The following is a 230,686-nucleotide window of genomic DNA, read 5'->3' as shown; positions in this document are numbered from 1 at the left end:
GAGGTGCCCAGCGGTTTTTCCATCACCACGCGCGCAGGTTTGGCGTTGAGGTTCGCTTCACCCAGCCCTTTGCAGATGGCGCCGAAGGTGCTTGGCGGCATGGCAAAGTAGTTAATGGTGACGCGATTTTTTTGATCGAGCATTGCGCTCAGGTTGGCAAATGCCGACGTGTCGTTAACGTCGAGGTTGCAGAAATCGAGACGTCCGCTCAGCTTGTCCCACAAACTTTCATCGATTTTCTCTTTCATGAAAGTTTCCAGGGCTTCGCGCACGACTTTGGTATACGCGTCTTTATCCCAGTCCGCACGGCCCACGCCCAGGATGCGGGTCTCCGGGTGGATTTGACCCGCTTTTTCCAGTTGATACAGGGAAGGCAGCAATTTACGGCGTGCAAGATCGCCTTTCGCGCCGAAAATGACCAGGTCACATGCCTGGGCTGTTTGCGTTACCGCCATGTCATTCTCCTCAGTTGGATATCCTGGTGCTTTTGCCAGAATATCGTTGTAATTTTATTACAATGCACTCTACTGCTTTTACGTCATTCCCGAAACCATTTGCGCTTATCCTCCCGTGCGATACGGCGATATTTCGCCCGGAGCGCGCAGCAGCGAAGGTAAGGGCGATGAAACTGGTGAAACTTTGCTCAGTCACGCCGTTGCTAAAATCCGACAGCGATCAAGTAATGAAAAAAAACAACAACATTTTTTCCATGGTTTGTCCTTTTCGGACTATCACAGGCGTATATTCTTGCTAATTCGAATCGCGATTTCACCCATTTATGAAATCGCTTCCACCGATGAGCGCTGTGTTAATAATGAACATGCTGGAAAAAATCCAGTTTCAACTGGAACACCTTAGCAAATCCGAGCGAAAAGTGGCTGAAGTAATTCTCGCCGCGCCCGCTCAGGCCATTCATTCCAGCATTGCCGCCCTGGCACAGGAGTCCGGGGTCAGTGAACCGACCGTCAACCGGTTCTGCCGCAGCATGGAGACGCGCGGATTTCCCGATTTTAAACTGCATCTGGCGCAAAGTCTGGCGAACGGTACGCCCTATGTGAACCGCAATGTCGATGAAGACGACAGCGTGGAAGCCTATACGGGCAAAATTTTCGAATCGGCCATGGCGACGCTGGATCAGGTTCGCCAGTCGCTGGATATGACCTCGGTTAACCGCGCTGTCGATCTGCTGACCCAGGCGAAGAAAATTGCTTTCTTTGGCCTCGGTTCCTCCGCCGCTGTCGCTCACGATGCGATGAATAAATTTTTTCGCTTTAACGTCCCGGTTATCTATTCCGACGACATCGTGCTGCAACGCATGAGCTGTATGAATTGTAACGAAGATGACGTGGTGGTGCTGATATCACATACTGGCCGCACCAAAAGTCTGGTCGAACTGGCCCAGCTGGCGCGTGAAAACGATGCCATGGTGATCGCCCTCACCTCCACCGGGACGCCGCTGGCGCGTGAAGCGACGCTGGCGATCACGCTCGACGTGCCGGAAGACACCGATATCTACATGCCGATGGTGTCCCGTCTGGCGCAGCTCACCGTCATCGATGTGCTGGCGACCGGTTTTACCCTGCGCCGCGGGGCGAAATTCAGAGATAACTTGAAGCGTGTCAAAGAAGCGCTCAAGGAATCGCGTTTTGATAAAGAATTGTTCATCAAGGGTGACATTCCCTGATTTCAATTACAAAGTTGTTACTTTTTTCGGCATTCGGTAAGTTTGCTGTTGCTATTAAAGACGGACAACGTGCCGAATCATCGTTCACGCAACACCAGGTTGTTTTAGACAACGGAGTATTACATGTCCAGAAGGCTTCGCAGAACCAAGATCGTTACCACCTTAGGCCCGGCTACTGACCGCGATAATAACCTTGAGAAAATTATCGCCGCAGGGGCCAACGTCGTGCGTATGAACTTCTCTCACGGTACGCCAGAAGATCATAAATTACGTGCAGACAAGGTCCGTGAGATCGCGGCAAAACTGGGACGTCATGTCGCTATCCTCGGTGATCTGCAGGGTCCAAAAATCCGTGTATCCACCTTCAAAGAAGGCAAAGTTTTCCTCAATATCGGGGATAAGTTCCTGCTGGATGCCAACCTGAGCAAAGGCGAAGGCGATAAAGAGAAAGTGGGCATCGACTACAAGGGCCTGCCCGCTGACGTGGTGCCGGGCGATATCCTGCTGCTGGACGATGGTCGCGTTCAGCTGAAGGTGCTCGAAGTTCAGGGCATGAAGGTCTTCACCGAAGTGACCGTTGGCGGCCCGCTCTCCAACAACAAAGGCATCAACAAGCTGGGCGGCGGTCTCTCTGCTGAAGCCCTGACCGAAAAAGACAAAGCTGACATCATCACCGCCGCGGATATCGGCGTGGATTATCTGGCCGTCTCCTTCCCGCGCTGTGGCGAAGATCTGAACTATGCCCGCCGTCTGGCGCGCGACGCTGGCTGCGATGCCAAAATCGTGGCGAAAGTAGAACGTGCTGAAGCGGTCTGCAGCCAGGATGCTATGGACGATATCATCCTGGCGTCTGATGTGGTGATGGTTGCCCGTGGTGACCTGGGCGTTGAGATTGGCGACCCGGAACTGGTCGGGATCCAGAAAGCGCTGATCCGCCGTGCGCGTCAGCTTAACCGCTCCGTGATCACCGCAACCCAGATGATGGAGTCGATGATCACCAACCCAATGCCGACCCGTGCGGAAGTGATGGACGTGGCGAACGCCGTCCTCGACGGCACCGATGCCGTGATGCTCTCTGCGGAAACCGCTGCCGGCCAGTACCCGGCGGAGACCGTGGCTGCAATGGCGCGCGTCTGCCTGGGTGCAGAGAAGATCCCAAGCATCAACGTTTCTAAACACCGTCTGGACATTCAGTTCGACAACGTCGAAGAAGCGATTGCGATGTCCGCCATGTACGCGGCGAACCACCTGAAGGGCGTGACGGCGATCATCACCATGACCGAATCGGGCCGTACTGCGCTGATGACCTCCCGTATCAGCTCCGGCCTGCCGATCTTCGCCATGTCCCGTCATGAGCGCACCCTGAACCTGACCGCGCTCTATCGCGGCGTGACGCCGGTGTTCTTCGACAGCAATAACGACGGTGTGGCCGCGGCGAACGACGCCGTGAACCTGCTGCGCGACAAAGGCTATCTTGTCTCCGGCGATATCGTTATCGTCACTCAGGGCGATGTGATGAGCACCATCGGCTCGACCAACACCACCCGCGTGATGACCGTCGAATAATCCGACGGTTTCGCCGGGTGGCGCTGCGCTTACCCGGCCTACAGGTCCGTAGGCCCGTGCAAGCGCAGCGCCGCCGGGCAATAAAAAAATCCCCCGTTTCCGGGGGATTTTTTATTTCTTCGGATAGAGCTCTTTACGCTTATAGGGCTCTTTCTCGCCGGGCTTGCGCGTCTTCAGCAGTTTCAGGATCCAGGTGTACTGCTCCGCGTGGGGCCCCACCAGAATCTCCACCTCTTCGTTCATCCGGCGTGCAATAGTGTTGTCGTCCGCGGTGAGCAGATCGTCCATCGGTGGGCGGACTTCAATCGTCAGGCGATGGGTTTTGCCGTCGTAAATGGGGAATAACGGGATCACCCGCGCCTGACACACCTTCATCAAGCGGCCAATGGCGGGTAACGTCGCTTTATAGGTGGCAAAGAAATCGACAAACTCGCTATGTTCCGGCCCGTGATCCTGGTCCGGCAGATAGTAGCCCCAGTAGCCCTGGCGTACGGACTTGATAAAGGGTTTGATCCCGTCGTTACGGGCATGCAGGCGTCCGCCGAAGCGACGACGCACGGTGTTCCAGACATAATCAAAGACCTTATTTCCCTGATTATGGAACATCGCCGCCATTTTTTGCCCTTGCGAGGCCATCAGCATCGCCGGAATATCCACGCCCCAGCCGTGCGGCACCAGGAAGATCACCTTTTCGTCGTTGCGACGCATCTCTTCGACGATCTCCAGCCCCTTCCAGTCGACCCGGCTGGTCACTTTTTCCGGCCCGCGTAAGGCCAGCTCAGCCATCATCGCCATCGCCTGCGGCGCGGTAGTAAACATCTCATCAATGATGGCTTCGCGTTCTGCCTCGCTCTTCTCCGGGAAGCAGTAAAACAGGTTTATCTGGGCGCGACGACGGGCGCTTTTGCCCAGTTTGCCCGCCAGGCGCCCCACTTTGCCGAGCAGCGGATCGCGCAGGGCGGGAGGCAGCATCGCAATACCTGCAAACGCATAGACACCCAGCCAGGCGCCCCAGAAGCGCGGATGACGAAACGATTTCTCAAATTCAGGAATGTATTCACTATTGTTCTTTTTGGTTTCCATGCTTTTTCCAGGGCGGGTGATGCTTTAAAGAGTGATGAGATAGTTTAGCGAGGCCATGTGCAACGCACAAAAGAAAAAGCCGGTGCAGGAGTGCACCGGCTTTTAACGCTGCTGAATTAATTCAGGGTCAGCTGGGGAATAACCTCTTTGACCTGCGCCAGATAATCGGTGCGGTCTTTACCGGTCAGCCCTTCGGTGCGCGGCAGCTTCGCCGTTAACGGGTTGACCGCCTGCTGGTTGATCCACACTTCATAGTGCAGATGCGGGCCGGTAGAACGCCCGGTATTGCCCGACAGCGCAATACGGTCGCCACGTTTCACTTTCTGGCCCGGCTTCACCAGCAGCTTACGCAGGTGCATATAGCGCGTAGTGTAGGTGCGACCGTGACGTATAGCGACATAATAGCCCGCCGCGCCGCTGCGTTTTGCCATTACCACTTCGCCGTCACCGACAGCCAGAACCGGCGTACCCTGCGGCATGGCGAAATCCACCCCACGGTGCGGCGCAACACGGCCAGTGACCGGATTCAGACGACGCGGGTTAAAGTTCGAAGAGACGCGGAACTGTTTCGACGTCGGGAAGCGTAAAAAGCCTTTCGCCAGACCCGTACCGTTACGATCGTAGAATTTACCGTCTTCGGCGCGGATGGCGTAATAATCTTTACCATCCGTGCGTAGACGGACGCCCAGCAGCTGGCTCTGCTCGCGCTTGCCGTCCAGCATTTCGCGGGACATCAGCACCGAAAACGAATCGCCTTTTTTCAGCTTACGGAAGTCCATCTGCCACTGCATGGCTTTGATCACCGAGCTGATTTCACCGCTGGTCAGCCCCGCATCACGGGCGCTGGCAACAAAACTGCCGCCACTTAAGGTACCTTTGATGGCGCTGTTAACCCAGTCACCCTGCTGCATTTCGCTGCTCATCTTGAAACCGTTTTCAGTACGATCGTAAGTACGGGTTTCACGACGGGAGACTTCCCAGGTCAGGCGCTGCAAGTCACCGTTATCGGTGAGGGTCCAGGAGAGCTGTTGACCGATTTTCAGGTTCCGCAGATCTTTATCAGACGCAGCAAGCTGGCTGATTTCACCCATTTCAATGCCGTACTGGTTCAGAACGCTGCTTAATGTATCGCCCGTTGACACGACATATTCGTGTACGCCCACTTCGGCTTCGGTCTTTTCATCAAGCTCATCCTGCGGAATCGCTTCTTCTTCCTGCGGGGCCTGGTCGATAGGTTCACTGGCTTCCGGCAGCAGGGAGCGAATTTCACTCTTTTCCAGCTCAATGGTTCTGATAACTGGCGCGGAATTTGGGTGGTATACAAAGGGCCGCCAGACGGCGACCGCTAAGGTGAGAACTGTAAGCGACCCCAGCATGACGCGGTGGGGCCGGGGCAGATTGTTAAATGCCAGGGCGACAGAGCGGGCTATCTGTTGCACGTAATCACTTCCTCGTTAATCTCCTTTCAGGCAGCTCGCATACTGGTTCGCCAGTTGGCTGAGGAACTGTGAATAGCTCGCTTTGCTCAACTGGATAGAGGTTCCCAGTGGGTCAAGGGTGCCCATACGGACGGACGTTCCCCTTGCCACGGCTTCAACGACCGCTGGCCTGAACTGTGGCTCAGCAAAAACGCAGGTCGCTTTTTGCTCAACCAACTGTGTTCTGATTTCATGTAAACGCTGCGCACCAGGTTGAATTTCTGGATTCACGGTGAAGTGGCCAAGCGGCGTAAGACCGTAGTGTTTTTCGTAGTAGCCATAGGCATCATGAAAAACGAAATATCCCTTACCTTTCAATGGTGCGAGCTCGGTACCCACCTGCTTGTCGGTTGCGGCAAGTTGTGCCTCAAAATCCTTCAGGTTGGCGTCTAGTTTGGCTCGACTTTGCGGCATAAGTTCCACTAATTTTTCATGGATTGCAACCGCTGACAGCCGCGCTATTTCTGGTGAAAGCCAAAGGTGCATGTTGTAGTCACCGTGATGGTGATGCTCGTCACCTTTTTCCTCGGCACCGTGGCCATGATCGTGGTCGTGCTCGTCATCATCCGCCCCTTTCATGAGAAGCGGTTTCACACCTGCAAGGCCAGAGATGTTAACCTGTTTAGCGTCAGGCAACTGACTCGCTGACTTCTGCATGAAGGCTTCCATCTCCGGGCCAATCCATACAACTAAGTCCGCGTTTTGTAAACGTTTTACGTCCGAAGGGCGCAGGGAGTAGTCATGCTCTGACGCGCCATCAGGCAATAAAACCTGGGTTTCGGTGACGCCATCTGCGATAGCGGAAGCGATAAAACCGAGCGGTTTAAGCGAAGCGACAACGGCGGCGTTAACATCTTGTACTGCGGTACCCCAAAGAGCAGCGGATAATGCTGCGAAAAGAAGCGTATTTTTCTGTAACATAATGCGACTAATCATCGTAATGAACATGTGGAATGTGATATTATAACATTCGATGACTTCTGCAAGCATAAATTGATATGACGACTTTGGTTTCTCTCGAAAATATTTCGGTTTCATTTGGCCAGCGCCGCGTCCTCTCTGACGTTTCGCTGGATCTGAAGCCTGGCAAAATTCTGACGTTACTCGGCCCCAACGGCGCGGGTAAATCAACGCTGGTGCGGGTTGTACTCGGCCTGGTAGCACCCGATGCGGGCCTGATCAAGCGTGATCGGCAGCTACGTATTGGCTATGTCCCTCAGAAACTGCATCTGGACGCCACGCTGCCGCTGACGGTCAGCCGTTTCCTGCGTCTGCGTCCCGATACGCGTAAAGAGGATATTCTTCCGGCGCTCAAGCGGGTACAGGCCGGGCATCTTATCGACGCGCCCCTGCAAAAACTCTCCGGCGGCGAAACCCAGCGCGTGCTGCTGGCCCGCGCCCTGCTGAATAAGCCGCAGCTGCTGGTGCTCGACGAGCCGACTCAGGGCGTGGATGTCAACGGTCAGGTTGCCCTGTATGACCTCATCGATCAGCTACGTAAAGAGCTGGACTGCGCTGTGCTGATGGTGTCGCACGACCTGCATCTGGTCATGGCGAAAACGGACGAAGTGCTTTGTCTTAACCATCACATCTGCTGCTCCGGCACGCCGGAAGTGGTCTCCATGCATCCGGAGTTTATCTCGATGTTTGGTCCTCGCGGTGCCGAACAGCTGGGCATTTATCGCCACCATCACAACCACCGCCATGATTTGCAGGGACGCATTGTCCTTCGCCGGGGAAACGGTAACTCATGATTGAACTCTTACTGCCCGGCTGGCTGGCCGGGATGATGCTCGCCTGCGCGGCGGGTCCACTGGGCTCGTTTGTTGTCTGGCGCCGGATGTCCTACTTTGGCGATACGCTGGCGCACGCTTCCCTGCTGGGGGTGGCGTTTGGTTTGCTGCTGGATGTGAATCCATTCTACGCGGTGATTGTGGTTACGCTGCTGCTGGCCGCCGGCCTGGTCTGGCTGGAGAAGCGCCCGCACCTGGCGGTGGATACGCTGCTTGGGATCATGGCCCACAGCGCCCTGTCGCTGGGTCTGGTGGTGGTCAGCCTGATGTCCAATATCCGCGTGGATCTAATGGCCTATCTGTTTGGCGATCTGCTGGCGGTGACACCTGACGATCTGATCGCCATTGCCATCGGGGTGGTGATTGTCCTCGCAATCCTGCTGTGGCAGTGGCGTAACCTGCTGGCTATGACCATCAGCCCGGATTTAGCCTTTGTAGATGGCGTGAAGCTGCAGCGCGTGAAGCTGCTACTGATGCTGGTCACTGCCCTGACCATTGGCGTGGCGATGAAGTTTGTCGGGGCGCTGATCATCACCTCACTGCTGATTATCCCAGCCGCCACCGCCCGTCGTTTTGCCCGTACCCCGGAGCAGATGGCCGGTGTAGCCGTGGGTGTAGGGATGATTGCCGTCACCGGCGGGCTCACCTTCTCGGCGTTTTACGACACCCCTGCCGGACCGTCGGTCGTGCTGTGCGCGGCAGTGCTGTTTATCTTCAGCATGATGAAGAAACCAGCCAGCTAAGGTCATTAATTGCCCGGTGGCGCTACGCTTACCGGGCCTACAGGATCGCGCTTTTGTAGGCCGGATAAGGCGCAGCCGCCATCCGGCAACTTCCGCCGAGGTTACGGCATCTCCGGCGGCGTAATGCCAAAGTGATCCCAGGCCCGCACCGTCGCCATGCGCCCGCGCGGCGTACGCTGCAAAAAGCCCTGCTGGATCAGATAGGGCTCCAGCACATCTTCAATGGTCTCACGCTCTTCGCCAATCGCCGCCGCCAGGTTATCCAGCCCGACCGGCCCGCCAAAGAATTTATCCAGCACCGCCAGCAGCAGCTTGCGATCCATATAGTCGAACCCTTCAGCATCGACGTTCAGCATATCCAGCGCCTGGGCGGCGATCTCATGCGAAATAGTGCCGTCGTGCTTCACCTCGGCAAAATCACGCACCCTGCGCAGCAGCCGGTTGGCGATACGTGGCGTCCCGCGGGAACGCTTCGCCACTTCAAAGGCCCCCTCTTCGCTCATATCCAACCCCATAAAGCGCGCGCTGCGGCTGACGATATGCTGGAGATCGGGCACCTGATAAAACTCAAGACGCTGCACAATGCCGAAACGATCGCGCAGCGGTGACGTTAACGACCCGGCGCGGGTGGTGGCGCCAATCAGCGTGAAAGGCGGCAGATCGATCTTAATCGAACGCGCAGCCGGACCTTCGCCAATCATGATATCCAGCTGGTAATCTTCCATCGCCGGATAGAGCACCTCTTCCACCACCGGTGACAGGCGGTGGATCTCATCGATAAACAGCACGTCGTGGGGTTCAAGGTTGGTCAGCATCGCCGCCAGATCCCCTGCCTTTTCCAGCACCGGGCCGGAGGTGGTGCGCAGGTTAACGCCCATCTCATTGGCGACGATATTTGCGAGGGTCGTTTTCCCGAGCCCCGGCGGGCCGAAAATCAACAGGTGATCGAGGGCATCGCCGCGAAGTTTCGCCGCCTGGATAAAGATCTCCATCTGCGAACGCACCTGTGGCTGGCCAATATACTCATCAAGCAGTTTCGGGCGGATCGCCCTGTCCACCAGATCTTCTGTCTGAACACTGCCTGCCGAGACCAGACGGTCTGCTTCAATCATCCTTTACCTCACAATGCGGCGCGCAGCGCTTCACGAATCAGGGTTTCACTGGTGGCGTCCGGTTTAGCCACTTTGCTAATCATCCGGCTCGCTTCCTGAGGTTTATAGCCCAGCGCCACCAGCGCGGCAACCGCTTCCTGTTCCGCATCGTCTGTTGCCGGGCCAGCCGGTGAGGTCAGCACCAGGTCGGCGGCAGGGGTAAACAGATCGCCATGCAGACCTTTAAAGCGATCTTTCATCTCGACAATCAGGCGCTCGGCCGTTTTCTTACCGATGCCAGGGAGCTTAACCAGAGCAGCGGGATCTTCACGCTCTACGGCGTTAACAAACTGCGGAGCCGACATCCCGGAGAGGATGGCCAGCGCCAGTTTTGGCCCTACGCCGTTGGTTTTAATCAGCTCTTTAAACAGGGTGCGCTCCTGCTTGTTGTTAAAGCCATACAGCAGCTGGGCATCTTCACGCACTACAAAGTGGGTAAAGACGATCGCTTCCTTGCCCGCGTCCGGCAATTCATAGAAACAGGTCATCGGCATATGGACTTCATAGCCCACGCCTCCGGTCTCAAGCAGCACTATCGGGGGTTGTTTTTCTAGAATGATGCCTCTGAGTCTGCCTATCACGTGACGCTCCTGCGTTAAGGGCTAAAAGTTACCGCTGCCATAATAAAAAAAGGCTGGATAAACATCCAGCCTGATTTTTACATTTAGCGCAATCGACCGCGCGCCAGATTGAGCCGCGATTCGCTCATCTGCACCGCATTCTGGCTGATGTGGCAATGGGTAATGGCGATCGCCAGGGCATCGGCAGCATCCGCCTGCGGATTGGCGGGCAGTTTAAGCAGGGTACGCACCATGTGCTGCACCTGGCTTTTTTCCGCACTGCCAATTCCCACCACGGTCTGCTTAACCTGCCGTGCGGCGTATTCAAACACCGGCAGATCCTGATTCACCGCCGCGACAATCGCCACGCCGCGCGCCTGGCCAAGCTTCAGCGCCGAGTCGGCGTTTTTCGCCATAAATACCTGTTCAATGGCAAAATAGTCCGGCTGGAACTGGGTGATGATCTCCGTCACGCCCGCATAGATCAGCTTCAGGCGCGACGGCAGATCGTCCACTTTGGTACGGATACAACCACTGCCCAGGTAGGTCAACTGTCGCCCGACCTGACGGATAACGCCATAACCGGTGATGCGTGAGCCCGGGTCAATACCGAGAATAATTGCCATCACGCCGCTCCGGTTAATGGTTTACGTTGGGCCATTACAGCGTAGCCGCAACCTCGTCGGAGATTTCACCGTTGTGGTAGACTTCCTGCACATCGTCGCAGTCTTCGAGCATATCGATCAGACGCAGCAGTTTTGGTGCGGTTTCCGCATCCATATCCGCTTTGGTGGACGGGATCATGGAGACTTCAGCCGCGTCGGCTTTCAGGCCAGCGGCTTCCAGTGCATCACGCACCGCGCCCATCTCTTCCCATGCGGTATAGACGTCAATCGCGCCGTCGTCATAGGTCACCACATCTTCAGCACCCGCTTCCAGCGCCGCTTCCATGATCACATCTTCGTCGCCTTTCTCGAAGGAGATGACGCCTTTTTTGCTGAACAGGTAGGCAACGGAACCGTCGGTACCCAGGTTGCCACCGGTTTTGCTGAAGGCATGACGCACTTCCGCCACGGTACGGTTACGGTTGTCGGACAGACACTCAACCATGACCGCCGTACCGCCAGGACCGTAACCTTCATAAATGATGGTTTCCATGTTCGCGTCTTCATCGCCGCCTACGCCACGGGCGATAGCACGGTTCAGGGTGTCACGGGTCATGTTGTTGCTCAGCGCTTTATCGATCGCTGCGCGCAGACGCGGGTTGGAACCGGCATCGCCGCCACCCAGACGGGCTGCGGTAACCAGCTCACGAATGATTTTGGTAAAGATCTTACCGCGTTTGGCATCCTGTGCCGCTTTGCGGTGTTTGGTGTTGGCCCACTTACTATGACCTGCCATAAAAATATCCTCAAAGAGCGCGCCCTTTCAGGCGGCGTTAATTACAAATTCTTCAATCGCCTGCCGGTTGCTCCACGACTTGGTTAACGCCGCGGCTTCGGTCGCATTAACCCAGCGGTAGGTCAAATGTTCGGTGAACACGATCTCCCGTTCGTGGGGAAGCGCAAGGCAGAACCAGGATTCTGTATTGCGTTCAGTCCCCGGCGCATAGCGATGACGTAAATGACTAAAAATTTCAAACTCCACCGTGCGCTGACAGTCCTTCAGGGTCAGTTGCTCGCGAGCAACGTCAATGGTGACCTCTTCCTTTACTTCGCGCGCGGCGGCCTGCAACGCGGTTTCTCCCTCCTCCAGGCTGCCGGTTACCGACTGCCAGAAGGCGGGATCGTCGCGTCGCTGCAACATCAGCACCCGCTTCGTGTCTTCTGCATAAATGATCACTAACACGGAAACGGGAAGCTTATATGCCATATCAGTTTTTCTCTTCCTTTTTCACCACTTCGATACCCAGCTCGCTTAAGGAGGCAGGGTTAGCAAAGCTTGGCGCTTCGGTCATCAGACAGGCCGCGGCGGTGGTTTTCGGGAAGGCGATAACATCACGAATGTTGTCGGTACCGGTCAGCAGCATGGTCAGACGATCCAGACCAAACGCCAGGCCCGCGTGCGGTGGAGTACCGTACTTCAGGGCGTCCAGCAGGAAGCCAAACTTCTCGCGCTGCTCTTGTTCGTTAATGCCCAGAATACCAAACACGGTCTGCTGCATTTCACCGCTGTGAATACGCACGGAACCGCCACCCACTTCGTAGCCGTTGATGACCATATCGTAGGCGTTCGCCACGGCCTCTTCCGGCGCCGCTTTCAGCTCTGCCGCGCTCATATCTTTCGGCGAGGTGAACGGGTGGTGCATAGCGGTCAGGCCGCCTTCGCCGTCGTCTTCAAACATTGGGAAGTCGATAACCCACAGCGGCGCCCATTTGGCTTCGTCGGTCAGGTTCAGATCTTTACCCAGCTTCAGACGCAGTGCGCCCAGCGCGTCGGCAACCACTTTCTTGTTGTCTGCGCCGAAGAAGATCATGTCGCCGTCCTGGGCTTCGGTGCGCGCCAGGATGGATTCGACGATCTCAGCATTCAGGAATTTCGCCACCGGGCTGGTGATGCCTTCGATGCCTTTCGCGCGCTCGGTGACTTTGATGTAAGCCAGGCCTTTCGCGCCATAAATCTTGATGAAGTTACCGTAGTCGTCAATCTGCTTACGGCTCAGGCTCGCACCGCCCGGTACGCGCAGGGCAGCCACGCGGCCTTTCGGATCGTTAGCCGGGCCAGAGAAGACCGCAAACTCAACGCCTTTCAGCAGGTCGGCAACGTCCACCAGCTCCATCGGGTTACGCAGGTCTGGCTTGTCGGAACCGTAGCGGCGCTCGGCTTCGGCGAAGGTCATGATCGGGAAGTCGCCCAGATCCACACCCTTCACGTCCAGCCACAGGCTGCGCACCAGCGCTTCCATCACTTCACGCACCTGCCCGGCGGTCATGAAGGAGGTCTCGACGTCTATCTGGGTAAATTCTGGCTGACGGTCAGCACGCAGATCTTCGTCACGGAAGCATTTGACGATCTGATAGTAGCGATCGAAACCGGACATCATCAGCAGCTGTTTGAACAGCTGAGGAGACTGCGGCAGCGCGTAGAATTTGCCTTTATGAACGCGGGATGGCACGAGGTAGTCGCGCGCGCCTTCCGGGGTCGCTTTGGTCAGCATCGGGGTTTCGATATCGAGGAAACCGTGATCGTCCATAAAGCGGCGCACCAGGCTGGTGATTTTTGCACGGGTTTTCAGGCGCTGGGCCATTTCCGGGCGACGCAGATCGAGGTAGCGGAATTTCAGACGCGCTTCTTCGGTATTGATGTGGTTGGAGTCCAGCGGCAGCGATTCTGAACGGTTGATGATGGTCAGATCGGTCGCCAGCACTTCGATTTCGCCGGTCGCCATGTCGCTGTTGATGTTTTTCTCGTCACGCGCACGCACGGTACCGGTCACCTGGATGCAGAACTCGTTACGCAGTTCAGCTGCCAGCTTTAACGCATCGGCGCGGTCTGGATCGAAAAACACCTGCACGATGCCTTCACGGTCGCGCATATCGATAAAGATAAGGCTGCCAAGATCACGACGACGGTTGACCCAACCACACAAGGTCACCTGCTGTCCGACGTGGGACTGACGCAGCTGCCCGCAATATTCTGTACGCATGAGATATCCCTTAACTTAGCCGCAGGCTACTATGTCGCAGCTTTTTGTATGTCAAACTGGATGAAAAAAGGCGGCTATTATACTGGAAATTCCGCCAGACGATAAGAGAGAAGCGCGCCATGCGCGCGTTTGCTGCTCGCATCTTGCATATTCTCACAAAATTTAACAAAAATATCAGACCTGGAACAGGCTGGCTCAGCGTAAGGTATTAGCATGGCTCACTATTTAACAGGAAAAACCATGTTCACACTCGACGCTGCCCGTACCGCCCTTGTGGTGATTGATTTACAGGAAGGGATCCTGCCCTTTGCCGGTGGCCCGCATACCGCTCAGGATGTGGTCAGCCGCAGTGCTCGTCTGGCGGAAAAATGCCGCACCAGCGGTTCGCCGGTGGTGATGGTCCGCGTGGGCTGGTCCGCTGATTTCGCCGAGGCGCTGAAGCAGCCGGTAGATGCACAAGCCCCTGCCCATGCTCTGCCGGAAAACTGGTGGGACTACCCGCTGTCACTGGGTAAGCAAGAGAGCGATATCGAAGTGACCAAGCGCCAGTGGGGCGCGTTTTACGGCACCGATCTTGAGTTACAGCTGCGTCGTCGCGGCATCGATACGATCGTTCTGTGTGGGATCGCCACCAATATTGGCGTCGAATCCACCGCCCGTAACGCCTGGGAGCTGGGCTTTAACCTGGTGATCGCCGAAGATGCCTGCAGCGCAGCTTCGGCCGAGCAGCATCTCGGCAGTATGACCAATATCTTCCCGCGTATTGGCCGGGTACGCAGCACCGAAGAGATTATCAACGCACTATGATCTATCTGGGGTTACCCCAATGGTCGCACCCGAAATGGGTGCGGCTGGGCATAACGGGTCTTGAAGAGTACGCCCGCCACTTTAATTGCGTGGAAGGTAACACCACGCTCTATGCCCTGCCTAAACCTGAAGTGGTGGCGCGCTGGCGGGAGCAGACCGACGACGACTTTCGCTTCTGCTTTAAATTCCCGGCTACCATCTCCCATCAGGCTGCGCTGCGTAACTGTGACGATTTAACCGCAGAATTTTTTACCCGCCTGGCGCCGCTGGCCAACCGTATTGGCCAGTACTGGGTGCAGCTCCCCGCCACCTTTGGCCCACGCGATCTGCCCGCGCTATGGCAGTTTCTCGATGCCCTGCCCCGGGAGTTCACTTATGGCGTTGAGGTTCGTCATCCTGAATTCTTCATGAAAGGCGAGGCGGAGAAAGCGCTTAACCGCGGTCTGCATGAGCGCGGCGTCAATCGCACCGTTCTCGACAGCCGCCCGGTCCACGCCGCCGTGCCGCATAACGAGGCCATCATCGACGCCCAGCGTAAAAAACCGAAGGTGCCGGTACATGCGGTGATGACCGCCAGCAATCCGATGGTGCGTTTTATCGGTAGCGACAACATGCCGCAAAACCAGGCGCTGTTTGCTGTCTGGTTACAGACTCTGGCGAAGTGGGAACAGACCGCCACGCCATATCTTTTTTTGCATACCCCTGATATCGCCCAGGCGCCACAACTGGTCGATGCTCTCTGGCACGCCTTGCAGGCCGTGGCACCGTCCATCGGCGACGCCCCCGCAATTCCGCAGCAATCTTCTCTTTTCTGAGCTCACCCCCTATCATAGAAGTGCCATCTGCCAAAAAACAGGGAGTTTGTATGGTTTGCGCGCTGTATGCGGTACTGGGTGCGTTGCTGTTAATCAAGTTTTCGTTCGATATTGCGCGCCTGCGGATGTTGTACCGCGTCTCTTATGGCGACGGAGGTTTCTCTGAGTTGCAAACCGCAATCCGCATTCATGGCAATGCGGTGGAATATCTCCCGGCGGCACTGATCTTGCTGTTATTTATGGAAATGAATGGCGCAGAGACCTGGATGGTGCACGTCTGCGGCCTGCTGCTGATCCTTGGGCGCCTGATGCACTACTATGGTCTCCATCAGCGTCTGTTCCGCTGGCGCCGCTCCGGCATGAGCGCGACCTGGTGTTCGCTTGTGCTAATGGTGCTGGCTAACCTGTGGTATATGCCCTGGGAGTTGGTTTTCTCCCTGCATTAGCGCACAATACGCCCCTTTATTTATCCCGGATTTTTACGTTATGTCAGATCGCGACACGCTTTTTTCTGCGCCTATCGCCAGTCTGGGCGACTGGACCTTTGATGAACGGGTGGCTGAAGTCTTCCCGGATATGATCCAGCGCTCGGTCCCCGGCTACTCTAATATCATCTCCATGATCGGCATGCTGGCGGAACGTTTTGTTCAGCCGGACACGCAGGTCTACGATCTGGGATGTTCGCTGGGCGCAGCCACGCTGTCGGTTCGTCGTAATATTAAGCACGACGGTTGCAAAATTATCGCCGTCGACAACTCACCGGCCATGGTTGAACGCTGCCGGCGCCATATTGACGCCTGGAAAGCCCCGACGCCGGTAGAAGTGGTCGAAGGCGATATCCGCCATATCGAGATTAAAAACGCCTCGATGGTGGTGCTGAATTTTACCCTGCAATTCCTGGTGCCCGAAGACCGTCAGCTGTTGCTGGACAAAATTTATCAGGGGCTGAACCCTGGCGGCGCCCTGGTGCTGTCGGAAAAATTCAGTTTCGAAGATGCCACCGTCGGCGAACTGCTGTTCAACATGCACCACGATTTCAAACGTGCCAACGGCTACAGCGAGCTGGAGATCAGCCAGAAGCGCAGCATGCTGGAAAATGTGATGCTGACCGATTCGGTTGAAACCCACAAAGCCCGTCTGCACAAGGCGGGTTTCCCGCACAGCGAGCTGTGGTTCCAGTGCTTCAACTTTGGCTCCCTGGTAGCGCTGAAAGGCGGTAACGCATGATTGATTTCGGTAACTTTTATCAGCTGATTGCCAAAAACCACCTCTCCCACTGGCTGGAAACCCTGCCCGCGCAGATTGCCGCCTGGCAGCGTGAATCCCTGCACGGCCAGTTTAAGCAGTGGAAAAATGCGGTGGAATTTCTGCCAGAGATGACGCCCTATAAGCTCGACCTGCTGCACAGCGTTACCGCCGAGAGCGAACAGCCGCTGAGCGAAGGCCAGATGCTGCGTCTCGAAAACCTGATGCGCAACCTGATGCCGTGGCGCAAAGGGCCGTTTTCTCTCTACGGCATGCAGATCGATACCGAATGGCGTTCAGACTGGAAGTGGGAGCGCGTGCTGCCGCACCTCTCTGATTTAACCGGACGCACCATTCTGGATGTCGGCTGCGGCAGCGGCTATCACATGTGGCGTATGATTGGCGCAGGCGCCCATCTGGCGGTAGGCATCGATCCGACCCAGCTGTTCCTCTGCCAGTTCGAAGCGGTGCGCAAACTGCTTGGCAACGACCAGCGCGCGCACCTGTTGCCGCTGGGGATTGAGCAACTCCCGGCGCTGGCCGCGTTCGACACTGTCTTCTCGATGGGCGTGCTTTACCATCGCCGCTCCCCGCTGGAACACCTCTGGCAGCTGAAAGATCAGCTGGTCAACGGCGGTGAGCTGGTGCTGGAGACGCTGGTGGTAGAAGGGGATGAGAACACCGTGCTGGTGCCAGGGGATCGCTATGCCCAGATGCGTAACGTCTACTTTATTCCGTCGGCGCTGGCGCTGAAAAACTGGCTGGCGAAGTGCGGTTTTGTCGATATCCGCATCGCGGATGTCTGCCCTACCACTACCGACGAACAGCGCCGCACCGAGTGGATGACCACCGAATCTCTGGCCGAGTTCCTCGATCCGAATGACAGCAGCAAAACGATTGAGGGTTATCCGGCTCCGGTTCGCGCAGTGTTGATTGCTACCAAGCCGTAATTTATGCCGGGTGGCGGCTGCGCCTTACCCGGCCTACAAAAACGGTGCCGTGTCGCCGGAAAATGCATAAAAAAAGACCCCTGTTGAAATTGCAGGGGCCTGGTACAAACAAGCATCATATTGGGCGACATGATGCGCGGTAAAAACTGTTTTAGCTACAATAGCGTGCAATTATCGCCTTCATCTCTGCAACCGACTCTCCCTCGACGCCGTAGCGGGAATATTCATCCGCGTCGGCATCCGTCGACATCGACAAGCCTGTGTTGCGATAGCGCATGGGTGACGGTAGCCACTTCCCTGCCGAGCTGTGCAACTCTTCCACCCCTGCCCGTAAAAACGTCTCCAGATTGGCGGCGCGAACGCCAGCACCCGCCATTATTATTGGAACACCTGATTGGGCTTTTAGTTCCTTAATTAATGAAATACCTTTTTCGGCGGAGGCGTGTTGACCCGAAGTCAGCACGCGCGCAACCCCCAGTTCCGCGAGATTTTCAAAGGCTTGCCGCGGATTTACACACATATCGAAGGCGCGATGAAAAGTTACCGCCATTCCCTTCGCAGCAGCCATAATCTGGCGCATGCGCGGCATATCGATATGACCATCTTCATTCAGCAGGCCGATGACCAGCCCCGGGAAACCCAGCGCCTTAACGAGGGCGATATCCTCCAGCATGGCGTTAAATTCGCCGCTGCTGTAGCAAAAGTCCCCGCCGCGGGGTCGAATAATCGGGTGAACCGGAATGCTCACCGCCTGACGCACCGATTTCAGCACCCCATAAGAGGGAGTCAGCCCGCCCTCTTTCGGAGCGGCACAGAGTTCAATACGATCGGCGCCATGCGCCTGGGCGGTCACGGCGCACGCCATGCTGTAACAACAGATCTCCAGCAATGCCACGAAATCTCCTTATAACCTGTTGGGTTTTGCATCATGCCATGCCGCTTTCCCCGCGACACGGCGTTACCTCACAACTCTTTCGCTTTATTGTTCGCTGGCGACAATCTCTTCGATTGTCCTGGGGTGAAACTTCACCGTCACGCTGCCGTCGGTAACCGCCAGGGTCGGATTTGGCAGGCGCTCGCGCTCCCCTTTTGGCGAGCTGGTTTTCACAAAAATGCCAGGCTGGCTTAAGCCCTCATCAGAGAGCAGCGCCAGGGCGCGGGCATTCAGGGTATCCGGGTCGCCGGGGAGGACGATCTCAATATGCTCCCAGCCTTCGTGGGGGTAGCGTTTTTCACCCGGCCACGGCAGCTCAACCACCGTAAAGCGCCAGTGGGCGACGCAGACGGGTTCATGCAGCTTAAAGAGGCAGATAGGACGGCCATTGATGATGTTCTCCGAGAGCAGTTCGCCGCACTGCTCAAACCCTCGCCGCCAGCGCTCCGCCGTGGCATTCTGATGGCAGCGCAGGGAGATGTGGTCCGCCGCGAGCGGAGCGATATCCAGACCCAGGCGAGCGGAAAGCGCCGCAAAGGCGTCAGTGAAACGCGGTAAATCGGCTGCAATATCCTGCAGGTCGTCAATAGATTGCCAGTTCGCCATCATCAGTACTCTTATCGTCATGCAAAAGCGTTAATTTACTCTGTTGCTGGCCTGCGACCAACCGCTGTTTTGAGCCAGTGCTGACGGCAACGGGCAATTGCAGTATACTCCCGGCCTAAATTCGTTAACGGGCGCGGCAACGTGATGCGCGCGTCAAAAATGTAAGGTATCCCGGTGAATATTCAGGCTCTTCTCTCAGAAAAAGTCAGTCAGGCACTGATTGCTGCAGGCGCACCTGCAGACTGTGAACCGCAGGTTCGTCAGTCCGCGAAAGTACAGTTTGGCGACTATCAGGCTAATGGCGTGATGGCCGTAGCGAAAAAACTGGGCATGGCGCCACGACAACTCGCAGAGCAGGTTCTGTCCCATCTGGATCTCAGCGGTATTGCCAGCAAAACCGAAATCGCCGGACCGGGCTTTATCAACATTTTCCTCGATCCTGCCTTCCTGGCGCAGAACGTCGATGCCGCGTTGCAGTCCGATCGTCTGGGTGTGGCGCAGCCGCAGCCTCAGACCATCGTCGTTGATTACTCTGCCCCGAACGTGGCGAAAGAGATGCACGTCGGCCATCTGCGCTCCACCATCATCGGTGATGCCGCGGTACGCACCCTGGAGTTCCTCGGCCACAACGTAATCCGCGCGAACCACGTCGGCGACTGGGGCACCCAGTTCGGGATGCTGATCGCCTGGCTGGAAAAGCAGCAGCAGGAAAATGCCGGTGAAATGGCCCTGGCGGACCTCGAAGGCTTCTACCGCGATGCGAAAAAGCACTACGACGAAGATGAAGCCTTTGCCGAGCGCGCCCGTAGCTACGTAGTGAAACTGCAGGGTGGCGATGCGTACTTCCTTGAGATGTGGCGCAAGCTGGTGGACATCACCATGTCCCAGAACCAGATCACCTATGACCGCCTGAACGTCACCCTGACCCGTAAGGACGTGATGGGTGAAAGCCTTTATAACCCAATGCTGGCCGGTATCGTGGCCGATCTGAAGGCCAAAGGCCTGGCGGTCGAAAGCGAAGGCGCGACGGTGGTGTTCCTTGATGAGTACAAAAACAAGGAAGGCGAACCGATGGGCGTCATCATCCAGAAAAAGGATGGCGGCTTCCTCTACACCACCACCGATATCGCCTGCGCGAAATACCGCTACGAAACCCTGCATGCGGATCGCGTCCTCTATTACATCGACTCCCGTCAGCACCAGCACCTGATGCAGGCGTGGACCATCGTGCGTAAAGCGGGCTATGTACCGGACTCCGTACCGCTGGAGCACCACATGTTCGGCATGATGCTGGGTAAAGACGGCAAGCCGTTTAAAACCCGTGCGGGCGGCACCGTGAAGCTGGCGGATCTGCTGGACGAGGCGCTGGAGCGTGCCCGCCGTCTGGTGGGGGAGAAAAACCCGGATATGCCTGCCGATGAGCTGGAAAAACTGGCCAACGCCGTCGGCATCGGTGCGGTGAAATACGCGGATCTCTCCAAGAACCGGACCACCGACTACGTTTTCGACTGGGATAACATGCTGGCGTTCGAAGGTAACACCGCGCCGTACATGCAGTATGCCTACACTCGCGTGCTGTCTGTCTTCCGTAAGGCTGACATCGATGAAAGCGTACTGGCCCGGACGCAGGTGACCATCACCGAAGATCGTGAAGCGCAGCTGGCGGCGCGTCTGCTGCAGTTCGAAGAGACGCTCTCCGTGGTCGCCCGCGACGGCACCCCGCACGTGATGTGTGCCTACCTGTATGACCTGGCGGGCCTGTTCTCCGGCTTCTACGAGCACTGCCCTATCCTCTCTGCCGAGAGCGAAGCGGTACGCAACAGCCGCCTGAAGCTGGCGCAGCTGACGGCGAAGACCCTGAAGCTGGGTCTGGATACCCTGGGTATCGAAACCGTCGAGCGTATGTAACATCGGTGCCTGGTTAACGCCTGATGGCGCTTCAACCGGTTATCGCAATAACACAAAACCCGGCGCAAGCCGGGTTTTGTGTTTGTAGCCCCGGTAAGCGTAGCGCCACCGGGGAGTGCAGTGGTCAAAAATACTTGCGCAGATACTCCGTCAGACAGAGGATTGCCATCGCCTGACCATACGGCATTGAGGTCAACGGGATCTGACGATAGAACGCCAGATCGCTGCCCATGCCGGTACCGAACGAGGTTTGCAGCAGTTCCCCTTCCGGGGAGATGTTCTTCACGATCCCGCGAATGGCTCTCTCCGCCACCTCCGCATATTCGGCTCCCACATAGCGCTTGCGTACCGCTTTCAGGATCCCGTAGCTGAACCCGGCGGTGGCTGAGGCCTCAAGATAGGAGTTGGGATCGTCGAGCAGCGTATGCCACAGGCCGCTCTCATCCTGACACTTCGCCAGTGCAGCAATCTGCGCGTTCAGCACCTGCACCAGATAGCGGCGCACGGCGTTATTTTCTGGCAGATCCACCAGCTCAAGGAAATCAGGAATAACGATCGTCAGCCAGCTGTTGCCGCGCGCCCAGCGGGCGTTGGCAAAGTTGTGGTGGCCATCGTAGTTCCAGCCGTGGAACCAGAGCCCGGTCTCCCGATCCATCAGGTTCTGCACGTGCAGCAGGAACTGATAGACCGCCTCCTCAACATAGTCGGGTTTATTGAGCAGTTTACCAATCTTCGCCAGCGGCAGGACGGTCATCATCAGGGTGTCGTCCCACATCTGCTGGTGGTTCTCCTCCGCCAGGGTGATGTGCTGCATACCGCCGTGATCGGTGCGCGGCATCTCGTTCATCGCCCACTCCGCCCAGCTCTCCAGCCACGGCAGCCAGGCCGGGTTGCGCGTCTCTTCATAGCGATATGCGAGGGTCAAAAACGGCGACATGGTGTTGACGTTTTTGGTGGTGGCCCCTTCGGCAAAACGCTCGGCAAACCAGCTGTCGATGATATCGCGCATCGCTTCATCCCCGGTCTGGCAGTAATACTGCCAGATACCGTAGAGACCAACGCCGTGAGTCCACTCCCAGCCCGCCCAGCCTTTGGTGTCGATTACCCGCCCGTCGTCCAGCCGCAGTAAAAACTCGCCGGTTTTATCGTGAATGTTCACCAGGTTATGCGTCACGTTTTGGATCAGCGTTTTCAGTTCATCTCTGGCGATAAAACGCTCTGGCTGACGCAGTAACGGGCTATGTTTGACAGGCCAAACCTTCATAATCTTAACCTCTGTTGTATGTCGAATTCAGTGGAGCACGTTCTTTCAGGGACGGTGCAGCGGGTTTATTGCGGTTCAGATAGCCGATGTTGTTGTTTCCCCACAGGCAGTCGTAAGGCATACCGGCCAGCATCTCAACCGTGGCGCGGGCCTGCGGCGTGGCGGCCTCCGGCATCGCGCGGCCAGATTCACGCATTTTGGCCGTCTCTTCACGCAGCGTACTGTGCGTCTGTAAATTCAGCTTAAAGCGCAGCGACACCAGGAAGCCGCAGGTCAGCACCAGGATAGTGCCCACGCTCAGGATCATCAGAATGGTGTGGCTTACCCCTTCCGGCTGCACCTTCTGGCCGCTGACAAAGCCAGACATCTGCATGACGATACCCACCAGCATGATGGCTCCCGCCTGGGACGCTTTACGGGTCAGAGTCATGATCCCGGCGAAGATCCCTTCGCGGCGCTGGCCGGTGATGACTTCATCCACGTCAGCGATATAGGTGTAGGTGTTCCACGGCACATAGTTGATCCCACCGCGACCCAGACCCGCCAGGGCAGAGACCAGCAGCAGCAGCGCGTAGATGTCGCTCATACCGGCGTAATACAAACCGGCATAGGAGAGCGACGCCAGACCAAACAGCACCACCACCATGCGGTACGACGGTGCCGGTCCAAAGCGGATGCAGAGCGGGATCATCGCGATAACGGCCAGGAACTGGAAGATAGCCATGGTGCCCAGCAGATTCGAGGCCATAGAAGCTTCCTGCATCAGCACAAAGACCACGTAGTAGGTAAAGACGGCGTTGAACACATCCTGGGCGATGTAGCCCCCAAGGTACATCCCCAGGTGCTGGCGGAAGATTTTGATCCGCAGGGTAGAGCTCAGCTCAACGAACAGACGGTTCAGGCTCTGGCCGAGGGTCAGTTTTTTCTTCTCCTCTTCGGCGCGCAGCGCGGCTTCGCTCCACTCTTCACGCGGACGTTCCCAGGTGAAGAACCAGACGAAGGTCAGCATCAGGGCGCACAGCACCGAGAAGACCAGGCTGGCATAGAAGAAGGAGATGGCGTTGTCTTTACCAAAGTGGGTTAACAGAATACCCGGCAGGAACGAGGCCAGAATCGCCGACATCTGCGCCATAGAGATACGCGCGCCGGAGAACTTGGTTTTCTGCTTGAAATCGTCGGTCATCTCCGGCACCAGCGTTTCGTATGGAACCAGGATCATGGTGTAGACGATATCGAAGATCAGATAGGTCAGCAGGTAGTACCAGAAGCCCATATCGCCGACCCACATCAGCGAGTAGCTGAAGACGCAGGGGATGCCGAGCAGAATAAAGAACTTGCGGCGGCCAAAGCGTTTGCCAAGCCAGGTGGTGCCAAAGTTATCGGTCAGGAAGCCCATCAGCGGACTGACGACGGCATCCAGAACCCTTGCCGCCGCAAAGATGAAGGTAGCCTCAATCGGCGTGAGGCCACAGAAGGTGGTGTAGAAATATAATAGCCAGGCAGCGGTCAGCGCTGTGGTCCCTGCCCCGAGAAAATCACCCGATCCGTAAGCAAGATAGTTCGCGAGTCCAATTTTACGTGTTTTCATTACCGTCGACCCTGTAAGTTTTAGATGACTCCCGGTTAACGCGACGCCAACGGGAGTGACTAGACGGTTACAGTAAGAGTATCGCTTACGGGATACCTTTCTGTTTCTGCCACCGCCAGGCGGCAACTGGCAAAAATGCAAAGAGAATTACTACGCGTGTCACTGTTTTATAAAACAGCGTTTCTTTTGCTTCAAAAGGAGGGGTCAGTTTTGCGAGCCAGTCATCAGAATAGCCTGATAACTGGCGAAAAAGCGATCACTAAACGGTCTGTTCAGAGGGTTGTGTTGGTAAGCAGCAAAGCCAGAGAATAGAGATAGCCGCTAATACATTTAGCGTAATCGTGATGAACGCCGTCACCTGCTCTGCAGAGTGATTATCTACCGGGATAAGCATAACCTGATGAATACCCGTCAGAATGAGCGGCAGGATCAGCAGAATGAAGAGTAGCGCCCCGCCAAACCACCACCCCGATTTTCCTGCATCGTGCATTCGGCGGATACCCAGTGAGACGACTGGTACGAGCAAGATTACCGGGGCAAGCGCCCTGAGCGGAAGCCAGACAAACCAGGCCCACACCAGTATCATTCCCCCGCGGCCGGTACGATCGGCAATCAATGCTATGAGAAAGCAATAACTCAGTGCGGCAATAAAGAGAACAATCGCTATATTAATGACGATAAATAACCAAAACTCTCTTCTTGTCGCTCGCCCCTTATAGACGAACGCCTTTTTCCAGCCGTCGAAATAACAATCCTTAATACTTTTATGCATACCTTCATCCTTTTAAAACACTATCCCTGAGTGATTAAAGCATTACTTATTTAATTTTCCTGAGATGATTACCGAACTGACCTTTAGCGCCTCTGAAACCAGCAATAAAAATAACGCCACCGCGACGTTCCCCGGAGTAATCCATTTCATAATCCAGGGTAAAAAGGTGAGAGACGGCACAACCACCAGCAGGCGCAAGGGGGTCTGCGCAGCTACCAGGTAGCCGACCTTATTCCATGCGGTAAGGAGAAACAGGGCAGAAAAAACAATGGACAGGGTTGTTATCATTGACAAAACAAAGAGAATAAGAAGCCAGTAGCTGCCACCCTGTTCTGAATAAAGCGCGTTAAAATTGATAATATCATCAACGAAAGGAATACGCCCCTGGGTACTACTCTTCCAGACATAGGTTGCCAGATATAAAACATCCATACCCCCCCAAAACATGCATACTTGCCGAAAGCTCAATTTCATACCTGCTCCCTTTTGCATTATTGCGTTCCATCATTGATATGTATATTACATTATCTCAGCGCGTAGAGTATATTCTCCGGATGTTGACTTCCAGAGCTATTCTCTTAATGAAAAGAGTGAGGGAAAAATTAACAGGGCAAGAAGAGCAGGAAAAATAACGAAGCCTGTGGAATGACACCCCCATTCCGTTCGGGCGAACAGAATGGAGTCAGAGGGTTAGCGGTAGTTCACAATCACTTCGTTACGCTGGACCTTCAGGGCCGGGATGAGGCGACCACCGCCGGGGACTTCCCAGATAAAGCGCAGCGGCTCGACGGCGGGCACGTTGTTGAACGCATGGGTCGTGCCGCTGGCCCCATCCAGTTCGGTACAGCGCGTCTGGGAACAGAGCCGCACCCGCAGCCCAGCGGGGGTCGGGCCATTCAGCTCATAGCGCCAGGCCACCAGAGTCATCAGGCCCGATACCGGCTGCTGCGCCGACAGTGGGCGTGACGAAGCCGCCACGCCACGGTGGGCAAGGGTCAGGCCGATACTGCTGGCCTGCCATGCCCCCTCCCCTGCGGCCTGCGCCATCAGCGGCAGGGCCAGTAACCAGAGTAATTTACGCATTACTGGCCTCCGATGGTGGCGGTCATGCGGATATGGCGGTTGTCCGACAGTTCCATATTCGACAGCACGACCAGCTGCGACAGGCTGCGGCGCAGGAAGCGCGAGAGCAGCGGACGCAGGGCGTGATTCACCAGCAGCACCGGTGGCGCCCCCAGCATCTCCTGACGCTGCAACGCCTCCTGGGTTTGCGCCAGCAGACGATCCGCCAGCCCCGGCTCCAGCCCGCCGCCGCCCTGCAACGCCTGCAGCAGCAGACGCTCAAGCGGCGTGTCGAGTCCAATCACCTGCACCTCGCCGGTACCCGGGAACCACTGCTGAGTGATGGCGCGGCCTAACGCCACGCGCACCACCGCCGTCAGCTCGTGCGGATCGTTCTGCAGCGGTGCATGCTCGGCCAGAGTCTCCAGAATGGTGCGCATATCGCGGATCGGCACTTTCTCGTCGAGCAGATTTTGCAGCACCTTGTGCAGCGTGGTCAGGGTCAGGACACCCGGCACCAGATCTTCGGTGAGCTTCGGCATCTCCTGAGTGACGCGATCCAGCAGCTGCTGCGCCTCCTGGCGGCCGAACAGCTCTGCGGAGAACTGACCAATCAGGTGGTTAAGATGAGTTGCCACGACGGTACTGGCTTCCACCACGGTATAGCCCTGGATCTGCGCCTGCTCTTTCAGGGCACTTTCGATCCAGATGGCGGCCAGGCCAAAGGCCGGGTCGATAGTTTGTTCACCCGGCAGCGTACCCGCCGCGGTGCCAGGGTTAATGGCCAGCCAGCGCCCCGGATAGGCATCTCCGCTGCCGATCTCCACCCCTTTCATCAGAATGCGATAGCGCGCAGGAGGCAGATCCATGTTGTCGCGGATATGCACCACCGGCGGCAGGAAGCCCATGTCCTGGGCGAATTTTTTACGAATACTGCGAATACGCCCCAGCAGTTCGCCATCCTGCTGGAAATCGACCATCGGGATCAGGCGGTAGCCCACTTCCATGCCCAGCGAATCTTCCAGCTGGACGTCGTTCCAGGTGGCTTCCACCGCCTGGGTGTTTTCCGGCATTTTCACCGGAGCAGGCTCGCTCTTCGGTTTGGCTTCGCGTCCGCGTAGCCACCAGGCCAGCCCCAGCAGTGCGGCGGTGAACAACAGGAAGACGAAGTTCGGCATTCCCGGCACCATGCCCAGCAGGCCAAGTACCGCGGCAGAGAGCATCAGCACGTTCGGGTTGTTGAACAGCTGCCCGACCATCTGCTCGCCGACGTCCTGATCGGTGGCGACGCGGGTTACGATCACACCGGCTGCGGTGGAGATCACCAGCGCCGGGATCTGGGCGACCAGACCGTCACCAATGGTCAGCAGCGTGTAGCTCTCTGCTGCCTGGCCCATAGCCATTCCGTGTTGCAGCACGCCCACCAGCAGGCCGCCGATCACGTTGATCACCATGATCAGAATACCGGCAATGGCATCGCCGCGAACGAACTTACTCGCACCGTCCATCGAGCCGTAGAAGTCCGCTTCCTGGGTCACTTCGGCACGGCGTTTTTTCGCTTCATCTTCGCCAATCAGACCGGCGTTAAGATCGGCGTCAATCGCCATCTGTTTACCCGGCATCCCGTCCAGGACGAAACGCGCGCCAACTTCTGCGATACGCCCCGCACCTTTGGTGATAACCATGAAGTTGATGATCACGAGGATGATAAACACCACGATCCCGATGGCGAAGTTGCCGCCGACCAGGAAGTGGCCAAAGGCCTCAACCACCTTACCTGCCGCCGCGCCGCCGGTATGCCCTTCCATCAGAATGATACGGGTGGAGGCGACGTTCAGCGCCAGACGCAGCAGCGTGGTGAAGAGCAGGATGGTCGGAAACGCGGCGAACTCCAGGGTGCGCTGGGTGAACATCGCCACCAGCAGCACCATAATGGAGAGCGCAATGTTGAAAGTGAAAAGCAGGTCGAGGATGAATGCCGGCAGCGGCAACACCATCATCGACAGGATTAGCAGGATGAGGATCGGCCCGGCAAGGATCTGCCATTGAGTCGATTTCAGGTTGCCGGGGAGGCGCAACATTGCCACCAGATTAGCCATCAGAGTCCTTCTCGTTCATAAAATCCAGCGCGGCAGGCACCGGGAGATTCTCAGGTTTGACAGGCCGTTGACCACCGGCAAGACGCCAGCGTTTCAACTGCCATACCCACGCCAGCACTTCCGCGACTGCGGCATAGAGCTGGCCCGGGATCTGTTGTCCTATTTCCGCATGCCGGTAGAGCGCACGCGCCAGTGGCGGCGCTTCCAGCATCGGGATACGGTTTTCATTACCAATTTCGCGGATGCGCAGCGCGATAAGCCCCGCCCCTTTCGCCACCACTTTAGGCGCGCTCATTTTGTTTTCGTCATATTGCAGCGCAACGGAGTAGTGGGTTGGGTTGGTGACAATCACATCCGCTTTCGGTACATCTTCCATCATCCGGCGACGTGCGGCGGCACGCTGCATCTGGCGAATACGCCCTTTGACGTGCGGGTCACCTTCCATCTGCTTATGTTCATCCCGGATGTCCTGGCGGGACATGCGCAGTTTTTTAATGTGGCTGTAGATCTGGAAGAAGACGTCAAATCCGACCATCGGGATAATCGAGAGCACCACCAGCAGCGAACAGAGCCCCACCAGATTGAGCGCGTTGCGCATGGCGGTGAACGGCGACTCGCTGATCAGGCGCATCATCTCCGGCCAGTTATGCCAGATAAAAAATCCCGCCACGCTGCCCATCAGCGTCGCTTTCATCAACGCCTTTAGCAGTTCGGCGGCGGTCTGCGCGGAGAACATTCTCGCGATACCAGGCAAGGGGTTCAGCTTGGAGAATTTAAACTGCAGCGATTTCCCGCTGAACACCAGCCCGCCCAGCATCACCGGCGATACGATAGCCACCAGCACTACGCCGGTGATTAACGGCAGCAGCGCGACCATCGCGCTTTTGATCAGCAAGATAATCTGGCTGAGGATCAGGTTAGGGTCGTTGACCATGCTGTGATCGAAGCGCAACCCGGCCGAGAGCATGCCGGCCAGTCTGCGGGCAAGGGACTCCCCGCATATCCAGATAATGCACACGCCAACCAATAAAATCAGCAGCGAGGTGAGTTCTCGGGATCGGGGTATTTGCCCGTCCTCACGCGCTTTTTCAAGTCGGTGGGGTGTGGGGGCTTCTGTTTTGTCGTCGCTGTCTTCTGCCACGGCAAGCATCTCGCAGGTAGAGGTCTGGACGATATGATGCCAAAGCCGCGCCTGACCAATGCGTTAATTAGGGGCGTGAAAAGGGCTGATTTAGGGCTTTCACCTGTGACAGGGAAAATGGAAGAACAAAACGCCACCTTTACAGGTAGCGTTTTTGCCTGGCGGCGCTTCGCTTGCACAGGCCTACCGGAACCGCGCAATATGATGATATTGCAGGTTTTGTAGGCCGGGTAAGCGCAGCGCCACCCGGCAATGCCAGCAAAACGCAGGTTATCAGAACCCTAAGCTGTCCAGCAGGTCGTCCACCTGGTCCTGGCTTGCCACGACACCGGCTTTGGTGGTGTCGAGCTGGGGGCCATTCAGCAGGCTTTCGTTTTCGCGTTGTGGACGTGCGGAAGGTTCCGGCATGTTCTCCAGCAGCACCATTAACAGCTGACGCTCAATCTCCTGGATCACGTCCATCATGCGCTTGATCACTTGACCCGTAAGGTCCTGGAAATCCTGCGCCATCATGATGTCCAGCAGTTGGGCATTAGTGAAGCTGGTATGGTCCGGCACCGCTTTCAGGTAGTGACGAGTATCGGTCACCAGTTCGCGGGCGTCGGAGAGTTCGATCGGATTTTCGAACCATTCGTCCCAGCGTTTGGTCAGCGCTTTTGCGCCCTTTTCCATCTCGTCCTGATGCGGCTGTGACGCTTCAACACTGTTCAGCGCACGCTCTGCCGCCTGGGCAGTCATCTGTACAACATAATCCAGACGGTCGCGGGCATCGGGAATCGCTTCCGCCGCTTCCGCAATCGCCTGATCCAGGCCCAGCTCACGCAGGCTGTCGCGCAACATACGCGTCAGGCTGCCGATGCGGGCAATTATGTCGCCGGGTGAATGCTCATCCGTAGGTTTAATCGAAGGCTGCATCATCTCCCGTACCTCACATGCCGAGTTTCTCGAAGATCTTACCGAGTTTTTCTTCCAGGGTTGCCGCGGTGAATGGTTTCACCACATATCCGCTTGCGCCAGCCTGTGCCGCAGCAATGATGTTCTCTTTCTTCGCTTCAGCCGTCACCATCAACACAGGCATAGAGGCCATCGCGGCATTCGCACGAATGGTTTTCAGCAGTTCCAGACCATCCATGTTCGGCATGTTCCAGTCGGAAATAACAAAACCAAAGCCGCCGGCATTCAGTTTGTTCAGCGCATCAACGCCGTCTTCTGCTTCTTCTACGTTATTAAAACCCAGCTCTTTAAGCAGGTTGCGCACGATGCGACGCATGGTGGAAAAGTCATCCACAACCAAAAACTTGAGCTCTTTGTCCGCCATAAAACTACACTCCTCGTTAAATACGTATTGCCTGTCCGGCACTGATTTTCGCCAGCATCTGCTGACTAACCTGACTAAGATCGACCACTTCGCTGACGCCACCCATATTGATGGCCTCGCGCGGCATGCCGAACACCACACAACTTGCTTCATTCTGCGCGATGGTCCAGGCGCCAGCCTGGTGCATCGCCAGCATTCCGGCGGCGCCATCGTTGCCCATCCCCGTCAGGATCACCCCAACGGCGTTGCGCCCCGCGTGTTTCGCCACCGAATGAAACAGCACATCCACCGACGGACGGTGCCGGTTAACCGGCGGCCCGTCATGAATTTTGATTTGATAGTTAGCGCCGCTGCGCGCCAGCTCCATATGCTTATCGCCCGGGGCGATATAGGCATGCCCCGGCAGAACGCGTTCGCCATCCTCCGCCTCTTTCACGCTAATCTGACACAGCTTGTTCAGACGCTCCGCAAACGAGCGGGTAAAGCCTGGCGGCATATGTTGAGTGATCAGAATACCTGGGCTTGAAAGCGGCAATGGCTGGAGTACATGACGAATTGCCTCTGTTCCGCCGGTAGAGGCGCCGATAACCAGCAGCTTTTCCGAGCTCAGCAGCGGACCGGCTTTCAGGGTGGCCGGGGCCGCCAGCGGCTTATGCGTAGCAACCCGCGCCCTTGCCGCGGTACGAATTTTTTCCGCGATCATCTCGCTATACGCCAGCATCCCCTCGCGAATGCCAAGCTGCGGTTTGGTGACGAAATCCACCGCCCCCAGCTCCAGCGCCCGCAGGGTAATTTCGGACCCTTTTCCGGTCAGTGAAGAGACCATCACCACCGGCATCGGCCGCAGACGCATTAACTTCTCGAGGAAGTCGATGCCGTCCATGCGCGGCATTTCGACATCCAGGGTCAGCACGTCGGGGTTATATTTTTTGATTAAATCCCGGGCTACCAACGGATCGGGGGCCGTCGCCACCATCTCCATGTCGCTGTGGCTGTTGATAATCTCAGTCATGATCTGGCGCATTAACGCTGAATCATCAACTGACAAGACCCTGATTTTACTCATGCTTTATCCTTACTCAGCGCATATACCGTCTGGCCACGCAGGCTAAACTCGCGCACAAGATTGCTGAAGTTCTCCGAGTGCCCGGCAAACAGTAAACCGTCAGGTTTGAGCAACGGCACAAAGCGGCGCAGGATCTCCTGCTGCGTCGTTTTGTCGAAATAGATCATCACGTTACGACAGAAAATGGCGTCAAAAGGCCCCGCCACGTTGTACTGCTTCTCCAGCAGGTTGACCATGGAGAACTCCACCGCATTTGCCAGTTCGCTACGCACCCGCACCAGCCCTTCGTGCGGACCGGTGCCACGCATGAAGTAGCGCTGAAGCTGCTGGGGTGACAGCGTTTTTAGCTCCTCCTGGCGATAGATCCCGCTCTGTGCTTTTTGCAGCACCTCGGTATCTATATCGCTGGCGATCACCTTCCAGCGGCCCGGGGCGGTACCCAGCGTGTCGGCCAGGGTGATGGCGAGCGAGTAAGGCTCTTCCCCGGTCGACGCCGCCGCGCTCCAGACGCGATATTCGCCGCCGCTGCGGCGGCGGGCATGCTCCGCCAGCACCGGGAAGTGGTGTGCTTCCCGGAAAAAGGCGGTCAGGTTGGTGGTCAGGGAGTTGATAAACGCCTGCCATTCCGCGCTGTTTGGATTTGCTTCCAGCATCCCCAGATAGCGACCAAAATCATCCAGTCCGAGCGTGCGCAGGCGACGCACAAGGCGGTTGTAGACCATGTCCCGCTTGTGATCGGCCAGCACAATCCCCGCGCGCTGGTAGATTAACTGACATATCCGACGGAAATGCGCGTCGGACAGCGCGAGGCGCTGTGTCATCTGTAACAATAATGACGATTGCCCTGAGGGCAGTGGTGATGTCATAGCGCCTTCTTACTTAATCACGTTCAGGTTCCGACTGGTACGGCCTGCGACCGCCCGACTTCTGTAACTGTTTCAACACGTTCATTCACATTAAATACTGCCACCAGCGAGGTAAGGTGATCCGCCTGGCCGGCTAACTGATCGGTGGCTGCCGCGGCCTCTTCCACCAGCGCGGCGTTCTGCTGAGTCACCTGATCCATCTGACTTACCGCCTGCGCCACCTGCTCAATACCGCGGCGCTGTTCATCGGATGCGGAGGCGATTTCGCCCATAATGTCGTTAACCCGGGTGACCGAGCTGACGATCTCGGTCATGGTTTTCGCCGCCGTATCCACCAGCGCCGAACCCTGCTGAACGCGGGACACCGACTCTTCAATCAGCACCTTAATCTCTTTCGCCGCGTTGGCGCTGCGGCTCGCCAGGTTACGGACCTCGCCGGCCACCACCGCAAAGCCACGCCCTTGCTCGCCCGCGCGGGCGGCTTCGACCGCGGCGTTCAGCGCCAGAATATTGGTCTGGAACGCGATGCCATCGATCACGCTGATGATGTCGCCAATCTTTTGCGAACTGGCGGCGATCTCATTCATGGTGTTCGCCACGTGGGATGCCTGTTCGCCCCCCTTCTTCGCCGTCTGCGCCGCGCTCTTTGCCAAACCAGAGGCCTGGCGGGCGTTGTCGGCGTTCTGCCCGACGGTGGCGGTTAACTGCTCCATGCTGGCTGCCGTTTGCGCCAGCGATGCCGCCTGCTGCTCGGTGCGCGAAGAGAGATCGTTATTGCCCTCGGCAATTTCGGCGATCCCGGTGTGCATGGCGTAACTGCCCTGACGCACCTCCGATACCGTTTCACGCAGCGAGCCCTGCATCGCCTTCAGGCTGGCGAAAATGGCCGAAATTTCATTTTTGCCGTATACCGCCACCGGCCGCGCCAGATCGCCTTTGGCAATGCTGTCGAAATGGCTGCTGATAATTGCCAGCGGCTGGACAATCATCTTGCGCGACCAGAACAGCGCGGCGCTGGTCAGCAACACCGCCAGCACAATCATGGTGGCGAAAATCACGCCGGACATGTGGTAGCTGTTGCGGCTGTCATTCCCCGCCGCCTGCACAAAGTTATTGATCTCCTGCTGCCAGGCGTCGGTGCTGGCGTCAAATGCCGCCTGCGATTCCTGCACTGGCGCGGTCAGAAAATCTGACAGCTGGTTGTTCTCAAGCCACGTCGCCTGATGCTCCAGATCGCCATACCACTGGCTGAACGCACCCTGCATCGCTTTTTTCAGCTCTGCGTCCTTCGCGCTAATCGCCGCCTGGCCGCTAAAGGTTTTGAACAGGCCTTCAGCCTGCTTCAGGCTACCGCGCGCGGTCACCATTAGCGCCTTAATGTCATCGGGCGGATAGCTCAGGGCGGTTAAGGTGCCCGCTTTATTCAGCGCCGTGCTGGCCTGCAACAAGACTGCCCGACTCTGGGTAAGCAGCTCACGCTGCTGATTACTGCCCTGCATCTCCTGTAAATTTTGATAACCATCGCGAAAAGCCCAAAATGACAAGCCGTTACTGCCAACCTGCAACACCCCACAGAGAATCAAAATCAAAAACAGGGTGGTCGAGATACGAATACGATTCAACATCCACGCTCCCATTTAGCGGCCAGCAGCCGCGATTTAACGTACAATCAAAATGTTTCCCAATTCTCATCTTTCCCGGTTGCCACTGCGCGTACGTAAGCCGGTGCGTTAACCGGCGCGGCCGGTTGCGGGCTGACGCGCGATGAAACCGTGCTTGCAGGTTCAGAGTTAAGACGAAACGCCGAGACGGCCATCTTCAGACGGCTCGCCTGCTCTTCCAGTTGCGCCGCAGCGGCTGCGGACTCCTGAACCAGCGAGGCGTTTTGTTGTGTGACGCGATCCATTTCCGATACCGCCAGGGCCACCTGGTCGATACCACGGCTCTGCTCATCGGAAGCGGAGGCAATTTCCCCCATAATGTCCGTGACGCGGGTAACGGCATTCACGATGTCATTCATGGTTTCGCCCGCGCTCTCCACCAGCACCGAGCCGGTGTCGACGCGCGCGACAGAGTCTTCAATCAGAGCTTTGATCTCTTTCGCCGCGTTGGCGCTGCGGCTGGCAAGGTTACGCACTTCACCGGCGACCACCGCAAAGCCGCGCCCCTGCTCACCGGCACGCGCCGCTTCTACCGCGGCGTTCAGCGCCAGGATATTGGTCTGGAAGGCGATACCGTCGATCACGCTGATAATGTCAGCGATCTTCTTCGAGCTTCCGGCGATGTCGTGCATGGTTTTCACCACGCCATCCACCACCTTGCCGCCGCGCTGTGCGGTTTCGGAGGCGCTGTTCGCCAGCTGTGAGGCCTGGCGGGCGTTATCCGCATTCTGTTTCACGGTGGCGGTGAGCTGCTCCATGCTGGCCGCGGTCTCTTCCAGCGCCGACGCCTGTTGCTCGGTACGGGAGGAGAGGTCGTTGTTACCCATTGCGATTTCGCTGGTGCCGGTATAGATGGCCTCCGAGCCCTGACGCACGTTCGCCACCGTCTCGCTCAGCGAGCGCTGCATGTGGTCAACGCTGATGGCCAGCTGGGTGATTTCGCTGCGCCCGGTGATGGTCAGGGACTGGGTCAGATCGCCGCTGGCAATGTGACGGATATGGTCGATGACACGGTTTAACGGGTTAAGCAGGGTATGGCGAATGCCGTACCAGACCCCCACCAGTACGATCGCCAGCGCCAGGGCCAGGATCCCCATCTGCCATTTGGCAAAGGTGTAATCCTTTACGCTGGCATTAAACGCCGCCTGGTTACGCGCGTCGGACGCGGAAACGTAATCCCGCAGAGCGGTCCCCAGCGCGTTCTGTTTTGACTGGGTTGCCTGGGCGAAATAGGCCTCCATGTTGCCGTTATCAAGGAACTGGATCAGTTCAGTGAGCGCCGCTGCATAGTCCCGGTATGCCTCATTGATGGTCTGGCTCACCTGCTCCATCGAAGGCTGTGGAGGGATGGCGCTGTAAGCTTTGAAGTGTTTATCCGCTTCCGCCAGCGTAGTGCGGGCGCTGTTCATCAGTTCCGTTTGCGGCTTAGCGGGATCGGTCACCATACGTGCGGAGGCGCGGCTCAGGTTGATGCGCGTTTGCAGCAGGTAATCCCAGGTGGAGGTGATTTCACTTTGTTGAACCCGGAACGCGTTAGAAACCGCGAAACTGTCCTGGTTGGCTTTAATGGAAGAGAAAAAGAGACTGCCGGAAACGAGCTGCAGCAGAGCGAAGACAGCCAGCACCAACATCAGCATTGTCACAACGCGCATACGGTTCAACATACAACACCTTCTCATTGTTTTGTTCTCGGTGTTATCGGCACAACTGAGAGGAACTTTACATTTGCGAAAGGGAAAAGCGCGGTTCAGAACGCGACGTCTACCACGAGGGTATCGCTGTAGTTGCCGGCAGGGGGCGTGGTCTGGTTGGGGAGGATGCGGGCAGTGTAGTTATAGGTGCGCAGCAGGCCGTCGGTACTCACCTGGGATGAGGCTCCGCTCGACCAGCGCTCGGTGCCGCTTACGCCCCAGCGGTTGGCGGTGGCCTCTTTATAGATCTCATAGCTCATGCGGTTGTTGCCGCTGGCCATGCGCCGGACATTATTCAGGGCGTTGAGGCCGTTATTGATGCCGATGGTATAGGCGCTGCCCTTGGTGCAGGTGACGGCGATGGACTGGGAGATGGTGGGGAAATTCTGTACCAGCGGCGCGCTGTTAAAGTTGATGTTCGGGGTGGTCATGGCGCTGCAATCATTGGTGACGTTCATATTGAGGGTGATGCTGGTCACCGCCGTACCGGTCTGGGGGGTCAGGCAGAGCCCCACGGCCCCTACCTGGCAGACGTTGTAATTAACGCTGAAGTTAAGCGTCACCTGATAGGGCCCGGCGCTGACGTTCTGCCCGGCGACGGTGCGGAAATAGAGCGGAATATTGTACTGTCTGGAACCGAGCAGCCCCAGCAGCGTGCTACCGCTCCAGGTGTAGGAGCGGGCGATCTGCACTTCGCTGGTGCCGGTGCAGCCCGACGCACCGCACAGTCGGGTGGGAATAACATCGGTGATGGTGGCGTTATCGGTGCGTTTCAGGGTGGCGCGGCTGGCGGCGCTTACGGTAGCCCCGGTGTAGTTGAGGGTGATGGAGTCGTTGGTCAGCAGGTTAAGCACCGCATCGCAGCTTACCACCAGGGTGCCGGTGGTCTGTACCTCGTTGCCCCCACTCAGGGCGAAAGAGGTCACGCTGCCAAAGCTGGCGTTGACGGTACTGACGGTACAGGCCCCCCAGCCGGTACCGGAGACCAACAGCAGCAGTAACAGCAGCAGGCGCCTCATGGTGCCAGCCTGCAGGTCAGCGGGCCGTAAGTTTGCAGCTTATGGTCCGGGTTAGGAGCAAGGGTCAGGGTCACCTGGCAATATTTGCCCTCCGGGGTGCGCACCTCCAGTGGGTTAACGTCATTCAGGTTCTCCAGCCAGGCGATGCCATCATAGCCCACGGTGGCCGGGGCGCGTGAGGCGCGTCGCACCTGGCTGCCGAGCGGAATATCCTGGCCCTCGCCGTCGTGCAGGATCACGCTGGCCACCCGCTCCTCCTCCATCGGGAAATCCACCAGATACCCGCTGTTGCGGCGCAGCGCCACCCGCCGCTCGGTCTCTTTTAGCCGGGTATCGGCGGGCAGGTTCAGGGTGTTGATGCTGTAGCTCGCCGGATAGTAGGCGGATACGCCGCTCACCAGCAGGTAGCCATTTTGGTTGGTTTTTCCCACCGGCTGGTTTTCGTAGCTTACCGGCACGTCGGGCTTGCCGTCGGTGCTGATGACCACGAAGGCGTCGTTGATCTTATTGGCGGCAAAGAGTTCGCCGTCCATCAGCACCAGCGAGCCCAGCGCCTCGCCCCACCAGGTCATCATGTCGCGCTCGCCGTAGGTGCCGCCCTGCACTTCAATATTGTTGTTACGCCAGCCCAGCGAGGCCTGCTGGTAGCTGCGGGATCGGGACTGGTTCGCCAGGGCCATGTTCCAGCTAAAGCCGCCGTCGGTGGGCATGGCGTGGTTGTAGTTGATGCGCTGGGTGCTGCCCGCGTCCGGGGTGTTTTCCAGGGTGACGGCGGCGCTGTCGCGTTCGCCGAGCGGAATTTGCAGCGACAGGGCGACCGTCCAGTCGCCCCGCTGCTGGTCCCGGCTGGCGGCAAGATAGATACTGCTGCTGCGCCACAGGTTGCGGCTCCAGGAGAGGTTGAGCAGCTCGGTTTTCTCGCTGTCGAAACTCTCCACCCCAATCCAGGCGGCGCCGATATTGCCATAATCACCCAGATTAAGGCTCAGGGAGTACTGGTCCGTATTGCGGCTAAGGCTGGCGATGGGCTGGTTGAATTCGTCGTATACCGTCGGCTGGTCGTAGAGGGCCAGATTGCCAAAGCCGCGATCCCGGCGGCTGTGCTGGGTAGCAATGCTGAATTCGCTGGTGCTGTACTGGTAGCCCCAGTTAATCTGCCCCCCCTCTTCACCATACATCCGGCTGCGGGTATATGCGGTATTGACCACGCCGAAACGCCCCATTTTTACCACCGTACCCACACCGCCCAGCGCCAGCTCTTCGGCCCCTTCGCCATGTCCTTCGAGGGTCAGCCAGTCGGTCAGCCCATAGCGGTAAGAGCCGCTCCCCGCCGCCGGGCCGTAATCAAAGCTTTCAATACCGTAGTTGCGGCGCAGGCTGCCGAGGGTCACCGCCCCGTCGCTCAGCCCCGCCTTCAGCAGTTCGCTGGTGACGTAAAACGGCAGCGTGGTGCTCACCTGGCGGCCCAACGCATCGGTGGTGACCAGCACCGCATCTCCGGCGCCGTTGATATAGGGTAGATTGGTGAGGGTGAACGGCCCCGGCTGCAGGCGGGTGGAGCCGGCGCGATAGCCGTTAACGAACAGGTCTACCGAGGTGGGCACCGCCGCTTCCCCGGAGAACTCCGGCAGCGGCCAGGTGACCAGATCCGGGCGGAGCGAAAAGTCGCGGCCATAGCTGATGCCCCCCATGCGCACGCTGCTGCTCCAGCTGACGGCATCGCTGATGACATCCCCGGCGGTCCAGGTGGTGGCATTATCTTCATTGGTGACCAGCAGCGTGGTGTCGTAACGCACGTATCCCTCCTGCATGCTGCCGCCGGAGAGGTTTTTGCGCACAAAGCCGGTGGAGGAGAGAGAACCCCGCTCGTCAAAGTAGCGGAACTCATGCCAGAGCGAGGCTTGCCCGCCCGCATGATCGGTCTTGCTGGTATAGAAGTCATAGTTGAGCAGCGCCCCTCTGCCGTAGTGGGGAGTGCTCTGGGTCAGCTCGCCGCCAAAGGGGGTGACCCGGGCGGAGATCCACTCCCGGGGCACGCTCAACAGCAGGCGCTGCCCGGCGCTGTCATACTCGCTGCGCACATCGGCGAGGGTCGTCAGATTAACCTCCCCCGGCGGGACATTTTCCGGCGGCAGGCCTGCGCGCAGCAGGTCAGCGCTGGAGACCAGATAATCGCCGTTGCGCCGGGTGACAGGCACCACCAGCCCGGTATCGTAGTGGTTGACGATCAGCGCCAGCTGAAAGACCGCTTCGTCGTTCAGGGACTGGGGCGCGGGCGGCGGCGGTAGCGCATCGTCGCCGGTGTTGGCCCAGCCTGCCGTGGAGACGCAAAGCAGGATCATCATCGTGGGTTTCAGTTGACGGGGGCCGACTGCCATTCGGTATCCCTGGCATTAATTTGCGCACTCATCTGGCCCGGCTGGGTGATGCCTGAGGGGAGAGGCCAGCTGCGTTCGCTGCCCGGCAAAACATACCCCAGCAGACCGTCCGCCATGGTCCTTTTCTGTCCGCCCTGAGTCAGGGAAACCTGACTGAGCCGAACGTGGACATCACCCCGGTTACGTACCTGCAGCGCGGGCTGGCCGTTTTCGCGGATAACCCGCCAGCTCAGGTTGCGCGGCTCGGCAAGGGCATGATGCTCCCCCTCTTTGATGGTTTCGATCCCCTGGCCGTAAACAAACAGCGGAATGGAGTAGCGCATCTGCAGCTTAAGGCCGTTCTGCGGCGTGGTGTTGTCCTGAGGCCGGGGAATTTCGTCGACGATGATGCGGTAGGCCTGCTCAACCCCCATCGGCACCTCGCCCTGTTTTATCAGGCGAATAAGCTGCTTGCTGCCTTTGGCAATAGTGACAATCGGCGGGCTGGCTACCACCTCCTGCTGGGCGGTGTAGCGCTCAAGGCCGCCCTCCTGGCGCCAGCGCACAATGCGCACCTGCATGGTGGTGGCGCTGTTGCCCTGGTTTTGCACCCACAGCTCGGTCGCTTTGGTATCGGCCGATAGCCAGGGATCGATGGGCCACAGCAGAATGGATGCCGCGCCCTGGGCGACGTGCGCCGTTATCCCCAGCGCCACCAGCAGCGCCAGCGGGCCGCTTGCAAATGCCTTCATGGTCGTTCTCCCTGTATCACCAGGACAAGGTCACGGTGAGTTGATCTGAATAGTTCCCGGCCGGGCTAAAGCCCGTCAGAAGCGCCACGCCAAACAGCGGCAGGGCGATGTTATTGCTATTGGTATAGGTTACGGGTATGGCCTGGTTAACGCCGATTTCGCTGTTTGCCCCCAGCGAACTGCTGCTGTAGAGCCGGTAGGCGACCCGTTGGGTGCCGCCGGCGCGCTGCATATTGCGCACCGAGGCGTAATACTGTCCGCCGTCGATGCTCATGCTCAGCGCCACCCCCGGCGTGCAGGCGATACTCAGCGAACCATTAGGCACAAAGCTGGTGCTGACCTGGCCGCTCTGCACCCCGCTGTAGCTGCCAAAATTGAGCGCCCCCAGGACTCCGCCGGTGCCGGAAGTCACCGAGCAGCCGGGAGTAATGGTGGCATTCACCTGAAACGACTGGCTGGTCACCGCCCGGGCACTGGTCGTCGTCAGCATCAGGGCGACCAGGCAAAAAATGGCATGCAGCCTCCCCTCACTCCACGACAGGAGTGATATGGTCACGCGCTTCATCAATCGCGCGGCTAGTAAGTGACGCTGACGTTTATGGTGTCGGTGTAGGTGCCAGGGACCACGGTGACGCTGTTGCCGCCGCCGGTAATACGGCCATAGAGCGTGTAGCTATTAACCCCGCCTGCGGTAGAGGCCACCGGGATCGGCGCGTTATTGGCGATCACGTTGTTAAAGCTGCTGTCGCTGAACAGGCTATATGCCACACCCTGAGCGGTATTCGCGGTGTTGACCAGATAGCGCGCTGGCGTGCCGGGCGTACCCACAACCGTTCCCGGCGAGGTGGAATTGGTATTGCCGGTAATGGCGACCGTGTAGCTGTCGGTGGTGCACTGGATGGTAAAGGTATTGCCCCCATTGGCTCCGGTGAGCTGGGTGGTGAGCGTGGAGAAGGTTGCCGGATGGGTACCGAAATCGAGGGTACCGAAGTTAATGCCGTTCTGGTTTGGCGATCCGTTGATCAGGCAGCCGTTGGTCAAGGTCAGGGTTGCGCCAATGGTCCCGCTGCTGGTTACCGCCTGTGCCGGAACTGCCGCCATCGCCAGGGCCGATCCCGCCAATAACACCAAAATTTTTCTGTTCATTTTCCACCCTCCAGAAAATGTCGCCGTCGTTATCCTCTATTTTTGATAACGCTCAAATTGTTAGCACCCATTACTATTGTTAATAGGTGGTTAAAATCAATTTAGATTAAGGCACCGCGAACAACCACTTTAGCCAGACGGCTAAGACAAACGGCGTATTGACAAAAATTATCTTTTAATAACAACAGGATAAATTTTTAAAACTCCTGAACATCGAAGCCAGACGAGATAAAAAATAGGAATAATGTGATACAGATCACAATATATCTTCTTGTTTTCATTGGTTATTTTAATAGCGGTTAAATAAGAGTTAAGCCAGAGAAACTATTACCTGGATTCGGATGATGAATATATTCACAATTTGAATAAATGACGGGCAGAAAATAAGAGCAGGTCGGTACATAACGGGAAAAATAAATAAGGGGACCAGCATGGTCCCCTTGAAGTGTTGTCCTGGCCGCCGCAGCGGTGATGGCGTCAGGCTACGTGGCTTGCCGCCACGTCCAGCAGCGCCATCTCATCACTGTTCAGCAGCTTCTCGATATTCACCAGAATCAGCATACGGTCACCGAGCGCCCCCAGACCGGTCAGGTATTCGGTGGACAGCGTAACCGCGAATTCCGGCGCCGGGCGGATCTGCTCGGCGGTCAGGGAGAGGACATCGGAAACCCCATCAACCACAATCCCGACCACGCGCTGGCCCAGATTGAGCACGATCACGACCGTATTGTCATCATACTCGACATCGCCCTGGCTGAACTTCACGCGCAGGTCGACGATTGGCACGATAACGCCACGCAGGTTGGTCACGCCTTTAATGAAATCTGGCGTGTTGGCGATGCGGGTCACCTGATCATAGCCACGGATCTCCTGCACCTTCAGAATATCGATACCGTACTCTTCGTCACCTAAGGTGAAAACCAGGAATTCCTGCCCTGATGGCTCGCCGGCCAGCTTGGTTACATTACTCATACCGGTCATTTTTTTACCTTCTTAACTGAATCAGGCGGCTGTGTGCGCCATACGTTGTTCACGATTTAATCCCTGAAGCGCCGAAACATCGACGATCAGCGCCACGCTGCCATCGCCGAGGATGGTGGCGGCTGAAATGCCAGGTACTTTGCGGTAGTTGCTCTCGAGGTTCTTCACCACCACCTGATGCTGACCAATCAGCTGATCGACCAGCAGAGCGTAACGGCGGCCTGCGCTTTGCAGAATAACCACAATCCCCTGCGTGGCTTCTGTTTTGGCGCCGTCCACGTCGAACACTTTCCACAGTTCCACCAGCGGCAGGTATTCGCCACGCACTTCCAGCACGCGCTCACCGCCTGCCAGCGGGTGCAGATCTTCTTCACGCGGCTGCAGCGATTCCATCACCGCGTTCAGCGGCAGGATGAACACTTCGTCCGCCACTTTGACCGACATGCCGTCGAGGATCGCCAGCGTCAGCGGCAGCAGAATGCGGATAGTGGTGCCTGAGCCCTGCTTCGACTTGATCTCAACGTGGCCGCCCATCTCCTGGATGTTACGTTTCACCACGTCCATACCCACGCCGCGCCCGGAGACGTCTGTGACCTGCTCCGCGGTGGAGAAGCCTGGGGCAAAGATCAGCATGCCCACCTCTTCGTCGGTCATGTTTTCGCTGACCGCCATCCCCTGCGACATCGCTTTCGCCAGGATACGCTCGCGATTCAGGCCTGCGCCGTCATCGGTCACTTCGATGCAGATGTTCCCGCCCTGGTGTTCCGCAGACAAAATCAGGTTACCCACCGGGGATTTCCCTGCGGCAACACGGTTTTCCGGCAGTTCGATCCCGTGGTCAAGGCTGTTACGCACCAGGTGCGTTAACGGGTCGATAATGCGCTCAATCAGGCTTTTATCCAGCTCGGTGGAGCTGCCCATCAGCGTCAGTTCGATTTGCTTATTGAGCTTGCCCGCCAGGTCGCGCACCAGACGCGGGAAGCGGCTGAAGACATACTCCATCGGCATCATACGGATGGACATCACCGATTCCTGCAGATCGCGGGCGTTACGTTGTAACTGGCCCATGCTGGTGATGAGATCGCCGTGGTTGACCGGGTCCAGCTCGTTGGAGCGCTGGGCCAGCATCGACTGGGTGATCACCAGTTCGCCCACCAGGTTAATCAGCTGATCCACTTTTTCCACAGCGACACGAATACTGGTCGATTCGCTGGAGCGGGCGGCCGGTTTTTCACGCTCGCCGCGGTTTGGCGCAGCGGATTCGCCCGGAACGGCTTTCAGCGCAGGCGCGGCAGGTGCCACGGCCGGTACCGCCGGTGCAGCCGCGACTTCGGCCACTTCCGCCGTTTCTGCAGCCGGTGCATCGGTCACGGCCTCAAAGTCAATCTGCTCAGGTTCAATGACAAAACAGAGCACGGCGATCACGTCATCTTTGCTGATGCCGCCATCGAGGTTAGCTGCCAGCGTGTCCTTGCCCTTCACCACGTTGCTCAGGGTGGCGAGATTGCTCAGCTCTTCTTCCAGAAGGTTAACTTCGCTCTCTTTCAGGCGGGACAGCACCACGCGCAGACGGTTGTCAGCGGCAGGCGCGGCCGCCGGAGCGGGCTCAACAACGCTCAGTTTTGCCGGGCTGACGGCAACGGCTGCCGTCTCGCCTTTGGCTTCCAGCGCTAACTGACGCAGCGCGTTGCAGATATATTCAAAGCTGGCAGCGTCCGGCTCTTCCGAGCTTTTATAGGCATCGAGCTGTTCCTGCATAATGTCTTTCGTTTCCAAAAACAGGTTAATAATGTCGGTATTGAGCTGCATCTCACCGCGTCGGGCCTCATCGAGCAGGTTCTCCATCAGATGAGTGGTTTCCTGCAAAATGGTAAAGCCAAACGTACCGGCGCCTCCTTTAATGGAGTGAGCTGCGCGAAATATGGCGTTGAGCTGCTCTGAATCCGGCGCCTCGGGCACCAGGTCCAGCAGGTGTTGCTCCATATCCGCCAACAACTCGTCGGCTTCATCAAAAAACGTCTGGTAAAAATCGCTAATATCCATGCTCACGCTATCACCTCGGATTGGCTGGTGGCGATGTTGGAACGGCAGCCGAAGGCGCAGGGCCTGGCTGTTTTAAATCATCCAGTGACTCATTCTGACTTTCGGCATTTTCGTGCAGGATGGCCTGCTCTGCCTGTTTGTTGAGCACTAAGAGACTAATACGGCGGTTGATGGCGTCATCCGGGCCGCGGTCGGTCACGCGCATGGTGGCGGCCATGCCGACGACGCGCAGCACTTTGCCATCGTCCAGCCCGCCGATCACCAGCTCACGACGGGATGCGTTTGCACGATCTGCCGAGAGCTCCCAGTTGCTGTACCCTTTTTCGCCACCGGCGTAAGGGAAGTCATCGGTGTGACCGGAAAGACTGATTCGGTTAGGGATTCCGTTCAGCACTGGCGCAATGGCGCGCAGGATGTCGCGCATATAGGGCTCCACATCGGCGCTGCCGGTTTTAAACATGGGACGGTTCTGGCTGTCGATAATCTGAATGCGCAGCCCCTCCTGAACGAGATCGATCTTCAGGTGCGGACGCAGGGCGCGCAGCTTCGGATCCGCTTCGATCAGCTGATCCAGATCGCCGCGCAGTTTTTTCAGGCGGCTCTGCTCCATGCGTCTTTTCAGCTCGTCGATGTTCGGCTCGCGCTTCACCTCACCCTGCTTTTGCGTGTAGTCATCTCCACCGCCCGGGATCGGGCTGTCGCTGTTGGAGATACGCGGCCCCCCCGACACCGCCGTTGCCAGCGGGGTACGGAAATACTCTGCGATCTGAATCAGCTCTTTCGGGCTGGAGATAGAGATCAGCCACATCACCAGGAAAAACGCCATCATCGCGGTCATGAAATCGGCGTAGGCGATTTTCCACGAGCCACCATGATGGCCTCCATGCCCTTTATGCTTGCGCTTTTTGACTATGACGATGGGATGGGACTGGTTTTTCATGCGTCCTCAGTGCTCGTCTGCTGGTTTGGGTTCTTCACAGCGCGCACGTGCTCTTCAAGCTCAATAAACGACGGACGCTCGCTGGAGTACAGGGTTTTACGGCCAAACTCTACCGCGATCGGCGGGGCATAACCGTTAAGATTCGAGAGCAGCGTGATTTTGACGCACTGCATCATTTTGGTGGTTTCAGCGCTCTTCTGACGCAATACGGTCGCCAGCGGAGAGATAAATCCGTACGCCAGCAGGATGCCGAGGAAGGTTCCCACCATGGCGTGCGCGATCAAGGCGCCCAGTTCAGCCGCCGGACGATCCGCCGAGGCCAGGGCGTGAACGACCCCCATGACCGCCGCAACGATACCGAATGCAGGCAGGGAGTCACCCACCATCGCCAGGCTGTTGGCCGGGACTTCAGCTTCGCTTTCATGCGTCTCAATCTCTTCATCCATCAACGCTTCGATTTCGAAGGTGTTCATGTTGCCGCTGATGATCAGACGCAGATAGTCGACGATAAACTCAAGCATCATCTTATCGGCGATAATGCGCGGGTAGCTGGCAAAGATCTCGCTCTCTTTCGGATTCTCAATATCGCGCTCCAGGGAGAACATCCCCTGTTGACGCGACTTGGCCATCAGGCGATAGAGCAGCGCCAGAAGGTCCATATACATACTTTTGGTGTATTTCGAACGACGGAACAGTAACGGCAACGCTTTTAACGTTCCCTTGATCGCCTTGCCGTTGTTGCCAACGATAAACGCCCCCACCCCTGCACCACCGATAATAATCAGTTCGGCCGGTTGATAGAGTGCCCCAAGGTGCCCGCCGGTCATCATGTAACCGCCGAAAACTGTACCGAGAACTACCAGGTAACCTAATACGATAAGCACGACATCATCCTTCCGCTAGTGACTGTAGCCAGGATGCGCAGGTCGGGGTTTATCCTTCTGCGTGGCAAAAAAAAGCAGCGGTAATCTCTTACCGCTGCTGGATCCTTGCCCACACGTTAGGGTTAAACAGCCTGTTCGATCTGTTCATCCAGCAGTTGTGGATTACTATCGGCAGCATCCCGGGAAAGTTTACGTCTTTTTACCGCACGAGACGGTGGTTGGCACAAACTGCAGGCGAAGCTGCCCGCGGGCTGATGTGCATGGGTGATAAAGTTGCCGCTGCAGCAGTTGCAGCGGGAGAGTTCCAGCAATCCGCTCTCAACAAAACGCACCAATGTCCATGCGCGGGTCAGGGCCAGCAAAGGGCCTTCTTCAGGCTGCGGGCACTGCTCGAGGTAAAGTTTGTACGCTTTAATGACCGCATCAACGCCGCTGCATAAGCCGGTCTTGAGCAGGTACTGCCAGGCATTACAGAACATGGAAGCATGAATATTCTGCTCCCAGGTCATAAACCAGTCGGTAGAGAATGGCAGCATCCCTTTTGGGGGTGGGCTGCCACGTAATTCTTTATACAACTTGATAAGACGGCCACGGCTCAGCTGGGTTTCGCTTTCCAGCATTTGCAAACGAGCACCTAGCGTAATCAGTTCCATGGCCAGTTGAATATCACGCGCTTCCTGAACAATGCTCTTCTCACTCATTTTTAGGCCCTTTTCTTACGGGCTACGTCATCAGGCTGGCTGATTTCGTTAAGCAAACGGGTAGAAAGCAGAATGCCGGTGTGAACCTGTTGCAGATCATCCACGCGGGATTCCTGCGTCAGCTGCGTGACGGTCTGGTGATTATCAAAGCGGAACTGGCAAACCAGTTGGTTTGTCTCGGCCAGTTTAACCATTTGCGGCAACGTTAAACCGCCAAGCGTGGTGGCCATTTCTTCCTGAATACCCAGACGAAACATTGCAGAGGCTTTATCCTGGCTAATCAAACGTTGTGCAAGTAATAAATATGACAGGTTGATGTCATAGATGTGTTTTAGCAATTCGGATGTGTTCATTTATTCCTTCCCGAATAACACTTTAATTTCTTGTGCGGTCAACCCGCACCCCGTGATGTCGCCGGGAAAACCCCGGTAAAAAAAAGAAAAGGCTAAAACGCATAGTTGAATTAAGTTTTGTATCGATGAATCACGTTAAGAAAAACAAAATCTGTCTCTTACACATTTATCGCTTCTTACAATTAACTAAGACTTTTCCTAATTCGCGGCAACTTTACCCGTCCGATGTACCACATACAATGTGGCTTCACCTGAAATTTAAAAAAAATGTGACGCAGATCACATAATATAAGTGAATTTTACCCAAAAATCCATCAGCACTCCTTCTAATTTGTTTGTTTTATGAGCAATTAAGCGCAGAATATATTCTTTCCGGGCGAATATTCATGCAGAAGTATGAACAAAGAGGGCATGTTAATTGCCTGTCGTTGTCATAGCGTAAACTGGCAACAAACCAGTCCATATCTATCACAGAAACACTTTGTTAATATGTTTTTAAAACAAAGGCTTACATGAAAAAGTGACAAAAATTATTACCTGGCGTTATCATTTTTAGTTGAAGCATTTAGGTGGATTTTTTGCGATTACAGCGGGCTCAAAGCGCATGATTTACGTTTAGGAAGCGGATTTTTGCCCTTTCGTCCAGTCCCCCTGCAATTCATTGCATAAGAATAATTAATGAATAATTATGACAACTGTCACACTAATGCCATCTTTGGCTATTGCGCAAAAAAAGCATTCGCGCTAATGCTGAAGTATGTGCAATAACCACACAATGAAGGTGGGTAAAATGAGCTATTCCCATATCCTTGTTTCTGTTTCAGTTTCTCCTGAAAGTCATCAATTGATCGCCAAAGCGGTTGCTATCGCCAGGCCAACGCAGGCGCGTATTACGGTGGTCACGTTAATGGCCGAACCAGAGATGTATAATCAACTGGCAGCACCGATGCTGGAAGATATTCGTGGTGTTCTTCAGGAGGAAACCAGGCAATTTCTTGACGAGCTCATTGCCCGCGCAGAATATCCCATCGCGCAAACTTTGTGCGCGACAGGAGAATTAAGTGAGCAGATAAGTGATATATGTCAAAAGCAAAAGGTAGACCTGGTGATATGCGGAAATCACAACCACAGCTTTTTTTCACGCGCAGCATGTTCTGCTAAAACAATCGTCAGCAACAGTCAGGTTGATGTGCTTTTAATTCCACTCGGCGCAGAATAAAACGCCGAGTGGAATATAATCAGGCTAATTTAGGAAAGGTTGCGACCTTTTTTTGCAGATTGCTCTCCACGCTGCGGGGAGTGATCTGGTTCAGGTCCTCAATGAAGCGCGCCTGCCAGCGGTCTATGTCATTTTCGCGGATCACTTTCATCATGTCGGCATGACGTGAAATACGCTCCGTGAGGGGCATATTCAGCGCACGGTGCAGAGCATTGGCCACATCGTCGCGATCGTACGGGTTAACGATCAGCGCCGAGGTGAGCTCGTTAGCGGCACCGGCAAACTGCGACAGCACCAGCACGCCCGGATCGGCCGGATCCTGCGCGGCGACATACTCCTTCGCCACCAGGTTCATCCCGTCACGCAGCGGCGTGACCAGGCCGACATCGGCATAGCGGAACACCTTCATCAGGATCTTGCGCTCAAAGTGCTGGTTGAGATAGAACAGCGGCGTCCAGCCCAACTGGCCGTAACGGCCGTTAATGCGACCGGCTTCGTTCTCAAGCTGATGTCGGATGTCCTGATAGGCCTGCACCTCGCCGCGCGAGGTCGGTGCGATTTGGGTATAGCGGATCTTACCGTGGTGCTCAGGATAATTCTCCAGCAGGGTCTCGTAAGCCTGGAAGCGTTCCGGCAGCCCTTTGGAGTAATCGAGACGCTCAACGGAAAAGATGTTTTTTACGTGCTTCAGCTCTTCTTTCAGCTGCGCCAGCTTAGGCGGTAGTGGCCCGGAGGCCTGCTCGATAATCTCGTCCGGCTCAATACCAATCGGATAGACCTCAGTGCGGAAGCGCTTGCCCCAGGCGGAGTGCGAGTCATCGTCATGCGCCGTCAGGCGCGTTTTGCTGGCCACGCTGTCAAGGAAGGCCAGGCGGTCATTTTCGGTCTGGAAGCCCAGCAGGTCGTAATCACAAAGCTCTTCAAGCAGCTCGTCGCTCGGCGGCAGCGCGTTGAAGATCTCCGGGGTCGGGAACGGAATATGCAGGAAGAAGCCAATCCGGTTGTTTACGCCGCGCTTGCGCAGCTCGCCGGCAAACGGCAGCAGATGATAATCGTGGATCCATAGCACGTCGTCCTGCTGGACTAACGGCAGCAGCTTATCGGCCAGCAGGCTATTGACCCGCGTGTACCCTTCCCAGGCCTCGCGCTTAAACTTTACCAGGTCGAGGCGATAGTGGAACGCAGGCCACAGCACGGCGTTGGAGAACTGGCTGTAATACTCATCGTAATTCTGTTCACTGAGATTAAATGAAGCCCAGGTGATATTCCCGCGCGTCACCTTTTTTAGCGGTTTGTCCTCATTACCAATCTCTCCACTCCAGCCAAACCAGAGCCCCCCCGTATTTTTTAACGCCCCCAGCACCCCAACAGCCAGGCCACCTGCGCTGGCTTTTTTATCATCCGGGGGAGCGATGCGATTAGAAACTACGATCAAGCGACCCATAAGGTTTTCTCCTGTTAATTTGCGCTATTTCTTGTTCTTGTTGATGGTTAGCGGCTTTAATTACCCATTGCCAGACATCAGGTACCGTAGCCAGCCGCCAGCTGGCTTTGGTCTCACCTGCGCCGACTTTCACTGATACCCCTTTAAGCTGATTCACCACTTCAAAGCCATGCTCATCGGTGAGGTCATCACCAAAGAAAACCGGCGTTCTGCCGAGGAAAGGCGCTTCATGCATAAAGGCTGAGATAGCCTCGCCTTTGTGGATCCCTCTCGGTTTGATTTCGACCACGCATTTACCAGGCTGGAGTGACAGCTGCGGATTGTCGTGCACGATCTGTTCCGCCAGGGCGAAAATATTCTTCTCATATTCCTGAGCCTGACGGTAGTGGATTGCAAATGCCATCCCTTTGGCTTCAAGTTCGGTGCCAGGCAGATATAAAAGCGCCGTTGTAAGCTGCGCATGCAGCGTCTGGATCAGATCCGGGGGAAGGGAAACGGATTGCGAATGACCATGGATGTCGCGGCGCTCCGCCCCGTGTACACCGGCAAGCGGGAAACGGTAGGGTCTGGCGAGCTGGTCCAGCTCGGCCATTGAACGCCCTGATATCAATGCCAGTGCCCCCTCATTCAGCTGTGCCAGCTGATTCAGTGCCTGTAATACTTCTGCGGGAACAACTACCTCATCGGGGTGTGGCTTGATGGTAGCAAGGGTCCCGTCGAGGTCGAAAAAGTACGCAAAGTTTTCTGATAGTAAAGGCGGTGAAGTTAACGTATCGGCCACCCTGATCCTCCTTACAGTTGGCGAGATGAAAAACGGCAAACATCTCAGTAGCCATGTAAGTATAGACAGTGTGACGGGGCTCGCCATTTGACATCCCCCTTCCCGCTGCGGCTGGGAAGGGGGGCTACACTTAAAAGTTAAGTCGGGAGGGGGTGGAAAAAAGGGTTAAACGGTGCGCTTTGCTTTTTGCTTGTAACGGTCGAAAATCACCGCCGCAAGCAGGATCAGGCCACGTACCACATACTGCGAGAACGGGGAGATGTTCAGCAGATTCATGGCGTTCTCAACCGTGCCAAGAATCAGTATCCCGGCCACCACATATGAGATTTTTCCGATGCCGCCCTTCAGCGATACGCCACCTAAAACGCAGGCTGAGATGACGATCAGCTCATAGCCGATAGAGGTCATTGGCTGGCCGCTGGTCATACGTGAAGCCAGAATAATCCCCGCCGCCGCCGACACCAGACCGGAAAGCACGAAGATGATGATCTTGGTCCGTACCACCGGCACACCCGCCAGACGCGCCGCCTCTTCATTACCACCAATCGCCAGGGTATTGCGGCCAAAAGTGGTTCTGTTGAGCAGGAAACCAAAGATGATCAGGCAGCCGACGGTCAGCCATATAGGGGCTGGCAGACCGAGCCAGTTGGCGTAGCCGAGAGTAAAGAAGCGCTCATCTTCAATCCCCACCGCTTTACCGTCAGAGATGATATAGGCCAGCCCGCGCACAATCTGCATGGTGGCGAGCGTGGTGATCAGGGCATTGATTTTCAGGCGCGCAATCACGAAGCCGTTCACCAGCCCGCTGAGCACACCGAGCAGCAGCCCGGCCGCCACACCAATCCACAGGCTTTCGGTCATGTTAATGACCACTGCAGTGGTGACACCCGCACAGGCGATAACCGAGGCGACCGACAGGTCGAAGTCGCCGGATGCCAGACAGAACAGCATCCCGCAGGCCACCATGCCCGACATGGAGATGGCGAGCCCCAGCCCTTTCATGTTAATGAAGGTGGCGAAGTTAGGCACAAAGATGGCGCAGCCGAGGAACAGTACGGCAAACACGACCAGCATGCCGTATTGATCCCAGATCCGCCCAAAGCTGAAGGCCGATTTTGGCGCTCCGGATGTAGTGACAGAGGACATCTTATTCTCCTTACTCAGGCGACAGCCTGGCTGACTTTAGGCATGGCGAGGCTTAACGCCTGCTGTTCATTCGCCTGTTCATGTAGCAATTCACCGGCAATGGCCCCTTCACGCATCACCACGATACGGTCGGCCACGCCCAGTACTTCCGGCAGATCGCTGGAGGCGAAGAGCACCGCCACGCCACGTTTTGCCAGGGCATAAATGACGTTATAGATTTCGTGCTTGGCGCCCACGTCGATACCGCGCGTCGGTTCATCCAGCAGGATCACCTTCATCTCTTCCGACAGCCAGCGGCCCAGAATGGCCTTTTGCTGGTTGCCACCGGAGAGGTTCATGATCAGCTGTTCCGCGCCCGGGGTTTTGATGTTAAGCGAACGAATGTGGTGATCGGCGTTGCTAACCTCCCAGGTGTCGTTAATCAGGCATCCGGCACGGATGGTCTTCCGGCGGGCCGAGATATTGATGTTATCCCGTACCGAGTGCACCGGGATGATCCCGTCGGCCTTGCGGTCTTCCGGGCAGAGCATCATCCCTGCGCGAATGGCATGGGCCGGTTTCTGAATATCGACAGGCTGGCCGTCGATAAACACCTGCCCTGCGGTGATGCGGGTGCCGCCAAACAACCCTTTCATCAGCTCGCTGCGCCCTGCCCCTACCAGCCCGAAGAGGCCAACAATTTCACCGCTGCGCACCGTCAGGCTTATCGGGGTGCGTACGCCCGGGGCTTTAACCTCTTCGAGGCGCAGCAGTTCGCCGCCATACTGGCGCGGTTCCCAGTGATAGATATCACCCAGTTCGCGCCCCACCATCGCCTGCACCAGCAGGTCGTGGTTGACCTGCTGCATGTCGCTGAAGGTGCGGACATAGCGACCATCTTTAAACACGGTAATAGCGTCGCTGAGGGCGAAGATCTCTTCCATACGGTGCGACACATACAGAATGATGCGCCCCTCTTTGCGCAGCTCGCGGATCACCCGGAACAGGTTCTCGATTTCACGCGCCGACAGCGAGCTGGTGGGTTCGTCAAAAGCGATAATTTTGGCATTGCGCGCCAGCGCCTTGGCAATCTCCACCATCTGCCACTGGCCGATGGAGAGATACTTCAGTGGGGTCTGGGGATCAATATCCAGCCCAAGGTGCTTCAGCTGCAGACCGGCCTCATAGTTGAGCAGCGAACGGTTAACAAAACCGCCCTTATGCGGAAGCTGCCCAAGATAGATGTTCTCCGCCACGGTCATCTCCGGCACCAGATGCAGTTCCTGGTAGATGATGGCGACACCGGCATTCAGCGCGGCGGTGGTGTCCGCGAAGGCGACCTCTTTGCCCTGGATGGCGAGGGTGCCTGTCGTGGGGGTGTAGTTACCGCTGAGGATCTTCAACAGCGTGGATTTTCCGGCGCCGTTCTCACCCATCAGGGCATGAACCTGACCCGCATAGCAGTCAAAGCTGATGTCGGTCAGCGCGTTGACACCGGGAAAGGTTTTGCCGATGCCGCGAAAAGAGAGATACGGTTCAGACTGTTGCATAACGTCTCCGAGGATCGAGTAGTGAACGTCTGGCCCCCCGATGCCCGGGGGGCGCAATCACAGTGGAATTACTTACCGCCCAGTCCCTTTTTCTCCAGCTCTGCTTTGAAGTTGTCACGGGTGATCAACACCACGTCGGTAACTTCAGTGAATTTCGCTGGCTCGGCACCTTTGGTGACCCAGTTGTAGAGCATTTCGCTGGATTTATAGCCATGTACGTCCGGGCTTGGCAGCAGAGAACCGTAGAAGCCGGTGGCCTGCGCTTTAGAGAGCTCGCTCACCGCATCAACGCCGTTGATGCCGATGCCGATAACATCTGCCGCTTTGAAGCCCTGGCCTTCGGTGGCGCGCACGCCGCCCAGGACGGTGTTGTCATTCATCCCCACCACCAGCCAGTGTTTCACTTCAGAATGCTGCACCAGCATGGAGTTGGCCGCATCGAAAGCGCCCGGGATGTCGTTGGATTTGGTTGGCACTTTGTAGATCTGTTTTTCCGGGAAGCCGGCCGCTTTCAGGGCTTCCATCGAACCGGAGGTGCGACGGCGTGCGGTATCCAGTTCATCGGCGGTGATCGCCATAACCGCGGTGTCCTTCACGTCCCAGCCGCGTTTTTGCATCTCTTTATAGAGTTCCTGGCCCTGGCGCTCGCCGATTTTGGTCGCCGCCATCATCACCAGCGGCACGGTATCCATCGGCTTGCCCTTGGCGTTCACGAACTGATCGTCCACGGCGATGACTTTCATGTCGTAGCCACGCGCTTTCGCCACGATAGCCGAGCCCAGTTTTGGATCCGGAGTACAGATGACAAACCCTTTCGCGCCGCTGGCTGCCAGGCTGTCGATGGCGTTCAGCGTTTTTTCACCATCAGGCACAGCAATTTTAATGACTTCAAAACCCAAATCTTTCCCGGCTTTATCGGCAAATTTCCACTCTGTCTGGAACCATGGCTCTTCCGGTTGCTTCACCAGGAAACCGAGCTTCAGGTTCTCCGCCATAGCGGATTGTGACATAACGGCAGCCAGACCGATGGCCGCCAGCGCTTTAGTAAATTTGTGCATGGTTAACTCCAGCTTTAGCGTTTTAATTTGTAGGGGAATAACAACTAAAATGTTTTTAATCGGACTTAAAACAAGGCATTAGCGCCAGGCGTGTATGAAGCACATTTGCTTGAGATAGTTTTAGCGGGAAATTAATCATCCATAAGAGAGCGCCATCACACCGCAGAATTACAGTAATTGCGTACATAGATTCAGCGGAAAAAGACATAAATATGCAGGTATTTGTCTGACAAATAGAAAGGGGTAAAGCAGATTAGTCCATAAGATTAGCTAAGATATCCTTGTGATCCGGGCGCGCGGGCGCCCGGCATAATATTACCAGGGATAGTAGATATGCTCGGCGTGATCGCGTACCGGTGCTTCCTCACCCAGCAGACGTGCTGAGAGCGTCAGCGCAAAGTCAAAGGCATGGCCCAGTCCCTTGCCGCTGATGAGGTTGCCATCTTCCACCACTGGCGCATCGACATATTCGCCGTCCTGAATCTCCTGCCAGAGCTCCCCCGAGCAGACATAGCGACGCCCTTTTAACAGGCCATTGCCGCCCAGCACACGCGCCGCAGCCGAACAAATTGGAGCGATAAATTTACCCGCTTCGTCATGCGCGGCGACAAAACGCACCACATCGGCACTGGCCGCCAGATTCACGCTGCCCTGCGGGCCGCCGGGTAATACGACCGCATCGTAGTAACTGTCGATTTTTTCGCTGAGGGTGCTGTCCGCCACCATCGGGATATTATGGTAGCTCACAACCGCCCGCGACTCGGCGCAGGCCAGGGTATCTACCTCAATGTTGAGACGGCGCAGGATATCAATAGTGATAATCGCCTCCGCCTCTTCAAATCCGGGTGCCAGCAGCACCGCTACTTTTGCCATAATGAACTCCGTTAGGGAATATAAAACAATGTTTCATTTTCGCAGCGTGTGTAGCGGAAAACTTCCAGCGGGATCACATATCGCACTATTTCCAGCAAAAATGATCTGACGCAATTTTAGCCAGGTGTAAAAATCCATTAATTACCAGAATTATCTGTATTCCACCTGACAGGAATAATTATCTTTTTTTTCGCTAAGCGCCTATTTCACCGCTCCTGAGAAAAACATAAAGTAATTTCACTTTTCGGATAGCATTAAATTTATACAAATCATTATAATACAATCTCTTAATCATCTTCAACCTCGACCCTCCCCTCTCGAAATCCTCCATTTTTTTTAATTCCTGATGGGGGGTAAGGTTTAGTAAGAATATATTTATAAGGATTTTCTTATAATGGATTCGCTGTTATGATGAATTTTACCTGATGCCTGAAACGAATTTGGGATCACATACAGGGAAAACAGAATGCTTTTATTCTGTAGTGAACTATCGTTAATGATGATTATTTTTTGGTTACATAAACGAAGAAAAGGGAATGGATATGGCTGTCTCGGATATGATCACCAGGCTCAACACGCAGATGAACCTCGAGTTTCATGCGTCTAATCTCTCTTTGCACCTCAGCGAGTGGTGTTCAGAACATCAGCTAACCGGTTCCGCGACTTTCCTGCGCCTCCAGGCGCAGAGCAACGTTACGCAAATGATGCGCGTTTTCGATTTTTTAAAAGCATCAGGCGCTATGCCGGTTTTGAAACCCGTGGATATGACTGACGAAGAGTGCAATTGCCTGGAAGCAGTTTTCCAGCGCACGCTGGAAGAGTATGAGCAGCGCTGTCAGACGCTGAATCAATTAACGGATGAAGCGCGGAAAATGAAAGACACTTCTACGCTTAACTTCCTGCATGATATTGAGAAAGAACAGCAGCAGGATGGGGTATTACTCAAAACCATCCTTGATGAAGTTCGCAAGGCACGTCTCACCGGCATGGGTCTGGAACAGACCGATCGCCAGCTGCTTAACGTCGTCAGCCGTCAGCACCACTGATTCTGCGCGTTAACTGAATTACCCGGCCTGTGCCGGGTAATTTTTTGCAAAAGAGTCACTACCCTACTGGTGCAGAGCTTCATGTAACTCACATTTCGGGCGACCCTGGGTCGCCCGTTCACATTATTCTCACAAAACCGTTTATAAATCAAAACACCGGTTTATTTTAGTGAGACTCACCCTGCGGTGTGAATTTCAGCTCGATCAGCGCAATGGCTTTCTGCACGGCGCGCAGCGTAACAGGGTCGGCCGACGCAGGATTGCTGGCGAAATCGATGTTTTTCAGCTGACTGGACATTTTCTCGCGCACTTCTGCGGGAGCAATGATTTCAATCACATCAAGAATTTGTTTGATGACCAGCTGGCATGCAACGACGTCAGAGATCAGTTCCTGATCGGCACTCAGGTTTTGAGACATAGGCTTCTCCTGTTTGAAAGGCCGTCATAGTAGCAAAACGTCAGCCCTGATGCGGCGTACAGGCACAAAAAAACCTGCCGGAGCAGGTTTTTCTTATCAGAACATCGCGCCTGGCGGTACGTCCTTAAAGGTCTTGCAGTAGGATTCGAACATGCTTTTCAGGATTTTGCGCAATTTCATCGGTATGCTCCGGCTAAGTGTTATGCAGGTGTTAATGTTGATGCGGCTATAATATGACCTTCATCACAGAAATCAATGTTTTTGTGATATTCATCACGCCAGTTTATTTAAAACAAAACACCGTTCCGATTAAAATCTAATATTAATCAGCAAATTATCGCACCGCGGGTTACCGTAAATTTTTAAAAAAAATTTTAAGTGGCAGAGAAAAAATGACTGAAAATCACTCCGCTAAAGCGGCCAGCGGGATCTCTCCCGCCGCGCTGCTGGTGGCCGGCGCGTTCTTTATGGAGTTTCTGGACGGTACGGTGATCGCCACGGCATTACCCGATATGGCGAAAAGCTTTGGCGTACAGGCGGTCGATCTTAATCTCGGGATCAGCGCCTATCTGATCACCCTGGCGGTACTTATTCCGGCCAGCGGCTGGATCGCCGATCGCTTTGGCGCGCGTAAGGTGTTTACCCTTGCCCTGGCGATCTTCACTCTCGCCTCGGTGCTGTGCGGTCTCGCCACCAGCGTGGATCAGTTCATCGCCATGCGCGTACTGCAGGGAATGGGCGGTGCATTAATGGTGCCGGTAGGCCGCCTTGCCGTATTGCGCACCACGCCCAAGCACCTGTTGATTACCGCCATCGCCACCCTCACCTGGCCCGCGCTGGTGGCACCCATCATCGGCCCGCCGCTGGGGGGCTTTATTACCAGCTATGCCAACTGGCGCTGGATATTCTTTATTAACGTGCCGTTAGGGCTAATAGCTATCGTGCTGGCACTGCGCATTATTCCCGATATCTATGAAGAGACCCGTCGCCCGTTCGATACGCCGGGCTTTATCGCCACCTCGGTGGCGATGGTGAGCCTGGTCTATGCCATGGAGATGATGGGGGCGCAGGAGGTGAATACAGGCGTGACCCTTGCACTACTGGCAACAGGGATGGTGACCATGATTTATGCCCTGCGTCATTTCCGGCGCACCGAGTGGCCAATGATCCGTCTTGATGCCCTGCAGGTGCCCACGTTTCGCGTAACGATGTTTGGCGGCTCGCTGTTTCGCGCCTCCATCAGCGCCGTGCCGTTTTTGCTGCCGCTGCTTTTTCAGGTGGGCTTTGGCATGGATGCCTTCCACTCCGGTTTGCTGGTGCTGGCGGTATTCGTCGGTAACCTGACCATCAAACCCGCCACCACGCCACTGCTGCGCGGGCTGGGTTTTAAAAAGTTGCTGCTGATCAACGGCGCGCTGAACGTGCTGGCCCTGCTGGCCTGCGCTTTCCTGACCCCGCAAACCCCGGTGTGGGTTATCATGCTGGTGCTCTATCTCGGCGGCGTGTTCCGTTCCATTCAGTTTACCGCCATCAGCACCCTTGCCTTTGCGGATGTGCCTTCGCCGCAAATGAGCTATGCCAACACCCTATTTTCCACCGCCACCCAGCTGGCAGTGGGGCTGGGGATCACCCTCGGCGCCATCGGGATCCGCATCGGCGAACTGTGTAGCGAATGGCTGGGGATGGCGTCGCTACCGGGCATCAGCTTCCGGCTGGCGTTTGTGGCGATTGCGCTGGTCTGTCTGCTGGGGATGGTCGATACCCTGCGGCTGGTAAAAGATGCCGGCAGTGCGGTATCCAGAAAAGAGGCATAAAAAAAGCCAGCGCAAGCTGGCTTTTTATCGGTGTTAGCAACTTAGCCGATAATACCGCGGACAAAGGCTTCGATCTCTTTATCCTGGCAGTTCTCGAAGAAGCACTGCTGGAAACGCTGACCGGTAACCGCAGTTTTAACCAGCTCCGGATCGATGGCGCGCAGGGTGTCGAGATAGTTCTCTTTCACCACAGCCGCTTTCACCTGATTCAGGATGCCCGCGTTGCGAACCTGAGGCTCTTTACGCTCTGGCGGATAACCTTCGCCTTTACGGCCAGTGAAGGCTTTTTCAAAGATAAAGCGCACGTTCAGCTCTGCACCCCAGCCGAAGCCTTTGGCAAATGGCAGGGCGAGTGCGTTACCGTTGTTGATCTGTGCAAACAGGAAGGCGTCAGCAGGATCGATGCAGTAGCCACACACCACGCCCGGGTGGATGTTCAGGGACATCAGCGCACCCTGGCCGGTACCGCAACCGGTCACCACGAAATCAACCGCTTTAGAGTTCAGCAGAATGCTCGCCATGATCCCCAGATGAATATAGGTCAGGTGGTGATCGTTTTCGTCGCTCATCCCAACGTTATAAACCGGGAAACCTTTCTCTTCAGCAACGGCGTTCAATTCCTTGAGGATGATGGCGTTTTTTTGCGCCTGGCTGTTTTCCATCATCAGTGCAATTTTCATACTTCGTCTCCTGAATGCGATGCGGGGCACCCCGCTGTGAATAGCTTACTCAATTCACCTTACTACTAAGCAAACGCACTTTCAAATTAAGTGAAAAATAGTTTCAAAAAACAAAGATGCGCTCACAATTTTGATGGAGAGGGATGTGAGCACCGGTTCGCAAAAGGATGGCTTATGATTGAAGGAGCCGGATGGTCGTGGCGAAGAGAAAAGAGAGAACAGGGGGGTTATTCCTGGCATTGCGCTTTACGTCTGGCGTTAGTATAGGTTATTTCAACGCATTCAGAGTGTTCTATGAAGAGATTATGCACGGTCGGTCTGGTGCTGTTACTGGCAGGTTGCGGTATTACCCGCAAAGCTGAAGTGAGCAGCGTCGATGTCACCTCGGGGGTCGTCAGGCTTGATTATGGTCAGCCACTATTCCAGACCTCTTATGATGATGCTTATGTAACAAGTGGCACTGCCACCCGCGAATGTCAGGCCATGGGATACAGTACGGCCCAGGCCTACGGTCAGCCGATCGAAACCTGTAGCGTGATCAGCGGCTCGTTGTGTCTGAACAAAACCGTCACTATCCAGTACCAGTGCCACGGTTACGCCCCCGCCCCTGCCGTCACGACCTCGGCTTATTACTAATTTCGTTGCCAGCTTTAGAGCTGGCAATAAAATTCTGAACACGAAACAGAATAATTCTCATTAATATATTTGAGTTGCGCGCAATGCGTTTTATTCCCATTCGTATTATGATTGCTTAAATATTTATTTTACTTTTTGCAAATAAATAAATAACAAATTATAGTGACGCTCACGTTGACCAGTTAATAATAAAACGGAGCCACACCATGCTTAAAAGTGAAATGATCGACAAGCTCAATGAGCAAATGAATCTGGAGCTTTACTCCTCCCTGCTCTATCAACAGATGAGTGCCTGGTGTAGCTATCACAGTTTTGAAGGCGCGGCGGCGTTTATGCGTCGTCACGCCCAGGAAGAGATGACACACATGCAGCGTCTCTTTGATTATCTTACGGATACCGGCAGCCTGCCGCGCATTAACCCGGTAGCATCGCCATTTGCAGAATATGCCTCATTAGATGAACTGTTCCGCGCTACCTACGAGCATGAACAGCTGATCACACAAAAAATTAACGAACTGGTACACGCGGCTATGACCAGCCAGGATTATCCCACCTTTAATTTCCTGCAGTGGTATGTGGCAGAACAGCACGAAGAAGAGAAGCTGTTTAAATCGGTTATCGATAAACTCACCCTGGCCGGAAAATCGGGTGAAGGTCTGTACTTTATTGATAAAGAGCTGTCGACGCTCGATGCCCAAAATTAATATTCATGCGGCGCTATCTGGCGCCGCGTTATTATTAATGGCCGCAGATTTTACTTTCATGAGTTGAAAAACCCGACGCCTGCGAAATGAATTTACCGCGCGCCGCCAGAAATGCCACCAGCTCTGCTGCCGTCATGTCCGCGGCTGAACAGGTGTGAAAACGCGCCTCGTCACCAAAACGCGCCGTAATCGCGGCAATCAGACTCTCTTCGCTGTATTGCTCGCCGGACTCGATCATCATCGTCAGCACATCGTGCCCATGAATGGATGCCATAAACCCTCCAGAAGAAAAGGCGCAGCCTAACCCTTTCCTCCCCACAACGCTTTGCGCTGGCGCAGGTTTACATGCAACCCGCACAGCTGGTGCAGCGCCAGTCCTGTTTATTGACCGCCTGATAAAACTGGCGATAGCTGGCCGTCTCCAGCGGAACGCCGTGGTCGAAAAAGAGATCGGTCAGCCATTCGACGTTTTCAATGATCCACTCATCTTCCTGCAACCCCTGGGCAAAGGTCTCATCTTCGGGATCGATAATCGAATAGATGGCCCAGGTACCCATATCCTTTTCCCGCCTTGCCTCCGGTAAGGTTAGCGCCTGGCCCTGCCAGCTAATTATCCAGTGCCCGTGACACAATAAATTGCCTGAACGACTCCATTTCGCACAGAAGGGATTACTGGCCGTCATCGCCGTCTCACTTTTTTTGAATATTTATAAGAAACGTTTACGTTACGCCTGATTATCGGGCGAAAACATTGCTCTTATGAAGTAGGCAAACCTCCTCATTTTTACGGGCATATGACCAGAGCGACGCTTAAGTTAAATAACGTAAAGATTACATTACACTCGTTGTAACGCCGGTTTGACGAGTCCGTTCTTTTCCCTTACTCTGCGCCGCAGATTTTGTCGTCGTGTCGTAGGGTTTTAGAGGAAAACGTGAAGAACAGAACGCTGGGTAGTATTTTTATCGTCGCCGGAACGACGATTGGCGCCGGGATGCTGGCGATGCCGCTGGCGGCGGCAGGTGTCGGTTTTGGCGTTACGCTGGTGTTACTGGGCGTACTGTGGGCACTGATGTGTTACACCGCCCTGCTGCTGCTCGAAGTGTATCAACACGTTCCAGCCGATACCGGGCTGGGATCGCTGGCCGGGCGTTATCTGGGGCGATTCGGCCAGTGGATCGCCGGCTTTAGCATGATGTTCCTGATGTATGCCCTGACGGCAGCCTACATCAGCGGCGCCGGGGAGTTAATCGCCTCCAGCGTCAATGACGGGTTCAACGCTGATATCTCTCCCGCCACAGGGGTGATCTTATTTACCCTGATTGGTGGGGGCGTGGTCTGCGTGGGCACGTCGCTGGTCGATCTGTTCAACCGCCTCCTGTTCTCGGCAAAAATAGTCTTCCTGGTGGTGATGCTGGCCCTGCTGGTCCCGCACATTCATAAGGTCAACTTACTGACGCTGCCGCTGGAGAAAGGGCTGGCACTGTCGGCTATACCGGTCATTTTTACTTCGTTTGGTTTTCACGGCAGCGTGCCGAGCATTGTCAGCTATATGAATGGCAACGTGCGCAAGCTGCGCTGGATCTTTATCACTGGCAGCGCCATTCCGCTGGTGGCTTACATCTTCTGGCAGCTGGTCACCCTCGGCAGTATCAACTCGTCGAGCTTCATGGGAATGCTGGCAAACCATAGTGAGCTGAACGGGCTGTTGCAGGCCGTACGCGAAGTGGTTGCCTCGCCGCACGTTGAGCTGGCGGTGCATCTCTTTGCCGACCTCGCCCTGGCGACCTCGTTCCTGGGAGTGGCGCTGGGTCTGTTCGACTACCTCGCCGACCTGTTCCAGCGCAGCCGCACGTTCAGCGGACGTATCCAGACCGGGGCGATCACCTTTCTGCCGCCGCTGGCCTTCGCCCTGTTCTACCCACGGGGTTTTGTGATGGCGCTGGGATACGCGGGCGTGGCGCTGGCGGTGCTGGCGCTGCTGCTGCCCTCTCTGCTGGTCTGGCAAAGCCGTAAGCATCATCCTGAAGGGAACTACCGGGTACCAGGCGGTAAGCCTGTGCTCTGTCTGGTCTTCGCCTGCGGGATCGCGATAATCCTGGTGCAGTTCGGGATTACGGCGGGGTTGCTGCCAGAGGTGGGATAGCGTGCAATGATCCCGGGTGGCGCTGCGCTTACCCGGCCTACGAATAGTGTAGGCCCGCGCAAGCGAAACGCCGCCGGGCGCTGTTAATGCAGACAGCAGTTCTTGAATTTCTTGCCGCTGCCGCACGGACAGGGATCGTTGCGTCCCACTTTGGTGCCGTTGATCACCGGCTGCTGAGTAACCGGCTCTTGCGGGTTGGCAATCCAGTAGTTATACAGACGCAGCGCTGCCGGACGAATCCCCTCGATGCTCTGCTGGAACTCCTCTTCACTGAAGGAATCCAGGCGCTCAAAGTTCTCTTCGGAGCCGTGCAGGGCAATTAAATCCAGATCGGCACGCAGTGACTCCGGCAGGGATGACCAGTCGGTCAGCGCCACGCCGCGCATATAGCCGAAGCACCACTCTTCCACCACGGTATAGGTTTCACCGTCGACATCGTTCATGCCGAACATCGGTTCAAACTGATCCGGGTAGTCGCTCAGGCGTTCGGCGATATCGTTCATATGCTTGAAGCAGAGATCGATAAAGCGGTTCATCTCGCGCTCGTTCTTCCAGCGCGGAATGTTCTTTTCACCGCCCCACACCGCCACCAGCCAGCGGTCCGGCTCCACCACCACGGGGCCGGAAAGCACCGCGGTCAACATACCGTCGAGTTCTGAGACATCCATAACGGACTCGTCATCATGACCGTAGGTCATTAAGGTCTCTTCCAGCCACTCCATTTCGGTTTCGTTTAACGGACCTTCAGTCATGGGTCAATCTCCTGCAGAATAGAATGGCGTGCAGGGTAACACAGAAACGGTTCTCTTCCCTGTTTATCCGCGGTCTTAGCTGGTGCAAAAAAGGTTAAATCATGACCGTTGCACCGGGTATCTGTTTTGCTGTTAATGAGATGGACGGAGCGTAACCGGCGCCCCCTACGGGTGGAAATCGTCCGGCAACTGCGCGAAATCTACTTTCTGCATCTTAAAGTTGGTCACCCAGGCGCTGCCCGCCTCCTGTTCCGAGACAAATGCGTATTTCGGCGTCAGCTCCTTCGCCTGAATGCCGGTCCATACCGAGAAGAAATCGAGAAAATCATTGGCGGAACGCCGGGCTTTGATCAGGCGGTGCTCTTTATCGTCACTCGATACGATCATAAACGGCACCTGGTAGTTTTGCTGCCAGGCATCACCGTGAGCCATATATTGCCCGCCGGTCAGACGGGCTTTATAGGTCAGACCGTGATCGGAAAAGTAGACCATCGAGAAACTGTCGCCAGTGTTCTGCAATTGCTGATAAAGCTGTTTTAACAGGGTATCGGTCTGGGTGATGCTGTAGATATAACAGGAGGTCTCTTTCGACTGCACAAACTCGGCGTATTTCCCCTGGGTGCGTTCGCAGGCCTGCGGATGGGAACCCATCAGGTGCAGGACAATCAGTCGCGTTTGTATACGCGGGGTTGAGAGCACCTGCTGGGTCATCTGCAGTAAGGCTTCGTCCCGAGGATTACTCTCGTCTTCGTAATACCCCTTTCTGAGAAACTGCACCTCATCGGCCCGCTTCGCAATACTGGCAATGGCGGTATCGTACTCGCCAATCTGCCCCTGATTGGAGAACCACCAGGTCTGAAATCCGGCGCGATTCGCCAGCGTGACAACGTTATTTTGATACTCCGGCGTATCACCACTCACCCGGCTCAGGGAGTACCCCAGCGAGGTTTGGGTGGAGGCGCTGGCGGCAATGTAATCGGTAAACAGGATTCCCTTCACCGAGCTGGCGAACGGCGTATTATTCCACTGCCCGCCAAAGGCACCCAGCGCATCCCGGCGTGCGCTTTCACCGATCACCATCACGTAGTTATGGTAGCGGGGCTTCACCGCCAGAACGGTCCAGTTGTCCTTCACTTTGGCCAGCTCCAGCATGCGGGCTTTCTCCGTAACCACTTCCCGATTGTTGATCACCACATCTTTTACAAAGCGGAACACCGGATACCCCACGTCCATCAGGGTAAAGTGCCCCCAGTAAACCAGGTTTTTCAGGGGGGTTAAAAAGAAACAGAGGACGCTAAAGGCCAGACAGAGCATATCGAAACGGCGCCAGCCCTGTTTGGGCATAATCTTACGCCGGAGTGCAATGAGGCCTAATGTCAGAATAATGAATGACACCAGGTAGCTGTGCCACGGAAATATCGTCAGGATCTCGACGGACTCATTAAAATTGGTGGAATGTAATGCTAACAGCGTATTGAAATTTGGCGCGCCATACGCTTGCTGAAAAGGAAAGTAGATCGCAGCCAGCAGACTGCACAGGATAATAACGCCTTTTTGCAGGCGAGGGGTGATTCGCCAGAGCACTAACAGCACGCAGCAAAATGCCACCGTATAGATTGCGCTGAATGAGTAGCCGAAAGAGTAATTTATTAGTACCGACTGAAGAAAATAAAAGGCGATCCAGGGATTGAGCGTAATATCGCGGATCCAGAGGGTATATTTGCTGGCTGTTATATTCATATTTACCATCACCCAAAATATAGTGTAAAAACGCTGAGAGCAAGGAGCGCTCCACCGCCGATAAAGAAAAGGCATGGATAAAAAGGATCGTTTTATGGAGAAACTTATCAAAAGATAGAGCGGACGAACGGGAAGATCAACGTTTCGTAACAATATATTTATAAAACTGAAGGCGTATCATCATTAATTATTCATAATTGTCTGAAATAACGCCTTTCCCTCATCCAGGGAAAGGCAAAAATACATTAAACAACAATTAATCCATCATGAGTTCGTATTATATTTACAGCTTTTCAATATGATTGAGCGTCGCCGTATAACCTGTTTTCGCCACCGCCTGTAATAATGTCTCGACAGGAAAACCTTCCGCGACGATAACGTCGGTTTGTCGGGTCTTTAATGACGCTTTCGCTTTCACTACCCCTTCGGTTTCCCGCAGCGCCTGGTTAACCGAAATGACGCACAGCGAACAGGTCATGCCCTGAACATCCAGCACCACTTTTTGATTCGCCGCCTGGGCAAACAGCGGAAGCAGCAGACACGCGCTTATTAACAGTCGTTTCATTCCATCACCTCATAAACCCAGGTCACCACCGTGGGGTAGAACAGCACCAGCAGCAGCACCGGCAGCGTGAGCCAGAACAGCAGACGCATCTGCCCCAGGGTTAAACGCCCGGTACACCACAGCCTTTTTGAAAAATAGAGCCGCCAGAACACCCGCAGCATCAGCCCGAGGGAGAGCACAATCATCGGCAGGCGCAGGAACTCAAGCTGGCTGAGCCCGGCAAACCCCGCCGCCGAGATGCCAAAGAGCAGGTAGAGCAGCGGACCGACGCAGCAGAGCCCGGCGGTAACGGCAGCCGCGGCTGCCGTCAGCAGGGTAAGGCCTGCCCCCTTAGCGTTGTTCGGTTGAGACATAGTGGTAAGTGAACACCTTTGGATCGTAGAAATTGAGTGGATCGCCGTCCACCTCGGCATAGGGGTAGCCAAAGTTATTTACCGCCCCCTGCTCCGTCGCCGGATAGAGCTCAAAATCGCGCCCATAGTTGAAGCCCACCCAGTTCATCTCCCAGTTGCCAAAGAGGTAAGCATTCACCGCCTGCACATCGGGATCCTGATGGGCTTTTTTCTCCGCCAGACGCATTTTGGTGACGTCCGCCGGGTCACACGGCAGCCAGCCGTAACCGGCCAGATAAAACTCCGCGCGGCAGTGCTGTCCGCCGCTGACATCGGCCACGCCCGCGCTATCGGCTTTGCCGAAGGCGCTGGCGGAGTAGCGCTCCAGTTTGTTGGCTCTGCCCAGACGGATGCCGAACAGTTCCCGCGCCGGGATCCCGCTGGCGCGCGCCAGCGCCACAAACACCGAGCTGATGTCGGTGCATTTGCCACTGAGCTTGCCGCTTTGCAGAATGGTCGCCACGTCGCCGGTGCCACAGCCAATGACGTCGTTATCGCGTTCCATATGGCTGCTGACCCATTCGTAAATGAGGCGCGCTTTCTTCAGTGGATCGGTTTCGCCGCCGGTAATTTTTTGCGCCGTTTCGCGCACCAGGCCATCAACCGGTGTGTGCGTTGTTGGCAGCAGGTATGGCTTCACCGCCAGCGGATAAACAATCTGTTCCGGTGCCTGCCAGTTTTTCAGCGCGTCATGTTTCAGCGGCTCCCAGTCCGCCGTTTCGATCTCAAGATCGAGCTGAAGCAGCAAATCGCCTTCACTTTTTGGCCAGGTTGCGAACAGGGTTTTCGCGCCATAAGCGTTGTTGGTGGTGACATAGGCCTGCTGATAGTTGCCGGTAAACGCCATGCCGGTCATCTGCTGAAAGGCAGTATCCACCGGAAGCGGGATCCACAGCTTCACGACGCCGCTGGAGCCCTGCGGCGGCACCAGTTTATAGGTTTGCGACAAGACAAAGCGGCGGCGCATCACCGGCGCTATGGGCGCCAGGCTGGTTTTTACCGTCTCGCTGGCCAGAGCCGGGCCTACTAAACCTGCGGCAGAAAGAAGAACGCTATTTTTAAGAAATTGTCGACGCTGCATGGCTATCTGTCCCTTGAAAATGAGTCTGGCGACGGCAAAACGGGCCGACAGCACAGAGGTTCATCACAGCAGACAGGCGCTGGCGCGAAGCGATGGGATTTATTCATCAATAACAGACCTGTTAACTGTGAATGATAAAAATTTTGGAGACGGTATTAGGCGCTTTTCAGCGCCGGTTGTACAGGCTTGAAGTCAAAAAAAGCGGCAGTTTCTCTCAAACGCGCCAGACGGTTGCTTCAGCCCGGCGGATGGCGCAGTAAGCCGAATAAGTGATGGAAATCCCAAAACGGAGTATTGGCAAAATAGTCCATGCGATAAGCCAGTAGTTCCATAACATCATAAATATGAAAACCCTACTGTTAATTCTTTTAAACCAGCGGAGCTAACTTGCTATTTCCCCTGGCTTTATCCGGGATAAAGTCTGCGAGGAAAGGATTATTATCACCTAATATTAAAACGCACACGGGTAGGTCAAACAGCGAAACAACGTTATCACTATCATTTATTTTCACCACCATTCAGAGGTATGAGATGAGTAAAATGTGCTTAACAAAATTACTGTCGGCTAGTTTGCTCGGATTGATGGTCTTTTCCACTTCCGCAATGGCGAAAGAAATTGAAGTGGTAAATATTTCAAAAATAGATGGCATGCCCTGGTTTAATCGTATGGGGGAAGGTGTCACCAAAGCCGGCAGCGACCTCGGTATTAAAGCCTCTCAGGTAGGCCCTTCCAGCACTGATGCCCCGCAGCAGGTAAAAATTATTGAGGACTTAATCGCGAAAAAAGTATCGGCGATCGGGATTGTTCCCAATGATGCCGATGTGCTCGAGCCGGTATTTAAAAAGGCGCGGGATGCTGGCATCGTGGTATTAACCAACGAATCTCCCGGACAACCGAGCGCCAACTGGGACGTTGAAATTATTGATAACAAAAAATTTGCCGCCGATAACGTTGAAGAGATGGCCAAAGCCATGGGCGGTAAAGGAGGCTATGTTATTTATGTCGGCAGTCTGACCGTGCCGCAACATAACCTGTGGGCGGACTTGTTCGTTAAATATCAGAAAGAGCACTACCCGGATATGCATGAAGTCACCAGCCGTATGCCGGTGGCCGAGAATATCGACGATGCCCGCCGGACGACCATCGACCTGATGAAAGCTCACCCCGACCTGAAAGGGATTGTCTCCTTTGGCTCTCAGGGACCCATTGGCGCGGGCCGCGCGGTGAAAGAGAAACGGGCGAAAGGCAAAGTGTTCGTTTACGGCATGATGATCCCCTCTCAGGCCGCTTCCCTGATTAAGAGCGGTGATATCGCCATGGGCATCACCTACGACCCTGCCTCTGCGGGTTACGCCATTACCGCCGTGGCCGACAAGGTTCTGAAGGGAGAAGAGATTACTCAGGGTCTTGAGATCCCCAATCTCGGTAAAGCGGATGTGGATACCGAAAAACGCATCATCAAATTCCACAAAGTCCTGCGCGTGACGAAAGAAAATATCGACAGTCTGTATTAACCCGTTGGTTCTGCACGCCCTGCTGCGATCGTCGCAATACGGGCGTGCTGTGTGAGCCCCTGAGAGGTAATAATGGAGCCGTTTATTTCACTGGGTCATATCAGCAAAACGTTCTACGGTGTGAAAGCGCTGGATAACATCGCCCTGACGCTATTTCCCGGGGAGGTTCACTGTCTGGCCGGGCAGAACGGATGCGGTAAATCGACGCTGATTAAAATTATTTCTGGCGTCTATAAACCCGATCCCGGCTTTCAGATCGTCATTGACGGTAAGCCCCGCTCCCACCTCTCCCCCATCGACTCGGTGAAAGCCGGAATACAGGTTATTTATCAGGATCTCTCCCTGTTCCCGAACCTCACCGTGGCGGAAAACATCGCGATCCACCAGCATCACCATAATCTGCTGGTGAATAAGAGCGAGATCCATCGCATCGCCGCGCGCACCGTGAAAAGCATTGAGGCGGAGCTGGATCTGGATGCCAATGTAGAATCCCTGCCCATTGCCCAGCGTCAGATTGTGGCGATCTGCCGGGCGCTGGCCCAGGAAGCCAGGCTGATTATTATGGATGAGCCCACCGCCTCTCTCACCATGCAGGAGGTAAAAGGACTGCTGCGGGTGATTGGCGATTTAAAGAAAAGAAACATTTGCGTCGTGTTTGTCAGCCACCGTCTGGATGAAGTGCTCTCTATTTCCGACCGTATCAGCGTGCTCAAAAATGGCACCCTGGTTGGCACCTGGCCTGCCAGCGACATCAATAATAAAAAACTCGCTTTCCTGATGACCGGTAAAGAGTTTTCGTATGCGTTATTACCGCCGATAGAAAAACTTGGCGACGTAGCGCTGAGCGTTAAGAACCTCACTAAGCATCACCAATACAAGAACATCTCATTTCAGGTGCATCAGGGTGAGATCCTCGCCATTACCGGATTACTCGGTGCGGGCAGAACAGAGCTTTGCCTGAGCCTGTTTGGGCTCACGCAGCCTGACTCCGGGGAGATAGTGCTGGCAGGCAAAGCGGTGCGCTTCGCCAGCAACCGGGATGCGATCAATGCCGGGATTGGCTATGTCTCTGAAGACCGGATGAGTACCGGCCTGGTGATGGAACAGTCCATCAACGACAACATTATCTCTACCGTGCTTCGACGGCTGAAAACCCCCTTTAAATTGTTAGACAGAGCCAAAGCGGACCGCGTTGTCGCCGATTTAGTCGGGCAGCTGAGCATTAAAATTGGCAGCGTCAATCTGCCGGTCAATACCCTCTCCGGGGGCAACGCCCAGCGTGTGGCGATAGCCAAATGGCTGGCGATCAATCCCAGGGTGCTGATCCTCGACTCCCCCACCGTCGGGGTGGACATTGCCAATAAAGCGGGGATCTATCAAATCATCTCTGCCCTGTCGCGCCAGGGGATCGCGGTGCTGATGATCACCGATGAGATCGATGAAGCCTACTTTAACAGTCATCGCATTTTAGTCATGCGCAAGGGTGAGATCGTCGCGGAACTCCTCCCGGAAAAGACCTCGGAAGCCGCGCTGGCGGAGGTGGTCAATGGTTAATAAATTCGGGATCAAAACCCACGAGCTGTTTTTAGGCCTGACCATTCTGGTGATTGGCGGCTATCTGTCGTTTGCCAGCAGCGATTTCCTGACGCTCGGCAATATCTACGATCTAATCAATAACTACGCCATGCTCACCATTCTGGCCTGCGGCTTGTTTATTGTGCTGATTTCCGGCGGGATCGATATCTCCTTTCCCGCCATGACCATCATTTCACAGTACGTGATGGTGACGCTGATTCAGGGTACCACCGGAAACTTTGCCCTCGCGTTTGCGCTGGCCGGGGGGCTGGGATTGCTGCTCGGGTTGATCAACGCCACGCTGGTCAACCGGCTCAACGTGCCTTCCATCATTATCACCATCTCAACCCTGAATATTTTTTACGGCCTGCTGCTCTACCTGACCAAAGGCGTCTGGCTCTACAGCTATCCTGAGTGGTTTGAAGAGGGGATGATGCTATTCAAATTCACCGCCGCAGATGGCTACGATTATGGCTTAAGCCTGCCGATCCTCACCCTGCTGGCGGTGGTGGCGTTAACCGGCTTCATCATGAATAAAACCAGCGTCGGGCGGATGATTTATGCCATGGGCGGCAACCGGGAGGCGGCCTCCCGCATGGGATTTGGCATCTTTAAAATGCAGCTGTTTGTCTATGGCTACATGGGGCTGATGTCCGGGGTGGCAGGCGTAGTGCAATCCGCGACCGTCTTAACCGTCGCGCCCGACTCCCTGCTGGGCTACGAACTGACGGTACTCGCCGCCGTGGTGTTAGGCGGAACCAGTATCGTCGGCGGGCGCGGCACCTTACTCGGCACCCTGTTAGGGGTGATTTTACTCGCCGTGTTGCAGAACGGTCTTAACCTGTTAGGGATCTCTTCGTACTGGCATACGGTCGTTACCGGGGTGGTGATCGTCACCAGTATCAGTATGACGGCATGGAGTCAGCGTAAAGGTCAGGGAGTCATAGTATGAGCGCCAACAAAACCCAGGATCGCGTCGAGATTTACCTGAGCGTGTTAATCGCGGTGGTGGTGATCGCGTTCAGCTTCCTGATACCCTCGGTCTTCTGGTCAGCCGCTAACTTCCAGTCCATTGCCTCGCAAATGCCGATCCTCGGCGTGCTGGCCCTCGCGATGGCGGTGACGATCCTCACCGGGGGGATCAACCTGTCCATCATCGCCACCATGAACGCCTGCGGGCTGGTGATGGCCTGGGTCGCTACCCATTATCCTCCAACCTTCAGCAGCATGCTGCTGGTGATTGCCGCCGGGTTAGTCATGGCCCTGGCGATCGGTTCGGTGATTGGATTTTTGGTTGCCGTGGTGCGGGTCTCGCCGATTTTAGCCACCCTTGGGATCATGACCCTGCTGAAAGGCATTAATATCCTCATCTCCAAAGGTTCGGCGATCTCTAACTTCCCGGACTATATTCTGGTGATTAACAGCACCAACATCCTCGGCATCCCGCTGCCGCTGCTGGTCTTTCTGGCGGTGGTGGTCGTACTGTGGGTGATCCTCGAAAAATCCGCCTTCGGGCGCACCCTCTACCTGATCGGCTCTAACGAGCAGGCGACCCACTACTCCGGGATTAACACCCGTAAAACCCTCATCTGGGTCTATGTGCTCTCCTCGGTGCTGTGCGTGATCGCCGCCCTGCTGATGATGTCGAAACTCAATTCAGCCAAGGCCTCTTACGGTGAATCTTATCTGCTGGTGTCGATTCTGGCGGCTGTACTGGGCGGGGTAAATCCGGATGGAGGCTTCGGTAAAGTCTTTGGCATGGTGATGGCGCTGATCCTGCTCCAGATGCTGGAGAGCGGCCTCAATATTCTGGGCGTGAGCAGCTACATCACCATGGCTCTGTGGGGCGGTTTGCTGTTAGCGTTTATTTTCCTGAAAGGGGCGCAGATCTCGCGTCTGTTTGGTAAACCCTGATTGCCGCTAATTGTGCTCGCTGCGCCGGTTGGTGTGGTCGTCACTGCGCTGTTTGCCCTGATCATCATCCTGCTTATCATGGCGGATGGGATGGCCGTGGCTGTCATAGATGATATCGTCATCGCCCGCAGCCCAGGCGCATGATGCAGCGAATGTCACTAACGCGGTAATCAAGGTCAGTTTGTTCATTTTGAACCTCTCGCGAAATGGTCGTTATTAGCGAGTACTACCTTTTTACAGAATAGTTATCCGTAACGCGAAGCTGGTCGTAAAGAAAGGTGATTAATTCCGGTGAATACGAGGAAAGTTTGAGAGGGCGATGAAATTTCAGGCACAAAAAAACCACCTTTCGGTGGTTTCACGACACTGCTTATTGCTTTGATTATTCTTGTCTTTCCCATGGTAGCCGGAGTGGGACTTGAACCCACACAGCGCGAACGCCGAGGGATTTTAAATCCCTTGTGTCTACCGATTCCACCATCCGGCCTCGGGAAGAAAGTGGAGGCGCGTTCCGGAGTCGAACCGGACTAGACGGATTTGCAATCCGCTACATAACCGCTTTGCTAACGCGCCTTAAATCTTTTGTCTTACGACTGACACCCGCTATTGCGCATGTCTTAAATTTGGAGCGGGAAACGAGACTCGAACTCGCGACCCCGACCTTGGCAAGGTCGTGCTCTACCAACTGAGCTATTCCCGCATTTATCAAGTCATTATGCTAATCACTTGATTTTGCTATCGACTAACGGGCCGTGCCGTCGTTCGATGCGTTGCATTCTACTTACCTGACGTTTTGAGTCAACGTTAATTTTCGCAAGGATAGATCGTTTGCTGAAAATTGCGCCGAAACGATCACTGATCAAGCAAATCCCCACGCGCGGCGTTCAAATATTGCAACATTGACCACAGCGTCAGCACCGCCGCGACCATAAACAGGCCAATACCCGCCCACTCTACCCACTCGTTTGGACGCCACAGCATCCATACCAGCGCCGCCATCTGCGCGGTGGTTTTGACCTTACCGATCCAGGAGACGGCCACGCTGCTGCGTTTACCCAGCTCCGCCATCCACTCGCGCAGGGCAGAGATAATAATCTCACGGGCAATCATGGTTGCCGCAGGCAGTGTGACCCACCAGCTGTGATAGTGCTCAACCACCAGCACCATGGCGATGGCCACCATCACCTTGTCAGCCACCGGGTCGAGAAACGCGCCGAAACGGGTGCTTTGATTCCAGCGACGCGCCAGGTAGCCGTCGAACCAGTCAGTGACTGCCGCAACAAAAAAGATAAGTGCACATGCGAAAGGCGCCCAGACAAATGGCAGATAAAACGCCAGTACGAAGAAAGGAATGAGAACGACGCGGAAAAGCGTCAGCAATGTAGGGATATTTAATCGCATAGTGACGGTAACTGTTTGTTGTCAGTAATTATTAGCCCTATGTTGCTACAGAGCCCTCAATGTTTCAACGAGTAGTAGATCTTTTCTGCCAGCCCTTGCGAAATACCTGGCACTTTTGCAATTTCCTCTACGCTGGCGTTGAGTAATCCTTGCAAACCGCCCATATATTTCAGCAACATCTGGCGACGTTTTGGCCCGACCCCTTCGATCGTTTCCAGAGTGCTGGTATTTTTCACCTTTGCCCGTTTTTTACGGTGACCGCTAATGGCGTGATCGTGCGACTCATCGCGAATATGCTGGATCACATGGAGCGCAGGCGAGTCCGGCGGCAGGCTAAAGCCCTCCCCTTCCGGCTCAAGGAACAGCGTCTCCAGCCCGGCTTTACGATCGGTGCCTTTCGCCACGCCCAGCAGCAGCGGATGATGCTTATCCCAGCTTACGTCCAGTTCAGCAAAAACGGATTTTGCCTGGGCGAGCTGGCCTTTACCACCATCAATCAGGATAAGGTCCGGGATCTTACTCTCTTCAATAGCTTTACCATAGCGACGGCGCAGCACCTGGTTCATGGCTGCGTAATCGTCACCGGGAGTGATATCCGTAATGTTGTAGCGCCGGTACTCCGCCCGCAGCGGTCCGTTAGCATCGAATACCACACAGGAGGCCACCGTCTGCTCCCCCATCGTGTGGCTGATGTCGAAACACTCCATCCGTTTCACTTCCGGCAGCTTAAGCACGGTTGCCAGCGCGATAAGACGCTGATGGACAGTCGACTGCTGCGACAGTTTAGTAGTCAATGCCGTTGCCGCATTGGTGCGCGCCAGCTTGAGGTAGCGGGCACGATCGCCGCGCGGTTTAGTCTGGACGTTAACCCGGCGTCCCGCCAGCTCCGACAGCGAATCTGACAGCAGCGTTTTATCGCTGAGATTAAAATCGAGCAAAATTTCCGACGGCAGGGTTCGCATCTGGCTGCCCTGCAAATAGAACTGGCCGACAAAGGTCTCGACGACTTCACCCAGTTCGGTACCGCCCGGCACTTTCGGGAAATAGCTGCGGCTGCCCAGCACCTTACCCTGGCGGATAAAGAGCACATGCACGCAGGCCATGCCCGCATCAAACGACACGCCAATCACGTCCAGGTCATCGCCGGTATTAGAGACAAACTGTTTTTCCGTGACCCGTCGTACCGCCTGGATCTGATCGCGGATCCGCGCCGCCTCTTCAAAGTTCAGCGCCTGGCTGGCCTTCTCCATACGGGCGATAAGCTGGTTCAGCACCTGATCGTCTTTACCGGCCAGGAACAGGCGCACATATTCTACCTGCTGTGCGTACTCCTCTTCGCTGACCAGCCCTTCCACACAGGGCCCGAGGCAACGACCAATCTGATACTGCAGACAAGGGCGAGAGCGGTTGCGATAGACGCTGTTTTCGCACTGGCGAATCGGGAATATCTTCTGCAGCAGCGCCAGCGTTTCCCGCACGGCGTAGCCGTTAGGGAACGGGCCGAAATACTCACCTTTCGCATGTTTGGCACCGCGATGGGTAGCCAGACGTGGATGGGTATCGCTGCTGAGAAAAATAAACGGGTAGGATTTGTCATCGCGCAGCAGCACGTTATAACGCGGCTGGTAGAGCTTGATGTAGTTATGCTCCAGCAACAGCGCTTCGGTCTCTGTGTGGGTCACAGTGACGTCGATCTGCTGGATCTGAGCGACCAGCGCTTCAGTTTTGCGGGAGGCAAGATTGCTGCGGAAATAGCTGGAAAGACGCTTCTTAAGATCTTTCGCTTTACCGACGTAGATAACCGTCCCGCCTGCGTCATACATCCGGTAGACGCCTGGCTGGCTGGTGACGGTTTTCAGGAAAGCACTGGAATCAAACACTTCACTCACTGACTAATTAGGGTCTCGGCATTGCACAGACCATGACGGATGGCCAGGTGAGTGAGTTCGACATCGCCATGAATGTTCAGCTTACTGAACATACGGTAGCGGTAGCTGTTCACCGTTTTTGGGCTGAGATTAAGCTGCTCAGAGATCTCATTCACCTTCTGGCCTTTGGTAATCATCAGCATAATCTGCAATTCGCGCTCAGACAAACTGGCAAACGGTGATTCGGTCTTTTCTGGTTCAATCTGGCTGAGCGCCATTTGCTGCGCGATATCAGAAGCGATATAGCGCTGCCCGGAATAGACAGAACGGATAGCATTAACCACTTCCTGAGGGGCTGCGCCCTTGCTCAGGTAGCCCGCGGCGCCCGCCTGCATCACTTTTGCAGGAAGAGGATTTTCAGTGTGAACCGTCAGCATGATCACTTTGGTATCAACCCAGGCGCGCGCGATTTTACGCGTTGCTTCAAGGCCGCCAATACCGGGCATGTTCATGTCCATCAGGACAACATCAGCACTATTCGTCCGGCACCATTTGACGGCATCTTCACCGCAGCAGGCCTCGCCAGCAACTTTTATACCTTTAATATCTTCAAGAATGCGTCGTATCCCTGCGCGCACCAGTTCGTGGTCATCAACAAGAAGGACGTTGATCAAAGGAAATTCTCCAGAATAGGGATAACGCTACAGACAGTTAATTCGGCTCATATTAACGTTTTTTATCGCAAACTGAAAACGTTAAAAAATGCAGGCCTTCGTTATAACTCTCTTTTTTGGAAATTAACTTGTACATCAACTGGAAACGGAAGCCTTGCGCCATGCGGCTTAGGCAACATTTTTTAGGCTAATGTTTTCAAAAATTTACAGATTTTAGAGGCTATTTTTTTATTGTTAAAATACCACACGTAATTTTGTAACAATAATTAACCTGTTAACTACCTTAGTTAAACAATTACCCTGCGCTTAACGCCTTAAAAGTGTAGGGCGAACGGTCATTCAATTAAATAACCAAACCGGCTAAAAGTACAAAAAACAAGCACTGCGTTTTTTTTTAAGGCTTGTGGTATACTCCGCCGCCTTGAACTTTGAACTATGCGCTCAAGCGCCGTTTTTATCATGAGGAAAATAAATGAGCACACCTGATTTTGCCACTGCTGAGAATAATCAAGAACTGGCACAGGAAGTCTCCTGTCTGAAATCTCTGTTGACCCTGATGCTGCAGGCAATGGGCCAGGCGGATGCCGGTCGTGTGATCATTAAGATGGAACGCCAGATTGCGCAGATGGAAGACCAGGCTCAGGCTGAGGTATTTTCCAGCACCGTTAAGCAAATCAAGCAAGCTTACCGTCAATAAAACAAAAACGGCTGAAAGCAGTGCATTCAGCCGTTTACTCGTCTGCCACGCAGAACTGAAGTGTAGTCAGATAATGCCCGTCGCTGCCGCATAGCAGGCTATTTGCGTTTTATTCGGCGCATTGAATTTCTTCTGCATATTCTTCTGGTGGAAGTTCACCGTGTTTTCAGAGATAGAGAGAATAATCGCTATTTCTGCTGAGGTTTTGCCTTCCGCTGTCCATTTCAGGATCTCCTTTTCGCGCTTGCTGAATTTCATCTCGGGTGGCATCACCATTTCATGCTCCAGGCGTAGCAGCGTGGTCAAGGCCATGTGCACCAGCATTTGCAGACGCAACTCAACCACTTCATTCGCCATCATATTAACCGACAGGCTGGTGCTGGAGACCGACAGGAACCCCATCGCATGATTAGGCAGCATCAGACACTGGGTGATCCCTTTGCGCAGGCCGTGGTCGCGCGCGCCGTCCCATAAGGATTGCGCTTCGGCGAATAAGGCATCGTTCCAGGGTAAGTGCCCGTGGACGAAATTCTCGGGTTTAAGCACAGGATCGATGGTGAAATAATTTTCCGCCAGATAGTGCGCCATCCACTGTTGCGGATAGGTTGAATGCACCGAGACTTTCGGTCGGGTAAACGGTACCGGATGACGGACGCAGAGAGCAAAATACTCATAACCCAGGTTCTGAGTTTGACGCTGAAGTTCGGGATATACCTCGCTGGCGGATGTCATCTCCTGAAAACGGAGATAGCACTCCCGTCGCCATGTAAAAAAGTCTAAATCCTTCATACCAAGTGAATGAAGCCCCTGTAAAGATAATCATTATTATGATTTCTTAAATTAACACATAAATCTTATTTATATGTATAAAATATCGACCCTGAGGTAATTATCTACAGATTTTATGCACTTAGGGGGTTTGTGGCGGGATAAAATCGCGGGACCATTCATTTCAGGGATGAATATTTTGCTCCGGAGATTAATTCCGGAGCAATTAAAAGCAAATATGCTATTGCATCAGGAATTTCTCAAGGAATTGCCGGGTACGGGGCTGCTGAGGATCGGCAAACAGCGCTTTCGCCGGCCCCTGCTCCACAATACGTCCCTGATCCATAAAAATCGCCCTGTCTGCCACATCCCGGGCAAAGCTCATCTCATGGGTGACAATGACCATAGTACGTTTCTCCTGTGCCAGCTGGCGAATGGCATTCAGCACCTCCCCCACCAGCTCCGGATCCAGGGCTGAGGTCGGTTCATCAAACAGGATCACATCAGGACGCATTGCCAGCGCGCGGGCAATCGCCACACGCTGCTGCTGTCCACCGGAGAGACGGCGCGGGTAACTGCCCTCTTTCCCGGAAAGCCCCACTTTTGCCAGTAACTCCCGGGCACGGGCTGTGGCCTCCTCTTTGGGTTCGCCTTTGACAATTACCGGCCCTTCAATAATGTTTTCCAGCACCGTGCGATGGGGAAACAGATTGAAGCTCTGGAAGACAAAGCCGACGTGCTGACGCAGACGACGAATCAGCCCCTTTTGCTGACCCAGCGACTTACCGGTATCAATGGTGATATCACCCACGCGAATGGTGCCGGCTTCCGGATGCTCCAGCAGGTTGATACTGCGCAGCAGCGTGGTTTTACCGGACCCGCTGGGCCCGATAATCGCCACCACTTCGCCCTCCTGCACTTCCAGGTCGATACCGTGCAGCACCGTCTGGCCGTGAAATTTCTTCACCAGGTTTTTAACGTCGATAGCACTCATTTCGGATCACGCTCCTGGCGGTTAAGCTGGTTTTCAAAATAGTTTTGCAGCGCGGACAGCACGGTTGCCATGATCCAGTAGATCAGCGAGGCAGCCAGATACATGGTAAAGACCTCCAGCGTGCGCGAGGTGATCAGCTGCGCCTGGCGGAACAGCTCCGGCACCTGAATGGTGGCCGCCAGCGAGGTGTCTTTTACCAGACTGATAAAGCTGTTGCTGAGCGGTGGCAGGGCCACGCGCGCGGCCTGCGGCAGGATGGCCCGGCGCAGGGTCTGCCACGGCGTCATCCCGATACTGGCTGCAGCTTCCCACTGGCCTTTGTCGATGGAGGAGATGGCTGCACGCAGGGTTTCCGCCGCATAGGCAGCAGTATTAAGCGACAGGCCGATCATTGCCGCCGGGATGGGATCCAGCTCAATACCAAATTGCGGCAGGCCGTAGTAAATCATGAACAGCTGGGCAATTAGCGGCGTGCCGCGGAAGATGGAAATATAAAAACGCGCCAGCCAGCGCACGGGCAGCAGAGGCGACATGCGCATCAACGCCAGCACAAAGCCCAGCACCAGACCGAAAAACATCCCGCCAATACTCAGCTGCAGCGTAAATACGGCGCCTTTCAGCAGGAAGGGCAACGAATCAATCACCAGTTGGATACTTTCTTGCATTATGATTTTTCTGCCTGTGATTTACACATGAGGATGGTAGGCAAAGAGAGCGGGCGCCCCGCCAGTATGAATAAACAGAATCGGGCCTTCATCTTTAAAGCGTTTCCGTTCGATTCCGTCAATAAGCCCGGCCATAGCTTTGCCGGTATAGACCGGATCCAGCAAAATCCCTTCAAGACGCGCCAGCAGTTTCACCGCCTCGGTCCCCTCATCATTAGGCGTGCCGTAGCCCGGCGCGAAATAGTCATCCCACAGCACGATATCCGCCTTTGCGCTCACCTCCAGCTGCTGTGCCACCGCCTGTTGCAACGACACTACCTTCGGTTTTTGATCGGCTACGCTGCGCGATACGGTGACGCCAATCAGTTCAACCTCCGGCATCAGCTGCTCAAGCCCGACCGCCAGCCCGGCATGGGTGCCTGCACTGCCGGAGGCCACCACCACCGAGGAGAGACCGACCGTGCCCTCACACTGCTGGGCAATCTCCAGGGCGCTTTCGACGTAGCCCAGCGCACCCAGCGCATTCGAACCGCCAACCGGGATCACATACGGGCGAAAACCCTGGGCTTCAACGCGGGTCGCCAGCGCATTCAGCTGCGCCACGGGATCGGTCAGCGCATCGCACATCTCTATCTGTACATTGAACAGATCCAGCAGTAGACGGTTACCGTTGCTGAGATAATTTTCCGCCTTTGTGCCAATCGGGTTTTCCAGCAGGGCGATACAGTGCAGCCCCAGCTTTGCCGCGACGGCAGCGGTCTGGCGAACATGGTTCGACTGGATAGCGCCTGCGGTGATCAGCGTGTCGGCCCCTTCACGCAGCGCATCCGCCGCGAGGAACTCCAGCTTGCGCAGTTTGTTGCCCCCCATTGCTATGGGCGTCACGTCATCACGTTTGATAAGGATGTCGCGCCCCAGGTAATCCGATAAGCGCGGCAAATACTCCAGCGGCGTCGGCGCGCCGATAAACTCCAGGCGCGGAAAACGCGTCAGGTTCTGTAATGACATGAAAACCTCCATAACCCTGTCTAAGTCTGATTTTTTTATTATGCACGTTGATGGCGAGGAAATAAAAAAGGCGCTTATCAAAGCGCCTTTTTTTCAGTCAACTGCTTACTTTGTGACGTCTGCCCCGAACCATTTTTCGGAGAGCGCCTTCAGGCTGCCGTCTTTCTGCATCTCGGCAATGGCACCGTCAACAGCTTTGACCAGATCCTCGTTGCCTTTGCGGATCGCAACGCCCGCTTCCTGACGGGAGAAGGCATCACCGGCTACGGCCAAAGTGTTGTTGGTCTTATTCACCAGATCCAGCGCCGCCAGGCGGTCAACCAGAATGGCATCAATACGGCCTACGCGCAGATCCTGGTATTTGGTCGGGTCGTCGTCATAGGTGCGGATATCAACGCCCTGCACGTTCTGGCGCAGCCACTCTTCGTAGTTGGTCCCCAGACCGACGCCCACTTTTTTATCTTTCAGGTCGGCAGCAGATTTAATGGAGCCTTCGTTACCTTTTTTCACCAGCGCCTGGATACCGGAGACGGTATACGGGGTGGAGAAGTCATACTTTTTCTTACGTTCGTCAGAGATGGTGACCTGGTTAATCACCACATCAATACGTTTTGAGTCCAGCGAGGCCAGCATGCCGTCCCATTTGGTCGGCTTCAGCGACGCTTTAACACCGAGGTGTTTTGCCAGCTCTTCAGCAAACTCCACCTCAAAACCGGTCAGTTTACCGTCGTCACCCTGGAAGCTGAACGGAGGGTAGGTTCCTTCCAGCCCAACCAGCAGCGTGCCGCGCTCTTTAACTTTGTTTAAAAGACCCTCTGCAGCGAAGGTCTTGACGCTCATACCCGCAACCAGCGCAACGGCCATTACACCCATCAGCGCCTGACGACCCAGAAGTGCAAATTTCATACATACCCCGATATGATTGGAATTTTGGTTGTAGTGTAGGGCGTTCGGCCGCAAGGTCAAACACGACTGCGCTACATGTTATTCATTTTTAATATATATCAGAAGTTGTTTCGCGGTGGACTTTCTGCTTCACCGCCATCGGCATTTGCGACCTGTATTGCGCATATTTGCGCAGCGCGATCCGGTAGTTGTTGGTGCTGGTCGCAGGCAGCCACGGTTCAAGATTTTCATCCAGATAACCGTTGGTCAGAAGCTCACGGGAAATATTCAGCGAGGTCAGATGCTGGCCAAGACGACGCAGACGCACAACATACTCGCGCACCGTTCCGTGACTCATCTCTGTCTGTTCAAACAGGAACTGCTTGAAGCCAATAATATCGAAAAAGTCGCTCTGCTCTTTACAGTGCAGGTCGCCACAAAAACGACATAACGCCACCCACTCCTGCTGCTCTTGCTGCCAGCCGGCTTCATCCAGCAGGGTATCGAGACGGGAGATCGCGATTTTATTGACGATCTCTCCACGACGGACCAGCGTGATGCGGTCAAGCAATTTATGGCAATGGGCGCAATGCGTCTGGCTGTGTTTAAAGTCTTTCAGGTAGCGGCTTAATGGCCGTCTTTTAGATTGCTGCACCGTCATGATAACTCCTGGTTGTCAATACGTTGTGCGGCACTTAACGGGTGACAAGGATCACCTATAACTTACCCAGCTTGGTACGTAAGCGTTTAATGGCCTGGCTGTGCAGCTGGCTAACCCGCGACTCCCCCACTTCCAGCACGGCACCAATCTCCTTGAGATTGAGCTCTTCCTGGTAATAAAGGGTCAGCACCAGTTGTTCGCGTTCTGGTAAAGCTTCAATAGCTTCCATTACGCGCTGGCGTACGTTGCCTTCCATTAACTGGTGCAACGGGTTTTCCTGCTGATGATCGTCCGTCACCAGTTCAATGCTATCGCCATGCTCTTCGCGCCACTCATCATAAGAGAAGAGCTGGCTGTTGTTGGTATCGAGCAACATCTGACGGTAGTCGGCAGTAGTGATCCCCAGACGATCCGCAACTTCGGTTTCCGTCGCGTTACGTCCAAGCTCCTGTTCCAGCTGCCCCATCGCTTGCGCTACTTCGCGTGCATTGCGGCGAACGCTGCGCGGCACCCAATCCCGGCTGCGCAGTTCATCCAGCATCGCACCACGAATACGCTGTACTGCGTAAGTCGTAAATGCCGTTCCTTGCAGAGCGTCGTATCGGTCAACTGCATTCAGTAACCCGATCCCGCCCGCTTGTAGCAGATCGTCCAGTTCCACACTCGCTGGCAGACGTACCTGAAGCCGCAATGCTTCATGACGCACCAGCGGAACATAACGCTGCCACAGCGAGTGTTTATCCATTACACCTTCAGCGGTATAGAGTGAATTCACGATAAACAGCCCTGCGTTAGTTGAGTTATCGGCATGATTATCCGATTCTGGAGGGGTTTTAATCGTGTGAATAGGGGGGGGAATGGGGGGTTATTTGACTTTTGTAAGCTATAAATGCCTTGTCATGATGCTAATATTTTTTATTTTTACTTTATTATCAATAATTTAAATAAGTGACGGCAAAGTGTACTTTTTGCCGTCCGGAAGATTACGCCAGAAGGTGAATCATGGAAATATCATCCCCTAACCTCACGCTCTCGATGTGGCGATAAAAGGCATCTGTCACCGCTTTATTATGCTGACTAAGAGAGTGGAAACTGTAAACAATATTTGTAAGATCTTCGATGTCTGCATGCCCACGTTCCTGAACGCAAGCAGACATAAGCATTTTGATAAAATAATATTCTGCCACAATCATATAGAGTGCGCGCAAAGGTGGAACGTTAGTTTGGTTAGGGAAATTATTTTGCCATAATTTGTATAAAATAAAATTCTTGATTGCGAATTCACTGCCCTTCATTGTAGGGATAACTTGTTTTTGCCATATTTTTTCAAGCCCGCTTATTTTTTCTTCAACACTATAATCTTGGTCCGAAAATATTTGACGCAATAAACATTCAATAAAGGAAGTTATAACTGAACTTCCTCGTGCTTTAGGAACATTACAAAGATAGTCCTGCATTAACATCAATAATGATGATTTAATCCTAACATCAGGTTTTATAGATGCCAGCTCTGCACGCATTTCACCGGTTTGTAGTTTTTCTGACAAGGATGTGTAAATCCTCTCAATTTCTGGCAGATTATCGTCATTGATGTCTTCATAGTTTTCGATAAAAACCAAGAAATTAATAATAGCATAAAGCGCTGATTCAACATCTGAATCCACGCTATCCGCCAAGTTCAAGCAGATGACACTGAGCAACTTGCTTTGCGATGTAAAAACAGGAGCATTGTTAAAATTTCTCTGCATTTTAATTTTCTCATTTAAGCGCATTGCATCAGCGTTTTTAAAAATGAGAGAGGCAACCTCGGGACATGAAATATTTAGAGAATTATGTTCTTCAGTTCTATACAACCGGTTGATGCGCGGAAAAACTGAGCAAGTATGACTCAATGCTTGAGAGCCTAGATACTTTTGTACCGTGCATAGCTTCGCTTTATCTAAATAAGGGCAATTTCCTGTCTGCTGTTCAAATTTTATGATTCCCCATGCCTTAGGGCTATGCTTAACAAGTTGAATGCTCTCTTCAGCAATAGTGCGGATCTTAATATCTTTACTAGCTATGTATTTTTTAACCGTATGTTTATCAAGCCAAATATTCCAGTCTTTACAACAATGATCCCTGCATGCCCCCGCTGAGCATTTAAACTCTTGAAAAAAAGCAGGTTCACTAATTCTTATTTCTCTCATTTGATACACTCCAGTCGAAAAAAGGCAGCTTTCGCTGCCTTGATTATCGTGTAATCGCTGAGAATCAATCCTTCGATTAACGCAGCAGAGACAGCACGTTCTGAGTGGTTTGGTTGGCCTGAGCCAGAACAGAAGTACCGGCCTGCTGCAGAATCTGCGCACGGGACATATTGGAAACTTCAGTTGCGTAATCAGCATCTTCAATACGGCTACGTGCGGAAGACAGATTATTTACGGTGTTACCGAGGTTTGTGATAGCAGAATCAAAACGGTTCTGCACCGCACCCAGAGAACTGCGCAGTTTGTCAACTTTAGCCAGAGCTTCATCCAGCTTAGCCAACGGGTTAGTGGTTGCTAATGCTTTCAGATCAGTTGCGCTGATTTCAGTGCCTTTAGTCGCAGTGGTCCCAGTGATGGTCGCACCGTAGATTTTATCATCTTCACGCATGATGGCCTGAGCGGTACCATCGCTCTTAACAGCATATTCCACCGCTTTACCATTCGGATCTGTGATTACAGCAGTATTGCCGGTAGCGGTATCAACATTGACTGCCAAATAGGTACCATCGGAGTTTTTAGCTGCAAAGGCACCCGCAACAGCAGCACCGTTAGCATCTAGAACTTGATGCACATCCAGGTTCTTACCACCGAAGTAAACAGACATAGGTGAATCGTTATATGCCAACGCCTTACCTGTTTTGCCAGCAGCCAAATCGACAGATTTAGCAACGCCGCCATCGTCAACAAATGCGGTTACACGACCACCAAAGTTAGCCAATTGTACATCGTTGCCATCAACTTGTACTTTGTCATAGCCAGTGCCATTTTGTTTCAGGAGGGTAAATTCGCCACCTGCTGCGTTACCATCTTGACCAACAAAATAAGTCTGACCTTCTACCTGAACTTGGTATACTTTAGTCGCAGTTGTACCAGTTACATCAGTAGTATCACCTGTGTCTGTCGCGTTTGCACCGAAGTATGCAGCAGCAGTTGCACTAGTATAGTTAGCACCAAATGCATCCACAGCGCCAACTTTACCATCAGCGGCGTTTACCTGAGTCAGTGCAGGTGCAGCTTCGCTTTTCAAGGCTACAGAGGTAGACACAGGTACTTTGCCTGGCGCTACGCTGAAGCTATCCAGTCCTAAAGTTTTTGCATCAATTTTGTCCAGTTTGATTTCGATGGTTTCGCCATCATTAGCACCAACCTGAATTTTCATTGTCTGATCAGAAGCCAGAACTTTCACACCGTTGAACTGAGTCTGACCAGAAACGCGGTCAATTTCGCTCAGACGCTGAGTGATTTCGTCTTGAATGGAGTTCAGGTCAGAATCAGAGTTAGTACCGTTGGTAGCCTGAACGGCCAGTTCACGAACACGCTGCAGGTTGTTGTTAATTTCAGACAACGCACCTTCTGTAGTTTGTGCAACAGAAATACCGTCGTTGGCGTTACGGGAAGCCTGAGTCAGGCCCTTGATATTAGACGTGAAGCGGTTAGCAATCGCCTGGCCAGCAGCATCGTCTTTCGCGCTGTTGATACGAAGACCAGAGGACAGACGCTCGATAGCAGAGCTCAGGGAAGACTGAGATTTGTTCAGGTTGTTTTGGGTCAACAGCGACAGGCTGTTAGTATTGATGACTTGTGCCATGATCTTTTCCTTATCAATTTACATCTTGATGTTGATGGGCTGCTGCCCGCGGTTTCTCACCGTAAACCATGTATCGGCACCTTAATTTCGAACTTTAGATTTTTTTAATCTTCCGCCCGTATTTTTTTAGCCCGTGAATTACCCCCTTTATTAGGTACTATTCCGGTCATCATTTTTTCTATCTCATCATTAAACTTTATCTCTACATTGCCGATAACGTGGCTAACCACTGTTTGCAATTGAAGGGATTACGCATGGCATCTTTTACTTCATTGGGCGTAGGTTCCAACCTGCCTCTGGATACATTACTGGCGAATCTGACTACTGCTGAAAAGGGACGTCTGACCCCTATCACGCAACAGCAGAGTAGTTTCTCCGCCAGACTGACAGCATTTGGCACCTTAAAAAGTTCTCTGGAAAAATTCCAGACGGCTAACACCGCCCTGAATGACGCCACTCTGTTTAAAAGCACTACTGCGGTCAGTAATTCTACGGATCTTACGGTAAGCACGACGGCTGGCGCTGCTGCAGGCACCTATAAAGTAAATGTTACTCAGCTGGCGCAAGCTCAATCAATTCGTACCACCAGTAAGGTGACGGACAGTAAAGCCGCACAAGGTAACGATAACGCTGTACGTACGCTGGTTATCAAGCAGGATGGCAAAGATAAACCGGTCGAGATCAAGCTGACAAAAGAGCAAACGTCTCTGGAAGGTATGCGGGATGCCATTAACAACGCCAACGGCGGGGTTTCTGCCAGCATAGTGAAGGTGAAAGACAATGATTATCAGCTGGTACTGACCTCATCGGAAACCGGTCTTGCAAACAAGATGAGCATATCTGTTTCCGGTGATGAAACGCTTAACCAGTTTATTAGCTTTAATAACCCGGATGTAACGGGCAATAAGGTTGAACAGATCGTTGAAGCCAAAGATGCTGAGCTGACGGTCAATGGCATCAACATTGTCCGCAGCAGTAATACCATTACCGATGCTCCACAGGGCGTCACCCTGAACCTGACAAAAGCGGTTAACGATGTCACGATAACGGTAAGCAAAAGTAACGATAAATCCACAGCTGCAATTAAAAGCTGGGTAGATGCCTATAACTCGTTAGTAGACACGATCGGCTCCCTGACTAAATACACCGCCGTCGATGCGGGTGCCGATGCACAAAGTACCAGTAACGGTGCCCTGCTTGGCGACAGTGCAGTAAGAATTATTCAGACGGGTATCCGTGCTCAATTCTCTGCGGGTGGCAATGACGGCAAGTTCCAGACCTTAACCCAGATGGGGATCACGCAGGACGGTACCACCGGCAAACTGAAAATCGATAATGACAAACTGAGCAAAGCATTAAGTGACAACTCGGTTGATGTACAACAGCTGCTGGTAGGCGATGGTAAAGAAAGCGGGATCACCACCAAAATTGCTTCTCAGGTGAAGGGTTTTCTGGCTGACGATGGTGTTATTGATAGCGCGCAGGACAGCATTAACAGCACGCTTAAAAAACTCACTAAACAGTATCTTGCCGTCAGCAGCAGTATCGATGACACCATCGCACGGTATCAGGCCCAGTTTACGCAACTGGATACCATGATGAGTAAATTAAATAATACAAGCACGTATTTGAGCAACCAGTTCACCGCCATGAGCAGCTCTTCATAACACGAGGTAAATATGTACACCGCGAGTGGTACCAAAGCTTATGCAAAAATCGGTGTGGAAAGCGCAGTGATGAGCGCCAGTCCGCACCAATTGATTGAAATGTTATTTGATGGCGCAAATAGCGCACTGGTGCGTGCTCGTCTGTTCATGCAGCAGGGTGAAATAGTCGCCAAAGGTGAGGCGCTCAGTAAGGCCATTAATATTATCGATAATGGTCTCAAAGCCGGACTGGATCACGATCATGGCAGTGAGGTCGCAACTAACCTTTCATCATTGTATGAGTATATGATCCGCCGCCTATTGCACGCTAATTTGCGTAATGACATTCAGGCCATCGAAGAAGTGGAAGGGTTACTAAGCAATATTGCCGATGCCTGGAAACAGATCTCACCGAAAGCAGCTTCCCAGGAGTCTCGTGCATGACCTCAGCCGTGGAGTTTCTCAACCGTTGGCAGCGCATCGCGTTGTTGAGCCATTCTTTGCTGGAGCTTGCGCAGCGAGGAGAATGGGACCTATTACTGGAACAGGAAGTTATCTATCTGCAAAGTATCGAAACGGTCGCAGAGGCGCAAACTCCACCGGGCCTGACACGAAATATTCAGGATATGGTTGCAGCTTATATCAAACAGACACTCGATAACGAGCAACAGCTGAAATTATTGCTAAAAAATCGGTTGGATGAACTAAGTGGATTGATCGGCCAAACATCGCGCCAACAGTCACTGAACCATGCTTACGGACGTCTGTCCGGTATGCTGCTAGTACCTAACTCACCAGCCCCACCCCAATAATTTCCTAAAAATCATCCATACTCCAGAAGTCAGCCGAAACGGCTTCTGGAGCACGGAAGATGAAAAACCCCACCCTTTTGCAGTTCTTCCATTGGTATTACCCTGAAGGCAGTCAACTCTGGCCGGAAGTGGCCGAGCGCGCCGATGGCTTAAATGATATCGGTATCAACATGGTCTGGCTGCCCCCGGCGTATAAAGGCGCGACCGGCGGCTACTCTGTCGGCTATGACTGCTACGATCTCTTCGATCTCGGCGAGTTCGATCAAAAAGGATCTATTCCCACCAAATACGGTGACAAAACCCAGCTGTTGGCCGCTATCGACGCGCTGAAACGCAACAATATCGCAGTGCTGATGGACGTGGTGGTTAACCACAAGATGGGTGCCGACGAGAAAGAGGCCATCCGCGTTCAGCGGGTGAACGCCGACGATCGCAACCAGATCGATGACGAGATTATCGAGTGTGAAGCCTGGACCCGCTACACCTTCCCGGTTCGCGCCGGAAAGTATTCAAAATTCATCTGGGACTACAAATGTTTCAGCGGCATAGATCATATCGAAAACCCTGATGAAAACGGCATCTTCAAGATCGTCAATGATTACACCGGCGAAGGCTGGAACGATCAGGTCGATAACGAGATGGGAAATTTTGACTACCTCATGGGCGAAAACATCGATTTTCGCAACCGTGCGGTAACCGAGGAGATCAAATACTGGGCGCGCTGGCTGATGGAGCAAACCCAGTGTGACGGCTTCCGTCTGGATGCGGTAAAACATATTCCGGCCTGGTTCTATAAAGAGTGGATCGAACATGTCCAGGAGGTAGCGCCGAAACCGCTGTTTATCGTGGCGGAATACTGGTCGCCAGATGTTGATAAACTGCGACAATATATCGATCAGGTGGAGGGGAAAACCATGCTGTTTGACGCCCCGCTGCACATGAAGTTTCACGAAGCTTCTCTGCAGGGGCGTGATTACGACATGAGCCAGATCTTTACCGGCACGCTGGTAGAGGCAGCCCCCTTCCACGCGGTGACCCTGGTCGCTAACCATGACACCCAGCCGCTACAGGCGCTGGAGGCACCGGTTGAAGCCTGGTTTAAGCCGTTGGCCTATGCCCTGATTTTACTGCGCGAAAATGGCGTTCCCAGCGTCTTCTACCCCGATTTGTACGGCGCCAGCTATGACGATACCGGTGGTGACGGCGAGATGTACCACATCGATATGCCGGTGATTGAGCAGCTCGATCAGCTGATCCTCGCCCGCCAGCGCTTTGCTCACGGCATTCAGACTCTGTGGTTCGATCACCCTAACTGCATCGCCTTCAGCCGCAGCGGCACCGACGATAATCCCGGCTGCGTGGTGGTGCTCTCTAACGGTGACGAAGGCGAAAAAACCATTACGCTTGGGGAAAACTACGGCCATAAAACCTGGAAAGATTTTCTCGGTAACCGCGAGGAAGTGGTAATGACCGACGAAACCGGTACCGGTGTCTTCACCTGCAACGGCGGCAGCGTCAGCGTGTGGGTTATAGAAGCGGAATAGTAAGGCGTTGATAGCCGGGCGGCGTTGCCCCTGCCCGGCCTGCAAATCCCTTAAGGCAGCTTGCTCTCAAGCGGATTTTTACTCAGGTAATTTGCACACTCGACGGTAGGTTTGTCGACGCGCTGCAGGATCATGCCATCGTACTCAATGGCGGAGCCTTCCCGCTCCAGCGGGTAGATATCCAGCTTGCGGGTGACGTTGTAATAATCGTCAGAACGCAGCATGATTTTCCCCGGCACGGCCACCACGCGCTGCCACTGCCGGCAATCGAGGGTATCCCCCTCCTGCGTCACGACCAGCGTCGCGATCGCTTCCGGGCTGACCATGCTGCTCTGCGGCCCTTTCGACTGCCAGTAACCCGCCAGTTCAGCCGGGACAGGATGTTTGATCACGTCCTGATATCTGTCGACCTGTACACAGCCGGTTAAGGCCAGCAGCCCCGCTATAATTGCTATTTTTTTCATCATTGTTCCGTCTAGGAAGAAAATAAAGAGTGTGGCATCAAAGCGGTCTGGTCGCCAGCAACATTGATGCTAGAGCGGAGCAAGAATCATGTGTTGAAGCATTTTAGTGAAAAGAAAAAATATATCTAAAGATTAAGAGATCATATCTTGACCATACCTCATATCCCGTGCCCGCCTAAATTTTCCTTAGTTAGAGTGTTGTTTGGTGAGATCATAAACTCTTTTGTGTTTTTTCCTCTCACCCTCGAGTACAGAAAGTAACCAGTCACGTAAGAAAGTATAGAATATGTTACAACACCCATCATTTTAACCGCTTCGTAACATGAAAGTTAACAACTAATGAAAATGACTACTCCTTGAGAAGGTCCCATTAGCAACAATCAATTCCTGTAGTCGCTCAAATCTGAAAATGATGTTAAACTTCTGACCTTTCAGAATTTACTGATTTTTTATTATGCTGAAGTTATTTGCGAAGTATACATCTATCGGTGTGATCAATACACTAGTGCATTGGCTTGTTTTTGCCAGCTGTATTTATTTTTTACAGACTACGCAGGCTATCGCTAACCTGTTTGGATTCCTTGTAGCAGTATCGTTTAGTTTTTTTGCTAATGCGAGGTTCACATTCAATGCTTCTCCATCGAAACTACGTTATATAACGTACGTCGGATTTATGGGCATTTTAAGTGCGGTTGTTGGCTGGACTGCAGATAAGGCAGGCATGCAGCCGATTATCACTCTTATTGTTTTCTCTACTATTAGCCTATTATGCGGATTCATATATTCAAAGTTAATTGTTTTTAGGGATGAAAAATGAAAATTTCTCTTGTAATTCCAGTATTTAATGAAGAGGACACGATACCAATTTTTTATAAAACGGTAAGGGAATATGATGAGTTAAAGAAATTTGAAATAGAATTAGTCTTTGTCAACGACGGAAGTAAAGACGCAACAGAATCTATTATCAATGCTCTGGCGGTGTCTGACCCACTTGTTATCCCCCTGTCATTCACACGCAACTTCGGGAAAGAACCCGCTTTGTTTGCCGGTCTGGAACATGCTACAGGGCAAGCTATTATACCAATTGACGTTGATCTACAGGACCCCATAGAGGTTATCCCGCACCTTATTAATAAATGGCAGAATGGCGCTGATATGGTTCTTGCAAAACGTTCAGATAGGTCAACTGATGGACGACTAAAGCGCAAAACTGCAGAATGGTTCTATAAACTTCATAACAAAATCAGCAATCCACAGATTGAAGAAAATGTTGGCGATTTTCGTCTCATGTCTCGTGAAATTGTTGAAAATATTAAACTTATGCCTGAATGCAACTTATTTATGAAAGGTATCCTTTCATGGGTTGGTGGTCGTACTGATGTCGTTGAGTATGTTCGAGCGGGAAGAGTAGCTGGCGATTCCAAGTTCAATGGTTGGAAATTATGGAATCTCGCATTGGAAGGAATAACAAGCTTCTCAACTTTTCCCTTAAGAATGTGGACATACATCGGCTTGCTTGTCGCAGGTTTAGCATTCATCTATGGTGCGTATATGATTATCGGCACCTTAATCCTCGGTAACCCTGTACGAGGATATCCATCCATATTAGTCTCAATATTATTCTTGGGTGGCGTTCAACTAATTGGAGTAGGCGTTCTTGGCGAATATATAGGAAGAATATACTTTGAAACGAAAAAACGTCCAAAATACATACTAAAGGGTAAGAAATGAGCAGATCAAACTATGGTATTTTTGCCTGTTGCTTCATTTTTGCAATAGCTCTATTACATATCAACCAATACTCACTGATATCTGATGATTTATGGTTTTCTGAAAGATCGTTTTCAGAGCCAGATCACATAAAATGGGTTATTAGTAGATATTTTTCTTGGTCCTCACGCACGCCAATTGAATACGCTCTTATTAGCCTGATAAACAAGTTTAATATCTGGGCAATAATAAACTCATTCATGTTTTCGCTGTTGGTTATTGGTATATACTCAATAAATGGTAGCCTTAATGATAAAGGTTGGAAAATAGCTCCAGCAATTGCCACATCTTTGCTTATTTTTAGCATTCCAAGAGACATATTTTTTAATGGGACTATATGGATTACTGGATCATTTAATTATTTATGGCCCTCTGCTCTTGCTTTTTATGGATACTCACTACTTATTGGAAAAATAATGCATCAGGAAAAGGGAAAATGGCGTGCCGGATTATGCTATATTTCTATTTTTCTCTCATCTTTCAATGAGCAATTAGCTATTGTTAACTTGTTAGTTATGCTATCATTAATCATATATAGTAAGTTCCATGGTAAAAAAATATCGTCAACAATGATAGCCCTCGGTATTATATTATTAGTGATAGTTTATATAGCAACATGCCCCGGAAATAAAGCAAGGTATTATAGTGAGATTGCAACATGGTATAAAGAGTATGGTAGCTTCAATGTACTGCAGAAAGCCATGCTTGGAATTAATTTATATGCTGATATGTTGATTGCTGAAAAGTCAATTGTTCCTTCTGTGATGGCGTTTTCCATGGCAATAATTTGCGATAAAAAGACCAGAGCGCTTCCCATTTCCGCAGGCTTAATCCTGCTATTTTTATGTGTAATACCTTCTACGCCGGTAGCATTGTCAAAAATCAAACTTTCTGGAGATACTATATTTTCTGCATTGTCGATTTGTCGCGTATTATTTGCATTAACCGTCACCATTTTAATATTGGTACCTGTAATCATATCTCAAACAACAAGTTTGTTATCGTTTCTGATACTGGCCATGATAGGTGGAGCAATAGCATCAGCTTCAATGTTAGGATATTCCCCTACGGTATATGCGTCAGGTAATAGGATACTCTATATTCCATACCTATTGTTCATTACTGCCTCTATTGCGGCTATTACAATACTCATCAATGATGAGAGAGGAAAGCTACTTGCATTCAGGAATGTTCAGTAATTAATTCTGTATATGGTGGGGCATTCCCACCATATAATCAAATTTAAAATAATGAATCTAATTATAGATAAAGGCGTTGACATATAAATCATAACTATTGCACTGTTAGGTATAATAATAAATAGCTAAGGTTAAACATTATTAATTTGAAATGACTCAATCAATCTATCAAAGATCTGCCTTGAGGGATTTAATGTAAATACAATAATCATTTTACGAAGTCCCCACTGACAGTACTTGCTGGCGTCAGGATTCTTATCAACAAACAATATCTCATGTAGTTATATTCAATCAATAGTATTGTTCTGGCTGAGGTACTATTGCAATTTTGTCTTCAGGCGTGGCATCCCTTCTTGACTCTTTGATAGTGGAAGAATCCGGCTCGTAATTCATTATCCTGTTATAAAAAGTGTAGACGGTGATATCGAGACAAGTACAACGCTGGAAATAAAGTAACCACAATTCACAATTTATTTGAATGATTCAATTTAAAGCTATTCGGGATAATGTGCACCGCTCTTGGGCAACTATTTATAAGCCATCATATATGACTCTGAGTTGTCTGTTTAACCCTTGGCGATTCAGTGCTCCCTGGTAATTACCAGTCCAGGATTCGTAATCATGTGTCATGGAAAGGAAACAACAGGCTGGCATTTTTCGTTACCTTGGAAGACCTACCGTTTATAAGACAGAGTTTGCTGTCGGGTAAACACATTCTTAAGAAAGGGCATCAACCGCCAGTAAAAGAAAGGATGAATCCGACTGTTAGCAATAATATAGAGATTATGGCCATTTTATTCCATTTCGCCGCTGACAGTGTTTATATAAAGGTGACCCGTATTCTGGTATTTAGCTACTAAAATAGTTCCGAATCCAAACAGCCATTTTTATTCGTGAGGGGGTCATAAGGATGATTGATGCCTGTCGGCATCAGCAGCCTGAAAATACGAAGCCTCATGCTGTTTATAGCGGCGTACGGCATGGAAAGTTAGTGGCTAGATATCGATTTCGAATCTGGAGTTATAAACATACGCCGCAACCACACACTTACACATACTGATCATTAACTGCATGGGCCACCCCCAATGTTATAGCCAGGCAAATGGGTCACTCAGATGCGCGGGTTTATTGTGTCCAGGGTTCCTGGATGGCCGAAAACAACCAGGAACAGGTGAGCATTTAAAACCAGAATTAGTTAGCTTGACCCCATCAGCATCCCGCGCAAAAGGCTCTGATGTTAAAGACGGTATATCGCTTAGATTAAAACACCTAAACCTGCATCGACATAACGTCCTGATACGCCTGCATCAACTTATTACGCACCTGAATGCCCATCTGCATCGATACCGATGCTTTTTGCATATCGGCCATCACATCGTTCAGACCAATGCCCGGTACGCCGAGGGTGAATTTTTCGCCCTGCACGCGCGCCGCGGTTTGCGTGTCGCTGATCCGGTCCAGCGCCGCATGCAGCTGGCCCGCGAAGCTGACCGTCGACTGCACATCTGCCACGTTCTGATTACGCGCGGTCATCGCCGTTGCCTGGAGCTGGCTGATGACGCTTTCAATGCCCTGTATTGCCATGACTTTCCCCTGATGGTTTTCTACGCGCTCAAGAGTAGCAGTCTGTCAATGAGATAAAGGCGCTAAATAGCGTTAAAAAACCAGGTTATTTGACGCATAGAAATTCCCGTTTCAACAAATAATGGCACAGCCATGATTATGGAATTTTTTGTGTGTTTGCCGACCCGGGAGTCTGTTTTGTTTCTCCACACTAATAATGAAATCCACGATGAGTCGCGAGGTGCGCTATGAGTGCGTCAGCAACAACAAGCCCTCAAACTAAATCTCTCGAATGGATGAGCCGCTTGCGCGCGAACCCTAAAGTGCCGTTGATCGTGGCAGGCGCTGCCGCCATCGCGATTGTTGTCGCTATGGTCTTATGGGCCAAACAACCAGACTACCGCACGCTCTTCAGCAACCTTTCCGATCAGGATGGCGGCGCTATCGTCACCCAGCTCACCCAGATGAACGTCCCTTACCGCTTCGCGGATAACGGCGGCGCGCTGGAAGTCCCCGCCGATAAAGTTCATGAACTCCGCTTACGTCTTGCCCAGCAAGGCCTGCCGAAAGGCGGGGCAGTAGGCTTTGAACTGCTGGATCAGGAAAAATTTGGCATCAGCCAGTTCAGCGAGCAGGTGAACTATCAGCGCGCGCTGGAAGGCGAACTGGCCCGTACCATCGAAACACTGGGTCCGCTGAAAAGCGCCCGCGTGCACCTGGCCATGCCGAAACCGACCCTGTTTGTCCGGGAACAAAAAGCCCCTTCGGCATCCGTCACCGTTAATCTGCAGCCTGGCCGCGCGCTGGACGAAGGGCAAATCAGCGCGGTGGTGCATCTGGTCTCCAGCGCCGTGGCGGGTTTACCGCCGGGTAATGTGACCCTGGTGGACCAGACGGGTCGCCTGTTAACCAAATCCAACACCGGCGATCGCGACCTCAATGACGCGCAGCTGAAATATGCCACTGATGTGGAAAATCGCATTCAGAGCCGCATCGAAGCCATTCTCGGGCCGATTGTTGGGACAACCAACGTTCATGCCCAGGTTACCGCGCAGATCGATTTCTCCGATAAAGAGCAGACCGAAGAGCAGTATCGTCCGAACGGCGATGCCGCCCAGGCGGTGATGCGTTCGCGTCAGGTAAATGAAAATCTGCAGGTGGGCGGCCCATTCCCGGGGGGCGTACCGGGTGCGCTCTCTAACCAACCAGCCCCGGCCAACACTGCGCCGATTAATGCGCCAGCGCAGAACCCGCAGAACGGTCAGCAGGCGAATCAGCAGCAAACGGCGGCTGCGGCCAATTCCGGCCCGCGCACCAGCAGCCGCAACGAAACCACTAACTACGAAGTCGATCGCACCATTCGCCACACCAAAATGAACACGGGTGATGTGCAGCGTCTCTCCGTGGCGGTGGTCGTCAACTACAAAACTCTGCCGGACGGTAAGCCGCTGCCGCTGACCGCCGAGCAGATGAAACAGATTGAAAACCTGACCCGTGAAGCGATGGGTTACTCAGAGACGCGTGGCGATACCTTAAACGTCGTGAACTCGCCGTTCAGTGCGGTTGACGATAACAGCGGCGAGCTGCCGTTCTGGAAAACTCAGTCCTTTATCGCCCAGATGATGGATGCCGGTCGCTGGCTGCTGGTGGTGATTGTCGCCTGGCTGCTGTGGCGTAAAGCGGTACGTCCGCAGCTGGTACGCCGCGCCGAAGAGGCGAAGGCGCTGAAAGAGCAAACCATGCTGCGTCAGGAAACAGAAGAAGCGGTGGAAGTCCGTCTCAGCAAAGACGAACAGCTACAGCAGCGCCGTGCTAACCAGCGCATGGGCGCTGAGGTGATGAGCCAGCGTATTCGCGAAATGTCAGATAACGATCCGCGCGTCGTGGCGCTGGTCATTCGCCAGTGGATGAGTAACGAAAATGAGTAACCTTACCGGAACGGATAAAAGCGTCATCCTGCTGATGACCATTGGCGAGGACCGGGCGGCGGAGGTGTTCAAACACCTCTCCCAGCGCGAAGTGCAGATTCTCAGTGCGGCAATGGCCAACGTGCGTCAGATCTCCAACAAACAGCTGACCGACGTGCTGTCGGAGTTTGAGCAGGAAGCGGAACAGTTTGCGGCGCTCAACGTCAATGCCAACGAATACCTGCGTTCGGTGTTGGTCAAAGCCCTCGGCGAAGAGCGTGCCGCCAGCCTGCTGGAGGATATTCTCGAAACCCGCGATACCGCCAGCGGCATCGAAACGCTCAACTTTATGGAGCCGCAGACCGCAGCCGATCTTATTCGCGACGAACATCCGCAGATCATCGCCACCATCCTGGTTCACCTTAAGCGTGGTCAGGCGGCCGATATTCTGGCGCTGTTCGACGAGCGCCTGCGTCACGATGTGATGCTGCGTATCGCCACCTTCGGCGGCGTCCAGCCGGCGGCGCTGGCGGAACTGACCGAGGTACTGAATGGCCTGCTCGATGGCCAGAACCTTAAGCGCAGCAAAATGGGCGGCGTGAGAACGGCGGCCGAAATTATCAACCTGATGAAAACGCAGCAGGAAGAGGCGGTTATTACCGCAGTGCGCGAATTCGACGGCGAACTGGCGCAGAAAATTATCGACGAAATGTTCCTGTTCGAAAACCTGGTCGACGTGGACGACCGCAGTATCCAGCGCCTGCTGCAGGAAGTGGACTCCGAATCGCTGCTTATCGCCCTCAAAGGCGCCGAACAGCCGCTGCGCGAGAAGTTCCTGCGCAACATGTCCCAGCGTGCGGCGGATATCCTGCGCGACGACCTTGCCAACCGTGGCCCGGTCCGTCTGTCTCAGGTGGAAAACGAACAGAAAGCGATCCTGCTTATTGTGCGTCGTCTGGCAGAAACCGGCGAGATGGTGGTAGGCAGCGGCGAGGATACCTATGTCTGATGAACTGCCGTGGAAAGTCTGGACCCCGGACGATCTCTCCCCTCCCCGCGCGGAATTTGTGCCTGCGGCCGTCGCTTCTGCCGATCTGGGCGAGGAAGAGGACGCGCCAGAGCTGAGCGAAGAGGAGCAGCGCGCGCAGCAGCTGGCGCAGATCCAGATGCAGGCGCACGATCAAGGCTACGCGGCCGGTCTGAACGAAGGCAGGCAGAAAGGCCAGGAGCAGGGCTATCAGGAAGGTCTGACTCAGGGGCTGGCCCAGGGGTTAGAACAGGCGCGTTCGCAGCAGGCGCCGATCCATGCCCGGATGCAGCAGCTGGTGAGCGAGTTCCAGAATACCCTGGACGCGCTGGACAGCGTGATCGCCTCGCGCCTGATGCAGATGGCGCTTGAGGCGGCACGCCAGGTGATTGGCCATACGCCGCCAGTGGATAACTCTTCGCTTATCAAACAGATCCAGGGGTTGCTGCAGCAGGAGCCCTTGTTCAGCGGCAAACCGCAGCTGCGCGTCCACCCAGACGATCTGCAGCGCGTGGAAGAGATGCTCGGCGCGACCCTGAGCCTGCACGGCTGGCGTCTGCGCGGCGATCCGACCCTGCATCACGGCGGCTGCAAAGTCTCTGCCGATGAAGGGGATCTGGATGCCAGCGTGGCAACCCGCTGGCAGGAACTGTGCCGCCTGGCGGCACCGGGAGTCATCTGATGACCGCTCGCCTCACCCGTTGGCTCACCACCCTCGACAACTTTGAAGCGAAGATGGCGCAACTGCCCCCCGTTCGTCGCTATGGCCGCTTAACCCGCGCCACCGGTCTGGTACTGGAGGCGACGGGCCTGCAACTGCCGCTGGGGGCCACCTGCATTATCGAACGGCAGGACGGTAACGAGATCCACGAAGTCGAGAGCGAAGTGGTCGGCTTTAACGGCCAGCGTCTGTTCCTGATGCCGCTGGAAGAGGTCGAAGGCGTGCTGCCCGGCGCGCGGGTCTATGCCAAAAATTTCTCCAGCGACGGACTGCACAGCGGCAAGCAACTGCCGCTCGGCCCGGCGCTGCTCGGACGGGTGCTGGACGGCGCCGGTAAGCCGCTGGATGGCCTGCCCGCGCCCGACACCACCGAAACCGGGGCGCTGGTCACACCGCCCTTCAACCCGTTACAACGCACCCCAATCGAACACGTACTGGATACCGGCGTGCGCCCGATCAACGCCCTGCTGACCGTCGGTCGCGGCCAGCGTATGGGCCTTTTTGCCGGCTCCGGCGTCGGAAAATCGGTGCTGCTCGGCATGATGGCCCGCTACACCCAGGCCGACGTTATCGTGGTGGGGCTGATTGGCGAGCGTGGCCGTGAAGTTAAAGATTTTATCGAGAACATCCTCGGTGCGGAGGGGCGTGCCCGCTCGGTCGTGATTGCCGCCCCGGCGGATGTCTCTCCCCTGCTGCGCATGCAGGGGGCTGCCTATGCCACCCGTATCGCCGAAGATTTTCGCGACCGCGGCCAGCACGTGCTGCTGATCATGGACTCCCTGACCCGTTATGCGATGGCCCAGCGTGAGATCGCTCTGGCGATTGGCGAGCCACCGGCTACCAAAGGCTACCCGCCTTCGGTGTTTGCCAAACTCCCGGCGTTGGTGGAGCGCGCCGGGAACGGCATCAATGGCGGGGGCTCCATTACCGCCTTTTACACGGTGCTGACCGAAGGCGATGACCAGCAGGACCCGATTGCCGACTCGGCACGCGCGATCCTCGACGGCCATATCGTCCTGTCGCGCCGCCTGGCCGAAGCGGGCCACTATCCGGCTATCGATATCGAAGCCTCTATCAGCCGTGCGATGACGGCGCTGATTACCGAGAAGCATTACGCCCGGGTGCGTAACTTCAAACAGCTACTCTCCAGCTTCCAGCGCAACCGCGATCTGATCAGCGTCGGGGCGTATGCCAAAGGCAGCGACCCGATGCTCGACAAGGCGATTGCCCTGTGGCCGCATCTGGAGGCGTATCTGCAGCAGGGTATTTTTGAGAAGGCCGACTGGGAAAGCTCAATCCAGGCTCTGGAGATGATCTTCCCGCAGGTGTAACAAGGTAGAGGGCGAATGTCATGGCACAACACGGCGCATTAACCACGCTGAAAGATCTGGCCGAGCAGGATGTTGATCATGCCGCGCAGCACCTTGGGGTGATGCGCCGCGGACAGCAACAGGCGGAAGAGCAGCTGAAGATGTTGATTGACTACCAGCATGAGTATCGCACCAACCTCAATACCGATATGACGCAGGGCATCGGCAGCCAGCGCTGGATCAACTATCAACAGTTCATCCAGACGCTGGAGAAAGCGATCGAACAGCATCGCCAGCAGGTGGTTCAGTGGAGCAATAAAGTCGACCTTGCGTTAACAGCCTGGCGAGAGAAGAAACAGCGCTTACAGGCCTGGCAGACACTGCAGGATCGCCAGCTTGCCGCCGCAACCCTGGCGGAAAGCCGTCTCGATCAGAAAAAAATGGATGAATTTGCCCAGCGGGCATCAATGAGGACCCCGGAATGATCACCCTTCAACAACTGCTTTCGAGCGACAGCGATCTTACGGCTGGCGCGCGGGGCGGAAAAGCGGCCGACGGCGCGCAGGATTTTCTTGCCCTGCTGGCGGGCGCGTTAAGCGATGCCAAAGGTCAGGGCAAAGATGTCGGCCTGACGCTGAACGATCTCCACTCATCGGGCGGCAAGTTCGCCCAGGCGGCGCTGCAAACCGGTGCCGCCGATAGCGACGTTGACGCCGATGCCGGCAAGCTTGCCGAGCTGCTGGCGCGTCAGGATCTGACGCTATCCGATGAAGATGCCAGCCAGCCGGGGCTGGCACACGGCCTGTTGCCGGTCGCCAAAAGCGAGGTGCTGAAATCGCTGGCCCAGGCCGCTAAAGAGGCTGACAGCAAAACGGAGCTTAGCGAGGAAGAGCTGGCGGGATTAAGCGCCCTCATGGCGATGCTTCCCCACCAGCAGACCGCAACCGCGGCCGCGCCTCAGCCAGTGAGCGCCGGAAGCCTGGATGTGAAGGCGACGCTGAATGGCGATCGTGGTCATCAGCCAGCGCTGGATACCGATGCGCTGCGCACCGCAAAAAACGTGGCTCAGGATAAAGGTGCGGCCTTAGCTTCTGACACCCAACTGACGCCAGCCGTCGCCGCGGCAACGACCAGACAGGCGGCTGAGAGCACACCATCCCCGACCGGGCCGACCATCACGATGGGGCCGATTGTCAGCAATCTTACCTCTGCTCAGCCGACGATGGCCGCCGCACCGGTGGTCAGCGCCCAGCTGGGCAGCAATGAGTGGCAGCAGACCATCAGCCAGCACATCACGCTGTTCACCCGTCAGGGCCAGCAGAGCGCCGAGCTGCGTCTGCACCCGGAAGATCTGGGCCAGGTGCAAATTACGCTTAAGCTGGATGATAACCAGGCGCAGCTGCAGATGGTGTCAGGCCACAGCCACGTTCGCGCGGCGCTGGAAGCGGCACTGCCGGTGCTGCGTACTCAGCTGGCGGAAAACGGTATTCAGCTTACGCAAAGCAGCATCAGCAGTGAAAACTTTAACGGTCAACAGCAGGCCTCCTCTCAGCATCAGCAGCAGGCATCCCGCTCCGGCAATAACGGCGGATTTGATGAAGAGAGCGATGAGCTGCTGGCGGCACCGGCCTCGCTGCAGTCTGCAGCCCGTGGAAACAGTGCCGTCGATATCTTCGCCTAAACCTAAACGCCAGAGGTAGCGTGATTATCCCCGTCTTTTCGACCCTTTGACGGCGACAGGACACGGGATAATCACCACATTAGCAGTCCCGAAACAGGAAGCACGCAACAGATGACTGACTCCGCCATCACCAAAAAAAGTAAGCGTTCCATCTGGATCCCGCTGTTGGTGTTAATTACGCTCGCCGCCTGCGCCACCGCAGGTTACAGCTACTGGCGTATGAATAAAGCCCCTTCAGCCGAAGCCAAAGTGGAGCCACCACCGCCGGCGGCACCTGTCTTTTTTGCGCTGGATACGTTCACCGTTAACCTGGGCGACGCCGATCACGTCTTTTACGTGGGCATTACGCTGCGTCTGAAAGACGAAGCTACCCGCGCGCGTCTGAGTGAATACCTGCCGGAAGTGCGCAGCCGTCTGCTGCTGCTGTTTTCTCGTCAGGATGCCACCCAGCTCTCTACCGATGAAGGTAAGCAGAAGCTGGTGGAAGCCATTAAGCAAACGCTGGCCGCGCCTCTGATCAGCGGTCAACCTAAGCAGGAAGTCACCGACGTTCTGTATACAGCTTTCATTCTGCGGTAACGACATGGGCGACAGTATTCTTTCTCAGGCGGAAATCGATGCGCTGCTCAACGGCGACAGCGATAAAGCCGACGAACCAAAAGCGGGCCTGGCGGGCGAAAGTGATATTCGCCCCTACGATCCCAATACCCAGCGTCGCGTGGTGCGCGAGCGTCTGCAGGCGCTGGAGATCATCAACGAACGTTTTGCCCGTCAGTTCCGTATGGGGCTGTTTAACCTGCTGCGCCGTAGCCCGGATATTACCGTCGGTGCGATCCGCATTCAGCCGTATCATGAGTTCGCCCGTAACCTGCCGGTGCCGACGAACCTCAACCTAATCCATCTGAAACCGCTGCGTGGCACGGGTCTGTTCGTCTTCTCGCCAAGCCTGGTGTTTATCGCCGTAGATAACCTCTTCGGCGGCGACGGACGTTTCCCGACTAAAGTGGAAGGCCGCGAGTTCACCCACACCGAACAGCGCGTTATCAACCGCATGCTGAAGCTGGCCCTTGAGGGGTACAGCGACGCATGGAAGGCGATCCACCCGCTCGACGTGGAGTATGTGCGTTCCGAGATGCAGGTGAAGTTCACCAACATTACCACCTCGCCAAACGACATCGTGGTCAACACCCCGTTCCACGTGGAGATCGGCAACCTGACCGGCGAATTCAATATCTGCCTGCCGTTCAGCATGATTGAGCCGCTGCGCGAAGTGCTGGTGAACCCGCCGCTGGAGAACTCCCGCCATGAAGATCAGAACTGGCGTGAGAACCTGGTACGCCAGGTTCAGCACTCCCAGTTAGAACTGGTGGCCAATTTTGCCGACGTGCCGCTGCGTTTGTCGCAGATCTTAAAATTAAAACCCGGCGATGTTCTGCCGATAGAAAAACCCGACCGCATCATTGCGCATGTGGATGGCGTGCCCGTGCTGACCAGCCAGTATGGCACCGTGAATAATCAGTACGCGTTACGCGTTGAGCACCTGATCAACCCGATTTTGAATTCTCTGAATGAGGAACAGCCCAAATGAGTGATATGAACAATCCGTCCGATGACAACACCGGAGCACTGGACGATCTGTGGGCTGAGGCGTTAAACGAACAAAAAGCACCGGCCAGCAAAAGCGTTGCCGATTCGGTATTCCAGCAGCTGGGCGGCGGCGACGTCAGCGGTACGCTGCAGGATATCGATCTGATTATGGATATCCCGGTCAAGCTGACCGTGGAGCTGGGCCGTACCCGCATGACCATTAAAGAGCTGCTGCGCCTGACGCAGGGTTCGGTCGTGGCGCTGGATGGCCTGGCCGGTGAGCCGCTGGATATTCTGATCAACGGCTACCTGATTGCCCAGGGTGAAGTTGTGGTTGTCGCCGATAAGTACGGCGTGCGTATCACCGACATCATTACCCCGTCTGAACGTATGCGTCGTCTGAGCCGTTAAGCATGAAGACCCAGGCAGTCGTCTCTCAGCCCTCTGCGGTGCCAGGTTCGCCGCTGCTTCAGGTCAGCGGCGCGCTGCTGGGTATTATTGCCTTTATTCTCGTTGCCGCCTGGCTGGCTAAACGCGTGGGACTGGCGGGCAAAACCGCCGGTGCCCGCGGGCTGAAGCTCGCTGCCAGCACTTCGCTGGGCCCGCGTGAGCGCGTGGTGATCGTTGAAGTGGAAGACGCCCGGCTGGTGCTGGGTGTGACCGCCTCAAACATTAATATTCTGCATAAATTACCGCCTGCGCCGGTCTCTGAGGAGAGTCGCACAGAGGTTCCACAGGATTTTCAGTCCGTGATGAAGAGTTTGCTTAAGCGTTCCGGGAGATCGTGATGCGCCGTTTGTTATCCCTTACGCTTGCCGGGGTTGGCCTGTTTGCTCCCGCCGTGTATGCCCAGTTGCCCGGCCTGATCTCGACGCCGATGGCCAATGGCGGTCAGAGCTGGTCTCTGCCTGTTCAGACGCTGGTGTTTATCACCTCGCTGACCTTTATCCCGGCTATTCTGCTGATGATGACCAGCTTTACCCGCATCATTATCGTCTTCGGTCTGCTGCGAAACGCCCTGGGTACCCCGTCCGCGCCGCCTAACCAGGTGCTGCTCGGTCTCTCCCTGTTTTTGACCTTTTTCATTATGTCGCCGGTGATCGACAAGATTTACACCGACGCCTATCAGCCCTTCAGCGAAGAGAAGATCTCCATGCAGGAGGCGCTGGAAAAAGGGGCGCAACCGCTGCGGGAATTTATGCTACGTCAAACCCGCGAAGCTGACCTTGCGCTCTTTGCCCGTCTGGCGAACGCCGGGCCGATCCAGGGGCCTGAGGCGGTGCCGATGCGCATTCTGCTGCCCGCTTACGTCACCAGCGAGTTGAAAACCGCCTTTCAGATTGGTTTTACGATCTTCATTCCGTTTTTGATTATCGACCTTGTTATCGCCAGCGTCCTGATGGCGTTGGGGATGATGATGGTGCCGCCGGCAACCATCGCCCTGCCCTTCAAGCTGATGCTCTTTGTCCTGGTGGACGGCTGGCAGCTGCTGGTGGGGTCGCTGGCACAAAGTTTCTACAGTTAAGGAGCGCCCGGTGACGCCAGAATCGGTCATGATGATGGGCACGGAAGCGATGAAGGTCGCCATCTCCGTTGCCGCTCCCCTGCTGCTGGTGGCGCTGGTCACCGGTCTGATCATCAGTATCCTGCAGGCCGCCACGCAGATTAACGAGATGACGCTGTCGTTTATCCCGAAAATCATCGCCGTGTTTGTGGCGATCATTATCGCCGGGCCGTGGATGCTCAACCTGCTGCTGGATTACATGCGCAATCTGTTCACTAACCTGCCCTATATCATCGGCTAGGTATGCTGCAAGTTACCAGCATCCAGTGGCTTGAGTGGCTGGGCCTCTACTTCTGGCCGCTCTTGCGCATCCTGGCCCTGATCTCCACCGCGCCGATCCTGAGCGAGCGGGCGATACCCAAGCGGGTCAAGCTGGGCCTGGCTATTCTCATTACCATCATCGTTGCCCCAACGCTGCCGCCGGTAAATGTGCCAATTTTCTCCGCGCCAGCCCTGTGGGTTGGGCTACAGCAGATCCTGATTGGCGTGGCCATCGGCTTTACGATGCAGTTTGCCTTTGCCGCCGTGCGCACCGCCGGGGAGCTGATTGGTCTGCAGATGGGTCTCTCCTTCGCCACCTTCTTTGACCCTGGCAGTCGGCTTAACATGCCGATCATTGCTCGTATCATCGACCTGCTGGCGATGCTGCTGTTTATGTCCTTTGACGGGCATCTGTGGCTGATTTCGATGCTGGTGGATACCTTCCACACCCTGCCGATTGGCGGGGAGCCGGTAAACAGCAACGCTTTTATGGCGCTGACCCGTGCGGCCGGGCTGATTTTCCTTAACGGCCTGATGCTGGCGCTGCCGCTGATTACCCTGCTGCTGATCGTCAACCTGGCGCTGGGTTTACTTAACCGTATGGCGCCACAGCTGTCGGTGTTTGTCATTGGTTTCCCTATCACCCTGACTATCGGCCTTGTGCTTATCGGCCTCTTAATGCCGCTTATTGCGCCATTCTGCGAACATCTATTTAGTGAAATATTTAATTTATTGGCCAATATCGTGCGCGAGCTTTCCGTGAAACAATAAACCCTCTTTTTTATATTGTCTTTCTGAGGATATTCCTAAAATAGAAAATGAGAAACATCTGCCAGGATATATCTGGAGCGGGTTTAATGCTTTTATACTCCTCACATAATTCAACATTTACTTTACTTTAAGAAGTTTCCTGGCAAATTATACGTAACTTTACGGGATAGTGAGTTCGCCTGAAAGTCCTTGTAATGCTCACAGGTAATTTATTTTTCCATCCCGTTTGGCTGTTAAAGAGCTCTCAGGCAGGTGGTGAATTATCGTTATGCATTGAGTGAGGGTATGCCATGTCAACGATCATTATGGATTTATGCAGTTACACCCGGCTAGGGTTAACCGGGTATCTGGCCAGCAGAGGGGTAAAGAAAAAAGAGATCAACGATGTACATACGGTTGACGAACTTGCCGCCGCATGTGACGCCCTTACGCCAGGTGTGGTGTTTATTAATGAGGACTGTTTCATTCACGATCCCGCCAACAGTCAGCAAATAAAGCAGATCATTAATCAGCATCCCGGCACCCTGTTTATTGTTTTTATGGCTATAGCCAATATCCATTTCGATGAATATTTGCGGGTGCGTCAGAATCTTCTGATTAGTTCGAAATCTATTAAGCCGGAATCGCTGGATGAACTGATCGGGGATTATTTAAACAAAGAGATAAAGAGTGTAGCGAAATTTAATTTTCCCACTTTATCATTAAGCCGAACTGAATCCAGCATGCTGCGAATGTGGATGGCTGGACAGGGAACGATTCAGATTTCAGACCAGATGAATATCAAGGCGAAAACCGTATCGTCACATAAAGGAAATATTAAAAGGAAGATTAAAACGCATAATAAGCAAGTGATCTATCATGTCGTTCGCCTGACCGACAATGTGACCAACGGAATTTACGTTAATCTGCGTTAACCCCTTCCCTTTTTGCCACGTAAACCGATCTCTGGCTATGCCAGAGATTTTTCATTTCGGCCGCGCCAGCCCGCGTCAGCCGACACGCATGTTACTCCACGCTCTCAACAAAAATCCCGTCAGGGTGGCCAAGCTCGTTAAAGAACCAGATCCCGAGCGGGTAGTCCTCCAGCGAGACCAGATACATCGTGCCTTCATTAAACTGCTCAACTGCCAGTACCACACCCGGGCGACGCGGCCCGCCGTCGGTTTTGACGGTTACCCGATCGTTGACGTTCATAAAATCCTCCTCTGGTTTTGAGCCAGTGTAGAACAAAACGTGAAAACTGGCAGCGTGTTGCTGCGCGATTGCCGCTTTTATCGGCGGTCTATACTTAAAGCTGTAAAGGGTAAACGAGGAGTACGCAATGAAGACCGAAAAAGAGTACAGCGAAACGGCTAAACGGGAAGTGAATGTTGATGTGGATGCCTTGCTCGCCGCGATCAATGAAATCAGCGAGAGCGAAGTACAGCGCATAGAGGATGACCCTACCCGGGTACGGGTTAACGATCGGGATTACCATACCTGGCGCGAGCTGGCTGAAGCCTTTGAGCTGGATATCCATGATTTCAGCGTCACAGAGGTGAATCGCTGAGGCGAAAAAAATCCCGATCATGGGGTGACCGGGATCAAACTTGCTCATGCAAGAAGCACTTGTAAATTCGTTACACCAGGAAATCTGATGTCGCGTAAACATTATCTGCAATTTTTTTGCAAGACAAGGAAATATTCTTCATATTTATAGTTTCCCTGTGCAATTAAAATGTTGATTATAGTTGCCCAACAGGCGTCAGCCGTGGGGTGCGCGGGATCGGTTCCATAAGATAACCGTTTTGCAGAATTTTATTTTAAGAAAATTCTTATAAAAGACCTTCATCTGTTAGGGGAGATGCTATGCCTTCACTCGACGATCCGCTGCTTATCTATAGCGATCTGGACGGCACATTGCTGGATATTCACACCTATGACTGGCAGCCCGCTCTTGGCTGGCTGGATACCTTACAGGACCATCAGATCCCGGTGATCCTCTGCAGCAGCAAAACCGCGGCGGAGATGCTGGAGATCCAGAGCGATCTGGGGCTGGAGGGCTTGCCCTTTATTGCCGAAAATGGCGCGGTGATCCAGCTGGATGTCCGCTGGGATGACCATCCCAACGCCCCACGGTTAATCAATGGCGCTCCCCATGCCGATATCGTTAACATCATCAATCAATTGCGCGCCCGGGAGGGTTACAAATTCACCACCTTCGATGACGTGGACGAGCGGGTTATTAGTGAGTGGACCGGTCTTAATTATGCCCGTGCGAGGCTGGCGAAACTGCATGAAGCCTCGGTGACGCTCATCTGGCGCGACAGCGATGAGAGAATGGCTGCGTTTGAAGATGCGCTGACCGCGCTGGGGTTGAAGTATGTTCAGGGCGCACGGTTCTGGCACATTCTTGATGAGCGCGGCGGTAAGGATCAGGCGATTAACTGGCTCAACGAGCAATACCTGCAGCGCGAAGGCGCGCTTCCCACTACTCTCGGTCTGGGTGACGGGCCAAACGACGCGCCGCTGCTGGATAGTGTCGATTTCGCGGTGGTGGTTAAAGGCATCAATCGCCAGGGAATTACGCTCAAAAACGACGATCCGGCGCGGGTTTACCACACCCACCAGCCTGGTCCTGCTGGCTGGCGTGAAGCGCTGGATCACTTCTTCTCGTCCTGACCCACCACCTGGTTGCGTCCTCGCTGCTTCGCCTGGTAAAGCCGGGCGTCGGCGATGGACTGTAGCTGTTCAAAATCGTAGTTACCGCTCTCCTCTGCGCTGCTGACGCCAATCGACACGCTGACGCGCGTCGTCTGGCTTTTTTTCACCAGGATTTCCCGACGATTGATGCGCTCGCGGATCCGCTCGGCAATTGCCATCGCCTGTTCCGGCCCGGTGTCCGGTAACACTACACAGAACTCTTCTCCGCCGACACGTCCGGCAACATCGGTGTCCCTTATCGTGCGGATAATTAAGCCAGCCGCATGCGTCAGCACTTTATCCCCCGCCTGGTGACCAAACCTGTCGTTAACCCGTTTGAAATGGTCAAGATCCATCTGCATCACCGAGTAGGGCTGATTTTGCTGTTCACACCGCTTCGCCAGCGCTTTTGCCCGCTCAAACAGCGCGCCACGGTTATTTATCCGGGTCAGCGGATCGTGCCAGGCCTGCCACTGCAGCGAGTGTTGCAGGCGGTACATATTGCTGACCATCCGGCGGATCACAAACCATGAGCCCACCAGCATCGCGGTAAAGAGCAGCCACAGCAGCGCCAGCGCGATAGTAATGCTGCCGAAATCACCGTTCGCCCCTTCCCTCAGGGTGTGGATGCGCAGCACAAGACCATTAAAATGATCCAGATGATGCCAGTTGACGTAGCGGCTCCCCAGACGGATATCCCCTTCGGTATCTTTTTCCAGAGCAGCGGCAATTTGCGCCCGCTCGCGCTCGTCAAAATGATTCACGTTGTCCGCAATATTCTCCGACGTGGCGAGCAGATTAAAGCCTTTATCATAGAGCTGGAACTCACCTTCACCATTGCCGTCTACTGCATCCTGCAGCAGTTTCTTCAGCCCCGGGAGCGTAAACTCTAACGCCAGCGCGCCGTACCAGTAGCGTTGGTAATCGACCGGTACGCTGACGGTAACGGTGCGATCGTCTGCCCCATGCGTAAACCAGCGCACGCTTCGGGCCCGGTTCTCACGCTCCGACTGGCCGGTGTACCACGGACGTGTGACCAAATGATAGTAGCGGGAGATAATGTCACCTCCCCAGTCGGTGGGATCGGTTGAGACGTAAAACCCGGCGTGGGAAACATAGACCACGCGCCTGGCGTGTGCTGCCGGAGAGTCGATGCGCAGCAAATAGCCCATTTCAAACGCGGCGCTCAACTCTCTTTCAATCCGTTCATCATCACGTGACAGGCTGGTGGTTTGCCGTACAAAGGCATCAGAAACACCGTTCAAGGGTAAGGTGCGACGCACATCGAAGGTCAGCTGCCAGGAGGGCTTGCCCTGCAGATCGTTAAAGTGGTCGACAGTATTACGCAGCAGTGGGGATGCGAGGGGCGTTTCAAGGGCGTCGCGCATGCCGTTGCGAAAGAACAGCAGCTTTTCCACGCTGAACTCAAGCTGGCGATCCAGTGAATTGGCCACCGTCTCCAGATGATTTTTCTGGCTGGCCGCGTACGCATCCTCCAGCACCACGGCTTCACGCCAGGTCAACAGCGTGGAGAAGATGAGGACGACAATAAAGCAGATGTTAACAACCCGGCCCGGATGAAAGCGATGTCGTGCCGTAAAAGCGTCTTTTCCTGAAACGATGTCGTGCTCCACACCTACTCCGTGAAGGCCACCTTCGCCATCTGCATGACGTCAAAGCCTGGCTGATTTTGCAATGCTACTGCGGTTGGCGCGATTATAACGTACAAAAACGCCCGGCAGTGCCGGGCGTAGCGTGACTTAAGCCTTGTCCTGTCGCCGGGTGCCATCACCATGCTGAAGCTCATCTTCACGAAACGCTTCCTGCTTGATGCCGTAACCGTCGTACCAGCGACATTCCACCATTCCGCTTGCATAGCCGGTGACGACCATACGTGGGCCGCCATTTTTAGGCTTAACTTCATCGCTGACCAGAAAGACCATAACCGCCTCCTTTATCAGTGTGAAACTGTATCAATTTAGTCGAGGAATAACAGTTATGCCTGGTATAGCTTCAACCTATTAATGTGAGTGCCCTCGCATTTTTTCCACAACTTTCACGACTGCCACAACGATAAGGCCAATGATAAAGCCGAGCACCAGGTTGAGTAAGGTTGGCAAAATGGCTGCAATAACAGATGCTTGCGCTTCTGCAAAGTGTTCAATGGCATGATGCAGCGGCGCAATACCGTGCACCACAATCCCGCCGCCGACCAGGAACATCGCCAGGGTGCCAATCACCGATAACGACTTCATTAGCCAGGGCGCAATCACCAGCAGCGCTTTGCCTGTGGCCTTCGCCAGCGCATTGCGCTTTTCGTTTAGCCAGTAGCCGATATCGTCCAGTTTGACGATGAGCCCTACCAGACCGTAAACCCCAATGGTCACCAGAACGGCGATCCCCGAGAGCACCAGCACCTGATTCAGCAGCGGCGCATCCGCCACGATACCCAGAGTGATGGCGACAATTTCCGCCGACAGAATAAAGTCGGTGCGAACAGCCCCCTTCACCTTATCGCGCTCGAACGCGACAGGATCCTTTGCTGCCAGCGCTTCCAGACGCTGTTGCCGCGCGGCCGGAGACTCCTTCTCCTTATCTTTACGTGATGCCAGGGAGTGGAGGATTTTCTCCGCCCCTTCAAAACAGAGAAACGCCCCGCCGATCATCAGCAACGGCGTAATGGCCCACGGAATAAAGGCGCTGATCAATAGCGCCAGCGGCACGAGGATCACTTTATTGAGCAACGATCCCTTCGCCACGGCCCAGACCACGGGCAGTTCCCGGTTGGCACGCACGCCCGTCACCTGTTGGGCGTTTAGCGACAAATCGTCACCCAGCACGCCTGCGGTCTTTTTCGCCGCCAGTTTTCCCATCAGTGAAATATCGTCCAGCAGCGTGGCGATATCATCCAGCAGAGTTAATAAGCTACTTCCCGCCAAAATAAGGTTCCTTCTTTTTGTTAATTACCACAACAGTATGGAGTAAAACCGCAAACCTCGAAACCACCCCGTATATGTCAACAAATTATTCACATCAACGACACAATTAAAGGACTCGCCAGCGTGATAGTTTTCACGTTAACTATATGCGACCTTTTTAATTCGCCGTGAGGGAGTATGCGTTTCAGGCAAGTCTTACCATTAGCGGGCGCCCTGTTTGCGCTCTATATCATCTGGGGCTCCACCTACTTCGTGATCCGCATTGGGGTGGAAAGCTGGCCCCCTCTGCTGATGGCGGGGGTGCGGTTCCTCTCGGCGGGTACGCTGCTGCTGGCGTTTCTGCTCCTGCGCGGCCATAGGCTGCCGCCGCTGCGTCCGTTGCTCAATGCCGCCCTGATTGGCGTCCTGCTGCTGGCGGTGGGCAATGGCTTTGTCACCGTCGCCGAGCATCAGAATGTGCCGTCCGGTATCGCCGCGGTGGTGGTGGCCACCGTTCCGCTGTTCACCCTCTGCTTCAGCCGTCTTTTTGGCATCAAAACGCGCAAGCTGGAGTGGCTGGGGATCGCCATCGGGATGGTGGGCATTATTCTGCTTAACAGCGGTGGTAACCTCAGCGGTAATCCGTGGGGAGCGGTGTTGATCCTGATTGGCTCGATGAGCTGGGCGTTTGGTTCGGTTTACGGCTCGCGCATTGAATTGCCCTCCGGCATGATGGCCGGCGCCATTGAGATGGTCACCGCCGGGATCGTACTGCTGGCAGCGTCCCTGCTGTCGGGGGAGAAAATGACCGCCCTACCCGACCTCTCAGGGTGGCTGGCGGTGGGCTATCTGGCGATTTTCGGTTCGGTGATCGCGATTAACGCCTATATGTTTCTGATCCGCAATGTCTCACCGGCGGTCGCCACCAGCTATGCCTATGTCAATCCAGTAGTGGCCGTCCTGTTGGGCACGGGTCTTGGCGGGGAATCGCTCTCGGCGACAGAGTGGCTGGCGCTGGGGATTATTATTATGGCGGTGGTGCTGGTGACGCTCGGCAAGTACCTGCTGCCGGCAAAACCGGTGGTTACCTCTTGTCAGGCTGAGAAACCGTAAGCGGGCGAATGCCCTGCGTGTCGATCTGCGCGGCGTTACCGCCGCTGCAGATCCACTCTTCCAGCCGCTCCGTGAGCGCCCTGTCATCGAGCTTCATTTTGCCGCGCAGCGCACACTCCCACACCACCAGCACCCGCCAGCCCTGCTCCTGCAACACAGCGATATCTCGTGCATCACGCGCGACATTCTTGCCAATTTTTTCCAGCCAGAAATCGGTTCTGGTCGCCGGGACTTTAAACAGATAGCAGTCGTGACGATGCCAGAAACAGCCGTGGGTAAAGATCACACACGTATGGCTGTCGATGACAAAATCAGGCCGTCCGGCAAGGGCGGCATCCTGCACACGAAACTCAAAACCGACCTCCGTAAGCAGGCCGGCCAGCCGTTTTTCGATAGCCGTATCCCGCGTGCCGATGGCGCGCATGTTTTTACTGCGGGTGGCTTTATTATGAACGTCCGCCATTCGCGGCCTCAGCCTTGCGTTTCTCAACTGCCTGCAAAATGCGCGACTCCAGCAACCGGGCGACAGCTGCAAAAGCTGGCACGACCACCGAATTACCAAACTGGCGATAGGCCTGAGTATCTGATACCGGAATGCGGAAGCCGTAGCCCTGAGGGGTTTCAAATCCCATCAATCGCGCGCACTCCCGCGGCGTCAAACGGCGCGGACGGTGGCGCTGGTTTTCGGCATCATCGAAATCGCGCTCGCCAAGGGCTTTATCCCAGCCTCTGTCGATGAGGATCTCGGCGCCATCTTTGTAATAGCGTGCCGACAGCGTGCGGGCGACGCTGTGTGGGTTGGTAGGATCGACCATGCCGAAACCAAAACCGTTGCCCTTCGCCTGATGCTTTTTGGCATAGCGATAAAGATATTTCCACAGCACCGGGGTGAGAATGAATTTGGCGTCCACCACGGGCTCAAGCAGATCGGCAATGGTCGGGCGTCGGGTCGGCCACAGCCCCGGGAGATCCCGCAGCGTAAAATTACCACACAGGTTGAGATCGCGACGAAAGCCTACCAGCACAATGCGCTCGCGGTGCTGCGGCAGAAAATGTTTACCGTCAACGATCTTAGGATCGTCCGGGCCGCTGTCAGCGGCATCCGCCACGTCATATCCCAGTTCATCCAGGGTCTGCATGATGATGCGGAACGTTTTGCCCCCGTCGTGGCTCTTCAGGTTTTTGACGTTTTCAAGGACGAAGATGGCCGGGCGGCGGGCATCAATAATGCGCGCCACATCGAAGAAGAGGGTTCCCTGGGTATCGCAGGCAAAGCCGTGCGCGCGGCCCAGCGCGTTCTTTTTTGATACCCCCGCCAGGGAAAACGGCTGGCACGGGAAGCCCGCGAGCAGGACGTCATGGGCAGGAATGTTGTCACGAATGTGCTGCGCCGCCTCTTCGTCCGTCACACCGCTCTGGTGGCTGAGCGTCACTTCGCGAATGTCCTCGTTGAACTGATGCGCGTCAGGATCGCAATACCAGTTGGCTTTATAGGTACGCACCGCGTGTTTATTCCATTCGCTGGTAAACACGCACTGCCCGCCAATCGCCTCAAAGCCGTGGCGGATGCCGCCGATCCCGGCGAAGAGATCGACAAAACGGAAAGCATAGTGAGGATGACAGGCTGGCGGACGAGGCAGCAGATTTTGCAAGACGCTATATTCGCCGTCGCTGAGACGACGCCCTGCCCGCTCACTGGTCACCAGCCGCTTAATGATTGCCGGGCTCCAGTGGCTTTCGCCCTGAGCATTCAGCAGATGCGCCAGCGTTCTGGCATCGTAAATTTCCAGCAGTTGGCACAATAACGCCTGCACTGACGCCGTTGATTTTTCTGCCAGCAAAAACGCGGACTCCGTCACTGATACATTTTCCTGCATACATTTAACCGGACCAAAAGGGGTTAAAAGAGAGTAACACAGAAAGCCTTTACAGACTTTCCCGGAAACGCTGTAACACCGCACTGTCGGTGCCTTCGTAATCACCGCGTAGTTCGGCACTCAGCCGGGCCATAAACTGGATTAAAAAATCAGCGCTCTGACGCGCCAGCTCACGCCCGGCGGCGGTTTGCATCGTCTGCGGCAGGCGCAGCAATTTGGTCTGAAAATGGTCAAGCGCAAAGGCGCGGTCGTTCAGCTCGCGCTCATCGGCAAAGGGATCTTCCGGGTCGAAAAGCGGCACACCCAGCGCGCCAGAGACGGCAAACACGCGTGCCAGACCAATAGCACCCAGGGCTTCCAGTCTGTCAGCATCCTGCACGATTTTCGCTTCCAGCGTGCGCGGCGGGATCCCGGCACTGAAACTGTGCGCTTCAATCGCATGCTGAACGGCGGGGTAGCGTGGGGGCGGGAAATCAGCAAAGTCCTCGCGCAGGATCGCGATCGTTTTTTCCGCTGCCAGCTGCGACGAGCGGCCTCGCTGCGGATGATTTTTTGGCAGACTGACAATATAGTGAAAATAACAGGCGGCCAGGATCGCCAGCGCATCGACCGGCTGGTCAGCCATCAGGCGTTTAGCGGTGTTCCAGACACGACGGAAATGGGAGATATCATGGGCGGTATCCTCGCTGGCGTAATGCGCCGTCAGCCAGTTTTCAAAGCGTTGCTGCCACTGCACAAGTTCCATAGCGCTTTCCATAAAGTGAAAAGCTGTACAATAGCAACTATTTACCGATCTGACATATCACGCGGCCGGGTATACCAGGCAATGCCGCCGAGGATCGCCCCCACAACACTCAATACCAGAAAGCCGCACAGGGCGCCCAGCCACTTGCCGGCTGTCGAGCCGGGATCGCTTTGAATCAGCGAACCTGATACCGAGCTGACTTTACTGATGACCCATACATAGCGCGCCATCGCCCAGAGAAAGTAGCCGCAAAAGGCGTAAAATACCCACAATGCCAGTTTGCCGCCCAAGCTGCGTTCGTTTTTCTTTGCCATGTTCTCCTCTCAGCGCAGCAGCACCACTACATTCACATCAATAATATAAAATGTGAAATAAATCACATTATTCTATTTAATGCACTCTCCTGAGCAGATTTTATGCTGCCGATTTGCGTTAAGTTGATCTTAAGCAATTTTTAAGCGTGCCTGTTTATTACGCGGCTTCGCTTACGCGCTAATGAGAGGTCAGCAGGAGATCAATTATATTGCGGCATTATTTTGCTCTCAGCATTCCGATAAACCTGTTTTCTAAAGCTTATAATTATGTAATGATAAAGAGGTTATGAGCTTTTTTGTCGTTTCATGATTAAACACCCTTAAATTACCCTTATCTTCGCCCGATAATATTATCGGGCTTTTTTATTACTTTTTCCCGTCCTGAAAACATAAAGCAACCTAATAAATCCAAACCATCAATAACTAACTGATATAAAAATCAATAATCACCGTATATGCTTGTCTTAAACGTATAAAATAAACATATAAAGACACTTATATTAATATTTTGAAATACTCTAAATAATTTTGTTACATTTATTTTTAAACAGAAAAAACCTGCACTGAAATAGTATTACCTCCGTAACCCGGAGGGGCTTACGTATATTCATGAAGAAAATACATACAAAGGAATATATAATGAAAAGAAAAGTTCTGGCAGTTCTTGTCCCTGTTTTATTATGCGCTGGCGCGGCTAATGCGGCGGAGATTTTCAACAAGGACGGCAATAAATTCGATCTGTACGGAAAAATGGTCGGTGAGCGTATCTGGGACAAGACCGATGATAGCAACAGCGAGAATGCCGATACCTCCTATGCCCGTTTCGGTATCAAAGGCGAAACGCAGATCAACGACCAGTTGACCGGTTATGGCCAGTTTGAATACAACCTGAACGCCAGCACTCCGGAAGGCGAGCAGGATGAGAGCACCCGTCTGGCGTTCGCAGGCCTGAAATTCGGTGACTATGGTTCGTTCGACTATGGCCGTAACTACGGCGTGGCGTACGATGCAGGTGCATACACCGATATGCTGGTGGAATGGGGTGGCGACTCCTGGGTTCACACCGATAACTTCATGACTGGCCGCACAACCGGCGTGGCGACCTATCGCAACAGCGACTTCTTTGGTGCCGTTGAGGGTCTGGATTTTGCCCTCCAGTACCAGGGTAAAAACAACGATCGTCAGATGAAAAAAGCCAACGGTGACGGCTACAGCACTTCTCTGGCCTACAACTTTGATGGCTTCGGCTTCGTGGGTGTATACGGTAAGTCTGACCGTACCAACAAGCAGACTGCTGACGGCTACGGCGATACCGCAGAAATCTGGTCACTGGCAGCGAAGTATGATGCCAACAACCTCTATGCTGCGGTGATGTACGGTGAAACCCGTAACATGACCTGGGCGGGAGATGCGGGTTTCGCTAACAAAACCCGCAACGTCGAAGCCGTGGTCCAGTACCAGTTCGATTTCGGCCTGCGTCCTTCTCTGGGCTACGTCTACTCCCAGGGCAAAGACCTGTATGCACGTAACGGTCATGGCGGCGTTGATGCCGATCTGGTGAACTATGTTGAACTGGGTACCTGGTACTACTTCAACAAAAACATGAACGTTTATACCGCCTATAAATTCAACCTGCTGGATGAAGACGAAGCGGGTATTACTGGCGCGCATGCTGATGACCAGTTCGCGATGGGTATCGTTTACCAGTTCTGATTGAGATCGCCAAACGCTCTTAAGCCCGCTGCAAAGCGGGCTTTTTACTTTCTGTCGCCACCAGTTTTACATCGCTTTTACAAATCCCGCCCATCAGCGATAATGCCCCCCTTTCCCTCTTGACCGGAGTTTCAATGCGCGATTTGCCGCCCCTTCCCCCCACGCACAAGCGCCCAATGAAACTGAACACGCTGGTCACGCTGATGGTGTACGGTGTAACGGGCGCAATATTACTGGTGATTTTTGTTCTCTACTTTGCCCAAATCACCCGCGCCACCCGTGATGGTGTGCGGGATACCGCTCTCGCCGTCGCCAGAACCCTGGCCGACAGCCCGGAGGTGATCCGCGGCTTATCCTTCCCGCCGGACAGCAACATTATTCAGCCTGTCGCTATGGCAGTGATGCAGCGTAATAATCTGCTGTTTGCCGTTGTCACCAATATGCAGGGGATCCGCTATTCCCATCCTAACAGCGCCCTGCTCGGCAAAGCTTTTATTGGGGCCGATCTGCGGCCTGCGCTGGAGGATAAAGAGAATGTCGCCATCAATCACGGCGTACTCGACGAGGCGCTGCGCGTGTTCACTCCGGTGTATAACGCGCACCACCAGCAAATTGGTGTCGTTGCCGTGGGGATCTCACTGAATAAAGTAGAGCAGCAGATCGCCCGCAATCGCTGGGACGCCATCTGGCTGGTGCTGTTCAGCGCGCTGCTGGGCGCGCTCGGCGCCTGGGGACTGGTGCGGATGCTGAAGCGCATTCTGTTTGGGCTGGAGCCTTATCAAATCTCAGCCCTGCTCGAACAACGTCAGGCGATGCTGCACTCCCTGCGCGAAGGGGTGATCGCCGTGGATCAGCAGGGGCGTGTAACGATGGTCAACCACGCCGCCCGCCAGATCCTGAATATCAGCGCCAGCAGCAAGGCCCTGCACGAGGAACCGCTGCTGGCGAATCTGCGCGAGGTGCTGCGTAGCGGCATGGCTCGCCAGGACCAGGAGCTCAACTGCCACGGCAGGTTGTTGCTCTGCAATACCTTGCCCGTCAGGAGCGATAATCAGCTGATGGGCGCCATCACGACGTTTCGTGATAAGACGGAGATTAGCCAGCTCCTGCAACGGCTGGACGGTATGGTGAACTATCTGGATGCGCTGCGCAGCCACTCCCATGAGTTTATGAACAAGCTGCATGTGATACTTGGGCTGCTGCATATGAAGCACTATGCCAGACTGGAAGAGTATGTTCTGTCGACCGCCAACGCCTGGCAGACCGATGTCGGCACGCTACAGCGCAACATCAAATCGCCGGTGGTCGCAGGATTTCTGCTGGGTAAAATCAATCGCGCCAGAGAGACAGGGTTTCGCCTGACGCTCTCCGATGCCAGTCAGGTGCCGGATAATCCCAATGCGCAGCAGGTCGCCGGGCTGATTACCGTGCTGGGTAATCTGATTGAAAATGCGCTTGATGCTATGACTGGGCAGCCCGAGGGCGAAATCGGTCTGCTGCTGCACTATCAGCAGGGCTGGCTTAGCGCCGAGGTGAGCGACGATGGTCCGGGCATCGCCCCGGAACATCTGCACGCCATTTTTAGCAAAGGGTTTTCTACCAAAGGGGAGAACCGGGGGGTGGGATTATACCTGGCCCGTCAGCAGATCGAGGATCTGGGCGGAGAGATCGTCGTTGAATCGGAACCGGGCGTGTTTACCCAGTTTTTTGTGCAACTCCCCTGGGAGAGTGAAAGGAATAGCGCGTGATACATGTTTTAATTGTTGATGACGATGCCATGGTGGCCGATCTTAACCGCCAGTACGTCAATCGGGTTGAGGGTTTTTGCTGCTGCGGCGTAGCCACTTCCCTGGCAGAAGCCGGGGCCATACTTCACTCCCCTGCCCGGCAGGTTGACCTGATCCTGCTGGATGTCTATATGCAGCGCGATAATGGCCTGAGCCTGCTGCCGGTTATCCGGGCATCCGGGCGCAAAACAGACGTCATTATGATTACCTCGGCCTCTGATGGTGCCACTATTCAGGTCGCCATGCACTATGGTGTGGTGGACTATCTGATCAAACCGTTTCAGTTCCCGCGTTTCGAAGAGGCACTAAAGGGCTGGCGCGAAAAAAAGCAGCTGATGGAAGCGCATCAGTATTATGACCAGGCTGATGTTGACCGGCTTCTGCGTGGCGGTGCGCCGGCGCTGGCAGACAGCCGCCGTCTGCCAAAAGGGTTAACCCCGCAGACGCTGCGAACGCTATGCCTGTGGATTGATGCGCATCCGGAAACGGAGTTCTCCACCGACGAACTGGCTGGCGCAGTTAATATCTCGCGGGTATACTGCCGCAAATACCTGATTTGGCTGGCGCAGGTCAACATTTTGCACACCAGCATTCACTACGGCGCGACCGGCCGACCGGTCTATCGCTATCGCCTGCGGCCCGAGCAGATTGCCCTGCTCAGACAGTATTGCCACCAGGAGTAATGAATGCACTTCAACCTCTTCCGATAAACATCCTGATTTAGCTCACATATATTGTCTTGAGGCAGTAAAGGGCTATTACTCCACATAAGTGGAATGATAAGGTAGCCAGCGTAAAAGATCTCTGACGAGAAAACGTGCGGAAAGGGTGACGGAAGAGAGCGTGGCGGAGAGAGGGGGATTTGAACCCCCGGTAGAGTTGCCCCTACTCCGGTTTTCGAGACCGGTCCGTTCAGCCGCTCCGGCATCTCTCCGTTTTGATGTTGCCATCATGCCGGGTAATTTGGCATTTTAACAGACCATAACCGTTCAATTTTGTTCAAGTGACGAGTTTGCGAGCAAAGCGATGATTAAGTGGCCCTGGAAATCGAATGAATCCGCCCGAAGCGCGGCGCTGCCGTGGGAAGAGGCCCTGGCGATCCCCGTCCTGTCCACCTTATCGGATGAGGATAAATCGCGTCTGGTACAGCTTGCCATACGGTTCTTACAGCAAAAACGCCTGGTTCCATTGCAGGGTTTTGAGCTCGACGATCGCAAAAGCACCCGCATAGCGCTGCTCTTTTGCCTGCCGGTACTGCAGCTGGGGATCGAGTGGCTGGACGGTTTTCATGAAGTTCTTATCTATCCGGCACCTTTTGTAGTGGATGACGAATGGGAGGATGAGATCGGGCTGGTGCACAATCAGCGGATGGTGCAGTCCGGTCAGAGCTGGCAGCAAGGGCCGATTATCCTCAACTGGCTGGATATTCAGGACTCGTTCGATGCGTCAGGTTTCAACCTCATCATTCACGAAGTGGCCCACAAACTGGATACCCGTAACGGCGATCGCGCCAGCGGCGTTCCCTTTATTCCCCTGCGTGAAGTGGCAGGCTGGGAACACGATCTGCACGCCGCCATGAACAATATTCAGGATGAGATCGATCTGGTGGGCGAAAGCGCGGCCAGTATCGACGCCTATGCTGCCACCGATCCCGCCGAGTGCTTTGCGGTATTGTCGGAATATTTCTTCAGTGCACCCGAACTTTTCGCTCCGCGCTTCCCGGCCCTGTGGCAGCGTTTTTGCCACTTTTACCAGCAGGACCCGCTACAGCGTTTACGTGAAAATGAAGGACCTGGCGAAGATTCCGCCGCGCAAGTACACTAAAACAGCAGCCTGTGTCATAATTAATCAATTGAATCAGTGTGTTGAATTTAGTGTTGACACAAAATGGCAAGGCCATTAATATGCGCCTCGTTCACACGATTCCTCTGTAGTTCAGTCGGTAGAACGGCGGACTGTTAATCCGTATGTCACTGGTTCGAGTCCAGTCAGAGGAGCCAAATTTAAGAAGCCCGCTTAAGGAAACTTAAGCGGGCTTTTTGCTATTTCTCACCGTTAAAACCCCGCATCGCGGGGTTAATCTGGCTATATCTGGTAGTCAATCGCCACCTCTTCCGGCTCCATAACCTGACGCTTGATCTCCTCTACCGACAGTCCGGCGTTGCAGAGTTCGATAAAGCGCCAGACATAGTTGCGCTGCAACTGCCCTCGCTTAAGGCCGAGCCACACGGTGTTGGCATCGAAAAGATGACGGGTATCAAGACGCACCAGGCTCCCCTGCTCGTGCTCGCCGCCGGACTGTTCCGCCACCAGCCCGATACCCAGCCCGAGCTCGACGTAGGTTTTAATCACGTCGGAGTCCTGGGCGCTGAGCACCACATCCGGCGTCAGCCCTTTGCGGTTGAAGGCCTCATCAATGCGTGACCGCCCGGTGATACCTTGCCGATAGGTGATTAAGGGCCATTTTGCGATAGCCTCGAGCGTCAACGGAGAGACCTGCGTCAGCGGATGGTCTGGGGGCAGCAGCAGGCTGTGATGCCAGCGAAACCACGGGAACGCCGCCAGCAGCGGATCGTTGCTTAAGCGCTCGCTGGCAATGCCAATATCCGCCCCACCGTTTTGCAACAGCATCTCTATCTCCTGGGGCGTACCCTGGATGAGCTCCAGGCGCACATCCGGGAACAGCTCCCGAAAGGCCTTGATCACCGGGGGCAGGCTGTAGCGGGCCTGAGTATGGGTGGTCGCGATAGTTAACACGCCGGTGGCGTCGTTGGTAAAGAGATCTGCCAGACGGCGCACGTTGCTGGCTTCATTGAGAATACGTTCGGCGATGGTCAACAGTGCTTTGCCGGGCTCGGTCATTCCCAGCAGACGTTTGCCGCGACGAATGAAGATCTCAATGCCCAGCTCCTCTTCCAGCTCGCGGATATGGCGACTGACGCCCGACTGAGAGGTATAGAGCATGTTGGCGACCTCGGTCAGGTTGTAATCCCGACGGGCCGCCTCACGGATAATTTTAAGCTGCTGGAAATTCACGGTTCACTCCGGCGAAACTGACATGACGCTATTGTTAAAGTGCGTCCGCCGTGTAAACAAATAATAAAAATCCGCAACTTATGCTTTTATGGAATATTAGCTGACCAGCTGCAGCTCGCGGTTCTCCAGCGACGGGCGGCTCACCAGCGACATCAGGATCTCTTTCACCGCCTGCGCCTGCGGTGACAGCGAGCCGCGGGCCGAGACGTTAAGCGATAACGGCAGGCTCATGGACGGCGAGCTAATTCTCGCCATCCAGCCGTTAGCGGCACTGGAGAGCGATCGCGCAGCCGATTCAGGCAGCACCGTCACCCCCATTCCGCTGGCAATGGCAGCGGTCAGGGTAGAGATGGAGTCGATCTCGCCAATGATTTTCGCCGTCAGACGGCGCAGCGAGAAGGCTTCATCGACGCGCAAACGCACGGCGCTATAATCACGCGGTAAGAACAGATTCATCTCGGCCACCGCCGTTAAATCGACGCTCTGACCCGGGCAATCCCGCGTCCCTACCAGATAGAGATCTTCTTTTAGTACTGGCTGGCTGGTGATCCCCGCCACGGGGGAGCGATCGTAAAGCACCGCCATATCCAGCTGTCCGCTGAGTAATTTGTCGTTCAGCGCCGCGCCGCTGTTTTCATGCAGGTAGACCAGTACCTCCGGCAGCTCTGCGCGCACCGCCTGCAATAACGGCATAGTCACAGACGAGGCCGCCGTACCCGGTGCCAGGCCAATCGAAACCTGGCCGGTCAGCGTCTGCCCGACATTGCCCACCGCCAGCTGCGCCTGTTCACACTGGCGCAAAATAGTGCGTGCATGGGTATAAAGGATCTTGCCTGCTTCGGTCGGGGTCACGCCGCGTTTCGTGCGGATCAAGAGTTGCTGATCGAGTTCACCTTCCAGAGTGGCCACCTGCTGGCTCAGTGCCGGCTGCGCGATATGTAACACTTCAGCGGCCTGGGTCAGGCTGCCGATATCGACGATTTTTACGAAGTATTTCAGTCGTCTTAAGTTCATGTTGCCCCCTGTACGAAATGCGTTGCCGGTTCCGGCGCGAATGTACAGAGGGTTTTGCAAGATGCTTGCCAGTTTTTAAAAGAGGTCCGATATGTCCGCTAAGCGGCTGAAAATAAGGAAATCCAATCACTGTCGTCGCATTTTAAAGTGAAACAGCGGTTTATGATCTGCCCCATTCGGGGTATATCCGCACCAAAAACGTGCAATCCGCTGGGGAAAGCATCACTTTGCTGATTTTGTCAGCAAACGCGTCAAACAGAGGAGATCACCCTTTGACAACGGCGACCCACGTCGATAATATGCGCCCCGTTCACACGATTCCTCTGTAGTTCAGTCGGTAGAACGGCGGACTGTTAATCCGTATGTCACTGGTTCGAGTCCAGTCAGAGGAGCCAAATTTAAGAAGCCTGCTTAAGGAAACTTATGCGGGCTTTTTGTTTTTGTGCACGGGTGCCGACAGCGTCGGCACCACCGGGTTTACTGGTATTCGAAAGAGGCCACGATGGCTGAAGAAACGTCCCCTGGCATAACGGTTCCCGCTTTCGAATAAACGCGCGCCTGAAGTTTGAAAGTGGTACTCCCCCCTTCCACAGCACCGATTAATGAGCTGTTATTGCTCAAAATGGTTCCCGTGGTTTGCTGAGATAACTCAACGGCAGTATTGGCTGCAGGTTGCGCCGCGTTGTTTGCCCATCGCGTGGCATCTGTCTGGTCAGGGGTACCCGTAAAAGTCACTTTTACATTAGTGGTGCTGGCCGGGCAGTCGGTCACAGGTAAATCAAACATGGTTATGGGTGACCCCGAACCTGCCGCCTCTAAGGACGTGGCCGCGATGGATTGTCCCAGGTCCACGTTCAATGTACTGGAGCCACCATTAAGTGTTTTACAGGGAGTAGCAATCACTTTTCCTGTGACATTGATACCCACCGTATCTGCCGCGTAAATATTGCCAGCAAAAAGAACAGCGGAAATGGATGCGGTCAAATAGCATAAACATTTTTTCATTTTAGCCCACCTTGGCATGATATTAAGATATGACAAACGTCATTGATATGTCAGTGTCAGCGTAGCAGTTGAATTCGCTTCACCGACAGTGACATGATTTTTTGTCTGATAATAACGGGCAGTAACAGGAAATAACTCTTTCCCGCCGCTGGATGTTTTTAACGCCAGCCTGCTGTTAATAATAAGAGGTTTACCATCATATAATAACTGCACCCCAACGCCTTGCGCGGTATTAGCGCCACCTTGATTATTTAATGCCATTACACTGGGATCGCTGACATCCGGGTTTTGCTGTCCGTTCAACGTGACATAGATATTGGCAGCTCGATCGCAATCCAGGCCAAGATTCTGCGTGCTGGTTTTTCCAGGGGTAAAGCCTGGCGTTGTGCCAAAATCCGCTTTTGAAACATTGCCTATCGGAAACGTTAAATTAGGTGTAGTGATCGAACAGGCCACCTGGGTAATGCCTCCCCCGTTCAAATGAACAATAACGGGTGTGATTCCTGATACCGACCAGGTGCCAAGTTGTCCGATAGTGAATGCACCGGACTGAATAACGCCCGTTTTATACAATGTATAGCTAATCGGGGGGAGGTTCACTGAACCTGAAACTGTATTATCGGTGGAGGGCGGGTTGTCCAGATATGCCCACGAAAAGTTTACTTCAATAGCCACACCGGGAATATTGGTCGCATAGGCATGGGTAATCGATGTCGCTACGCCACCCAGATAAGTCATTTTATAATAGTTAGTATTTGTGTCACCCTTGCATTCCAGCAGTTTCTGGCCTACTCCGGTCGAACTTGAATAGATTACGGAGCCAACGGGTACATCTCTTTGCACTATCACGTTATTGGGCGAAAAGCTCAGGATTTGTTGTCCCTGGCCCTCAGCAAATACACAATCGGCAAACACATCAAAGCTGGAAAACCAGCATACCATTATGAGTAATACGCCAGGGATCTTAGCGCCCATAATTTTATTTGCATATTTCATTGCTTAATACCACTCCGGAATTAATTGCAGATTCATGAAGCACATAATTAACGCGGCATTGTTCATCCGCTGCCTGGCCCCAGCGTGCAATGAGCTCTCCGCTGTTTTCGAGTCCGGTGAGGTAAACCTGGCCCTGATCCCCAACAATAAATCCGCGAGAATTTTTGTCTCGGGCAAGGGTCACCGTAGTTCCGAAGGGAACGGGCAGCCCATTTCCCCGTGTCAGGGTCATTAATACACGGATCCCCACGTTAGCGATATATTTCGCGCTGACCACCGCACCGCGAGTAGGAATAACGGTCTGAGTCGTTAATTGCAGTTCAACATCATCAGGTAGCGTTTCCGTCTCCAGGCTCAGGCTATTTTTGCGATATGGCGAGACATTGCTGGCGACAGTATAACCGCGAAAATCCGTTCTCACGCCGGTCTGGCCAGAGACGCCCACGCCCGACGCGCCCGGGGCTTTAATCAACGCGATGGTTTCGCCAAAAGGCTGAGCCAGCGTCATCCCGTTGGCATGAACCAAAATCCCCCCATTCAGGCCGTAGTTGACGCGCTGCATATTTTCGTCAGTGCTATAACCGCCGGTCACTTCGCCGTAGGTTCCGTGATAGTCAGCGCTAAGATTACCGGTACGACCTGCTGCGTTGTTGCTATACCCTCGCTGCATACTCCAGTCCAGGGCGTTTTCTTCCAGCGCCGTGCCACTCAGACTCACCGTCTGGGTTGTGTTTCCTTTTTTACTGGTATTCAGACTGTAGCTGGCCCAGGTATGACTCAGGAAACGATCCAACGGAATGCTGATATTTAATGCCAGGATCCGATCTTTATCGTACGTTTTCCCCCCGCCGCTGCCCGCTGCGCTCGCATTATTGCTGTAGCTATAACTCAGCCCCCAGGTAATGCCGTTCCATGCGTTGTTATAGCTGACGCTGTATGAGCTCATCGTCTTGTCAGCATTCCAGTAATCCTCACGGATTGCGCTGCCGGTGAGGGAGCCGAAGGCGGGCCCCAGCGTCTGACTTAACGTCATTTCAGCACGGTTACGCCGACGATCCTGCAACGAATCACTCTCGCCGTCGGCATCCAGCACCTCCTGCATTGCGTAATAGCCTGCCGTAGAGTAGCGATAGCTGGTCGCCGAAAAATTGGTTCCGGTATCGGTGAAATTTTTACTGAAGCGTACGCGCCAGGCTTGCCCGCTTGATTTGCTCATCGAGGCAGGGTTCGACCACGCCTGGGTGACATCCACTGACAAGGCGCCAATCGTTCCCATATTTTTACCGATGCCAAGGGCCCAGGCGTGATATGGGCGAGATACCTGTATGCCGCCATAGAGTGTTAAGCCCTGAGGCAGACCATAAATGGCGGTGCCCTGCATCAGCGGACGCTTTTCAACCTCGCTGTCACTGGGACGATACTGACCGCCCGTCAGGCTGTACTTCAACCGCCCCTCTCGCTGCAGAACAGGCACAGAGGCATAGGGCACCACAAAATCATGTTCGCTGCCGTCCGCTTCTTTAACGGAAACCGTTAAATCACCGGCGCCACCGGTGGGATACATATCGGTAATTTCAAATGCGCCCGGGGCAACATAACTCTGATAAATGATGTAGCCATCCTGGCGGATAACTACCTGGGCATTCGTGCGCGCAATGCCGCGAACCACGGGCGCGTACCCTTTCTGACTGTCCGGCAGCATCTCATCATCAGAGGCCAGCTGACCGCCGCGAAAAGGGATACTGTCGAAAACGTCGGAAGGCGATGAACTGTCGCCGAGCGTCAGCTGGCTTTTCAGGGGGATAATGTTGCGCTGGGCATAGGTGTAAACCGAATCCCACTGCGCTTTGCCGTCGTTATCCCGGCGCCAGGTTGTATAATTTCGCAGACGCCAGGGCCCCATATTGATACCCGGGCGCAGGTTGGCATACTCGCTATGGCTGTTATTCGTCGTGCTGTTTCTGCCCCAGGTATTATCGCCGCTGAGACTGTAATTCAGCAGCAAGGCGTTAATCCCCTCGTCCCACATTTCCGGCGCAACATAGCCGCGCGCCTGGGAAGTGAGTGCGGCCTGCGGAAAACTCAACAACAGTTTTTGCGCACCAAAGATAAAGTCGGCAGACGCCTGAGGAATGGCGGCGAGTTCTACGCATTCGCTTTCGGTATCGAGCCCGGGGAAGCGATCGGTTTTGACGCCATAACTTTGTAGCAAACCTGGCGACAGGCAAGGCTGCAGACGATTATCACCCCGGGTCGTGGCAACCGATCTGAATGCAATTTCGCGTGTATCCACCGTCTGACCGTTAACAACCACCTCAACGCGATATTTCCCTGGCACCTGCGCACCACGCGCAAAGGATGAGAGATCAACGCCTTTCATGGAGGGATTATCGACTTCCAGCAGTGCCGGATTAAAATACTCCTCTGCACAGGCGCTCTGCATCACACCGGGTAAAGCCAGTATAATTAATAAGGCGAGCCGGGTCGGTGGAAACCAGCAACATAATATCGTGCGCATAATGAGTTTTTATTAACCATCCCTTGGTTATCAACGCCTTAAATAGCGGCATGATGTGTCGCTCCGACACCACCATAGTCATTAATCAATTTAAATGTGACAGGCCCGGAACTGACCCCTGCCGGAAGTAAAAACGACGCCGATGCGCCTGGTGCGACAAAAGTCGGTTCAGGCACGTTTTTTCCCGCAACGGTAATTTCATTAAAATTCATATAATAATTACCCGGATTACGCACCGAAACGTGATTCGCAGAAATTTTCCAAATCAATTTTTCAGCAAAATCCTCAGGCACCTTTCCTTTTAATGACGAAGGGCGATAAATTAATTTGATGCGTGTTTTTACTGCAATCTGAAGCGAGTTCGCTTTTTTTTCCGCCGCAGGAATGGCCTTGATATTTAACCAGTACATCGATTCTTTATTGTCCGGTAAATTCCCGGCGCGGACGATCCTCATCACATTCTCCTGACCGCGATCCAGTCGGTACAGAGGAGGCGTAATAATAAAGGGGATCCTTCCGGTGCTATTATCCTGATTATCAAACCATGACTGAATAAGGTAAGGCACGGTATCGGGATTGGAAACGCTAATGGCTGCTTCCTTTTTTCCGCCGTCGTAAATCACTCGCGTTCCGCCTATATTAACGCCCGCATAGGCTGACGATGCGCCAGAGAGTGCCAGCAAAACGGTAAAAAGGATATTTCTGAAACGTTTCATAAAATCTGGGTTTTAAATAAGCTGGTAAATATTTCACCAGAGTATTTATCTTTTCATTTAAGCCAACAATGAAAACCCAGCGTAATTTTACTCTGACAGACGCTTTACCTGCATTAAAGTAAAAGCCCGCTTAAGGAGACTTAAGCGGGCTTTTATTCTTACGGCCAGGCTTACTGGCTGGACGTCATGACCAGCGGCGTGCTCTGTGCGCCGATACCGACATTCACCGGCATCCCCGACCGGCGCTCCAGCGCCCCGCTAGCCTTCACGGCATCCACATCCGCGCCGTTGAGCTGGGCGCGTAACCCTGCGGTCATCGGTAGCGGCACCTTATTTGTCGATTCAAACTCCGCACGATTACGGGACAGCGGCTCATGCACTTCGACCCAACGACTGCCGTCCGGCTCGGTGGTGACTTTAATCGGCTGATCGATAAGCTGCACGCGCGTCCCGACCGGAACATTATCGAAGAGGTATTTGATATCGTCGTTGCGCAGACGAATGCAGCCCTGGCTCACGCGCAGCCCGATCCCAAAGTTTGAATTGGTGCCATGAATTGCGTAAAGCCTGCCGATATAGAGCGCATACAGCCCCATCGGGTTGTCCGGCCCCGCAGGTACAAACGCGGGCAGAGTCTTGCCCTCTTTGGCGTAAGCCCGACGGGTGTTTGGGGTTGGCGTCCAGGTGGGCCCGTCCTGCTTGCGCTCGACGGCGGTTACCCAGTTACGCGGCGTCTCGCGCCCGGCTTCACCGATACCGATGGGGAAGATCTCAACGGTGCTACCCCCTGGCGGGTAATAATAGAGGCGCATCTCCGCCACGTTGACCACAATCCCCTCACGCACGGTTGCGGGGAGGATGAGCTGTTGCGGCACTACCAGCTGTGTACCGGGTTGAGGCAAAAACGGATCAACGCCCGGGTTCGCCTCCAGCATATTACTGAGCCCCTGCCCGTACTGGGCCGCAAACGCCTCCAGCGGCAGTTTGTTGTCCTGCGGAACGGTGATCACCTGCGAGGCTCCCACCAGACGACTCCCTTCAGGCGGCAACGGATAACTCACCGCCAGCGCATGCTGACTGACCAATAAAGCAGCGATAAAGCCCAACTTCATTATACGACGCATTATTCCCTTCCTCTGTCGCTCCGCGTATCTGACAAGCATAGCCCTGTTGCTGTGTTTATCGCCAGTTAACAAACCATCATTTCAATGAATATCACCCGTTTACCTCACGCGGGGATAAAATCGTTTTCACCCGTCCGCTGTCGCGGTAGTCTCATACCCGTCGCCGTTTCAGGGCGACCGCAACGTGAGCGATATTCTTTCTAATACCTATAAAAAATAACGTCAGACAGGATCACTATGGATACCACCCTCGCCTCCTCGTCCCCCGACGGGGCTATACCATCGCTGCATCGCGCGCGCCGCGCGGCCCTCGGCAGTTTTGCCGGTGCGGTAGTCGACTGGTACGATTTTTTGCTCTACGGCATTACCGCCGCGCTGGTTTTTAACCGTGAGTTTTTCCCGCAGATCGATCCGGCGATGGGCACCCTCGCCGCCTTTGCCACCTTTGGCGTCGGTTTTTTGTTCCGCCCGCTGGGCGGGGTGATTTTCGGCCATTTCGGCGACAAGCTGGGCCGCAAGCGAATGCTGATGCTGACGGTCTGGATGATGGGCATCGCCACAGCGCTGATTGGTCTCCTCCCCTCTTTTGCCGTTATTGGCTGGTGGGCACCGGTTCTGCTGGTGACCCTGCGGGCCGTGCAGGGTTTTGCCGTCGGCGGCGAATGGGGTGGCGCCGCGCTGCTGTCCGTTGAAAGCGCCCCGGCACGGAAAAAAGCCTTCTATAGCAGCGGCGTACAGGTGGGCTATGGCGTAGGTCTGTTGCTTTCTACCGGGCTGGTGTCGCTGATCAGCACGCTGACCACCGATAAACAGTTCCTGAGCTGGGGCTGGCGCATCCCGTTCCTTTTCAGCATTGTGCTGGTGCTGGGGGCACTGTGGGTGCGTAACAGGATGGATGAGTCTGCCGAGTTCGAGCAGCAGCGGCAACAACCCGCAGAGAAGCGTCGCCTGCCGGTGATGGACGCGCTGATCCGTCATCCGGCCGCGTTTTTGAAAATTATCGCCCTGCGCCTGTGCGAGCTGCTGACCATGTATATCGTCACGGCTTTTGCGCTGAGCTACTCCACCCAGAATCTCGGCCTGCCCCGGGAGCTGTTTTTGAATATCGGCCTGCTGGTGGGGGGCATCAGTTGTCTCACTATTCCCTGTTTTGCCTGGCTGGCGGACCGGTTTGGCCGCCGTCGGGTCTATATCACCGGGGCGTTAACGGGCGCATTGAGTACCTTCCCGTTCTTTATGGCCCTCGAAGCCCAGTCCGTTATCTGGATTGTGGTGTTTGCCATTTTGCTGGCGAATATCGCCCATGACATGGTGGTGTGTGTCCAGCAGCCGATGTTCACTGAGATGTTTGGCGCAAGTTACCGCTACAGTGGCGCCGGGGTTGGCTATCAGGTGGCGAGCGTAGTAGGCGGCGGTTTTACGCCGTTTATTGCCGCCGCGCTGGTGACCTTCTCCGGCGGTGACTGGCACAGCGTGGCGATCTACCTGCTGGCCGGGTGCCTGCTCTCCGCCGCCACCTGCCTGGTGATGAAACCGGCCGCTACCTGATCTCACTTTTGTTTCACATACAGGTGACATACTATCGGGTAACGCCGTACACCTGTGGAACAAGGAGACAGAGATGAATAATAAGGACTCCAGCCTGACCCCGGCTCAGGCACTGGACATGCTGGATGCGCTGTACGATCAGGCGGTTAACGCCCTGCGCAGCGCCATCGGCGACTATATCAAAGACGGAACGCTCCCCGATGCCGAGGCCAGAATGAATGGCCTCTTTGTTTATCCGTCACTCTCCGTGACCTGGGATGGCAGCGCCACCAATACGCCGAAGACCCGCGCCTATGCGCGATTCACCCACGCTGGCTGCTACTCCACCACGGTCACCCGTCCGACGCTGTTCCGCCCTTACCTGGAGGAGCAACTGACGCTGCTGTATCAGGATTACGGTGCCCATATCACCGTGGAGCCCTCGCGCCATGAGATCCCCTACCCGTACGTTATCGATGGCTCAGAGCTGACCCTGGACCGCTCCATGAGCGCGGGCTTAACGCGCCATTTCCCGACCACTGAGCTTTCGCAGATCGGCGATGAGACCGCAGACGGGATCTACCATCCGGCGGAGTTTTCCCCGCTGTCGCACTTTGATGCCCGCCGGGTCGATTTTTCGCTGGCGCGCCTGCGACACTACACTGGCACCCCCGCCGAACACTTTCAGCCATTTGTGCTGTTCACCAACTACACCCGTTACGTGGATGAGTTTGTCCGCTGGGGCTGTAGCCAGATCCTCGATCCCAACAGCCCCTATATTGCTCTCTCCTGCGCGGGCGGGATCTGGATCACCGCCGAAACCGAAGCGCCGGAGCAGGCCATTTCTGACCTGGCGTGGAAAAAACACCAGATGCCCGCCTGGCACCTGGTCACCGCCGACGGTCAGGGCATCACCCTGATTAACATTGGCGTGGGCCCGTCGAACGCCAAAACCATCTGCGACCACCTCGCCGTGCTACGCCCGGACGTCTGGCTGATGATTGGTCACTGCGGCGGCCTGCGTGAGAGCCAGTTGATTGGCGATTACGTGCTCGCCCACGCCTATCTGCGTGACGACCATGTGCTGGATGCGGTGTTGCCGCCGGACATTCCGATCCCAAGCATCGCCGAAGTGCAGCGGGCGCTGTACGACGCCACCAAAGAGGTGAGCGGCATGCCGGGAGAAGAAGTTAAGCAACGGTTGCGCACCGGCACGGTTGTTACCACTGACGACCGTAACTGGGAGCTGCGCTACTCGGCCTCGGCGCTGCGCTTTAACCTGAGCCGCGCGGTGGCGATTGATATGGAGAGCGCCACCATCGCCGCTCAGGGTTACCGCTTCCGCGTACCCTACGGCACTCTGCTCTGCGTCTCCGACAAGCCGCTGCACGGGGAAATTAAACTTCCCGGCCAGGCAAACCGTTTTTACGAGGGGGCGATCTCCGAGCATCTGCAGATTGGCATTCGCGCTATCGATCTGCTGCGCGCCGAAGGGGATAAATTGCACTCGCGTAAACTGCGTACCTTTAACGAGCCGCCGTTCCGCTGATCATAAAAAAGGAAAGTTATGCAAACCACCTCACCCCTATCCACCCTGCGCCAGTGGCTGGAGACCCAGGCGCTGGATGGCATTATCGTCCCCCGCGCCGATGCCTTTCAGAGCGAATATTGCCACCCTCATGACGATATTCTCGCCTGGCTGACCGGCTTTGACGGCTCGGCGGGACACGCCCTGATCCTGCGCGATCGCGCCCTGCTGTTTGTTGATGGACGCTATCAGGTTCAGGCCCGGGAACAGGTTAATCTGGCCGAGATTGAGATCCTGCATCTGCACAACGATCCGCTGGCAGACTGGTTACAGCAGAACATGAAGCCCGGGGCGCGTATCGCCTTTGAAGCGATGCTGATGACCCATACCCAGTATGAAGCACTCAATGCCAGTCACTGTGAGCTTGTCGCCCTGAATGCATCGCCGTTTGATACCCTCTGGCAGGATCGTCCGGCCCCGCCTGCGGGTGCCATCCGCGAAATGCCGGTGGAGATCAGCGGTGAAAGCAGTACCGACAAGCGCCAGCGCGTTGCTGCCATTCTGGCAGAACAGCACGCCGATTATCTGGCCATCACCCAGCCGGATAACATCGCCTGGCTGTTGAACGTACGCGGCAGCGATATTCCGACGAGCCCGGTACCGAACTCGTTTGCCCTGCTGAGCCGCGACGGCGCGGTGACGTGGTTTGTCACGCCTGAAAAAACCCGCGCGCTTCCGCCCGCGCTGCTGGAGAGCCTGACGCTGGCGCCTGAATCCGATTTTCTGTCGCAAAGCCAGCAGCTGTGCGCCGGTAAGCGCGTGATGGTGGATGCTGATTCCGCCCCTGTCGCCCTGCGCTTTGCCGTAGAGCCGCAGGGGGAGATTCTCTGGCACGCTGACCCGATCACCGCGATAAAAGCGTACAAAAACCCGATTGAGCTGGCGGGCTACCGCGACAGCCACCATCAGGATGGCGTGGCATGGGTCAATTTCCTGGCCTGGCTGGCGCACGAGGTGCCGCGTCGCGAAGCCTCTGGTCAACCCATTACCGAGCTGGAAGCCCAGGCGCAGCAGCTTCTCTTCCGTCAGCAGCGACCGGGCTTTATCGAGCAGAGTTTTGCCACTATCTCCGCCTCTGGCAGCAATGCGGCGATGTGCCATTACCACGCCAGCGAGCAGACTAATGCGGCTATCACCCGCAATCATTTTTACCTCAATGATTCCGGCGGGCAGTATCACAACGGCACGACCGACGCCACGCGCACGCTGGCTTTCGGGCCGCTGAGCGACCAGTGCCGTCTGCATTACACCGCCGTGCTAAAAGGCTTTCTCTCGCTTATTTCCCTGCAATTCCCGTCCGGAACCTGCGGGCATCAGATCGATGCGTTCGCGCGGCGTGAGCTGTGGGGGCTGGGGCTCGATTTTGATCACGGCACCGGACACGGCGTGGGTCATCAGCTGCTGATCCATGAAAATCCGCAGCGTATCGCGAAGAAGGTTAACCCCTGGCCACTGGTGGCGGGAAATATCATCACCATCGAGCCGGGCTATTACCTGGCCGATGCATATGGCATTCGCATTGAAAATCAGGTAGAGGTGGTGGAGAGCGTACCGGGCTTCTGCCGCTTTGCGTCGCTGACGCTGGTCCCCATCGACCTGAGTCAGGTGGATCTGCATCTGCTGAGCGAAAAAGAGATTAAATGGCTGGATGATTATCATCACCAGGTGCGTGAGGCACTCTCGCCGCACGTTAACAGTGAGGCGCGCCCATGGCTGATCGCGGCCACGGCGCCTGTTCGCGTACACGGTTAAAGCACAAAGACCAGAAACGGTAACCTTCGGGTTACCGTTTTCGGTTTACCGACCCATTTTCAGGGAAGCGGAAAGATGTTAATCACGCATATATTGGTACATTTCTGAAGCCGTCAGATTCCAGTGGCTTCCATCAAATAGTGGCATATAGCTGCCATCATCCACACCGAGTTCATCCGCGATCAGCTGATTTAATTTGTCGTTCATTTTTATGATCAGATCGCGATAGCGTTCCGGCTCTGTAGCCAGATTATGGTTTTCATCGGGATCGTTGACGATATCGAAGAGTTCAACATCGTTATTATCCAGCAATGCTTCCAGTGTCACTGGAGTATTATGCTGTTTCAGGGAGAAGTAGCGAGCAAATTTATACTGACCATCATTAATCATTCGGATAGCGGAGCGGTGCTTAAAATCAGGCGCTATTTTAGATATCTCTTTTTTGAACTCCTCATGGGGAAGCTTTTGGGCTGCAAGCGCTCTGAATTGTGCAGTATATTTCGCATCCATATATAAGATCATCCCATAGCAATAAAGTGAGCCAGAGCGAAGGGTATGTACACCTGCTCTTTCTGGCTGACTAAGCAGTACGCTCATATCGCGGCCTTTCCTGCCAGCCAGAACTTTACTGCGTTTTTCTATATCACATCCGGTCAGACCCACCAGCGTCGGCACTAAATCCAGATGGTTGGTTAAACTATTACAACGTTTGTTTCCCGGATAAGCGGGGTGGCGGATAATCATCGGGGTGTGAATCTGCTCTTTGTAAACTGATGAACCTTTGCCATGCATCTGATGTGCCCCGCCTAATTCCCCATGGTCTGCGGTAAAAACGATGATGGTCTTATCGGTCAGGAGCAGATTATCCAGTTCGTTGAGAATAGCCTCAAGATGCCGGTCATTGTCGCGAATACAGTTGAAATAATAATCCAGCAATTTGCGCCAGCGGCGATCTTCGTCTGGAAACTGCCCCTCCATGACGGCCCGGGCATTCTGATACTCTTTATGTGCGGCAGGTCTTCCGGGTTCGTCAAATGCCTGGTGGCGGTTGGCCGGAAGAGGATAATCAGGCCAGCTCTGCTGATAAATTTTATTATGCGGCGGCTGTGTCGGGAGCAATGTATGATTTTCTTTATCCATTGGGCCTTTCCATTGCACTTTTTCACCCGCTTCATCAGTATCGATAAACATCACATCATGTGGATTAACCAGATTAACGGCGGCAAACCAGGGTTTGTTCTCATCATTCAGCGGGCGCCCGGTATTACGTAACCAGCTTATCGTTTGCCCTGTGGTCACCGAGTCAAAGAAATAGCCGCCTTTACTTTTACCAATAAGATCGCCAATACCGTGATAGTCAGAAAAACCATACTCTTCCATAATCTGGTTCAGGCGAGGCGTTGGGATTTCTGCAATATCAATATCTTCTACCGATTTCCCAGCAACAGGCTGATCGATTTCCCGTGTTAAGTGCCATTTTCCTTTGTAAGCGGAGTAGTAGCCCAGTTCACGCATCATATGACCGACGGTGCGGAGCTCAGGATCAAGATCGTAATTCATCCATGGAAAGCCAAGGTTATCAAACATGCGGGTTTGCGGCATATGTAACCCGGTATACATCACTGACCGTGAAGGTGTACAAACGTTGGCCGTATTCTGGTGATTGGTAAAAGTCACCCCTGTTTTCATCAACCGCTCACGTCCAGGCACAGGAAAGGGATAACGATCGAAAAAACGTTCCTGATCGCAGGTTATCAATAAAATGTTATAGCCTTCAGGGAGGGTTTCCGGAATTTTACCTGTAAACGGCCTATCCCAGGCAGGTTTAGTTTCAGCACAGCTCTGCGCTGCATTTCCGGTTTCTGGCAACAGACTGGCAACAACGGCAATCCCCAGGCCTTTTAATAAATCACGACGATTTTCATTTATTATATTCTTTTCTTTCATTCTCCAGACTCCGTTAATTTTACTACCTGCGCCCGGATTTCCGGGGCAATTTTCATCACCAATGCGGGCGGCTGGTGATTTAATAGAAGCGTTCTCATGACGTTCATATAGGGTGTGATATGGCGGAAAAAAGCTAAATAGCCTTCGCAGAGGTAATTCTGTGCCTCGTTGCCCTCGGCGATAATACGGTGTTTAGGGCATCCGCCATGGCAGGCAAAGCGCCAGTGACAGTTCATACAGCGTGAGGAAAGCCGGGCCTTTTCTTGCCCAAACTGCCGTTGAAACGGCGAACTGGCCAGAACGGCCATTGAGTCCTGTTTAAGATTGCCCAGCTTATATTCCGGTGAGACAAAGTGATCGCAGCTGTAGACATCGCCATTTTTTTCAACCAGTAAGCTCTGTCCGCAGGTCGGTTGCATTGTACAAAGTGTTGCGGGCTGCCCTGTCCATACGCCAAGCAGGTTGTCAAAAAACTGGATAAACACCTCTCCGACATCCTGTTCCAGCCATTCATTGAAAATAGCGCACAAAAATTCCCCCCAGCCCTCTGGCGTCACTGACCAGGGAAACGCAGGTTCAACGAGAGGAATGAACTGAATATGGCGGAGGTCCAGTTTCCGGGTCAGACAACGGTAGAGGGTCTGTCCCTGAGTCTCAGACTGATGGCTGACCACCACCATGGCGTTAACCGGGACATCGTGCTGCTGAAGGCAGCGAATTGCCTGTACGACTTTTTTCCAGGAGGGCTTTCCCGCACGCGTTTTACGCCATGCGTCGTGAAGTGAAGCGGGCCCATCAATTGATAACCCCACCAGAAAATCGTTCTCTTTCAGAAAACGGGCCCACTTATCATCAAGCAGAATGCCGTTGGTTTGCAGGCTGTTGTGAATGGTTTTGTTACCACGGTAACGCTGTTGCAGCGCAACCACCTGTTCAAAGAACGCCAGCCCACATAATGTGGGTTCACCACCTTGCCAACAAAACTCCACGCTCATAGAGGGTGTCGACGCAATGGTATTCTGGATATAGGCTCCCAGCGTTTCGTCATCCATTACGGTACAGGCAGGACGGGACACATTATTTTTAAGATAGAAACAATAATCACATGCCAGATTACAAAGATTGCCCCCTGGTTTGGCGACGGTGTTAAAATTATTACTCATTACTGCTTATGCTCGTTGGTATTAATTGCAGTGATGATAAAATCATTTGTATTAATAAGATCGTTGCCATTGTTACTAATAGTTCTGTAATTATATTATTCTTGTTTTATCTTTATTTATGTCAGCTACAAAAGCGAAGATGTTATTATCCGTTATAATTGGTGTAATTTAATAACGCCTTAATCATCTGGAAATAGAAATTTCTGGGTCGTGATGACTGTTTCTTTAAGGTGATCTATCAGGAAGCTATAAAAGCTTTCGAGGATTAAGCATTCGAAGAAAATATCAGTAAGGGTTGGAACTGACTGCGCGGGTGCTTGCCGGATGTGAAGGATTTATCTACGAGGCTGAGCTTGCGAATAGCGGTATCAGTGAAGGAGACCATGGGGGATCAGAAACGGCCAACGGAGCGTGAAGTTCCCGACCAGGCCGCAAAAGCGACAGAGATCAAAAAACCCGGCCATCTTACTCAGATGGCCGGGTTAATCTGGCTTTAAAGCATCCTAAGAGTCACTGCGCTCTCTTAAGATTAAAATTTGGCTCCTCTGACTGGACTCGAACCAGTGACATACGGATTAACAGTCCGCCGTTCTACCGACTGAACTACAGAGGAATCGTGTGAACGGGGCGAATATTAACGATGCCACCTGGCGTTGTCAAAGGCAGAATGCAGATTTTGCATCGTTTGCCGATTTATTCCCCACTTTGCGCATTCACTATCCGTTCTGCGGGGATCGCCGCCACATTTTCACGCACAGGCCGCGGATATTTCCATAACCAGCGCCCGCTGACCATTCGCCAGTAGAACAGCGCGCCGCGAACCGTCCAGTCGAGGAACATCCCCAGCCAGACACCCACCACCCCCATACCCAGCATGATCCCCAGGGTGTAACCTGCTACTACGCGGCAGCCCCACATCCCGAGCATCGAAACCCACATGGCAAAACGGGCGTCCCGCGCCCCTTTAAGCCCGGCAGGCAGCACCCACGACGCCGCCCAGATGGGCATAAAGGCGGCATTCAGCCAGATTAAGATAACCACCACGTCTTTTACATCCTGCTCATGGGTGTAGAACGACGCCATCAGGCTGGCAAACGGCGCGGTGCCCCAGGCAATGGCCGTGAGCCCGATTGTCGAAAGCCAGAAGACATGGCGCAGCTGGCGCTCCGCCTGGCCTATCTGCCCTTTCCCGAGCCGTTTACCGGTAATGATAGTGGAGGCGGAACCCAGCGCGTTACCCGGCAGGTTGATCAACGCGGCAATGGAGAAGGCGATAAAGTTACCGGCAATCACGTCAGTACCCATTCCCGCCACGAACATCTGGGTCAACAGCTTGCCGCCGTTGAACAGCACCGACTCAATGCTGGCGGGGACGCCGATCCCCATCACTTCCCAGATAATGGCGAAGTTGAGCGGCTTGAAATAACTTTTGAGGCTGATGCGCAGTGACGGGTTAAAACCAACCGCCAGCACCACAATAATGGCGATGGCGCCAATGTAGCGGGAGATAGTCAGACCCAGACCGGCCCCGATAAAACCGAGCCCGTCCCAGGAAAAAAGCCCGTAAATCAGCACGCTACTGATTAGAATGTTGAGGATGTTCATCCCACCGTTTATCAACAGCGGAATTTTGGTGTTCCCTGCCCCACGCAGCGCCCCGCTGCCAATCAGCGCAATCGCCGCGGCCGGATAGCTGAGCACCGTCATTTCGAGATACGACAGCGCCAGAGCTTTTACTTCTCCGGTCGCTTCCCCAGCCACCACATCGATAATCTCTTCGCCAAAATAGTGGATCACCGCCGCCAGTACAATGGAGAACAGCGTCATGATCACCAGCGATTGCCTCGCAGCAGCCCTGGCCCGGCGCGGATCGCGCTTGCCCAGGCTAAAGGCCACCACCACCGTGGTACCGAGGTCTATCGCCGCGAAGAAGGAGATAATGACCATATTGAAGCTGTCGGCCAGCCCGACACCCGCCATCGCCTCTTTACCGAGCCAGCTGACCAGGAAAGTGCTAAGCACACCCATCAGCAGTACACAGGTATTTTCCAGAAAGATAGGCACGGCAAGGGGGGTGATTTCGCGCCAGAAGAGAACTTTGTAGCTCTTGCGTTTGCTATACCAGCGCGTGCGCATCACGGCCTGGCGTAAAGCGGAGGTGACGTTCAAAGTGGACCTTAAAGAGAAAGTTGAAACTACATTTCAAATAATGAGGGAGAAATGCAGATCCTGCAAAGTATTTCCCACAAAAATATGTAGGGAATTACGACAAACTGGTGACAGAATCGGCAGTTGGTCGAATCGGACTAAGATCAGGTTTGACAAAAGTTTTTTCGCCGCTAAGATAACGCTCCACAACGATTCCTCTGTAGTTCAGTCGGTAGAACGGCGGACTGTTAATCCGTATGTCACTGGTTCGAGTCCAGTCAGAGGAGCCACATTTAAAAAGCCTGCTTTCGAGCAGGCTTTTTGCTTTTCTGATGACGGTAGACCGGCGCCCAAAAAAAAGCCCCCCGACAGGTCGGAGGGCTTTGCTTTTTGGCGGTGATTACTCGCCTTTGGCTTCCGCGTGCTTCATCTCGCCCATAACTTTCAGTTTCTTGGAGATCTCGCGACGCTCTTTAGAGATCTCGGCGTTTTTGATGATGTAGTCGTCTACGCGGTCTTCGTAGTCGCTTTTCATGCTGGCAATGATGCCCTGGATTGCTTCAACGCTCATGCCTGGCTTGATGTAATCGCTCAGGTTGTCCAGCAGCAGAACACGCTTCTGGTTGTCACGGATCTTCTTCTCAACGTCCTGGATTTCACGTTGCAGTTTGTTCTTGCGGCGGAACAGGCGGACGAACTCCAGAACATCCTGGAACGAAGGCTTAGTTGTTTCCATTTTTACACCCCTGATAATGTGAGATTCGGATTCGTTTAAACAACCGCGATAGCATTAACCTTACTGACAGCGATTGCTGATGACAATAATTTTCCGTTGTCCCTATCATAACCTCAATTTCTGCTGAATCGAAGCAGCAGACAACACAACCCTGCATAGCCGCTTTTTATTTGCGCAATGCCCGGCAGATTAGATGCGACAATAATTCCAGCTGGCGAGCAAGTTCCATGCTCAACCATACATAGCCGTGTATGGGCGTTTCCGCCACGTTTTCATTGTGATGATCGTTGATCAGCTGACGCAGCTCGGCAACGATTTCGTTCAGCCGCTCGGTGTTCGCCAGTATGGGCTGCGGATTGCCTTCATAAAGCGCATGGGCAATGGTGAGCAGCGTTTGCTGTGTCATCTGCTGCGTCTCTTTTAAGGTCCGGGCATTCAGCATCACAAAATGGCTGGCCCGGGAGGACCAGTGGGCGTTGATCTGTAGCTCGAGCATGCAGACAAGATTGCGGCTCACGGTCTGGATCGCTTCAAAGATCGCTTTCTGGATATGGGTCTCTTTGCTGGCCGGGGTAATCAGACCGCGCATTTTGACCACATCGTTGAGGATGGTTTGCAGGTGTTTTTCCAGCCGTGGTCGTTCCACCAGGTTGGGGGAAAAGCCCGCCTGATAGACCCGGTTAAAGGCGGTGACGTAGTTCGCCATCTGAATACGCCAGTGCAAAAAGGCCCGCTGCGGCCAGATGCCAGTAAAGAGCATCGCCAGCAATGACCCCAGGATAACATCACCGCTTCGCCAAAGCGCAGTTTGCATATCCCCGGTCGGCGCACCAATCACCACCGCAAGGGTGATACCGATAAGCAGCGCCTGATAGGGTCGTTTGCCCAGTGCCAGCCAGCCGCAGAGAAACATGGCCGCCGCGCACCACAGCAGCATCAACGGCAGAGAGATAAGCTCCAGTTTCAGGGCAATTAACCCCATTGCCGAGCCCAGAATGGTGCCGCCAATGCGCTCATACGCGCGCGGAACGACGTTCCCCCAAAAGGAGATCGGCCCCATGATGACCACCAGGGTGATCAGCGGCCATGTCCCTTCCGGCACGGCCAGCAGACGCACCAGTAAAAAAGTGAGGATAAACGCCAGCGCGATACGGCATCCATGTACGATGCGGTAATGACGATACAGTCGAATTTCAAAAGGCGTTAGAGATTTGTCGGGGCGCACACGCTCTCCAGCTTTACGGCAAACCCTGATTGTACTGCGTTTTCTGCCGGAGTTGTGCTCCCCGGCAGAAAAACCCTGTTAAGTGTGGGCATTAAGGAACCGTTATGCCATGCGGCTCTGTACCGGAATAAACATCTCAATATCCCAGTAGCCGTCGACATTCCCATCATTCAGATAACGTTCAAAACAGGCTTTTGGCGCGATCTGGTAATCGACATCCTCAAGCAGACTGTCGAAAAACCGATTCCACGGCGTGGCGAAATCATGGTTCTCAACGCGGGCCGTCGCCACCGCGTAGTCGCCTGCCGCCACTTCGGTCAGGATCACCCCTTCACTGTTGGGAGGAATAACAAAATCGTCCGGCACGGTGACAACCGTGTCGCAGCGTAGTTTTTCGGCAGGCACTTCGTCAGGGTTATCATAATAGACCGCCACCCACTCCAGCGGCTGGATCTGACGCCCCTCTACCCACATCATCAGTTGTTCAAAACCCTGCTTAACGGTTTGCTCCCACGGGCCAACCATATGAAAACCGGCAATTTTGCGTTTATTCTGGTGCGTGATGCTGTAGTCCATGCTGCCTCCGATTGTTTACTGTATATACATACACTGTAATGCAGAAAAAAGCGGTTTAACAATAATGACCTGTCTATTATGGGAGCAGGCTCGCACTGTCGCCAGCCTGCTCCTCCAGGCGCTACGCCTTATGGTGCAGATAGTCGCTCAGCCGCGAGAACATCCCGCCTTTACCCACATTCTCCAGCGTCACCAGCGGCCAGTGGGCTACCACTTTATCGCGATCGTACAGTTCGATCTCCCCGACCCGCTGATGGGCGGCAATCGGTGCTTCGAGCTCTTTCTTATCCAGGACATACTTCGCCTTGATGTTCGGCAGCTCCGCCTTTGGCAGTGCCAGCCAGAAGTCCCGATCGGTACCTAACGAGATACGCTCTTTATCGCCGTACCAGATGCGCTCGTTGCCCACCTGCTTACCGTTACGCAGGATCTGCACGGTATCGAAATTCTGCTGGCCCCAGTGGAGCAGTTTGCGCGCCTGATCCTCGCGGCCTTTTGGGCTTTCAGCCCCCATGACGACAGCAATCAGACGGCGCTCACCGTCAACAGCAGAGGCGATCAGGTTAAAGCCGGCGCCAGAGGTGTGTCCGGTTTTCAGGCCATCCACGCTGAGCGACTTGTCCCACAGCAGACCGTTCCGGTTCTGCTGGGTGATACCGTTCCAGGTCAGGCTCTTTTCACTGTACATATGGTAAAACGCCGGCTCGCCGTGGATGATGGCGCGGGAGAGCACCGCCAGATCGTAAGCGGAGCTGTGCTGGCCCGGCGCATCGAGACCATGTACCGTTTCAAAGTGGGTGTCGCGCAAATTCAGCTTTTTAACGTAATCATTCATCATATTGACGAACTGCGGCTGTCCGCCCGCCACGTAATCGGCCAGCGCCACGCAGGCGTCATTCCCGGAATCGACAATCAGTCCGCGGCTGAGGTCGCGCACGGAGACCCGTTCACCCGCTTTCAAAAACATTAGCGAGGAGCCGTTAAAAACCGGGTTCCCTTTGGCCCACGCGTCCTGGCCTACGGTCACCATATCGTCCGGCGTAATGCGATGGCTGTCGATCGCGCGGTCAACCACATAGCCGGTCATCAGCTTGGTCAGGCTGGCCGGATTGCGCTGCTGATGTTCGTTGCCCGCCGTTAAAATTTGTCCCGTCGTATAGTCCATCAGCACCCAGGAACCCGCCTGGATAGCTGGCGGCTGCGGCGCATAATTAATCGGGTCGGCAGCCAGCGCGGATGAAATGCTCAAAGTGAGTAAAGAAACAGCAATAAACAGACGGCGTTTCAACGGTATATCCTCAGGTCATTTAAAATCGTTGCCCTTTTTACGGAAGTTTCCCGCTGGATACCTGGAATAATTGCAAAAAAATGTGACAGCACGCATGTTTTTCCCGGATACCAGGTCGCAAATTTGCAGGTGGACAGCGCTTTTTCTTCGGCGTGCCTGGCCGGATGGTTTACCATAGCAGTGTCACTCATAAACAGGATGGTATTACTGGTGTCTGACTCCGCCGCGCGCCCGACTTTTTTATTCCACGATTACGAAACCTTCGGCACCAGCCCTTCGCTGGATCGCCCTGCCCAGTTTGCTGCCATCCGCACCGATGCGGATTTCAACGTTATTGGCGAGCCGGAGGTATTCTATTGCAAACCGGCCGATGACTATTTACCCCAGCCGGGGGCAGTGATGGTGACCGGTATTACGCCGCAGGAGGCCCGCGAGAAAGGGGTGAATGAGGCGGAGTTTGCCCGTCGCATTCACGACCTGTTCACCGTGCCCAACACCTGCGTGGTGGGCTACAACAACGTGCGCTTCGATGATGAAGTAACCCGCCATATTTTTTACCGTAACTTCTACGATCCCTACGCCTGGAGCTGGCAAAACCGTAATTCGCGCTGGGATCTGCTCGACGTGATGCGCGCCTGCTACGCCCTGCGTCCGGAGGGGATTAACTGGCCGGAAAACGACGACGGGCTGCCCAGCTTCCGTCTGGAGCATCTGACCCGCGCGAACGGCATTGAACACAGTAATGCCCATGATGCCATGGCGGATGTGTATGCCACCATTGCGATGGCGAAGCTGGTTAAGACCCGACAGCCGAAGCTGTTTGAATATCTGCTAAGCCATCGCAGCAAGCAAAAATTAACCACTCTGATTGATGTGCCGCAGATGAAACCGCTGATGCACATCTCCGGGATGTTTGGCGCCTGGCGAGGCAACACCAGCTGGGTCGCCCCGCTGGCCTGGCATCCGGACAACCGCAACGCGGTGATTATGGTGGATCTGGCTGGCGATATTACCCCGCTGCTGACGCTCGACAGCGACCAGCTTCGCGAGCGTTTGTATACGCCGAAAGAGGCGCTGGGTGACGATGCCGCCGTACCGGTGAAGCTGGTGCATATCAATAAGTGTCCGGTGCTGGCGCCAGCCAACACCCTGCGCCCGATCGATGCCGAGCGGTTGGGCATCGATCGTCAACGCTGCCTGGCTAACCTGAAGCTGCTGCGGGAAAACCCGCAGGTGCGGGAAAAAGCGGTGGCGATCTTCGCTGAAGCGGAACCATTTATTCCTTCTGAGAATGTCGATGCCCAGCTCTATAACGGCTTTTTCAGCGATGCGGACCGCAATGCCATGAACATCGTTTTGCAGACCGATCCCCGCAACCTGCCCGCACTGGACATTACCTTTGTGGATGAGCGTATCAGGAAGCTGATGTTTAACTACCGCGCGCGAAATTTCCCCGGCACGCTGGATGAGGCCGAGCAGGAGCGCTGGTTGCAGCATCGCCGTAACGTCTTTACGCCGGAGTATTTACAGGCTTATGCCCAGGAGCTGGAGATGCTCTACGGTGAGTATGAAGGCAATGCGGAGAAGCAGGCACTGCTGAAAGCGCTGTATCAGTATGCGCAGGAGATTGTGTGACCTGAGAAAGCAAAAAAGCCGGAGGCGATGTCTCCGGCTTTTTTTTGCCCGTCGGCACTACGCTGGCGCGGGCCTACGGGTTTTGTGGTCTATTAATCAGGCGACGTCTTCGTACTGCGGTACCGGGTTGCGGAAGCTTTTAGTCACACATGCCAGGTAAACCAGACCAATACCACCCCAGATCAGACCCAGAACCATGGAGCTCTCTTCCAGGTTGATCCACAGCGCACCCACGGTCAGCGCGCCACAGACCGGCAGAAGCAGATAGTTGAAGTGGTCTTTCAGCGTTTTGTTGCGCTTCTCACGGATCCAGAACTGCGAGATCACGGAGAGGTTAACAAAGGTAAAGGCAACCAGCGCACCGAAGTTAATCAGGGCGGTAGCGGTAACCAGGTCAAAGTTAATCGCCAGCAGCGCAATCGCACCGACCAGCAGCACGTTCCATGCTGGGGTACGCCATTTCGGATGAACATAACCGAAGAAGCGCGTCGGGAATACGCCGTCGCGGCCCATGACATACATCAGACGAGAAACGCCCGCGTGCGCCGCCATGCCGGATGCCAGTACGGTAACGCTGGAGAAGATCAGCACGCCCCACTGGAAGGTTTTACCCGCAACATAGAGCATGATTTCTGGCTGTGACGCGTCCGGATCTTTGAAGCGAGAGATATCCGGGAAGTAGAGCTGCAGGAAGTAAGACGCACCGATAAAGATGATGCCGCCCAGCAGCGCCGTCAGGAAGATAGCGCGCGGGATGACACGCTCTGCGTCTTTCGTCTCTTCAGACAGAGAAGAGATACCATCGAAGCCCAGGAACGAGAAGCAGAGGATCGTCGCACCGGTGATCATTGGCACAACGTGCGCATCTTCAGACCAGAACGGACGTGAGCTTACCAGCGTACCCGCACCTTCACCGTGAGAAACGCCGTAGATGATCAGACCGACAATGACCGTCACAATCGCCATCTGCAGGATAACGATCAGGGTATTGAAGTTGGCAACGGTCTTGATGCTGCGCAGGTTAGAGATGGTCATAAAGGCCACCAGCGCCACAACGAAGATCCACGACGGCACGGAAGGCACCAGCGCTTCGAAGTAAATTTTTGCCAGCAGAATGTTGATCATCGGCATGAACAGGTAGTCCAGCAGTGATGACCAGCCCACCATAAAGCCAACAGCCGGGCTAATGGACTTCTGAGCATAGGTGTACGCAGAGCCTGCGGACGGGAAGCGGCGAACCAGCTTGCCGTAGCTCAGCGCAGTAAAGAGGATCGCGACCAGCGCAAAGGCATACGCCGTTGCAACGTGACCGTCAGTGAGGCCTGATACGATACCGAATGTATCAAACAGCGTCATCGGCTGCATATAGGCAAGGCCCATCATAACAACCGGAATCAACGTAAGCGTTTTACGTAATTCCACGCGAGAGGTTTTTGGAGTTGCGTTATGCGACATAGTTATTCTCCTTTACGGTGAATACCGCCACGTAAGCGAATGATTGCCCCATTTCTTTCTTCCTCAGCGACAACAACTGTCGGATTTTAGTAAATATCTATCCGGTACGAAGCCCGGCCTCTTGGATTTAAATGATTTTCTTACATGCAAAAAAAAATAACCGACGCCTTTTATATCGTCGATTATTTATATGTTTGCAGCGGCGCATTTTGCCCTGGTTTGAGGCGAAAAGGCAAGGGTGCGACGGCAATTTGAAACAATAATTCATACTAATTGCTTGATTTTCCGGCTTCGCTTTGGGCATAAACAGCAGCAATAGCACTATTTGCTAAAATTTCCTGCCGCCACCAGGCACTGGCGAGGCCGGCAGTATGTTCATTCCAGCCTATCCATACTGAATCATAACTGGATTGCGCCATCACCTGCTTCTCAATTAACGCCCCACTTTCGATAAAACGCTGAGCTAAATAACGCGGAAGGTAACCGCAGCCTAAGCCGCTTATTTGCAGTTCCAGTTTGGTTTTAAAATCGAAAACGGTAATGGCTTCCTGATCGTCGAGCAGCTGCGATGACGCGGTGCAGCCAGGCAAAGCGCTGTCGCCCACCACGATGGCACGGTAGCTTTTAATGACCCGACGGTTAATTGGCTCTGGCTCCTGGGCTAAAGGATGGTGCGGGGCAATGACGAAGACCTGTTCGAGCTGCCCGAGACAGGCAAAACCAAATTCACTGAGCTGGGGCGGCTCGTGTAATGCGCCGACGACGATATCTGCCCGCCCCTGCACCAGCGCTTCCCACGAGCCTGCCAGGACGCCGTTGATAAACTTAAGCCGGGTAACGCTGTGTCGCTGATAGAAGGCTTCAATCAGCGGCGAGAGCAGTGAAAAGGGAAAGGTGTCGTCTACGCCGATTACCAGCTCATTTTCCCAGCCCTGATGCAGTTTGACGGCCTGCTTTTCCAGCTCGCGTACTGAATGCAGCACTTCCCGCCCTTTTTCCAGCAGCATTTTTCCGGTGCGGGTAAAGCGCGCCCGGTGGCCGGTACGGTCGAGGATCTGAATGTTGAGGTCGCTTTCAAGCTTATGAACGGTATAACTGAGGGCGGAGGGCGTTTTAAAGAGCTTCGCCGACGCCGCAGCAAAGCTCCCCTCTTTTTCCAGGGCATCGAGGATGATTAGGACATCCAGCAGCGGTTTCATGCTCACCCCCTTGTGGTGCGCTTACGCTCCGCCAGCGGCGTTACTCCATAGGCATAACCAGCGGATCGGGAAAGAGATACTCAAATCCCAGTTCATGACAGATGCGGTTCCCATCAATCAATTTGCCCTTCCCCTCTCCAGGGGCATCGTGAAAGTGCGGTGGTGCCAGGCCAAGCTGACGAGCCATCACCGGATAGAATGTACTGCGTGTCGGATGAGAGGGCGCACATATATTATAGATGTGCCCGCCCTTTGGAGCCTGTAATAGCAGAGTAATCGCACCAATAACATCTTCAAGGTGTACCAGATTGACGCCATGTTGTCCGTCAGGCGCTGATTTTCCGGCAAAAAAGCGCCCCGGATGACGGCCAGGCCCAACCAGCCCCGCAAGCCGTAATATATCCACCTGGGTGCCGGGTAAATTATGCAGCCAGTCCTCCAGCTCTTTTAAAACACGCCCGCTGGAGGTTACCGGCTGGCGCGGCATATTTTCTTTGACGGCACCTTCGACATCGCCATATACCGAGGTTGAGCTGGTGAAAATAATGCGCGGAATATGGTGTGCCAGCGCGCTGTCGACAATTTCCTGCACCGCCTGCAAATAATAGGTTTCGCCCGGACCGGTGCGACGTGCCGGCAGCGTTAATACCAGCGCATCCACATTCATCAGAGCGTCCAGGTCATCGGCGTCGCATACCAGTTCCGGCTCAAGGCGCAACTCAACGCTCTCAATACCGCACATCCGCGCCGCCTCGACGCCATCTGCGGTGGTTTTGCTGCCAGTGACGTGCCAGCCCCGCGCCTGTAACGACATAGCCAGCGGCATTCCAAGCCATCCCAGACCGACAATTGCGACCTTTTTCATGCGTTTTCTCCTGACTATTACGCCTCTGCTGTAAGGCTACGCCAGCCACGCTGAACTGACAATTGATAGCGCTAATATGAAATCATTTAATGATTAAAAAAAGCCCTTGCTTTATATAGCGCAAGTGGTTTAGGTTAAACGACATCACATGAATAAGCATTCATCGAGAATTTTATGACACGCGTTCAATTTAAACACCACCATCATCACCATCATCCTGACTAGTCTTTCAGGCGATGTGTGCTGGAAGACAGTTAGATCTTCCAGTGGTGCATGAACGCAAGAAAAAGCCCCCGGAAGATCATCTTCCGGGGGCTTTTTTTTGGACCGTGTTCAGGCAAGTTACAACAGGATCATGAGGAACCGACAATGTTAGATAATTCACGTTTACGCATAGCTATGCAGAAATCAGGTCGTCTTAGCGACGATTCACGCGAACTGCTGGCGCGCTGTGGCATAAAAATTAACCTGCACACGCAGCGTCTGATTGCGCTGGCAGAGAATATGCCGATTGATATTCTGCGCGTGCGTGACGATGACATTCCGGGCCTGGTGATGGACGGCGTGGTGGATCTGGGCATCATTGGCGAAAACGTGCTGGAAGAAGAGCTGCTGACCCGCCGCGCCCAGGGCGAAGATCCGCGCTACTTCACGCTGCGCCGTCTGGATTTTGGCGGCTGCCGCCTGTCGCTGGCCACCGCGGCTGACGAACCGTGGGACGGCCCGGCTTCCCTGAACGGCAAGCGAATTGCCACCTCCTACCCTCACCTGCTGAAGCGCTACCTCGATCAGAAGGGCGTGCAGTTTAAATCCTGTCTGCTGAATGGTTCTGTTGAAGTTGCGCCGCGTGCCGGTCTGGCTGATGCAATTTGCGATCTGGTTTCCACGGGCGCCACGCTTGAAGCGAACGGCCTGCGCGAAGTGGAAGTGATCTACCGCTCCAAAGCCTGTCTGATCCAGCGCGACGGCGAAATGCCGGAAGCCAAGCAGCAGCTGATTGACCGTCTGCTGACCCGTATTCAGGGTGTGATCCAGGCCCGTGAATCTAAGTACATCATGATGCATGCGCCTACCGAACGCCTGGATGAAGTGATTGCCCTGCTGCCGGGCGCTGAACGCCCTACTATTCTGCCGCTGGCAGGGGATCAGCAGCGCGTGGCGATGCACATGGTCAGCAGCGAAACCCTGTTCTGGGAAACTATGGAAAAACTGAAAGCGCTGGGGGCCAGCTCTATCCTGGTGTTGCCGATTGAGAAGATGATGGAGTAACAACCATGAGCTTTAACACCGTGATCGACTGGAACACCTGTAGCGCGGAACAGCAGCGCGCCCTGCTGATGCGCCCGGCTATCTCCGCGTCACAGAGCATTACCCGCACCGTGGCGGAGATTCTGGAAAATGTGAAAACCCGAGGCGACGACGCCCTGCGGGAGTACAGCGCTAAGTTTGATAAAACCGACGTCGCGGCGCTGAAGGTCAGCGAGCAGGAGATTACCGAGGCCGCAGCGCGTCTGAGCGATGAGTTAAAGCAGGCGATGGCCGTCGCAGTGCAGAATATTGATACCTTCCACACTGCGCAAAAGCTACAAACTGTCGATGTGGAAACCCTGCCCGGCGTACGCTGCCAGCAGGTGACCCGTCCGGTCGACTCGGTGGGCTTGTATATTCCGGGTGGCTCCGCTCCGCTCTTCTCTACCGTGTTGATGCTGGCGACCCCTGCCCGTATCGCCGGTTGCCGTAAAGTGGTGCTCTGCTCTCCGCCACCGATTGCCGATGAAATCCTCTATGCCGCGCAGCTGTGCGGGGTACAGGAGATCTTCAACGTCGGCGGGGCGCAGGCTATTGCGGCGCTGGCGCTGGGGACGGAGTCCGTTCCGCGCGTGGATAAAATCTTCGGCCCGGGCAACGCCTTCGTCACCGAAGCCAAGCGCCAGGTCAGCCAGCGGCTGGACGGTGCGGCCATCGATATGCCAGCCGGTCCGTCGGAGGTACTGGTGATTGCAGACAGCGGCGCGACCCCGGATTTTGTCGCTTCCGATCTGCTCTCCCAGGCCGAGCACGGCCCGGATTCACAGGTTATCCTGCTGACACCGGATGCAGATATGGCAAAACGAGTGGGTGAAGCCGTAGAACGTCAGCTCGCGGATCTGCCCCGGGCAGAGACTGCCCGTCAGGCGCTCTCTGCCAGCCGCCTGATTGTCGCCCGGGATCTGGACCAGTGCATCGCCATTTCTAATCTCTATGGCCCGGAGCACCTGATCATTCAGACCCGCAACGCCCGTGAGCTGGTCGACAGCATCACCAGCGCCGGTTCGGTATTCCTTGGGGACTGGTCCCCGGAATCCGCAGGGGATTACGCTTCCGGAACGAACCACGTGCTGCCGACATACGGTTATACCGCCACCTGCTCCAGCCTGGGGCTGGCGGATTTCCAGAAGCGCATGACTGTGCAGGAGCTTAGCCGCGAGGGCTTTGCCTCTCTTGCCGCGACGATTGAAACCCTGGCCGCCGCTGAACGGTTGACCGCCCACAAAAATGCCGTGACGCTGCGCGTTGCCGCCCTGAAGGAGCAAGCATGAGTATTGAAGAGTTAGCCCGCGACAACGTTCGCGCCCTGACCCCGTATCAGTCTGCCCGCCGCCTGGGGGGCAATGGCGATGTCTGGCTGAATGCCAATGAATTTCCGACGCCTGTCGCCTTTGAGCTGACCCAGCAGACGCTGAACCGCTACCCGGAGTGTCAGCCGAAAGCGGTGATTGAAAACTATGCGGCCTACGCTGGTGTAAAACCGGAGCAGGTGCTGGTGAGCCGCGGTGCGGATGAAGGCATCGAACTGCTGATCCGCGCCTTCTGCGAGCCGGGTAAAGACGCAGTGCTCTACTGCCCGCCGACCTACGGCATGTACAGCGTCAGCGCCGAAACCTTCAACGTTGAGCTACGTAAAGTGCCAACTCTGGAAAATTGGCAGCTTGATTTACAGGGTATTGCCGATAATCTCGACGGCGTGAAGGTGGTCTTTGTCTGCAGCCCGAATAACCCCACCGGCCAGCTGATTAATCCGCAGGATATTCGCGCCCTGCTGGAGATGACCCGCGGCAAAGCGCTGGTGGTCGCCGATGAAGCCTATATTGAGTTTTGCCCCCAGGCGACGCTGGCCGGCTGGCTGGCAGAGTATCCGCACCTGGTGATCCTGCGGACCCTGTCAAAAGCGTTTGCCCTGGCCGGGCTGCGCTGCGGCTTTACCCTGGCGAATAAAGAGGTGATCGATCTGCTGATGAAGGTGATTGCGCCTTATCCGCTCTCGACGCCAGTGGCGGATATCGCCGCGCAGGCGCTGTCGGCAGACGGCATTACGGCCATGCGCAGCCGCGTGGCGCAGATCGTTGACGAGCGTCAGTATCTGGTCAGCGCACTTAAAACCATTGCCTGCGTTGAACAGGTTTTCGACTCAGAAACCAACTATATTCTGGCGCGTTTTACCGCCTCGAGTGCAGTATTTAAATCTTTGTGGGATCAGGGCATTATCCTTAGAGACCAGAACAAACAACCCTCTTTGAGTGGCTGCTTACGCATTACCGTAGGCACCCGGGAAGAGAGCCAGCGCGTTATCGGCGCCCTGAATGCGGAGAAAGTATGAGCCAGAAGTACCTCTTTATCGATCGTGACGGCACCATTATTTCGGAACCACCCTCGGATTTTCAGGTCGATCGTTTCGACAAGCTGGCGTTTGAAGCCGATGTCATTCCGGTGCTGCTTAAGCTGCAAAAAGCCGGTTTTAAGCTGGTAATGATCACCAACCAGGACGGTCTGGGCACCGACAGCTTCCCGCAGGCCGATTTTGACGGCCCGCACGATCTGATGATGCAGATCCTGACCTCACAGGGCGTCGCCTTTGATGAAGTGTTGATTTGCCCGCATTTACCCGCTGATAATTGCGACTGCCGTAAGCCGAAAGTGAAGCTGGTCGAGCAGTATCTGGCCGAAGCGGCGCTGGATAAAGCCAACAGCTACGTGATTGGCGATCGCGCTACCGACATAGAACTGGCCGCTAATATGGGAATTACGGGCCTGCGCTATCACCGTGACGCCCTGAACTGGGCGATGATTGGCGAGCAGCTGACCAAACGCGATCGTTTCTCCCACGTGGAGCGTAATACCAAAGAGACGCAGATCGACGTTAAGGTCTGGCTGGATCGCGAAGGCGGCAGCAAAATCCACACCGGCGTGGGCTTTTTCGATCATATGCTGGATCAGATCGCTACCCACGGCGGATTCCGTATGGAGATCGGCGTGAAAGGCGATCTCTACATTGACGATCACCACACCGTGGAAGATACCGGCCTGGCGCTGGGCGAAGCGCTGAAGCTCGCGCTGGGTGACAAGCGCGGGATTAACCGCTTTGGCTTTGTGCTGCCGATGGATGAGTGCCTGGCGCGCTGCGCGCTGGATATCTCTGGCCGTCCGCACCTGGAATATAAAGCTGACTTTACCTACCAGCGCGTAGGCGACCTGAGCACCGAGATGGTTGAGCACTTCTTCCGCTCCCTCTCCTACGCCATGGGCCTGACGCTGCACCTGAAAACCAAAGGTAAGAACGATCACCACCGCGTGGAGAGCCTCTTTAAGGCCTTTGGCCGCACCCTGCGCCAGGCCATTCGCGTGGAAGGCGATACGCTGCCGTCGTCGAAAGGAGTGCTGTAATGAACGTGGTGATCCTCGATACCGGCTGTGCCAACCTTAACTCCGTAAAATCAGCCATTGCCCGCCACGGCTACGAGCCGCTGGTTAGCCGCGATCCGGATGTGGTGCTGCGCGCCAGTAAACTCTTTTTACCGGGCGTCGGTACGGCACAGGCGGCGATGGATCAGATCCACCAGCGTGAACTGGTTGAACTGATCAAAGCCTGTACCCAGCCGGTGCTGGGAATTTGTCTGGGCATGCAGCTGCTGGGCCGCCGCAGTGAAGAGTCCAACGGCGTGGACCTGCTGGGCATTATTGATGAAGACGTGCCGAAAATGACCGATCACGGTTTACCTCTGCCGCACATGGGCTGGAACCGCGTCTACCCGAAAGCGGGCGATCGCCTGTTCCGTGGTATTGAGGACGGGGCGTACTTCTATTTCGTGCACAGCTACGCAATGCCGGTGAACACACACACTATCGCTCAGTGTCATTACGGCGAGCCTTTCACCGCCGCGGTGCAGAAAGATAACTTCTACGGCGTGCAGTTTCACCCAGAGCGCTCCGGTGCCGCAGGCGCGCAGCTGCTGAAAAACTTCCTGGAGATGTGATGATTATTCCTGCTTTAGATTTAATTGACGGCACGGTTGTCCGTCTGCACCAGGGCGATTACGGCCAGCAACGCGACTATGGCAACGATCCGCTGCCCCGACTGCAGGACTATGCCGCCCAGGGCGCCGAGGTGCTGCACCTGGTTGATCTCACCGGGGCGAAAGAACCGGCCAGACGCCAGATCCCACTGCTGAAAAAACTGGTCGCGGGCGTTAATGTTCCGGTGCAGGTTGGCGGCGGCGTGCGTACCGAAGAAGATGTGGCGGCGCTGCTCGACGCGGGCGTGGCGCGCGTGGTGGTCGGCTCCACCGCGGTGAACGATCCCGAGACGGTAAAAGGCTGGTTCAGACGCTTTGGCGCCGACGCCCTGGTGCTGGCGCTGGATGTGCGTATTGATGAACAGGGTCAGAAACAGGTGGCGGTCAGCGGCTGGCAGGAGAACTCTGGCGTGACGCTGGAGGCGCTGGTCGATCTCTATCTGCCGGTGGGCCTGAAGCATGTTCTTTGCACCGATATCTCCCGCGACGGCACCCTGGCCGGTTCCAACGTGTCGCTGTATGAAGAGGTGTGCGCCCGTTATCCGCAGGTGGCGTTCCAGTCCTCAGGCGGCATTGGTGATTTAAATGATATCGCGGCCCTGCGCGGGACGGGCGTTCGTGGGGTTATCGTTGGTCGCGCCCTGCTGGAAGAAAAATTTACTGTGACGGAGGCGATTCAATGCTGGCAAAACGGATAATTCCTTGTCTCGACGTGCGGGATGGTCAGGTTGTGAAGGGCGTGCAGTTCCGCAACCATGAAATCATCGGTGATATCGTTCCCCTGGCAAAACGCTATGCGGAAGAAGGGGCTGACGAGCTGGTCTTTTATGATATCACCGCCTCCAGCGATGGACGCGTGGTGGATAAAAGCTGGGTGGCGCGCGTGGCGGAAGTGATCGACATTCCTTTCTGCGTGGCGGGTGGGATTAAATCGGCGGACGATGCGGCCAAAATTCTCTCCTTTGGCGCCGATAAGATCTCCATCAACTCCCCTGCCCTGGCCGATCCCGAACTGATTACCCGTCTGGCGGATCGCTTTGGCGTACAGTGCATTGTGGTCGGCATCGACACCTGGTTTGATGAAGCCACCGGCAAATACCACGTTAACCAGTACACCGGCGATGAGAGCCGTACCCGCGTGACTCAGTGGGAGACACTGGAGTGGGTACAGGAAGTGCAGAAGCGCGGTGCGGGGGAGATTGTCCTGAATATGATGAACCAGGACGGCGTGCGCAACGGTTATGACCTCGAGCAGCTGAAAAAGATGCGCGCCGTCTGCCATGTGCCGCTGATTGCCTCGGGTGGCGCAGGCACGATGGAGCACTTCCTGGAAGCTTTCCGTGATGCCGATGTTGACGGCGCGCTGGCGGCCTCGGTATTCCACAAGCAGATTATCAATATTGGTGAGTTAAAAACGTTCCTGGCGAATCAGGGCGTGGAGATTAGGGTATGTTAACAGAGCAACAACGTGCGCAGCTGGACTGGGAAAAAACCGACGGCCTGATGCCGGTGGTGGTGCAGCACGCGGTGTCCGGTGAAGTACTGATGCTGGGCTATATGAATCAGGACGCCCTGGCGAAGACCGTCGATAGCGGCAAAGTGACTTTCTTCTCACGCACCAAACAGCGCCTGTGGACCAAGGGCGAAACCTCAGGTCATTTCCTGAATGTGGTCAGTATCACCCCTGACTGCGATAACGATACGCTGCTGGTGCTGGTTAACCCTATCGGGCCTACGTGCCACCTGGGCACCAGCAGCTGCTTTGGCGACGCCAGCCACCAGTGGCTATTCCTCTATCAGCTGGAGCTGCTGCTGGCTGAACGTAAAACGGCCGATCCACAAAGTTCCTATACCGCGAAACTCTATGCCAGCGGCACCAAGCGCATCGCGCAGAAAGTGGGTGAAGAAGGCGTTGAGACAGCCCTGGCCGCCACCGTGAACGACCGGGCTGAACTAACCAATGAAGCCTCTGACCTGATGTATCACCTGCTGGTGCTGCTCCAGGATCAAGATCTGGACTTAACGACGGTGATTGAAAATCTGCGCCAGCGGCACAAATAAAAAAACCGGGGAAACCCGGTTTTTTTTAGCTGTTGAATCTGTATCAGGCTCTGGCGTTATAGTTACGCAGCGCGTTGCGGCCTAAGACAACGCCGGAGCCAATAATCCCGCCCAGCAGCACCGCAAGAACCAGTACGATTGAACGTTTCGGGCTATCGCGACGAATCGGCAGATCCGGCTTCATCACGTAACGATAGGCATGGATGGTTTCCGGATCGATTTTCAGCTTCTGAATATCGAGCAGTTTCTGTTTGTTCTGATAATAACTTTCAGAGAATGTTAACGGACGTGAAGTCTCACGCGCGATCATTTCTTGCAACGCTTCGGTACCTAACAGAAACATGGTTTCCTGAGTAACATCCTGAGTCTGTTGAATTTTAGGAGTGGTAATATTTGCCGCCTCGGCGTACTTGAGCGCTTCTGAAATCTGTTTGATGCGCAGGTCTTTTTGTTCCTGAGCAATAGTTTCCTGATTACTCAACACGTCTTTCAGGGTGGCAACCTGCTGTTTAATGTTGTCATTGAGGTCAACTTCAAGCTCTTTTTGAATCTGCTCATCAATTTGCTGGATATACTTCGCCACCTGTTTTTGCGCCGACTCGGCTGAACTATTCACATAGTTAATGCTTAATGGGAAGTTTTGGCCTTTAACAGTAGGCTCGATTGTCAGCTTTTCCGGTTCGACCTGGTTCTCAAGAGATTGGGACAACGCCGAGAACGAGGCGTTATAGCGGGTAATTACAGTCTCCTGAATATCTGATAATTTTGGTGCCGCGGTACCAAAAAGAATGTTCAGTGCAGTACTGTAGTTCCCTATTTGGGCAGCGTCTGGTTCAGTAATGATTGCTGTAGAAGTCCACTTCTCTTTAGCAAAAGCCAGGTACACGCCTGCAAGAATCAATGCGATGGCGATAAAAGCAGCAATGACCCATTTTCCCCGCCACAGCTGGACGACAAGATCAATCAGATCAATCTGCTCAGGGTCACTGCTTCGCGTGACCACGTTATTGTTGTGAGTCATATAGTCCTTGGAATGCAAATAAGCGCAAAGTATAAAGTCTGGGATATAGTTTATCGATTGTTTTCGGATTATCTATAGGAATCCGATGAGGCATATCGAAAATATGATGTTTGGTAACCCTGCGCATCGCGTTATCATACGCTAAATTCGGTACTTAACGCACCGGACATGATAAGTCATAGATGAGGACAGTTATGAAATTTCTGGTCACTGGCGCAGCAGGCTTTATCGGCGCACATGTCAGCAAGCGGCTTCTGGATGCGGGTCATCAGGTTGTGGGTATCGACAACCTCAATGACTATTACGATGTGAACCTGAAGCAGGCGCGTCTTGATCTTTTGACGTCCGCTAACTTCACCTTCCAAAAACTCGATCTGGCTGACCGCGAAGGTATGGCCACCCTGTTCGCTGAAGAAAAATTCGATCGCGTCATTCATCTCGCCGCGCAGGCAGGCGTACGCTACTCCCTGGACAATCCGCACGCCTATGCAGAAGCTAACCTGGTTGGTCATCTGAACATACTGGAAGGCTGCCGTCACAATAAAGTACAGCACCTGCTGTACGCCTCTTCCAGCTCTGTTTACGGACTAAACCGTAAAATGCCTTTTTCAACCGACGATTCCGTTGACCACCCGGTATCGCTCTACGCCGCGACCAAAAAAGCCAACGAATTAATGTCGCACACCTACTCACATCTTTACGGACTGCCAACGACCGGTCTGCGCTTCTTTACCGTTTACGGCCCCTGGGGTCGTCCGGACATGGCGCTGTTTAAGTTCACTAAAGCCATGGTGGAAGGTAAGAGCATCGATGTTTATAACTTTGGCAAGATGAAGCGTGACTTCACCTATATCGATGATATTGCTGAAGCCATTGTTCGCCTGCAGGATGTGATCCCTCAGGCAGACAGTGAATGGACGGTTGAGTCTGGCACTCCGGCCACCAGTTCCGCGCCGTATCGCGTTTATAATATCGGTAACAGCTCCCCCGTGGAGCTGATGGACTACATCACGGCGCTGGAGGAGGCGTTAGGCATTGAAGCGGACAAAAACATGATGCCGATTCAGCCTGGCGACGTGCTGGAGACCAGCGCGGATACCTCCGCCCTGTATGAGGTCATCGGCTTTAAACCGCAGACTTCGGTGAAGGATGGCGTGAAAAACTTCGTTGACTGGTACCGCGGATTTTACAAGGTATAAGAAAAAGCCCGGCGATAATGCCGGGCTTTTTTAACTGCTGTATCAGTCGCTACCAAACAGATCGCGGGTATAGACCTTATCCGCCACGTCAGAGAGCTCTTCCGCCATCCGGTTGGAGATGATCACATCCGCCTCTTTTTTGAAGGCCTCCAGATCGCGAACCACACGTGAATGGAAGAATTCATCTTCTTTCATCACCGGTTCATAAATAATAACCTGTACGCCCTTCGCCTTAATACGCTTCATGATCCCCTGAATGGAGGAGGCTCGGAAGTTATCCGAGCCGCTCTTCATGATCAGACGGTACACGCCCACCACTTTCGGGTGACGCGCCAGAATGGAGTCAGCGATGAAGTCTTTACGCGTCCGGTTGGCATCCACAATGGCAGAGATTAGATTGTTCGGCACGGATTGATAGTTAGCCAGCAGCTGCTTGGTATCTTTCGGCAGGCAATAGCCGCCATAACCAAAGGACGGGTTGTTATAATGGTTGCCGATACGCGGGTCGAGGCACACACCTTCGATGATCTGACGGGTGTTCAGCCCGAGGCTCTCTGCGTAGCTGTCCAGCTCGTTAAAATAGGCAACACGCATTGCCAGATAGGTATTAGCAAAGAGTTTAATGGCTTCCGCTTCTGTCGCGTCCGTGAACAGCACGTCAATGTTCTTTTTGATTGCGCCTTCCTGCAGCAGCGCAGCAAAACGTTCCGCACGCACTGAGCGCTCGCCAATGACAATACGGGACGGGTGCAGGTTATCGTACAATGCCCTGCCCTCACGCAGAAACTCTGGTGAGAAAATGACATTATCGATACCCAGCTCTTCTTTGATCGACTGAGTGAAGCCAACAGGAATGGTCGATTTGATGATCATCACCGCATTCGGGTTAATTGCCGTCACATCCTTGATCACCGCTTCAACGCTTGAAGTATTGAAGTAGTTCGTTTTCGGATCGTAGTCAGTTGGGGTTGCGATGATGACAAAATCGGCCCCGCTGTAGGCATCAACTTTGTCTGTAGTGGCCCGGAAATTCAACGGCTTGTTTGTCAGGTACTCCTGGATCTCTTTATCCACGATAGGAGAGATCTTCTGGTTCAGCATATCAACTTTGGCCTGCACGATATCCAGTGCGACCACTTCATGGTGTTGCGCGATCAGGATCCCGTTTGAGAGACCCACATAACCTGTTCCGGAGATTGTTATTTTCATCGAGTTAACTTCTTTAGATTAAGTGTCCGGGAGCGACTACCGCCCCACCGCAATAAGCAACTTTTGGGGGTTTTACCTCGTATGCCGAGTTGATGTCAAGGCGTATGGCTGGCTACAGAAAGGCATAAATACAGTGGTTTATGCTGCGCTCTAGCGTGTCGGTTGAATCAGCCGAGGTAATGCAGGGTATTACACATAAAAAAAGCCCGGTGATGTTCACCGGGCTTCGCTACATGACTGAGTTAAATCAGATTAATCCAGCCACTCGGTGTGGAATACACCTTCTTTATCAGTGCGTTTATAGGTATGTGCACCGAAGTAGTCACGCTGCGCCTGAATCAGGTTGGCAGGCAGCACGGCGGCACGATAGCTATCGTAATAAGCAACGGCTGCAGAGAAGGTTGGAACCGGAATACCGTTCTGTACCGCATAAGCGACGACATCACGCAGCGCCTGCTGGTAATCATCGGCAATCTGCTTGAAGTATGGTGCCAGCAGCAGGTTTGCGATGTCCGCGTTTTCAGCATAGGCATCGGTGATTTTTTGCAGGAACTGAGCGCGTATGATGCAACCGGCACGGAAGATCTTCGCGATTTCACCGTAGTTCAGATCCCAGTTGTTTTCGTCAGACGCGGCGCGCAGCTGAGAGAAGCCCTGAGCGTAAGAGACGATTTTGCCCAGGTACAGTGCACGGCGAACTTTCTCGATAAATTCCGCTTTATCACCGGCCAGTTTCGGCTGCGGACCGCTCAGCACTTTAGAAGCCGCGACACGCTGCTCTTTCAGGGAAGAGATATAACGTGCAAAGACCGATTCAGTGATCAGGGACAGGGGCTCGCCCAGATCCAGGGAGCTCTGGCTGGTCCATTTACCGGTACCTTTGTTTGCCGCTTCATCAAGGATCACATCGACGAGGTATTTACCGTCTTCATCTTTCTTGGTGAAAATGTCTTTGGTGATGTCGATCAGGTAGCTGCTCAGTTCACCGTTGTTCCAGTCGGTGAAGGTTTGCGCCAGCTCGTCGTTAGTGAGATTCAGGCCGCCTTTCAGCAGTGAATAGGCTTCAGCAATCAGCTGCATATCGCCATATTCAATACCGTTGTGAACCATTTTTACGTAATGACCCGCACCATCCGGACCGATATAGGTCACACACGGCTCACCATCTTCGGCAACAGCAGCAATCTTAGTCAGGATTGGCGCAACCAGCTCGTATGCATCTTTCTGGCCGCCAGGCATGATAGATGGGCCCTTCAGCGCGCCCTCTTCACCGCCGGATACACCGGTACCGATAAAGTTGAAGCCTTCAGCAGAGAGCTCACGGTTACGACGAATGGTGTCGTGGAAGAAGGTGTTGCCGCCATCAATGATGATGTCGCCTTTTTCCAGATACGGCTTCAGGGAGTCGATGGCAGCATCAGTGCCAGCGCCAGCTTTCACCATTAACAGGATACGACGAGGCGTTTCCAGGGATTCAACAAACTCCTGAACCGTATAGAACGGAACGAGTTTTTTGCCTGGGTTCTCGGCAATCACTTCTTCAGTTTTATCACGGGAGCGGTTGAAAACGGAGACGGTATAACCACGGCTTTCGATGTTCAGCGCCAGGTTGCGCCCCATCACTGCCATACCGACGACGCCGATCTGTTGTTTGGACATTATTTACTCCTATAATATTGAATATTGTGCGACGAGTTATTATTATCAAATTTTTAATACAAAACAATGAAAAAGCCAAGCATTATTTGCATACGTTGGCATTGTATTAGTGGGGTTATAAATTTAATTTAATTTAATTTTAATGGAATGATTTATTAATCATTGGATATTTTTGATTTTACATCACCATTTTTCGTCCACACCTCAAACGGCTAAATACCGTCAAAAATATTATTTGCAGAACACAAGAACTGAATGTAAGCATATTATTAAATGATAAAAATATAGCTATCGTTGTCAATGTTGCTGCGGTGGACAGCAGATAGGTATTTTTATTAAGCCATATAAAAAGAACATTGAAAATCAAAAACCATATAAAATACAATATTAACCCAGAGATACCAAGTGTAATAAGAGGCATGCAAAATGCAGTCCCAACATTTAGCTCAGGTGTGATTTTTATAAGTGAAAATCTTTCATCCAGATTAGGGTTGGTATATTTAGAAATAAAGTCCGGATAGATAGAGGTTGCCATAAAATCACCTATATCACCCTGATTCAAGTTGCCTTGATTTGCTTGCAGCATTAAGTTCGCGAAAGGGGAAGTGGAATATAAGTACACCCAAAAGAAGCCAGTAGGTAAATTTTCAAAAACGGGGCTGGCCTCACCTATTTTTAAAATCGCGTCAGAATCCTGGTAACCAGATGACATTAATCGTTTATCACCCAAAATACCGAAACCGACAATAACTATAATCAGCATAACACTTATGAAACTAAAGTGTTTGATCTTTATTTTAACTCTTAATGAAGCTATATACATTAATGCAATAGGGAACAATATCAAAAGAAGAGCACCACGATTCAAGATAAGTATAGTAATAATTATTGCTAATAATGGCGCGGTTAAATAGTACTTACTCTTTGTCAAAAGATAGCGTTCAAAATTAATTACAGCAGAAGCCGATAGATAACCCATATAAAAAACATGGAAAGTCTTAATACCAAATTGTGTATAATCATAAATTGCACCTTTAAGCACTAAAAATAATGGAACCCCTCCATTATTGGCGCACTCAAGAATAAAACCTACAATAAGTATAAAATTGGATAACGTTCTTTGTGATATTAATTTCGACGTATGAAACAAATTTTTATTTAATGATAAAAGGGTTAAATGATATATCCCTCCCAGGAATAGACATATGATAATAAAACAAGCAAAGATAAGATTAAGTGAATAATCATTGCTTTTTAAATAAAGATCTGACAAACCAATATTAAAAAAAATAAACACATATAAAAAGGTTAATCCAAACATTAGAAAGGGGTTAATTAATATCTTTCTCATTAGAAAATAACCTATTAAACTATGTTTAAAATAAAGAGAACCATCAACGTAAGTTTATCTCGTAAACGACGTCTAAATTTACATACCTGAAATGCAAGGCACATACGACCAAAATAACCATTATTCATTTTGTTGAATATTTTTTTTGTATCATTGTTACCTAATAGTATTATTAATTTATTAATTTCATTCCTATACCACTTATTTTTTACTAAACTAATTCTTTTTTTCCATGCGGCAAATGAATTGTTGGCACCAACTTGATTTGAATCATGTTGACGGTAAAGCATAGATGGGTTTGAATCAATAAACCATGCATGATTATTCTGTCTTGAATAGGCATATAAAAGCCAATCATGCAATTCAACATTCTGTGCTTCATTATTATTACGTAGGAAATTAATGAATTGACTTGCTAAATTAGCCGTAAATACATAAGTACATCCGGGTCCTGCAGCTTCAAAAAAATGATCGTATTTAACTTGTGGCTGTGCTTTATGTACTAATGTTTTAGTATTATGCTTATCAAAAGCAATGACATTACTCGAGTAAGCTTCATAATTATTACCTTTCAAAATAATGACAGCGCTTGCTAATTTATCAACATTCCAAATATCATCCTGATCTGAAAATGAAATATAACTGTACTTGTCACAAGGTACATTTAATAAAAGATAATAAAAATTCTTTCCTGCTGAGCCATATCTTTTGCCATAAGGTAAAAAATAAACATTAGGCAATGAGCTATACTTACCCACCAGATAATCAAATGAATTATCAGTGGACAGATCAACATTTATATATAAGTCAAGAGAAACATCGCTTTGCTTTAATATACTTTCAATTTGTTCATCCACCCAATTTCGTCCATTGTATACAGCAAGCAATACAGCTATTTTTTCCATCATTTAAATCTCAATAGATTGCTTAAAAACTCATTTTATAACATTATTTATTTAAAGAACGTGGATTTTCACCCTTCACATTACGTAGACCATCGAGCAAACCATAGATAAATGTCGACGTATATTCTTTTTTATTCTTTTGAGTCAAAATAAGAAGGAATGAATGTATTATTGAAAATAGTACTTCCCGAGCAGCTAAAAGCTTTGGAACATGGGGATATCTTACTAAATGAATCGAATTTCTAACCCGATAATAACGTCGATTTGCGCTATGAACAGGCACACAGAATCCCATGAAATTAAAACTATTATCACCAATAGAATGGAGCATTTTAGCTTTAGGGATTACATGGACTTTTATTCCCTGCGAAAAACATCTCAAACACCATTCTGTATCCACGTAATCAATAAATAAAGCAGAGTCCATAACGCCAATTTTATTGAAAATATCACTACAGGCAATTGTACCTGAAGAAATTACAGTTGAGGTGGTGAAAATATCACTTTTGCCATGCGAGTAATGCTTAATACGTCGTCCATTCTCTTTTATATCGGTAATAGCGTACTCAAAGCCTTTTTTTTCATCATAAAATACAGGTGCGCAAATCTCATACTGATTTTTTTCCATTGGTTCTTTTAAAGAAGCAATAAAATCATTCTCTATCTTACTGTCCTGATCAAAGAAAATAATATATCTATAAGAATTTTTAAGACATTCAAAGATTCCGATATTTTGAGCCTCAGCGATTCCTTTATTACCGCCTAAAGAAATATAAGAGCAACCTTGTTTGGCTTGAAGAATTTCATTGTTATAGGTACTATTATCAATAACAATAGCATCACAAAATTGATGGTTTAATCTATTGATTAATGATATGACATGGTCAACATTGGGATTATACGTCACTATAACAGCACATATATCATTTTTATTCAGGCTCATTACTTAAACCAATATCTCAAATAAGAAGGGTGCGTTGATCGCTACACATTAAATGAAGTGATTTGTAACTATGATAATTGACTAATTTTTATTTTTAATAACAATATCTTTAATAGCTTCAAGATAAGCATAACCATGTTTTTCGTCTGGTTCCAGATATGTGCCTTCAGCCCATTCATTCCATGCGTTAATGAATAAGTAAGGTGTATTCGCGGACTTAGACTTATCATATAGCTTTTGAAGATTTTGTTTGAAAACTTCAGGGCTGCTACCGCGCATAACTAAATACTTATTTTTCTTACGCGCCGTATTGTCCCAATCAACGAATGCTCCAGGATAAACAGTACTGGAAAATTCTTTTTCTAAAATTTTATTCCATACGGCCTGGTAAGATAATACCTGTTCAGCAAATTTAGTTTGTAATTTTTCATTCGATAACTGTTTAATACGGGTAAAAATTTTTCTTGGTAAAGCACTTATTCCGCCCATACTATGCCCAAAAGTACACATTGGCTCAAAGTTGACAGCGGCATCAAAATCGAGTTTCCGCTCATCACGAGAGAAGCTTGTTAGCATAGTTACAAAATGAATGTCGCTAAACGAGGTTTTGCTGGCAAGTTCACGCCAGTAATTAATCCAATCAGCGCAACGATCAAAACTTGCTGAACGGTAAAGTAAAAATATCGGCTTACCGTTATGCCTCATATACCGCTCATCTTCAAAGAATGGTTTCAAATAATTGAAATGTTCTAACCAATCCTCTTCATTACCATAGTCCTGAGGCATAATGACATCACGATGACTGCCATCCCAGCTTCTTGTCCAAGGTTCATTTGCCCATGCAAACATAAATGGCAGATTAATGTTTTTATTTTCTAGCAGTAGCTCAGCAGGTTTATCCAGCAATCTTTTTCCGTTAAACCAGTAGTGATAAAAACAAAAACCATCCACGTGATATTTTTCAGCTAGAGATGCCTGCCATTCCAAAGTCTCTTTATTGAGAAGGTTATAATAATTAGCATTCATTGGCACTCTGGGCTGGTAATGATTTTTAAATAATGGTGTTGCTTTTTTCACATTAGTCCATTCGGTAAAACCTTTCCCCCACCATTTATTATTCTCTTCTATTTCATGAAATTGTGGAAGATAAAAAGCTAAAACTTTCATCAGTATTTCCTTTATATTAACTACTCAAACCTAATGACACTAAAAACAATTTATTAAACTTTAATGCTAATATTTATAACACCAATTACCCAGCATTACTGTCTAACTATGATATATTATCATTTTGTTTAGCCATACGATAACAATAGCGAATAAATAAACAAGAAATGATTATCTCAGTCAGTAAAACGCTAATAGTCACACCATACACAGGTGCGTAATGAATAAGAGCAATCGCCATAATAATATGTAAAACACTAATTCTTATATATGTATTTCTTACAACTGCAGTATGGTCATTGGTAATCAACCACCATTGACCAAAAACTATACCAATAGAAACGATAAACGGTAGAGGGGACATCAAAAGTAGTATAGATGATGCAACCCGATACTCCTCGCTAAAATAAAATAACGAGACTGGATATCCCACTACAGCAATGGAAACAGAGACGAACAACCCAAACAGAATAAATTTTTTACCATATAAGCTCAAAATCTCTTTAAAATCAGATCCTTTACTTATCAACGAACTCACTCTTGGGAACAGGGCCTGCTGTACTGGTGTGAGCAGGCCTTGGGCAGCAACCCTAAGTTTATCTGCAGCTGAGAAGTAGCCTGCATACACGGGCCCCACAAAATAACCAATGATAATGACATTCAAGGTGGTATAAAAACTGATCGTGATATTCGATATAAATAAATCAAACCCACCTTTTAACGAAGCCAAGACATCTGACAACCCGCATTTCGTAAAAGCCACCATTTTATTTTTACGTATATATACCATAGCGATAATCCCTGAAAAAAACATTCCAAGTGATTGACTGAAAATCGCAAGGTCAATATCATTCGAATCTCTTACTAGTAAGAATACCGCAATCAAAGAAAAACATTTTGCGATAGTGGTGCTTACAACAATCCCTTGCATTTTTTCCAGCCCTTGGAATAACCAGATCGGGAAAAATACAGTACCGAGAACAGCAAACATTCCACAGAAAAATAATTTGGCGTAAATATCCAGCCCAAATACTAGTGAATATACAACTGCAGTGAGTAAAAATAGTATAAACAGTAAAAACTTAGAAATAGTCGTTACTGTATATATTTTATTGAGCAAATGTTGATTCTCTTTATTCCTCGCAATCAGTAAGGTTGCGCTGAAGTTAAATCCATAATCCACAAAAATTATAGTATATTGAATCCATGCCTGCACCATTGACATAACGCCGAAATATTCAGCGCCAAGAACCCTCATTAAATATGGCAACGTCAACAATGGAAAAAGATAATTAGACGCCTGAACAAAATACAGGAAGAATATGTTTTTTTTCACGTATTAATATTCTCATTTTTAACTTAGACTGAAAGCCTGAATCATTTTTATAATACAAGCTTTCAGTTAATTAAAAACTCTGTGCTTCATTAAACGATGTGTCTGGAACACCCTTTCTGATGCTTTTGCATCATCTAAAAATTAAATGTCCCCATCTACACACTAAATCAGTAGCCTTCAAGCATTTTCAACAAATACTGTCCGTAGGCATTCTTCGATAAAGGTTTGGCAAGTAATTTGACCTGTTCCGCGTCAATAAACCCTTTGCGATAAGCTATCTCTTCCGGGCACGCAACTTTCAGTCCCTGACGCTCTTCTATGGTCGCAATAAAGTTACTGGCTTCAATCAGGCTCTGATGTGTACCGGTATCCAGCCAGGCAAAACCACGTCCCATCATGGCAACGGACAGACGGCCCTGCTCCATATACAGACGGTTGATGTCAGTGATTTCCAGTTCACCACGTGGCGACGGTTTAAGGCTCTTCGCCATTTCAACCACGCTGTTGTCATAGAAATAAAGACCCGTCACGGCGTAGTTACTTTTTGGTTCAGCTGGTTTTTCTTCCAGGCTAACGGCCGTGCCCTGTTTATCAAACTCAACAACACCATAGCGCTCCGGATCGTTCACATGATAAGCAAAGACTGTAGCTCCGCTCTCTTTGTTCACAGCGGAGTCCATCAACTTCGGCAGGTCATGGCCGTAGAAGATGTTGTCACCTAACACCAGGGCACAATCGTCATCACCAATGAACGCTTCGCCAAGTATAAATGCCTGAGCCAGGCCATCAGGGCTCGGCTGCACTTTGTACTGCAGGTTAAGGCCCCATTGGCTGCCATCACCGAGCAGTTGCTCAAAACGAGGGGTATCCTGAGGGGTACTGATAATCAGGATGTCACGAATACCCGCCAGCATGAGCGTGGAGAGCGGGTAGTAGATCATTGGTTTGTCATAGATGGGCAGCAGCTGCTTGCTGACCGCCATCGTCACCGGGTACAGACGTGTTCCCGAGCCACCGGCTAAAATAATCCCTTTACGCGTTTTCATTTCATCATCTCTTTAATGTGCAAAATGCCCGTAAACGGGCATTTAATTAAAAGTCAGACCGCAGTGGTCGTAAATAGCTCAGCCAGCATTCGTTTCACACCGGTTTCCCATGCAGGTAATACCAGGTCGAAGTTCTGCTGGAATTTCTCAGTATTCAGACGGGAGTTATTCGGACGACGCGCAGGGGTAGGATAAGCGCTCGTAGGCACCGCGTTAAGCTTTGTAATCGCCAGTTCAATACCTGCTTCACGCGCTTCGTCGAATACCAGGGCGGCGTAGTCATGCCAGGTGGTCACGCCACCCGCAACCAGATGATAGAGTCCTGCAACTTCAGGTTGTTTCATCGCCACACGAATCGCATGCGCTGTACAGTCTGCCAGCAACTCAGCTCCTGTTGGCGCGCCAAACTGATCGTTGATGACCGACATCTCCGTACGCTCTTTGGCGAAACGAAGCATGGTTTTCGCAAAGTTATTGCCTTTACCCGCGTAAACCCAACTGGTGCGAAAAATTAAGTGGCGGGCGCAATTTTCCTGCAAAGCTTTCTCACCAGCCAGTTTGGTTTCGCCATAGACATTCAGCGGTGCGGTGGCATCTGTTTCCAGCCATGGCTTCTCCCCATTGCCAGGAAAAACGTAATCTGTGGAATAGTGAACAACCCAGGCACCGATTTTTTCCGCTTCTTTAGCGATAGCTTCTACGCTTGTGGCATTGAGCAGTCGGGCAAATTCCGGCTCTGACTCCGCTTTATCTACAGCAGTATGTGCCGCCGCGTTGACGATGACATCTGGCTTAATGCGACGTACGGTTTCAGCAACGCCTTCCGGATTGCTGAAATCACCGCAATACTCACTGGAGTGCACATCCAGGGCAATAAGATTACCTAACGGCGCAAGAGAACGCTGTAGCTCCCAGCCCACCTGCCCTGTTTTGCCGAACAGAAGGATATTCATCACCCACGAGCTCCGTAGTTCTGTTCAATCCAGGTTTGATAGTTGCCGCTTTTCACGTTCTCGACCCACTGGGTGTTGGCCAGATACCACTGCACCGTTTTGCGGATGCCGCTCTCAAAAGTCTCCTGCGGCTTCCAGCCCAGCGTCTGGCTAATCTTATCGGCATCGATGGCGTAACGACGGTCATGACCCGGACGGTCAGTCACGTAGGTGATCTGATCGCGATAAGAGCCCTCTTTAGGCACGATCTCATCCAGCAAATCGCAGATGGTATGCACCACATCCAGGTTCTGCTTCTCATTATGACCGCCGATGTTGTAGGTTTCGCCTGGTTTACCCTGGGTCACTACGGTATAGAGCGCGCGAGCGTGATCCTCAACATAGAGCCAGTCGCGAATCTGATCGCCCTTGCCATAAATCGGCAGCGCTTTCCCCTCCAGCGCGTTGAGGATCACCAGCGGGATCAGTTTTTCGGGGAAGTGATAAGGGCCGTAGTTATTCGAGCAGTTAGTCACAATAGTCGGGAATCCGTAGGTGCGTAACCATGCGCGAACGAGGTGATCGCTGGATGCTTTAGAAGCCGAATAGGGGCTGCTCGGTGCGTATGCCGTCGTTTCAGTGAATAGCGGCAGTGCTGTCGAGGCAGGATGCTCGTCCGGGTGCGGCAGATCGCCGTAAACTTCATCCGTGGAGATATGATGGAAGCGGAAGGCTTTTTTCGCCTCTTCGCCAAGCGTAGACCAGTAAGCACGGGCCGCCTCCAGCAGCACGTAGGTACCGACGATATTGGTCTCGATAAACGCAGCCGGGCCGGTAATGGAGCGGTCAACGTGGCTCTCCGCCGCCAGATGCATTACCGCATCAGGCTTGTGCTCGGCAAAAATACGCTCCATCGCCGCTTTGTCGCAAATGTCCGCATGTTCAAAAACGTAACGCTGACTGTCGCTCACGTCAGCCAGAGATTCCAGGTTACCGGCGTAGGTCAATTTATCGACATTAACCACTGAATCCTGGGTGTTCTGAATAATATGTCTGACAACCGCGGAGCCGATAAAACCGGCACCACCAGTAACAAGAATTTTCACGCGTTAATTTCCGTTAAATGATTCATTGAGTTATTGGGTTTCTGAAAATTTTCATAGTAGAAATTCAGAAAAAAGACACGCTACCGCCCCTGGCTTAACAGCTACCAGTGCACTGAACGTGGTCATAATAGAGGTTTTTTGCCGCCAGAGCCCAGCATAATGGCAACAGGGTAGCGTTCAAATCAATTAATAATTGTCGTCTTAAATGCTGGCAGAAACAAGGGAAAAATAGGGCTAATGAAACAAAAAGGCAGCAGTTAACTTGCTGAAAATTAGGAATTTATTTAAAAAAGAAACGGCAGTGTCATTCACATGGCCTATGAAAGCCCGGAATGATCCACTGCCGTTTAGTCAACGACCAACCAACCGTTAGTCGTTGGTTAAGAGTTTCTTCATGCTTTCCCGGAACTTCTGTCCCTCTTTCAGGTTACGCAGGCCATACTGTACAAAGGCTTGCATGTAACCCATCTTTTTACCGCAGTCGTAGCTGTCGCCGGTCATCAGCATAGCGTCTACAGACTGCTTCTTCGCCAGTTCAGCGATAGCATCCGTCAGCTGGATACGATCCCAGGCGCCTGGCTCGGTACGTTCCAGTTCAGCCCAGATTTCCGCGTTCAGCACATAGCGGCCGACGGCCATCAGATCGGAATCCAGCGTCTGAGGTTGATCCGGCTTCTCGATAAATTCAACAATACGGCTGACTTTACCCTCGGTATCCAGCGGCTCTTTGGTCTGAATAACGGAGTATTCAGACAGATCGCCTTTCATGCGCTTCGCCAGCACCTGGCTACGGCCCGTCTCGTTGAAACGCGCCACCATGGCCGCCAGGTTATAGCGCAGCGGATCGGCAGAAGCGTTATCCAGAATGATGTCCGGCAGCACGACCACAAATGGATTGTCGCCAACCACAGGACGCGCGCACAGGATAGAGTGACCAAGCCCCAGCGGTTGCGCCTGGCGAACGTTCATAATGGTCACGCCCGGAGGGCAGATGGACTGCACCTCTGCCAGCAGCTGACGCTTCACGCGCTGCTCCAGAAGGGCTTCCAGCTCGTAGGAGGTGTCGAAGTGGTTTTCTACCGCATTCTTCGAGGAATGGGTCACCAGAACGATTTCTTTGATCCCTGCAGCAACAATCTCGTCGACGATGTACTGAATCATCGGCTTGTCAACGATCGGCAGCATCTCTTTAGGAATGGCTTTTGTGGCCGGGAGCATATGCATGCCCAGACCGGCTACCGGAATGACTGCTTTCAAATTAATCATATTTCTTCCACCTTAAAATGGTTGCCGAATTATAGCCCTTTAGCCTGGTTTCGCCAGCACGAATTGCTACAAATCTGGAGACGATGTTACGCAATTACAGCGTAAATTTCAGCGGATGCAATCCGAATAGTCGCGCTTTAATTCCAGGAATCCTCGCAAAATGCCGGCTGGTTAATATTTAGCGCTTCGGCAGGTTAAAATTCAGCCGTTCCGTATTGAGCGTATGATGGTCAATTCGGTCGATATCGACCGAACTTTGCCCCTTTTCATTAACCGCGTTAATGTTCGCCAGCGAGAGCAGCGTTTCGTCCCGCGCCATAAACTTCCCGCGCACATCTTTGCGCAGATCAAAATTCAGCTTCAGGGCTGGGCCCCTGTCTGCATCCTGCATCACGTTGATATTACGAATAAAAAGATGCTGAGGTTTATTATGGAACTCCAGAGAGGCGCGCTTCATCTCAAGGTTGGTGAGGGCCACGAACGAGGTTTTATTGCCGGAAGAAATCTGTATTCCGCGCAATTTTCGTGCAAGTTTCTGGTTATCCAGATGAATATTGTTGAGGCGGAAATTCTGCGGTATCGACAAATAGTCGCCTTTAATCACGCCGTAACCAATTAACATCCCGGCGCTGTCGGTCATCTCAACATTATCGATGACAAAATTATCGCAGCCATATATCGCGACCGTTGCGTTATCAATACCCGCTTTCTTACTAAAGTCCGGGGTGATATTGCGGGCCTTAACATTACGTATGATAAAGTGTTTGCCGTTTTCAACGTGCACCAGCTGACGGCAATTGCTCCCGGTAATATTGGCCACCACGAAGTTCTTTACCGTCTGGTCTTCAGGGTAGTTATTGTCGTAGGTGCTGCCCGCCAGACCGATGCCGATACCCCAGTTAATTTTCCCGTTAGTGCAGTCGATATGGTCGATCACGTGGTCTGAGATGAGGATGTTTTTGTCATTAATCGCCACGTTCCATTCGATGGCGTCACCCTGCAGGTAGCTGAAATGACAGTTGGTAATCTTTACGCCATCCATCTGGTTATGAAACCCCTGGCGCAGGATTGCATAGTTGGCTTTAGTGACCCGCAGGTTGTCGATCAGCAGATTACGCATCACCCGCTTTTGTTTACCGCCAATGTAGATCTGGGTCACCGGGCCATAGCCGCTCATCGCCAGGCCCTGGATCACGCAGTCAGAACCGCGCACGTCGAGGGTGATGTTTTCGCTGCGCCCCTTCCCTTCCCCGATTACCTTGCTGCCATCCTGCAATACCAGCCGCCCGCGGCCATTGCCGGTCATCGCACCGAGAATGCGCAGGGTTTTGCCCTCGGGAATAAAAATGGCGGCGTTGATGTTCTCGCAGGTGACGTCCGCAGGTACCACGACGGTATCACCCTCGTTAAAGGCCTTCTTAAATGCGGCAATTCCGTCACGAAGGTCATACCGGCTGATCTCCACCGTGGCAGCGTTTTTGGCGGCCCGAACGCCGACCAGCGGCGCGGCCGCCAGCACGGAACAGGTGGTGACAAACGCGCGTCGCGTCATCTCTTTCGGCATATCGCCTCCGTTTAAAGCGTGTGTAGCAGAGTGGCTAACTGTCGGTTGATAAGGTGTTGATTGAAATCGGTCTCCACCTTTTTGCGCGCATTGTGCAGCACAGGCGAGAGCTCCTGATGGGCAATCGCGGCAAACTGTTCAAGCTGGTTAGCCAGCGCCTCCGGATTGTTCTCCTCCACCAGCCAGCCGGAATGGCCTGGTTCGATCAGTTCAGGAATACCGCTATGCACCGTGGACAGGACCGGTATGCCCACCGCCATGGCTTCCATCAGCGCAACCGGGATCCCCTCCATATCACCGTCTGCGCCGGTAACGGAGGGAAGTAAAAAGATATCGGCGGCATCGAGCATGGCTTTGACCTCATGGCTGGGCTTGAACCCTGGCATCTCGACATGCGCCTCCAGCTCATACTGTTCGATCAGGGTGCGCAGCCGGCGCTCCCAGGGGCCAATGCCCAGAATACGGTAGCGAAAATCCACCCCACGCGCTTTCAGCTGGCGGCAGGCTTCGATTGCCACGTGTAGCCCTTTTTTCTCCGTCAGACGTGCAACAGAGATGATTTGCAGTGGGCTTCCCGGCGTTTTAACCGGCCGCTGGGTAAAGCGCTGCATATCCACGCCCATGCGCGAAACGGTGATTTTCTCCGGCGGACAGCCCATGGTTTTGAGCCGCCCGGCCCACAGTTCGCTGATGGGCAGCATCATGTCGCCGCGCTGAAAGAGCCGCTGGTATTCAGGTGTATAGTGGTTCAGCACCTCACGGCTGGAGATATCAATGCCGTGAAAGACGGTGGCGATTTTCCCCTCAATAACGCCCAGCTCGCGCAGCTTGGCCGCCGTCACGCCTGCCGGACCGAAGTGGGCGATAAACACATCCGCACGCCAGGGACGCTGCGTCTGGCCGCAAATGGCGGAGAGGATCAGATTGCGCGACTCGGCGCCATAGCGGGAGATATTCAGCGCCTTCCAGGTGCCAGGGCGGTGCAGCCCGCGCAGGGTCTGGCGGGCGCGGTAACGCAGTTTCGCAAGCCGGCCCTGGGGCTCATCCTGCAGCCAGCGGGTTTTGCTGGCGAGGTCATACTGCGTCCATGCGGCGTGGGTATTTTGCGTATCGCCCTTTTGCAGGGCGATAATCTCCACGTCATATCCCATATCGATAAAGGCGGTGATCTGATTAAGCACAAACGTTTCGGAGGAGAGCGGGAATTTCAGTAAGAAGAAACCAACCTTCATTTGCCCTCCCCGACCCGATCCAGTACCGATTTCACCATTTTGATGCCGTTTTCACGTTCGGCTTTCACCGCTACCGCCAGGCGTTCGTTGATGGCTGACAGCTGGCCGAGGGTATCGCCGACCATTGCCCCCAGGGAGCCGTCCAGCAGATGACGAATATCCACCGCCATCTCCGGCATACCCAGCTGCTGCATGATCCCGGCAGACTTGTGTTCGTAGTTAATCGCGATGGCCGGGGTGCCGAAGTTCATGGAGATAATGGCCGAATGCAGACGGGTGCCTACGGTCAGATCGCACGCCCCCAGCAGCTTGCCCATCTCCAGATCGTTAAGTTCGTCCATCACCACATGGTAGCGGGACGGATCGCTGACGTGCTGGCGCAGATTCAGCGCCACCATCCGGTCATCTTTGTTGTAGCTGTCGATGCCGGTACAGGTAGAGAGCGCCAGCACCTGATAGCCGCTGTCCAGCACCCGGTTGACCACCTCAGCAAAGGCTTTCTCATAGGCCGCCTGGGTGGTGCCAAGACGCTTATCAAACGGCGCCAGCTCGCGCAGGGTAATGGCGACGGTCTTCTGCTGCGCCGCCACGTTCAGCCAGTGCTGCACGGCATAGCTGGGGGTAAAATTCGCCTCCTGATGATCCACCAGCCAGGCGGTATCCACTCCCTGCTCGACCTTGCTTGTGTCGATCTCGCTACGCTGCATCAGATTCAGGCTCACCGACTCGCGCAGGATTAGCGCGTCACAGTGACCAAACACGTAGTTTGCCAGCTGATTGAACTGGGGATCCTGGAACGGACCGACGCTGTGACCGACCATAAACAGCGGCTTTTTCGCCATAAAGGTGCAGAGCGCATGCTCAAACTGCGGCACGCCGTAAAGGTCGACAAAAAAGGATCCGCCCACCTGAATAATGGCGTCGTAGCCGGAGAGCAGACGGACAAAATCGGTAAAGCCCTGGGCAATGGCAATATTACGCAGCTTGCCGGTGTCGGTCACACGTGACAGCAGCACCTGGTGCTGATAGCGGCGGCGCAGCACCTTTTTCACCCGGCCCATCACGCCCGCGGCGCTGTTATGCTGCTTCATCTGGCTGTAGAGCGGATCGCCCATCACCGGGCGGTTCAGTAGCCAGGAGGAGCTGACCGGATAACGGCTCATCACATCCACTTCTGTCTCAGGGGAGAGGGTGTAAATCGCATCCAGCAGGCCGCGCAGAATGGCGCTGTCACCGCGGTTGCCACAGGTATGGTTGCCCAGAATCAATAATTTCATAATAACCTCTTAAAAAATTCCCCTCCCCAGCGGAGAGGGGGAGGAAATAATTAACCTGCGCGAAGCAGCGTTTTCATCTTTTCGTTGCGGCAGAACTGGCGCTTGATCTCCACCACCAGCGCGTTCCGCGACAGCACAATCATCACCGCGAAGGCCAGGGCGCCCGCGGCGACCTGCACCGCCAGCAGCGCCGCCAGCGGCAGATGGCCTTGCAGGGCCAGCCCTAAGCCATAGCTCACGGCAAGGGTTGGCAGTGAGAGGTAAAACGGCAGCCAGAGGCTCAGGATGTACTGGCGGTAGCTGGAGCCCAGCACCGGCTTAATCATTACGAAGTAGCTCAGGATGGTGTTGACGATCTGCACCAGCAGGAAGCCCAGCGTGACGCCCATCGCGCCTGCCAGATGGCCGCCGATAACGATCGCCGGAATAAACAGAAAGGTTTTGAAGACGTTGAATTTAAAGCTGATATCGACGCGGGCTTTTGCCATCAGCAGCGATCCGATCGGGTTGCCGACGGAGCGCAACAGCCCCACCACGCACAACAGTTGCAGGATCGGTACAATGCTCAGCCACTTCTCACCGAATACCAGCGGCACCAGATTGCCGGAGACCACCATCAGCCCCAGCAGGGTCGGGAAGTTAATGATCCCCACCACCGACAGCAGCTTGTAGAAGTTGAGCCTGAGCTTGTCGGTGTCGTCCTGAATTTTAGCGAACGCCGGAAACAGCACCCGGGTGATGATCGGGTTGAGCTTCATTGGCGGAACGACCGCCACGTTGTACGCCAGGTTATAGCCCCCGGCGACGCTGGCACCGAGAATACGCGCCAGCACCAGGGTAGAGAGGTTGGTATTCACATAGTTGATGATGCTGTCGGCGGTCAGCCAGGCGCCGAAGCGCAGGTTGGAGGACACCGATGCGAGCGAGAAGTGGAAGCCCGGACGGTAGATTTTGCGCCCGAAGTAGCCGAACAGCAGCGTGCGCACGACAGAGTTGACCAGGTAGCCGAGGATGGCGGTTAACGCCAGCGGCCAGAAGTGGGCGCTGATCACGGTAAAAGTAAATCCGGCCAGCACCGAGCTGGTCTCGATCATGCCGATCTTGCTGAACTCAAGCTCCTTTTGCATCAGCGCGCGGAACTGCTGTCCGTGGGGGATCACCACAAACGCGAACGACAGCGCGCGCATCAGGGGCGCCAGCTCAGGGTTATTCAATACCCGGGCAATAAGATCGCTCAGCAGGAACAGCGACACGAACACGAGAATACCGAGGCCGACATTAAGCCAGTAGAGGGTGGTTAGCTCCAGCTGGCTAATCTCTTTGCGCTGAATAATCGAGTTGGCGATGCCGAAATCAGACAGTGTATCGGCGAGGGCGATGATCACCAGCGAGACGGTCAACAGGCCAAACTGGTGGCTATCGATAATGCGCGCCAGCACCGTCATCTGCACCAGCCCAAGGCCGATGATGATCACCGTCGCGATAGCCGACCACTTTGCCCCGCTGAGGGTTTTTTCACGTAAGCTCATGTCAGTACGCCGCTTTGTTCACAAAGCCCTTGAAGATGGTCAGAAAGACGATCTTGATATCGAACCAGAGGCTCCACTCGCGGATGTACTCGAGGTCGAACTCAATGCGTTTTTCCATTTTCTCCAGGGTGTCAGTTTCGCCGCGCCAGCCGTTGATCTGCGCCCAGCCGGTGATACCCGGCTTCACCTTGTGGCGCAGCATGTAACCTTCGATAAGCTGACGATACTGCTCGTTATGCGCTACCGCGTGCGGGCGTGGGCCGACAATGGACATCCCACCGGTAAACACATTGATAAACTGCGGCAGTTCATCAAGCGAGGTACGGCGCAGGAAGTTACCCACGCGGGTGACGCGCGGATCGTTTTGCGTCGCCTGGGTCACCACGTTGTCGTTTTCCATCACCTTCATGGAGCGGAATTTCCACACCATGATCGGCTTACCATCCATACCGTAACGGGTCTGGCGGAAGATCACCGGCCCCTTTGAGGTGAGCTTCACCGCCAGCGCAATGGCGCACAGCACCGGGGAGATCAGCAGCAGGATCAGGGATGACAGCACGATGTCCTCCACGCGCTTCAGCACCCGGTTGAGGCCAGAGAGCGGCGTGTCATACAGGGGCACTACCGGTACGCCGTTCACCTCTTCGATACGGGAATGCAGAATGTTAAAGGTGAACACGTCCGGGATGAGGATCACCGAGCAGGTGGTGTCTGCCAGCTTACGCATCAGGGTTTTGATACGGGCCTCGTCGCTCATCGGCATGGCAATGTAGACGTTATGGATCTTGCCCGCTTTGGCATCGTCAATCAGCTGCGAATAGTTACCGGCCCAGTCCGAAGAGACGCCACCCGGCTGCGCGTCGTGATAAACGCCCACCACGTCAAAGCCCAGCCACGGCTCTTTGCGAAAACCGTCAAGCAGCGCCAGTCCGGCCGGCAGGCTCCCGGCTACCGCCACCCGGCGGGTGTTGTAACCCCGGTTACGCAGCCAGCCCGCGCCAAAGCGGATCAGAGAGCGACAGACCACCATCCCCACGCTGGTTAGCAGATACCAGGCAAAATAGGTAGCAAAGCGATTATCGAAGTCGTTGTTGAAGGCCACCAGCCCGAAGCTGAAGACCAGGCTTAAGGTCCAGTTCTGCAACAGCAGTTGCAGCTCGGTGGTGATTTTGACGCCCCGCCATGAACGGTAGAAGTCGGTCATGCCGCCGATCATCTGGAAGACGACCAGCGCGATCAGCGCCATCAGCAGATGCATGTAGAGGAACGGCAGCCCGCTGATTTTACACACCATCCACAACCCACCGAACATGATGGTGATATCAGAAAAACGCTGCACCATAGAGATTAACGATGCATTCGTTTTGGCTCGCTCGCGCTTTTTTAGATTTGTCATCGTTGTTCCTGTTTCAGGGCCCCCTCCCCCAACGGGAGAGGGGGAAAGGTTACTGATTCAACAGCGCCATAATGTCCTGTGTTCGCGCCGCCATCAGCGCCGCATCGGCACGGGATTCTACGTTCAGGCGCACCACCGGCTCGGTGTTGGACGAGCGCAGGTTGAAGCGCCACTGCGGGAAGGTCATGCTGATACCGTCTGTACGGTCGATCTCCAGCGCGTGCAGGGCAAAGTGATGCTCCACCCGGGCAATCGCCTCGGCAGGTGCCGCCAGCGTGCTGTTGATCTCGCCGCTCGCCGGGAAGGCCGCCATGCGGTCGCGCACCAGTTCACCCAGCGACTGGCCCTTCAGGCACAGCAGCTCGGTCACCAGCAGCCACGGGATCATCCCGCTGTCGCAGTAGGCAAAATCGCGGAAGTAGTGATGGGCGCTCATCTCGCCGCCGTAAATCGCATCCTCTTCACGCATCCGCTCTTTGATAAAGGCGTGACCGGTTTTGGACATCACCGGCGTGCCGCCTGCCGCGGAGACCACATCCACCGTATTCCAGGAGAGGCGCGGGTCATGAATGATGCGCGAGCCTGGGTTTTTCTCGAGGAAGGCTTCCGCCAGCAGGCCGACGATATAGTAGCCCTCGATAAACTGCCCTTTTTCGTCGAACAGGAAGCAGCGGTCGAAGTCGCCGTCAAAGGCGATGCCCATATCCGCGCCATGTTCAATCACTGCATTGCGGGTATCGTCGCGGCACTCCGGCAGCAGCGGGTTTGGAATACCGTTCGGGAAGGTGCCGTCCGGGGTGTTGTGCACTTTGACGAAGGTGACCGGCACGTTAAGCGCCTTAAAGCGCGCTTCCAGGGCATCCACCACCGGGCCTGCTGCGCCGTTGCCGGAGTTGATGACCAGCTTCAGCGGTTTGAGGTTCGCCACATTGATGTAGCCCAGCAGGTGATCGATGTAAGCATCACGCAGATCGATTTTCTTATAGCTGCCGCGCGTTGACTCGTTCACCGGTGGGAAGTCGTTGGCTTCCGCCAGACGCTGTACGTCGCGCAGGCCGGTATCGCCGCTGATCGGGCGCGCACCCTCGCGCACCAACTTCATGCCGTTATAGTCCATCGGATTATGACTGGCGGTCACTTCGATCCCGCCGTCCACGCCTAAATGGAAGGTGGCAAAATAGATCTCTTCGGTACCGGAAAGGCCGATATCCAGCACATCCACGCCCGCGTCCTGCAACCCTTTAGCCAGCGCCAGTTTTAACGCTTCGCTGGTCAAACGGACGTCGCCGCCCAGCACGATGGTTTTCGGCTTTAAATATTCGCCGTACGCGCGGCCAATGCGCCACGCAATGTCCTCATTCAGCTCTTCACCGAGCTTGCCGCGAATGTCGTAGGCTTTAAAACAGGTTAACTTTTGCATCATTACCCCTTTTTCAGGCAACAGTTGGCCCGCCCGATATACAGGCCAATTTGATTTTTTTGTTTTCGTAGGCCCGATAAGCGCAGCGCCACCGGGCAAAATGCGTGAGTGCTACACCCTGCCGTATCTGTCCTCAAATCGGACGATATCGTCCTCTTCCAGATAGGAGCCGGAGCGCACTTCAATCAGATCGAGAGGGATTTTCCCAGGGTTTTCCAGGCAGTGCGTCGCCCCCAGCGGGATATAAATCGATTCGTTTTCACCGAGCAGGGTTTCAACATTGTCGATAGTGACTTTGGCGGTACCTGCCACCACTACCCAGTGTTCCGCCCGGTGATGATGCATCTGCACCGACAGCCCCTCGCCCGGTTTAACGGTGATGCGTTTCACCTGATAACGGTCACCTTCGTCGATGGAGTCATATTTGCCCCACGGACGATAGACTTCGCGGTGAATGTGGTGCTCATGGCGGCCATCGGCCTTGATCTGCTCCACCACTTTTTTGACGTCCTGCACCGCGTTGCGATCGGCAATCAGCACCGCGTCTTTGGTCTGTACTACAACCAGATCTTTAACGCCGACGGTGGTGACCAGGCCCGATTCGGCATAGACATAGCTGTTCTCGGTTTTATGGCTGATCACATCCCCGTGATGGACGTTACCTTCCGGCGTGTGCGCGCTGATCTCCCACAGGGATGACCAGGAGCCGACGTCGCTCCAGCCCGCATCCATCGGCACCACCACCGCATCGGCGGTACGTTCCATTACCGCGTAATCCACCGACTCCTCCGGGCAGGCAAGGAACGCGGCTTCGTCCACGCGGATAAAGTCCAGATCCGGGTCGACGGAGGCCATTGCGAGTTCGCAGGCTTCCAGGATGTCCGGGCGATACTTTTGCAGCTCTTCCAGATAGCGTCCGGCGCGGAACAGGAACATACCGCTGTTCCAGTAGTACTCGCCGCTGGCGACGTAGGCCTGCGCGGTTTCCAGATTCGGTTTCTCAACGAACTGCGCGACGTCAAAGGCCAGGCTGTCGCCCTCCCCCGGCGTGACGTTACCGCGACGGATATAGCCATAGCCGGTCTCCGGCAGGTCCGGCACGATGCCGAAGGTGACCAGCTTGCCGCTTTCAGCATAAGGGATGGCGGCACGCACCGCATCGCGGAACGCCTCTTCCTGCTGGATGACGTGATCCGCCGCCAGCACCAGCATCAGCGGATCGCAATCCGGGCTGCTGCGCTTCGCCGCCAGCGCGGCGAGAGCGATGGCCGGGGCGGTATTGCGTCCGGCCGGTTCAAGAATGATATTTTCGGTGAGCTTGTTCAGCTGTCGCAGCTGCTCGGCGACGATAAAGCGGTGCTGTTCATTACAGATCACCACCGGGCTTTCGCAATCCACGCCATTAAGACGGTTTACCGTGGTCTGCAGCATGGTGAGCTCCCCTTTCAGGCAGAGGAACTGTTTCGGATAGAGCACGCGGGAGAGTGGCCATAACCGGCTACCTGAGCCACCCGCCATCACAACCGGGTACAACGTATTCTTATTCATGATTTATCCCCGAATATCTGCAATAAACTGGTTCAGCACGTTCTCTTTCTCGAGCGTGCGTTCGGCATAGTCACGCGCGATGGCGTTCTCTTTGGGCATATTCAGCGCCTGTTCGATCCCGCCCACCAGGGCGGATACCGACTCCGGCTCGACGCACACCGCGATCCCCGGCAGGGTGTCGCACAGCTGGCCCAGCTCGGTATGGGCCTCGGCGGTGATCACCGCGTTGCCGCCCACCGCCAGAATGTTGGTCAGCTTGGAGGGCAGAACGGCATCCGCCGCGCCGCGCTTTTGCACAACCAGATGGCAATCGGCCATCTTCAGCAGCGCCGGTAAGGCCTCGTAGGGCTGCAGCGGCAGGAAAGTGATGTTCTGCAGGCCACGTTCCTGGGCCATCTTTTGCAGCCGCGCTTTGCCACCCCCCTGGCCGACAATCACAAACTGCCAGGGCTGGTCGCGGAGCTGCTCAGCGGCATCAATAACGTTCTCAAGCCCCTGCTTCTCACCGATGTTGCCCGAATAGAGAATGATTTTTTTGGCTTCTGGCAGACCCAGCTGCTCGCGCAGGGCCGCCGCCTCAACAGCAGTCACATCGCGAAAACGGGCCACTTCCGACCAGTTTGGAAAGAAGATCACCTTCTCCGCTGCCACGCCCTTCTCCTGCGCTTTGTTCATCATCGAGCGGGAGATGGTCGAGACGTAATCGACGTTATGCAGGCTGCTGCGCTCGAAGGCGCTGGCCAGTTTCGCCACTTTGCCGCCCTTGCCTTTCCCGGCCATTCCCAGGCCCAGCATGGCGTCCACTTCGTAATCCTGAATGTGCAGCAGGGTGCGGGCGCCTGAGAGCTTGCCCAGCAGGCGCATACCTGGGGTGCAAAACAGGGTCGGCACCACGCCGATAATGCGATCCGGCTTCCAGCGACGTTGCGCCATCAGCGGGAAGAAACTGCTCAGGGCAAAGCTGCCCAGATGAATCAACCGCTTTAAGGTCGAGGGCTGCTTTGGCACGTAAAGCGGACAGCGCCAGACGGTCGCGGCCCCCTCTTCGCGGCGGTAGCGCCAGCTGGAATAGTGCTCGTCCACCTGCCACTCCGGGTAATAAGGTGGTGCGGTAATGACCCGCACCTCATGACCCTGGCGGGCCATCCACTCCACCATCTCGCCGGTGTACTTACCGATCCCGGTCAGCTCCGGCGAGTAGTTAATGCCGTATACGAGAATTTTCATAAACCCGGCACTCCGGCCTGCTTCAGAAAATAGGCCCGGCTGTTGTCATGGACGTTATCGCTGGCCAGCAGCGCGTCGGGCGTCAGCCAGCGATAGTCGTCATGCTGCGCATCAGGCAGATGCAGCTCTGCCTGATTGACCTTCAGGCGAAAACCGAGCACCACATAGTGGGTGGTGAAATCGGTGCCGGAAAAGTTGTCGTCATAGAAGTGCTGCCAGACCCCGTAGAACTGCCCTGCCGTCATCGGCAGACGGAGCCCCAGCTCCACCTGCGTCAGACGCGCAAAGGCATTTTCCAGCGTCTCATCTTTCTGCACCCGCCCACCTGGCACGAACCAGTAGCCCTGTGCCGGACGATTGGTGCGCTGTCCGAGCAGGAACTCGCCACGCTCGTTCTCCACAATCAGATCGATGGAGATCAGCGGCGTGGAACGCACTACCGTGGCAAAATCTTCCTGACTTAAAAACATAGTTACCCCCGGAAGCGGTGCTGATTTTCCAGGAACCACTGATAGGTGCTGGCCAGCCCCTGGGCCAGCGTCACCTCGTGGAACCAGCCCAGCTGGTGCAGACGGGTCACGTCCAGCAGCTTGCGCGGGGTGCCGTCGGGTTTAGTGGCATCGAAGGCCACGCGGCCCTTGTACCCCACCACCTCAGCGATGGTTTCAGCCAGTTCGCGGATAGTGCAGTCCACCCCGGTGCCAACGTTGATATGCGACAGCATCGGCTCGGTATTCTCCTGCCACACCTCGCGGGCCAGCTCCATCACATGAATGCTGGCGGCAGCCATATCATCCACGTGCAGGAATTCGCGCATCGGCGTACCGCTGCCCCACACCACCACTTCCGGTGCGTTGCTGACGGTGGCTTCATGGAACCGGCGCAGCAGCGCCGGGATCACATGGGAGTTGCTCGGGTGGAAGTTATCGTTCGGGCCGTACAGGTTGGTCGGCATCACCGAACGATAGTCGCGGCCATACTGGCGGTTGTAGGACTCGCACAGCTTGATCCCGGCAATCTTGGCAATCGCGTAGGGCTCGTTGGTTGCCTCAAGCGTGCCCTGCAGCAGCTCGCTCTCGGCAATAGGCTGCTTCGCCATCTTCGGGTAGATACAGGATGAGCCGAGGAACAGCAGCTTGTTCACGTTGTGCAGGTGCGCCGCGTGAATGATATTGCTCTCGATCATCATGTTCTCGTAGATGAAATCCGCCGGGTAGGTATTGTTGGCGACAATCCCACCCACTTTTGCCGCCGCCAGATAGACCTGGTCGATGCGCTGTTCAGCAAAGAAAGCCTCGACTGCTTGCGCATCCAGCAGGTTAAGCTCGTCACGGGTGCGCAGCACCAGCTCGACGTTGCCACGCTGCTCCAGCTGGCGAACAATCGCCGAACCCACCATCCCGCGATGTCCGGCAACAAAAATACGTTGTTTGGTCATTCTCAGGACTCCAGCGCGATGGCAACCTCGTAGCCGTGGGATTTAAGCAAGGAGTGTTTTTTCGCCGCTTCGAGATCTTTTGCCACCATCTCGGAGACCATCTCCTGCAGCGTGGTTTCTGGTTTCCAGCCCAGTTTTTCGTGCGCCTTGGTCGGGTCGCCCAGCAGGGTTTCTACCTCGGCAGGACGGAAGTAGCGCGGGTCAACTTCCACAATCACGTCGCCCGGCTGTACGCCCGGTGCGTCGTGGCCGGTGACGGAGACCACAATGCCTTTCTCGTCCACGCCGGTGCCTTCGAAGCGCAGCTTGATGCCCAGCTGAGCAGCGGCCATCTCAACGAACTGACGCACGGAGTACTGCACGCCGGTGGCGATAACGAAGTCTTCCGGTTTTTCCTGCTGCAGCATCATCCACTGCATTTTTACGTAGTCTTTGGCATGGCCCCAGTCACGCAGGGAGTCCATATTGCCAAGGTGGAGCTTCTTCTCCAGGCCCTGGGCGATGTTGGCGATCGCGCGGGTGATCTTACGGGTCACGAAGGTCTCGCCACGGCGCGGAGACTCGTGGTTGAACAGGATGCCGTTGCAGGCGTACATGCCGTAGGATTCACGGTAGTTAACGGTGATCCAGTAGGCGTACATTTTTGCCACTGCATACGGGGAGCGCGGGTAGAACGGCGTCGTCTCTTTCTGTGGGATCTCCTGCACCAGGCCGTAGAGCTCGGAGGTGGAGGCCTGATAGAAACGGGTCTTCTTCTCAAGACCGAGGAAACGAATCGCTTCCAGCAGACGCAGGGTGCCGATGGCATCCACGTCAGCGGTATATTCCGGGGATTCGAAGGAGACGGCCACGTGGCTCATCGCGCCCAGGTTATAGACTTCATCCGGCTGGACTTCCTGCAGAATACGGGTCAGGTTGGAGGTATCGGTCAGATCGCCGTAGTGCAGATGGAATTTCGGGTTCGCCGCGTGCGGATCCTGATAGATATGATCCACGCGCTCGGTGTTAAAAGAGGAGGCACGACGTTTGATTCCGTGCACTTCGTAGCCTTTTTCCAGCAGGAGTTCCGCCAGATAAGAACCATCCTGTCCGGTTACGCCGGTGATGAGAGCGACTTTAGACATGTTTATTTTCTCCAGACTTATCAGAAGTTATTCAGTTTCAACGCGTTCGCGTATCACCACTGCGGGATTGCCACGGCAAAGTTTGTTTGCCGGTAGCGACTTAAAAACACTGCTGCGCGCACCAATAACGGTGCCATTGCCAATGGAGACGCCGGGGGCGACAAATACGTCGGTCGCCAGCCAGCATTTCTCGCCAATGGTGATTGGCTGCGCGTTAATATCAAAATGTTGACTCATATAATCGTGGCTGCCGGTACAGAGGTAGCATTTCTGAGATACCACTGCATTCGCGCCAATCGAAATTTCACCCAGCGTATATAACACCGCGTCGTCACCAACCCAGGCGTTATCCCCAAGGGTTAATTTCCATGGGTAAGTAATTTTTACCGACGGGCGAATCACTACGTTTTTTCCGATTTTTGCACCGAAGCTGCGTAATAAAAATGCGCGCCAGCGATACATAATTTGTGGGGACCAGGCAAATAATGTCGCCTGTACCGCCCACCATAACTGCACCTTAATCCCCCCTGCGCCACGGAATCCTTTTGGCACAGAGAAGCCGCTTAATTCCTGCATACTTTTTCCTTATATTCAGACTTTGTTATATAAGGCTTTGGTTTTACCCGTGGTTTTAAGGCGCAATAAATAAGATAATTCCGCCCATACGCCCGGCACGCGTAATATGTCGCGCTGCACCTTGCGGGCATCCTGGCATAATTCCAGATTATTCGACGTTGACACGCCGCCCATCGAAAATTCAGAAACCAGACCTGGCAGACGTTTAAAAGGATATCCGGCTTTATACAGCCGAGCGGCCAGTGCGTAATCCGATGAAACGCGGTACTGCAGATCGTACGGGTACGTTTTTAACCCGCTCAGCGGGAAGAAAATCGCCTGATGGCTGGCCGGCAGGCTGTGATAAATATACCAGCCCGGTTTCGCCGTACGGCGTACTTTATTTCCATCACCGAAATCAAGTAACGCATCGCCCATGTACATGGCGTTATCCTGAACTCGAACGAGTTGACGAACAAACTGCGCTACGTCGTCATGAAAAATATCGCCAGAATTAAGGAAGATGGCATAGCGCCCCTGCGCCATGTCGATACCTTTATTCATGGCATCGTAGATACCGCGATCTTTCTCGCTGATGTAGCGTAAGTTATATTCACCATTCAGTTTTTCGAGGAATTCTGCGGTGCCGTCGTTCGAACCACCATCCACCACAATCCATTCAAAGTTGAGGCTGGGATCGCCTGCCAGATTACGCAGCGACCGCCAGGTTTTTACCACGCCCTCGTAGTTACGAAAGGCGACAGTAATAACGCTTAGTAACATAAACCACCTCGTTATGAATGCGTAATATTAAGCGCCTTGCGCAAAATAAACGGGCATACAATCAAAAATGCATACTCTGGGCTAAATATTGACCCGGTAAAAAACAGCGATACTGGCGTAAAGAGGTAAAGCTGTACGCGAAAATTCTGATTATCACCAAAGGCGCTGATCATCATTTTGAAAACTTTAAACAGATACCACGCCGTTAATAATACTGCGAACCATGAAAAATAAATAATCAGCAGATACAAGCCATTGTCTATTGTTTTTCCGACGTCCGCACCGTTAAAGATTCCGAATGATGCGACATATTCATAAAGTGAGCCAAATCTGACTACACCGTCAATATGGGTTAAAGAGTACCCCACCATCACCAGCGGACCGATAATACGGTAATAAGAGGATGATCCTTCGGTGCCCAAATCACCCAGACGCTCGGAAATATACGGAAAGGCAAATACCACCCCGACTAAAAAGACGGACAATGAAATGATCGCTAAAGGTAACTTTTTCCTGATCGCCTCTTTATTCAGATACTGGAACGCCCACTCCAGAAGGTAAAACAGAATAAACGTCATAACCCCGGAGAACGATCCTGACAGAACGATTCCTGTAAGAATCATAGCATCGCTCTTGGGCGTTTTGATACCAAACTGTTTGATGCTGAGCCAAATTGAGATTAACGCCAGAGCGAAGAATGCCGGTTCAAAATAGAGCGCTGTGGTACGTTTGCCGCCAAATTTAATGAAATTCAGTACATAGCTATTACTGTAAATAAGATATTTCGAAATTATTTCCATCAGGCTACTGCCACCGGTCAGAATAATTTGCGCCATCTCCAGTGCGGCGAGGGTGACAATGATTCCAATGACCAGATAAAAGAACCTGAGGATCTTCCGATAATTGTGCGGCGAGACGGTTTTAAAGCGGATACTCCACACCATGCCGATAATGATGACGATATAAACAAACAGCATGGTGGAAGTAACGTATTTACTGGCATCCAGCGACTGACCAAAAATGTAGTTGAAGGCCGTCAGCCCCGCCCCCAGCCCCAGCGCTATCATCAGCTTTTTCACGCTGATTTTGTCGACAAACAGCAACAGCAGCAGCGGTAAAAAGGTCACGATAGTGATGGGGAAGCTCTCTCCCAGCTGGGCAATCTTGACGTTGACCAGCAGGTAGATGAGCGGCAGCAGCAGATAGCTACAGATTCTGATAGAACGAGACATACTCCTCCAGCATCTGTTGTCCACTGTAGGCCTGGCGGCTGCGGGTGCGGAATGCCTCAAGGGAGGTGCCAAATACCGCCTGGGCGATATCCGCTTTCGCCAGCTGCACCAGAGGCAGCACTTCCTCTTCGCTGAAGGTTTTGCCCCCCGATTTTTCCAGTACTTCCCGCGCGGCGTCGCTGTGGGTGGCGATCACCGGTACTCCGATGGAGAGCGCTTCGCACAGGATCAGCGGGTAGTTATCCACCCTGGAGCTGAACACCAGCGCATCCATCCCGTTCAGGGCGCTCATCAGTTTGCGTTTGTCGGTTTCGAAGCCGTGGTTCACCACGTTCGGCCCTTCAAACGGCGAGAATTTGCCGAAGGTGTGCAGCTCGATCTTGCCGCCAAGCGCCATCATATCCCGCACCAGCTGCTGGTTGGTTTTGCCGTCGTAGCGCAGATCGTGAGCGACGACGGCAATTTTCGGCTTGCCGGCGGTAACGGCGACCGGGGTCAGCTCTGCCAGAATCGCCTCTGTCGCCACGTCGATACCGTTATTGATGATCCGGCAGCGCCCTGCCCCGTACAGGCTGTTAAAAGCGTCGGCCACATGCTGGCTGGGGGAGATGAACTGGCAGCCCAGCGCCAGCATGTCACGGAACAGCTGACGCTTGCCATCTACCAGCTTATGGGCGCGATCCACCTTCACCGGCGGATAGTTGCTGAGCGTCGGGCACTTCTGGCAGTTCGTTTTCCAGCCTTCGCAGCCGTCGGTAAAGGCGCAGCGGCCAGTGACGCTCCAGTGATCGTGCAGGGTCCAGACGAACGTGGTGTCGGGTTTGTGCGCCTGCACCTTCTGGCAAAACGCAACGACCTCTTCCAGTTTCAGCCAGTAGCTGTGCAGGACGTGAAAATGGAGCACTACCGGGCCCGGCGTGCGGGTAACGGTGCGATAGAGGCGGTTAAGATTGCCAAAGAGATCGCGGTTAAACAGACGGAACAGGGCAATATTGGCCACCGAGGTCAGGCGCGGGGTATGTTTCACCACCTGCGGGTAGCGATCGTGGCTGACGCTTTTTTTACCGCCCTTGCCGTAGCCGTAGATAAAGCGCGACTGAAGTCCTTTTTGCAGCGCGCGCTGGTGCAGATCCAGCGCCACACCTGCCGCCCCGCCCTCGGCGAGACGGACATTAAATTGCAGAATGTTCATTTGATCACCTTCACGCGGGCCTTCTCGCCCACCACCAGCGCGTTGTCGGGGATGCTGTCCAGCACTACGCTTCCTGCCCCCACGGTGACGTTATTACCGACGGTGATATCACCGATCATCACCACGTTGGCACCCAGCTCAACGTTATTGCCGATGACCGGACAGGCCAGGCTGTCCGGGCCGCGGTTACCGAGGGTCACCCCGTGGCGGATGGTAAAATCATCCCCGGCGACCACGAATTTATTGATCACCACGGCATAGCCGTGGTGAATGGTGAAGCGGCGGCCGATGGTGGCCGCAGCCTGGATTTCGTAGCCGAAAATGCACTCGGTGATGAGGCGGTAAAGCACCAGAACCGGCGCCGCCCAGAGATTGTTAAGGACGTTTTTTTTGCGCCACACCGAGCAAAAATGGGCCACCCGGTAGGCCAGCACCATGCAGCAGGGGCGCAGGCTCCAGCTGTTTGCGCGACAATCTTCCAGCACCATTATTTCCCCCGCAGTCCGTCGGCCAGACGCTTACCGTTACGGACCGAAATCAGCGTCAACAGGGTGCGCCAGTTCATCCGCTTATTGCGGATCTGATACAGCGTAAAGAGCTGATACTTGCGGCTGGCGCGGTCGAACTTATCCCGGTGCTTGCGGTAGAAGTGGAAGTAGCCGGAAAACTTCTTCGGCGACGAGGTGATCTGCATTTCACCATGATTGATGTGCAGGATCTGGGTGGCTTCTTCTACCTTCCACGGCTCGCCATACTCCACCACCATCCGCAGGAAGATGTCGTAATCCTGGGCGGCGGCCAGTGACGTATCGAACAGGCACTCCTTGAAGCGCCACGCCCAGGTAAAGACCTGATTGCCGATAATGTTGCGCTTGTAGAACAGGCGGCGGGAGTACGGCGATTTTGGGTACAACGGCAGGCTGGCGGGCTGAGAGTAGACCTCCCCCTCGCAAACATAGTCGTTGGCGTACAAAAAGGCGTGGGTAACCAGGTGATGCTGATGCGCCAGGAAGGTAGACAGCCGGTTTGGCGTCCACTCGTCGTCATCGTCAATACCGGTCAGATACTGGCCAGAGGCCTGCAAAATAGCCTGATTGCGGACCGCGCAGGCGCCGGAGTTAATGGCGTTATGGGTGTAGATCACCCGCGGGTCGTCCAGGTCAGCGACAAACTTCTGGAGCTGCTCGTACGAGGAGGAGCAGTCATCGACGATGATCAATTCCCAGTGGTCATAATCCTGGCGTAATACCGATTTTATCGCACGGATCGCCAGCTGCTGACGGTTCCATGTCGGCATATAAATGGAAATCAAAGGACGTGGTGTCATGGTGTTCCCCGAATGGCTCATTACTTGCTGTCCGACTTATATTCGTACTCGTAATACCCGTAATCCTGATACCCGGTGGCGCGGCGGAAGATGGAGTTGAGGATCACCCCTTTCACCGCAATGCCGTTCTGTTCGAAGCGGCTGAGGCTGGTTTCGACCTCTTTCAGGGTGTTCACCGCGTAGCGCGCCACCATCAGCGTGGTGCCCGCATGGCGACCGACAATTGCCGCATCCGTTACCGCGAGGATTGGCGGGGTGTCGATCAGCACCAGGTCATAGTTTTCACTGGCCCACTTCACCAGCTGGGTAAAGCGTTCGCTCATCAGCAGTTCCGATGGGTTCGGCGGCACCTGTCCGCGCGTGACCAGGTCAAAGTTAGGGATGGAGGTCGGCTTCGCGCACTGGCTGATATCGCCCTTGCCCAGCAGGATGTCCGACAGACCGTTTACGTTGTTCGTGCCGAGCAGCTCGTGGGTATAGCCCTTACGCATATCGCAGTCGATCAGCAGCACGCGCTTGTTGGTCTGGCTGACTACCGCCGCCAGGTTGGCGCAGACAAAGGTCTTGCCGATGGAGGGGCTGACCCCGCTGAGCATCAATACGTTGTTGCTGGCCTGCATCATGGCGAAGTGCAGGCTGGTGCGCAGGCTGCGGATAGCCTCGATAGCCAGATCCGTCGGATTGCCGACTGCCAGCAGCTGGCTCTGCTTGTAACGTTTGATGCCATTGGACGTTTTGACGCTGTCACGCGATTTCTGCCACTCCGACAGCGGGATGCTGGCGTAGACGTTGATGCCGTGCTCCTCCAGAACCTGCGGGCTTTCGATCCCACGGTTAAACAGGGAGCGCAGCAGTACGCCGACGATGGAGAGCATCAGACCGAGAATAATGCTGCCGAGAATAATCAGCGCCTTCTTCGGCTTCAGCACGCCCGGCTGGGTGATGGCCGGGTCGACAATACGCACATCGCCAACGGTGCTCGCCTCGGTGATCTTCAGCTCCTGCTGTTTGTTCAGCAGCTGCATATAGACCTGCTGGCCAGACTCCACGTCGCGGGTCAGACGCAGGATCTCCTGCTGAGTCTTTGGCATCGCGGTGACGCGGTTATTGAGTTTGGCTTTTTCCTCTTCCAGCGTCTGGCGTTTTTCCAGCAGCGTACGGTAGGCCGGATGGCGTTTGGTGTAGAGTTTGGAAATTTCCGCCTCTTTAAAGGTCAGCTCGTTGATCTGGGCGTCGATATTGACCATCGAATCCAGCACCGACTTCGCTTCGAGCGGCAGGTCGACGGAGTCTTTATCCTGACGGAAAGCGTTGAGCTTGTTCTCGGCCTGATCCAGATGGGCGCGCACTTCCGGGAGCTGTTTCGCGAGGAAGTCGAGGCTTTTTGACGCCTCTTCCGACTTACGCTTCACGTTCTGCGCCTGGTAGTTGCGGGTAATGCTGTTGAGAATGTCGCGGATCTTGTCCTTATCCTCGCCGGTAAAGGTCAGTCTCAGCACCCCGGTATCCTTTCCGGTTTCGGTGACCGACAGGTTGCCCTGCAGATTATTGATCATCCCGAGCATTGAGAATTTGCTGACGGTGAACTCGCTGCCGCTCTGGGCATGGATGTTGCTGACCATCATGCTGACGCCATCTTTATTCAGCATCTCCCCCACCTTGCCGCGGGCGCTAAACCCGGCGTCGCTGGTAAGCTGATACTGATCTTTCCCCAGCACTTCAAGGGTAAACTCCTGGCTGGCGCCCCCGGCAGGAAGCTGGAAGGTGGTCACTTTAACCGTATCATTCTGACGGCCCATCAACCGGTCCCAGCCCGCACCAAACACCGGGAAGGTGTTTTTAGTGACGCCGATGTCGAGATCCAGATCGTCCACGGTTTTTCCCAGCACCAGGCGGGACTGGATCAGCTCAATTTCCGCCTGTGAGGCGGGCGGCTTGTTTGCCAGCGCCGAACCGATGTCCTGCACCAGCGAATTGCCGGTGTTTTGCTCTATTTGTACCAGCGCGTCGGCGCTGTAGATCGGGGTGGCAAAAAAGGTGTAAATCACCGCCGCAACGGCAAAGAGCGCGGTGATGCCAATCACCCACCAGCGCGCCTCGACCACGGTTCCGATCAGACGACCAATATCAATTTCATCACTGCCCGCACTCGGGGCGGCAGAAGGTTTTACGTTTGCTGTCATTATTATCCCTGCTGAACGTTCAGTGCCTCTGCCCACTGGCGGGCAGACTGGTCGAGTAAGGTGTAAACCGCCTCAAACGCTTCATGGCTTTTGCGGTACGGGTCGGGGATCTCACGCTCGTTGTCCCAGTGACCAAACAGCATCACTTTGCCGCGCATCTCCGGTGCGATATCGCACAGGGCATGAATGTGGCGTTTTTCCATCGCGAGGATCAGGTCGTAGTCCCGGCACAGGCTGGCCGTCACCTGACGGGCGCAATGCCCGTCGAGTGAAAGCTGATGCTCTGCCGCAACCTGACTTGCACGCTCATCGGCCCCTTTGCCCACCAGCGCGCCCAACCCGGCTGACGCCACGGTGAGCTGCGGTTGGTACTGCTTAAGTAGCCGCTCAGCGGTAGGGGAACGGCAGATATTCCCCACACAAACCACCAGAATTTTGTTAAACATCGTTATCACCAGTTGTGGTACTGATGTACCGTGTCGGTCATGGTATGGATATTGTTGATGGTCGGCATCAGCTGGTTCATCACACGGTTCCAGCGCGTTATCGGCGCGGTGGTGACATAGACCACGTCATACGGCTGGAGGCGGAAGCCGGTCGCCATCACCAGTGAGGTGGCATCAGACATATCCAGCTGGTAGACGTTGGCAATCTTGCCCTTCGCATTGTTTCCTGTAATCGGACGGATCACGAAGATACCGCTGGCGTCGGAGGTGCTCATATCCAGCCCTTCCGCGTTGCCCAGCGCTTCGGTCAGGGTCATACCGCTCAGGTCCATCTTGAGGGTGCTCTGTTTCTTCACTTCACCCATCACGAACACTTTCAGGTCGTCATTGCGCGGCACGAACAGGATGTCGCCCGGATAGAGCAGACGGTTCTGGCTCAGATCGCCGTTCTGCATCAGCGCCTGCAGGGAGATACGCTCCTCTTTGCCTTTATGGGTCAGCACCACATTGCGCCAGTCGGCGCCATCAGTGAGCCCGCCCGCGGAGTTGATGGCGTCAAGCACCGTCAGCGGCACGTTGGTGATCGGCTGTTGGCCGGATTTATTCACCTGGCCGGAGACATAGACTTTCTGCGAACGGAATGCGGCGATATTAACGTCCACCTGCGGGTCAGCGATGTACTGCGCTAAACGGCCGGTAATATCACTACGGATCTGTGCGAGCGTTTTGCCCGCCACGCGAAGTTTGCCGACATAGGGATAGAACATGGTGCCATCTGCCTGAACCCAGTTACCGGTATCGCTGGAGCTACGATACTGCCCCGCCGGGGTGGTCAGCTCCGGGTGATCCCAGACGGTGACGTTAATCACGTCCCCGGGCCCGACGCGGTACTGGTAGTTGGCGATCTCCTGGTCGAGATCGACATTCGGCCGTGCGACAATCGGGCGAGGGCGTAATTGTTCAACCAGCTGCGGGGTCATGGGATAAACGTTAACCATGCGGTTGATGTCAAAATCAGCATCCTGCTGTTTAATCACATCCTTACCGGAAGTTGAGATATTGCTGCCGGGGAAGATCGTACAACCACTCATCAAGGTCACAGAGACCAATAATGGCATCAATTTCATTTTGGATTTCATCATTGATTATTTATCACTATGGCAGAGTAATTATCCTGTGCATTTAAATAAGTGCGAAGGCGTATTACTTTTAGCATGCAGTCAATAAAAGAGAAATATAACTGGCATCAGTCCTAAAAGAAGCTTATTCGCTCTCAGGCTATTGACAGAATAATCGAGGCTGATTAACACGCTTTCAGGCACGCTACCGCCCTTGGCTTTCAGTTACCAATCTACTGTTTAAACAGCTAGTTAGGGGCAAGCACCCTCTTTGACAGGGTTTAATGAGAAAATATAACGGGCAGGATTAATCCGAACACGATATACATTTTTCAGGTCATTAAACCGACACAGAAATAGCACCAAAAACGACCGCTATTTGATGCTGAAAGAATTGTTGCAGCTATCTGAAAAGCAGGCAAGGAATCATCAACGAAGGCGTGGCTTTTAAGAATAATATTAACGGTCGCATTTCCGTGTTTTTAGGAATAGCTTTATATTGACATTATTAAATAACACCATTGACCCTGCGATATTTCTTATTTTTATTGATTCGGAGTTATTCCGATATTAACGCACAGAATGCAGGGTTTATTACCGGCCAGATAAGGAAAATCTATGCAGATAAATGCCTGGCCGGCATTGCATTTTTCTGGCGCAGTATCCATGATCGAAATGTGACAATTGTCATATAACGAAAGGTATTACGCTCACTATGGAATGGATAGCAGATCCATCAATATGGGCCGGTCTGGTCACCCTGGTGGTGCTGGAACTTGTGCTCGGTATCGATAACCTGGTCTTTATCGCCATTCTCGCCGAAAAACTGCCCCCTGCTCAGCGCGACCGCGCCCGCATCACCGGTCTGTTAATGGCGATGGTCATGCGCCTGCTGCTGTTGGCCTCTATCTCCTGGCTGGTGACCCTCACACGCCCGCTGTTTACCGTCCACGGCTTTGGCTTCAGCGCCCGCGATCTGATCATGCTGTTTGGGGGATTTTTCCTGATCTTCAAAGCCACTGTCGAACTCAACGAAAGGCTGGAAGGCAAGGACAGCGAGAACCCCACCCAACGCCGTGGGGCGAAGTTCTGGGCGGTGGTGGCGCAAATCGTGGTGCTGGACGCCGTCTTCTCGCTGGATTCAGTCATCACCGCCGTGGGGATGGTCGATCATCTGCCCGTCATGATGGCCGCCGTCATTATTGCCATTGCGCTGATGGTGATGGCCAGCAAGGCGCTGACGCGCTTCGTTAACGACCACCCGACCATTGTCATTCTCTGCCTGAGCTTCCTGCTGATGATTGGCTTTAGTCTCGTGGCGGACGGTTTTGGTTTCCATATTCCGAAGGGGTATCTCTACGCCGCGATCGGCTTCTCGGTGATAATCGAGGCGCTGAACCAGCTGGCGATTTTCAACCGCCGTCGCTTTCTCTCCGCCAATCAGACGCTGCGCCAGCGCACCGCCGAGACGGTGATTCGTCTGCTGAGCGGTAAAAAGGAGGATGCCGAGCTGGATGCGCAGTCCGCCTCCCTGCTGGCCGACCATGACAACAGCCCGATCTTCGCTCCTCAGGAGCGGCGGATGATTGAGCGGGTGCTCCACCTGAACCAGCGCTCCGTCAGCAGCATCATGACCTCGCGCCATGATATCGAGCATATCGACCTCAATGCCCCGGAGGCGACCATCCGTGCGCTGCTGGATAAAAACCAGCACACCCGCATTGTGGTCACCGGTAGCGACCGGGAAGAGGAGCTGCTGGGGGTGGTTCATGTGATTGATCTGCTCAATCAGCAACTGCGCGGCGAGCCGTTAAACCTGCGGGTGCTGATCCGTCAGCCGCTGGTCTTCCCGGAGGTGCTGCCGCTGCTGCAGGCCCTGGAGCAGTTCCGCAACGCGCGCACCCACTTTGCTTTTGTGGTGGATGAGTTTGGTTCCGTGGAGGGGATTGTCACCCTTAGCGACGTGATGGAGACCATCGCGGGTAACCTGCCAAACGAAGTGGAAGAGATCGACGCCCGGCATGATATCCAGAAGAACGCCGACGGAAGCTGGACCGCGAACGGCCATATGCCGCTGGAAGATCTGGTGCAGTATGTGCCGTTGCCGCTGGATGATAAGCGCGAATATCATACCATCGCCGGGCTGCTGATGGAGAACCTGCAGCGAATCCCCCAGCCGGGGGAAGAGGTGCAGGTGGGTGATTACGCGCTGAAAACGCTGGAGGTGGAGAACCACCGGGTGCAGAAGGTACAACTAATCCCGCTGATCACGGAGGATGATGTGGATTACGAGGTGTGATGCGGTTCCCCTCACCCTCTCGGGTGAGGGGAGATAGCGCTACTGAAGCTTATCCAGCAACTTCTTCACATCTTTCCCGTTCTTCGACTCTTTATTCTTCTCTGCCCAGTCGCTCAGACGACGTTTCGCTTCATCCTGGAGATGCTTACGCAGCAGCTGATCCACCTGCAGGGTGTAGTTCAGCGCCTGCCATTTGCCGTAGACATTCAGCGGGATCGGCGTCGTTTTCAGGAAATCGACCAGCTTACCTTCGCCAAGCCAGCCCTCCAGCACCCGAACTTTGAAGCGGGTGTCGGCGGTCTCCTTAACCAGATCCAGCGTGCCGTTGCCTTCGAGCATCAACATTGGTGATTCGCCCTGCATCCCCTCCAGCGTCACCTGCCCCTTATTGAGGGTCAGATCGGTGACAAAGCTGTCCAGACGGGTCGCATTGTCAAAGTTGTCTTTGACCTTCACGTTACTGCTGCGCTCCACCGCCTGCTGCACCAGTTGCTGGAAGTTAAGCCCTTCCATGCGGGTATTGTGCATTTCCAGATGCGCCTTACCCTGCCAGTTGTGGCGGAAGGCTTCCGCGTCAATCTTGCTGCCGGAGAAGTCCCCGGCCAGGTTCAGGCTGCCGGTCAGCGCAATCGGATAATTAAAGGCCTTCAGGATGGTGCCGATCTCAATGTTATCGAGACGCGGCTGGAAGGTGGTCTGGGCGGTGGCTTTACGCACGTCGAGCGTACCGGGCAAGGAGAGCTGCCCTTCCCCCAATTTACCGCTCAGTTCCGCAATGGTCAGAAGCCCGTTCTCGTTGCTCATCTGGCTGCTGACCTGGGTGAAGTCCATCCCACGCCAACGTACGCTGTTGGCTTTGAGTTGGATATCGGCACTGAAGCCACGCAGACCGTTGTAATCAGGCTGGTCCAGACTGGAGGCGATAACCGGGCGCTGGGCTCTGGCCTGATTTTGCCCCTGCTGTACCGCCTGATTGTTTGCCGCTGCGGTCGCCTGCGCCGGGAGCAGATTTTCCAGATTAAGCCTGTCGAACTGCAGATTCATGTTCCACTGCGGGTCGGTACCCAGGATCACGCTGGCCTGTCCGGTGAGGGCACTGTCATTAGCCTGCAAATTGAGTTGATTGAGCGCGAGCTGTTTCTGCTCCTCGCGCCACTGAACCTGTAAGGTGCCCTGCCCGCTGATGCCCTGCGCCGGCAGATCGACGCCGGTCAGTTGCCAGGTGAGCTGCTCAATGTCGGCGCTCAGCAGATGCGGATAGTCAGAGGCGTTGACGTTAGCGCTAAATGCGAGGTTCAGATCGCGCTGATTGCGGTTCACGCGGGCGCTAAAATCGATTTTGCCTTTGTGGTGTTCATCCTGTTCCATCTGCAGGTTGAGATTGCGAACCGTGACCTGCTCGTCCCCCTCGTGCTGGAACACCAGCAGGCTGTCAGCCACCTTCAGACGGCCAATATCGAATGACCAGCCGGTATCCTCGGCTTTATCCGGCAGCGTGTTTTCACGCGGGGCCACCGGCGCATCGGCATTACGTACCGCTTCAGACTGCGGGGTCAGCTGGATCACCGCCCCTTTGAGCATCACCTCATTGACCTGCAACTGATGCGACAGCAGCGGCATTAACGCCACGTCAAGGCGCATATTGTCGGCAGTCACCATCGGCACCGACGCCCCCGGCGCGGTGAGGGACATGCGTCCGGAAAGGATGCTAAGCTGCGGCCAGACGTGCCAGCGCAGCGGGCCATCCAGCTTCAGGACATAGCCGCTGCGCGCCTCCACCTGACGCACCATGTAGGTGCGAAAGTCATTGGGATTGACCAACAGAACCAACGCTGACAGGCCTGCAATCAGCACCACCAGCAAAATCATCAGCGTTGTCAGAACTCTTCTCATGGCTTCCTCAATGGACCGGATTTAAGCTCAATCTTTATCAATACGACTGGCGACAGCACCCTGCTGATCGCGATATTTAGCATCCTGGCGGCGGTTGTACGGACGTGCCGCCGGGCCGGTTAACGGCTCGAAACTCAACGCGCCAATCATCATGCCCGGACGCAGCGCCAGGGGCAGTTTACCGGCGTTGAAGAACTCCAGCACGATACGCCCTGACCAGCCCGGATCGATACGGTGCGCAGTCACGTGTACCATCAGCCCCAGACGCGCCAGCGACGAACGTCCGTCGAGCCAGCCAACCAGATCCGCAGGCAGGGTGATGGATTCAAAGGTGACGGCCAGCGCCAGTTCACCCGGATGTAAATAGAACGCCTCGCCGTCGTCCAGCACGATTTCGTCGCTCATCACCCGATCGAGTGCGGCGCTGACTTCATCTTTCGGCCCACTGAGGTCGATAAAGGGCGCGGTATGGCCGCTAAAGGTACGAAACTTATTCCCCAGACGGACATCGACAGTCACGCCGTTAATGCGCTCGACCGGCGGGCGGGGGGTAATGCTCAGACGTCCTTCGTCCAGCCAGGCTTCAATATCTCGGTCACAAAGACGCATCACTTTCTCCTTTCGTGCAGCGCGCCCTCAGGCCACCAGAGCCGGAGGGCGAACCCGGTTATCTTTGAACGGTACACAATTCGCGCGTGTTATTCAAAAAACTGGCTGATTTTCGCTTTCAGAATATCAATAGCGATGCGGTTTTTACCCCCGCGCGGCACGATGATATCGGCGTACTGTTTGGACGGTTCAATAAACTGCAGGAACATTGGGCGGACCGTTTTCTGGTATTGCGCCATCACCGAATCCATTGAGCGGCCGCGTTCGTTCACGTCGCGTTTGATGCGGCGCATCAGGCAGATATCCAGCGGGGTGTCGACAAAAATCGAGAAGTTCATGGATTCGCGCAGACGGGCGTCGGTGAGCAGCAGGATCCCTTCGAGGATAATGACCTTTTTCGGCGCAATGCGCACGGTTTCCTGCAGACGGGTGTGTTCAACATAGCTATAGACGGGCAGCTCAATGGCAGTGCCGTTCTTCAGGGCCTGAAGATGCTGGAATAACAAGCTGTGGTCCATCGCGCTGGGATGGTCATAGTTGGTCTTGACACGCTCTTCCATCGACAGATGGCTTTGATCTTTGTAATAGCTGTCTTCTGGAATAACGCCGATGTGCTCATCACCGACCTGTTCACGTAATTCACGGTAAAGCGTACTGGCAATGAGACTTTTACCTGAAGCCGATGCGCCGGCGATGCCTATAATGACGCACTGATGAGACTTATCAGTCATAAATTTTGCGACCTGAGTAACCTGGATGTAAGGAAGGACGACGCCTGAGCGTCAAACGCGGCAATTATAGGGATTTCATCGGCCTGATACCAGCCGAATAGAAATGTTATGCGAGACACGTTCAAAGTCCGTGCAGATTACTCCTGATACAAATTTTTTCGGCTACTTTTCCAGCGCCAAAGATGAATTTTTTGCAGGATAAGTATTTAATAATGCTGTGATGTCAATTTATGAGCGCATACCATATAAATTGTAAATTGTTTGTACTAGCATGATCAAAATTAAAAAATGAACTCGTCTGGAGAAGACTCCTGGCGGCATGGCGTCTTCGGATAGAGCGGTAATGAATAAAAAATACCAGCGCGTTTTGGTCACTACGCCACATCCTTTACTACGGCTTGTCAGTCTTGGACTGGTTACCTTTATATTCACACTTTTCTCGCTCGAATTAACGCGTTTAGGCACTTTTTTAGCACCTTTATGGTTCCCGACCTCAATTATGATGGTGGCGTTTTACCGCCACGCCGGAAAGATGTGGCCCGGGATCGCCCTCGCCTGTAGCGTCGGGAATATCTTCGCCACCTGGCTTATCTTCTCCTGGGACACCGTGAACCTGTGGTACACGGGCATCAACGTTGTGGAGGCCTTTGCCGGTGCTTTACTGCTGCGCAAACTGCTCCCCGCCTACAACCCCTTACAGAATCTCGGAGACTGGATCCGTCTGGCGATCGGCAGCGCGCTTATCCCGCCCCTGCTGGGCGGCGTACTGGTCTGGCTGCTGGTCCCAAGCGACGAGCCGCTGCGCACCTTTATGGTCTGGGTGCTGTCAGAATCTGTCGGCTCGCTGGCGCTGGTGCCATTAGGCCTGCTGTTTAAGCCGCACTATCTGCTGCGCCATCGCAACCCGCGCCTGCTGTTTGAAACCCTGCTGACCATGGCAGTGACGCTGCTTCTGAGCTGGATCGCTCTGCATTTTTTGCCCTGGCCCTTTACGGCCATCATTGTTCTGCTGATGTGGAGCGCCGTGCGTCTGCCGCGTCTTGAAGCCTTCCTGGTCTTCCTGGTGACGGTAATGATGGTGTCGTTGATGATTGCCAAAAATCCGGTTCCGCTGACCACGCAAAATTTTGGCGCGATGACCAACGCCCCATGGTTGCCCTTCCTGATGATGCTGCTGCCCGCCAACGTAATGACGATGGTGATGTACGCATTTCGCGCCGAGCGTAAGCACATTACCGAGAGCGAAGAGCGTTTTCGCAATGCGATGGAGTATTCCGTTATCGGTATGGCGCTGGTCAGCACCGACGGGCAGTGGCTGCAGGCGAACAAAGCGCTGTGTCAGTTCCTCGGCTACTCCCAGTCCGAGCTGCGTTCCCTTAGCTTCCAGCAACTTACCTGGCCGGAAGATTTAGAGAGCGATCTGGAGCAACTGGATCAACTGCTGCAAGGCAAAATCAACAGTTACTCGCTGGAAAAGCGTTACTACACCCGTAGCGGCGAGGTGGTCTGGGCTCTGCTCGCGGTCTCCCTGGTACGTCACGCCGATGGTACCCCGCTCTACTTTATTGCCCAGATTGAAGATATTAACGACCTCAAGCATACCGAGTGGGTGAACAAGCGACTGATGGAACGTATTACGCTTGCCAACGAGGCTGGCGGAATTGGTATCTGGGAGTGGGACGTCAAACCCAACGTTATCAGCTGGGATAAGCGCATGTTCGAGCTGTATGAAGTGCCTGCCCATGTTAAACCCACCTGGCAGCTCTGGCATGAGTGCATGCTGCCGGAAGATCGTGCCATGGCGGAACAGGTGGTACGGGATTCGCTGGCGGCCCGCGTTCCGTTCAAGCTGGAGTTCCGTATCCGGGTGAAAGACGGTATCCGCCATATTCGCGCCCTGGCGAACCGGGTGCTGAATAAGCAGGGTGAAGTGGAACGCCTGCTTGGTATCAATATGGATATGACCGAGGTGAAAGAGCTGAACGAGGCGCTGTTCCAGGAAAAAGAGCGCCTGCATATTACCCTCGACTCCATCGGCGAAGCGGTGCTCTGTACCGATATCAATATGAACGTCACCTTTATGAACCCGGTGGCGGAGAAGATGAGCGGCTGGCTGCAGGAAGAGGCGCTGTCGCAGCCGATCCTCTCGGTCCTGCATATCACCTTCGGCGATAACGGCCCGCTGATGGAGAACATCCACAGCGGAGATATGTCCCGTAGCGATATCGAACAGGATGTGGTGCTGCACAGCCGCAACGGCGGCAGCTACGATATTCACTACAGCATTACCCCGCTAAGCACCCTCGACGGGCAGAACATCGGCTCGGTGCTGGTTATTCAGGACGTTACCGAATCGCGTAAAATGCTGCGCGAGCTGAGCTATAACGCTTCTCATGATGCCCTTACCCACCTGGCGAACCGCGTCAGTTTTGAGGCTTCCCTTAAGCGGATGTTGCACACCGTGCAGGAGACGCGCCAGCGTCACGCGCTGGTGTTTATCGATCTGGACCGCTTTAAAGCCGTCAACGACACCGCAGGCCACGCGGCGGGGGATGCGCTGCTGCGGGAGCTCTCCTCCCTGATGCTGAGCATGCTGCGTTCTACCGATATGCTGGCCCGTCTGGGCGGGGATGAGTTTGGCCTGCTGCTGCCGGACTGCAACACCGAAAGCGCGCGCTATATTGCCGGTCGTATCATCGACGCCATCAATGGGTATCACTTTATGTGGGAGGGCCGCCTGCACCGCATCGGCGCCAGCGCCGGGATCACCCAGATCGACGAGCGCAATAACCAGGCCTCAGAGGTGATGTCCCAGGCCGATATCGCCTGCTACTCGTCGAAGAACAGTGGCCGTGGCGTGGTGACGGTGTATGAACCGCAACAGGAGCGAATGCTGAACGCGCCGGGCACCATCTCGCTGGACGAGCAGTGGCACATGATCAAAGACAATCATCTGCTGATGATTGCCCGCAGCGTCGCCTCGCCGCGTATCCCTGAAAGCAGCACCTTCTGGATGCTTGCCCTGCGCCTGTGGACCAACGACGGCGAGATGCTCGAAGAGCAGGCTTTCAGGGCGGGGCTGGCGGAGCCGGAGTTAATCCACGCCCTGGACAGACGTATTTTGCAGGAGTTTTTCCGCAACTTCGCCACCCCATTGACCAACAAAGGCACCGGGGTCGCCCTGCCGCTCTCCATGGCCGGTCTTGCCAGCGCCACGCTGGTGGATGAACTGCTGGAGATGCTGCGCGCCTGTCCGCTGCAGCCGCGACTGCTGCATCTGATCGTTAACGTCAGCGTCCTGACGCAGGAGGATGACAATACCCACCACAATCTGCAGAAGCTGCGTGAAGCCGGATGCCGTATCATCCTGAGCCATGTGGGCCGCGATATGGAGGTGTTCAACCACCTGAGTGCGCAGATGGCCGATTATCTGCTCCTCGATCCCGAGCTGGTGGCGAACGTTCATGGAAATCTGATGGATGAGATGCTGGTGACCATTATCCAGGGCCACGCCCAGCGGCTGGGCATCAAAACAATCGCCGGGCCGAGCAATCAACCGATCATGATGGATACCCTCTCCGGCATTGGCATCGACTATATCTACGGCAATACCATTGGCGAGCCGCAGCCGCTGGAGCTGCTACTGAATACCAGCTATTTCGGCATCAACTGACGGCGACCAGCCGTCGGTATACCAGATATGCAGCAGGGCGTACGAGCGCCACGGCTGCCAGCGTTCAGCATAGCGGCGGATTTGCGCCGGCGTCATGCCGGCAAAGCGCTGCTTAATCAGATAATCGTCCGCCAGAAAGACATCTTTTGCCTGCCAGCCGCGCAGGGCAAAGTAGTTTGCCGTCCAGCGGCCAATTCCGGGCCGGGTCTGTAACCCTTTAATCGCGCTTTCAATATCGGCCGGGGTCTCTGTCGGGAAATCCCCTGCCATGACCGACCGGGCCAGATGGATCAGCGACTCTGCGCGTTTCAGCGGCATGCCCAGCGCTTTCAGTGCCAGCGGATCGGTTTGTGCTACCGCGGCAGGCGTCGGGAAACAGCAATAGCCCGGCGCCTCCGGCAGGGGGTCACCACATAGCGCCACCAGCTTCGCAGTGAGTTTCGCGGCCATGGCCACGCTGACCAGCTGCCCGAGGATGGCGCGCACGCCCTGCTCCCAGGTATCCATCGAGCCCGGCAGGCGCAGGCCAGGCCGCGCGGCGCCGAGCGAGCCCAGCGCCTGAGCGATCTGCTGCGGATCGCAGTGCAAATCGAACAGGCGGGTAAGCCGTGCCAGGCACAGTTCAGCGATGGGCAGCAGGCCCTCGCTGAGCACTACTTCCAGCGTGCCCCCGGGCTGTGGCGTAACGCGGATCAGCCCCCGGTGTCCCTGGCAGGCAAAGCTGCGGGTGTAGTCGGTGGGGGTCACGGTTTCAATCCCGGCGACCGCGCGATCGCCGAGAAATTTCAACATCCATTGCCAGTCATAGGGCGGCTGCCAGGTGAGGGTAAACATCGTCGCTCCTTATTTTGTCCTGCCACAGCATAAACGGAGATTGCCACCTGCGCCTTGCTTTCATATTCCTGTTGTCGCCAGCCAGACATTTCGCTACAGTCTCGCCCCTTCTCAATGGCATGGGGACGCTGAAGTGTTTATCGGATTTGACTATGGCACCGCCAACTGTTCAGTTGCGGTGATGCAAAACGGGCAGCCGCAGCTGCTGAAAATGGAAAATAACAGCACGCTGTTGCCGTCGATGCTCTGCGCGCCGACCCGCGAGGCGGTGAGCGAGTGGCTGTACCGCCATCATCAGGTACCGGCTACCGGCACGGAAACCCAGGCGCTGCTGCGTCGGGCTGTGAGCTTTAACCGCGAAGAAGATATCGACGTCACCCCGGCCAGCGTACAGTTTGGCCTCTCTTCCCTGGGTCACTACATTGAGGATCCGGAAGAGGTCTACTTTGTGAAGTCGCCAAAATCTTTCCTCGGCGCCAGCGGCCTGAAGCCGCAGCAGGTGGCGCTGTTTGAAGATCTGGTCTGCGCCATGATGCTGCATATTCGCCAGCAGGCCCAGACTCAGCTGACGGATACGATCACCCAGGCGGTGATTGGCCGGCCGATTAACTTCCAGGGGCTGGGCGGCGATGACGCGAATCAGCAGGCGCAGGGGATTCTGGAACGCGCCGCGCAGCGTGCCGGTTTCCGCGATGTGGTATTCCAGTATGAGCCAGTCGCTGCCGGTCTCGATTTTGAGGCGACGCTTGAGAGCGAAAAACGGGTACTTGTCGTGGATATCGGCGGCGGAACCACCGACTGCTCGCTGCTGCTGATGGGCCCGCAGTGGCATCAGCGCCGGGATCGCGAGAACAGCCTGCTGGGGCACAGCGGCTGTCGTATTGGCGGTAATGACCTGGACATCGCCCTGGCCTTTAAGAGCCTGATGCCGCTGCTCGGCATGGGCGGGCAGACAGAAAAAGGCACCGCGCTTCCGATCCTGCCGTGGTGGAACGCCGTGGCGATCAACGATGTGCCGGCGCAAAGCGAATTCTACAGTGTCGCCAATGGCCGTTTTCTTAACGATCTGATCCGCGACGCTCAGGATGGCGACAAAGTGGCGCTGTTGCATAAAGTGTGGCGTCAACGTCTGAGCTACCGGGTGGTACGCAGCGCGGAAGAGAGCAAAATTGCCCTCTCCGAGGCCGCAGAACACGCCGTAACGCTGCCGTTCATCAGCGATGAGCTGGCGACGGCCATCAGCCAGCAGGGGCTGGAGGCGGCGCTGGCGCATCCGTTACAGCGCATCCTCGAGCAGGTGCAGTTGGCGCTGGATAACGGCAATGAGAAGCCGGACGTGATCTACCTGACCGGCGGCAGCGCCCGTTCGCCGCTGATCAAAAAAGCCCTGGCGCAGCAGTTGCCGGGCATCCCGATTGCCGGGGGTGATGATTTTGGCTCTGTCACCGCCGGGCTGGCGCGCTGGGCGCAGGTGGTCTTCAGCTAGGCTGGAAATGCCGGGCGGCTACGCCTTACCCGGCACGCAGACCGCATCCAACCCGTAGGCCGGGTAAGGCGCAGCCACCACCCGGCATGCAGACCGCACCGGCCTTGCCCCGCGCCATTCGGACAATTCCCGACAGTCTTTCATATTTCCTCCATTTTTCCGCTCAATTGCCTCACTAAACTAGTATTATTTTCCGCACTGTTTCAGGACGAGAACATATAACGATGAAAGGCCGCAATAAATCCCGCTGGGTAATCGCCGCTGGCATCATTGTGGTGGCCCTTGCCGCCGCGTGGTACTGGCATCAACACGCTTCGGCTCCTGCCGGTGCATCCAGCCAGGCGCAGCGCCCGGCAGGCGGTGGACGTCACGGCATGCGCGGCGGCGCTCTGGCGCCGGTTCAGGCCGCCACCGCAGTCAGTAAATCCGTGCCGCGTTATCTCTCCGGGCTCGGCACCATTACCGCCGCCAACACCGTCACCGTGCGCAGCCGCGTCGACGGGCAACTTATCGCCCTGCACTTCCAGGAAGGACAACAGGTGAAGGCTGGCGATCTGCTGGCCGAAGTCGATCCCAGCCAGTTCAAGGTTGCGCTGGCCCAGGCCCAGGGACAGCTGGCCAAAGATCAGGCCACCCTCGCTAATGCCCGCCGGGATCTGGCCCGTTATCAGCAGCTGGTGAAAACCAACCTCGTCTCCCGCCAGGAGCTCGACGCCCAGCAGGCGCTGGTGAGCGAAAGCATGGGGACCATTAAGGCAGACCAGGCCGCCGTCGCCAGCGCGCAGCTCCAGCTCGACTGGAGCCGCATCACCGCCCCTATCGACGGACGCGTGGGATTAAAACAGGTGGATATCGGCAACCAGATCTCCAGCGGCGATACCACCGGGATCGTGGTGCTCACCCAGACCCACCCTATCGATCTGGTGTTTACCCTGCCGGAGAGCGATATCGCCACCATTATCCAGGCGCAGAAAGCTGGTAAAAGCTTAACCGTGGAGGCCTGGGATCGCGCCAACAAGCAGAAGCTCAGCGACGGCACCCTGCTGAGCCTCGATAACCAGATCGACACCACCACCGGCACCATCAAGCTGAAAGCACGGTTTAACAATCAGGACGACGCCCTGTTCCCGAACCAGTTTGTTAACGCCCGCATGCTGGTCGCTACCGAAGAGAATGCGGTGGTGATCCCAACGGCAGCGTTGCAGATGGGTAACGAAGGCAACTTCGTCTGGGTGCTGAACAGCGACAACAAGGTCAGCAAGCACCTGGTGAAACCGGGCATTCAGGACAGCCAGAGCGTGGTCATTGCCGCCGGGCTGTCGGCAGGCGACCGCGTGGTGACCGACGGCATCGACCGTCTGACCGAAGGGGCAAAAGTGGAGGTAGTGGAAGCTCACGCCGACACCCCTGCCGATCCTGGCAAACGCGAAGCTAAAAAACAGGGAGAGAACGCCTGATGCAGGTGATGCCCCCGAGCGCTACAGGCGGGCCGTCGCGTCTGTTTATCCTGCGCCCTGTCGCCACCACCCTGCTGATGGTGGCGATCCTGCTGGCGGGGATTATTGGCTACCGCTTCCTGCCGGTCTCCGCCCTGCCGGAAGTGGATTACCCCACCATTCAGGTGGTGACGCTCTACCCCGGCGCCAGCCCGGATGTCGTCACTTCCGCCATCACCGCCCCGCTGGAGCGCCAGTTTGGGCAGATGTCGGGCCTGAAGCAGATGTCCTCCCAAAGCTCCGGCGGCGCGTCGGTGGTGACGTTACAGTTCCAGCTCAGCCTGTCGCTGGATGTCGCCGAGCAGGAGGTGCAGGCCGCCATCAACGCTGCCACCAACCTGCTGCCGTCCGACCTGCCTAACCCGCCGGTCTACAGCAAGGTGAACCCGGCGGATCCGCCGATCATGACCCTCGCCGTCACCTCCTCTGCCATGCCGATGACCCAGGTGGAGGATATGGTGGAAACCCGCGTGGCGCAGAAGATCTCCCAGGTCTCCGGCGTCGGGCTGGTGACCCTCTCCGGCGGCCAGCGTCCGGCGGTTCGCGTGAAGCTCAACGCCCAGGCGATCGCCTCCCTGGGGTTGACCAGCGAAACCATCCGCACCGCCATCACTAACGCCAACGTTAACTCGGCGAAAGGCTCGCTCGATGGTCCAACCCGGGCGGTGACCCTCTCCGCCAACGACCAAATGCAGTCCGCGGATGAGTATCGCCAGCTGATTGTCGCCTACCAGAACGGGGCGGCGATCCGGCTTGGCGACGTGGCGACCGTCGAGCAGGGGGCAGAAAACAGCTGGCTCGGGGCGTGGGCCAACAAACAGCAGGCGATTGTGATGAACGTCCAGCGCCAGCCGGGGGCGAATATCATCGATACCGCCGACAGCATTCGTGCGATGCTGCCCACCCTTATCGATAGTCTGCCAAAATCGGTGAGCGTTAAGGTGCTGTCGGATCGCACCACCAACATTCGCGCGTCGGTGAGCGATACCCAGTTTGAACTGATGCTGGCGATTGCGCTGGTGGTGATGATCATCTACCTGTTCCTGCGCAACGTTCCGGCGACCATTATTCCGGCGGTGGCGGTGCCCCTGTCACTGGTGGGCACTTTCGCCGTTATGGTGTTCCTCGACTTCTCGATCAATAACCTGACGCTGATGGCCCTGACCATCGCCACCGGCTTTGTGGTGGATGACGCTATCGTGGTAATCGAGAACATCTCCCGCTATATCGAAAAAGGCGAAAAACCGCTGGCGGCGGCGCTGAAGGGGGCCGGTGAGATCGGCTTCACCATTATCTCCCTCACCTTCTCGTTAATTGCGGTGCTGATCCCGCTGCTGTTTATGGGCGATATCGTCGGGCGTCTGTTCCGGGAGTTTGCGGTGACGCTGGCGGTGGCGATTTTAATCTCAGCGGTGGTGTCGCTCACCCTGACGCCGATGATGTGCGCCCGCATGCTGAGCCATGAATCTCTGCGTAAGCAGAACCGTTTCTCCCGCGCCTCGGAGCGGATGTTCGAGCGGATTATTGCCGCTTACGGACGCCTGCTGGCCAAAGTGCTGAACCATCCGTGGGCGACCCTCGGCGTGGCGCTCGGCACCCTGGCCCTGAGCGTGCTGCTGTGGGTGATGATCCCGAAAGGCTTCTTCCCGATCCAGGATAACGGCATTATTCAGGGCACGTTGCAGGCCCCGCAGTCGGTGTCGTTCGCCAGCATGGCCCAGCGCCAGCAGGCGGTCTCAGAAGCGATCATGAAAGATCCGGCGGTAGAGAGCCTGACCGCTTTTGTCGGCGTCGATGGCACCAACCCGTCCCTCAACAGCGCCCGCCTGCAGATCAACCTCAAGCCGCTGGACGATCGTGATGACCGGGTGAACACCGTGATCGACCGACTGCAAAATGCAGTGGCGAAGGTGCCTGGCGTGGAACTCTACCTGCAGCCGACTCAGGATCTGACCATTGACACCACGGTGAGCCGCACCCAGTACCAGTTCACCCTGCAGGCCACCAGCCTTGATGCGCTCAGCACCTGGGTGCCACAGCTGGTGGATGAGCTCCAGCAGCTGCCGCAGCTCTCGGACGTCAGCAGCGACTGGCAAGACAAAGGCCTGGCGGCCTATATCAACGTCGATCGCGACAGCGCCAGCCGGCTGGGCATTAGCATGGCGGATGTGGATAACGCCCTGTACAACGCCTTCGGCCAGCGCCTGATCTCCACCATCTATACCCAGGCTAACCAGTACCGGGTGGTGCTGGAGCACGATACCCGGCAGACGCCGGGGCTGGCAGGACTGGATTCGGTGCGCCTGACCAGCAAAGAGGGCGGGATTGTGCCCCTGAATGCAATTGCCAAAGTGGAAGAGCGCTTTACGCCGCTGGCGGTGAACCATCTGGATCAGTTCCCCTCCACCACCATCTCGTTTAACGTGCCGGACGACTACTCGCTGGGCGAAGCGATTCAGGCCATTACCGATACGGAAAAACGTCTCAGCTTCCCGACCGATATCCAGACCCACTTCCAGGGCAGTACGCTGGCGTTCCAGGCGGCGCTCGGGAGCACCATCTGGCTGATCGTGGCCGCGGTAGTGGCGATGTACATCGTGCTGGGGGTGCTCTATGAGAGCTTTATTCATCCCATCACCATCCTCTCGACCCTGCCCACCGCGGGTGTGGGTGCGTTGCTGGCGCTGATGCTGGCGGGCAACGAGCTGGATGTGATTGCCATCATCGGCATTATCCTGCTGATCGGCATCGTCAAGAAGAACGCCATCATGATGATCGACTTTGCCCTCGCCGCCGAGCGCGAGCAGGGCATGCCGCCGCGGGAGGCGATCTATCAGGCCTGCCTGCTGCGTTTCCGTCCGATCCTGATGACCACCCTCGCGGCGCTGCTCGGTGCCCTGCCGCTGATGCTCAGCACCGGGGTCGGGGCCGAACTGCGCCGTCCGTTGGGGATTGGCATGGTGGGCGGTCTGCTGGTGAGCCAGGTATTAACCCTGTTTACCACGCCGGTGATCTACCTGCTCTTTGACCGCCTGGCCCTGTGGAGCAAAAGCCGCTTCCCGAAACGTGAAGAAGAGGAGGCGTAAGTGAAGTTTTTCGCCCTCTTCATTTACCGCCCGGTGGCGACGATTTTAATCTCCCTCGCCATCACCCTCTGCGGTGTGCTCGGCTTCCGGCTACTGCCGGTGGCCCCGCTGCCGCAGGTGGATTTCCCGGTGATCATGGTCAGCGCCTCGCTCCCCGGCGCCTCCCCGGAAACGATGGCCTCGTCGGTGGCAACGCCGCTGGAGCGCTCGCTCGGGCGCATCGCCGGGGTCAACGAGATGACCTCCAGCAGCTCGCTCGGCAGTACGCGCATCATTCTGGAGTTTAACTTTAACCGCGACATCAACGGCGCGGCGCGCGATGTGCAGGCGGCGATCAACGCCGCGCAAAGCCTGCTCCCGAGCGGCATGCCGAGCCGTCCGACCTACCGCAAAGCCAATCCGTCCGATGCGCCGATTATGATCCTGACGCTCACCTCGGACACCTACTCCCAGGGGCAGCTGTACGACTTCGCCTCCACCCAGCTGGCGCAGACCATCGCCCAGATCGAGGGCGTGGGCGATGTGGACGTCGGCGGTAGCTCCCTGCCCGCGGTGCGCGTGGGGCTGAACCCGCAGGCGCTCTTTAACCAGGGCGTCTCGCTGGATGACGTGCGCAGCGCCATCAGCAACGCCAACGTGCGCAGGCCGCAAGGGTCGGTGGAGGATGGCAGCCGCCGCTGGCAGATCCAGACCAACGACGAGCTGAAGACCGCGGAGGAATATCAGCCCTTAATCATCCACTACAATAACGGCGCGGCGGTGCGCTTAAGCGACGTGGCAAGCGTCACCGACTCGGTGCAGGACGTGCGCAACGCCGGGATGACCAACGCTAAGCCCGCCATTTTGCTGATGATCCGCAAACTGCCGGAAGCCAACATTATTGAGACGGTGAACAGCATCCGCGCCCGTCTGCCGGAGCTGCAGGAGACCATTCCGGCGGCCATCGATCTGCAGATTGCCCAGGATCGCTCCCCCACCATTCGTGCCTCGCTCGAAGAGGTAGAGCAAACGCTGATTATCTCGGTGGCGCTGGTGATCCTGGTGGTATTTCTCTTCCTGCGCTCCGGGCGGGCGACGCTGATCCCGGCGGTGGCGGTCCCGGTGTCGCTGATTGGCACCTTCGCCGCCATGTACCTGTGCGGCTTTAGCCTCAACAATTTGTCTCTGATGGCCCTGACCATCGCCACCGGCTTTGTGGTGGATGACGCCATCGTGGTGCTGGAGAACATCTCCCGCCACCTCGAAGCGGGGATGAAACCGCTGCAGGCGGCGTTGCAAGGCTCGCGTGAGGTGGGCTTTACGGTGCTCTCCATGAGTCTCTCCCTGGTGGCGGTGTTCCTGCCCCTGCTGCTGATGGACGGACTGCCGGGGCGTCTGCTGCGTGAGTTTGCGGTCACGCTGTCGGTGGCGATCGGTATATCGCTGCTGGTGTCGCTGACGCTCACGCCGATGATGTGCGGCTGGATGCTGAAACGCAGCCCGCCGACGTCGCAGCCGCGCAATCGGGGCTTTGGTCGGATGCTGATGGCGTTGCAGTCAGGCTACGGTAAATCGCTGAAGTGGGTGCTGAACCACACCCGGATCGTCGGGCTGGTGCTGATCGGCACTATCGCCCTCAACGTCTGGATGTATATCACCATTCCAAAAACTTTCTTCCCGGAGCAGGACACGGGGGTGCTGATGGGGGGAATTCAGGCCGACCAGAGCATCTCCTTCCAGGCGATGCGCGGCAAATTGCAGGATTTCATGAAGATCATCCGCGAAGACAAAGCCGTGGATAACGTCACCGGCTTTACCGGCGGCTCGCGGGTCAACAGCGGGATGATGTTTATCACCCTCAAGCCCCGTGACGAGCGTAACGAAACTGCGCAGCAGGTGATCGACCGCCTCAGGGGCGCGCTTTCGAAAGAGCCGGGAGCAAATATGTTCCTGGTGGCGGTGCAGGATATCCGCGTGGGCGGGCGCCAGTCGAATGCCAGCTACCAGTACACCCTGCTGTCAGACGATCTTGCCGCCCTCAGAGAGTGGGAGCCGAAGATCCGCAAAGCGCTGGCAGCGCTGCCGGAGCTGGCGGACGTTAACTCCGACCAGCAGGACAACGGCGCGGAGATGGCCCTGACCTACGATCGCGAAACCATGTCGCGGCTGGGGATTGACGTCAGCGCCGCCAACAGCCTGCTGAACAACGCCTTTGGCCAGCGGCAGATCTCCACCATCTATCAGCCGATGAACCAGTACAAGGTGGTGATGGAGGTCGATCCCCGCTATACGCAGGATATCAGCGCTCTGGATAAGATGTTTGTGATTAATAACGACGGTAAGGCGATCCCGCTCTCCTATTTCGCCCGCTGGCAGCCCGCTAATGCGCCGCTGTCGGTCAACCATCAGGGGCTGTCGGCGGCCTCGACCGTGTCGTTTAACCTGCCGACCGGGAAATCCCTCTCGGAAGCGAGCGACGCCATCAACCGCGCCATGACCCAGCTTGGGGTACCGTCCACCGTGCGTGGCAGCTTTGCCGGTACCGCCCAGGTGTTCCAGGAGACCATGAACTCACAGGTGATCCTGATTCTGGCGGCGATCGCCACGGTCTATATCGTGCTTGGGGTGCTGTATGAGAGCTATATTCATCCGCTGACGATCCTCTCCACCCTGCCCTCGGCGGGCGTGGGCGCATTGCTGGCGCTGGAGCTGTTTGGCGCCCCGTTCAGCCTGATCGCGTTGATCGGTATTATGCTGTTAATCGGCATCGTGAAGAAAAACGCCATCATGATGGTCGACTTTGCCCTGGAGGCACAGCGCAACGGCAACATGACGCCGCAGGAGGCGATCTTCCAGGCCTGTCTGCTGCGTTTTCGCCCGATTATGATGACCACCCTGGCGGCGCTGTTCGGCGCTCTGCCGCTGGTAATTTCCAGCGGGGATGGCGCGGAGCTGCGCCAGCCGCTGGGGATCACCATTGTTGGCGGGCTGGTGATGAGCCAGCTGCTGACGCTCTATACCACCCCGGTGGTCTATCTGTTCTTTGATCGCTTACGGGTGCGTTTTTCACGTAAACAGAAAGAGACGGTAACAGGCTAATGACGGATCTCCCCGCGAACGTTCGCTGGCAGCTGTGGATTGTCGCCTTCGGCTTCTTTATGCAGTCGCTGGATACGACTATCGTCAACACCGCCCTCCCCTCAATGGCGAAAAGCCTTGGGGAGAGCCCGCTGCATATGCATATGGTGATTGTCGCCTATGTGCTGACGGTGGCGGTGATGCTCCCCGCCAGCGGCTGGCTGGCGGACAAAGTGGGGGTGCGCAATATCTTCTTTACCGCCATCGTGCTTTTTACCGCAGGCTCCCTGTTCTGCGCCCGGGCGGAGACGCTCAACGAGCTGGTGATGGCCCGGGTGTTGCAGGGCGTCGGCGGCGCGATGATGGTGCCGGTAGGCAGGCTGACGGTGATGAAGATCGTCCCGCGCGAGCAGTACATGGCGGCGATGACCTTCGTGACCCTCCCCGGCCAGGTGGGGCCGTTGCTGGGCCCGGCGCTGGGCGGTGTTCTGGTGGAGTACGCCTCCTGGCACTGGATCTTCCTGATTAACCTGCCGGTGGGGATTATCGGGGCGATTTCCACCCTGATGTTGATGCCGAACTACAAAATGCAGACCCGGCGTTTCGATCTGGGTGGCTTTTTCCTGCTGGCGGCGGGGATGGCGACCCTGACCCTGGCGCTGGATGGGCAAAAGGGGCTCGGGATCTCCTCCCTGGCCCTCGCCGGACTGGTGGCCATCGGCGTGGTGTCGATTCTCTGGTATCTGTGGCACGCCCGGGGCAATGACCGGGCGCTGTTCAGCCTGACGCTGTTTAAGAACACCACCTACCGGCTGGGGCTGCTCGGCAGCCTGGCCGGACGCATCGGCAGCGGCATGCTGCCGTTTATGACCCCGGTCTTTTTGCAGATTGGCCTCGGCTTTTCGCCGTTTCACGCCGGGCTGATGATGATCCCGATGGTGCTCGGCAGCATGGGGATGAAGCGCATTGTCGTGCAGGTGGTGAACTACTTCGGTTATCGCCGGGTGCTGGTCGCCTCCACCCTGGGGCTGGCGCTGGTGAGCCTGCTGTTTATGGGCGTTGCGCTGCTGGGCTGGTACTACGTTCTGCCGCTGGTGCTGTTCTGCCAGGGGATGATCAACTCCATCCGCTTCTCCTCCATGAATACCCTGACGCTGAAAGATCTGCCCGATGAGCAGGCGAGCAGCGGCAACAGCCTGCTGTCGATGATCATGCAGCTGTCGATGAGCGTGGGCGTGACGATTGCCGGGCTGCTGCTGGGCTTGTACGGGCAGCATCAGCTCACCGCCGACAGTGCCGTCGTCCATCAGGTATTCCTCTACACCTACCTGAGCATGGCGCTGATTATCGCCCTGCCAGCCTTTATTTTCGCCCGGGTTCCGGATGATACCAGCAAGAATGTCGTCATCAGGCGGCGCAAAAGGAGTGAAAGATGAAGTTCTGGCGACCGGGTATCACCGGCAAGCTGTTTCTGGCCATTTTCGCCACCTGTATGGTCCTGCTGATCACCATGCACTGGGCGGTGCGGGTCAGCTTTGAGCGCGGCTTTATTGACTACATCAAACACGGTAACGAGCAGCGTCTGCAGGGCCTGAGCGATGCCCTGGCCGAGCAGTACGCTCTCCACGGCAACTGGCGCTTTTTACGCAACAACGACCGCTTTGTCTTTCAGATCCTGCGCTCGCTGGAGCACGACACCGACAGCGATCGTCCCGGACCCGGCATGCCGCCCCACGGCTGGCGCACCCAGTTCTGGGTGATCGACCAGGAGATGCGCGTGCTGGTCGGCCCGCGGGCTCCGGTGCCGCCGGACGGCACGAAGCGGGCCATCACCGTCAACGGCGCGGCCGTGGGCTGGGTGATCGCCTCCCCGGTCGAGCGGCTGACGCGCAATACCGACATCAATTTTGATCGACAGCAGCGCCAGACCAGCTGGCTGATAGTGGCGCTCTCCACCCTGCTGGCGGCGCTGGCGACCTTTCCGCTGGCGCGCGGCCTGCTGGCCCCGGTTAAACGGCTGGTGGACGGCACCCACCAGCTGGCTGCGGGGAATTTTTCCACCCGCGTCGATACCCGCAGCCAGGACGAACTGGGCAAGCTGGCGCAGGACTTCAACCAGCTCGCCAGTACCCTGGAGAAAAACCAGCAGATGCGCCGGGATTTTATGGCGGATATTTCCCACGAGCTACGCACCCCGCTGGCGGTGCTGCGCGGCGAACTGGAGGCGATCCAGGATGGCGTGCGTAAGTTCACCCCAGAATCGGTCGCCTCTTTACAGGCGGAAGTGGGCACCCTCACTAAACTGGTAGAGGATCTGCATCAGCTGTCGATGTCCGACGAAGGGGCGCTGGCCTACCAGAAAGCGCCGGTGGATGTGATCAACATTCTGGAAGTCGCCAGCGGCGCCTTTCGGGAACGCTTTGCCAGCCGCGACCTGCGCATTGAGCTCTCGCTACCGGAAAACGCCGTAGTGTTTGGCGATCGCGACCGGCTGATGCAGCTGTTTAACAACCTGCTGGAAAACAGCCTGCGCTATACCGACGCGGGCGGCGCGCTGCGGATCGCCGGCAAGTGCGAAGAGCAGCGCTTTACGCTGACCTTCGCCGATACCGCCCCTGGCGTCACGGACGACCAGCTCAACAAGCTGTTTGAGCGTTTTTACCGCACCGAAGGCTCCCGCAATCGTGCCAGCGGCGGCTCCGGCCTGGGACTGGCGATCTGCGTCAACATCGTTGAAGCCCACGGCGGCACCCTCCGCGCCGCCCATTCGCCTTTTGGCGGGGTTAGCATTACAGTAGAGCTACCGCTGGAACGCGATTTATCGAGAGAAGCATGACTGAGTTACCCATTGACGAAAACACACCCCGCATTCTGATTGTGGAGGACGAGCCTAAGCTTGGGCAGTTATTAATCGACTATCTGCGGGCGGCGAGCTACGCTCCGTCGCTTATCAGCCACGGCGATCAGGTCCTGCCATATGTACGCCAGACCCCGCCGGATCTGATCCTGCTTGACCTGATGCTGCCGGGCACCGACGGCCTGACCCTGTGCCGCGAAATCCGCCGCTTCTCTGAAGTGCCGATTGTGATGGTCACCGCCAAAATTGAAGAGATTGACCGCCTGTTAGGTCTTGAGATCGGTGCCGACGATTACATCTGCAAACCCTACAGCCCGCGCGAAGTGGTGGCCCGGGTGAAAACCATTCTGCGCCGCTGTAAACCGCAGCGTGAGTTGCAGGTGCTGGATGCCGAAAGCCCACTCATCATTGATGAAGGTCGTTTTCAGGCAAGCTGGCGCAGTAAGTTACTGGATCTCACCCCGGCGGAATTTCGTCTGCTGAAAACCCTCTCCCATGAGCCGGGGAAGGTGTTCTCCCGCGAGCAGCTGCTGAACCACCTGTATGACGATTACCGGGTGGTGACGGACCGCACCATCGACAGCCATATCAAAAATCTGCGCCGCAAGCTTGAAGCGCTGGATGCCGACCAGTCGTTTATTCGCGCAGTGTATGGCGTGGGGTATCGCTGGGAAGCGGATGCGTGCCGGATTGGCGGGTGATAAGAGAGAACGTTACCCGCTGCGGCGGGTAATGGCATCAGACGGCGTCAGCCGCCCCGTGTGCCGTAATGACATACCCCTGATTTTGCCAGTGCTCCAGCTGCTGGCGCTGTTCGTCTGATAATGTCTCGCCTGCCCAGACGAGAATATGTTGGCCCGGGAAGAACTCCGGATGGGGTAACGCCAGAGGTTCAGCAAATACGTTGATGCGCCAGCCCCGATGCGAAAGGCGCCACGCTTCCAGCCACAGGCGGGTTCGGTCCTCAATACCCCAGCCTATCAGTAACGCATCCCTGCCTGCTTTCGCACGCGACTCCGTCAGGCTGGTGACCGCCTGCTCGATCAGAATACCGTCCAGCAGGCTGCCCATCGCCCGCGCGGTGGCGTGATCGAGACGGAGAGTGGCCCGCACGGGAATAAATACATGGTCTACCAGCGCATCCACGGAGTGGTGCTGACAGAAAATCGCGATCTGCGCGCGGGATTTTGCCGGGTTGACCTGCCTCAGGGTGGCAATCATCTCTTCCCGCAGCACGCGCCAGTCTCCCTGCTCGGGGGCTTTATCCCCGTCAAGCAGGGCTTTTACCTTACCAACCGGTACGCCACGCTCAATCCAGCGCTTGATCTCCTCAATGCGCTGGAGGTCGTCATCATCAAATTGTCGATGTCCGCCTTCACTGCGCTGCGGTTTTAGCAGGCCATACCGACGCTGCCATGCACGCAGGGTGACGGGGTTGATGCCGCAACGTTCTGCCACATCGCCAATACTGTAAAAGGCCATCGATTCCTCATGACTGATCGATATATTCATTGTTCAAGGTAACGAATCTCGCCGGGCTGTACAACTCGTTATATTGTACAACAGAATTGTAACACTGCCCGGCGAAGGTTAGCGCACGACTTCCTCGCGCGGCTCAGGCCACGAAACTGGCGGGATGCCGGCCAGTTCAGGGTGGGCAAACAGGTGCCCCTGGAACTGCGAAACGCCGGCAGATTCGAGCCACATCCACTCTTCTGGCTGCTCAATGCCCACCGCGGAGATCAATATTTCCAAAGCTGTACAACATTTGATGATGGCGAGCACAATCGCCTGCCTTGGACCACTCTTGTGCACGTCGCGGATCAGGTCCCGGTTGATCTTAATTCTGTCTGGCTGGAACTGCGCCAGCAGCAATAAGCCGGCAAACCCGCCACCGAAGTGATCGATCGCCACGCCGATACCTGCGGCTTTTAGCTCACGTACCGCGCCGGTGAACTCGTCCAGACGGGAGATAACCTCGTGCTCGGTAAACTCTACCACAATCTGCTCGGCTACCAGCCCGTTGGCTTCTATCTCCTGGAGCAGATAGTTGACCGCATTGGGAACATTGACCAGCGTCATCGGTAAAAGGTTCACTGACAGGCTCTGTTCCCCCAGCCCCAACTCGCTTGCCATCGCGAAAGCAACGCTCTTGCTTTTGAGGTCAGCTTCGTAGACAGCATCCCCTTCGAGCCCCTCAAACCAGTGCTGGGCAGACTCCCCGTCCGGGGTGCGGATCAGGGCTTCGAAGGAGACAATTTCACGGGCCAGCGGGTCGATAATCGGCTGGAACGCGAAGTTGCACGTATTGCTTAAACGCCCCTGCAGCGCGCGTACGCTGGGAGCGTCATTATCCGGGACAAATACCCAGTGATCCCCTGACGGCAGCTCAAAGTAGTTCTCTTTCTCACTCTCCTCGACGAAGGTTCTGAAGAACTGCAGCGCCCTGTCGTTGTAGGTCATCTGGTACTTTGTGGTGCCCTTATCCAGCACGTTTTGCATCACCTCGTGACGGTCATAGTGGCGCAGATCGAAGAGTTCCATGCCGTACTTGCCGAAGCGTCGGGCGCGGGAGTAATCGCACAACAGTTCCACCACGTTGTGGTGACGCGGGTCTTCACAGATCGCGCGGTAAATGGCTCTTACCTTCTCCTCAGGTCCTTCGAGCAGCTGAAAAAAGAGCTTGCCGGTAAACAGGAGAATGCCGCTTACGCCGGCCTCTCTGTTTTTTACATTCGCTGCAACAACCATGTCTTCCAGCACGGTAACCGGTACGTCGTCACGAAAATGACTACGGTAAATGATGGTAGTGAGCATCGGGTTTCCAATAAGAGGAGGTGAATGAAAGTCCACAGTATCAGATGGTTGGCTGCACGTCTTGGCAGCCTGCCCAGACGGGAAAATAGCCCGTCACCTGTACCCGCCTTAATGACGAAAATCGTCGACAATGTACAATCTTTTTAGACTGTTTTACACAATTTATATTTTTTAAGATGTTGAATAGAAACACTTAGCACGTATTGATCAAAATATATTTGTTAACTTGTACAATTAGTATGTACAGTATTTACCAGTTAACAAGATATTAACCATTTAAATACAGCGGAATTCAGGAGTGACATATGCGCGAGAACGGGTACACACCGAACACAGCCAATGCCATTGCCCAGTACTTTAACAAAGCAAACCAGCCCTCCCAGCAGGAGACGCTGGGTCAAATTGTGGTTGAAATTCTACGGGAAGGAAAAATCCTTAACCGAAAGGCGATTTGTACCCGTCTTCTTCACCGCATGGAACAGGCGTCGGATCGGGAAGAGGAGAGCCGATATCAAACTCTGGTTGGCCTGCTGTTTGAACGTTAAGCGATACGCCACAGCAGCTGATTACCTTGTTTTTTGAGTCAGTTTTTTCTTTGCAACAGTTTTTTTATACTGTCGCCACAGACTGACTTTATGCCGCTTCTCTCCTGGCAGGAAGATGCGGCGACAGAGACGTAGTTATGAACAGAAGTGACCATGAACGACTGACTGATGAACTTATTGGCGAAGCCACGTTTTCTTTACTGAAAGATAATGGCCCCATCAGCATGAAGCTGTTGCTGGAGAGGCTGCAGCAGATGTTATCGGTAGAGCAGGACGGGCAGCGCCGGAATGCGCTTTCCCAAATTATTCTGGAAATTTCCAATGATGGAAAAGGGAGCGCCCGGCGTAATAACCAAAGTGAACAACAGGCGTGGGACACGGATGGTCGACACAGCAGCAGCAATGTCTATCCTCTGTTTGGCAATAGCCCGCAAGCCAACAGAAATAAGCATTAACTGCATAATTAACTTATATAACTGAACCGGTGTGACACTATGAGCCAGGCTATGCTCCAGAATAATGATTTTTACGACGAACTGCCCAATGCTGCATTGTCCAACTACTTTCGCAGTGCTGGCGGTTTGCTGGCCGAAGAGTGGGCGCTGCTTCAGACTGTAACGGGTGCCATTCTGGATGCGAAGGAACCGCTGACTAACAAAGCGATTATTTTACGTTTGATCCGCGAAATTGAATCGACGCGCGACGTTGTCCGTGCCGATGTCATTCGTAAGACCCTGGAAATCATTGTCGATCACACCCAGGACGACCTCTGATTCCCCACGCCTGAGCTGATGCCGACGGTACTGTCCTGCCGTCGGCGTTTACTCACTCAATGGTTTACCTCCCCTTCCCGCAGCGCTACAATGCCCGCCCTTAATGTATGGGATCTCCTCCCGGCGCCCACCTTGTGCGCGCATCTGACCTGTCATCAGAACGAGAACGAACATGTTTAAACCGGAACTCCTCTCCCCGGCGGGAACGCTGAAAAATATGCGTTACGCTTTCGCCTACGGCGCCGATGCCGTTTATGCGGGCCAGCCGCGCTACTCCCTGCGCGTGCGTAATAATGAATTTAACCATGAGAATCTGCAGCTCGGCATCAACGAAGCCCACGCGCAGGGTAAAAAATTCTACGTGGTGGTCAACATCGCGCCGCATAACGCCAAGCTGAAAACGTTTATCCGTGACCTGAAGCCGGTGGTGGAGATGGGGCCAGACGCGTTGATCATGTCGGACCCGGGTTTGATCATGCTGGTGCGGGAGCACTTCCCGGAGATGGACATTCATCTCTCGGTACAGGCCAACGCCGTAAACTGGGCGACGGTGAAATTCTGGAAGCAGATGGGGCTGACCCGCGTGATATTGTCCCGCGAGCTGTCGCTGGAAGAGATCGAAGAGATCCGCACCCAGGTGCCAGACATGGAGCTGGAGATATTCGTTCACGGCGCGTTGTGCATGGCCTACTCTGGCCGCTGCCTGCTCTCCGGGTATATCAACAAGCGTGACCCGAACCAGGGCACCTGTACCAACGCCTGCCGCTGGGAGTATAACGTTCAGGAAGGTAAGCAGGATGAGGTAGGCAATATCGTGCATAAGCACGAGCCTATTCCGGTGCAAAATATTGAACCGACGCTGGGTATCGGGGCTCCGACCGACAGCGTGTTTATGATTGAAGAGGCCCAGCGCCCGGGTGAATACATGACCGCGTTCGAAGACGAGCACGGCACCTATATTATGAACTCCAAAGATCTGCGTGCCATTGCCCACGTGGAGCGCCTCACCCAGATGGGTGTGCACTCCCTTAAAATCGAAGGCCGCACCAAGTCCTATTACTACTGCGCGCGTACCGCCCAGGTTTATCGCCAGGCGATTGACGATGCGGCTGCAGGTAAACCGTTCGACAGTACCCTGTTGCAAACGCTGGAAGGGCTGGCGCACCGCGGTTATACCGAAGGCTTCCTGCGACGCCATACCCATGACGATTACCAGAACTATGAATATGGCCACTCGGTTTCTGAACGCCAGCAGTTTGTCGGCGAGTTCACCGGCGAGCGCAAGGGCAACCTTGCGGCGGTGGCGGTTAAAAACAAGTTCCTCGTAGGCAACAGCCTGGAGTTGATGACCCCGCAGGGCAATATCAACTTTACCCTGGAGCATATGGTGAATGGCAAAGGCGAGTCGGTCACCGTCGCACCGGGAGATGGACATACCGTCTGGCTGCCGGTCCCGGAAGAGATTGCCCTGGATTATGCGTTACTGATGCGTAATTTTAACGGCGAAAATACCCAAGCGCCGCACGTTAAGTAATGAAAGCGGGTTATTTTTTGGTATGAGATGATTCTTAGAATTCGATCACATACCGCTGCGTTTGATGAGGGTATTATTGCCAACGCTGAAAAACATAACCCATAAATGCTAGCTGTACCAGGAACCACCTCCTTAGCCTGAGTAATCTCCCTTACGCAGGCTAATTTTTTTGTCTAAAAACCCCTTCTTTTTTCTACCCAGTATCGTAACGACCTCAAAGCCCGCCCTTAACGTAAATTTCTTTCTTTTTTCGCCGGGAAGTGACTTAATTTATCAATTTATTAAAGTCAGGTTATTCATAAACATGTCTGATGCTATTCTTCTTATGAAGGAAATTTCACTTAAGGAGAAGGAGGAAATATGTACTGGGTGGTTGAAAAAAGGATGGTTTGCCCTCGTACTGGAACAATTTTTATACATGTACTCACCGTTAAAAATCTCAGGCTGATAATCTGGTACAAGGGAGATTATTTTATCAGCGTCGGCTCGGTCCTTGTGACAAGTCCCTTCGGTATTGTTATCGACGGTAAAATCAGAGCACTAAACATTCTTCGTACATTCCCTTATAACCCCACGCTTTGGTCATCATTTCTGAAAAGTTCCGGCTGCCCTGGCAATGAGGGGGCGCTGATCACCCGCTGTATGCATCGTCGCGACTGCGTCTTTGCATTATGTCCCTATGGCGCGATAACGTCTTAATATCCTGACCGAGTGGCGCAAACTTAGGATCGCCACTCATTTAATTTTTCGCCTTTCGTCCTCTTCTTACCCGCTTTTCTCCGCGCTGCGATACACTTCTTGAAGATCAGCACAGGAGCAACGTGGATGGCGACCTATCCGGCAAGTTTATTAATTCTCAATGGTAAAAGCGCGGGCAACGATCTTTTGCGCGAGGCGGTTACACTGTTACGCGACGAAGGCGTTCAAATCCACGTGCGCGTCACCTGGGAAAAAGGCGACGCGGCACGCTATATCAATGAAGCCCGCACGCTTGGCGTCGAGACGGTCATTGCGGGCGGTGGTGATGGCACCATTAACGAGGTGGCGTCCGCATTAATTAATCTGCAGGGCGATCACCGTCCCGCGCTGGGTATACTGCCCCTCGGCACAGCGAACGACTTTGCCACCAGCGCAGGCATCCCGGAGGCGCTCGATAAAGCCCTGCAGTTGGCTATCGCCGGAAAAGCCACGGCGGTAGATATTGCCCGGGTCAACGACAAAACCTGCTTTATCAATATGGCGACGGGGGGATTTGGCACCCGTATTACCAGCGAAACCCCGGAAAAACTGAAAGCGGCATTGGGTGGGGTCTCGTACCTGATCCATGGTCTGGCGCGATTAGATACCCTGAAACCCGATCTGTGCGAAATCCGCGGCGAGAACTTCCACTGGCAGGGTAACGCCCTGGTGATTGGCATCGGCAATGGCCGTCAGGCAGGCGGCGGTCAGCAGCTTTGCCCGGAGGCGCTGATCAATGACGGGCTGCTCGGGGTGCGTATCATCACTGGCGATGAGCTGCTGCCTGCCCTGTTCACTACTCTGACCAAAGCGGAAGAGAGCCCGCATCTTGTGGATGGCGAGTCGGCGTGGTTCGAAATTCAGGCGCCGCACGGCATGACCTTTAACCTGGATGGCGAGCCGTTGAGCGGAGACCACTTCCACATCGCCCTTTTGCCGGGGGCGCTCAATTGTCGGTTGCCGCCGGACTGTCCGCTTCTGCGCTGAGTTGCCCGGCGGCGCTGCGCTTGCGCAGGTCTACGGGTTTTGTAGGCCGGGTAAGGCGAAGCCGCCACCCGGCAAACAGACCGCACTAATAGACCGCCACCTCCCTCGCCATCTCGCGGCTGTACTGCTGGCTGGCGCTGACCAGCATTCGGGTGTAATCGGTTTTTGCCTGCCCCGCCACCAGGTCATCCACTGTCAGCGTTTCCAGAATTTTGCCGTACTGCATCACCGCCACCTTCTGGCAGAGATGGGCGATCACCCCCAGGTCATGGGTCACCATCAGGTAGGTGAGTTTCGACTCGCGCTGCAGTTCCGCCAGCAGGTTTAAGATTTCTGCCTGTACCGAGACGTCCAGCGCTGAGGTAGGTTCATCCAGCAACAGCACCTGCGGCTCCAGGATCAGTGCCCTGGCAATGGCCACGCGCTGGCGCTGGCCGCCGGAGAGCTGATGCGGGTAGCGGTCGCGGAAAGCGCGATTGAGACCAACCTTGTCCAGTAAGCCGTGAATACGTCGCTCCCGGTCGTTAATGCCGTGAATTTGCAGCGGCTCTTCCAGAATATCGCCGATGGTGTGCCGGGGGTGCAGCGAACCGTACGGATCCTGAAATACCATCTGCACCAGACGGCAGCGTTGCGGGCTGATGCGCCGCTCCAGCGCCTGGCCGTTAATCGCCAGCGCCCCCTCCCAGTGGGTGAATAATCCTGCCAGGCACTTTAACACCGTGGTTTTACCGGAACCCGATTCCCCTACCAGGCCATAAATCTCCCCTGGCTGCACGCTGATATTGACGTCGTACAGAACCTGGCTGCGTTTTTCCCCTTCACCAAAAGCCAGATTCAGGTTTTTTACCTCGATCATCTTCGCTCCTTATTCGGTCAGCCAGCTGGCCTGGCGCTGCAACACCGGCAGCACCGGACGGCGGTGATTCATCTCAGGCAGGGCATTGATCAACCCCTGCGTGTAGGGGTGCTTCGCGTTGTGCAGATCGTGGGCGGCGATGGACTCCACCACCCGCCCGGCGTACATCACCAGCACCCGGTCACAGAAGCTGCGCACCAGGTTGATATCGTGACTGATAAAGATCAGCCCCAGCCCGCGGGACTGGACTAAATCGTCCAGCAGGCCCAGCACCTGTAGCCGCACCGAGACGTCCAGCGCTGACGTCGGCTCATCGGCAATCACCAGCTCCGGGTCGGTGATCAGCATCATGGCGATCATGATGCGCTGCCCCTGCCCGCCGGAGATCTCATGCGGATAGAGTTGATAGACCCGCTCCGGCTGCCGAATGCGCACTACATCGAGCATCTCCAGCACTTTGGATTTCGCCTCGGCCTTACGCCCAGGATGATGAGTCAGCCAGGCCTCAGCAATCTGATCCCCAACGCAGACCACCGGGTTCAGGGAGTACTTCGGATCCTGCATGATCATCGAGATGCGCTTGCCGCGGATGCCGCGCATCTGCGCCTCGCTGACCCTGCGTAAATCGACATCGCCAAACTGCATTCGGGTGGCAGTGATCTGCGCCTTTGCCGGGTGCAGGCGCAGCAGCGCCCGCCCGACGGTGGATTTCCCGGAGCCCGACTCACCGACAATCGCCAGCTTCTCGCGCCCGAGCTGAAAGGAGACGCCGCGCACCGCGTGGGTGACCGCGCGTCCGTTGATAAAATCGACGTGCAGATCGCGCACGTCGAGCAGCGGCGCATCAGGCGCTGCGAGGATCGAGGATGTCACGTAAGCCATCTCCTAAGAAGTTGAACGCCAGGCTGTTAATCAGGATCGCCAGCCCCGGAATTGTCACCACCCACCAGCACTCCATCATGTAGGTGCGGCCGCTGGAGATCATCGCCCCCCACTCCGGCTCCGGCGGCTGCGCGCCAAGGCCGAGGAAGCCCAGCCCGGCAGCGGTCAGGATGATCCCGGCCATATTCATGGTGATACGGATAATCACCGACGGCAGGCACAGCGGCACGATGTGGCGCCACAGCACCCGTACCGGGGAGGCCCCCTGCAGACGCACGGCGGAGATAAAGTCGGCATGGCGTAACGACAGGGTTTCAGCGCGAGCCAGTCGGGCTATCGGCGGCCAGGCGGTGAGCGTAATGGCGATCACCACATGTTCCAGCCCCGGGCCGAGCGCTGCGACAAACGCCAGCGCCAGCACCAGGCTCGGGAAAGAGATAAAGATATCGGTGACGCGCATCAGGACCGCATCCACCTTGCCGCCAAAGTAGCCGGCGGTAACACCCAGCAGCAGCCCCAGCGGGCCAACGGTGACCGACACCAGCAGTACGATATAGAGCGTGATGCGCGAGCCGTAGACCAGGCGGCTGAAGATATCCCGGCCAAATTCGTCAGTGCCGAACCAGTGCTGCGCGTTCGGCGCCACCAGGGCGTTGTTGAGATCCTGCACCAGCGGGTTGTACGGGGCGATCCAGGGCGCGAAGGCCGCCACGATCAACAGCAGCAGAATAATGCCGCCGCCAATGGCCGTCAGCGGGTTACGCGCCATCTGCCCGGCAAACCCAAAGGTGCGGCGGGCCATCCGCGCCAGACGCTGGCGCCCTTCGCTGCGGGAAGCGCGCAGCGGTGTATCCAGAGAAACGGTCATGATTTCGTCCTCGGGTCAAAGAGTTGATACAGCATGTCGGAGAGCAGATTGAGCATCACGAAGATCATCCCCACCAGCAGCACGCAGCCCATCACCGCATTCATATCCCCCAGCAGCAGGCTGCCGGTGAGATAGGAGCCAAAGCCCGGCCAGGAGAAGACGGTTTCAATCAGCACCGCCCCTTCCAGCAATGAGCCGTAGGCCAGCGCCACCACCGTCAGCAGCTGCACGAGGATGTTGCGAAACGCATGGTTCCAGATCACCTGGCGCTCGGTTAAGCCTTTTACCCGGGCGGTGATAATGAACTCCTGCGACAGCTGGGCCAGCATAAAGCTGCGGGTCATGCGGCTAATGTAAGCCAGGGAGTGGAAGCCCAGCAGCGAGGCGGGCAGCACCAGATGGTTAATGGCGTTCCAGAAGACCGCGCTATTACCCGCCAGCAGGGCATCGACGGTCATCAGTCCGGTGCGACGCGGCACCAGGCCATCCAGCCCTAAATCCAGCCGTCCGGCGCCCCCTACCCAGCCAAGCCAGGCGTAGAACAGCAGCAGCCCCATCATTCCCACCCAGAAGATTGGCGTGGAGTACCCGGCCAGGCTGATGATGCGTACCACATAATCCGAGACGCTGTTACGGCGCGCGGCCGCCAGCACCCCAAGCGGGATCCCTAAACCGGCGCCGACAATAATCGCCATGGTTGCCAGCTCCAGGGTGGCCGGGAAGACGCGCAGAATATCATCCAGCACCGGTTTGCCGGTCAGCAGGGCATTGCCAAAATCGCCGTGCAGCAGGTTATTGAGGTAGATCCCGAACTGGGTCAGCAGGGATTTATCGAAGCCCAGCTGTTGATAGACCTGCTGATAGGTGCTGTGGTCCGCATCCGGGCCGACAATGGCCAGCACCGGGTCGACCGGCATGACGCGGCCAATGAAAAAGGTCAGCACCAGCAGGCCGAACAGGGTCACCAGTACCTGGGTCAGGCGTTTTGAAAAACGCCGGGTGCGGGAGCCTGGGGCGAGGATCGCAACACTCATTTTTCACCTCCAGTTTTGTAGACTTCCCGCAGGAAGGTGGTGGCGGAGGGATGCGACTGGAAGTTTTTGACTTCGTTACGCACCACCACCGAATCGACCATCTGGGAGAGCGGGATCAGCGCCGGGATCAGCTGGTCGTAACGCACCTGAATCTGCTGATAGTCGGCGATCTGTTTTTGCGGATCGCGCTCCAGCAGCGCTTTATCGATCATCTCGTTTAGCGTTTTGTCGTAAAAACTGGTGCGCCAGCCCTGGAAGTTAGTCAACCGGGCTTCATCGCTGTTGTCCGGGTTATAGACCAGCGCGCGCAGGCTGGAGTGCGGGTGCGGCTCCACGCCGCTGCCGCCGCGCCCCACCAGCATGTCGAACTTACGCTCGCGCATCGCGCCGTAGATCTGATTCCCGGTGCCGGTAATGATTTTGGCGTTGATACCCGCCTGCATCAGGGTGGACTGTACGGCGATGGCGATATTGAGGAACGGCTGATCCGCCAGCACCCGCAGGGTGGTGTCAAAACCTTCCGGATAGCCCGCCTCCGCCAGCAGCTTTCTGGCGCGCGGGATATCGAGTTTGTAGCCCGGATCAGGCAGCGTCGACGGCATTCCCGCTTTGATGGGCCGCTGGTGTAGTACGCCATAGCCCGGCATCAGCGCCTTGTTGATACCCTGATAGTCAATGAGATAGCGCACCGCCTCGCGCACTTTCGGGTTGGCGAAGTGTTTCTCCTTCATGCTCATCGCCACGTAGTAGACCGTGCCCTTTTGCACGGCTTCGACAGTGAGCTGCGGATCCTTGCGCAGGGCGTTGATGTCAGCCACCGCCATGTTGCTGGCGATATCCAGATCCCCTTTCTCCACCATCAGGCGCAGGGTTTGCGACTCCTGGAAGTGGCGCAACACCACGCGGTTCATATTCGGCTCTTCGCGCCAGTAGTGCGGATTGCGCTGCATGCGCAGCACATCTTTTGCCTGCCAGGTCTCCAGCATAAACGGCCCGGATCCGGCTTCGTTGGTGGTGAGCCAGCGGTTGCCCCAGTCGTTGTTCACCTCGTGGCTGAGCACCGTTTTGCGGTCCAGCACGCCAAGGTTGCCCAGCGCCCCCAGGGAGTAAATCACCAGCTGTGGATCGTTGGCCTTAGGCAAGGTGAGCTGCACGGTGTAGTCATCCAGGGCCTTAATCTGCTGGTCGATGTTCTTCTTACTGAAACCGTAAGATTTCCATACCGAGGCCTGAGCGAGGTTGAGGTGCAGCAGGCGGCGCATGGACCACACCACGTCTTCGGCGGTCAGCGGGTTACCGGAGTGGAAGGTGACGTTATCGCGCAGGTGGAAGGTCAGGGTTTTGCCGTCCGGCGAGATATCCCATGATTTCGCCAGCGCCGGTTTGACGTTGGTGAGCGTGTTAGGATCCAGTTCCACCAGCGAATCGTAGAGATTGACCACAATGCCCACCACCTCGTTGCCGGTCATCGCGGCCGGATCGAGGGTCAGCAGGTTGTTCATATTCATACCGATGATGAGCTGATCGGGCGGCGTTTTCGCGTACGCCGCACCGCTCCCCATCATCAGCGAGAGCGCGAGTAAACACGCCCTCGTGAGGGAGTTTTTCTTCATCTGTGTATACCGTTTGTAGGGTAGAAGTTTTATTTATCAGTCGTGGCTGACGGTATTGGCTTCGATATACGCAAAATTAATCTCTTCGCCGAGTCCCGGGCGCGTCGGCAGGCTGACCATGCCCTCATCATCCATCGGGTCGATCAGGCTGTGCAGGTACGCAGCTGGCTCATCGTAATCGAGGAACGGGTGCAGCAGTCCGCGCTCGTACCAGCGGCAGTTCTTGATCGCGCCAATCACCGCCAGGCTCGCCGCGCCGTTGCCGTGCACTTCGCAGTCCATACCAAACGATTCGGCCAGGTTGGCCACTTTCAGGGTTGGCGAAATGCCGCCCACGCCATTGGCACCGGCGCGCAGGATGTCGCACGCCCCGGCTCTAACCCAGTCGGCGCGGCTGTGGTGTTTACCGCCCAGGCTTTCCGGCCCGATAATCGGAATGGAGAGGTTTTCCGCCAGCCAGGCATAGGAGGCCATGCTCTCCTCTTCCATCGGCTCTTCAAACCAGGCGAAATTGAGTTTTTCCAGCTCCTTACCGATCCACAGTGCTTCCGCGCGGCTGTACCAGTGGTAGCCGTCGATCATCAGGTCGATATCCGGCCCGACCGCTTCACGCACCGCGGCGCAGGCTTTGATATCCATCTTCGGGTTGGGGGCGAAAGAGACTGGCGGCATCCAGGTGTGGAGCTTGATCGCTTTGTAGCCGCGGGCAACCAGTTTTTCCGCGAAGCTGGCGTACTCTTCCGGGGTGGAGAGACCGCCCGGCAGGTCATCGCCGCACATGGTACTGCCGTAGGCGGGGACTTTATCGCGATAGCCGCCGAGGAGTTTCCACACCGGCATATTCAGCTTGCGGCCAATCAGATCCCACAGCGCCTGCTCGACAAAGCCCAGCGCGCGCTCGGTCAGCTGATGAGCGCTGCCGCGCTGCCAGTGCGCCAGCTCCTGCCAGATCTTTTCGCGATTAAACGCATCCTGGCCGATCAGCACCTTACGGAAGAAGGTATTGACCACAAAGGGGCGCACCACTTCCGGCGGTGCAAAGGCGTACCCTTTAGTGCCATCGTCTGCGGTAATGGTCAGCATCGCCATTTTCGCCAGGCTTTCCGGTCCCGGATGGGAATGTCCGGCGCTGTCAGAGACCCGGCGGGTGGGATACTGAAAGACGGTGACGTTTACAGATTCGATTTTCATTTTTTGTCCTTAAAACGGCGTAGGTTCAGCGTGTTCTTTCATTTTGAAAAGCTGTTTCGAAACTAACTTTAAGCGCAAAATTCGTCCACTGCCTTAGACAAATTCCGCTAAGCGCTGACCATTTTTTGTGCATCTGCACGGGAGGGAGTGATACTTTTCACAAAAGAGAGGGGAAATGTGAAGTGGATCGGAAGGGTGATTTGAATGAAATGAAAAAAGGTTTCGTTAGCAGTTCTCGTCGCTGTAGGCCGGGCAAATAAAGTGCCGCCCGGCATCTGCCCCTCTTCCAACGGAAGAGGGGCAGAATGGCTAGGCGATAGTGACTTTTTTATCGAGATAGACGTCCTGCACGGCGTTAATCAGCTTCACGCCGTCGGCCATCGATTTTTTAAACGCCTTACGGCCAAGGATCAGCCCCATACCGCCCGCGCGTTTATTGATCACAGCCGTGCGCACCGCATCGGTGAGATCGGTCTCGCCTCCTGCCGCACCGCCTGAGTTGATCAGCCCCGCGCGGCCCATATAGCAGTTCGCCAGCTGGTAGCGCACCAGGTCGATGGGGTTATCGCTGGTCAGTTTGCTGTAGACCCGATCGTCGGTATAGCCAAACTTGACCGCCGTATAGCCGCCGTTGTTCTCGGCCATTTTCTGCTTAACGATATCCGCCCCGATGGTGGCCGCCAGATGGTTGGCCTGCCCGGTTAAATCGGCAGAGACGTGGTAATCCGTGCCGTCTTTATTGAAGGCCGGGTTACGCAGATAGGCCCACAGCACCGTCACCATGCCCAGCTCATGGGCACGCTCGAAGGCGGCGGAGATCTCTTCTATCTGGCGGCGCGACTGCTCGGAGCCGAAATAGATGGTCGCCCCTACCGCTACCGCACCCATGTTGAACGCCTGCTCGACGCTGGCATACAGGGTCTGATCATATTCGGTAGGGTAGCTCAGGGTTTCGTTGTGGTTGAGCTTGACGAGGAACGGGATGCGGTGGGCATAACGTCGCGAGACCGAGGCCAGCACGCCATAGGTGGAGGCCACGCAGTTACAGCCCGCCTCGATCGCCAGCTCGACGATATTCTTCGGATCGAAATAGAGCGGGTTAGCGGCAAACGACGCCCCGGCCGAGTGCTCCACCCCCTGGTCCACCGGCAGGATCGACAGATAGCCGGTTCCCCCCAGACGCCCGGTGTTATACAGGGTCTGCATATTTCGCAGTACCGCTGGCGGGCGGTTGTTGTCGACCATCACGCGGTCAACGTAGTCGTGGCCAGGCAGATAGAGCTGGTCGGCTGGAATGGTCATACAACGATGCTGTAACAGGCTTTCGGCATCTTTGCCAAGCAACTGCGCAATATCAGTCATAGTTTTGCTCCCCTTAGTGCCGACGGGCTGTCGGCATGTTTTCTCCAGGCTCACAGGATTGCGAGCTCCCTAAGCCTGGTCTGTGGGTGGCGAATTTTCCAGCGATAGGCGTTAACCTTCACCACCAGGCATGGAAATGGTGGACCGGACCAATGCCCTGCCCCACTTCCAGCGTGTCCGCCTGTGCCAGCGCGCAGGAGAGCCAGGCTTTGGCCTCGCGCACCGTATCTGCCCAGCTATCATGCTGCGGGCGCAGCGCAGCCAGCGCGGCCGAGAGCGTACAGCCGGTGCCGTGGGTATTTTTAGTATTGATGCGCGGGGCGGTAAAACGCAGGGTTCCATCCCGGGTGAACAGCCAGTCGGGGCTTTCAGGATCGTCCAGATGCCCGCCCTTCATCAGCACCGCTTCACACCCCATCGCCAGCAGGGCATCGCCCTGGGCTTTCATCTCCTGCTCATTGCGGGCATGGGGCGCATCCAGCAACGCCGCGGCTTCGGGTAAGTTAGGGGTAATGAGCGCCACCTGCGGCAGCAGTTTCTTACGCAGCGTATCGACGGCGGAAGGTGAAAGGAGCGGATCGCCACTTTTCGCCAGCATCACCGTATCCAGTACCACGTTTTTAACCTGATGACGCAGGAGCTGCTCCGCGACGGCCTCGACGATATCGGCCTCCGCCAGCATGCCAATTTTGGT

At 54.7% G+C, this 230,686-nt stretch carries 216 protein-coding genes, 8 tRNA genes, 1 pseudogene and 1 other annotated feature (2 of these 226 cut by a window edge); of the genes and pseudogenes, 81 read left to right on the top strand and 144 right to left on the bottom strand.

Going from position 1 to position 230,686, the window contains the following annotated elements; genetic code table 11:
- A protein-coding gene (gene zwf, locus ACT3IC_RS18075; RefSeq protein WP_103180055.1) for a glucose-6-phosphate dehydrogenase crosses the window boundary here: on the bottom strand, positions 1 to 455 show its start. Its footprint begins 1,021 nt before the window's first position; 455 of the gene's 1,476 nt are visible here — the first part of the coding sequence; the start codon lies at positions 453 to 455; its stop codon lies beyond the left edge, outside the window.
- A 323-nt stretch (positions 456 to 778) separates the two neighbouring features.
- On the opposite strand from zwf, the gene ACT3IC_RS18070 reads away from it, so the two are divergent.
- Both ACT3IC_RS18070 and pyk read left to right on the top strand, forming a co-directional pair.
- Complete coding sequence (locus tag ACT3IC_RS18070) at positions 779 to 1,684, top strand: MurR/RpiR family transcriptional regulator (RefSeq protein WP_103180056.1); 906 nt, start codon at positions 779 to 781, stop codon at positions 1,682 to 1,684.
- Between the two features lie 123 nt (positions 1,685 to 1,807).
- On the top strand, positions 1,808 to 3,250 hold the full coding sequence (gene pyk / locus ACT3IC_RS18065) for a pyruvate kinase (RefSeq protein WP_180209320.1): 1,443 nt from the start codon (positions 1,808 to 1,810) through the stop codon (positions 3,248 to 3,250).
- Between the two features lie 111 nt (positions 3,251 to 3,361).
- Here pyk and lpxM read toward each other — a convergent pair whose 3' ends face one another.
- The 3 genes from lpxM to znuA all read right to left on the bottom strand — a co-directional run bounded on the left by lpxM (position 3,362) and on the right by znuA (position 6,732).
- Positions 3,362 to 4,333 (bottom strand): lauroyl-Kdo(2)-lipid IV(A) myristoyltransferase, encoded by a 972-nt coding sequence (gene lpxM, locus ACT3IC_RS18060; RefSeq protein ID WP_156654755.1) that lies wholly within the window; start codon positions 4,331 to 4,333, stop codon positions 3,362 to 3,364.
- Positions 4,334 to 4,449: 116 nt separating this feature from the next.
- On the bottom strand, positions 4,450 to 5,772 hold the full coding sequence (gene mepM, locus ACT3IC_RS18055; protein WP_103180059.1) for a murein DD-endopeptidase MepM: 1,323 nt from the start codon (positions 5,770 to 5,772) through the stop codon (positions 4,450 to 4,452).
- Between the two features lie 15 nt (positions 5,773 to 5,787).
- Positions 5,788 to 6,732 (bottom strand): zinc ABC transporter substrate-binding protein ZnuA, encoded by a 945-nt coding sequence (znuA, locus tag ACT3IC_RS18050; protein ID WP_159339660.1) that lies wholly within the window; start codon positions 6,730 to 6,732, stop codon positions 5,788 to 5,790.
- Between the two features lie 77 nt (positions 6,733 to 6,809).
- Between znuA and znuC the strand changes: the two genes are divergently transcribed.
- Positions 6,810 to 7,565 carry a zinc ABC transporter ATP-binding protein ZnuC gene (gene znuC, locus ACT3IC_RS18045; RefSeq protein WP_103822382.1) on the top strand — a complete coding sequence of 252 codons (756 nt, stop codon included), beginning with the start codon at positions 6,810 to 6,812 and terminating at the stop codon, positions 7,563 to 7,565.
- Entirely contained in the window at positions 7,562 to 8,347 is a 786-nt protein-coding gene (gene znuB / locus ACT3IC_RS18040; RefSeq protein WP_103180061.1) for a zinc ABC transporter permease subunit ZnuB, read from the top strand. Before znuC ends, znuB begins: the two co-directional genes overlap by 4 nt.
- Before the next feature lie 101 nt (positions 8,348 to 8,448).
- Here znuB and ruvB read toward each other — a convergent pair whose 3' ends face one another.
- From ruvB to aspS, 6 genes are all read right to left on the bottom strand, one after another.
- Positions 8,449 to 9,459, bottom strand: coding sequence for a Holliday junction branch migration DNA helicase RuvB (gene ruvB, locus ACT3IC_RS18035; RefSeq protein WP_103180062.1), 1,011 nt, complete (start codon positions 9,457 to 9,459; stop codon positions 8,449 to 8,451).
- Between the two features lie 8 nt (positions 9,460 to 9,467).
- Complete coding sequence (ruvA, locus tag ACT3IC_RS18030; RefSeq protein ID WP_103180063.1) at positions 9,468 to 10,079, bottom strand: Holliday junction branch migration protein RuvA; 612 nt, start codon at positions 10,077 to 10,079, stop codon at positions 9,468 to 9,470.
- Positions 10,080 to 10,162: 83 nt separating this feature from the next.
- Entirely contained in the window at positions 10,163 to 10,684 is a 522-nt protein-coding gene (ruvC, locus tag ACT3IC_RS18025; protein ID WP_103180064.1) for a crossover junction endodeoxyribonuclease RuvC, read from the bottom strand.
- Between the two features lie 34 nt (positions 10,685 to 10,718).
- Positions 10,719 to 11,459: a YebC/PmpR family DNA-binding transcriptional regulator gene (locus ACT3IC_RS18020; protein ID WP_103180065.1), complete on the bottom strand. Its 741-nt coding sequence runs from the start codon at positions 11,457 to 11,459 to the stop codon at positions 10,719 to 10,721.
- A gap of 27 nt (positions 11,460 to 11,486) precedes the next feature.
- Positions 11,487 to 11,930, bottom strand: coding sequence for a dihydroneopterin triphosphate diphosphatase (gene nudB, locus ACT3IC_RS18015; protein ID WP_103180066.1), 444 nt, complete (start codon positions 11,928 to 11,930; stop codon positions 11,487 to 11,489).
- Between the two features lies 1 nt (position 11,931).
- Entirely contained in the window at positions 11,932 to 13,704 is a 1,773-nt protein-coding gene (aspS, locus tag ACT3IC_RS18010; protein ID WP_156654756.1) for an aspartate--tRNA ligase, read from the bottom strand.
- 240 nt (positions 13,705 to 13,944) lie between these two features.
- On the opposite strand from aspS, the gene ACT3IC_RS18005 reads away from it, so the two are divergent.
- The 5 genes from ACT3IC_RS18005 to cmoB are packed head-to-tail and all read left to right on the top strand — an operon-like array spanning position 13,945 to position 17,521.
- The gene (locus ACT3IC_RS18005; protein ID WP_103180068.1) at positions 13,945 to 14,511 is read left to right on the top strand and encodes a hydrolase; all 567 of its coding nucleotides are present in this window, start codon (positions 13,945 to 13,947) and stop codon (positions 14,509 to 14,511) included.
- Positions 14,508 to 15,326, top strand: coding sequence for a DUF72 domain-containing protein (locus ACT3IC_RS18000; protein ID WP_103180069.1), 819 nt, complete (start codon positions 14,508 to 14,510; stop codon positions 15,324 to 15,326). Before ACT3IC_RS18005 ends, ACT3IC_RS18000 begins: the two co-directional genes overlap by 4 nt.
- Positions 15,327 to 15,376: 50 nt before the next feature.
- On the top strand, positions 15,377 to 15,772 hold the full coding sequence (locus ACT3IC_RS17995; RefSeq protein WP_103180070.1) for an MAPEG family protein: 396 nt from the start codon (positions 15,377 to 15,379) through the stop codon (positions 15,770 to 15,772).
- Between the two features lie 40 nt (positions 15,773 to 15,812).
- Complete coding sequence (gene cmoA, locus ACT3IC_RS17990) at positions 15,813 to 16,553, top strand: carboxy-S-adenosyl-L-methionine synthase CmoA (RefSeq protein ID WP_103180071.1); 741 nt, start codon at positions 15,813 to 15,815, stop codon at positions 16,551 to 16,553.
- Positions 16,550 to 17,521 (top strand): tRNA 5-methoxyuridine(34)/uridine 5-oxyacetic acid(34) synthase CmoB, encoded by a 972-nt coding sequence (gene cmoB / locus ACT3IC_RS17985; protein ID WP_103822389.1) that lies wholly within the window; start codon positions 16,550 to 16,552, stop codon positions 17,519 to 17,521. Before cmoA ends, cmoB begins: the two co-directional genes overlap by 4 nt.
- A gap of 151 nt (positions 17,522 to 17,672) precedes the next feature.
- On the opposite strand, the gene cutC is transcribed toward cmoB, so the two are convergent.
- Together cutC and ACT3IC_RS17975 are read right to left on the bottom strand one after the other, a co-directional pair.
- Positions 17,673 to 18,416: a copper homeostasis protein CutC gene (gene cutC, locus ACT3IC_RS17980; protein ID WP_473478468.1), complete on the bottom strand. Its 744-nt coding sequence runs from the start codon at positions 18,414 to 18,416 to the stop codon at positions 17,673 to 17,675.
- Between the two features lie 84 nt (positions 18,417 to 18,500).
- Positions 18,501 to 19,061 (bottom strand): VOC family protein, encoded by a 561-nt coding sequence (locus ACT3IC_RS17975; protein ID WP_473478938.1) that lies wholly within the window; start codon positions 19,059 to 19,061, stop codon positions 18,501 to 18,503.
- A gap of 174 nt (positions 19,062 to 19,235) precedes the next feature.
- Between ACT3IC_RS17975 and argS the strand changes: the two genes are divergently transcribed.
- Positions 19,236 to 20,969, top strand: coding sequence for an arginine--tRNA ligase (gene argS / locus ACT3IC_RS17970; protein ID WP_473478465.1), 1,734 nt, complete (start codon positions 19,236 to 19,238; stop codon positions 20,967 to 20,969).
- 124 nt (positions 20,970 to 21,093) lie between these two features.
- Here argS and bglB read toward each other — a convergent pair whose 3' ends face one another.
- The 24 genes from bglB to flhD form a co-directional block, all read right to left on the bottom strand.
- Positions 21,094 to 22,233, bottom strand: a complete 1,140-nt coding sequence (gene bglB, locus ACT3IC_RS17965; protein WP_156654802.1) for a beta-galactosidase BglB — start codon at positions 22,231 to 22,233, stop codon at positions 21,094 to 21,096.
- A gap of 4 nt (positions 22,234 to 22,237) precedes the next feature.
- Positions 22,238 to 23,821 (bottom strand): MFS transporter, encoded by a 1,584-nt coding sequence (locus ACT3IC_RS17960; protein WP_159339520.1) that lies wholly within the window; start codon positions 23,819 to 23,821, stop codon positions 22,238 to 22,240.
- Positions 23,822 to 24,080: 259 nt separating this feature from the next.
- Positions 24,081 to 24,593, bottom strand: coding sequence for a DUF805 domain-containing protein (locus ACT3IC_RS17955; protein WP_180210368.1), 513 nt, complete (start codon positions 24,591 to 24,593; stop codon positions 24,081 to 24,083).
- A 42-nt stretch (positions 24,594 to 24,635) separates the two neighbouring features.
- Positions 24,636 to 25,085: a hypothetical protein gene (locus ACT3IC_RS17950; RefSeq protein WP_159339522.1), complete on the bottom strand. Its 450-nt coding sequence runs from the start codon at positions 25,083 to 25,085 to the stop codon at positions 24,636 to 24,638.
- A 198-nt stretch (positions 25,086 to 25,283) separates the two neighbouring features.
- Positions 25,284 to 25,676 (bottom strand): flagellar protein FlhE, encoded by a 393-nt coding sequence (gene flhE / locus ACT3IC_RS17945; protein WP_103180080.1) that lies wholly within the window; start codon positions 25,674 to 25,676, stop codon positions 25,284 to 25,286.
- Positions 25,676 to 27,754, bottom strand: coding sequence for a flagellar biosynthesis protein FlhA (gene flhA / locus ACT3IC_RS17940; RefSeq protein ID WP_103180081.1), 2,079 nt, complete (start codon positions 27,752 to 27,754; stop codon positions 25,676 to 25,678). The genes flhE and flhA overlap by 1 nt, the downstream gene beginning before the upstream one ends.
- Positions 27,747 to 28,895 (bottom strand): flagellar biosynthesis protein FlhB, encoded by a 1,149-nt coding sequence (gene flhB, locus ACT3IC_RS17935; RefSeq protein ID WP_473478458.1) that lies wholly within the window; start codon positions 28,893 to 28,895, stop codon positions 27,747 to 27,749. The genes flhA and flhB overlap by 8 nt, the downstream gene beginning before the upstream one ends.
- Positions 28,896 to 29,168: 273 nt before the next feature.
- On the bottom strand, positions 29,169 to 29,813 hold the full coding sequence (gene cheZ / locus ACT3IC_RS17930) for a protein phosphatase CheZ (protein ID WP_103180082.1): 645 nt from the start codon (positions 29,811 to 29,813) through the stop codon (positions 29,169 to 29,171).
- A 10-nt stretch (positions 29,814 to 29,823) separates the two neighbouring features.
- Positions 29,824 to 30,213 (bottom strand): chemotaxis response regulator CheY, encoded by a 390-nt coding sequence (gene cheY, locus ACT3IC_RS17925; protein ID WP_032611971.1) that lies wholly within the window; start codon positions 30,211 to 30,213, stop codon positions 29,824 to 29,826.
- 16 nt (positions 30,214 to 30,229) lie between these two features.
- Complete coding sequence (locus ACT3IC_RS17920; protein WP_156654806.1) at positions 30,230 to 31,279, bottom strand: protein-glutamate methylesterase/protein-glutamine glutaminase; 1,050 nt, start codon at positions 31,277 to 31,279, stop codon at positions 30,230 to 30,232.
- Entirely contained in the window at positions 31,276 to 32,145 is an 870-nt protein-coding gene (cheR, locus tag ACT3IC_RS17915) for a protein-glutamate O-methyltransferase CheR (RefSeq protein WP_103180084.1), read from the bottom strand. The genes ACT3IC_RS17920 and cheR overlap by 4 nt, the downstream gene beginning before the upstream one ends.
- A gap of 23 nt (positions 32,146 to 32,168) precedes the next feature.
- Positions 32,169 to 33,770 (bottom strand): methyl-accepting chemotaxis protein IV, encoded by a 1,602-nt coding sequence (gene tap / locus ACT3IC_RS17910; protein ID WP_159339524.1) that lies wholly within the window; start codon positions 33,768 to 33,770, stop codon positions 32,169 to 32,171.
- Between the two features lie 44 nt (positions 33,771 to 33,814).
- Positions 33,815 to 35,470: a methyl-accepting chemotaxis protein II gene (gene tar / locus ACT3IC_RS17905; RefSeq protein ID WP_159339525.1), complete on the bottom strand. Its 1,656-nt coding sequence runs from the start codon at positions 35,468 to 35,470 to the stop codon at positions 33,815 to 33,817.
- Positions 35,471 to 35,553: 83 nt separating this feature from the next.
- Positions 35,554 to 36,516: a Csu type fimbrial protein gene (locus ACT3IC_RS17900; protein ID WP_103180087.1), complete on the bottom strand. Its 963-nt coding sequence runs from the start codon at positions 36,514 to 36,516 to the stop codon at positions 35,554 to 35,556.
- Positions 36,513 to 38,894 (bottom strand): fimbria/pilus outer membrane usher protein, encoded by a 2,382-nt coding sequence (locus tag ACT3IC_RS17895; protein ID WP_159339526.1) that lies wholly within the window; start codon positions 38,892 to 38,894, stop codon positions 36,513 to 36,515. The genes ACT3IC_RS17900 and ACT3IC_RS17895 overlap by 4 nt, the downstream gene beginning before the upstream one ends.
- A complete protein-coding gene (locus ACT3IC_RS17890; RefSeq protein WP_159339527.1) occupies positions 38,870 to 39,625 on the bottom strand; it encodes a fimbrial biogenesis chaperone in 756 nt (251 codons plus the stop codon). The genes ACT3IC_RS17895 and ACT3IC_RS17890 overlap by 25 nt, the downstream gene beginning before the upstream one ends.
- Before the next feature lie 16 nt (positions 39,626 to 39,641).
- A complete protein-coding gene (locus ACT3IC_RS17885) occupies positions 39,642 to 40,115 on the bottom strand; it encodes a Csu type fimbrial protein (protein ID WP_409454951.1) in 474 nt (157 codons plus the stop codon).
- 86 nt (positions 40,116 to 40,201) lie between these two features.
- Positions 40,202 to 40,771, bottom strand: coding sequence for a Csu type fimbrial protein (locus ACT3IC_RS17880; RefSeq protein WP_159339529.1), 570 nt, complete (start codon positions 40,769 to 40,771; stop codon positions 40,202 to 40,204).
- A 477-nt stretch (positions 40,772 to 41,248) separates the two neighbouring features.
- Positions 41,249 to 41,752: a chemotaxis protein CheW gene (gene cheW, locus ACT3IC_RS17875; RefSeq protein WP_032611989.1), complete on the bottom strand. Its 504-nt coding sequence runs from the start codon at positions 41,750 to 41,752 to the stop codon at positions 41,249 to 41,251.
- Between the two features lie 21 nt (positions 41,753 to 41,773).
- Positions 41,774 to 43,801 (bottom strand): chemotaxis protein CheA, encoded by a 2,028-nt coding sequence (gene cheA, locus ACT3IC_RS17870; RefSeq protein WP_159339530.1) that lies wholly within the window; start codon positions 43,799 to 43,801, stop codon positions 41,774 to 41,776.
- 4 nt (positions 43,802 to 43,805) lie between these two features.
- Entirely contained in the window at positions 43,806 to 44,735 is a 930-nt protein-coding gene (gene motB / locus ACT3IC_RS17865; protein ID WP_103180093.1) for a flagellar motor protein MotB, read from the bottom strand.
- Entirely contained in the window at positions 44,732 to 45,619 is an 888-nt protein-coding gene (motA, locus tag ACT3IC_RS17860; RefSeq protein WP_103180094.1) for a flagellar motor stator protein MotA, read from the bottom strand. The genes motB and motA overlap by 4 nt, the downstream gene beginning before the upstream one ends.
- Positions 45,620 to 45,741: 122 nt before the next feature.
- Entirely contained in the window at positions 45,742 to 46,320 is a 579-nt protein-coding gene (flhC, locus tag ACT3IC_RS17855; RefSeq protein WP_103180095.1) for a flagellar transcriptional regulator FlhC, read from the bottom strand.
- Positions 46,321 to 46,322: 2 nt separating this feature from the next.
- The gene (gene flhD, locus ACT3IC_RS17850) at positions 46,323 to 46,673 is read right to left on the bottom strand and encodes a flagellar transcriptional regulator FlhD (RefSeq protein WP_103180096.1); all 351 of its coding nucleotides are present in this window, start codon (positions 46,671 to 46,673) and stop codon (positions 46,323 to 46,325) included.
- Positions 46,674 to 47,463: 790 nt separating this feature from the next.
- On the opposite strand from flhD, the gene uspC reads away from it, so the two are divergent.
- A complete protein-coding gene (gene uspC, locus ACT3IC_RS17845) occupies positions 47,464 to 47,892 on the top strand; it encodes a universal stress protein UspC (protein ID WP_103180097.1) in 429 nt (142 codons plus the stop codon).
- A 19-nt stretch (positions 47,893 to 47,911) separates the two neighbouring features.
- Here the strand turns inward: uspC and otsA are convergent, their stop codons facing one another.
- The 6 genes from otsA to ACT3IC_RS17815 form a co-directional block, all read right to left on the bottom strand.
- On the bottom strand, positions 47,912 to 49,336 hold the full coding sequence (otsA, locus tag ACT3IC_RS17840) for an alpha,alpha-trehalose-phosphate synthase (RefSeq protein ID WP_103180098.1): 1,425 nt from the start codon (positions 49,334 to 49,336) through the stop codon (positions 47,912 to 47,914).
- Positions 49,311 to 50,117, bottom strand: a complete 807-nt coding sequence (gene otsB / locus ACT3IC_RS17835) for a trehalose-phosphatase (protein ID WP_103180099.1) — start codon at positions 50,115 to 50,117, stop codon at positions 49,311 to 49,313. Before otsB ends, otsA begins: the two co-directional genes overlap by 26 nt.
- A 165-nt stretch (positions 50,118 to 50,282) precedes the next feature.
- Complete coding sequence (gene araH / locus ACT3IC_RS17830) at positions 50,283 to 51,263, bottom strand: arabinose ABC transporter permease AraH (protein ID WP_103180100.1); 981 nt, start codon at positions 51,261 to 51,263, stop codon at positions 50,283 to 50,285.
- Between the two features lie 14 nt (positions 51,264 to 51,277).
- Complete coding sequence (gene araG, locus ACT3IC_RS17825; RefSeq protein WP_156654814.1) at positions 51,278 to 52,792, bottom strand: L-arabinose ABC transporter ATP-binding protein AraG; 1,515 nt, start codon at positions 52,790 to 52,792, stop codon at positions 51,278 to 51,280.
- A gap of 68 nt (positions 52,793 to 52,860) precedes the next feature.
- Positions 52,861 to 53,850, bottom strand: coding sequence for an arabinose ABC transporter substrate-binding protein AraF (gene araF / locus ACT3IC_RS17820; RefSeq protein ID WP_103180102.1), 990 nt, complete (start codon positions 53,848 to 53,850; stop codon positions 52,861 to 52,863).
- Between the two features lie 315 nt (positions 53,851 to 54,165).
- Complete coding sequence (locus ACT3IC_RS17815; RefSeq protein WP_103180103.1) at positions 54,166 to 54,723, bottom strand: DJ-1 family glyoxalase III; 558 nt, start codon at positions 54,721 to 54,723, stop codon at positions 54,166 to 54,168.
- 542 nt (positions 54,724 to 55,265) lie between these two features.
- On the opposite strand from ACT3IC_RS17815, the gene ACT3IC_RS17810 reads away from it, so the two are divergent.
- A complete protein-coding gene (locus ACT3IC_RS17810) occupies positions 55,266 to 55,769 on the top strand; it encodes a non-heme ferritin-like protein (protein WP_103181106.1) in 504 nt (167 codons plus the stop codon).
- A gap of 166 nt (positions 55,770 to 55,935) precedes the next feature.
- Here ACT3IC_RS17810 and ACT3IC_RS17805 read toward each other — a convergent pair whose 3' ends face one another.
- Positions 55,936 to 56,187, bottom strand: coding sequence for a DUF2766 family protein (locus ACT3IC_RS17805; protein ID WP_039030868.1), 252 nt, complete (start codon positions 56,185 to 56,187; stop codon positions 55,936 to 55,938).
- A 96-nt stretch (positions 56,188 to 56,283) separates the two neighbouring features.
- Positions 56,284 to 56,367 (bottom strand): stress response protein AzuC, encoded by an 84-nt coding sequence (gene azuC, locus ACT3IC_RS17800; protein WP_098946254.1) that lies wholly within the window; start codon positions 56,365 to 56,367, stop codon positions 56,284 to 56,286.
- Positions 56,368 to 56,579: 212 nt separating this feature from the next.
- On the opposite strand from azuC, the gene ACT3IC_RS17795 reads away from it, so the two are divergent.
- The gene (locus ACT3IC_RS17795) at positions 56,580 to 58,001 is read left to right on the top strand and encodes an MFS transporter (protein WP_473478436.1); all 1,422 of its coding nucleotides are present in this window, start codon (positions 56,580 to 56,582) and stop codon (positions 57,999 to 58,001) included.
- A gap of 41 nt (positions 58,002 to 58,042) precedes the next feature.
- On the opposite strand, the gene ACT3IC_RS17790 is transcribed toward ACT3IC_RS17795, so the two are convergent.
- Positions 58,043 to 58,681 carry an RpiB/LacA/LacB family sugar-phosphate isomerase gene (locus ACT3IC_RS17790; RefSeq protein WP_103180105.1) on the bottom strand — a complete coding sequence of 213 codons (639 nt, stop codon included), beginning with the start codon at positions 58,679 to 58,681 and terminating at the stop codon, positions 58,043 to 58,045.
- A 294-nt stretch (positions 58,682 to 58,975) separates the two neighbouring features.
- Here ACT3IC_RS17790 and yecR point away from each other — a divergent pair, with 294 nt between their 5' ends.
- Both yecR and ftnA read left to right on the top strand, forming a co-directional pair.
- Positions 58,976 to 59,317: a YecR family lipoprotein gene (gene yecR, locus ACT3IC_RS17785; RefSeq protein ID WP_103180106.1), complete on the top strand. Its 342-nt coding sequence runs from the start codon at positions 58,976 to 58,978 to the stop codon at positions 59,315 to 59,317.
- A gap of 206 nt (positions 59,318 to 59,523) precedes the next feature.
- Entirely contained in the window at positions 59,524 to 60,021 is a 498-nt protein-coding gene (gene ftnA, locus ACT3IC_RS17780) for a non-heme ferritin (protein WP_103180107.1), read from the top strand.
- Between the two features lie 34 nt (positions 60,022 to 60,055).
- On the opposite strand, the gene ACT3IC_RS17775 is transcribed toward ftnA, so the two are convergent.
- Together ACT3IC_RS17775 and ACT3IC_RS17770 are read right to left on the bottom strand one after the other, a co-directional pair.
- Positions 60,056 to 60,295: a YecH family metal-binding protein gene (locus ACT3IC_RS17775; RefSeq protein WP_159339533.1), complete on the bottom strand. Its 240-nt coding sequence runs from the start codon at positions 60,293 to 60,295 to the stop codon at positions 60,056 to 60,058.
- 67 nt (positions 60,296 to 60,362) lie between these two features.
- Positions 60,363 to 60,704, bottom strand: coding sequence for a hypothetical protein (locus ACT3IC_RS17770; RefSeq protein WP_263950565.1), 342 nt, complete (start codon positions 60,702 to 60,704; stop codon positions 60,363 to 60,365).
- A 249-nt stretch (positions 60,705 to 60,953) separates the two neighbouring features.
- Between ACT3IC_RS17770 and tyrP the strand changes: the two genes are divergently transcribed.
- Entirely contained in the window at positions 60,954 to 62,165 is a 1,212-nt protein-coding gene (gene tyrP / locus ACT3IC_RS17765) for a tyrosine transporter TyrP (RefSeq protein ID WP_473478431.1), read from the top strand.
- Positions 62,166 to 62,248: 83 nt separating this feature from the next.
- Here the strand turns inward: tyrP and ACT3IC_RS17760 are convergent, their stop codons facing one another.
- The 5 genes from ACT3IC_RS17760 to ACT3IC_RS17740 form a co-directional block, all read right to left on the bottom strand.
- Positions 62,249 to 62,917: a YecA/YgfB family protein gene (locus tag ACT3IC_RS17760; protein WP_103180111.1), complete on the bottom strand. Its 669-nt coding sequence runs from the start codon at positions 62,915 to 62,917 to the stop codon at positions 62,249 to 62,251.
- Positions 62,918 to 63,082: 165 nt separating this feature from the next.
- Entirely contained in the window at positions 63,083 to 64,657 is a 1,575-nt protein-coding gene (locus tag ACT3IC_RS17755) for a phosphoethanolamine transferase family protein (RefSeq protein WP_156654820.1), read from the bottom strand.
- 283 nt (positions 64,658 to 64,940) lie between these two features.
- Complete coding sequence (locus ACT3IC_RS17750; protein WP_103180113.1) at positions 64,941 to 65,222, bottom strand: heavy-metal-associated domain-containing protein; 282 nt, start codon at positions 65,220 to 65,222, stop codon at positions 64,941 to 64,943.
- The gene (locus tag ACT3IC_RS17745; protein ID WP_156654822.1) at positions 65,219 to 65,575 is read right to left on the bottom strand and encodes a mercuric transporter MerT family protein; all 357 of its coding nucleotides are present in this window, start codon (positions 65,573 to 65,575) and stop codon (positions 65,219 to 65,221) included. The genes ACT3IC_RS17750 and ACT3IC_RS17745 overlap by 4 nt, the downstream gene beginning before the upstream one ends.
- On the bottom strand, positions 65,553 to 66,695 hold the full coding sequence (locus ACT3IC_RS17740; RefSeq protein WP_103180115.1) for a transglutaminase-like domain-containing protein: 1,143 nt from the start codon (positions 66,693 to 66,695) through the stop codon (positions 65,553 to 65,555). Before ACT3IC_RS17740 ends, ACT3IC_RS17745 begins: the two co-directional genes overlap by 23 nt.
- A 531-nt stretch (positions 66,696 to 67,226) precedes the next feature.
- Here ACT3IC_RS17740 and ACT3IC_RS17735 point away from each other — a divergent pair.
- From ACT3IC_RS17735 to ACT3IC_RS17720, 4 genes are all read left to right on the top strand, one after another.
- Complete coding sequence (locus ACT3IC_RS17735; protein WP_473478424.1) at positions 67,227 to 68,210, top strand: substrate-binding domain-containing protein; 984 nt, start codon at positions 67,227 to 67,229, stop codon at positions 68,208 to 68,210.
- Positions 68,211 to 68,282: 72 nt separating this feature from the next.
- Positions 68,283 to 69,764 (top strand): sugar ABC transporter ATP-binding protein, encoded by a 1,482-nt coding sequence (locus ACT3IC_RS17730; protein WP_263950561.1) that lies wholly within the window; start codon positions 68,283 to 68,285, stop codon positions 69,762 to 69,764.
- Entirely contained in the window at positions 69,757 to 70,737 is a 981-nt protein-coding gene (locus ACT3IC_RS17725) for an ABC transporter permease (protein ID WP_473478421.1), read from the top strand. The genes ACT3IC_RS17730 and ACT3IC_RS17725 overlap by 8 nt, the downstream gene beginning before the upstream one ends.
- Entirely contained in the window at positions 70,734 to 71,699 is a 966-nt protein-coding gene (locus ACT3IC_RS17720; protein ID WP_103822432.1) for an ABC transporter permease, read from the top strand. The genes ACT3IC_RS17725 and ACT3IC_RS17720 overlap by 4 nt, the downstream gene beginning before the upstream one ends.
- A 6-nt stretch (positions 71,700 to 71,705) precedes the next feature.
- Here the strand turns inward: ACT3IC_RS17720 and ACT3IC_RS17715 are convergent, their stop codons facing one another.
- From ACT3IC_RS17715 to uvrY, 7 genes are all read right to left on the bottom strand, one after another.
- The gene (locus ACT3IC_RS17715) at positions 71,706 to 71,888 is read right to left on the bottom strand and encodes a hypothetical protein (protein WP_103180120.1); all 183 of its coding nucleotides are present in this window, start codon (positions 71,886 to 71,888) and stop codon (positions 71,706 to 71,708) included.
- A gap of 211 nt (positions 71,889 to 72,099) precedes the next feature.
- Positions 72,100 to 72,186, bottom strand: a tRNA-Leu gene (locus ACT3IC_RS17710).
- 12 nt (positions 72,187 to 72,198) lie between these two features.
- Positions 72,199 to 72,272, bottom strand: a tRNA-Cys gene (locus ACT3IC_RS17705).
- A 51-nt stretch (positions 72,273 to 72,323) separates the two neighbouring features.
- Positions 72,324 to 72,399, bottom strand: a tRNA-Gly gene (locus ACT3IC_RS17700).
- Positions 72,400 to 72,551: 152 nt separating this feature from the next.
- Positions 72,552 to 73,100: a CDP-diacylglycerol--glycerol-3-phosphate 3-phosphatidyltransferase gene (gene pgsA, locus ACT3IC_RS17695; RefSeq protein WP_032612063.1), complete on the bottom strand. Its 549-nt coding sequence runs from the start codon at positions 73,098 to 73,100 to the stop codon at positions 72,552 to 72,554.
- A gap of 56 nt (positions 73,101 to 73,156) precedes the next feature.
- Positions 73,157 to 74,989, bottom strand: a complete 1,833-nt coding sequence (gene uvrC / locus ACT3IC_RS17690; RefSeq protein ID WP_103180121.1) for an excinuclease ABC subunit UvrC — start codon at positions 74,987 to 74,989, stop codon at positions 73,157 to 73,159.
- A complete protein-coding gene (uvrY, locus tag ACT3IC_RS17685; protein ID WP_103180122.1) occupies positions 74,986 to 75,642 on the bottom strand; it encodes a UvrY/SirA/GacA family response regulator transcription factor in 657 nt (218 codons plus the stop codon). Before uvrY ends, uvrC begins: the two co-directional genes overlap by 4 nt.
- Positions 75,643 to 76,114: 472 nt before the next feature.
- Between uvrY and ACT3IC_RS17680 the strand changes: the two genes are divergently transcribed.
- A complete protein-coding gene (locus ACT3IC_RS17680; protein ID WP_103180123.1) occupies positions 76,115 to 76,339 on the top strand; it encodes a DUF2594 family protein in 225 nt (74 codons plus the stop codon).
- A 66-nt stretch (positions 76,340 to 76,405) separates the two neighbouring features.
- Here the strand turns inward: ACT3IC_RS17680 and sdiA are convergent, their stop codons facing one another.
- The 9 genes from sdiA to ACT3IC_RS17635 all read right to left on the bottom strand — a co-directional run bounded on the left by sdiA (position 76,406) and on the right by ACT3IC_RS17635 (position 85,157).
- Complete coding sequence (gene sdiA / locus ACT3IC_RS17675) at positions 76,406 to 77,128, bottom strand: transcriptional regulator SdiA (RefSeq protein WP_156654827.1); 723 nt, start codon at positions 77,126 to 77,128, stop codon at positions 76,406 to 76,408.
- Between the two features lie 220 nt (positions 77,129 to 77,348).
- Positions 77,349 to 78,101 carry an L-cystine ABC transporter ATP-binding protein TcyN gene (gene tcyN, locus ACT3IC_RS17670; RefSeq protein ID WP_103180125.1) on the bottom strand — a complete coding sequence of 251 codons (753 nt, stop codon included), beginning with the start codon at positions 78,099 to 78,101 and terminating at the stop codon, positions 77,349 to 77,351.
- Complete coding sequence (gene tcyL, locus ACT3IC_RS17665; protein WP_103180126.1) at positions 78,098 to 78,766, bottom strand: cystine ABC transporter permease; 669 nt, start codon at positions 78,764 to 78,766, stop codon at positions 78,098 to 78,100. The genes tcyN and tcyL overlap by 4 nt, the downstream gene beginning before the upstream one ends.
- A gap of 21 nt (positions 78,767 to 78,787) precedes the next feature.
- Positions 78,788 to 79,774, bottom strand: a complete 987-nt coding sequence (gene dcyD, locus ACT3IC_RS17660; RefSeq protein ID WP_103180127.1) for a D-cysteine desulfhydrase — start codon at positions 79,772 to 79,774, stop codon at positions 78,788 to 78,790.
- 105 nt (positions 79,775 to 79,879) lie between these two features.
- Entirely contained in the window at positions 79,880 to 80,680 is an 801-nt protein-coding gene (tcyJ, locus tag ACT3IC_RS17655) for a cystine ABC transporter substrate-binding protein (protein ID WP_473478412.1), read from the bottom strand.
- An 88-nt stretch (positions 80,681 to 80,768) separates the two neighbouring features.
- Complete coding sequence (fliZ, locus tag ACT3IC_RS17650) at positions 80,769 to 81,320, bottom strand: flagella biosynthesis regulatory protein FliZ (RefSeq protein WP_473478409.1); 552 nt, start codon at positions 81,318 to 81,320, stop codon at positions 80,769 to 80,771.
- A gap of 55 nt (positions 81,321 to 81,375) precedes the next feature.
- Positions 81,376 to 82,095 (bottom strand): RNA polymerase sigma factor FliA, encoded by a 720-nt coding sequence (fliA, locus tag ACT3IC_RS17645; RefSeq protein ID WP_039030897.1) that lies wholly within the window; start codon positions 82,093 to 82,095, stop codon positions 81,376 to 81,378.
- 208 nt (positions 82,096 to 82,303) lie between these two features.
- Positions 82,304 to 83,509 carry a flagellin lysine-N-methylase gene (fliB, locus tag ACT3IC_RS17640; RefSeq protein WP_473478406.1) on the bottom strand — a complete coding sequence of 402 codons (1,206 nt, stop codon included), beginning with the start codon at positions 83,507 to 83,509 and terminating at the stop codon, positions 82,304 to 82,306.
- A 76-nt stretch (positions 83,510 to 83,585) separates the two neighbouring features.
- Positions 83,586 to 85,157 (bottom strand): flagellin N-terminal helical domain-containing protein, encoded by a 1,572-nt coding sequence (locus ACT3IC_RS17635; protein ID WP_473478403.1) that lies wholly within the window; start codon positions 85,155 to 85,157, stop codon positions 83,586 to 83,588.
- 254 nt (positions 85,158 to 85,411) lie between these two features.
- On the opposite strand from ACT3IC_RS17635, the gene fliD reads away from it, so the two are divergent.
- The 4 genes from fliD to amyA are packed head-to-tail and all read left to right on the top strand — an operon-like array spanning position 85,412 to position 89,159.
- A complete protein-coding gene (gene fliD, locus ACT3IC_RS17630) occupies positions 85,412 to 86,824 on the top strand; it encodes a flagellar filament capping protein FliD (protein WP_473478400.1) in 1,413 nt (470 codons plus the stop codon).
- Positions 86,825 to 86,836: 12 nt separating this feature from the next.
- The gene (gene fliS / locus ACT3IC_RS17625; RefSeq protein ID WP_473478397.1) at positions 86,837 to 87,247 is read left to right on the top strand and encodes a flagellar export chaperone FliS; all 411 of its coding nucleotides are present in this window, start codon (positions 86,837 to 86,839) and stop codon (positions 87,245 to 87,247) included.
- Entirely contained in the window at positions 87,244 to 87,615 is a 372-nt protein-coding gene (fliT, locus tag ACT3IC_RS17620) for a flagella biosynthesis regulatory protein FliT (RefSeq protein WP_473478394.1), read from the top strand. Before fliS ends, fliT begins: the two co-directional genes overlap by 4 nt.
- Before the next feature lie 59 nt (positions 87,616 to 87,674).
- Positions 87,675 to 89,159, top strand: a complete 1,485-nt coding sequence (gene amyA, locus ACT3IC_RS17615; protein ID WP_473478391.1) for an alpha-amylase — start codon at positions 87,675 to 87,677, stop codon at positions 89,157 to 89,159.
- Between the two features lie 50 nt (positions 89,160 to 89,209).
- On the opposite strand, the gene yedD is transcribed toward amyA, so the two are convergent.
- Positions 89,210 to 89,623 carry a lipoprotein YedD gene (yedD, locus tag ACT3IC_RS17610; protein ID WP_103822444.1) on the bottom strand — a complete coding sequence of 138 codons (414 nt, stop codon included), beginning with the start codon at positions 89,621 to 89,623 and terminating at the stop codon, positions 89,210 to 89,212.
- A 454-nt stretch (positions 89,624 to 90,077) separates the two neighbouring features.
- Between yedD and ACT3IC_RS17605 the strand changes: the two genes are divergently transcribed.
- The 3 genes from ACT3IC_RS17605 to ACT3IC_RS17595 are packed head-to-tail and all read left to right on the top strand — an operon-like array spanning position 90,078 to position 92,592.
- The gene (locus tag ACT3IC_RS17605; protein ID WP_103180137.1) at positions 90,078 to 90,440 is read left to right on the top strand and encodes a GtrA family protein; all 363 of its coding nucleotides are present in this window, start codon (positions 90,078 to 90,080) and stop codon (positions 90,438 to 90,440) included.
- Positions 90,437 to 91,354, top strand: a complete 918-nt coding sequence (locus ACT3IC_RS17600) for a glycosyltransferase family 2 protein (protein ID WP_103180138.1) — start codon at positions 90,437 to 90,439, stop codon at positions 91,352 to 91,354. Before ACT3IC_RS17605 ends, ACT3IC_RS17600 begins: the two co-directional genes overlap by 4 nt.
- On the top strand, positions 91,351 to 92,592 hold the full coding sequence (locus tag ACT3IC_RS17595) for a DUF6056 family protein (RefSeq protein WP_103180139.1): 1,242 nt from the start codon (positions 91,351 to 91,353) through the stop codon (positions 92,590 to 92,592). The genes ACT3IC_RS17600 and ACT3IC_RS17595 overlap by 4 nt, the downstream gene beginning before the upstream one ends.
- Before the next feature lie 1,269 nt (positions 92,593 to 93,861).
- On the opposite strand, the gene fliE is transcribed toward ACT3IC_RS17595, so the two are convergent.
- Positions 93,862 to 94,176, bottom strand: a complete 315-nt coding sequence (fliE, locus tag ACT3IC_RS17590) for a flagellar hook-basal body complex protein FliE (RefSeq protein ID WP_103180141.1) — start codon at positions 94,174 to 94,176, stop codon at positions 93,862 to 93,864.
- Between the two features lie 227 nt (positions 94,177 to 94,403).
- On the opposite strand from fliE, the gene fliF reads away from it, so the two are divergent.
- The 14 genes and pseudogenes from fliF to rcsA all read left to right on the top strand — a co-directional run bounded on the left by fliF (position 94,404) and on the right by rcsA (position 105,898).
- Positions 94,404 to 96,083, top strand: a complete 1,680-nt coding sequence (fliF, locus tag ACT3IC_RS17585; RefSeq protein WP_103180142.1) for a flagellar basal-body MS-ring/collar protein FliF — start codon at positions 94,404 to 94,406, stop codon at positions 96,081 to 96,083.
- A complete protein-coding gene (gene fliG / locus ACT3IC_RS17580) occupies positions 96,076 to 97,071 on the top strand; it encodes a flagellar motor switch protein FliG (protein ID WP_103180143.1) in 996 nt (331 codons plus the stop codon). Before fliF ends, fliG begins: the two co-directional genes overlap by 8 nt.
- Positions 97,064 to 97,771 (top strand): flagellar assembly protein FliH, encoded by a 708-nt coding sequence (gene fliH / locus ACT3IC_RS17575; RefSeq protein WP_103180144.1) that lies wholly within the window; start codon positions 97,064 to 97,066, stop codon positions 97,769 to 97,771. Before fliG ends, fliH begins: the two co-directional genes overlap by 8 nt.
- Positions 97,771 to 99,141, top strand: coding sequence for a flagellar protein export ATPase FliI (gene fliI, locus ACT3IC_RS17570; RefSeq protein WP_103180145.1), 1,371 nt, complete (start codon positions 97,771 to 97,773; stop codon positions 99,139 to 99,141). Before fliH ends, fliI begins: the two co-directional genes overlap by 1 nt.
- Positions 99,142 to 99,161: 20 nt before the next feature.
- Complete coding sequence (gene fliJ, locus ACT3IC_RS17565) at positions 99,162 to 99,605, top strand: flagellar export protein FliJ (RefSeq protein WP_103180146.1); 444 nt, start codon at positions 99,162 to 99,164, stop codon at positions 99,603 to 99,605.
- Positions 99,602 to 100,801: a flagellar hook length control protein FliK gene (gene fliK, locus ACT3IC_RS17560; protein WP_156654835.1), complete on the top strand. Its 1,200-nt coding sequence runs from the start codon at positions 99,602 to 99,604 to the stop codon at positions 100,799 to 100,801. Before fliJ ends, fliK begins: the two co-directional genes overlap by 4 nt.
- A gap of 111 nt (positions 100,802 to 100,912) precedes the next feature.
- Positions 100,913 to 101,380 carry a flagellar basal body-associated protein FliL gene (gene fliL / locus ACT3IC_RS17555; RefSeq protein WP_103180148.1) on the top strand — a complete coding sequence of 156 codons (468 nt, stop codon included), beginning with the start codon at positions 100,913 to 100,915 and terminating at the stop codon, positions 101,378 to 101,380.
- Positions 101,381 to 101,384: 4 nt separating this feature from the next.
- Positions 101,385 to 102,389 carry a flagellar motor switch protein FliM gene (gene fliM, locus ACT3IC_RS17550; RefSeq protein ID WP_103180149.1) on the top strand — a complete coding sequence of 335 codons (1,005 nt, stop codon included), beginning with the start codon at positions 101,385 to 101,387 and terminating at the stop codon, positions 102,387 to 102,389.
- Positions 102,386 to 102,799: a flagellar motor switch protein FliN gene (gene fliN, locus ACT3IC_RS17545; RefSeq protein WP_103180150.1), complete on the top strand. Its 414-nt coding sequence runs from the start codon at positions 102,386 to 102,388 to the stop codon at positions 102,797 to 102,799. Before fliM ends, fliN begins: the two co-directional genes overlap by 4 nt.
- A 2-nt stretch (positions 102,800 to 102,801) precedes the next feature.
- On the top strand, positions 102,802 to 103,176 hold the full coding sequence (fliO, locus tag ACT3IC_RS17540; RefSeq protein ID WP_103180151.1) for a flagellar biosynthetic protein FliO: 375 nt from the start codon (positions 102,802 to 102,804) through the stop codon (positions 103,174 to 103,176).
- A complete protein-coding gene (fliP, locus tag ACT3IC_RS17535; protein ID WP_103180152.1) occupies positions 103,176 to 103,913 on the top strand; it encodes a flagellar type III secretion system pore protein FliP in 738 nt (245 codons plus the stop codon). The genes fliO and fliP overlap by 1 nt, the downstream gene beginning before the upstream one ends.
- A 10-nt stretch (positions 103,914 to 103,923) precedes the next feature.
- Positions 103,924 to 104,193: a flagellar biosynthesis protein FliQ gene (gene fliQ, locus ACT3IC_RS17530; RefSeq protein WP_032612271.1), complete on the top strand. Its 270-nt coding sequence runs from the start codon at positions 103,924 to 103,926 to the stop codon at positions 104,191 to 104,193.
- Between the two features lie 2 nt (positions 104,194 to 104,195).
- Positions 104,196 to 104,988 (top strand): annotated as a pseudogene (gene fliR / locus ACT3IC_RS17525) (flagellar biosynthetic protein FliR); the annotation flags it as partial.
- A 286-nt stretch (positions 104,989 to 105,274) separates the two neighbouring features.
- On the top strand, positions 105,275 to 105,898 hold the full coding sequence (gene rcsA / locus ACT3IC_RS17520) for a transcriptional regulator RcsA (RefSeq protein WP_103180154.1): 624 nt from the start codon (positions 105,275 to 105,277) through the stop codon (positions 105,896 to 105,898).
- Positions 105,899 to 105,989: 91 nt separating this feature from the next.
- On the opposite strand, the gene dsrB is transcribed toward rcsA, so the two are convergent.
- Positions 105,990 to 106,178, bottom strand: coding sequence for a protein DsrB (dsrB, locus tag ACT3IC_RS17515; RefSeq protein ID WP_180209824.1), 189 nt, complete (start codon positions 106,176 to 106,178; stop codon positions 105,990 to 105,992).
- A gap of 127 nt (positions 106,179 to 106,305) precedes the next feature.
- Between dsrB and yodD the strand changes: the two genes are divergently transcribed.
- Together yodD and ACT3IC_RS17505 are read left to right on the top strand one after the other, a co-directional pair.
- Positions 106,306 to 106,533 (top strand): YodD family peroxide/acid resistance protein, encoded by a 228-nt coding sequence (gene yodD / locus ACT3IC_RS17510; protein ID WP_103822455.1) that lies wholly within the window; start codon positions 106,306 to 106,308, stop codon positions 106,531 to 106,533.
- Between the two features lie 299 nt (positions 106,534 to 106,832).
- Positions 106,833 to 107,645 (top strand): mannosyl-3-phosphoglycerate phosphatase-related protein, encoded by an 813-nt coding sequence (locus tag ACT3IC_RS17505; protein WP_103180156.1) that lies wholly within the window; start codon positions 106,833 to 106,835, stop codon positions 107,643 to 107,645.
- Here ACT3IC_RS17505 and dgcQ read toward each other — a convergent pair.
- From dgcQ to ACT3IC_RS17490, 3 genes are all read right to left on the bottom strand, one after another.
- Positions 107,627 to 109,300 (bottom strand): cellulose biosynthesis regulator diguanylate cyclase DgcQ, encoded by a 1,674-nt coding sequence (gene dgcQ, locus ACT3IC_RS17500; protein WP_473478377.1) that lies wholly within the window; start codon positions 109,298 to 109,300, stop codon positions 107,627 to 107,629. The genes ACT3IC_RS17505 and dgcQ overlap by 19 nt on opposite strands.
- Before the next feature lie 126 nt (positions 109,301 to 109,426).
- Complete coding sequence (locus ACT3IC_RS17495) at positions 109,427 to 109,609, bottom strand: YodC family protein (RefSeq protein WP_159339547.1); 183 nt, start codon at positions 109,607 to 109,609, stop codon at positions 109,427 to 109,429.
- Positions 109,610 to 109,687: 78 nt separating this feature from the next.
- Positions 109,688 to 110,605, bottom strand: a complete 918-nt coding sequence (locus tag ACT3IC_RS17490; RefSeq protein WP_156654836.1) for a DUF808 domain-containing protein — start codon at positions 110,603 to 110,605, stop codon at positions 109,688 to 109,690.
- Between the two features lie 177 nt (positions 110,606 to 110,782).
- On the opposite strand from ACT3IC_RS17490, the gene yedA reads away from it, so the two are divergent.
- Complete coding sequence (yedA, locus tag ACT3IC_RS17485; RefSeq protein ID WP_156654837.1) at positions 110,783 to 111,697, top strand: drug/metabolite exporter YedA; 915 nt, start codon at positions 110,783 to 110,785, stop codon at positions 111,695 to 111,697.
- Here yedA and ACT3IC_RS17480 read toward each other — a convergent pair.
- Genes ACT3IC_RS17480 through drpB form a run of 4 tightly spaced genes read right to left on the bottom strand, consistent with a single transcriptional unit; the run spans position 111,669 to position 114,633 of the window.
- Entirely contained in the window at positions 111,669 to 112,160 is a 492-nt protein-coding gene (locus tag ACT3IC_RS17480) for a very short patch repair endonuclease (RefSeq protein WP_103180161.1), read from the bottom strand. The genes yedA and ACT3IC_RS17480 overlap by 29 nt on opposite strands.
- Positions 112,144 to 113,574: a DNA cytosine methyltransferase gene (locus ACT3IC_RS17475; RefSeq protein ID WP_168192028.1), complete on the bottom strand. Its 1,431-nt coding sequence runs from the start codon at positions 113,572 to 113,574 to the stop codon at positions 112,144 to 112,146. The genes ACT3IC_RS17480 and ACT3IC_RS17475 overlap by 17 nt, the downstream gene beginning before the upstream one ends.
- A 49-nt stretch (positions 113,575 to 113,623) precedes the next feature.
- Positions 113,624 to 114,319, bottom strand: coding sequence for a phosphohydrolase (locus ACT3IC_RS17470; RefSeq protein ID WP_473478372.1), 696 nt, complete (start codon positions 114,317 to 114,319; stop codon positions 113,624 to 113,626).
- A gap of 41 nt (positions 114,320 to 114,360) precedes the next feature.
- Positions 114,361 to 114,633 carry a cell division protein DrpB gene (gene drpB, locus ACT3IC_RS17465; RefSeq protein ID WP_156654838.1) on the bottom strand — a complete coding sequence of 91 codons (273 nt, stop codon included), beginning with the start codon at positions 114,631 to 114,633 and terminating at the stop codon, positions 114,361 to 114,363.
- Positions 114,634 to 115,272: 639 nt separating this feature from the next.
- On the opposite strand from drpB, the gene ACT3IC_RS17460 reads away from it, so the two are divergent.
- The 3 genes from ACT3IC_RS17460 (at position 115,273) to dcuR (ending at position 118,816) form a co-directional block, all read left to right on the top strand.
- Positions 115,273 to 116,346: a porin gene (locus ACT3IC_RS17460; protein ID WP_103180165.1), complete on the top strand. Its 1,074-nt coding sequence runs from the start codon at positions 115,273 to 115,275 to the stop codon at positions 116,344 to 116,346.
- A gap of 134 nt (positions 116,347 to 116,480) precedes the next feature.
- Positions 116,481 to 118,094 (top strand): sensor histidine kinase, encoded by a 1,614-nt coding sequence (locus ACT3IC_RS17455; protein WP_156654839.1) that lies wholly within the window; start codon positions 116,481 to 116,483, stop codon positions 118,092 to 118,094.
- Positions 118,091 to 118,816, top strand: coding sequence for a two-component system response regulator DcuR (gene dcuR / locus ACT3IC_RS17450; RefSeq protein WP_473478368.1), 726 nt, complete (start codon positions 118,091 to 118,093; stop codon positions 118,814 to 118,816). The genes ACT3IC_RS17455 and dcuR overlap by 4 nt, the downstream gene beginning before the upstream one ends.
- A 161-nt stretch (positions 118,817 to 118,977) precedes the next feature.
- On the opposite strand, the gene ACT3IC_RS17445 is transcribed toward dcuR, so the two are convergent.
- A tRNA-Ser gene (locus ACT3IC_RS17445) sits at positions 118,978 to 119,067 on the bottom strand.
- A 92-nt stretch (positions 119,068 to 119,159) separates the two neighbouring features.
- Between ACT3IC_RS17445 and mtfA the strand changes: the two genes are divergently transcribed.
- Entirely contained in the window at positions 119,160 to 119,957 is a 798-nt protein-coding gene (gene mtfA, locus ACT3IC_RS17440) for a DgsA anti-repressor MtfA (protein WP_103180168.1), read from the top strand.
- Positions 119,958 to 120,057: 100 nt separating this feature from the next.
- Positions 120,058 to 120,133, top strand: a tRNA-Asn gene (locus ACT3IC_RS17435).
- 85 nt (positions 120,134 to 120,218) lie between these two features.
- On the opposite strand, the gene cbl is transcribed toward ACT3IC_RS17435, so the two are convergent.
- Positions 120,219 to 121,169: an HTH-type transcriptional regulator Cbl gene (cbl, locus tag ACT3IC_RS17430; protein WP_103180169.1), complete on the bottom strand. Its 951-nt coding sequence runs from the start codon at positions 121,167 to 121,169 to the stop codon at positions 120,219 to 120,221.
- A gap of 96 nt (positions 121,170 to 121,265) precedes the next feature.
- Positions 121,266 to 122,183, bottom strand: coding sequence for a nitrogen assimilation transcriptional regulator NAC (nac, locus tag ACT3IC_RS17425; protein ID WP_103180170.1), 918 nt, complete (start codon positions 122,181 to 122,183; stop codon positions 121,266 to 121,268).
- Between the two features lie 319 nt (positions 122,184 to 122,502).
- On the opposite strand from nac, the gene ACT3IC_RS17420 reads away from it, so the two are divergent.
- A tRNA-Asn gene (locus ACT3IC_RS17420) sits at positions 122,503 to 122,578 on the top strand.
- A gap of 82 nt (positions 122,579 to 122,660) precedes the next feature.
- Here the strand turns inward: ACT3IC_RS17420 and ACT3IC_RS17415 are convergent.
- The 5 genes from ACT3IC_RS17415 to ldtA form a co-directional block, all read right to left on the bottom strand.
- Entirely contained in the window at positions 122,661 to 123,188 is a 528-nt protein-coding gene (locus ACT3IC_RS17415) for a fimbrial protein (protein ID WP_158251033.1), read from the bottom strand.
- A gap of 39 nt (positions 123,189 to 123,227) precedes the next feature.
- Complete coding sequence (locus ACT3IC_RS17410; protein ID WP_156654840.1) at positions 123,228 to 124,184, bottom strand: fimbrial protein; 957 nt, start codon at positions 124,182 to 124,184, stop codon at positions 123,228 to 123,230.
- A complete protein-coding gene (locus ACT3IC_RS17405; RefSeq protein ID WP_231736531.1) occupies positions 124,168 to 126,627 on the bottom strand; it encodes a fimbria/pilus outer membrane usher protein in 2,460 nt (819 codons plus the stop codon). The genes ACT3IC_RS17410 and ACT3IC_RS17405 overlap by 17 nt, the downstream gene beginning before the upstream one ends.
- 113 nt (positions 126,628 to 126,740) lie before the next feature.
- Positions 126,741 to 127,418: a fimbrial biogenesis chaperone gene (locus ACT3IC_RS17400; RefSeq protein WP_156654841.1), complete on the bottom strand. Its 678-nt coding sequence runs from the start codon at positions 127,416 to 127,418 to the stop codon at positions 126,741 to 126,743.
- Positions 127,419 to 127,588: 170 nt separating this feature from the next.
- Positions 127,589 to 128,545, bottom strand: a complete 957-nt coding sequence (ldtA, locus tag ACT3IC_RS17395) for a L,D-transpeptidase (protein ID WP_168192058.1) — start codon at positions 128,543 to 128,545, stop codon at positions 127,589 to 127,591.
- Positions 128,546 to 128,779: 234 nt separating this feature from the next.
- On the opposite strand from ldtA, the gene shiA reads away from it, so the two are divergent.
- The 3 genes from shiA (at position 128,780) to ACT3IC_RS17380 (ending at position 133,409) form a co-directional block, all read left to right on the top strand.
- Positions 128,780 to 130,090, top strand: coding sequence for a shikimate transporter (gene shiA, locus ACT3IC_RS17390; RefSeq protein WP_156654842.1), 1,311 nt, complete (start codon positions 128,780 to 128,782; stop codon positions 130,088 to 130,090).
- A 73-nt stretch (positions 130,091 to 130,163) separates the two neighbouring features.
- Positions 130,164 to 131,618 carry an AMP nucleosidase gene (locus ACT3IC_RS17385; protein ID WP_103180176.1) on the top strand — a complete coding sequence of 485 codons (1,455 nt, stop codon included), beginning with the start codon at positions 130,164 to 130,166 and terminating at the stop codon, positions 131,616 to 131,618.
- An 18-nt stretch (positions 131,619 to 131,636) separates the two neighbouring features.
- On the top strand, positions 131,637 to 133,409 hold the full coding sequence (locus ACT3IC_RS17380; protein ID WP_156654844.1) for an aminopeptidase P family protein: 1,773 nt from the start codon (positions 131,637 to 131,639) through the stop codon (positions 133,407 to 133,409).
- Positions 133,410 to 133,487: 78 nt separating this feature from the next.
- On the opposite strand, the gene ACT3IC_RS17375 is transcribed toward ACT3IC_RS17380, so the two are convergent.
- From ACT3IC_RS17375 to ACT3IC_RS17360, 4 genes are all read right to left on the bottom strand, one after another.
- Positions 133,488 to 135,356 carry a sulfatase family protein gene (locus ACT3IC_RS17375; protein WP_473478360.1) on the bottom strand — a complete coding sequence of 623 codons (1,869 nt, stop codon included), beginning with the start codon at positions 135,354 to 135,356 and terminating at the stop codon, positions 133,488 to 133,490.
- Positions 135,353 to 136,519: an anaerobic sulfatase maturase gene (locus ACT3IC_RS17370; protein WP_473478357.1), complete on the bottom strand. Its 1,167-nt coding sequence runs from the start codon at positions 136,517 to 136,519 to the stop codon at positions 135,353 to 135,355. The genes ACT3IC_RS17375 and ACT3IC_RS17370 overlap by 4 nt, the downstream gene beginning before the upstream one ends.
- Before the next feature lie 537 nt (positions 136,520 to 137,056).
- Positions 137,057 to 137,132, bottom strand: a tRNA-Asn gene (locus ACT3IC_RS17365).
- A gap of 80 nt (positions 137,133 to 137,212) precedes the next feature.
- Positions 137,213 to 138,688, bottom strand: coding sequence for an EmmdR/YeeO family multidrug/toxin efflux MATE transporter (locus ACT3IC_RS17360; RefSeq protein WP_114314540.1), 1,476 nt, complete (start codon positions 138,686 to 138,688; stop codon positions 137,213 to 137,215).
- A gap of 193 nt (positions 138,689 to 138,881) precedes the next feature.
- On the opposite strand from ACT3IC_RS17360, the gene ACT3IC_RS17355 reads away from it, so the two are divergent.
- Positions 138,882 to 138,957, top strand: a tRNA-Asn gene (locus tag ACT3IC_RS17355).
- 110 nt (positions 138,958 to 139,067) lie between these two features.
- Here ACT3IC_RS17355 and ACT3IC_RS17350 read toward each other — a convergent pair.
- The 4 genes from ACT3IC_RS17350 to dacD form a co-directional block, all read right to left on the bottom strand.
- Positions 139,068 to 139,403, bottom strand: a complete 336-nt coding sequence (locus ACT3IC_RS17350) for a DUF496 family protein (protein ID WP_103180181.1) — start codon at positions 139,401 to 139,403, stop codon at positions 139,068 to 139,070.
- 166 nt (positions 139,404 to 139,569) lie between these two features.
- Positions 139,570 to 140,628 (bottom strand): FUSC family protein, encoded by a 1,059-nt coding sequence (locus tag ACT3IC_RS17345; RefSeq protein ID WP_103180182.1) that lies wholly within the window; start codon positions 140,626 to 140,628, stop codon positions 139,570 to 139,572.
- 102 nt (positions 140,629 to 140,730) lie between these two features.
- Positions 140,731 to 141,204 carry a DNA gyrase inhibitor SbmC gene (gene sbmC / locus ACT3IC_RS17340; protein WP_156654847.1) on the bottom strand — a complete coding sequence of 158 codons (474 nt, stop codon included), beginning with the start codon at positions 141,202 to 141,204 and terminating at the stop codon, positions 140,731 to 140,733.
- A 121-nt stretch (positions 141,205 to 141,325) separates the two neighbouring features.
- The gene (gene dacD, locus ACT3IC_RS17335; protein WP_325941137.1) at positions 141,326 to 142,498 is read right to left on the bottom strand and encodes a serine-type D-Ala-D-Ala carboxypeptidase DacD; all 1,173 of its coding nucleotides are present in this window, start codon (positions 142,496 to 142,498) and stop codon (positions 141,326 to 141,328) included.
- A gap of 204 nt (positions 142,499 to 142,702) precedes the next feature.
- On the opposite strand from dacD, the gene sbcB reads away from it, so the two are divergent.
- Positions 142,703 to 144,127, top strand: a complete 1,425-nt coding sequence (gene sbcB / locus ACT3IC_RS17330; RefSeq protein ID WP_103181108.1) for an exodeoxyribonuclease I — start codon at positions 142,703 to 142,705, stop codon at positions 144,125 to 144,127.
- A gap of 96 nt (positions 144,128 to 144,223) precedes the next feature.
- Here the strand turns inward: sbcB and ACT3IC_RS17325 are convergent, their stop codons facing one another.
- The 4 genes from ACT3IC_RS17325 to ACT3IC_RS17310 form a co-directional block, all read right to left on the bottom strand.
- The gene (locus ACT3IC_RS17325; protein ID WP_201304732.1) at positions 144,224 to 145,582 is read right to left on the bottom strand and encodes an APC family permease; all 1,359 of its coding nucleotides are present in this window, start codon (positions 145,580 to 145,582) and stop codon (positions 144,224 to 144,226) included.
- The gene (gene yoeI, locus ACT3IC_RS17320) at positions 145,572 to 145,634 is read right to left on the bottom strand and encodes a membrane protein YoeI (RefSeq protein ID WP_138370007.1); all 63 of its coding nucleotides are present in this window, start codon (positions 145,632 to 145,634) and stop codon (positions 145,572 to 145,574) included. Before yoeI ends, ACT3IC_RS17325 begins: the two co-directional genes overlap by 11 nt.
- Before the next feature lie 217 nt (positions 145,635 to 145,851).
- Positions 145,852 to 146,781, bottom strand: coding sequence for a LysR family transcriptional regulator (locus ACT3IC_RS17315; RefSeq protein WP_325940846.1), 930 nt, complete (start codon positions 146,779 to 146,781; stop codon positions 145,852 to 145,854).
- 40 nt (positions 146,782 to 146,821) lie between these two features.
- Positions 146,822 to 147,646 (bottom strand): SDR family oxidoreductase, encoded by an 825-nt coding sequence (locus tag ACT3IC_RS17310; RefSeq protein ID WP_103180188.1) that lies wholly within the window; start codon positions 147,644 to 147,646, stop codon positions 146,822 to 146,824.
- A gap of 174 nt (positions 147,647 to 147,820) precedes the next feature.
- On the opposite strand from ACT3IC_RS17310, the gene hisL reads away from it, so the two are divergent.
- From hisL to hisIE, 9 genes are all read left to right on the top strand, one after another.
- Positions 147,821 to 147,871: a his operon leader peptide gene (hisL, locus tag ACT3IC_RS17305; protein ID WP_001364200.1), complete on the top strand. Its 51-nt coding sequence runs from the start codon at positions 147,821 to 147,823 to the stop codon at positions 147,869 to 147,871.
- Positions 147,847 to 147,970: a sequence feature (His leader region), on the top strand. Its footprint overlaps the gene before it by 25 nt.
- 45 nt (positions 147,971 to 148,015) lie before the next feature.
- Positions 148,016 to 148,915 (top strand): ATP phosphoribosyltransferase, encoded by a 900-nt coding sequence (gene hisG / locus ACT3IC_RS17300; protein ID WP_103180189.1) that lies wholly within the window; start codon positions 148,016 to 148,018, stop codon positions 148,913 to 148,915.
- Positions 148,916 to 148,920: 5 nt separating this feature from the next.
- Positions 148,921 to 150,225 (top strand): histidinol dehydrogenase, encoded by a 1,305-nt coding sequence (hisD, locus tag ACT3IC_RS17295; RefSeq protein WP_473478350.1) that lies wholly within the window; start codon positions 148,921 to 148,923, stop codon positions 150,223 to 150,225.
- Positions 150,222 to 151,283: a histidinol-phosphate transaminase gene (gene hisC / locus ACT3IC_RS17290; RefSeq protein WP_420193331.1), complete on the top strand. Its 1,062-nt coding sequence runs from the start codon at positions 150,222 to 150,224 to the stop codon at positions 151,281 to 151,283. Before hisD ends, hisC begins: the two co-directional genes overlap by 4 nt.
- Positions 151,280 to 152,347, top strand: a complete 1,068-nt coding sequence (gene hisB, locus ACT3IC_RS17285; RefSeq protein ID WP_156654850.1) for a bifunctional histidinol-phosphatase/imidazoleglycerol-phosphate dehydratase HisB — start codon at positions 151,280 to 151,282, stop codon at positions 152,345 to 152,347. The genes hisC and hisB overlap by 4 nt, the downstream gene beginning before the upstream one ends.
- The gene (gene hisH, locus ACT3IC_RS17280) at positions 152,347 to 152,937 is read left to right on the top strand and encodes an imidazole glycerol phosphate synthase subunit HisH (RefSeq protein WP_103180193.1); all 591 of its coding nucleotides are present in this window, start codon (positions 152,347 to 152,349) and stop codon (positions 152,935 to 152,937) included. Before hisB ends, hisH begins: the two co-directional genes overlap by 1 nt.
- On the top strand, positions 152,937 to 153,674 hold the full coding sequence (gene hisA, locus ACT3IC_RS17275; protein WP_263950457.1) for a 1-(5-phosphoribosyl)-5-[(5-phosphoribosylamino)methylideneamino]imidazole-4-carboxamide isomerase: 738 nt from the start codon (positions 152,937 to 152,939) through the stop codon (positions 153,672 to 153,674). Before hisH ends, hisA begins: the two co-directional genes overlap by 1 nt.
- Positions 153,656 to 154,432, top strand: a complete 777-nt coding sequence (gene hisF / locus ACT3IC_RS17270) for an imidazole glycerol phosphate synthase subunit HisF (RefSeq protein WP_156654852.1) — start codon at positions 153,656 to 153,658, stop codon at positions 154,430 to 154,432. The genes hisA and hisF overlap by 19 nt, the downstream gene beginning before the upstream one ends.
- Positions 154,426 to 155,037, top strand: coding sequence for a bifunctional phosphoribosyl-AMP cyclohydrolase/phosphoribosyl-ATP diphosphatase HisIE (hisIE, locus tag ACT3IC_RS17265; RefSeq protein WP_473478345.1), 612 nt, complete (start codon positions 154,426 to 154,428; stop codon positions 155,035 to 155,037). The genes hisF and hisIE overlap by 7 nt, the downstream gene beginning before the upstream one ends.
- Positions 155,038 to 155,080: 43 nt before the next feature.
- Here hisIE and wzzB read toward each other — a convergent pair whose 3' ends face one another.
- Positions 155,081 to 156,058: an LPS O-antigen chain length determinant protein WzzB gene (gene wzzB / locus ACT3IC_RS17260; protein ID WP_473478343.1), complete on the bottom strand. Its 978-nt coding sequence runs from the start codon at positions 156,056 to 156,058 to the stop codon at positions 155,081 to 155,083.
- Between the two features lie 194 nt (positions 156,059 to 156,252).
- Here wzzB and ACT3IC_RS17255 point away from each other — a divergent pair, with 194 nt between their 5' ends.
- Entirely contained in the window at positions 156,253 to 157,257 is a 1,005-nt protein-coding gene (locus ACT3IC_RS17255) for an NAD-dependent epimerase (protein ID WP_103180198.1), read from the top strand.
- 42 nt (positions 157,258 to 157,299) lie between these two features.
- On the opposite strand, the gene ugd is transcribed toward ACT3IC_RS17255, so the two are convergent.
- From ugd to ACT3IC_RS17100, 31 genes are all read right to left on the bottom strand, one after another.
- Positions 157,300 to 158,466, bottom strand: coding sequence for a UDP-glucose 6-dehydrogenase (gene ugd, locus ACT3IC_RS17250; protein ID WP_103180199.1), 1,167 nt, complete (start codon positions 158,464 to 158,466; stop codon positions 157,300 to 157,302).
- A gap of 252 nt (positions 158,467 to 158,718) precedes the next feature.
- Positions 158,719 to 160,125: an NADP-dependent phosphogluconate dehydrogenase gene (gene gndA, locus ACT3IC_RS17245; protein ID WP_263950453.1), complete on the bottom strand. Its 1,407-nt coding sequence runs from the start codon at positions 160,123 to 160,125 to the stop codon at positions 158,719 to 158,721.
- Positions 160,126 to 160,303: 178 nt separating this feature from the next.
- Positions 160,304 to 161,446: an oligosaccharide repeat unit polymerase gene (locus ACT3IC_RS17240; RefSeq protein WP_473478339.1), complete on the bottom strand. Its 1,143-nt coding sequence runs from the start codon at positions 161,444 to 161,446 to the stop codon at positions 160,304 to 160,306.
- Positions 161,447 to 161,490: 44 nt separating this feature from the next.
- Positions 161,491 to 162,384: a glycosyltransferase gene (locus tag ACT3IC_RS17235; protein WP_473478336.1), complete on the bottom strand. Its 894-nt coding sequence runs from the start codon at positions 162,382 to 162,384 to the stop codon at positions 161,491 to 161,493.
- A gap of 40 nt (positions 162,385 to 162,424) precedes the next feature.
- Positions 162,425 to 163,324 (bottom strand): rhamnosyltransferase, encoded by a 900-nt coding sequence (locus tag ACT3IC_RS17230; protein ID WP_473478333.1) that lies wholly within the window; start codon positions 163,322 to 163,324, stop codon positions 162,425 to 162,427.
- Between the two features lie 81 nt (positions 163,325 to 163,405).
- Positions 163,406 to 164,491 (bottom strand): glycosyltransferase WbsX family protein, encoded by a 1,086-nt coding sequence (locus ACT3IC_RS17225; protein ID WP_473478330.1) that lies wholly within the window; start codon positions 164,489 to 164,491, stop codon positions 163,406 to 163,408.
- Positions 164,492 to 164,597: 106 nt separating this feature from the next.
- Positions 164,598 to 165,827 (bottom strand): oligosaccharide flippase family protein, encoded by a 1,230-nt coding sequence (locus tag ACT3IC_RS17220; RefSeq protein WP_473478327.1) that lies wholly within the window; start codon positions 165,825 to 165,827, stop codon positions 164,598 to 164,600.
- 167 nt (positions 165,828 to 165,994) lie between these two features.
- Positions 165,995 to 166,873 (bottom strand): glucose-1-phosphate thymidylyltransferase RfbA, encoded by an 879-nt coding sequence (rfbA, locus tag ACT3IC_RS17215; RefSeq protein WP_473478324.1) that lies wholly within the window; start codon positions 166,871 to 166,873, stop codon positions 165,995 to 165,997.
- Positions 166,874 to 166,926: 53 nt separating this feature from the next.
- Complete coding sequence (gene rfbD, locus ACT3IC_RS17210; protein ID WP_473478321.1) at positions 166,927 to 167,826, bottom strand: dTDP-4-dehydrorhamnose reductase; 900 nt, start codon at positions 167,824 to 167,826, stop codon at positions 166,927 to 166,929.
- Positions 167,826 to 168,911, bottom strand: a complete 1,086-nt coding sequence (rfbB, locus tag ACT3IC_RS17205) for a dTDP-glucose 4,6-dehydratase (RefSeq protein ID WP_473478319.1) — start codon at positions 168,909 to 168,911, stop codon at positions 167,826 to 167,828. Before rfbB ends, rfbD begins: the two co-directional genes overlap by 1 nt.
- Positions 168,912 to 169,280: 369 nt before the next feature.
- Positions 169,281 to 170,177, bottom strand: a complete 897-nt coding sequence (gene galF, locus ACT3IC_RS17200; protein WP_156654867.1) for a GalU regulator GalF — start codon at positions 170,175 to 170,177, stop codon at positions 169,281 to 169,283.
- Between the two features lie 178 nt (positions 170,178 to 170,355).
- Positions 170,356 to 171,741 carry a colanic acid biosynthesis protein WcaM gene (wcaM, locus tag ACT3IC_RS17195; protein WP_473478316.1) on the bottom strand — a complete coding sequence of 462 codons (1,386 nt, stop codon included), beginning with the start codon at positions 171,739 to 171,741 and terminating at the stop codon, positions 170,356 to 170,358.
- An 11-nt stretch (positions 171,742 to 171,752) separates the two neighbouring features.
- Complete coding sequence (gene wcaL / locus ACT3IC_RS17190) at positions 171,753 to 172,973, bottom strand: colanic acid biosynthesis glycosyltransferase WcaL (protein ID WP_103180211.1); 1,221 nt, start codon at positions 172,971 to 172,973, stop codon at positions 171,753 to 171,755.
- Complete coding sequence (wcaK, locus tag ACT3IC_RS17185) at positions 172,970 to 174,250, bottom strand: colanic acid biosynthesis pyruvyl transferase WcaK (protein WP_103180212.1); 1,281 nt, start codon at positions 174,248 to 174,250, stop codon at positions 172,970 to 172,972. Before wcaK ends, wcaL begins: the two co-directional genes overlap by 4 nt.
- A 50-nt stretch (positions 174,251 to 174,300) precedes the next feature.
- Positions 174,301 to 175,779, bottom strand: a complete 1,479-nt coding sequence (gene wzxC, locus ACT3IC_RS17180; RefSeq protein ID WP_103180213.1) for a colanic acid undecaprenyl disphosphate flippase WzxC — start codon at positions 175,777 to 175,779, stop codon at positions 174,301 to 174,303.
- Between the two features lies 1 nt (position 175,780).
- On the bottom strand, positions 175,781 to 177,175 hold the full coding sequence (gene wcaJ / locus ACT3IC_RS17175) for an undecaprenyl-phosphate glucose phosphotransferase (RefSeq protein ID WP_103180214.1): 1,395 nt from the start codon (positions 177,173 to 177,175) through the stop codon (positions 175,781 to 175,783).
- Between the two features lie 49 nt (positions 177,176 to 177,224).
- Positions 177,225 to 178,595 carry a colanic acid biosynthesis phosphomannomutase CpsG gene (cpsG, locus tag ACT3IC_RS17170; RefSeq protein ID WP_156654870.1) on the bottom strand — a complete coding sequence of 457 codons (1,371 nt, stop codon included), beginning with the start codon at positions 178,593 to 178,595 and terminating at the stop codon, positions 177,225 to 177,227.
- Between the two features lie 111 nt (positions 178,596 to 178,706).
- On the bottom strand, positions 178,707 to 180,143 hold the full coding sequence (gene cpsB / locus ACT3IC_RS17165) for a mannose-1-phosphate guanyltransferase (protein WP_473478310.1): 1,437 nt from the start codon (positions 180,141 to 180,143) through the stop codon (positions 178,707 to 178,709).
- Between the two features lie 3 nt (positions 180,144 to 180,146).
- Positions 180,147 to 181,370 carry a colanic acid biosynthesis fucosyltransferase WcaI gene (gene wcaI / locus ACT3IC_RS17160; RefSeq protein ID WP_103180217.1) on the bottom strand — a complete coding sequence of 408 codons (1,224 nt, stop codon included), beginning with the start codon at positions 181,368 to 181,370 and terminating at the stop codon, positions 180,147 to 180,149.
- Positions 181,367 to 181,840 (bottom strand): GDP-mannose mannosyl hydrolase, encoded by a 474-nt coding sequence (locus ACT3IC_RS17155; RefSeq protein ID WP_180209859.1) that lies wholly within the window; start codon positions 181,838 to 181,840, stop codon positions 181,367 to 181,369. Before ACT3IC_RS17155 ends, wcaI begins: the two co-directional genes overlap by 4 nt.
- 2 nt (positions 181,841 to 181,842) lie before the next feature.
- Positions 181,843 to 182,808 carry a GDP-L-fucose synthase gene (gene fcl / locus ACT3IC_RS17150; protein ID WP_103180219.1) on the bottom strand — a complete coding sequence of 322 codons (966 nt, stop codon included), beginning with the start codon at positions 182,806 to 182,808 and terminating at the stop codon, positions 181,843 to 181,845.
- A gap of 2 nt (positions 182,809 to 182,810) precedes the next feature.
- A complete protein-coding gene (gmd, locus tag ACT3IC_RS17145) occupies positions 182,811 to 183,932 on the bottom strand; it encodes a GDP-mannose 4,6-dehydratase (RefSeq protein ID WP_103180220.1) in 1,122 nt (373 codons plus the stop codon).
- Positions 183,933 to 183,959: 27 nt separating this feature from the next.
- Positions 183,960 to 184,508 carry a colanic acid biosynthesis acetyltransferase WcaF gene (wcaF, locus tag ACT3IC_RS17140; protein ID WP_156654872.1) on the bottom strand — a complete coding sequence of 183 codons (549 nt, stop codon included), beginning with the start codon at positions 184,506 to 184,508 and terminating at the stop codon, positions 183,960 to 183,962.
- Positions 184,509 to 184,523: 15 nt separating this feature from the next.
- A complete protein-coding gene (wcaE, locus tag ACT3IC_RS17135) occupies positions 184,524 to 185,270 on the bottom strand; it encodes a colanic acid biosynthesis glycosyltransferase WcaE (RefSeq protein ID WP_103180222.1) in 747 nt (248 codons plus the stop codon).
- An 11-nt stretch (positions 185,271 to 185,281) separates the two neighbouring features.
- Positions 185,282 to 186,502, bottom strand: coding sequence for a colanic acid polymerase WcaD (gene wcaD / locus ACT3IC_RS17130; protein ID WP_156654874.1), 1,221 nt, complete (start codon positions 186,500 to 186,502; stop codon positions 185,282 to 185,284).
- Positions 186,477 to 187,694, bottom strand: coding sequence for a colanic acid biosynthesis glycosyltransferase WcaC (gene wcaC / locus ACT3IC_RS17125; protein WP_420193338.1), 1,218 nt, complete (start codon positions 187,692 to 187,694; stop codon positions 186,477 to 186,479). The genes wcaD and wcaC overlap by 26 nt, the downstream gene beginning before the upstream one ends.
- Positions 187,691 to 188,179, bottom strand: a complete 489-nt coding sequence (gene wcaB, locus ACT3IC_RS17120) for a colanic acid biosynthesis acetyltransferase WcaB (RefSeq protein ID WP_103181109.1) — start codon at positions 188,177 to 188,179, stop codon at positions 187,691 to 187,693. The genes wcaC and wcaB overlap by 4 nt, the downstream gene beginning before the upstream one ends.
- Positions 188,180 to 188,181: 2 nt before the next feature.
- On the bottom strand, positions 188,182 to 189,021 hold the full coding sequence (gene wcaA, locus ACT3IC_RS17115; RefSeq protein WP_103181110.1) for a colanic acid biosynthesis glycosyltransferase WcaA: 840 nt from the start codon (positions 189,019 to 189,021) through the stop codon (positions 188,182 to 188,184).
- 20 nt (positions 189,022 to 189,041) lie between these two features.
- On the bottom strand, positions 189,042 to 191,204 hold the full coding sequence (gene wzc, locus ACT3IC_RS17110; RefSeq protein ID WP_473478302.1) for a tyrosine-protein kinase Wzc: 2,163 nt from the start codon (positions 191,202 to 191,204) through the stop codon (positions 189,042 to 189,044).
- A gap of 2 nt (positions 191,205 to 191,206) precedes the next feature.
- Positions 191,207 to 191,650: a low molecular weight protein-tyrosine-phosphatase Wzb gene (gene wzb / locus ACT3IC_RS17105; protein ID WP_103180226.1), complete on the bottom strand. Its 444-nt coding sequence runs from the start codon at positions 191,648 to 191,650 to the stop codon at positions 191,207 to 191,209.
- Between the two features lie 5 nt (positions 191,651 to 191,655).
- On the bottom strand, positions 191,656 to 192,792 hold the full coding sequence (locus ACT3IC_RS17100; protein WP_103180227.1) for a polysaccharide export protein: 1,137 nt from the start codon (positions 192,790 to 192,792) through the stop codon (positions 191,656 to 191,658).
- A gap of 691 nt (positions 192,793 to 193,483) precedes the next feature.
- On the opposite strand from ACT3IC_RS17100, the gene ACT3IC_RS17095 reads away from it, so the two are divergent.
- Positions 193,484 to 195,067 carry a TerC family protein gene (locus ACT3IC_RS17095; RefSeq protein ID WP_103180228.1) on the top strand — a complete coding sequence of 528 codons (1,584 nt, stop codon included), beginning with the start codon at positions 193,484 to 193,486 and terminating at the stop codon, positions 195,065 to 195,067.
- 39 nt (positions 195,068 to 195,106) lie between these two features.
- On the opposite strand, the gene asmA is transcribed toward ACT3IC_RS17095, so the two are convergent.
- The 3 genes from asmA to udk all read right to left on the bottom strand — a co-directional run bounded on the left by asmA (position 195,107) and on the right by udk (position 198,300).
- On the bottom strand, positions 195,107 to 196,960 hold the full coding sequence (gene asmA / locus ACT3IC_RS17090; protein WP_214422188.1) for an outer membrane assembly protein AsmA: 1,854 nt from the start codon (positions 196,958 to 196,960) through the stop codon (positions 195,107 to 195,109).
- A gap of 27 nt (positions 196,961 to 196,987) precedes the next feature.
- Positions 196,988 to 197,569, bottom strand: coding sequence for a dCTP deaminase (gene dcd / locus ACT3IC_RS17085; protein ID WP_103180230.1), 582 nt, complete (start codon positions 197,567 to 197,569; stop codon positions 196,988 to 196,990).
- A gap of 89 nt (positions 197,570 to 197,658) precedes the next feature.
- Complete coding sequence (udk, locus tag ACT3IC_RS17080; RefSeq protein WP_032612454.1) at positions 197,659 to 198,300, bottom strand: uridine kinase; 642 nt, start codon at positions 198,298 to 198,300, stop codon at positions 197,659 to 197,661.
- Between the two features lie 343 nt (positions 198,301 to 198,643).
- Between udk and ACT3IC_RS17075 the strand changes: the two genes are divergently transcribed.
- A complete protein-coding gene (locus ACT3IC_RS17075; RefSeq protein ID WP_473478296.1) occupies positions 198,644 to 201,973 on the top strand; it encodes a diguanylate cyclase in 3,330 nt (1,109 codons plus the stop codon).
- Here the strand turns inward: ACT3IC_RS17075 and alkA are convergent.
- A complete protein-coding gene (gene alkA, locus ACT3IC_RS17070; protein WP_159339568.1) occupies positions 201,941 to 202,807 on the bottom strand; it encodes a DNA-3-methyladenine glycosylase 2 in 867 nt (288 codons plus the stop codon). The genes ACT3IC_RS17075 and alkA overlap by 33 nt on opposite strands.
- A 133-nt stretch (positions 202,808 to 202,940) precedes the next feature.
- On the opposite strand from alkA, the gene yegD reads away from it, so the two are divergent.
- The 7 genes from yegD to baeR all read left to right on the top strand — a co-directional run bounded on the left by yegD (position 202,941) and on the right by baeR (position 215,490).
- Entirely contained in the window at positions 202,941 to 204,293 is a 1,353-nt protein-coding gene (gene yegD, locus ACT3IC_RS17065; protein ID WP_103180233.1) for a molecular chaperone, read from the top strand.
- Positions 204,294 to 204,517: 224 nt separating this feature from the next.
- Positions 204,518 to 205,750 (top strand): MdtA/MuxA family multidrug efflux RND transporter periplasmic adaptor subunit, encoded by a 1,233-nt coding sequence (locus tag ACT3IC_RS17060; protein ID WP_473478292.1) that lies wholly within the window; start codon positions 204,518 to 204,520, stop codon positions 205,748 to 205,750.
- Positions 205,750 to 208,875 (top strand): MdtB/MuxB family multidrug efflux RND transporter permease subunit, encoded by a 3,126-nt coding sequence (locus tag ACT3IC_RS17055; RefSeq protein ID WP_473478289.1) that lies wholly within the window; start codon positions 205,750 to 205,752, stop codon positions 208,873 to 208,875. Before ACT3IC_RS17060 ends, ACT3IC_RS17055 begins: the two co-directional genes overlap by 1 nt.
- Positions 208,876 to 211,953 (top strand): multidrug efflux RND transporter permease subunit MdtC, encoded by a 3,078-nt coding sequence (gene mdtC / locus ACT3IC_RS17050; RefSeq protein WP_420193344.1) that lies wholly within the window; start codon positions 208,876 to 208,878, stop codon positions 211,951 to 211,953.
- Complete coding sequence (mdtD, locus tag ACT3IC_RS17045; RefSeq protein WP_156654879.1) at positions 211,953 to 213,368, top strand: MFS transporter; 1,416 nt, start codon at positions 211,953 to 211,955, stop codon at positions 213,366 to 213,368. Before mdtC ends, mdtD begins: the two co-directional genes overlap by 1 nt.
- The gene (baeS, locus tag ACT3IC_RS17040) at positions 213,365 to 214,768 is read left to right on the top strand and encodes an envelope stress sensor histidine kinase BaeS (RefSeq protein ID WP_103180238.1); all 1,404 of its coding nucleotides are present in this window, start codon (positions 213,365 to 213,367) and stop codon (positions 214,766 to 214,768) included. The genes mdtD and baeS overlap by 4 nt, the downstream gene beginning before the upstream one ends.
- The gene (gene baeR, locus ACT3IC_RS17035; RefSeq protein WP_103180239.1) at positions 214,765 to 215,490 is read left to right on the top strand and encodes an envelope stress response regulator BaeR; all 726 of its coding nucleotides are present in this window, start codon (positions 214,765 to 214,767) and stop codon (positions 215,488 to 215,490) included. Before baeS ends, baeR begins: the two co-directional genes overlap by 4 nt.
- Positions 215,491 to 215,527: 37 nt before the next feature.
- Here the strand turns inward: baeR and ACT3IC_RS17030 are convergent, their stop codons facing one another.
- Positions 215,528 to 216,271 carry a MerR family transcriptional regulator gene (locus ACT3IC_RS17030; RefSeq protein WP_420193345.1) on the bottom strand — a complete coding sequence of 248 codons (744 nt, stop codon included), beginning with the start codon at positions 216,269 to 216,271 and terminating at the stop codon, positions 215,528 to 215,530.
- A gap of 108 nt (positions 216,272 to 216,379) precedes the next feature.
- Positions 216,380 to 217,606: a diguanylate phosphodiesterase gene (locus tag ACT3IC_RS17025; RefSeq protein ID WP_103180241.1), complete on the bottom strand. Its 1,227-nt coding sequence runs from the start codon at positions 217,604 to 217,606 to the stop codon at positions 216,380 to 216,382.
- A gap of 305 nt (positions 217,607 to 217,911) precedes the next feature.
- Here ACT3IC_RS17025 and ycgZ point away from each other — a divergent pair, with 305 nt between their 5' ends.
- The 6 genes from ycgZ to yegS all read left to right on the top strand — a co-directional run bounded on the left by ycgZ (position 217,912) and on the right by yegS (position 222,183).
- The gene (gene ycgZ, locus ACT3IC_RS17020; protein ID WP_103180242.1) at positions 217,912 to 218,151 is read left to right on the top strand and encodes a regulatory protein YcgZ; all 240 of its coding nucleotides are present in this window, start codon (positions 217,912 to 217,914) and stop codon (positions 218,149 to 218,151) included.
- Between the two features lie 137 nt (positions 218,152 to 218,288).
- Positions 218,289 to 218,606 carry a hypothetical protein gene (locus tag ACT3IC_RS17015; RefSeq protein WP_156654881.1) on the top strand — a complete coding sequence of 106 codons (318 nt, stop codon included), beginning with the start codon at positions 218,289 to 218,291 and terminating at the stop codon, positions 218,604 to 218,606.
- 39 nt (positions 218,607 to 218,645) lie between these two features.
- Positions 218,646 to 218,924 (top strand): biofilm development regulator YmgB/AriR family protein, encoded by a 279-nt coding sequence (locus ACT3IC_RS17010; protein WP_103180244.1) that lies wholly within the window; start codon positions 218,646 to 218,648, stop codon positions 218,922 to 218,924.
- A gap of 172 nt (positions 218,925 to 219,096) precedes the next feature.
- Positions 219,097 to 220,458: a prephenate-dependent tRNA uridine(34) hydroxylase TrhP gene (trhP, locus tag ACT3IC_RS17005; RefSeq protein WP_103180245.1), complete on the top strand. Its 1,362-nt coding sequence runs from the start codon at positions 219,097 to 219,099 to the stop codon at positions 220,456 to 220,458.
- A 360-nt stretch (positions 220,459 to 220,818) separates the two neighbouring features.
- Entirely contained in the window at positions 220,819 to 221,157 is a 339-nt protein-coding gene (locus ACT3IC_RS17000) for an anti-adapter protein iraM (RefSeq protein WP_158251032.1), read from the top strand.
- A gap of 126 nt (positions 221,158 to 221,283) precedes the next feature.
- Positions 221,284 to 222,183: a lipid kinase YegS gene (gene yegS / locus ACT3IC_RS16995; RefSeq protein ID WP_159339571.1), complete on the top strand. Its 900-nt coding sequence runs from the start codon at positions 221,284 to 221,286 to the stop codon at positions 222,181 to 222,183.
- A gap of 85 nt (positions 222,184 to 222,268) precedes the next feature.
- On the opposite strand, the gene ACT3IC_RS16990 is transcribed toward yegS, so the two are convergent.
- The 8 genes from ACT3IC_RS16990 to thiD all read right to left on the bottom strand — a co-directional run.
- Positions 222,269 to 223,042 (bottom strand): ABC transporter ATP-binding protein, encoded by a 774-nt coding sequence (locus ACT3IC_RS16990; protein ID WP_103180249.1) that lies wholly within the window; start codon positions 223,040 to 223,042, stop codon positions 222,269 to 222,271.
- A 9-nt stretch (positions 223,043 to 223,051) separates the two neighbouring features.
- Entirely contained in the window at positions 223,052 to 223,915 is an 864-nt protein-coding gene (locus ACT3IC_RS16985) for an ABC transporter ATP-binding protein (RefSeq protein ID WP_263950431.1), read from the bottom strand.
- The gene (locus ACT3IC_RS16980; RefSeq protein WP_473478280.1) at positions 223,887 to 224,792 is read right to left on the bottom strand and encodes an ABC transporter permease; all 906 of its coding nucleotides are present in this window, start codon (positions 224,790 to 224,792) and stop codon (positions 223,887 to 223,889) included. The genes ACT3IC_RS16985 and ACT3IC_RS16980 overlap by 29 nt, the downstream gene beginning before the upstream one ends.
- On the bottom strand, positions 224,789 to 225,826 hold the full coding sequence (locus tag ACT3IC_RS16975) for an ABC transporter permease (protein WP_103180251.1): 1,038 nt from the start codon (positions 225,824 to 225,826) through the stop codon (positions 224,789 to 224,791). The genes ACT3IC_RS16980 and ACT3IC_RS16975 overlap by 4 nt, the downstream gene beginning before the upstream one ends.
- Complete coding sequence (locus ACT3IC_RS16970; protein WP_103180252.1) at positions 225,823 to 227,439, bottom strand: ABC transporter substrate-binding protein; 1,617 nt, start codon at positions 227,437 to 227,439, stop codon at positions 225,823 to 225,825. The genes ACT3IC_RS16975 and ACT3IC_RS16970 overlap by 4 nt, the downstream gene beginning before the upstream one ends.
- Before the next feature lie 36 nt (positions 227,440 to 227,475).
- Positions 227,476 to 228,630 (bottom strand): mandelate racemase family protein, encoded by a 1,155-nt coding sequence (locus ACT3IC_RS16965; RefSeq protein WP_103180253.1) that lies wholly within the window; start codon positions 228,628 to 228,630, stop codon positions 227,476 to 227,478.
- 309 nt (positions 228,631 to 228,939) lie between these two features.
- Complete coding sequence (gene fbaB / locus ACT3IC_RS16960) at positions 228,940 to 229,992, bottom strand: class I fructose-bisphosphate aldolase (RefSeq protein WP_103180254.1); 1,053 nt, start codon at positions 229,990 to 229,992, stop codon at positions 228,940 to 228,942.
- A 118-nt stretch (positions 229,993 to 230,110) separates the two neighbouring features.
- On the bottom strand, positions 230,111 to 230,686 hold the 3' portion of the coding sequence (gene thiD / locus ACT3IC_RS16955) for a bifunctional hydroxymethylpyrimidine kinase/phosphomethylpyrimidine kinase (RefSeq protein ID WP_103180255.1). It continues 225 nt past the right edge of the window; the window shows 576 of its 801 coding nt (coding positions 226-801); its start codon lies beyond the right edge, outside the window — the gene reads right to left on this strand; its stop codon occupies positions 230,111 to 230,113.

This window comes from Leclercia sp. GHBNCSD, from assembly GCF_055805075.1.
This window is presented reverse-complemented; position numbering and strand designations above follow the sequence as displayed.

Bases quoted from the DNA above. Each gene is read 5' to 3' on its own strand.
- ACT3IC_RS17715 (WP_103180120.1), bottom strand. From the start codon at position 71,888: ATGAACAAACTGACCTTGATTACCGCGTTAGTGACATTCGCTGCATCA.
- hisB (WP_156654850.1), top strand. From the start codon at position 151,280: ATGAGCCAGAAGTACCTCTTTATCGATCGTGACGGCACCATTATTTCG.
- hisG (WP_103180189.1), top strand. From the start codon at position 148,016: ATGTTAGATAATTCACGTTTACGCATAGCTATGCAGAAATCAGGTCGT.
- flhD (WP_103180096.1), bottom strand. From the start codon at position 46,673: ATGAACACATCCGAATTGCTAAAACACATCTATGACATCAACCTGTCA.
- rfbA (WP_473478324.1), bottom strand. From the start codon at position 166,873: ATGAAAACGCGTAAAGGGATTATTTTAGCCGGTGGCTCGGGAACACGT.
- ACT3IC_RS17310 (WP_103180188.1), bottom strand. From the start codon at position 147,646: ATGAAAAAGGTCGCAATTGTCGGTCTGGGATGGCTTGGAATGCCGCTG.
- cheW (WP_032611989.1), bottom strand. From the start codon at position 41,752: ATGACCGGTATGAGTAATGTAACCAAGCTGGCCGGCGAGCCATCAGGG.
- ACT3IC_RS17350 (WP_103180181.1), bottom strand. From the start codon at position 139,403: ATGGAAACAACTAAGCCTTCGTTCCAGGATGTTCTGGAGTTCGTCCGC.
- wzzB (WP_473478343.1), bottom strand. From the start codon at position 156,058: ATGACTCACAACAATAACGTGGTCACGCGAAGCAGTGACCCTGAGCAG.
- wcaE (WP_103180222.1), bottom strand. From the start codon at position 185,270: ATGTTACTAAGCGTTATTACTGTCGCCTTTCGTAACTACGAGGGCGTG.
- aspS (WP_156654756.1), bottom strand. From the start codon at position 13,704: ATGCGTACAGAATATTGCGGGCAGCTGCGTCAGTCCCACGTCGGACAG.
- fliI (WP_103180145.1), top strand. From the start codon at position 97,771: ATGACCGCTCGCCTCACCCGTTGGCTCACCACCCTCGACAACTTTGAA.
- yodD (WP_103822455.1), top strand. From the start codon at position 106,306: ATGAAGACCGAAAAAGAGTACAGCGAAACGGCTAAACGGGAAGTGAAT.
- cheZ (WP_103180082.1), bottom strand. From the start codon at position 29,813: ATGATGCAGCCTTCGATTAAACCTACGGATGAGCATTCACCCGGCGAC.
- galF (WP_156654867.1), bottom strand. From the start codon at position 170,177: ATGATTAATTTGAAAGCAGTCATTCCGGTAGCCGGTCTGGGCATGCAT.
- ACT3IC_RS17400 (WP_156654841.1), bottom strand. From the start codon at position 127,418: ATGAAACGTTTCAGAAATATCCTTTTTACCGTTTTGCTGGCACTCTCT.
- motB (WP_103180093.1), bottom strand. From the start codon at position 44,735: ATGAAAAACCAGTCCCATCCCATCGTCATAGTCAAAAAGCGCAAGCAT.
- asmA (WP_214422188.1), bottom strand. From the start codon at position 196,960: ATGAGAAGAGTTCTGACAACGCTGATGATTTTGCTGGTGGTGCTGATT.
- flhE (WP_103180080.1), bottom strand. From the start codon at position 25,676: ATGCGTAAATTACTCTGGTTACTGGCCCTGCCGCTGATGGCGCAGGCC.
- znuB (WP_103180061.1), top strand. From the start codon at position 7,562: ATGATTGAACTCTTACTGCCCGGCTGGCTGGCCGGGATGATGCTCGCC.
- ACT3IC_RS17995 (WP_103180070.1), top strand. From the start codon at position 15,377: ATGGTTTGCGCGCTGTATGCGGTACTGGGTGCGTTGCTGTTAATCAAG.
- ACT3IC_RS17775 (WP_159339533.1), bottom strand. From the start codon at position 60,295: ATGGCATCCATTCATGGGCACGATGTGCTGACGATGATGATCGAGTCC.
- cpsB (WP_473478310.1), bottom strand. From the start codon at position 180,143: ATGAATAAGAATACGTTGTACCCGGTTGTGATGGCGGGTGGCTCAGGT.
- wcaI (WP_103180217.1), bottom strand. From the start codon at position 181,370: ATGAAAATTCTCGTATACGGCATTAACTACTCGCCGGAGCTGACCGGG.
- ruvC (WP_103180064.1), bottom strand. From the start codon at position 10,684: ATGGCAATTATTCTCGGTATTGACCCGGGCTCACGCATCACCGGTTAT.
- ACT3IC_RS17735 (WP_473478424.1), top strand. From the start codon at position 67,227: ATGAGTAAAATGTGCTTAACAAAATTACTGTCGGCTAGTTTGCTCGGA.
- wzc (WP_473478302.1), bottom strand. From the start codon at position 191,204: ATGACAGCAAACGTAAAACCTTCTGCCGCCCCGAGTGCGGGCAGTGAT.
- ACT3IC_RS17235 (WP_473478336.1), bottom strand. From the start codon at position 162,384: ATGATGGAAAAAATAGCTGTATTGCTTGCTGTATACAATGGACGAAAT.
- ACT3IC_RS16990 (WP_103180249.1), bottom strand. From the start codon at position 223,042: ATGATCGAGGTAAAAAACCTGAATCTGGCTTTTGGTGAAGGGGAAAAA.
- araG (WP_156654814.1), bottom strand. From the start codon at position 52,792: ATGCAACAGTCTGAACCGTATCTCTCTTTTCGCGGCATCGGCAAAACC.
- ACT3IC_RS17680 (WP_103180123.1), top strand. From the start codon at position 76,115: ATGAGCACACCTGATTTTGCCACTGCTGAGAATAATCAAGAACTGGCA.
- trhP (WP_103180245.1), top strand. From the start codon at position 219,097: ATGTTTAAACCGGAACTCCTCTCCCCGGCGGGAACGCTGAAAAATATG.
- ACT3IC_RS17605 (WP_103180137.1), top strand. From the start codon at position 90,078: ATGCTGAAGTTATTTGCGAAGTATACATCTATCGGTGTGATCAATACA.
- znuC (WP_103822382.1), top strand. From the start codon at position 6,810: ATGACGACTTTGGTTTCTCTCGAAAATATTTCGGTTTCATTTGGCCAG.
- ftnA (WP_103180107.1), top strand. From the start codon at position 59,524: ATGCTTAAAAGTGAAATGATCGACAAGCTCAATGAGCAAATGAATCTG.
- shiA (WP_156654842.1), top strand. From the start codon at position 128,780: ATGGATACCACCCTCGCCTCCTCGTCCCCCGACGGGGCTATACCATCG.
- ACT3IC_RS18005 (WP_103180068.1), top strand. From the start codon at position 13,945: ATGTTCACACTCGACGCTGCCCGTACCGCCCTTGTGGTGATTGATTTA.
- araH (WP_103180100.1), bottom strand. From the start codon at position 51,263: ATGTCCTCTGTCACTACATCCGGAGCGCCAAAATCGGCCTTCAGCTTT.
- dcd (WP_103180230.1), bottom strand. From the start codon at position 197,569: ATGCGTCTTTGTGACCGAGATATTGAAGCCTGGCTGGACGAAGGACGT.
- azuC (WP_098946254.1), bottom strand. From the start codon at position 56,367: ATGAAATTGCGCAAAATCCTGAAAAGCATGTTCGAATCCTACTGCAAG.
- fliJ (WP_103180146.1), top strand. From the start codon at position 99,162: ATGGCACAACACGGCGCATTAACCACGCTGAAAGATCTGGCCGAGCAG.
- ACT3IC_RS17255 (WP_103180198.1), top strand. From the start codon at position 156,253: ATGAAATTTCTGGTCACTGGCGCAGCAGGCTTTATCGGCGCACATGTC.
- fliL (WP_103180148.1), top strand. From the start codon at position 100,913: ATGACTGACTCCGCCATCACCAAAAAAAGTAAGCGTTCCATCTGGATC.
- ACT3IC_RS17075 (WP_473478296.1), top strand. From the start codon at position 198,644: ATGAATAAAAAATACCAGCGCGTTTTGGTCACTACGCCACATCCTTTA.
- fliM (WP_103180149.1), top strand. From the start codon at position 101,385: ATGGGCGACAGTATTCTTTCTCAGGCGGAAATCGATGCGCTGCTCAAC.
- ACT3IC_RS17950 (WP_159339522.1), bottom strand. From the start codon at position 25,085: ATGCAAAAGGGAGCAGGTATGAAATTGAGCTTTCGGCAAGTATGCATG.
- fliE (WP_103180141.1), bottom strand. From the start codon at position 94,176: ATGGCAATACAGGGCATTGAAAGCGTCATCAGCCAGCTCCAGGCAACG.
- ACT3IC_RS17010 (WP_103180244.1), top strand. From the start codon at position 218,646: ATGAGCCAGGCTATGCTCCAGAATAATGATTTTTACGACGAACTGCCC.
- ACT3IC_RS17595 (WP_103180139.1), top strand. From the start codon at position 91,351: ATGAGCAGATCAAACTATGGTATTTTTGCCTGTTGCTTCATTTTTGCA.
- ACT3IC_RS17885 (WP_409454951.1), bottom strand. From the start codon at position 40,115: ATGCTGACGACGACCAGTGCCCGGGCGGTGACCAGCCAGTCGTTTCAG.
- mtfA (WP_103180168.1), top strand. From the start codon at position 119,160: ATGATTAAGTGGCCCTGGAAATCGAATGAATCCGCCCGAAGCGCGGCG.
- ACT3IC_RS17900 (WP_103180087.1), bottom strand. From the start codon at position 36,516: ATGAGGCGCCTGCTGCTGTTACTGCTGCTGTTGGTCTCCGGTACCGGC.
- ACT3IC_RS17720 (WP_103822432.1), top strand. From the start codon at position 70,734: ATGAGCGCCAACAAAACCCAGGATCGCGTCGAGATTTACCTGAGCGTG.
- fliH (WP_103180144.1), top strand. From the start codon at position 97,064: ATGTCTGATGAACTGCCGTGGAAAGTCTGGACCCCGGACGATCTCTCC.
- gmd (WP_103180220.1), bottom strand. From the start codon at position 183,932: ATGTCTAAAGTCGCTCTCATCACCGGCGTAACCGGACAGGATGGTTCT.
- ACT3IC_RS17375 (WP_473478360.1), bottom strand. From the start codon at position 135,356: ATGAAAGAAAAGAATATAATAAATGAAAATCGTCGTGATTTATTAAAA.
- alkA (WP_159339568.1), bottom strand. From the start codon at position 202,807: ATGTTTACCCTCACCTGGCAGCCGCCCTATGACTGGCAATGGATGTTG.
- ACT3IC_RS17470 (WP_473478372.1), bottom strand. From the start codon at position 114,319: ATGGAACTTGTGCAGTGGCAGCAACGCTTTGAAAACTGGCTGACGGCG.
- hisC (WP_420193331.1), top strand. From the start codon at position 150,222: ATGAGTATTGAAGAGTTAGCCCGCGACAACGTTCGCGCCCTGACCCCG.
- ycgZ (WP_103180242.1), top strand. From the start codon at position 217,912: ATGCGCGAGAACGGGTACACACCGAACACAGCCAATGCCATTGCCCAG.
- fliG (WP_103180143.1), top strand. From the start codon at position 96,076: ATGAGTAACCTTACCGGAACGGATAAAAGCGTCATCCTGCTGATGACC.
- fliN (WP_103180150.1), top strand. From the start codon at position 102,386: ATGAGTGATATGAACAATCCGTCCGATGACAACACCGGAGCACTGGAC.
- ACT3IC_RS17810 (WP_103181106.1), top strand. From the start codon at position 55,266: ATGGCTGTCTCGGATATGATCACCAGGCTCAACACGCAGATGAACCTC.
- ACT3IC_RS17460 (WP_103180165.1), top strand. From the start codon at position 115,273: ATGAAAAGAAAAGTTCTGGCAGTTCTTGTCCCTGTTTTATTATGCGCT.
- tcyJ (WP_473478412.1), bottom strand. From the start codon at position 80,680: ATGAAATTTGCACTTCTGGGTCGTCAGGCGCTGATGGGTGTAATGGCC.
- lpxM (WP_156654755.1), bottom strand. From the start codon at position 4,333: ATGGAAACCAAAAAGAACAATAGTGAATACATTCCTGAATTTGAGAAA.
- tcyL (WP_103180126.1), bottom strand. From the start codon at position 78,766: ATGCAAGAAAGTATCCAACTGGTGATTGATTCGTTGCCCTTCCTGCTG.
- yedA (WP_156654837.1), top strand. From the start codon at position 110,783: ATGCGTTTCAGGCAAGTCTTACCATTAGCGGGCGCCCTGTTTGCGCTC.
- ACT3IC_RS17805 (WP_039030868.1), bottom strand. From the start codon at position 56,187: ATGTCTCAAAACCTGAGTGCCGATCAGGAACTGATCTCTGACGTCGTT.
- baeR (WP_103180239.1), top strand. From the start codon at position 214,765: ATGACTGAGTTACCCATTGACGAAAACACACCCCGCATTCTGATTGTG.
- wcaJ (WP_103180214.1), bottom strand. From the start codon at position 177,175: ATGACAAATCTAAAAAAGCGCGAGCGAGCCAAAACGAATGCATCGTTA.
- cheR (WP_103180084.1), bottom strand. From the start codon at position 32,145: ATGACATCACCACTGCCCTCAGGGCAATCGTCATTATTGTTACAGATG.
- ACT3IC_RS17745 (WP_156654822.1), bottom strand. From the start codon at position 65,575: ATGTCTCAACCGAACAACGCTAAGGGGGCAGGCCTTACCCTGCTGACG.
- ACT3IC_RS17895 (WP_159339526.1), bottom strand. From the start codon at position 38,894: ATGGCAGTCGGCCCCCGTCAACTGAAACCCACGATGATGATCCTGCTT.
- ACT3IC_RS17325 (WP_201304732.1), bottom strand. From the start codon at position 145,582: ATGTCGCATAACGCAACTCCAAAAACCTCTCGCGTGGAATTACGTAAA.
- sbmC (WP_156654847.1), bottom strand. From the start codon at position 141,204: ATGGACTACAGCATCACGCACCAGAATAAACGCAAAATTGCCGGTTTT.
- uspC (WP_103180097.1), top strand. From the start codon at position 47,464: ATGAGCTATTCCCATATCCTTGTTTCTGTTTCAGTTTCTCCTGAAAGT.
- yecR (WP_103180106.1), top strand. From the start codon at position 58,976: ATGAAGAGATTATGCACGGTCGGTCTGGTGCTGTTACTGGCAGGTTGC.
- hisF (WP_156654852.1), top strand. From the start codon at position 153,656: ATGCTGGCAAAACGGATAATTCCTTGTCTCGACGTGCGGGATGGTCAG.
- flhC (WP_103180095.1), bottom strand. From the start codon at position 46,320: ATGAGTGAGAAGAGCATTGTTCAGGAAGCGCGTGATATTCAACTGGCC.
- fliB (WP_473478406.1), bottom strand. From the start codon at position 83,509: ATGAGAGAAATAAGAATTAGTGAACCTGCTTTTTTTCAAGAGTTTAAA.
- ACT3IC_RS17730 (WP_263950561.1), top strand. From the start codon at position 68,283: ATGGAGCCGTTTATTTCACTGGGTCATATCAGCAAAACGTTCTACGGT.
- ACT3IC_RS17410 (WP_156654840.1), bottom strand. From the start codon at position 124,184: ATGAAATATGCAAATAAAATTATGGGCGCTAAGATCCCTGGCGTATTA.
- ACT3IC_RS16975 (WP_103180251.1), bottom strand. From the start codon at position 225,826: ATGAGTGTTGCGATCCTCGCCCCAGGCTCCCGCACCCGGCGTTTTTCA.
- fcl (WP_103180219.1), bottom strand. From the start codon at position 182,808: ATGACCAAACAACGTATTTTTGTTGCCGGACATCGCGGGATGGTGGGT.
- hisIE (WP_473478345.1), top strand. From the start codon at position 154,426: ATGTTAACAGAGCAACAACGTGCGCAGCTGGACTGGGAAAAAACCGAC.
- mdtD (WP_156654879.1), top strand. From the start codon at position 211,953: ATGACGGATCTCCCCGCGAACGTTCGCTGGCAGCTGTGGATTGTCGCC.
- ACT3IC_RS17060 (WP_473478292.1), top strand. From the start codon at position 204,518: ATGAAAGGCCGCAATAAATCCCGCTGGGTAATCGCCGCTGGCATCATT.
- ACT3IC_RS17760 (WP_103180111.1), bottom strand. From the start codon at position 62,917: ATGACTGAAGGTCCGTTAAACGAAACCGAAATGGAGTGGCTGGAAGAG.
- ACT3IC_RS17415 (WP_158251033.1), bottom strand. From the start codon at position 123,188: ATGAAAAAATGTTTATGCTATTTGACCGCATCCATTTCCGCTGTTCTT.
- ACT3IC_RS17475 (WP_168192028.1), bottom strand. From the start codon at position 113,574: ATGCAGGAAAATGTATCAGTGACGGAGTCCGCGTTTTTGCTGGCAGAA.
- wcaK (WP_103180212.1), bottom strand. From the start codon at position 174,250: ATGAAATTATTGATTCTGGGCAACCATACCTGTGGCAACCGCGGTGAC.
- fliT (WP_473478394.1), top strand. From the start codon at position 87,244: ATGACCTCAGCCGTGGAGTTTCTCAACCGTTGGCAGCGCATCGCGTTG.
- ACT3IC_RS18020 (WP_103180065.1), bottom strand. From the start codon at position 11,459: ATGGCAGGTCATAGTAAGTGGGCCAACACCAAACACCGCAAAGCGGCA.
- ACT3IC_RS18070 (WP_103180056.1), top strand. From the start codon at position 779: ATGAAATCGCTTCCACCGATGAGCGCTGTGTTAATAATGAACATGCTG.
- ACT3IC_RS16965 (WP_103180253.1), bottom strand. From the start codon at position 228,630: ATGAAAATCGAATCTGTAAACGTCACCGTCTTTCAGTATCCCACCCGC.
- ACT3IC_RS17380 (WP_156654844.1), top strand. From the start codon at position 131,637: ATGCAAACCACCTCACCCCTATCCACCCTGCGCCAGTGGCTGGAGACC.
- ACT3IC_RS17405 (WP_231736531.1), bottom strand. From the start codon at position 126,627: ATGCAGAGCGCCTGTGCAGAGGAGTATTTTAATCCGGCACTGCTGGAA.
- pyk (WP_180209320.1), top strand. From the start codon at position 1,808: ATGTCCAGAAGGCTTCGCAGAACCAAGATCGTTACCACCTTAGGCCCG.
- gndA (WP_263950453.1), bottom strand. From the start codon at position 160,125: ATGTCCAAACAACAGATCGGCGTCGTCGGTATGGCAGTGATGGGGCGC.
- udk (WP_032612454.1), bottom strand. From the start codon at position 198,300: ATGACTGATAAGTCTCATCAGTGCGTCATTATAGGCATCGCCGGCGCA.
- tcyN (WP_103180125.1), bottom strand. From the start codon at position 78,101: ATGAGTGCTATCGACGTTAAAAACCTGGTGAAGAAATTTCACGGCCAG.
- yegS (WP_159339571.1), top strand. From the start codon at position 221,284: ATGGCGACCTATCCGGCAAGTTTATTAATTCTCAATGGTAAAAGCGCG.
- ACT3IC_RS17815 (WP_103180103.1), bottom strand. From the start codon at position 54,723: ATGGCAAAAGTAGCGGTGCTGCTGGCACCCGGATTTGAAGAGGCGGAG.
- araF (WP_103180102.1), bottom strand. From the start codon at position 53,850: ATGCACAAATTTACTAAAGCGCTGGCGGCCATCGGTCTGGCTGCCGTT.
- ACT3IC_RS17480 (WP_103180161.1), bottom strand. From the start codon at position 112,160: ATGGCGGACGTTCATAATAAAGCCACCCGCAGTAAAAACATGCGCGCC.
- flhA (WP_103180081.1), bottom strand. From the start codon at position 27,754: ATGGCTAATCTGGTGGCAATGTTGCGCCTCCCCGGCAACCTGAAATCG.
- ACT3IC_RS16970 (WP_103180252.1), bottom strand. From the start codon at position 227,439: ATGAAGAAAAACTCCCTCACGAGGGCGTGTTTACTCGCGCTCTCGCTG.
- cmoB (WP_103822389.1), top strand. From the start codon at position 16,550: ATGATTGATTTCGGTAACTTTTATCAGCTGATTGCCAAAAACCACCTC.
- ACT3IC_RS17225 (WP_473478330.1), bottom strand. From the start codon at position 164,491: ATGAAAGTTTTAGCTTTTTATCTTCCACAATTTCATGAAATAGAAGAG.
- pgsA (WP_032612063.1), bottom strand. From the start codon at position 73,100: ATGCGATTAAATATCCCTACATTGCTGACGCTTTTCCGCGTCGTTCTC.
- fliP (WP_103180152.1), top strand. From the start codon at position 103,176: ATGCGCCGTTTGTTATCCCTTACGCTTGCCGGGGTTGGCCTGTTTGCT.
- fliD (WP_473478400.1), top strand. From the start codon at position 85,412: ATGGCATCTTTTACTTCATTGGGCGTAGGTTCCAACCTGCCTCTGGAT.
- wcaL (WP_103180211.1), bottom strand. From the start codon at position 172,973: ATGAAGGTTGGTTTCTTCTTACTGAAATTCCCGCTCTCCTCCGAAACG.
- ACT3IC_RS17635 (WP_473478403.1), bottom strand. From the start codon at position 85,157: ATGGCACAAGTCATCAATACTAACAGCCTGTCGCTGTTGACCCAAAAC.
- ugd (WP_103180199.1), bottom strand. From the start codon at position 158,466: ATGAAAATAACAATCTCCGGAACAGGTTATGTGGGTCTCTCAAACGGG.
- ACT3IC_RS17740 (WP_103180115.1), bottom strand. From the start codon at position 66,695: ATGCAGCGTCGACAATTTCTTAAAAATAGCGTTCTTCTTTCTGCCGCA.
- ACT3IC_RS17600 (WP_103180138.1), top strand. From the start codon at position 90,437: ATGAAAATTTCTCTTGTAATTCCAGTATTTAATGAAGAGGACACGATA.
- rcsA (WP_103180154.1), top strand. From the start codon at position 105,275: ATGTCAACGATCATTATGGATTTATGCAGTTACACCCGGCTAGGGTTA.
- wcaA (WP_103181110.1), bottom strand. From the start codon at position 189,021: ATGACACCACGTCCTTTGATTTCCATTTATATGCCGACATGGAACCGT.
- cmoA (WP_103180071.1), top strand. From the start codon at position 15,813: ATGTCAGATCGCGACACGCTTTTTTCTGCGCCTATCGCCAGTCTGGGC.
- tap (WP_159339524.1), bottom strand. From the start codon at position 33,770: ATGTTGAATCGTATTCGTATCTCGACCACCCTGTTTTTGATTTTGATT.
- ACT3IC_RS17240 (WP_473478339.1), bottom strand. From the start codon at position 161,446: ATGTTTGGATTAACCTTTTTATATGTGTTTATTTTTTTTAATATTGGT.
- hisD (WP_473478350.1), top strand. From the start codon at position 148,921: ATGAGCTTTAACACCGTGATCGACTGGAACACCTGTAGCGCGGAACAG.
- wzxC (WP_103180213.1), bottom strand. From the start codon at position 175,779: ATGAGCTTACGTGAAAAAACCCTCAGCGGGGCAAAGTGGTCGGCTATC.
- nac (WP_103180170.1), bottom strand. From the start codon at position 122,183: ATGAACTTAAGACGACTGAAATACTTCGTAAAAATCGTCGATATCGGC.
- fliF (WP_103180142.1), top strand. From the start codon at position 94,404: ATGAGTGCGTCAGCAACAACAAGCCCTCAAACTAAATCTCTCGAATGG.
- rfbD (WP_473478321.1), bottom strand. From the start codon at position 167,826: ATGAATATCCTTCTGTTCGGCAAAACAGGGCAGGTGGGCTGGGAGCTA.
- bglB (WP_156654802.1), bottom strand. From the start codon at position 22,233: ATGAAGGTTTGGCCTGTCAAACATAGCCCGTTACTGCGTCAGCCAGAG.
- ACT3IC_RS17495 (WP_159339547.1), bottom strand. From the start codon at position 109,609: ATGGTCTTTCTGGTCAGCGATGAAGTTAAGCCTAAAAATGGCGGCCCA.
- ACT3IC_RS17095 (WP_103180228.1), top strand. From the start codon at position 193,484: ATGGAATGGATAGCAGATCCATCAATATGGGCCGGTCTGGTCACCCTG.
- hisA (WP_263950457.1), top strand. From the start codon at position 152,937: ATGATTATTCCTGCTTTAGATTTAATTGACGGCACGGTTGTCCGTCTG.
- yedD (WP_103822444.1), bottom strand. From the start codon at position 89,623: ATGAAAAAAATAGCAATTATAGCGGGGCTGCTGGCCTTAACCGGCTGT.
- ACT3IC_RS17100 (WP_103180227.1), bottom strand. From the start codon at position 192,792: ATGATGAAATCCAAAATGAAATTGATGCCATTATTGGTCTCTGTGACC.
- baeS (WP_103180238.1), top strand. From the start codon at position 213,365: ATGAAGTTCTGGCGACCGGGTATCACCGGCAAGCTGTTTCTGGCCATT.
- ACT3IC_RS17955 (WP_180210368.1), bottom strand. From the start codon at position 24,593: ATGCATAAAAGTATTAAGGATTGTTATTTCGACGGCTGGAAAAAGGCG.
- ACT3IC_RS17370 (WP_473478357.1), bottom strand. From the start codon at position 136,519: ATGAGTAATAATTTTAACACCGTCGCCAAACCAGGGGGCAATCTTTGT.
- ACT3IC_RS17750 (WP_103180113.1), bottom strand. From the start codon at position 65,222: ATGAAACGACTGTTAATAAGCGCGTGTCTGCTGCTTCCGCTGTTTGCC.
- ACT3IC_RS17890 (WP_159339527.1), bottom strand. From the start codon at position 39,625: ATGAAGGCATTTGCAAGCGGCCCGCTGGCGCTGCTGGTGGCGCTGGGG.
- ACT3IC_RS17000 (WP_158251032.1), top strand. From the start codon at position 220,819: ATGTACTGGGTGGTTGAAAAAAGGATGGTTTGCCCTCGTACTGGAACA.
- ACT3IC_RS17960 (WP_159339520.1), bottom strand. From the start codon at position 23,821: ATGAAAACACGTAAAATTGGACTCGCGAACTATCTTGCTTACGGATCG.
- amyA (WP_473478391.1), top strand. From the start codon at position 87,675: ATGAAAAACCCCACCCTTTTGCAGTTCTTCCATTGGTATTACCCTGAA.
- znuA (WP_159339660.1), bottom strand. From the start codon at position 6,732: ATGTTACAGAAAAATACGCTTCTTTTCGCAGCATTATCCGCTGCTCTT.
- ACT3IC_RS17920 (WP_156654806.1), bottom strand. From the start codon at position 31,279: ATGAGTAAAATCAGGGTCTTGTCAGTTGATGATTCAGCGTTAATGCGC.
- ACT3IC_RS17725 (WP_473478421.1), top strand. From the start codon at position 69,757: ATGGTTAATAAATTCGGGATCAAAACCCACGAGCTGTTTTTAGGCCTG.
- tar (WP_159339525.1), bottom strand. From the start codon at position 35,470: ATGTTGAACCGTATGCGCGTTGTGACAATGCTGATGTTGGTGCTGGCT.
- nudB (WP_103180066.1), bottom strand. From the start codon at position 11,930: ATGGCATATAAGCTTCCCGTTTCCGTGTTAGTGATCATTTATGCAGAA.
- ACT3IC_RS17025 (WP_103180241.1), bottom strand. From the start codon at position 217,606: ATGCTCACTACCATCATTTACCGTAGTCATTTTCGTGACGACGTACCG.
- ACT3IC_RS17755 (WP_156654820.1), bottom strand. From the start codon at position 64,657: ATGAATATAACAGCCAGCAAATATACCCTCTGGATCCGCGATATTACG.
- wzb (WP_103180226.1), bottom strand. From the start codon at position 191,650: ATGTTTAACAAAATTCTGGTGGTTTGTGTGGGGAATATCTGCCGTTCC.
- hisH (WP_103180193.1), top strand. From the start codon at position 152,347: ATGAACGTGGTGATCCTCGATACCGGCTGTGCCAACCTTAACTCCGTA.
- ACT3IC_RS17015 (WP_156654881.1), top strand. From the start codon at position 218,289: ATGAACAGAAGTGACCATGAACGACTGACTGATGAACTTATTGGCGAA.
- ACT3IC_RS17975 (WP_473478938.1), bottom strand. From the start codon at position 19,061: ATGGCGAACTGGCAATCTATTGACGACCTGCAGGATATTGCAGCCGAT.
- ruvB (WP_103180062.1), bottom strand. From the start codon at position 9,459: ATGATTGAAGCAGACCGTCTGGTCTCGGCAGGCAGTGTTCAGACAGAA.
- ACT3IC_RS17230 (WP_473478333.1), bottom strand. From the start codon at position 163,324: ATGAGCCTGAATAAAAATGATATATGTGCTGTTATAGTGACGTATAAT.
- ACT3IC_RS17505 (WP_103180156.1), top strand. From the start codon at position 106,833: ATGCCTTCACTCGACGATCCGCTGCTTATCTATAGCGATCTGGACGGC.
- wcaD (WP_156654874.1), bottom strand. From the start codon at position 186,502: ATGTCTCGTTCTATCAGAATCTGTAGCTATCTGCTGCTGCCGCTCATC.
- ACT3IC_RS17055 (WP_473478289.1), top strand. From the start codon at position 205,750: ATGCAGGTGATGCCCCCGAGCGCTACAGGCGGGCCGTCGCGTCTGTTT.
- ACT3IC_RS17155 (WP_180209859.1), bottom strand. From the start codon at position 181,840: ATGTTTTTAAGTCAGGAAGATTTTGCCACGGTAGTGCGTTCCACGCCG.
- ACT3IC_RS17790 (WP_103180105.1), bottom strand. From the start codon at position 58,681: ATGAAAATTGCACTGATGATGGAAAACAGCCAGGCGCAAAAAAACGCC.
- ACT3IC_RS17455 (WP_156654839.1), top strand. From the start codon at position 116,481: ATGCGCGATTTGCCGCCCCTTCCCCCCACGCACAAGCGCCCAATGAAA.
- otsA (WP_103180098.1), bottom strand. From the start codon at position 49,336: ATGGGTCGCTTGATCGTAGTTTCTAATCGCATCGCTCCCCCGGATGAT.
- wcaC (WP_420193338.1), bottom strand. From the start codon at position 187,694: ATGAACATTCTGCAATTTAATGTCCGTCTCGCCGAGGGCGGGGCGGCA.
- wcaM (WP_473478316.1), bottom strand. From the start codon at position 171,741: ATGCCGAAAGAGATGACGCGACGCGCGTTTGTCACCACCTGTTCCGTG.
- fliS (WP_473478397.1), top strand. From the start codon at position 86,837: ATGTACACCGCGAGTGGTACCAAAGCTTATGCAAAAATCGGTGTGGAA.
- ACT3IC_RS17385 (WP_103180176.1), top strand. From the start codon at position 130,164: ATGAATAATAAGGACTCCAGCCTGACCCCGGCTCAGGCACTGGACATG.
- ACT3IC_RS17770 (WP_263950565.1), bottom strand. From the start codon at position 60,704: ATGACGGCCAGTAATCCCTTCTGTGCGAAATGGAGTCGTTCAGGCAAT.
- ACT3IC_RS17315 (WP_325940846.1), bottom strand. From the start codon at position 146,781: ATGAAACCGCTGCTGGATGTCCTAATCATCCTCGATGCCCTGGAAAAA.
- ACT3IC_RS17880 (WP_159339529.1), bottom strand. From the start codon at position 40,771: ATGAACAGAAAAATTTTGGTGTTATTGGCGGGATCGGCCCTGGCGATG.
- ACT3IC_RS16980 (WP_473478280.1), bottom strand. From the start codon at position 224,792: ATGACCGTTTCTCTGGATACACCGCTGCGCGCTTCCCGCAGCGAAGGG.
- fliZ (WP_473478409.1), bottom strand. From the start codon at position 81,320: ATGACGGTGCAGCAATCTAAAAGACGGCCATTAAGCCGCTACCTGAAA.
- dcyD (WP_103180127.1), bottom strand. From the start codon at position 79,774: ATGTCATTACAGAACCTGACGCGTTTTCCGCGCCTGGAGTTTATCGGC.
- ACT3IC_RS18000 (WP_103180069.1), top strand. From the start codon at position 14,508: ATGATCTATCTGGGGTTACCCCAATGGTCGCACCCGAAATGGGTGCGG.
- ACT3IC_RS17030 (WP_420193345.1), bottom strand. From the start codon at position 216,271: ATGGCCTTTTACAGTATTGGCGATGTGGCAGAACGTTGCGGCATCAAC.
- cpsG (WP_156654870.1), bottom strand. From the start codon at position 178,595: ATGCAAAAGTTAACCTGTTTTAAAGCCTACGACATTCGCGGCAAGCTC.
- wcaF (WP_156654872.1), bottom strand. From the start codon at position 184,508: ATGCAGGAATTAAGCGGCTTCTCTGTGCCAAAAGGATTCCGTGGCGCA.
- cheY (WP_032611971.1), bottom strand. From the start codon at position 30,213: ATGGCGGACAAAGAGCTCAAGTTTTTGGTTGTGGATGACTTTTCCACC.
- drpB (WP_156654838.1), bottom strand. From the start codon at position 114,633: ATGGCAAAGAAAAACGAACGCAGCTTGGGCGGCAAACTGGCATTGTGG.
- fliK (WP_156654835.1), top strand. From the start codon at position 99,602: ATGATCACCCTTCAACAACTGCTTTCGAGCGACAGCGATCTTACGGCT.
- fbaB (WP_103180254.1), bottom strand. From the start codon at position 229,992: ATGACTGATATTGCGCAGTTGCTTGGCAAAGATGCCGAAAGCCTGTTA.
- ACT3IC_RS17795 (WP_473478436.1), top strand. From the start codon at position 56,580: ATGACTGAAAATCACTCCGCTAAAGCGGCCAGCGGGATCTCTCCCGCC.
- fliO (WP_103180151.1), top strand. From the start codon at position 102,802: ATGAAGACCCAGGCAGTCGTCTCTCAGCCCTCTGCGGTGCCAGGTTCG.
- sdiA (WP_156654827.1), bottom strand. From the start codon at position 77,128: ATGAAGGATTTAGACTTTTTTACATGGCGACGGGAGTGCTATCTCCGT.
- dsrB (WP_180209824.1), bottom strand. From the start codon at position 106,178: ATGAACGTCAACGATCGGGTAACCGTCAAAACCGACGGCGGGCCGCGT.